The organism is Clostridium sp. X, assembly GCF_055755365.1.
On sequence record NZ_CM146912.1, the window covers coordinates 802,501 to 1,033,186 of the forward strand.

The 230,686-nt window shown below is 31.4% G+C and carries 223 protein-coding genes, 23 tRNA genes, 5 rRNA genes, 3 pseudogenes and 1 other annotated feature (2 of these 255 running past the window's edge); of the genes and pseudogenes, 84 read left to right on the plus strand and 170 right to left on the minus strand.

Annotation, left to right across the window (positions count from 1 at the left end; translation table 11 throughout):
* From ACX0KU_RS04055 to purR, 41 genes and pseudogenes are all read right to left on the minus strand, one after another.
* Positions 1–2,291: ribosomal RNA gene (locus ACX0KU_RS04055) — 23S ribosomal RNA — on the minus strand; it reaches 614 nt to the left of the window's first position.
* Between the two features lie 286 nt (positions 2,292–2,577).
* Positions 2,578–4,086 (minus strand): 16S ribosomal RNA (locus tag ACX0KU_RS04060).
* Positions 4,087–4,528: 442 nt separating this feature from the next.
* The gene (murD, locus tag ACX0KU_RS04065) at positions 4,529–5,902 is read right to left on the minus strand and encodes a UDP-N-acetylmuramoyl-L-alanine--D-glutamate ligase (RefSeq protein WP_472991620.1); all 1,374 of its coding nucleotides are present in this window, start codon (positions 5,900–5,902) and stop codon (positions 4,529–4,531) included.
* 154 nt (positions 5,903–6,056) lie between these two features.
* The gene (locus ACX0KU_RS04070) at positions 6,057–7,448 is read right to left on the minus strand and encodes a glycine--tRNA ligase (protein ID WP_472991621.1); all 1,392 of its coding nucleotides are present in this window, start codon (positions 7,446–7,448) and stop codon (positions 6,057–6,059) included.
* A gap of 292 nt (positions 7,449–7,740) precedes the next feature.
* A tRNA-Asn gene (locus ACX0KU_RS04075) sits at positions 7,741–7,815 on the minus strand.
* 211 nt (positions 7,816–8,026) lie between these two features.
* On the minus strand, positions 8,027–9,562 hold the full coding sequence (gene lysS / locus ACX0KU_RS04080) for a lysine--tRNA ligase (protein WP_472991622.1): 1,536 nt from the start codon (positions 9,560–9,562) through the stop codon (positions 8,027–8,029).
* 38 nt (positions 9,563–9,600) lie between these two features.
* On the minus strand, positions 9,601–10,080 hold the full coding sequence (gene greA, locus ACX0KU_RS04085) for a transcription elongation factor GreA (RefSeq protein WP_472991623.1): 480 nt from the start codon (positions 10,078–10,080) through the stop codon (positions 9,601–9,603).
* A gap of 76 nt (positions 10,081–10,156) precedes the next feature.
* Positions 10,157–10,999 (minus strand): hypothetical protein, encoded by an 843-nt coding sequence (locus tag ACX0KU_RS04090; protein WP_472991624.1) that lies wholly within the window; start codon positions 10,997–10,999, stop codon positions 10,157–10,159.
* A gap of 65 nt (positions 11,000–11,064) precedes the next feature.
* Positions 11,065–12,030, minus strand: coding sequence for a tRNA dihydrouridine synthase DusB (gene dusB, locus ACX0KU_RS04095; protein WP_472991625.1), 966 nt, complete (start codon positions 12,028–12,030; stop codon positions 11,065–11,067).
* Positions 12,027–12,818 (minus strand): type III pantothenate kinase, encoded by a 792-nt coding sequence (locus ACX0KU_RS04100; protein WP_472991626.1) that lies wholly within the window; start codon positions 12,816–12,818, stop codon positions 12,027–12,029. Before ACX0KU_RS04100 ends, dusB begins: the two co-directional genes overlap by 4 nt.
* A 127-nt stretch (positions 12,819–12,945) precedes the next feature.
* The gene (locus tag ACX0KU_RS04105) at positions 12,946–14,616 is read right to left on the minus strand and encodes a formate--tetrahydrofolate ligase (protein ID WP_472991627.1); all 1,671 of its coding nucleotides are present in this window, start codon (positions 14,614–14,616) and stop codon (positions 12,946–12,948) included.
* Between the two features lie 68 nt (positions 14,617–14,684).
* Complete coding sequence (locus ACX0KU_RS04110; protein ID WP_472991628.1) at positions 14,685–15,071, minus strand: thioesterase family protein; 387 nt, start codon at positions 15,069–15,071, stop codon at positions 14,685–14,687.
* A 149-nt stretch (positions 15,072–15,220) separates the two neighbouring features.
* Complete coding sequence (ftsH, locus tag ACX0KU_RS04115; protein ID WP_472991629.1) at positions 15,221–17,101, minus strand: ATP-dependent zinc metalloprotease FtsH; 1,881 nt, start codon at positions 17,099–17,101, stop codon at positions 15,221–15,223.
* Between the two features lie 79 nt (positions 17,102–17,180).
* On the minus strand, positions 17,181–17,720 hold the full coding sequence (gene hpt, locus ACX0KU_RS04120; RefSeq protein ID WP_472991630.1) for a hypoxanthine phosphoribosyltransferase: 540 nt from the start codon (positions 17,718–17,720) through the stop codon (positions 17,181–17,183).
* A gap of 5 nt (positions 17,721–17,725) precedes the next feature.
* On the minus strand, positions 17,726–19,117 hold the full coding sequence (gene tilS / locus ACX0KU_RS04125; protein WP_472991632.1) for a tRNA lysidine(34) synthetase TilS: 1,392 nt from the start codon (positions 19,115–19,117) through the stop codon (positions 17,726–17,728).
* 115 nt (positions 19,118–19,232) lie between these two features.
* Entirely contained in the window at positions 19,233–21,629 is a 2,397-nt protein-coding gene (gene spoIIE / locus ACX0KU_RS04130; RefSeq protein ID WP_472991633.1) for a stage II sporulation protein E, read from the minus strand.
* A 259-nt stretch (positions 21,630–21,888) separates the two neighbouring features.
* Positions 21,889–21,965 (minus strand) — tRNA-Met (locus tag ACX0KU_RS04135).
* Between the two features lie 26 nt (positions 21,966–21,991).
* A tRNA-Met gene (locus ACX0KU_RS04140) sits at positions 21,992–22,067 on the minus strand.
* A gap of 5 nt (positions 22,068–22,072) precedes the next feature.
* A tRNA-Leu gene (locus ACX0KU_RS04145) sits at positions 22,073–22,161 on the minus strand.
* Between the two features lie 23 nt (positions 22,162–22,184).
* Positions 22,185–22,261: transfer RNA gene (locus tag ACX0KU_RS04150), tRNA-Met, on the minus strand.
* A 12-nt stretch (positions 22,262–22,273) separates the two neighbouring features.
* Positions 22,274–22,349, minus strand: a tRNA-Met gene (locus tag ACX0KU_RS04155).
* A 5-nt stretch (positions 22,350–22,354) separates the two neighbouring features.
* A tRNA-Leu gene (locus ACX0KU_RS04160) sits at positions 22,355–22,443 on the minus strand.
* A gap of 327 nt (positions 22,444–22,770) precedes the next feature.
* Positions 22,771–23,175, minus strand: coding sequence for a S1 domain-containing RNA-binding protein (locus ACX0KU_RS04165; protein WP_472991634.1), 405 nt, complete (start codon positions 23,173–23,175; stop codon positions 22,771–22,773).
* Positions 23,176–23,238: 63 nt separating this feature from the next.
* Positions 23,239–23,532, minus strand: a complete 294-nt coding sequence (locus tag ACX0KU_RS04170; protein WP_472991635.1) for an FtsB family cell division protein — start codon at positions 23,530–23,532, stop codon at positions 23,239–23,241.
* Between the two features lie 78 nt (positions 23,533–23,610).
* On the minus strand, positions 23,611–24,006 hold the full coding sequence (yabQ, locus tag ACX0KU_RS04175; RefSeq protein ID WP_472991637.1) for a spore cortex biosynthesis protein YabQ: 396 nt from the start codon (positions 24,004–24,006) through the stop codon (positions 23,611–23,613).
* Between the two features lie 7 nt (positions 24,007–24,013).
* Entirely contained in the window at positions 24,014–24,304 is a 291-nt protein-coding gene (yabP, locus tag ACX0KU_RS04180) for a sporulation protein YabP (RefSeq protein WP_472991638.1), read from the minus strand.
* A 103-nt stretch (positions 24,305–24,407) separates the two neighbouring features.
* Positions 24,408–24,677, minus strand: a complete 270-nt coding sequence (locus ACX0KU_RS04185; protein ID WP_472991639.1) for an RNA-binding S4 domain-containing protein — start codon at positions 24,675–24,677, stop codon at positions 24,408–24,410.
* Between the two features lie 62 nt (positions 24,678–24,739).
* Positions 24,740–25,027, minus strand: a pseudogene (locus ACX0KU_RS04190) (HU family DNA-binding protein); the annotation flags it as partial.
* A gap of 89 nt (positions 25,028–25,116) precedes the next feature.
* The gene (yabN, locus tag ACX0KU_RS04195; protein ID WP_472991640.1) at positions 25,117–26,562 is read right to left on the minus strand and encodes a bifunctional methyltransferase/pyrophosphohydrolase YabN; all 1,446 of its coding nucleotides are present in this window, start codon (positions 26,560–26,562) and stop codon (positions 25,117–25,119) included.
* Positions 26,563–26,588: 26 nt separating this feature from the next.
* Positions 26,589–28,124 (minus strand): putative polysaccharide biosynthesis protein, encoded by a 1,536-nt coding sequence (locus ACX0KU_RS04200; RefSeq protein WP_472991641.1) that lies wholly within the window; start codon positions 28,122–28,124, stop codon positions 26,589–26,591.
* Between the two features lie 97 nt (positions 28,125–28,221).
* Positions 28,222–28,770 carry a stage V sporulation protein T gene (gene spoVT / locus ACX0KU_RS04205; RefSeq protein WP_472991642.1) on the minus strand — a complete coding sequence of 183 codons (549 nt, stop codon included), beginning with the start codon at positions 28,768–28,770 and terminating at the stop codon, positions 28,222–28,224.
* A gap of 142 nt (positions 28,771–28,912) precedes the next feature.
* Entirely contained in the window at positions 28,913–29,932 is a 1,020-nt protein-coding gene (locus ACX0KU_RS04210) for a peptidylprolyl isomerase (RefSeq protein WP_472991643.1), read from the minus strand.
* 53 nt (positions 29,933–29,985) lie between these two features.
* Complete coding sequence (mfd, locus tag ACX0KU_RS04215; RefSeq protein WP_472991644.1) at positions 29,986–33,498, minus strand: transcription-repair coupling factor; 3,513 nt, start codon at positions 33,496–33,498, stop codon at positions 29,986–29,988.
* 21 nt (positions 33,499–33,519) lie between these two features.
* Complete coding sequence (pth, locus tag ACX0KU_RS04220) at positions 33,520–34,089, minus strand: aminoacyl-tRNA hydrolase (protein ID WP_472991645.1); 570 nt, start codon at positions 34,087–34,089, stop codon at positions 33,520–33,522.
* A gap of 130 nt (positions 34,090–34,219) precedes the next feature.
* Positions 34,220–35,410 carry a S1C family serine protease gene (locus tag ACX0KU_RS04225; RefSeq protein WP_472991646.1) on the minus strand — a complete coding sequence of 397 codons (1,191 nt, stop codon included), beginning with the start codon at positions 35,408–35,410 and terminating at the stop codon, positions 34,220–34,222.
* 30 nt (positions 35,411–35,440) lie between these two features.
* Positions 35,441–36,853 carry a sensor histidine kinase gene (locus tag ACX0KU_RS04230; RefSeq protein WP_472992403.1) on the minus strand — a complete coding sequence of 471 codons (1,413 nt, stop codon included), beginning with the start codon at positions 36,851–36,853 and terminating at the stop codon, positions 35,441–35,443.
* Positions 36,854–36,856: 3 nt separating this feature from the next.
* A complete protein-coding gene (locus tag ACX0KU_RS04235; RefSeq protein WP_472991647.1) occupies positions 36,857–37,543 on the minus strand; it encodes a response regulator in 687 nt (228 codons plus the stop codon).
* A 207-nt stretch (positions 37,544–37,750) separates the two neighbouring features.
* On the minus strand, positions 37,751–38,707 hold the full coding sequence (locus ACX0KU_RS04240) for a ribose-phosphate pyrophosphokinase (RefSeq protein WP_472991648.1): 957 nt from the start codon (positions 38,705–38,707) through the stop codon (positions 37,751–37,753).
* A 39-nt stretch (positions 38,708–38,746) separates the two neighbouring features.
* Positions 38,747–40,123 (minus strand): bifunctional UDP-N-acetylglucosamine diphosphorylase/glucosamine-1-phosphate N-acetyltransferase GlmU, encoded by a 1,377-nt coding sequence (gene glmU, locus ACX0KU_RS04245; protein ID WP_472991649.1) that lies wholly within the window; start codon positions 40,121–40,123, stop codon positions 38,747–38,749.
* Positions 40,124–40,307: 184 nt separating this feature from the next.
* The gene (gene spoVG / locus ACX0KU_RS04250; protein ID WP_472991650.1) at positions 40,308–40,613 is read right to left on the minus strand and encodes a septation regulator SpoVG; all 306 of its coding nucleotides are present in this window, start codon (positions 40,611–40,613) and stop codon (positions 40,308–40,310) included.
* A gap of 90 nt (positions 40,614–40,703) precedes the next feature.
* Positions 40,704–41,522: a pur operon repressor gene (gene purR, locus ACX0KU_RS04255; RefSeq protein ID WP_472991651.1), complete on the minus strand. Its 819-nt coding sequence runs from the start codon at positions 41,520–41,522 to the stop codon at positions 40,704–40,706.
* A gap of 232 nt (positions 41,523–41,754) precedes the next feature.
* On the opposite strand from purR, the gene murC reads away from it, so the two are divergent.
* The 7 genes from murC to ACX0KU_RS04290 all read left to right on the plus strand — a co-directional run bounded on the left by murC (position 41,755) and on the right by ACX0KU_RS04290 (position 47,417).
* Positions 41,755–43,134, plus strand: coding sequence for a UDP-N-acetylmuramate--L-alanine ligase (murC, locus tag ACX0KU_RS04260; RefSeq protein ID WP_472991652.1), 1,380 nt, complete (start codon positions 41,755–41,757; stop codon positions 43,132–43,134).
* A gap of 163 nt (positions 43,135–43,297) precedes the next feature.
* A complete protein-coding gene (locus ACX0KU_RS04265; protein ID WP_472991653.1) occupies positions 43,298–43,612 on the plus strand; it encodes a hypothetical protein in 315 nt (104 codons plus the stop codon).
* Between the two features lie 187 nt (positions 43,613–43,799).
* A complete protein-coding gene (locus ACX0KU_RS04270; protein ID WP_472991654.1) occupies positions 43,800–44,402 on the plus strand; it encodes a hypothetical protein in 603 nt (200 codons plus the stop codon).
* A 53-nt stretch (positions 44,403–44,455) separates the two neighbouring features.
* Positions 44,456–44,531, plus strand: a tRNA-Pro gene (locus tag ACX0KU_RS04275).
* 140 nt (positions 44,532–44,671) lie between these two features.
* On the plus strand, positions 44,672–46,015 hold the full coding sequence (locus tag ACX0KU_RS04280) for a [Fe-Fe] hydrogenase large subunit C-terminal domain-containing protein (protein ID WP_472991655.1): 1,344 nt from the start codon (positions 44,672–44,674) through the stop codon (positions 46,013–46,015).
* Between the two features lie 187 nt (positions 46,016–46,202).
* Positions 46,203–46,727, plus strand: a complete 525-nt coding sequence (locus tag ACX0KU_RS04285) for a phosphatase PAP2 family protein (protein WP_472991656.1) — start codon at positions 46,203–46,205, stop codon at positions 46,725–46,727.
* Positions 46,728–46,772: 45 nt separating this feature from the next.
* On the plus strand, positions 46,773–47,417 hold the full coding sequence (locus tag ACX0KU_RS04290) for an HAD family hydrolase (RefSeq protein WP_472991657.1): 645 nt from the start codon (positions 46,773–46,775) through the stop codon (positions 47,415–47,417).
* Positions 47,418–47,473: 56 nt separating this feature from the next.
* Here the strand turns inward: ACX0KU_RS04290 and mnmL are convergent, their stop codons facing one another.
* Positions 47,474–48,403, minus strand: a complete 930-nt coding sequence (mnmL, locus tag ACX0KU_RS04295) for a tRNA modification radical SAM protein MnmL/YtqA (protein WP_472991658.1) — start codon at positions 48,401–48,403, stop codon at positions 47,474–47,476.
* 106 nt (positions 48,404–48,509) lie between these two features.
* Positions 48,510–49,592, minus strand: a complete 1,083-nt coding sequence (locus tag ACX0KU_RS04300) for a hypothetical protein (RefSeq protein WP_472991659.1) — start codon at positions 49,590–49,592, stop codon at positions 48,510–48,512.
* 138 nt (positions 49,593–49,730) lie between these two features.
* Between ACX0KU_RS04300 and ACX0KU_RS04305 the strand changes: the two genes are divergently transcribed.
* Both ACX0KU_RS04305 and ACX0KU_RS04310 read left to right on the plus strand, forming a co-directional pair.
* Complete coding sequence (locus ACX0KU_RS04305; protein WP_472992404.1) at positions 49,731–50,804, plus strand: YkvI family membrane protein; 1,074 nt, start codon at positions 49,731–49,733, stop codon at positions 50,802–50,804.
* A gap of 46 nt (positions 50,805–50,850) precedes the next feature.
* Entirely contained in the window at positions 50,851–51,741 is an 891-nt protein-coding gene (locus tag ACX0KU_RS04310; protein WP_472991660.1) for a radical SAM protein, read from the plus strand.
* A 32-nt stretch (positions 51,742–51,773) separates the two neighbouring features.
* Here ACX0KU_RS04310 and ACX0KU_RS04315 read toward each other — a convergent pair whose 3' ends face one another.
* Both ACX0KU_RS04315 and ACX0KU_RS04320 read right to left on the minus strand, forming a co-directional pair.
* Positions 51,774–52,448 carry a phosphatase PAP2 family protein gene (locus tag ACX0KU_RS04315; protein ID WP_472991661.1) on the minus strand — a complete coding sequence of 225 codons (675 nt, stop codon included), beginning with the start codon at positions 52,446–52,448 and terminating at the stop codon, positions 51,774–51,776.
* 27 nt (positions 52,449–52,475) lie between these two features.
* Entirely contained in the window at positions 52,476–54,275 is a 1,800-nt protein-coding gene (locus tag ACX0KU_RS04320) for a heme NO-binding domain-containing protein (protein ID WP_472991662.1), read from the minus strand.
* Between the two features lie 191 nt (positions 54,276–54,466).
* Between ACX0KU_RS04320 and ACX0KU_RS04325 the strand changes: the two genes are divergently transcribed.
* The 4 genes from ACX0KU_RS04325 (at position 54,467) to ACX0KU_RS04340 (ending at position 59,181) form a co-directional block, all read left to right on the plus strand.
* Positions 54,467–56,254, plus strand: a complete 1,788-nt coding sequence (locus ACX0KU_RS04325; RefSeq protein ID WP_472991663.1) for a SpoIID/LytB domain-containing protein — start codon at positions 54,467–54,469, stop codon at positions 56,252–56,254.
* Positions 56,255–56,328: 74 nt separating this feature from the next.
* Positions 56,329–57,285 carry a calcium/sodium antiporter gene (locus ACX0KU_RS04330; RefSeq protein ID WP_472991664.1) on the plus strand — a complete coding sequence of 319 codons (957 nt, stop codon included), beginning with the start codon at positions 56,329–56,331 and terminating at the stop codon, positions 57,283–57,285.
* Between the two features lie 122 nt (positions 57,286–57,407).
* A complete protein-coding gene (locus tag ACX0KU_RS04335) occupies positions 57,408–57,995 on the plus strand; it encodes a GDSL-type esterase/lipase family protein (protein ID WP_472991665.1) in 588 nt (195 codons plus the stop codon).
* Positions 57,996–58,107: 112 nt separating this feature from the next.
* Entirely contained in the window at positions 58,108–59,181 is a 1,074-nt protein-coding gene (locus tag ACX0KU_RS04340; RefSeq protein WP_472991666.1) for an HD-GYP domain-containing protein, read from the plus strand.
* A gap of 55 nt (positions 59,182–59,236) precedes the next feature.
* Here ACX0KU_RS04340 and ACX0KU_RS04345 read toward each other — a convergent pair whose 3' ends face one another.
* The gene (locus ACX0KU_RS04345) at positions 59,237–59,518 is read right to left on the minus strand and encodes a DUF503 domain-containing protein (protein ID WP_472991667.1); all 282 of its coding nucleotides are present in this window, start codon (positions 59,516–59,518) and stop codon (positions 59,237–59,239) included.
* Between the two features lie 14 nt (positions 59,519–59,532).
* Positions 59,533–61,122: a DEAD/DEAH box helicase gene (locus ACX0KU_RS04350; RefSeq protein ID WP_472991668.1), complete on the minus strand. Its 1,590-nt coding sequence runs from the start codon at positions 61,120–61,122 to the stop codon at positions 59,533–59,535.
* A 244-nt stretch (positions 61,123–61,366) separates the two neighbouring features.
* Here ACX0KU_RS04350 and ACX0KU_RS04355 point away from each other — a divergent pair, with 244 nt between their 5' ends.
* Entirely contained in the window at positions 61,367–61,780 is a 414-nt protein-coding gene (locus ACX0KU_RS04355) for an acyl-CoA thioesterase (RefSeq protein ID WP_472991669.1), read from the plus strand.
* A gap of 84 nt (positions 61,781–61,864) precedes the next feature.
* On the opposite strand, the gene ACX0KU_RS04360 is transcribed toward ACX0KU_RS04355, so the two are convergent.
* The 6 genes from ACX0KU_RS04360 to ACX0KU_RS04385 form a co-directional block, all read right to left on the minus strand.
* Positions 61,865–62,251, minus strand: a complete 387-nt coding sequence (locus ACX0KU_RS04360; RefSeq protein WP_472991670.1) for an LSm family protein — start codon at positions 62,249–62,251, stop codon at positions 61,865–61,867.
* A gap of 204 nt (positions 62,252–62,455) precedes the next feature.
* Positions 62,456–62,803 carry a hypothetical protein gene (locus ACX0KU_RS04365; RefSeq protein ID WP_472991671.1) on the minus strand — a complete coding sequence of 116 codons (348 nt, stop codon included), beginning with the start codon at positions 62,801–62,803 and terminating at the stop codon, positions 62,456–62,458.
* Between the two features lie 190 nt (positions 62,804–62,993).
* On the minus strand, positions 62,994–63,317 hold the full coding sequence (locus ACX0KU_RS04370) for a hypothetical protein (protein WP_472991672.1): 324 nt from the start codon (positions 63,315–63,317) through the stop codon (positions 62,994–62,996).
* Positions 63,318–63,590: 273 nt separating this feature from the next.
* Complete coding sequence (locus tag ACX0KU_RS04375; protein WP_472991673.1) at positions 63,591–63,938, minus strand: hypothetical protein; 348 nt, start codon at positions 63,936–63,938, stop codon at positions 63,591–63,593.
* A 299-nt stretch (positions 63,939–64,237) separates the two neighbouring features.
* Positions 64,238–64,585: a hypothetical protein gene (locus tag ACX0KU_RS04380; protein WP_472991674.1), complete on the minus strand. Its 348-nt coding sequence runs from the start codon at positions 64,583–64,585 to the stop codon at positions 64,238–64,240.
* Between the two features lie 4 nt (positions 64,586–64,589).
* Entirely contained in the window at positions 64,590–65,846 is a 1,257-nt protein-coding gene (locus tag ACX0KU_RS04385; protein ID WP_472991675.1) for a DUF1576 domain-containing protein, read from the minus strand.
* A 279-nt stretch (positions 65,847–66,125) separates the two neighbouring features.
* Here ACX0KU_RS04385 and ACX0KU_RS04390 point away from each other — a divergent pair, with 279 nt between their 5' ends.
* The 3 genes from ACX0KU_RS04390 to ACX0KU_RS04400 are packed head-to-tail and all read left to right on the plus strand — an operon-like array spanning position 66,126 to position 67,214.
* Entirely contained in the window at positions 66,126–66,332 is a 207-nt protein-coding gene (locus ACX0KU_RS04390; protein WP_472991676.1) for a spore coat associated protein CotJA, read from the plus strand.
* An 18-nt stretch (positions 66,333–66,350) separates the two neighbouring features.
* A complete protein-coding gene (locus tag ACX0KU_RS04395; RefSeq protein WP_472991677.1) occupies positions 66,351–66,626 on the plus strand; it encodes a spore coat protein CotJB in 276 nt (91 codons plus the stop codon).
* Positions 66,627–66,647: 21 nt separating this feature from the next.
* Positions 66,648–67,214, plus strand: a complete 567-nt coding sequence (locus ACX0KU_RS04400; RefSeq protein WP_472991678.1) for a manganese catalase family protein — start codon at positions 66,648–66,650, stop codon at positions 67,212–67,214.
* Between the two features lie 81 nt (positions 67,215–67,295).
* On the opposite strand, the gene hypE is transcribed toward ACX0KU_RS04400, so the two are convergent.
* The 14 genes from hypE to ACX0KU_RS04470 form a co-directional block, all read right to left on the minus strand.
* Positions 67,296–68,288, minus strand: a complete 993-nt coding sequence (hypE, locus tag ACX0KU_RS04405) for a hydrogenase expression/formation protein HypE (protein ID WP_472991679.1) — start codon at positions 68,286–68,288, stop codon at positions 67,296–67,298.
* A gap of 24 nt (positions 68,289–68,312) precedes the next feature.
* Positions 68,313–69,413, minus strand: a complete 1,101-nt coding sequence (hypD, locus tag ACX0KU_RS04410; RefSeq protein ID WP_472991680.1) for a hydrogenase formation protein HypD — start codon at positions 69,411–69,413, stop codon at positions 68,313–68,315.
* Positions 69,406–69,633, minus strand: a complete 228-nt coding sequence (locus ACX0KU_RS04415; protein ID WP_472991681.1) for a HypC/HybG/HupF family hydrogenase formation chaperone — start codon at positions 69,631–69,633, stop codon at positions 69,406–69,408. The genes hypD and ACX0KU_RS04415 overlap by 8 nt, the downstream gene beginning before the upstream one ends.
* 14 nt (positions 69,634–69,647) lie before the next feature.
* On the minus strand, positions 69,648–71,918 hold the full coding sequence (gene hypF, locus ACX0KU_RS04420) for a carbamoyltransferase HypF (RefSeq protein WP_472991682.1): 2,271 nt from the start codon (positions 71,916–71,918) through the stop codon (positions 69,648–69,650).
* 9 nt (positions 71,919–71,927) lie between these two features.
* On the minus strand, positions 71,928–72,179 hold the full coding sequence (locus ACX0KU_RS04425; protein ID WP_472991683.1) for a hypothetical protein: 252 nt from the start codon (positions 72,177–72,179) through the stop codon (positions 71,928–71,930).
* Complete coding sequence (locus tag ACX0KU_RS04430; RefSeq protein WP_472991684.1) at positions 72,179–72,631, minus strand: hydrogenase maturation protease; 453 nt, start codon at positions 72,629–72,631, stop codon at positions 72,179–72,181. Before ACX0KU_RS04430 ends, ACX0KU_RS04425 begins: the two co-directional genes overlap by 1 nt.
* A 3-nt stretch (positions 72,632–72,634) precedes the next feature.
* Entirely contained in the window at positions 72,635–74,038 is a 1,404-nt protein-coding gene (locus ACX0KU_RS04435) for a nickel-dependent hydrogenase large subunit (protein ID WP_472991685.1), read from the minus strand.
* A 13-nt stretch (positions 74,039–74,051) separates the two neighbouring features.
* The gene (locus ACX0KU_RS04440; protein ID WP_472991686.1) at positions 74,052–74,924 is read right to left on the minus strand and encodes a hydrogenase small subunit; all 873 of its coding nucleotides are present in this window, start codon (positions 74,922–74,924) and stop codon (positions 74,052–74,054) included.
* A gap of 11 nt (positions 74,925–74,935) precedes the next feature.
* Positions 74,936–75,373, minus strand: coding sequence for a cytochrome b5 domain-containing protein (locus ACX0KU_RS04445; protein ID WP_472991687.1), 438 nt, complete (start codon positions 75,371–75,373; stop codon positions 74,936–74,938).
* Positions 75,374–75,522: 149 nt separating this feature from the next.
* Complete coding sequence (gene speB / locus ACX0KU_RS04450; protein WP_472991688.1) at positions 75,523–76,374, minus strand: agmatinase; 852 nt, start codon at positions 76,372–76,374, stop codon at positions 75,523–75,525.
* Complete coding sequence (speE, locus tag ACX0KU_RS04455) at positions 76,361–77,215, minus strand: polyamine aminopropyltransferase (RefSeq protein WP_472991689.1); 855 nt, start codon at positions 77,213–77,215, stop codon at positions 76,361–76,363. The genes speB and speE overlap by 14 nt, the downstream gene beginning before the upstream one ends.
* A 277-nt stretch (positions 77,216–77,492) precedes the next feature.
* Positions 77,493–78,944 (minus strand): aminotransferase class I/II-fold pyridoxal phosphate-dependent enzyme, encoded by a 1,452-nt coding sequence (locus tag ACX0KU_RS04460; protein WP_472991690.1) that lies wholly within the window; start codon positions 78,942–78,944, stop codon positions 77,493–77,495.
* A 168-nt stretch (positions 78,945–79,112) separates the two neighbouring features.
* Positions 79,113–81,692, minus strand: a complete 2,580-nt coding sequence (locus ACX0KU_RS04465; protein ID WP_472991692.1) for an EAL domain-containing protein — start codon at positions 81,690–81,692, stop codon at positions 79,113–79,115.
* 59 nt (positions 81,693–81,751) lie between these two features.
* A complete protein-coding gene (locus ACX0KU_RS04470; protein ID WP_472991693.1) occupies positions 81,752–82,399 on the minus strand; it encodes an HDIG domain-containing metalloprotein in 648 nt (215 codons plus the stop codon).
* 203 nt (positions 82,400–82,602) lie between these two features.
* Between ACX0KU_RS04470 and ACX0KU_RS04475 the strand changes: the two genes are divergently transcribed.
* From ACX0KU_RS04475 to ACX0KU_RS04485, 3 genes are read left to right on the plus strand one after another with little or no spacing between them, the layout of a single operon-like run.
* On the plus strand, positions 82,603–82,911 hold the full coding sequence (locus ACX0KU_RS04475) for a PadR family transcriptional regulator (protein ID WP_472991694.1): 309 nt from the start codon (positions 82,603–82,605) through the stop codon (positions 82,909–82,911).
* 20 nt (positions 82,912–82,931) lie between these two features.
* Entirely contained in the window at positions 82,932–83,558 is a 627-nt protein-coding gene (locus tag ACX0KU_RS04480) for an ABC transporter ATP-binding protein (RefSeq protein ID WP_472991695.1), read from the plus strand.
* 16 nt (positions 83,559–83,574) lie between these two features.
* On the plus strand, positions 83,575–84,354 hold the full coding sequence (locus tag ACX0KU_RS04485; RefSeq protein WP_472991696.1) for an ABC transporter permease: 780 nt from the start codon (positions 83,575–83,577) through the stop codon (positions 84,352–84,354).
* On the opposite strand, the gene ACX0KU_RS04490 is transcribed toward ACX0KU_RS04485, so the two are convergent.
* From ACX0KU_RS04490 to ACX0KU_RS04505, 4 genes are all read right to left on the minus strand, one after another.
* Positions 84,344–84,988, minus strand: coding sequence for an SIMPL domain-containing protein (locus tag ACX0KU_RS04490; RefSeq protein WP_472991697.1), 645 nt, complete (start codon positions 84,986–84,988; stop codon positions 84,344–84,346). The genes ACX0KU_RS04485 and ACX0KU_RS04490 overlap by 11 nt on opposite strands.
* 124 nt (positions 84,989–85,112) lie before the next feature.
* On the minus strand, positions 85,113–86,765 hold the full coding sequence (locus ACX0KU_RS04495) for a glutamine--tRNA ligase/YqeY domain fusion protein (RefSeq protein WP_472991698.1): 1,653 nt from the start codon (positions 86,763–86,765) through the stop codon (positions 85,113–85,115).
* Between the two features lie 124 nt (positions 86,766–86,889).
* Positions 86,890–87,306 carry an acyl-CoA thioesterase gene (locus tag ACX0KU_RS04500; RefSeq protein ID WP_472991699.1) on the minus strand — a complete coding sequence of 139 codons (417 nt, stop codon included), beginning with the start codon at positions 87,304–87,306 and terminating at the stop codon, positions 86,890–86,892.
* Between the two features lie 69 nt (positions 87,307–87,375).
* Entirely contained in the window at positions 87,376–88,587 is a 1,212-nt protein-coding gene (locus tag ACX0KU_RS04505; protein ID WP_472992405.1) for a DegT/DnrJ/EryC1/StrS family aminotransferase, read from the minus strand.
* A 215-nt stretch (positions 88,588–88,802) separates the two neighbouring features.
* Here ACX0KU_RS04505 and ACX0KU_RS04510 point away from each other — a divergent pair, with 215 nt between their 5' ends.
* Positions 88,803–89,915: a GIY-YIG nuclease family protein gene (locus tag ACX0KU_RS04510; RefSeq protein WP_472991700.1), complete on the plus strand. Its 1,113-nt coding sequence runs from the start codon at positions 88,803–88,805 to the stop codon at positions 89,913–89,915.
* On the opposite strand, the gene ade is transcribed toward ACX0KU_RS04510, so the two are convergent.
* The 4 genes from ade to ACX0KU_RS04530 form a co-directional block, all read right to left on the minus strand.
* Complete coding sequence (gene ade, locus ACX0KU_RS04515; RefSeq protein WP_472991701.1) at positions 89,876–91,600, minus strand: adenine deaminase; 1,725 nt, start codon at positions 91,598–91,600, stop codon at positions 89,876–89,878. The two genes, ACX0KU_RS04510 and ade, sit on opposite strands and share 40 nt — an antisense overlap.
* A gap of 287 nt (positions 91,601–91,887) precedes the next feature.
* The gene (locus ACX0KU_RS04520; protein ID WP_472991703.1) at positions 91,888–92,025 is read right to left on the minus strand and encodes a FeoB-associated Cys-rich membrane protein; all 138 of its coding nucleotides are present in this window, start codon (positions 92,023–92,025) and stop codon (positions 91,888–91,890) included.
* Entirely contained in the window at positions 92,025–93,980 is a 1,956-nt protein-coding gene (gene feoB / locus ACX0KU_RS04525; protein ID WP_472991704.1) for a ferrous iron transport protein B, read from the minus strand. Before feoB ends, ACX0KU_RS04520 begins: the two co-directional genes overlap by 1 nt.
* A gap of 133 nt (positions 93,981–94,113) precedes the next feature.
* On the minus strand, positions 94,114–94,329 hold the full coding sequence (locus ACX0KU_RS04530; protein ID WP_472991705.1) for a FeoA family protein: 216 nt from the start codon (positions 94,327–94,329) through the stop codon (positions 94,114–94,116).
* A gap of 228 nt (positions 94,330–94,557) precedes the next feature.
* Between ACX0KU_RS04530 and ACX0KU_RS04535 the strand changes: the two genes are divergently transcribed.
* Complete coding sequence (locus tag ACX0KU_RS04535) at positions 94,558–94,875, plus strand: hypothetical protein (protein ID WP_472991706.1); 318 nt, start codon at positions 94,558–94,560, stop codon at positions 94,873–94,875.
* A 69-nt stretch (positions 94,876–94,944) separates the two neighbouring features.
* Here ACX0KU_RS04535 and ACX0KU_RS04540 read toward each other — a convergent pair whose 3' ends face one another.
* On the minus strand, positions 94,945–95,874 hold the full coding sequence (locus ACX0KU_RS04540) for a HAMP domain-containing protein (RefSeq protein ID WP_472991708.1): 930 nt from the start codon (positions 95,872–95,874) through the stop codon (positions 94,945–94,947).
* Between the two features lie 133 nt (positions 95,875–96,007).
* On the minus strand, positions 96,008–96,334 hold the full coding sequence (locus ACX0KU_RS04545; protein WP_472991709.1) for a hypothetical protein: 327 nt from the start codon (positions 96,332–96,334) through the stop codon (positions 96,008–96,010).
* 171 nt (positions 96,335–96,505) lie between these two features.
* Between ACX0KU_RS04545 and ACX0KU_RS04550 the strand changes: the two genes are divergently transcribed.
* The 3 genes from ACX0KU_RS04550 (at position 96,506) to ACX0KU_RS04560 (ending at position 100,415) form a co-directional block, all read left to right on the plus strand.
* The gene (locus ACX0KU_RS04550) at positions 96,506–97,027 is read left to right on the plus strand and encodes an NUDIX hydrolase (protein WP_472991710.1); all 522 of its coding nucleotides are present in this window, start codon (positions 96,506–96,508) and stop codon (positions 97,025–97,027) included.
* Positions 97,028–97,119: 92 nt separating this feature from the next.
* Positions 97,120–98,145, plus strand: coding sequence for a threonine aldolase family protein (locus tag ACX0KU_RS04555; protein WP_472991711.1), 1,026 nt, complete (start codon positions 97,120–97,122; stop codon positions 98,143–98,145).
* A 131-nt stretch (positions 98,146–98,276) separates the two neighbouring features.
* Entirely contained in the window at positions 98,277–100,415 is a 2,139-nt protein-coding gene (locus ACX0KU_RS04560; RefSeq protein ID WP_472991712.1) for a catalase, read from the plus strand.
* Between the two features lie 128 nt (positions 100,416–100,543).
* On the opposite strand, the gene ACX0KU_RS04565 is transcribed toward ACX0KU_RS04560, so the two are convergent.
* Positions 100,544–101,047, minus strand: coding sequence for an Rrf2 family transcriptional regulator (locus ACX0KU_RS04565; protein ID WP_472991713.1), 504 nt, complete (start codon positions 101,045–101,047; stop codon positions 100,544–100,546).
* Between the two features lie 201 nt (positions 101,048–101,248).
* Here ACX0KU_RS04565 and ACX0KU_RS04570 point away from each other — a divergent pair, with 201 nt between their 5' ends.
* The gene (locus ACX0KU_RS04570) at positions 101,249–101,620 is read left to right on the plus strand and encodes a pyridoxamine 5'-phosphate oxidase family protein (RefSeq protein WP_472991714.1); all 372 of its coding nucleotides are present in this window, start codon (positions 101,249–101,251) and stop codon (positions 101,618–101,620) included.
* A gap of 113 nt (positions 101,621–101,733) precedes the next feature.
* Here the strand turns inward: ACX0KU_RS04570 and ACX0KU_RS04575 are convergent, their stop codons facing one another.
* The 3 genes from ACX0KU_RS04575 to helD are packed head-to-tail and all read right to left on the minus strand — an operon-like array spanning position 101,734 to position 104,488.
* On the minus strand, positions 101,734–101,973 hold the full coding sequence (locus ACX0KU_RS04575; RefSeq protein ID WP_472991715.1) for a hypothetical protein: 240 nt from the start codon (positions 101,971–101,973) through the stop codon (positions 101,734–101,736).
* Between the two features lie 9 nt (positions 101,974–101,982).
* A complete protein-coding gene (locus tag ACX0KU_RS04580) occupies positions 101,983–102,180 on the minus strand; it encodes a hypothetical protein (protein ID WP_472991716.1) in 198 nt (65 codons plus the stop codon).
* Positions 102,181–102,238: 58 nt separating this feature from the next.
* The gene (gene helD, locus ACX0KU_RS04585; protein WP_472991717.1) at positions 102,239–104,488 is read right to left on the minus strand and encodes an RNA polymerase recycling motor HelD; all 2,250 of its coding nucleotides are present in this window, start codon (positions 104,486–104,488) and stop codon (positions 102,239–102,241) included.
* A 245-nt stretch (positions 104,489–104,733) separates the two neighbouring features.
* Between helD and ACX0KU_RS04590 the strand changes: the two genes are divergently transcribed.
* The 6 genes from ACX0KU_RS04590 to ACX0KU_RS04615 all read left to right on the plus strand — a co-directional run bounded on the left by ACX0KU_RS04590 (position 104,734) and on the right by ACX0KU_RS04615 (position 111,396).
* Positions 104,734–105,402: a response regulator transcription factor gene (locus tag ACX0KU_RS04590; RefSeq protein WP_472991718.1), complete on the plus strand. Its 669-nt coding sequence runs from the start codon at positions 104,734–104,736 to the stop codon at positions 105,400–105,402.
* Entirely contained in the window at positions 105,399–106,412 is a 1,014-nt protein-coding gene (locus tag ACX0KU_RS04595) for a sensor histidine kinase (protein ID WP_472991719.1), read from the plus strand. Before ACX0KU_RS04590 ends, ACX0KU_RS04595 begins: the two co-directional genes overlap by 4 nt.
* Positions 106,413–106,615: 203 nt before the next feature.
* Positions 106,616–107,032: a hypothetical protein gene (locus ACX0KU_RS04600; RefSeq protein ID WP_472991720.1), complete on the plus strand. Its 417-nt coding sequence runs from the start codon at positions 106,616–106,618 to the stop codon at positions 107,030–107,032.
* A 60-nt stretch (positions 107,033–107,092) separates the two neighbouring features.
* Positions 107,093–107,860, plus strand: coding sequence for an ABC transporter ATP-binding protein (locus ACX0KU_RS04605; RefSeq protein ID WP_472991721.1), 768 nt, complete (start codon positions 107,093–107,095; stop codon positions 107,858–107,860).
* Entirely contained in the window at positions 107,850–109,874 is a 2,025-nt protein-coding gene (locus tag ACX0KU_RS04610; RefSeq protein WP_472991722.1) for an FtsX-like permease family protein, read from the plus strand. Before ACX0KU_RS04605 ends, ACX0KU_RS04610 begins: the two co-directional genes overlap by 11 nt.
* Positions 109,875–110,046: 172 nt before the next feature.
* Complete coding sequence (locus ACX0KU_RS04615; RefSeq protein WP_472991723.1) at positions 110,047–111,396, plus strand: DUF4317 domain-containing protein; 1,350 nt, start codon at positions 110,047–110,049, stop codon at positions 111,394–111,396.
* A 175-nt stretch (positions 111,397–111,571) separates the two neighbouring features.
* Here the strand turns inward: ACX0KU_RS04615 and ACX0KU_RS04620 are convergent, their stop codons facing one another.
* The 6 genes from ACX0KU_RS04620 to ACX0KU_RS04645 form a co-directional block, all read right to left on the minus strand.
* The gene (locus ACX0KU_RS04620; RefSeq protein WP_472991724.1) at positions 111,572–112,384 is read right to left on the minus strand and encodes an MBL fold metallo-hydrolase; all 813 of its coding nucleotides are present in this window, start codon (positions 112,382–112,384) and stop codon (positions 111,572–111,574) included.
* A gap of 395 nt (positions 112,385–112,779) precedes the next feature.
* The gene (locus ACX0KU_RS04625) at positions 112,780–113,112 is read right to left on the minus strand and encodes a pyridoxamine 5'-phosphate oxidase family protein (RefSeq protein WP_472991725.1); all 333 of its coding nucleotides are present in this window, start codon (positions 113,110–113,112) and stop codon (positions 112,780–112,782) included.
* 286 nt (positions 113,113–113,398) lie between these two features.
* A complete protein-coding gene (locus tag ACX0KU_RS04630; RefSeq protein ID WP_472991726.1) occupies positions 113,399–114,082 on the minus strand; it encodes a DUF5131 family protein in 684 nt (227 codons plus the stop codon).
* Positions 114,063–114,506, minus strand: coding sequence for a MarR family transcriptional regulator (locus tag ACX0KU_RS04635; protein WP_472991727.1), 444 nt, complete (start codon positions 114,504–114,506; stop codon positions 114,063–114,065). The genes ACX0KU_RS04630 and ACX0KU_RS04635 overlap by 20 nt, the downstream gene beginning before the upstream one ends.
* Positions 114,507–114,709: 203 nt before the next feature.
* Positions 114,710–115,561 carry a DUF3298 and DUF4163 domain-containing protein gene (locus tag ACX0KU_RS04640; protein ID WP_472991728.1) on the minus strand — a complete coding sequence of 284 codons (852 nt, stop codon included), beginning with the start codon at positions 115,559–115,561 and terminating at the stop codon, positions 114,710–114,712.
* On the minus strand, positions 115,554–116,054 hold the full coding sequence (locus ACX0KU_RS04645; RefSeq protein ID WP_472991729.1) for an RNA polymerase sigma factor: 501 nt from the start codon (positions 116,052–116,054) through the stop codon (positions 115,554–115,556). The genes ACX0KU_RS04640 and ACX0KU_RS04645 overlap by 8 nt, the downstream gene beginning before the upstream one ends.
* Positions 116,055–116,352: 298 nt before the next feature.
* Here ACX0KU_RS04645 and ACX0KU_RS04650 point away from each other — a divergent pair, with 298 nt between their 5' ends.
* Entirely contained in the window at positions 116,353–117,060 is a 708-nt protein-coding gene (locus ACX0KU_RS04650; protein ID WP_472991730.1) for a DUF421 domain-containing protein, read from the plus strand.
* Positions 117,061–117,332: 272 nt separating this feature from the next.
* Here the strand turns inward: ACX0KU_RS04650 and ACX0KU_RS04655 are convergent, their stop codons facing one another.
* Positions 117,333–117,683, minus strand: coding sequence for a DUF2200 domain-containing protein (locus ACX0KU_RS04655; RefSeq protein ID WP_472991731.1), 351 nt, complete (start codon positions 117,681–117,683; stop codon positions 117,333–117,335).
* Positions 117,684–117,977: 294 nt separating this feature from the next.
* Here ACX0KU_RS04655 and ACX0KU_RS04660 point away from each other — a divergent pair, with 294 nt between their 5' ends.
* Entirely contained in the window at positions 117,978–118,280 is a 303-nt protein-coding gene (locus ACX0KU_RS04660) for a YetF domain-containing protein (protein ID WP_472991732.1), read from the plus strand.
* A gap of 173 nt (positions 118,281–118,453) precedes the next feature.
* Here the strand turns inward: ACX0KU_RS04660 and ACX0KU_RS04665 are convergent, their stop codons facing one another.
* The 4 genes and pseudogenes from ACX0KU_RS04665 to ACX0KU_RS04680 form a co-directional block, all read right to left on the minus strand.
* Positions 118,454–119,278, minus strand: a complete 825-nt coding sequence (locus ACX0KU_RS04665) for a nitroreductase family protein (RefSeq protein WP_472991734.1) — start codon at positions 119,276–119,278, stop codon at positions 118,454–118,456.
* 189 nt (positions 119,279–119,467) lie between these two features.
* Positions 119,468–119,677 (minus strand): annotated as a pseudogene (locus ACX0KU_RS04670) (MBL fold metallo-hydrolase); the annotation flags it as partial.
* A 109-nt stretch (positions 119,678–119,786) separates the two neighbouring features.
* On the minus strand, positions 119,787–119,939 hold the full coding sequence (locus ACX0KU_RS04675) for an MBL fold metallo-hydrolase (protein WP_472991735.1): 153 nt from the start codon (positions 119,937–119,939) through the stop codon (positions 119,787–119,789).
* Positions 119,940–120,093: 154 nt separating this feature from the next.
* A complete protein-coding gene (locus tag ACX0KU_RS04680; protein ID WP_472991736.1) occupies positions 120,094–120,507 on the minus strand; it encodes a DsbA family oxidoreductase in 414 nt (137 codons plus the stop codon).
* 159 nt (positions 120,508–120,666) lie between these two features.
* Here ACX0KU_RS04680 and ACX0KU_RS04685 point away from each other — a divergent pair, with 159 nt between their 5' ends.
* The 4 genes from ACX0KU_RS04685 to ACX0KU_RS04700 all read left to right on the plus strand — a co-directional run bounded on the left by ACX0KU_RS04685 (position 120,667) and on the right by ACX0KU_RS04700 (position 123,732).
* Entirely contained in the window at positions 120,667–121,002 is a 336-nt protein-coding gene (locus ACX0KU_RS04685) for a winged helix-turn-helix transcriptional regulator (protein WP_472991738.1), read from the plus strand.
* A 326-nt stretch (positions 121,003–121,328) separates the two neighbouring features.
* Positions 121,329–121,676: a hypothetical protein gene (locus ACX0KU_RS04690; RefSeq protein ID WP_472991739.1), complete on the plus strand. Its 348-nt coding sequence runs from the start codon at positions 121,329–121,331 to the stop codon at positions 121,674–121,676.
* Entirely contained in the window at positions 121,630–122,916 is a 1,287-nt protein-coding gene (locus tag ACX0KU_RS04695) for an MMPL family transporter (RefSeq protein ID WP_472991740.1), read from the plus strand. The genes ACX0KU_RS04690 and ACX0KU_RS04695 overlap by 47 nt, the downstream gene beginning before the upstream one ends.
* A 417-nt stretch (positions 122,917–123,333) precedes the next feature.
* Positions 123,334–123,732 carry a hypothetical protein gene (locus ACX0KU_RS04700; RefSeq protein ID WP_472991741.1) on the plus strand — a complete coding sequence of 133 codons (399 nt, stop codon included), beginning with the start codon at positions 123,334–123,336 and terminating at the stop codon, positions 123,730–123,732.
* Positions 123,733–123,857: 125 nt separating this feature from the next.
* Here ACX0KU_RS04700 and rlmH read toward each other — a convergent pair whose 3' ends face one another.
* The 6 genes from rlmH to ACX0KU_RS04730 form a co-directional block, all read right to left on the minus strand.
* A complete protein-coding gene (gene rlmH / locus ACX0KU_RS04705) occupies positions 123,858–124,337 on the minus strand; it encodes a 23S rRNA (pseudouridine(1915)-N(3))-methyltransferase RlmH (RefSeq protein WP_472991742.1) in 480 nt (159 codons plus the stop codon).
* The gene (locus ACX0KU_RS04710; protein WP_472991743.1) at positions 124,334–125,218 is read right to left on the minus strand and encodes a response regulator; all 885 of its coding nucleotides are present in this window, start codon (positions 125,216–125,218) and stop codon (positions 124,334–124,336) included. The genes rlmH and ACX0KU_RS04710 overlap by 4 nt, the downstream gene beginning before the upstream one ends.
* Positions 125,219–125,328: 110 nt before the next feature.
* Positions 125,329–125,832, minus strand: coding sequence for an SEC-C metal-binding domain-containing protein (locus tag ACX0KU_RS04715; protein WP_472991744.1), 504 nt, complete (start codon positions 125,830–125,832; stop codon positions 125,329–125,331).
* Positions 125,833–125,915: 83 nt separating this feature from the next.
* Complete coding sequence (locus tag ACX0KU_RS04720) at positions 125,916–126,479, minus strand: GerMN domain-containing protein (RefSeq protein ID WP_472991745.1); 564 nt, start codon at positions 126,477–126,479, stop codon at positions 125,916–125,918.
* A gap of 13 nt (positions 126,480–126,492) precedes the next feature.
* The gene (locus tag ACX0KU_RS04725; RefSeq protein ID WP_472991746.1) at positions 126,493–127,278 is read right to left on the minus strand and encodes an MBL fold metallo-hydrolase; all 786 of its coding nucleotides are present in this window, start codon (positions 127,276–127,278) and stop codon (positions 126,493–126,495) included.
* Positions 127,279–127,307: 29 nt separating this feature from the next.
* Positions 127,308–128,567 carry a UDP-N-acetylglucosamine 1-carboxyvinyltransferase gene (locus ACX0KU_RS04730; RefSeq protein WP_472991747.1) on the minus strand — a complete coding sequence of 420 codons (1,260 nt, stop codon included), beginning with the start codon at positions 128,565–128,567 and terminating at the stop codon, positions 127,308–127,310.
* Positions 128,568–128,878: 311 nt separating this feature from the next.
* On the opposite strand from ACX0KU_RS04730, the gene ACX0KU_RS04735 reads away from it, so the two are divergent.
* The 5 genes from ACX0KU_RS04735 (at position 128,879) to ACX0KU_RS04755 (ending at position 132,559) form a co-directional block, all read left to right on the plus strand.
* A complete protein-coding gene (locus tag ACX0KU_RS04735) occupies positions 128,879–129,427 on the plus strand; it encodes a 2'-5' RNA ligase (RefSeq protein ID WP_472991748.1) in 549 nt (182 codons plus the stop codon).
* Between the two features lie 157 nt (positions 129,428–129,584).
* Positions 129,585–130,070 (plus strand): dUTP diphosphatase, encoded by a 486-nt coding sequence (locus tag ACX0KU_RS04740; RefSeq protein ID WP_472991749.1) that lies wholly within the window; start codon positions 129,585–129,587, stop codon positions 130,068–130,070.
* An 80-nt stretch (positions 130,071–130,150) separates the two neighbouring features.
* Positions 130,151–130,582 carry a DMT family transporter gene (locus tag ACX0KU_RS04745; protein WP_472991750.1) on the plus strand — a complete coding sequence of 144 codons (432 nt, stop codon included), beginning with the start codon at positions 130,151–130,153 and terminating at the stop codon, positions 130,580–130,582.
* A 190-nt stretch (positions 130,583–130,772) separates the two neighbouring features.
* Positions 130,773–131,966, plus strand: coding sequence for a S8 family serine peptidase (locus tag ACX0KU_RS04750; RefSeq protein ID WP_472991751.1), 1,194 nt, complete (start codon positions 130,773–130,775; stop codon positions 131,964–131,966).
* Between the two features lie 74 nt (positions 131,967–132,040).
* Positions 132,041–132,559, plus strand: a complete 519-nt coding sequence (locus tag ACX0KU_RS04755; protein WP_472991752.1) for a ferritin — start codon at positions 132,041–132,043, stop codon at positions 132,557–132,559.
* Positions 132,560–133,294: 735 nt separating this feature from the next.
* Here ACX0KU_RS04755 and ACX0KU_RS04760 read toward each other — a convergent pair.
* From ACX0KU_RS04760 to ACX0KU_RS04770, 3 genes are all read right to left on the minus strand, one after another.
* Positions 133,295–134,539, minus strand: coding sequence for a competence/damage-inducible protein A (locus ACX0KU_RS04760; RefSeq protein ID WP_472991753.1), 1,245 nt, complete (start codon positions 134,537–134,539; stop codon positions 133,295–133,297).
* A gap of 99 nt (positions 134,540–134,638) precedes the next feature.
* On the minus strand, positions 134,639–134,920 hold the full coding sequence (locus ACX0KU_RS04765) for a YciI family protein (protein WP_472991754.1): 282 nt from the start codon (positions 134,918–134,920) through the stop codon (positions 134,639–134,641).
* A gap of 127 nt (positions 134,921–135,047) precedes the next feature.
* Positions 135,048–137,423: an ATP-dependent DNA helicase gene (locus ACX0KU_RS04770; protein ID WP_472991755.1), complete on the minus strand. Its 2,376-nt coding sequence runs from the start codon at positions 137,421–137,423 to the stop codon at positions 135,048–135,050.
* A gap of 165 nt (positions 137,424–137,588) precedes the next feature.
* On the opposite strand from ACX0KU_RS04770, the gene ACX0KU_RS04775 reads away from it, so the two are divergent.
* Positions 137,589–138,224: a DUF975 family protein gene (locus tag ACX0KU_RS04775; RefSeq protein ID WP_472991756.1), complete on the plus strand. Its 636-nt coding sequence runs from the start codon at positions 137,589–137,591 to the stop codon at positions 138,222–138,224.
* Between the two features lie 107 nt (positions 138,225–138,331).
* Here ACX0KU_RS04775 and ACX0KU_RS04780 read toward each other — a convergent pair whose 3' ends face one another.
* The 5 genes from ACX0KU_RS04780 to ACX0KU_RS04800 all read right to left on the minus strand — a co-directional run bounded on the left by ACX0KU_RS04780 (position 138,332) and on the right by ACX0KU_RS04800 (position 141,919).
* Positions 138,332–138,670, minus strand: a complete 339-nt coding sequence (locus ACX0KU_RS04780; protein WP_472991757.1) for an arsenate reductase family protein — start codon at positions 138,668–138,670, stop codon at positions 138,332–138,334.
* Positions 138,671–138,774: 104 nt separating this feature from the next.
* Positions 138,775–139,398, minus strand: coding sequence for an amidase domain-containing protein (locus ACX0KU_RS04785; RefSeq protein ID WP_472991758.1), 624 nt, complete (start codon positions 139,396–139,398; stop codon positions 138,775–138,777).
* Positions 139,399–139,569: 171 nt separating this feature from the next.
* Positions 139,570–140,292: an amino acid ABC transporter ATP-binding protein gene (locus ACX0KU_RS04790; protein WP_472991759.1), complete on the minus strand. Its 723-nt coding sequence runs from the start codon at positions 140,290–140,292 to the stop codon at positions 139,570–139,572.
* Entirely contained in the window at positions 140,285–140,983 is a 699-nt protein-coding gene (locus ACX0KU_RS04795; protein WP_472991761.1) for an amino acid ABC transporter permease, read from the minus strand. Before ACX0KU_RS04795 ends, ACX0KU_RS04790 begins: the two co-directional genes overlap by 8 nt.
* A gap of 135 nt (positions 140,984–141,118) precedes the next feature.
* Positions 141,119–141,919, minus strand: a complete 801-nt coding sequence (locus ACX0KU_RS04800) for an ABC transporter substrate-binding protein (protein ID WP_472991762.1) — start codon at positions 141,917–141,919, stop codon at positions 141,119–141,121.
* Between the two features lie 232 nt (positions 141,920–142,151).
* Between ACX0KU_RS04800 and ACX0KU_RS04805 the strand changes: the two genes are divergently transcribed.
* Positions 142,152–143,357 carry a cation:proton antiporter gene (locus ACX0KU_RS04805; protein WP_472991763.1) on the plus strand — a complete coding sequence of 402 codons (1,206 nt, stop codon included), beginning with the start codon at positions 142,152–142,154 and terminating at the stop codon, positions 143,355–143,357.
* Between the two features lie 65 nt (positions 143,358–143,422).
* Here ACX0KU_RS04805 and ACX0KU_RS04810 read toward each other — a convergent pair whose 3' ends face one another.
* The 13 genes and pseudogenes from ACX0KU_RS04810 to ACX0KU_RS04870 form a co-directional block, all read right to left on the minus strand.
* The gene (locus ACX0KU_RS04810; protein WP_472991764.1) at positions 143,423–144,373 is read right to left on the minus strand and encodes an acetyl-CoA carboxylase carboxyltransferase subunit alpha; all 951 of its coding nucleotides are present in this window, start codon (positions 144,371–144,373) and stop codon (positions 143,423–143,425) included.
* Positions 144,374–144,409: 36 nt separating this feature from the next.
* Positions 144,410–145,309: an acetyl-CoA carboxylase, carboxyltransferase subunit beta gene (accD, locus tag ACX0KU_RS04815; protein WP_472991765.1), complete on the minus strand. Its 900-nt coding sequence runs from the start codon at positions 145,307–145,309 to the stop codon at positions 144,410–144,412.
* A gap of 53 nt (positions 145,310–145,362) precedes the next feature.
* Positions 145,363–146,706 (minus strand): acetyl-CoA carboxylase biotin carboxylase subunit, encoded by a 1,344-nt coding sequence (locus ACX0KU_RS04820; RefSeq protein ID WP_472991766.1) that lies wholly within the window; start codon positions 146,704–146,706, stop codon positions 145,363–145,365.
* An 8-nt stretch (positions 146,707–146,714) separates the two neighbouring features.
* Positions 146,715–147,140 carry a 3-hydroxyacyl-ACP dehydratase FabZ gene (fabZ, locus tag ACX0KU_RS04825; protein WP_472991767.1) on the minus strand — a complete coding sequence of 142 codons (426 nt, stop codon included), beginning with the start codon at positions 147,138–147,140 and terminating at the stop codon, positions 146,715–146,717.
* A gap of 22 nt (positions 147,141–147,162) precedes the next feature.
* On the minus strand, positions 147,163–147,657 hold the full coding sequence (gene accB / locus ACX0KU_RS04830) for an acetyl-CoA carboxylase biotin carboxyl carrier protein (RefSeq protein WP_472991768.1): 495 nt from the start codon (positions 147,655–147,657) through the stop codon (positions 147,163–147,165).
* A gap of 4 nt (positions 147,658–147,661) precedes the next feature.
* Positions 147,662–148,903, minus strand: coding sequence for a beta-ketoacyl-ACP synthase II (fabF, locus tag ACX0KU_RS04835; protein ID WP_472991769.1), 1,242 nt, complete (start codon positions 148,901–148,903; stop codon positions 147,662–147,664).
* 13 nt (positions 148,904–148,916) lie between these two features.
* Positions 148,917–149,657: a 3-oxoacyl-[acyl-carrier-protein] reductase gene (gene fabG / locus ACX0KU_RS04840; protein WP_472992406.1), complete on the minus strand. Its 741-nt coding sequence runs from the start codon at positions 149,655–149,657 to the stop codon at positions 148,917–148,919.
* Between the two features lie 17 nt (positions 149,658–149,674).
* Entirely contained in the window at positions 149,675–150,637 is a 963-nt protein-coding gene (fabD, locus tag ACX0KU_RS04845; RefSeq protein ID WP_472991770.1) for an ACP S-malonyltransferase, read from the minus strand.
* Between the two features lie 39 nt (positions 150,638–150,676).
* Positions 150,677–151,627 (minus strand): annotated as a pseudogene (gene fabK, locus ACX0KU_RS04850) (enoyl-[acyl-carrier-protein] reductase FabK); the annotation flags it as partial.
* Positions 151,628–151,686: 59 nt separating this feature from the next.
* Positions 151,687–151,917, minus strand: a complete 231-nt coding sequence (gene acpP / locus ACX0KU_RS04855; RefSeq protein ID WP_472991771.1) for an acyl carrier protein — start codon at positions 151,915–151,917, stop codon at positions 151,687–151,689.
* 62 nt (positions 151,918–151,979) lie between these two features.
* The gene (locus tag ACX0KU_RS04860; protein ID WP_472991772.1) at positions 151,980–152,954 is read right to left on the minus strand and encodes a beta-ketoacyl-ACP synthase III; all 975 of its coding nucleotides are present in this window, start codon (positions 152,952–152,954) and stop codon (positions 151,980–151,982) included.
* A gap of 20 nt (positions 152,955–152,974) precedes the next feature.
* On the minus strand, positions 152,975–153,427 hold the full coding sequence (locus tag ACX0KU_RS04865) for a MarR family winged helix-turn-helix transcriptional regulator (protein ID WP_472991773.1): 453 nt from the start codon (positions 153,425–153,427) through the stop codon (positions 152,975–152,977).
* Positions 153,428–153,609: 182 nt separating this feature from the next.
* On the minus strand, positions 153,610–154,452 hold the full coding sequence (locus ACX0KU_RS04870; RefSeq protein ID WP_472991774.1) for a M23 family metallopeptidase: 843 nt from the start codon (positions 154,450–154,452) through the stop codon (positions 153,610–153,612).
* A gap of 226 nt (positions 154,453–154,678) precedes the next feature.
* Between ACX0KU_RS04870 and ACX0KU_RS04875 the strand changes: the two genes are divergently transcribed.
* The 3 genes from ACX0KU_RS04875 to ACX0KU_RS04885 are packed head-to-tail and all read left to right on the plus strand — an operon-like array spanning position 154,679 to position 157,640.
* Positions 154,679–155,659: a DnaD domain protein gene (locus tag ACX0KU_RS04875; RefSeq protein WP_472991775.1), complete on the plus strand. Its 981-nt coding sequence runs from the start codon at positions 154,679–154,681 to the stop codon at positions 155,657–155,659.
* Positions 155,652–156,644 (plus strand): ATP-binding protein, encoded by a 993-nt coding sequence (locus tag ACX0KU_RS04880; RefSeq protein WP_472991776.1) that lies wholly within the window; start codon positions 155,652–155,654, stop codon positions 156,642–156,644. The genes ACX0KU_RS04875 and ACX0KU_RS04880 overlap by 8 nt, the downstream gene beginning before the upstream one ends.
* Positions 156,645–156,695: 51 nt before the next feature.
* Entirely contained in the window at positions 156,696–157,640 is a 945-nt protein-coding gene (locus ACX0KU_RS04885) for a DnaD domain protein (protein ID WP_472991777.1), read from the plus strand.
* Between the two features lie 103 nt (positions 157,641–157,743).
* On the opposite strand, the gene ACX0KU_RS04890 is transcribed toward ACX0KU_RS04885, so the two are convergent.
* The 9 genes from ACX0KU_RS04890 to ACX0KU_RS04930 all read right to left on the minus strand — a co-directional run bounded on the left by ACX0KU_RS04890 (position 157,744) and on the right by ACX0KU_RS04930 (position 159,385).
* Positions 157,744–157,819, minus strand: a tRNA-Thr gene (locus ACX0KU_RS04890).
* A 3-nt stretch (positions 157,820–157,822) separates the two neighbouring features.
* Positions 157,823–157,899, minus strand: a tRNA-Asp gene (locus ACX0KU_RS04895).
* Between the two features lie 13 nt (positions 157,900–157,912).
* Positions 157,913–157,988 (minus strand) — tRNA-Val (locus ACX0KU_RS04900).
* Between the two features lie 5 nt (positions 157,989–157,993).
* Positions 157,994–158,068 (minus strand) — tRNA-Glu (locus ACX0KU_RS04905).
* Between the two features lie 28 nt (positions 158,069–158,096).
* Positions 158,097–158,172, minus strand: a tRNA-Thr gene (locus ACX0KU_RS04910).
* 3 nt (positions 158,173–158,175) lie between these two features.
* Positions 158,176–158,252: transfer RNA gene (locus ACX0KU_RS04915), tRNA-Asp, on the minus strand.
* Positions 158,253–158,265: 13 nt separating this feature from the next.
* Positions 158,266–158,341, minus strand: a tRNA-Val gene (locus tag ACX0KU_RS04920).
* Between the two features lie 5 nt (positions 158,342–158,346).
* A tRNA-Glu gene (locus ACX0KU_RS04925) sits at positions 158,347–158,421 on the minus strand.
* 151 nt (positions 158,422–158,572) lie between these two features.
* Positions 158,573–159,385 (minus strand): pyruvate, water dikinase regulatory protein, encoded by an 813-nt coding sequence (locus ACX0KU_RS04930; protein WP_472991778.1) that lies wholly within the window; start codon positions 159,383–159,385, stop codon positions 158,573–158,575.
* A gap of 110 nt (positions 159,386–159,495) precedes the next feature.
* On the opposite strand from ACX0KU_RS04930, the gene ACX0KU_RS04935 reads away from it, so the two are divergent.
* Positions 159,496–160,722 carry a BaiN/RdsA family NAD(P)/FAD-dependent oxidoreductase gene (locus ACX0KU_RS04935; RefSeq protein ID WP_472991779.1) on the plus strand — a complete coding sequence of 409 codons (1,227 nt, stop codon included), beginning with the start codon at positions 159,496–159,498 and terminating at the stop codon, positions 160,720–160,722.
* 85 nt (positions 160,723–160,807) lie between these two features.
* Here the strand turns inward: ACX0KU_RS04935 and ACX0KU_RS04940 are convergent, their stop codons facing one another.
* The 5 genes from ACX0KU_RS04940 to proC all read right to left on the minus strand — a co-directional run bounded on the left by ACX0KU_RS04940 (position 160,808) and on the right by proC (position 164,398).
* Positions 160,808–161,560: an acyl-[acyl-carrier-protein] thioesterase gene (locus ACX0KU_RS04940; RefSeq protein ID WP_472991780.1), complete on the minus strand. Its 753-nt coding sequence runs from the start codon at positions 161,558–161,560 to the stop codon at positions 160,808–160,810.
* Between the two features lie 12 nt (positions 161,561–161,572).
* Positions 161,573–161,713, minus strand: coding sequence for a hypothetical protein (locus ACX0KU_RS04945; RefSeq protein WP_472991781.1), 141 nt, complete (start codon positions 161,711–161,713; stop codon positions 161,573–161,575).
* Positions 161,714–161,833: 120 nt separating this feature from the next.
* Entirely contained in the window at positions 161,834–162,019 is a 186-nt protein-coding gene (locus ACX0KU_RS04950) for a DUF1858 domain-containing protein (RefSeq protein ID WP_472991782.1), read from the minus strand.
* A 115-nt stretch (positions 162,020–162,134) separates the two neighbouring features.
* Positions 162,135–163,418, minus strand: a complete 1,284-nt coding sequence (locus tag ACX0KU_RS04955; protein WP_472991783.1) for an adenylosuccinate synthase — start codon at positions 163,416–163,418, stop codon at positions 162,135–162,137.
* Between the two features lie 173 nt (positions 163,419–163,591).
* Positions 163,592–164,398 carry a pyrroline-5-carboxylate reductase gene (gene proC, locus ACX0KU_RS04960; RefSeq protein WP_472991784.1) on the minus strand — a complete coding sequence of 269 codons (807 nt, stop codon included), beginning with the start codon at positions 164,396–164,398 and terminating at the stop codon, positions 163,592–163,594.
* Positions 164,399–164,553: 155 nt separating this feature from the next.
* On the opposite strand from proC, the gene proB reads away from it, so the two are divergent.
* Positions 164,554–165,687 carry a glutamate 5-kinase gene (gene proB, locus ACX0KU_RS04965; protein WP_472991785.1) on the plus strand — a complete coding sequence of 378 codons (1,134 nt, stop codon included), beginning with the start codon at positions 164,554–164,556 and terminating at the stop codon, positions 165,685–165,687.
* A gap of 56 nt (positions 165,688–165,743) precedes the next feature.
* Positions 165,744–166,997, plus strand: coding sequence for a glutamate-5-semialdehyde dehydrogenase (locus ACX0KU_RS04970; protein WP_472991786.1), 1,254 nt, complete (start codon positions 165,744–165,746; stop codon positions 166,995–166,997).
* 103 nt (positions 166,998–167,100) lie between these two features.
* On the opposite strand, the gene ACX0KU_RS04975 is transcribed toward ACX0KU_RS04970, so the two are convergent.
* The 3 genes from ACX0KU_RS04975 to ACX0KU_RS04985 are packed head-to-tail and all read right to left on the minus strand — an operon-like array spanning position 167,101 to position 169,611.
* The gene (locus ACX0KU_RS04975) at positions 167,101–167,532 is read right to left on the minus strand and encodes a bactofilin family protein (protein ID WP_472991787.1); all 432 of its coding nucleotides are present in this window, start codon (positions 167,530–167,532) and stop codon (positions 167,101–167,103) included.
* A gap of 22 nt (positions 167,533–167,554) precedes the next feature.
* Positions 167,555–168,973 (minus strand): flotillin family protein, encoded by a 1,419-nt coding sequence (locus ACX0KU_RS04980; RefSeq protein WP_472991788.1) that lies wholly within the window; start codon positions 168,971–168,973, stop codon positions 167,555–167,557.
* A 20-nt stretch (positions 168,974–168,993) separates the two neighbouring features.
* The gene (locus tag ACX0KU_RS04985; RefSeq protein ID WP_472991789.1) at positions 168,994–169,611 is read right to left on the minus strand and encodes a hypothetical protein; all 618 of its coding nucleotides are present in this window, start codon (positions 169,609–169,611) and stop codon (positions 168,994–168,996) included.
* A 192-nt stretch (positions 169,612–169,803) separates the two neighbouring features.
* Between ACX0KU_RS04985 and ACX0KU_RS04990 the strand changes: the two genes are divergently transcribed.
* Complete coding sequence (locus ACX0KU_RS04990) at positions 169,804–170,361, plus strand: biotin transporter BioY (protein ID WP_472991790.1); 558 nt, start codon at positions 169,804–169,806, stop codon at positions 170,359–170,361.
* Positions 170,362–170,415: 54 nt separating this feature from the next.
* Here ACX0KU_RS04990 and ACX0KU_RS04995 read toward each other — a convergent pair whose 3' ends face one another.
* Complete coding sequence (locus ACX0KU_RS04995) at positions 170,416–171,402, minus strand: biotin--[acetyl-CoA-carboxylase] ligase (RefSeq protein ID WP_472991791.1); 987 nt, start codon at positions 171,400–171,402, stop codon at positions 170,416–170,418.
* Positions 171,403–171,573: 171 nt separating this feature from the next.
* Here ACX0KU_RS04995 and ACX0KU_RS05000 point away from each other — a divergent pair, with 171 nt between their 5' ends.
* Positions 171,574–171,966: a CoA-binding protein gene (locus ACX0KU_RS05000; protein ID WP_472991792.1), complete on the plus strand. Its 393-nt coding sequence runs from the start codon at positions 171,574–171,576 to the stop codon at positions 171,964–171,966.
* A gap of 84 nt (positions 171,967–172,050) precedes the next feature.
* Here ACX0KU_RS05000 and thrC read toward each other — a convergent pair whose 3' ends face one another.
* From thrC to ACX0KU_RS05025, 5 genes are all read right to left on the minus strand, one after another.
* Positions 172,051–173,541 carry a threonine synthase gene (gene thrC, locus ACX0KU_RS05005; RefSeq protein ID WP_472991793.1) on the minus strand — a complete coding sequence of 497 codons (1,491 nt, stop codon included), beginning with the start codon at positions 173,539–173,541 and terminating at the stop codon, positions 172,051–172,053.
* A gap of 27 nt (positions 173,542–173,568) precedes the next feature.
* Positions 173,569–174,861 carry a homoserine dehydrogenase gene (locus tag ACX0KU_RS05010; RefSeq protein WP_472991794.1) on the minus strand — a complete coding sequence of 431 codons (1,293 nt, stop codon included), beginning with the start codon at positions 174,859–174,861 and terminating at the stop codon, positions 173,569–173,571.
* 287 nt (positions 174,862–175,148) lie between these two features.
* The gene (locus ACX0KU_RS05015) at positions 175,149–175,985 is read right to left on the minus strand and encodes a DegV family protein (RefSeq protein ID WP_472991795.1); all 837 of its coding nucleotides are present in this window, start codon (positions 175,983–175,985) and stop codon (positions 175,149–175,151) included.
* Between the two features lie 27 nt (positions 175,986–176,012).
* The gene (locus ACX0KU_RS05020; RefSeq protein WP_472991796.1) at positions 176,013–176,870 is read right to left on the minus strand and encodes a DegV family protein; all 858 of its coding nucleotides are present in this window, start codon (positions 176,868–176,870) and stop codon (positions 176,013–176,015) included.
* Positions 176,871–176,901: 31 nt separating this feature from the next.
* Positions 176,902–178,623 (minus strand): alpha/beta hydrolase fold domain-containing protein, encoded by a 1,722-nt coding sequence (locus ACX0KU_RS05025; protein WP_472991797.1) that lies wholly within the window; start codon positions 178,621–178,623, stop codon positions 176,902–176,904.
* Between the two features lie 152 nt (positions 178,624–178,775).
* Between ACX0KU_RS05025 and ACX0KU_RS05030 the strand changes: the two genes are divergently transcribed.
* On the plus strand, positions 178,776–179,030 hold the full coding sequence (locus tag ACX0KU_RS05030) for a hypothetical protein (RefSeq protein ID WP_472991798.1): 255 nt from the start codon (positions 178,776–178,778) through the stop codon (positions 179,028–179,030).
* A gap of 78 nt (positions 179,031–179,108) precedes the next feature.
* Here the strand turns inward: ACX0KU_RS05030 and ACX0KU_RS05035 are convergent, their stop codons facing one another.
* The 11 genes from ACX0KU_RS05035 to ACX0KU_RS05085 all read right to left on the minus strand — a co-directional run bounded on the left by ACX0KU_RS05035 (position 179,109) and on the right by ACX0KU_RS05085 (position 188,146).
* The gene (locus ACX0KU_RS05035) at positions 179,109–179,300 is read right to left on the minus strand and encodes an alpha/beta-type small acid-soluble spore protein (protein ID WP_472991799.1); all 192 of its coding nucleotides are present in this window, start codon (positions 179,298–179,300) and stop codon (positions 179,109–179,111) included.
* A 191-nt stretch (positions 179,301–179,491) separates the two neighbouring features.
* Positions 179,492–180,823 (minus strand): replicative DNA helicase, encoded by a 1,332-nt coding sequence (locus ACX0KU_RS05040; RefSeq protein WP_472991800.1) that lies wholly within the window; start codon positions 180,821–180,823, stop codon positions 179,492–179,494.
* A 35-nt stretch (positions 180,824–180,858) separates the two neighbouring features.
* A complete protein-coding gene (gene lonC, locus ACX0KU_RS05045) occupies positions 180,859–182,664 on the minus strand; it encodes a Lon family ATP-dependent protease (protein WP_472992407.1) in 1,806 nt (601 codons plus the stop codon).
* A gap of 175 nt (positions 182,665–182,839) precedes the next feature.
* The gene (gene rplI / locus ACX0KU_RS05050) at positions 182,840–183,283 is read right to left on the minus strand and encodes a 50S ribosomal protein L9 (protein WP_472991801.1); all 444 of its coding nucleotides are present in this window, start codon (positions 183,281–183,283) and stop codon (positions 182,840–182,842) included.
* Positions 183,283–185,271 carry a DHH family phosphoesterase gene (locus ACX0KU_RS05055; RefSeq protein ID WP_472991802.1) on the minus strand — a complete coding sequence of 663 codons (1,989 nt, stop codon included), beginning with the start codon at positions 185,269–185,271 and terminating at the stop codon, positions 183,283–183,285. The genes rplI and ACX0KU_RS05055 overlap by 1 nt, the downstream gene beginning before the upstream one ends.
* 1 nt (position 185,272) lies before the next feature.
* A complete protein-coding gene (locus ACX0KU_RS05060) occupies positions 185,273–186,274 on the minus strand; it encodes a DUF2232 domain-containing protein (protein ID WP_472991803.1) in 1,002 nt (333 codons plus the stop codon).
* A gap of 11 nt (positions 186,275–186,285) precedes the next feature.
* Positions 186,286–186,603, minus strand: a complete 318-nt coding sequence (locus ACX0KU_RS05065; protein WP_472991804.1) for a MazG-like family protein — start codon at positions 186,601–186,603, stop codon at positions 186,286–186,288.
* 166 nt (positions 186,604–186,769) lie between these two features.
* A complete protein-coding gene (rpsR, locus tag ACX0KU_RS05070) occupies positions 186,770–187,009 on the minus strand; it encodes a 30S ribosomal protein S18 (protein ID WP_472991805.1) in 240 nt (79 codons plus the stop codon).
* A gap of 37 nt (positions 187,010–187,046) precedes the next feature.
* Positions 187,047–187,502: a single-stranded DNA-binding protein gene (locus ACX0KU_RS05075; protein WP_472991806.1), complete on the minus strand. Its 456-nt coding sequence runs from the start codon at positions 187,500–187,502 to the stop codon at positions 187,047–187,049.
* A 10-nt stretch (positions 187,503–187,512) separates the two neighbouring features.
* Positions 187,513–187,800: a 30S ribosomal protein S6 gene (rpsF, locus tag ACX0KU_RS05080; RefSeq protein WP_472991807.1), complete on the minus strand. Its 288-nt coding sequence runs from the start codon at positions 187,798–187,800 to the stop codon at positions 187,513–187,515.
* Between the two features lie 145 nt (positions 187,801–187,945).
* The gene (locus ACX0KU_RS05085) at positions 187,946–188,146 is read right to left on the minus strand and encodes a DUF951 domain-containing protein (protein ID WP_472991808.1); all 201 of its coding nucleotides are present in this window, start codon (positions 188,144–188,146) and stop codon (positions 187,946–187,948) included.
* Between the two features lie 422 nt (positions 188,147–188,568).
* Between ACX0KU_RS05085 and yyaC the strand changes: the two genes are divergently transcribed.
* Positions 188,569–189,174, plus strand: coding sequence for a spore protease YyaC (gene yyaC, locus ACX0KU_RS05090; RefSeq protein ID WP_472992408.1), 606 nt, complete (start codon positions 188,569–188,571; stop codon positions 189,172–189,174).
* A gap of 50 nt (positions 189,175–189,224) precedes the next feature.
* Here the strand turns inward: yyaC and ACX0KU_RS05095 are convergent, their stop codons facing one another.
* The 12 genes from ACX0KU_RS05095 to rpmH all read right to left on the minus strand — a co-directional run bounded on the left by ACX0KU_RS05095 (position 189,225) and on the right by rpmH (position 198,762).
* Positions 189,225–189,731 (minus strand): DUF4446 family protein, encoded by a 507-nt coding sequence (locus ACX0KU_RS05095; RefSeq protein ID WP_472991809.1) that lies wholly within the window; start codon positions 189,729–189,731, stop codon positions 189,225–189,227.
* Positions 189,732–189,766: 35 nt separating this feature from the next.
* A complete protein-coding gene (locus ACX0KU_RS05100; protein ID WP_472991810.1) occupies positions 189,767–190,612 on the minus strand; it encodes a ParB/RepB/Spo0J family partition protein in 846 nt (281 codons plus the stop codon).
* Positions 190,613–190,616: 4 nt separating this feature from the next.
* Complete coding sequence (locus tag ACX0KU_RS05105) at positions 190,617–191,384, minus strand: ParA family protein (protein ID WP_472991811.1); 768 nt, start codon at positions 191,382–191,384, stop codon at positions 190,617–190,619.
* 198 nt (positions 191,385–191,582) lie between these two features.
* On the minus strand, positions 191,583–192,362 hold the full coding sequence (locus ACX0KU_RS05110) for a ParB/RepB/Spo0J family partition protein (RefSeq protein ID WP_472991812.1): 780 nt from the start codon (positions 192,360–192,362) through the stop codon (positions 191,583–191,585).
* Positions 192,363–192,397: 35 nt separating this feature from the next.
* Positions 192,398–193,129, minus strand: coding sequence for a 16S rRNA (guanine(527)-N(7))-methyltransferase RsmG (rsmG, locus tag ACX0KU_RS05115; RefSeq protein ID WP_472991813.1), 732 nt, complete (start codon positions 193,127–193,129; stop codon positions 192,398–192,400).
* 6 nt (positions 193,130–193,135) lie between these two features.
* Positions 193,136–195,028: a tRNA uridine-5-carboxymethylaminomethyl(34) synthesis enzyme MnmG gene (gene mnmG, locus ACX0KU_RS05120; protein WP_472991814.1), complete on the minus strand. Its 1,893-nt coding sequence runs from the start codon at positions 195,026–195,028 to the stop codon at positions 193,136–193,138.
* Between the two features lie 12 nt (positions 195,029–195,040).
* Entirely contained in the window at positions 195,041–196,420 is a 1,380-nt protein-coding gene (gene mnmE / locus ACX0KU_RS05125; RefSeq protein WP_472991815.1) for a tRNA uridine-5-carboxymethylaminomethyl(34) synthesis GTPase MnmE, read from the minus strand.
* Positions 196,421–196,574: 154 nt separating this feature from the next.
* Positions 196,575–197,204: an RNA-binding cell elongation regulator Jag/EloR gene (gene jag / locus ACX0KU_RS05130; protein ID WP_472992409.1), complete on the minus strand. Its 630-nt coding sequence runs from the start codon at positions 197,202–197,204 to the stop codon at positions 196,575–196,577.
* A 56-nt stretch (positions 197,205–197,260) separates the two neighbouring features.
* A complete protein-coding gene (yidC, locus tag ACX0KU_RS05135) occupies positions 197,261–197,998 on the minus strand; it encodes a membrane protein insertase YidC (RefSeq protein ID WP_472991816.1) in 738 nt (245 codons plus the stop codon).
* 18 nt (positions 197,999–198,016) lie between these two features.
* A complete protein-coding gene (gene yidD / locus ACX0KU_RS05140; protein WP_472991817.1) occupies positions 198,017–198,226 on the minus strand; it encodes a membrane protein insertion efficiency factor YidD in 210 nt (69 codons plus the stop codon).
* Positions 198,227–198,228: 2 nt separating this feature from the next.
* Positions 198,229–198,570: a ribonuclease P protein component gene (rnpA, locus tag ACX0KU_RS05145; protein ID WP_472991818.1), complete on the minus strand. Its 342-nt coding sequence runs from the start codon at positions 198,568–198,570 to the stop codon at positions 198,229–198,231.
* Between the two features lie 57 nt (positions 198,571–198,627).
* Complete coding sequence (gene rpmH / locus ACX0KU_RS05150; RefSeq protein ID WP_472991819.1) at positions 198,628–198,762, minus strand: 50S ribosomal protein L34; 135 nt, start codon at positions 198,760–198,762, stop codon at positions 198,628–198,630.
* Positions 198,763–199,349: 587 nt separating this feature from the next.
* Here rpmH and dnaA point away from each other — a divergent pair.
* The 23 genes from dnaA (at position 199,350) to ACX0KU_RS05265 (ending at position 221,590) form a co-directional block, all read left to right on the plus strand.
* Positions 199,350–200,702, plus strand: a complete 1,353-nt coding sequence (gene dnaA / locus ACX0KU_RS05155) for a chromosomal replication initiator protein DnaA (RefSeq protein ID WP_472991820.1) — start codon at positions 199,350–199,352, stop codon at positions 200,700–200,702.
* A 261-nt stretch (positions 200,703–200,963) separates the two neighbouring features.
* Positions 200,964–202,067 (plus strand): DNA polymerase III subunit beta, encoded by a 1,104-nt coding sequence (gene dnaN, locus ACX0KU_RS05160; protein ID WP_472991821.1) that lies wholly within the window; start codon positions 200,964–200,966, stop codon positions 202,065–202,067.
* A 37-nt stretch (positions 202,068–202,104) separates the two neighbouring features.
* A complete protein-coding gene (gene yaaA, locus ACX0KU_RS05165; protein ID WP_472991822.1) occupies positions 202,105–202,311 on the plus strand; it encodes a S4 domain-containing protein YaaA in 207 nt (68 codons plus the stop codon).
* A 52-nt stretch (positions 202,312–202,363) separates the two neighbouring features.
* Complete coding sequence (gene recF, locus ACX0KU_RS05170) at positions 202,364–203,455, plus strand: DNA replication/repair protein RecF (RefSeq protein WP_472991823.1); 1,092 nt, start codon at positions 202,364–202,366, stop codon at positions 203,453–203,455.
* Between the two features lie 11 nt (positions 203,456–203,466).
* The gene (remB, locus tag ACX0KU_RS05175) at positions 203,467–203,736 is read left to right on the plus strand and encodes an extracellular matrix regulator RemB (protein WP_472991824.1); all 270 of its coding nucleotides are present in this window, start codon (positions 203,467–203,469) and stop codon (positions 203,734–203,736) included.
* Between the two features lie 9 nt (positions 203,737–203,745).
* A complete protein-coding gene (gyrB, locus tag ACX0KU_RS05180; protein ID WP_472991825.1) occupies positions 203,746–205,665 on the plus strand; it encodes a DNA topoisomerase (ATP-hydrolyzing) subunit B in 1,920 nt (639 codons plus the stop codon).
* Between the two features lie 20 nt (positions 205,666–205,685).
* Positions 205,686–208,220 (plus strand): DNA gyrase subunit A, encoded by a 2,535-nt coding sequence (gene gyrA, locus ACX0KU_RS05185; RefSeq protein WP_472991826.1) that lies wholly within the window; start codon positions 205,686–205,688, stop codon positions 208,218–208,220.
* Positions 208,221–208,465: 245 nt separating this feature from the next.
* Positions 208,466–208,609 carry a hypothetical protein gene (locus ACX0KU_RS05190; RefSeq protein WP_472991827.1) on the plus strand — a complete coding sequence of 48 codons (144 nt, stop codon included), beginning with the start codon at positions 208,466–208,468 and terminating at the stop codon, positions 208,607–208,609.
* 64 nt (positions 208,610–208,673) lie between these two features.
* Positions 208,674–210,182: ribosomal RNA gene (locus ACX0KU_RS05195) — 16S ribosomal RNA — on the plus strand.
* Positions 210,183–210,468: 286 nt separating this feature from the next.
* Positions 210,469–213,373, plus strand: a 23S ribosomal RNA gene (locus tag ACX0KU_RS05200).
* A gap of 138 nt (positions 213,374–213,511) precedes the next feature.
* Positions 213,512–213,628 (plus strand): 5S ribosomal RNA (gene rrf / locus ACX0KU_RS05205).
* A 4-nt stretch (positions 213,629–213,632) separates the two neighbouring features.
* A tRNA-Ile gene (locus tag ACX0KU_RS05210) sits at positions 213,633–213,709 on the plus strand.
* A gap of 3 nt (positions 213,710–213,712) precedes the next feature.
* Positions 213,713–213,788, plus strand: a tRNA-Ala gene (locus tag ACX0KU_RS05215).
* A 111-nt stretch (positions 213,789–213,899) separates the two neighbouring features.
* On the plus strand, positions 213,900–214,418 hold the full coding sequence (locus ACX0KU_RS05220) for an HD domain-containing protein (RefSeq protein WP_472991828.1): 519 nt from the start codon (positions 213,900–213,902) through the stop codon (positions 214,416–214,418).
* Positions 214,419–214,428: 10 nt separating this feature from the next.
* A complete protein-coding gene (locus ACX0KU_RS05225) occupies positions 214,429–214,941 on the plus strand; it encodes a 3H domain-containing protein (protein WP_472991829.1) in 513 nt (170 codons plus the stop codon).
* Between the two features lie 44 nt (positions 214,942–214,985).
* The gene (locus tag ACX0KU_RS05230; RefSeq protein ID WP_472991830.1) at positions 214,986–217,703 is read left to right on the plus strand and encodes a UPF0182 family protein; all 2,718 of its coding nucleotides are present in this window, start codon (positions 214,986–214,988) and stop codon (positions 217,701–217,703) included.
* A 35-nt stretch (positions 217,704–217,738) separates the two neighbouring features.
* The gene (locus tag ACX0KU_RS05235; RefSeq protein WP_472991831.1) at positions 217,739–219,127 is read left to right on the plus strand and encodes an FAD-dependent oxidoreductase; all 1,389 of its coding nucleotides are present in this window, start codon (positions 217,739–217,741) and stop codon (positions 219,125–219,127) included.
* Between the two features lie 25 nt (positions 219,128–219,152).
* A complete protein-coding gene (locus tag ACX0KU_RS05240) occupies positions 219,153–219,383 on the plus strand; it encodes a DUF1667 domain-containing protein (protein WP_472991832.1) in 231 nt (76 codons plus the stop codon).
* A gap of 89 nt (positions 219,384–219,472) precedes the next feature.
* Positions 219,473–219,668 (plus strand) — a binding site (T-box leader).
* A gap of 81 nt (positions 219,669–219,749) precedes the next feature.
* On the plus strand, positions 219,750–221,030 hold the full coding sequence (serS, locus tag ACX0KU_RS05245) for a serine--tRNA ligase (RefSeq protein ID WP_472991833.1): 1,281 nt from the start codon (positions 219,750–219,752) through the stop codon (positions 221,028–221,030).
* A gap of 61 nt (positions 221,031–221,091) precedes the next feature.
* Positions 221,092–221,182: transfer RNA gene (locus tag ACX0KU_RS05250), tRNA-Ser, on the plus strand.
* A gap of 77 nt (positions 221,183–221,259) precedes the next feature.
* A tRNA-Ser gene (locus ACX0KU_RS05255) sits at positions 221,260–221,350 on the plus strand.
* 23 nt (positions 221,351–221,373) lie between these two features.
* A tRNA-Ser gene (locus ACX0KU_RS05260) sits at positions 221,374–221,464 on the plus strand.
* Between the two features lie 49 nt (positions 221,465–221,513).
* Positions 221,514–221,590: transfer RNA gene (locus tag ACX0KU_RS05265), tRNA-Arg, on the plus strand.
* A gap of 70 nt (positions 221,591–221,660) precedes the next feature.
* Here ACX0KU_RS05265 and ACX0KU_RS05270 read toward each other — a convergent pair.
* Complete coding sequence (locus tag ACX0KU_RS05270; protein WP_472991834.1) at positions 221,661–222,161, minus strand: hypothetical protein; 501 nt, start codon at positions 222,159–222,161, stop codon at positions 221,661–221,663.
* A 151-nt stretch (positions 222,162–222,312) separates the two neighbouring features.
* Between ACX0KU_RS05270 and ACX0KU_RS05275 the strand changes: the two genes are divergently transcribed.
* Entirely contained in the window at positions 222,313–222,435 is a 123-nt protein-coding gene (locus ACX0KU_RS05275) for a hypothetical protein (protein WP_472991835.1), read from the plus strand.
* Positions 222,436–222,485: 50 nt separating this feature from the next.
* Here ACX0KU_RS05275 and ACX0KU_RS05280 read toward each other — a convergent pair whose 3' ends face one another.
* On the minus strand, positions 222,486–222,725 hold the full coding sequence (locus ACX0KU_RS05280; protein WP_472991836.1) for a SpoIID/LytB domain-containing protein: 240 nt from the start codon (positions 222,723–222,725) through the stop codon (positions 222,486–222,488).
* 456 nt (positions 222,726–223,181) lie between these two features.
* On the opposite strand from ACX0KU_RS05280, the gene ACX0KU_RS05285 reads away from it, so the two are divergent.
* Positions 223,182–223,913, plus strand: a complete 732-nt coding sequence (locus ACX0KU_RS05285) for an MBL fold metallo-hydrolase (RefSeq protein WP_472991837.1) — start codon at positions 223,182–223,184, stop codon at positions 223,911–223,913.
* On the opposite strand, the gene ACX0KU_RS05290 is transcribed toward ACX0KU_RS05285, so the two are convergent.
* The 3 genes from ACX0KU_RS05290 to ACX0KU_RS05300 form a co-directional block, all read right to left on the minus strand.
* Positions 223,908–224,795 (minus strand): phosphatidylserine decarboxylase, encoded by an 888-nt coding sequence (locus ACX0KU_RS05290; RefSeq protein WP_472991838.1) that lies wholly within the window; start codon positions 224,793–224,795, stop codon positions 223,908–223,910. The two genes, ACX0KU_RS05285 and ACX0KU_RS05290, sit on opposite strands and share 6 nt — an antisense overlap.
* 108 nt (positions 224,796–224,903) lie before the next feature.
* Positions 224,904–225,629, minus strand: coding sequence for a YwaF family protein (locus ACX0KU_RS05295; RefSeq protein WP_472991839.1), 726 nt, complete (start codon positions 225,627–225,629; stop codon positions 224,904–224,906).
* Between the two features lie 14 nt (positions 225,630–225,643).
* Positions 225,644–227,242 carry an ABC1 kinase family protein gene (locus ACX0KU_RS05300; protein WP_472991840.1) on the minus strand — a complete coding sequence of 533 codons (1,599 nt, stop codon included), beginning with the start codon at positions 227,240–227,242 and terminating at the stop codon, positions 225,644–225,646.
* A gap of 198 nt (positions 227,243–227,440) precedes the next feature.
* On the opposite strand from ACX0KU_RS05300, the gene ACX0KU_RS05305 reads away from it, so the two are divergent.
* The 4 genes from ACX0KU_RS05305 to ACX0KU_RS05320 form a co-directional block, all read left to right on the plus strand.
* Positions 227,441–227,517, plus strand: a tRNA-Arg gene (locus tag ACX0KU_RS05305).
* A gap of 159 nt (positions 227,518–227,676) precedes the next feature.
* Positions 227,677–229,335: a spore germination protein gene (locus ACX0KU_RS05310; RefSeq protein ID WP_472991841.1), complete on the plus strand. Its 1,659-nt coding sequence runs from the start codon at positions 227,677–227,679 to the stop codon at positions 229,333–229,335.
* Complete coding sequence (locus ACX0KU_RS05315) at positions 229,313–230,413, plus strand: GerAB/ArcD/ProY family transporter (protein ID WP_472991842.1); 1,101 nt, start codon at positions 229,313–229,315, stop codon at positions 230,411–230,413. Before ACX0KU_RS05310 ends, ACX0KU_RS05315 begins: the two co-directional genes overlap by 23 nt.
* 4 nt (positions 230,414–230,417) lie before the next feature.
* Positions 230,418–230,686, plus strand: the 5' end (the start) of a protein-coding gene (locus ACX0KU_RS05320) for a Ger(x)C family spore germination protein (RefSeq protein ID WP_472991843.1). Its footprint extends 946 nt past the window's final position; the window shows 269 of its 1,215 coding nt (coding positions 1–269); it begins with the start codon at positions 230,418–230,420; its stop codon lies beyond the right edge, outside the window.

The following is a 230,686-nucleotide window of genomic DNA, read 5'->3' on the forward strand; positions in this document are numbered from 1 at the left end:
GAGCGCCTCCGTTACCTTTTAGGAGGCGACCGCCCCAGTCAAACTGCCCACCTAGCAATGTCCTGTGACCAGATTCATGGCCGCCAGTTAGAATTCCAGTACTGTCAGGGTGGTATCCCAAGGACGACTCCACGAAAGCTGACGCTCTCGCTTCTTAGTCTCCCACCTATCCTGTACAGACAATACCGAAATGCAATGCTAAGCTACAGTAAAGCTCTACGGGGTCTTTCCGTCCAACCGCGGGTAGCAAGCATCTTCACTTGCACTTCAATTTCACCGGATTTGCTGCCGAGACAGTGCCCAAATCATTACGCCATTCGTGCGGGTCGGAACTTACCCGACAAGGAATTTCGCTACCTTAGGACCGTTATAGTTACGGCCGCCGTTTACTGGGGCTTAAGTTCATACCTTCGCTTGCGCTAAGCATTCCCCTTAACCTTCCAGCACCGGGCAGGCGTCAGCCCCTATACATCAGCTTACGCTTTAGCAGAGACCTGTGTTTTTGATAAACAGTTGCTTGGGCCTGTTCACTGCGGCCTCCTCTCGGAGGCACCCCTTCTCCCGAAGTTACGGGGTTAATTTGCCGAGTTCCTTAGCAGCAATTCTTCCGACGGCCTTAGGATTCTCTCCTCATCTACCTGTGTCGGTTTGCGGTACGGGCACCAATTTGCTCCATAGAGACTTTTCTTGGCAGCGTGGAATCAGATACTTCGCCCATAGGGCTCCCCATCACACCTCAGACTTAAATTGAGCGGATTTGCCTACTCAACATCCTAAGTGCTTAGACGCACATCCAATAGTGCGCACATCCTATCCTCCTGCGTCATCCCATTTGTCAAACGCATTTTGGTGGTACTGGAATATCAACCAGTTGTCCATCACCTACGCCTTTCGGCCTCGGCTTAGGTCCCGACTAACCCTGGGAGGACGAGCCTTCCCCAGGAAACCTTAGATATTCGGCCAACAGGATTCTCACCTGTTTCTCGCTACTTATGCCAGCATTCTCACTTCTGCACTGTCCACCACTCCTTACGATATGGCTTCTACCTGTGCAGAAAGCTCCTCTACCACGTGTACGTAGTACACATCCATAGCTTCGGTGGTAAGTTTTAGCCCCGTTACATCTTCGGCGCGGGATCTCTCGACTAGTGAGCTATTACGCACTCTTTAAATGAGTGGCTGCTTCTAAGCCAACATCCTAGTTGTCTTAGAAATCCCACATCCTTTCCCACTTAACTTACACTTTGGGACCTTAGCTGATGGTCTGGGCTGTTTCCCTTTTGACCACGGATCTTATCATTCGTAGTCTGACTGCCGGGGTACCAGTATGTGGCATTCGGAGTTTGATAGGGTTCAGTAACTGTTGTCAGCCCCTAGCCCATTCAGTGCTCTACCTCCACTACTTAATTACCCGACGCTAGCCCTAAAGCTATTTCGAGGAGAACCAGCTATCTCCGAGTTCGATTGGAATTTCTCCGCTATCCACAGCTCATCCCATGGTTTTTCAACACCAACGTGGTTCGGACCTCCACGGAATTTTACTTCCGCTTCATCCTGGCCATGGATAGATCACCCGGTTTCGGGTCTACGATATGCAACTAGTTGCCCTGTTCAGACTCGGTTTCCCTTCGGCTCCGCACCGTAGGTGCTTAACCTTGCTACATATCGTAACTCGCTGGCCCGTTCTACAAAAAGTACGCCGTCACACATTAACGTGCTCCGACCGATTGTAGGCACACGGTTTCAGGTTCTATTTCACTCCCCTTCCGGGGTTCTTTTCACCTTTCCCTCACGGTACTGCTTCACTATCGGTCACTAGGTAGTATTTAGCCTTGGGAGATGGTCCTCCCAGCTTCCCACAAGGTTTCACGTGTCTCGTGGTACTCTGGAGTAGATCTACTTCTCTCTTCTTTTTGCCTACAGGGTTATTACCTTCTACGACAGAACTTTCCAGTTCTCTTCGACTAAAAAGATTGAAGCGTTATGATCTATCCGCAACCCCAGAAACAAAGTTTCTGGTTTGGGCTCTTCCCCTTTCGCTCGCCGCTACTGAGGGAATCGATTTTTCTTTCTCTTCCTTCTGGTACTTAGATGTTTCAGTTCCCAGAGTGTACCTCTATATACCTATGAATTCAGTATATAGTACATGATGTTTATCATGTGGGTTTCCCCATTCGGAAATCTACGAATCACAGGCTGTGTGCGCCTACTCGTAGCTTATCGCAGCTTATCGCGTCCTTCTTCGGCTCCTAGTGCCAGGGCATTCACCGTGCGCCCTTTCTAACTTGATCGTTAGACGCTTGTAAACATAAATGTTATACAAGACTTCACTCCTCAGATATACTGAGTGAGATTTATTACTAAAACTAATTACTTAGTTATAGTAGATTTCTTAATATTCACTGTGCAATTTTCAAAGAACAGAAGCAGACATCCAAATCTTCGATTTGTGATGGTCGCTTTGCCAAACACGTAGTGTTTAGCTTCCTAGAAAGACATTAGTCTTTCAAAATTAAACAGAATTAAGGATAAATTATTTCCAGTCTATGAAAGCTGTGAGCTTTCATTTCTCCCTAGAAAGGAGGTGATCCAGCCGCAGGTTCTCCTACGGCTACCTTGTTACGACTTCACCCCAATCACCAATCCCACCTTCGACTGCTGGCTCCTTGCGGTTACCTCACAGGCTTCGGGTGTTACCGGCTCTCATGGTGTGACGGGCGGTGTGTACAAGACCCGGGAACGTATTCACCGCGACATTCTGATTCGCGATTACTAGCAACTCCAACTTCATGTAGGCGAGTTTCAGCCTACAATCCGAACTGGGACCGGTTTTTTAGTTTGGCTCCCCCTCACGGGTTTGCTTCTCGTTGTACCGGCCATTGTAGCACGTGTGTAGCCCTAGACATAAGGGGCATGATGATTTGACGTCATCCCCACCTTCCTCCTGGTTAACCCAGGCAGTCTCGCTAGAGTGCTCAACTTAATGGTAGCAACTAACGATAAGGGTTGCGCTCGTTGCGGGACTTAACCCAACATCTCACGACACGAGCTGACGACAACCATGCACCACCTGTCTTCCTGCCCCGAAGGGCTTCCTCTGTTACGAGTAATTCAGGAGATGTCAAGTCTAGGTAAGGTTCTTCGCGTTGCTTCGAATTAAACCACATGCTCCGCTGCTTGTGCGGGTCCCCGTCAATTCCTTTGAGTTTTAATCTTGCGACCGTACTCCCCAGGCGGAATACTTATTGCGTTTGCTGCGGCACCGAGGGTGGTACCCCCCGACACCTAGTATTCATCGTTTACGGCGTGGACTACCAGGGTATCTAATCCTGTTTGCTCCCCACGCTTTCGTATCTCAGCGTCAGTTACGGTCCAGAAAGTCGCCTTCGCCACTGGTGTTCTTCCTAATCTCTACGCATTTCACCGCTACACTAGGAATTCCACTTTCCTCTCCCGCACTCTAGATACCCAGTTTCAAATGCAGCGCCCAGGTTAAGCCCGGGAATTTCACATCTGACTTAAATATCCGCCTACATACTCTTTACGCCCAGTAAATCCGGACAACGCTTGCCACCTACGTATTACCGCGGCTGCTGGCACGTAGTTAGCCGTGGCTTCCTCCTTGGGTACCGTCATTATCGTCCCCAAAGACAGAGCTTTACAATCCGAAGACCTTCATCACTCACGCGGCGTTGCTGCGTCAGGGTTTCCCCCATTGCGCAATATTCCCCACTGCTGCCTCCCGTAGGAGTCTGGACCGTGTCTCAGTTCCAATGTGGCCGATCACCCTCTCAGGTCGGCTACGCATCGTCGCCTTGGTGAGCCGTTACCTCACCAACTAGCTAATGCGCCGCGGGTCCATCTCAAAGCGGATTGCTCCTTTGATTATCTTCTCATGCGAGAAGATAATGTTATGCGGTATTAATCTCCCTTTCGGGAGGCTATCCCCCTCTTTGAGGCAGGTTACCCACGTGTTACTCACCCGTCCGCCGCTAATCCGTTCCCGAAGGAACTTCATCGCTCGACTTGCATGTGTTAGGCACGCCGCCAGCGTTCGTCCTGAGCCAGGATCAAACTCTCAATTTAAAAGTTTAATCTGTTACTCATTACTTAAAGTTATTGACTGGCATTTTATTTACCTTAATTCTGTTTAATTTTCAAAGACCAAATTTGCTTCATCATCTCTCGACGACTTAATTATATTATCAAGTCTTTAATATTTTGTCAACTACTTTTTAAAACTTTTTATTTTCGCTGATTTTGTGTTTTTTCACTTATATGTCAGCGATGTATTTTATAATAACAAAACAATATTAATAAAGCTGAATTCCCCTCACTTAATATGCAAATTTATCTTTAGTTTTCTTTTAATTATTATGTTTTTATCTCTTTTTCATATAATGACACTCCTGGTAAAGTATATGACTACTATTAAAACTTTCTATAATAATAGGGAGCTTAATAATTAATAAGCTCCCTATTATTACCACTTTTATTCAAGATACTTAATCTAACTTATTTCTATAATCTATAATTTTAATATAATCTCTTTAAACCTATTTCCTCTTAATTCAAAATTAGTAAACATATCAAAACTAGCACATGCTGGAGATAATGTAACTATATCTCCTGCTGTAGATAATTCTTTTGCTTTATATACAGCTTCTTCAAGAGTATCCGCAAGTAATATAGGCATTTTTTGATTATCTTTTATCACACGTTCAAAAGTTTCTTTTATTTTTAATTTAGTTGCTCCTAATAAAACTAATGCTTTAATCTTAGAATATCCTTCTTCTGCTAAAGGCTCAAAAGGTATTTGCTTATCATATCCTCCAGCTATAAGTATTACTGGTTTTTCAAAAGCTCTTAATCCAGCAAGAGTTCTTGTAGGACTAGAAGCTATTGAATCATTATAATACTTTACTCCATCAATTTCCCTAACAAATTCGCATCTATGTTCTACTCCTGTAAAACTTGTTGCAACTTTTTTCATATTTTCGATACTTACATCTTCAAACACTAAAGAAAATGCTCCTAAAAGATTTTCTATATTATGCATTCCTTTTAATTTAATATCTTCTACCTGACACACTTCTTCATCTCTTAATATTAATTTATTATTCCTTAAAAAAGCTCCTTCGTTAATCTCTTCTTTAATACTAAATTGTATTACTCTTCCTCTAGCTTCTTTTACTAAAGAATTAGTTATATGATTATCTTTATTCAAAACAAGAAGATTTTCCTTTTCCTGCATTTTAAAAATATTCTTTTTTGCTTCTATATATTCTTCCATACCTTTATGAACATCTAGATGATTAGGTGTTATATTTGTTATTAATGCACAATCAATGTGCACATTCATGGTCATTAATTGAAAACTTGAAAGTTCTAAAACAACTTTATCCTCTTTTTTTATTTCTTCTATATTAGCAAAAAGAGGATTTCCTATGTTTCCACCAATCCATGTTTTATACCCTTGATTCTTTAACATATTATATACTAAAGTTGTGGTAGTTGTCTTACCATCACTTCCTGTTATTCCAAAAATCTTAGCTGGACAATACTTTACGAATTCTTCCATTTCAGAAGTTATATAGGAACCTGTTCCTTTAGCTTTAATTAGTGCTGGATTATCTATTCTCATGGATGGTGTTTTAAAAACTACATCAAATCCAATTAAGTTATCTAAATAGTTTTCTCCTAACTCTAGCTTTACTCCTATTTTTTTTAGAACCTCTCCTGTTTCCCCTAATGTATGTTCATCTTTTTTATCAAAGGCTGTTACATTTGCATCTAGGTTAACTAAGAAATGGATTAAAGGGATATTACTTATGCCTATTCCTACTACTGCTACCTGTTTATTCTTTATAAAATCTTTGAATTCTTTAAAATCCTTTTTCATAAAGCTACCCCCAAATCACTATTTTACTTATCACATCATTTTAATTTAGATTATAACACTTTATATATTTTATTGTATATATTTTATGGATTTTTGACTCTCTTTAATAAAAATTAATAAGAGAGCCACTGAAAATTCAGTAGCTCTCTTATTCTTAAAACTCTAATTTTTCTTCAATAAACTTTTCTAATTCATCAATACTTATTCTTACCTGATTCATAGTATCTCTATCTCTTATAGTAACTGTATTATCTTCTAATGTATCGAAATCTATTGTAATACAATATGGTGTACCTATTTCATCTTCTCTTCTATATCTTTTTCCTATACTTCCAGCTTCATCATAATCAACATTAAACTTCTTACTTAGTTTAGCATAGACTTCTAGAGCTTTATCAGATAATTTTTTTGATAGTGGAAGTATAGCTGCTTTAAATGGTGCTAAAGCAGGATGCAAATGTAAGACTGTTCTCACGTCCCCACCTTCAAGCTCTTCTTCATCATATGCGTTAACTAAAAAGGCAAGAGCTACTCTATCCGCTCCTAGCGAAGGTTCTATAACATAAGGAACATATTTTTCATTAGTCGTTGGGTCTAAGTATACTAAATCTTGACCTGAATGATTCATATGTTGTTTCAAGTCATAATCTGTTCTATCCGCTATACCCCAAAGTTCTCCCCATCCAAACGGGAATAAGAACTCTATATCAGAAGTTGCAGCACTATAGAATGATAATTCATCGTCAGAATGATCCCTTAATCTTAGACTTTCCTTATCCATACCTAAATTAAGTAAAAAGTTCCAGCAGTACTCTTTCCAATATTTAAACCATTCTAAATCTGTACCTGGCTCACAGAAAAACTCTAATTCCATTTGTTCAAATTCTCTTGTTCTAAAAGTAAAGTTTCCAGGAGTTATTTCATTTCTAAAAGACTTTCCTATTTGCCCAATGCCAAATGGAACTTTCTTTCTAGAAGTTCTTTGAACATTTTTAAAATTAACAAATATACCTTGAGCAGTTTCTGGTCTTAAGAATATTTCTGCACTTGAATCATCTGTTACTCCTTGAAAAGTTTTGAACATTAAATTAAATCTTCTTATATCTGTATAATTCTTCTTACCACATTTAGGACATACTATATTATTGTCATTTATGTATTTTAATAATTCTTCTCCAGTCCAACCATCTGCGCTAACATCATCTGTTCCTTTTGATGCCATATCTTCTTCTACTAGTTTATCAGCTCTAAATCTTGCCTTACATTCTTTGCAGTCCATTAATGGATCCGAAAATCCTCCAACGTGTCCTGATGCTACCCAAACCTCTCTATTCATTAAGATGCTTGAATCAAGTCCAACATTGTATGGGCTCTCTTGAACAAACTTTTTCCACCAAGCCTTTTTAACATTATTTTTGAATTCTACTCCTAAAGGACCATAATCCCATGAGTTAGCTAAACCTCCATATATTTCAGATCCTTGAAATATGAACCCTCTTCCCTTACAAAGAGCTACTACTTTATCCATAGTTTTTTCAATCGCCATTTTTCCAACCTCCATTTTTAAATTTACGTATAAAAAAAAGACCTAGCTTACCTGAAAGGGACGAAATTTAAATTCCGCGGTTCCACCCTTTTTGGCAATTAGCCCTCCTTATAGTCTACTGTACTCCAAAGTTCCTTTTATAATAAGTCCTTAGTTGTTCACACCACCCACAACCTCTCTTGAAAACACTTATTATTACTCTTCTTTATCATCATACACTTATATATTTTTTCTTAAGAGTATTTTACCAAAACTAAAATACATGTCAAGATACTTTTACAAAAAATAAAAATGGCTCCGCGAAAAGGATTCGAACCTTCAACCTATCGGTTAACAGCCGAGTGCTCCACCGTTGAGCTATCGCGGAACATTTATTACAATACTAGTATAACACTTCTAAGTAAAAATACAAGGGGGTCTCATTTTTTTAGCTAACAAATTGCAAGGCAATTTGCACATTAATAAATAATCACCACTTTCCAATTACTAAGATTAAACTTAATAATTAGAAAGTGATGATCAGAACTATACACAAATTTCAATTCATAAAGTTAAAATTAAACCTAACTTTATACGGCTTATTGTTTTATTGGTTTCATTGTAGGAAATAATATAACGTCTCTTATAGAGCGTGAATCTGTTAAAAACATTGTTAATCTATCAACACCTATTCCAAGTCCACCTGTTGGAGGCATACCTATTTCTAAAGCATTAATGAAATCGTCATCCATCATATATGCTTCGTCATCTCCATGTTCTCTTTCTTTAAGTTGTTGTATAAATCTTTCCTTTTGAACTATAGGATCATTTAACTCTGAATAGGCATTACATAGTTCTCTACCATAAACAAAGCCTTCAAATCTTTCAGTAAACATCTCATTTCCTCTCTTTTTCTTAGTAAGAGGAGATATCTCTACTGGATAATCTATAATAAAAGTCGGCTGAATCATTTTTTCTTCAGCAAAAGCTTCAAATAATTCATTTAAAATTTCACCTTTAGTATAGTATTTTAAATCCTTTTTAAGTTCTAAGTGTTTTTCTTTTGCTATTGATTGAGCTTCCTCATCACTTTTTATTTCGTTGAAGTCTACTCCAGCATACTCTTTAACAGCATCTACCATTGTAATTCTTCTCCAAGGTGGCATAAAGTTTATTTCTGTACCCTCATAATTTACAGTGGTTGTTCCAAGAACCTTTTCGCATATATATGCTATCATATTTTCTGTAAGTTCCATCATATCATTATAGTCAGCATATGCTTCATATAATTCTACCATTGTGAATTCTGGATTATGTCTTACGGATGTACCTTCATTTCTGAAGTTTTTACCTATTTCATAAACCTTTTCGAAACCACCTACAATTAATCTCTTTAGATATAACTCTGTAGCTATTCTTAAATACATATCTATATCTAATGCATTATGATGAGTATTAAATGGTCTTGCCGCTGCCCCACCTGCAATTGGTGATAGCACTGGTGTCTCAACTTCAATATAATTCTTATTATCAAGATATTCTCTCATAGCCTTTATAATAGCTGTTCTCTTCATAAAGGTTTCCTTAACTTCTTGGTTCATTATTAAGTCTACATATCTTTGTCTATATCTTAAGTCAGGATCCTTCAATCCATGAAACTTTTCCGGTAACGGCTTTAAAGACTTTGCTAGTAGCTGAAAATCTAAAATATGTACACTTATTTCCTCAGTTTTCGTTTTAAAAACAGTACCAGTTATAGATACAAAATCTCCAATATCAAAGGTTTTATATTCTTTAAGTTTTTCTTCTCCTACATCATCTATTTTTATATATAGTTGCATTTTGCCATATCTATCATGAATATCTGAGAATCCTGCTTTTCCATGTACTCGTTTTGACATAAGTCTACCAGCAATCGTTACTGACTTTCCTTCAAGTTGGTCATAATTCTCTTTTACTTCATCTGACGTATGTGTTCTTTCTACTTTATATACATCAAAAGGATCCTTATTAGCTTCTTGTAATGAGGATAATTTCTGTCTTCTTTCTTTTATAAGTGCATTAAATTCTTCCTCTTGCTTTTCTTGAAGCCTCATTTCCTTTATTTCTTCTTTAGTTAATTGCTTTTCCTCCATGCCTTGATCCCTCCGTTTAAATACAATAATATTTATATTTATATTTTTATTTCCAAAATTTCAAATTTGCTAACTCCATCTGGAACTGGTACTTCAACAATATCTCCAACTTTTTTACCTATAAGAGTTTTTCCTACTGGTGATTCATTTGAAATTTTATTTCTTATTGGATCTGCTTCAGCGGAACCTACTATATGAAACTCCACTTCTTCATCGAAGTCGTAATCTTTAACCTTAACAATAGAGCCTACGCTAACTGCTTCTAAAGATATTTCAGTTTCATCTATTACAGAAGCATTTCTTAACATATTCTCAAGTTGTATTATTCTACCTTCGACAAACGCTTGTTCGTTTTTAGCTTCATCATATTCTGAGTTTTCACTTAGATCTCCATAAGATAATGCTACTTTTATTTTTTCAGTAATCTCTCTTCTTTTAACAGTTTTAAGATATTCTAATTCGTCTTCTAATTTTTTCACGCCTTCAGCCGTCATTATATATTTCTTTGAATCGCTCATTCTATACTCCCCTTTGAATATAATTTATGTTTAAGTTATTATAAAGCAGTGTGTTTCTTATGTCAACATAACAATTCTATTTTTTTCCATATGATAATATACCATTTCTACTAAATTTTGCTTCATCAAATAATATACCATTATCATTAAGAAGTCTATCTATATTTTTTTCATTATACTTATTAAATATCCCACCAATTAATTCTGCAGTAAGTTCTAACCCCCTTAACTTCCAAGGCGATGCAAATGTAACCTCATTAATTACTATATCTTTTGTTTTTGATGGAATATATATATTATCTAAACACCATAAAGGACAGTTAATTTCTTGTTCTAGGGGTCTTGATGTAACTATAAAATCTGAATGTTCAGTTACATAGTTAATATCGTTAGTAACTATAGGTGAAATTCCATAATTATAAGTTATATACTCACATAATCCTCTAACTTTATTTATATTATTAGATACTAGTATTAAATATTTACCTTTTTTAGATAATTCTATAATTATATGTTTATTTATTTCATCAGAAGCATCATACACTGCTATACAATCCTGCCTTATACTTTTATTTCTCGTCATAAGAATCAATTGGACACTTCTTACTACACTATATGCCAATACATTTTTCTGAAACTCAGTGTAAAAAGGATAATCTAAGTACCTATATGTTTTTAATGCCACAGCATTATTATGCTGTTTTTTTCTGAATCTTTGATATATATAATTTAGATTTTTTTTAAATTGCTTTTTATCTACATTAGGAGGCAGTTTAGCTCTATAAATTTTTGTATTTATCTCCTCTATAAACCGCTCCGCCTCAAACCTAGTATAAAATCTATCTTTTATTTTTGCCCAAATACTATCATCTTTATAAATTTTTTTCAAGCTACAATCTATATATATTACACTGTTCATCTTTTACTCCTGATTATCACTATATAATCAGTGTATTTTATGAAGCTTAAATACATTCCATAGGACTACTTAACTTTTTCTTTATATTCCTCTAATATTCGAATAACATTTTCACTACTTTTCTCTATATTGATTTTATTTTTAATATCAGTACACCGTTTTATTCCTTTTATATACCAAGCAATATGCTTTCTCATTTCTCTTACAGCTTTATTTTCTCCATGATACTTTAGAGCAAGCTTACAGTGCCTAATACACATATCTATTTTTTCTACATCAGTAGGATAGTTAACTTCTTTACCCTTTAGTGCAGAATTTATCTGACTAAATATCCACGGGTTTCCCATTGCACCTCTAGCCACCATTACGCCATCACATTTAGAAAGTTCTACTAAACTTAGAGCTGCTTCTGCTGAAAATACATCTCCATTCCCTATAACTGGAACGTTTACAGCTTCCTTAACTTTCTTAATTATATCCCAATCCGCTTTCCCCTCATACATCTGTGCTCTAGTTCTGCCATGAACAGTTATGGCATCTACTCCTGCTTGTTCCATTTCTTTTGCAAAATCTACAGCATTTATATTTTCTTCATCAAAACCCTTTCTAAACTTAACAGTTACAGGCTTTGATGATACCTTCTTCATTTCTTTAACTATCTCTGATGCACGTTTTGGGTCCTTCATAAGGGCGGATCCATCTCCATTTTTTACTATTTTAGGAGCAGGACATCCCATATTAATATCAACTATACATATGTCATCATTATAATTAAAACTTTCACAAGCCTTAGCCATTACAGCTGGTTCATTTCCAAATATTTGAACTGCTATAGGTTTTTCTTCATCACTTAATTTAAGCAATTCCTTTGTATTTTTATTATCATAGAATAATGCTTTGGCACTGATCATTTCTGTATATACTAGTCCACAGCCTAATTCTTTGCAGAATCCTCTAAATGCTATATCGGTTACCCCTGCCATTGGTGCTAAAAATACATTGTTTTCAAATTGCAAGTTACCTATCTTCATACATATACCTGCTCTTTATTCTTTTCATATATAATTCTAAGTCCTTCCAATGTTAAAAATGGACTTACTTCATCAATAGTTTTAGAGTCCTGTGCAATAAGGCTTGCAAGTCCCCCTGTTGCTAATACATATGGTTCTCCCTCACCTAGCTTCATCATTTCTTCTTTCATTTTTAAAACTATATAATCAACCTGACCAATATATCCATAAACTATTCCTGACTGCATACTTGAAATAGTATTTTTACATATAATATGAGATGGCTTTATCAGCTCTATTCTTGGGAGCTTTGCTGCTTTTTCAAATAAGGCATCTGCTGAGATTTTTATTCCAGGACAAATTACACCTCCTAGATAATCTCCTTTAACAGTAACTGCACAATATGTCGTAGCTGTTCCGAAATCTATTATAATAAGAGGTCTATTATATATCTCATGTGCTGCTACAGCATTTACTATTCTGTCTGCTCCAACTGATCTTGGATTATCATACTTTATATTGATTCCTGTTTTTACCCCTGCACCTACAACTATAGGGGTTATATTAAAATACTTTCTTATCATATGTTCTATAGAATACATGATATTAGGAACTACTGAAGATATAACAACTCCTTTTATGTTCTTAGGATCTATATTATTCTGTTTGAATAACTCTAGAACTTGAATACCATATTCATCAGCTGTTCTTTTAGCATCAGTTCCTATTCTACACTCCATAATAATCTTTTTCTCTTTAAAAATACCCAATACAATATTTGTATTTCCTGCATCTAAAACAAATATCACTATAATACACTCCTTAATAAAATTATAAGAGCAGTATAAGCACTGCTCTTTATAGTAAATTTATTTCACCGTTCCTACAACACTTTAATTTTAGCAACTAGTGATAATTTGTCAAGTGGAACTTACTTTAAAATAAACCTTCTATTGTTCCATCTTCTAGTATATTCATTTTATTTGCTGCTGGAGTTTTAGGAAGTCCTGGCATTGTCATAACTTCTCCTGTTATAGCTACTATGAATCCAGCTCCATTAGATAATTTTATTTCTCTTACATTAATTTTGAAACCACTAGGTCTACCTAGAAGAGAAGGATTATCTGAAAAGGAGTATTGTGTTTTCGCTATACATATAGGCAATTTATCCAATTTCAGTTTCTCTATTTCATCTATTTGCTTCTCTGCACTCTTATCATAATTTACTCCATCAGCTCCATATATTTCTTTAGCTATTATACCTATTTTCTCTTTTATCGTTAGATTTGTTTCATAAAGGCACTTAAATTTGCTTTCTTCTGTTTCTAAAACATCTATTACTTTACTAGCAAGATCTACTCCGCCTTCTCCGCCTTTTTCCCAAACCTCTGTAAGAGAAACTTTAACTCCTAATTTATTACAAAATCCTTCTATATATTCAATCTCTTCTTTGCTATCCGTAATAAATTTATTAATAGCAACTACTACAGGAACTCCATACTTTCTTATATTCTCCACTTGCTTCTCAAGATTTACAATTCCTTTTGATAGCTTTTCTACATCAGGAGTAGTTAATTTATCCTTTGCTGCTCCTCCATGATGTTTCAATGCCCTTATTGTAGCAACAATAACTACACAGCCTGGTTTTAATCCACCATACCTACATTTTATATCTAAAAACTTTTCTGCTCCTAAATCAGCTCCAAAACCAGCTTCTGTAACAGCATAATCACCTAACTTCAATGCCATTTTTGTTGCAAGAATACTATTACAACCATGAGCTATATTAGCAAATGGTCCTCCATGAATTATTGCGGGAGTATTTTCTAAGGTTTGAACTAGGTTAGGCTTTATAGCATCTTTCATTAAAAGAGCCATTGCTCCTTGCACTCCTAAGTCCTTGCAATATACCGGGCTACCTTCTAGATTATATCCTATAAGAATATTACCCATTCTTTCTTTAAGATCCATTAAGTCTGTTGCCAGACATAATATAGCCATAATTTCCGAAGCAACGGTAATCATAAAACCATCTTCTCTTAAAAATCCATTTATCTTTCCACCCATACCTACTACAATTTCACGTAGAGCTCTATCATTCATGTCTATAACTCTTTTAAATATGATTCTTCTTGAATCAATTTTAAGTTCATTTCCTTGATGTATATGATTATCTATGGCGGCGGATAAAAGATTATTTGCAGATGTTATTGCGTGCATATCACCTGTAAAGTGAAGATTTATATCTTCCATAGGAACTACTTGAGAATTTCCTCCTCCTGCAGCTCCTCCTTTTATTCCAAATACAGGTCCAAGAGAAGGTTCTCTTAAGGCAATTACTGCTTTTTTATTAAGTTTACATAACGCTTGCCCTAGTCCTACTGTTACTGTAGACTTTCCTTCTCCAGCTGGAGTAGGATTTATAGCTGTGACTAATATAAGTTTTCCATCTTCTTTTTCATTCTTTTGCTTTAGTACATCTAAAGATATCTTACATTTATACTTTCCATAAAGTTCTATATCATCTTCATTTAGCCCCAAGTTTTCTGCTATATCAATAATCTTGTTCATTTTTGCACTTTGTGCAATTTCAATATCGCTTTTCAAATTATAACACCCCTTAATAAAACTAACAGGAATACACTATACTAGTATAGCGTCTTCCTGCCCATATTTTACCCCTGAACTTTTTTCATAAACTCTTCACTATTTACTATGTATCTCCAATGAGTTCCTTCTCCGACTTTGCCAACTTCATCATGAGCTACTAATTCAAAAAATAATTTTTTACCTTCGATTTTTACTAATGTTGATTCACATCTTACCTTCATACCTATTGGTGTAGCTTTCATGTGTTTTACACTTATCTCTATTCCAACAGTTGAATATCCCTCTGGTAAAATATCTTTAACGCTACTTTGTGCTACATTTTCCATTAATGCAACTAATGCTGGTGTTCCATATACATCTGCTAACCCTGAACCTATTTTTCTTGCTGAATCTTGTTCTGATACAACAATCTCCATTGTTCCTTTAATTCCTTCATGTACATTAAAATCCATGTAATCACCTCGCAATAATAATTAATTTTAGTATTATTCTTATAATTGCCATATAATTTAGAAATTATTAGAATTTTCCCTAATATTAATAATTATAAATAAAAAAAAACAAAAAGTATAGAGCTTTTAAAAAACTCTATACTTTTTAACTAAATTTCTTCTTTCTTTTCTAAATCAACTACATCAACAGATTCTTCACGAATTTCCTTAATAGGCAACTCTCTGCCTTCAACTATAGCATTAAACTCTTCTGCTCCAATTTTCTCATTTTTAAGTAACGCATTAGCTACAGCATGAAGTTTATCAGTATGTTCTTTAAGTAAGTTCTCTGCTTTTTCATAAGCTTCATCTATTAAAGCTTTAACTTCTCTATCTATATCATGAGCAACTTCTTCACTATAGTTTTTAGATTTTGCTAAATCTTTACCTATGAAAACTTCATCATGACCACTTCCAAAAGTTATAGTTCCAATCTTTTGGCTCATTCCATATTCCATTACCATTTTTCTTGCAATATTAGAAACTCTTTGTATATCATTTGAAGCTCCTGTGCTAATATCACCTAGTATAAGTTGTTCAGCAACTCTTCCACCTAAAAGTCCTACCATTTCATCCTTTAACTTAGACTTAGAAGTATATGATGCATCCTTTTCTGGAAGATGCATTGTGTAACCACCTGCCATACCTCTTGGTATTATACTAATTTCATGAACTGGATCTGAATGTGGAGAAAACTTCATTACAATTGCATGCCCAGCTTCATGATAAGCTGTAAGTTTTCTATCTTCCTCATCTACAACTCTACTCTTTTTCTCTGGTCCTGCTATAACTCTTGTTATAGCTTCCTCAAGTTCAGTCATACCAATTTGTCTTTTACGATTCCTTACAGCAAGAAGTGCTGCTTCATTCATTAAATTTTCAAGATCAGCACCAACAAAACCTGGAGTTCTCTTAGCTAATACTTTAAGGTTAACCTCATCTGATAAAGGTTTAGCTTTTACATGAACTTTTAATATTTCTTCTCTTCCTTTTATATCTGGAGCACCTACTAGAATTTGTCTATCAAATCTACCTGGTCTTAAAAGCGCTCTATCTAGTATATCTGGTCTGTTAGTTGCAGCAACTAGGATTATTCCTTCATTAATACCGAATCCATCCATCTCAACTAGCAATTGGTTCAAGGTCTGCTCTCTTTCATCATGTCCTCCACCAAGTCCAGCTCCTCTTTGTCTTCCAACGGCATCTATCTCATCTATAAATATTATACACGGAGCATTCTTTTTAGCCTGCTCAAATAGATCTCTTACTCTTGACGCACCAACACCTACAAACATTTCAACGAAATCTGAACCTGAAATACTAAAGAAAGGAACACCAGCTTCTCCTGAAATAGCCTTAGCAAGCAAAGTTTTACCTGTTCCTGGAGGACCAACAAGCAGAACTCCTTTTGGTATTCTAGCACCCATTTCTAAATATCTTTTAGGATTTTTTAAGAAGTCTACTATTTCTTCTAATTCAGCTTTCTCCTCATCTGCACCTGCTACTTCCTTAAACGTAACCTTTTGTTTATCTGGACTAGCGAGTTTCGCTCGGCTCTTTCCGAAGTTCATAACTCCTCTACTTCCGCCTCCGCCTTGAGATTGTTGCATAAACATGAACCAAAAACCAACTAGCATTAATATCAATACTATAGTAGGTAGCCAATTCACCCATAGCGGTATGGTTGTAGGAGGTTCAAATCTTACTTCTACTGAAGGATTTGGATTTTCAACAACTAAATCCTCTATAAATAATCCTTCCGGTACTATAGTTTCAAATTGAGTCTTATTATTATCTTTAAGTTCCCCTATAATTGTTCTTCTATCTTGTTTAACTTGTACCCTAGATATGTTATTCCCTACCCAATACTTTTTAAATTGGTCATAAGATATTACTCCTGCATTTTTATTAGTTTCTACTAATGCTAATGCTGCTAAAATTACAACTATTAATACTATTATCCAGGCCGTTGCACTTGAGATCTTCTTCACATCAAAGCCCCCCATCTTTCTAGTAGTTTTATATTTGATTTTATCACATCAATTTTTCCTTTACAATAATACCAATTATTTATTTTTTGTAAACACGCTCTTTTAAAATGCCCACATATGGTAGGTTTCTATACTTTTCTGCGTAGTCTAATCCATAACCAACTAAAAAGTAATTAGGTACGTTATATCCTTGATACTTTACATAAACTTCAACTTCTCTTCTTTCTGGCTTATTTAAAAAGCACGCCACTTCGACACTCTTTGGATTTTTTGACTCTAAATATTTCTTAAGATATTTTAATGTAATTCCTGTATCTACGATATCCTCTACAATAAGTATATCCTTATTTTCAATTTCAAAGTCTAAATCTTTAAGTATTCTTACAACCCCTGAAGTTTCAGTAGAATTTCCATAACTAGAAACAGCCATAAAATCCATACTACATGGTATATCAATAGCTTTCATCAAATCTGCCATAAAAGGAACAGACCCTTTTAGTACACCTACTAATATAAGTTCTTTTCCATTATAGTCTTCACTAATAATTTTTCCTATTTCTTTAATTTTTACCCTTATCTCTTCTTCTGTAAATAGTATTTTCTCAATGTCGTTTTTCAATTTTATTATTCCTCTCTTTCGATTATAATTTTCAATATATTTTTAGTTTTTTCATCTATTTTAAATTTTTCACTAATTCTGTAACCTACAATCCACCCAATATCTTCTCCAAAAAGAATCAGAGGGATTTCATCTCTCTTATCCTTAGGGATTTTTAAGTCTATAAATAAATCCTTTAATTTTTTACTTCCATTCATGCCAAAAGGTATGAACTTATCTCCATTTCTTCTATATCTCAGTTTTATTTTACCATTTATTTTATCATAATCAAAATACTTAGTTAATTCTATATTGTTTGATTTAATTACATCTTGCCGTTGAGCTAGTTTAAGATTTATGCTTAATCCAAATTCATATAATTTATATTCATTATTAATCTCTAAAATATGCTCATTTTCATATGTATTTTTAAAACTTTCATAATTTTCATCATATAAAGAAATCTCACCGTAATTATTTAAAACTCTTATTCCTTCAGGCAACATTATAATCTTTCCAGTGCAACCCTTTTGGAGTTCAATAATATCATTTATATGTTTTTTATCTAAGTTATTTAGATTGCCTTTAAGTTCTTTTAATGCCATTCTAATTATTCTACTTAATATAGATGTATGTTCTTTAAATGCTTTACTACTAATTGTAACTCTATTCTTACTTTTATCACAATACATACTATAATATTGTTTAGAAATTTTACTTATATACTCACTATCTTCCTTCATATTTACCGACAATCTATTTAGAGTCTCTATTATATGAGGATTAAAGTTTTGTTCAATATAAGGAATTAATTCTAATCTCACTTTATTCCTTGTATATATAGTATCTAAGTTGCTTTTATCTATTCTAGGATTTAAATTATTCTCTTTACAATAGTATTCTATTTCTTTTCTTGAAATATCTATTATAGGTCTAACAAAAATATTATCTCTAATGGCCTTTATTCCAATTAACCCTTCCATACCAGTTCCTCTTATAATTCTCATAAGTACTGTTTCTGCTTGGTCATTAGCATTATGTGCTATAGCAACCTTACTCGCATGAATTTCCGTTAATATATGTTGAAAAAAATTATATCTAACTTCTCTACCTGCCATTTCTGTTGAGATTTTCTTTTCTTTTGATATCTTTTGAATGTCTTCTCTTTTGACAAAGCATTCTACTCCAAGCAAATTACAAAATTCTTTAACATATTCCTCATCTTTATCAGAATCATTACCCCTTAAACTATGATTAATATGAGCTGCTACTAAACTTATCCCTAATTCATCCCTTATAGTATGCAATACATGTAAAAGACAAATAGAATCTGGTCCTCCCGATACAGCGACAACTATCTTATCTCCTACACTAAACATTTTATTATTTCTTATTGTATTTAGAACTTTATCTATCAAGTTAAACACTCCCATATACTGCTATATTTATTTATTATAACATAAATATAGGCTATGTTTGTATAGAAGTTAATATCAACTGATATAATCTTCCTTTTACAAACATAGCTTAAAATCAATAAAGACTATATACTTTAGATACTATAGCTGTCATATCGTCTTTCGCCTTACCTCCACTTAACTCTTTTGCCTTTTCTATTATACCATCTACTAGCTCTTTTGGATTACTTATATTGGTTTCTGAAAGATACTTAACTATCCATTCAACCTTTCCTGCATTATTACTATCATAATCCAAAACACCATCACTTAACATTACTATAATATCTCCATTTTTCACTTTCTTATTTACTATATCTATATCAACCTTATCTAGAACTCCTATAGGTAAGCTTTTAGATTTTATAATCTCCACTTTACTTCCTGATTTTATAAAGCTAGCCACTGCACCAACCTTCATAAAACCTACTTCACCTGTATATAAATCTATACTACTTAAATCAAGGGTAGAAAACTTTTCATCCTCTGAAAACTTTAAGGACATAATGGAGTTTACCGTATTTATAGCCGTCCTTTTGCTAAGCCCTGCCTGCGTTAACTTTTCAATAAGTTCTATTGAAGCTTTGCTTTCTTGACCTGCTCTTGGACCTGATCCCATTCCATCACTTATTATAGATATATAACTTCCATCCTTTGCTTTACCAAAACTATAACTGTCCCCATTATGTTTCTCTCCACATTTACACTGTCTTCCAGCATAAGAAGCCACATAAAATTTAGGTGTTTCTTCAAAAGTAACAGTACATGAAGATGTCTTAGGATTAATAACACATCCCTCATCACTTATGCACATAGCCGTTCCTATACCTTCATTTATAAGTGGAAGTATGGATTTTACACAAAGCTGAGCTCCTCCGCAAGCTTCTAATGATAATCTAACTACCAGTCTATCATTCTTATCTCTAAAAGAAAAAACATCATTATACTTAAGTCCTTTTCTATCTAATAACTTTCTTATAATTTTTTCAGCATCACTATCTAACTTAACATCAGAATTAAACTCATTCATAACCTCTTTTAGAGAATCTGCCATACTATTAATTTGATTAGCAAGTACTTCTCTTCCTTCACTTAATCTTTTTCTTCCCATTTCATTTATTATGTATCCGTTAACAATTTCTTCTGTATTTTTTAATAACAAAGTTCTTTTAGTACACTTCCGCTCTATTTCTTTAGGTATGTTACTTTTTTTACCTTCTTCATAGCTTTGTATAAGTTCACTAAAAGCTGTATAGGTATAATAGGATTCTCTTTTCCAGCAAATAGAATTCATATTACATCCACTGCACACTCTATCAGCTAAATTTTCAATAAGAGCTGTACTTTTATTTTTCATCACCAACTTATCATTATCTGCTAAATTACTAAGAGTATCAGATATATTATACAGAACATGCGAAAAGCTTCCTAATCTCTTTAATAGCATTTCCTTTATTTTATCTATATAATCCTTATTTAAATATTCTTGTTTTCTCTCCCAATCCAATTCTAAATCAAGCTTATCATATATTTTATGAGGAATAATAAAAAATATAGCTATAGCAATAATCACCTCTATTAATTTAAACTCTAATCCCACATCTGAATACAGTTTTAATATTATAAAGGTTATAAAATATGAAAAGCCACTAAGAATTTTTCCGCTTTCCTTAAATATGCCCGATACTAAACCACACAATCCGTATACTCCAGTGAATATAAGTATGTTATTTGAGGATATACCTATGATTGCACCAAGAGCTATACCACTTGTGGCTCCTACAGTACTTCCATTTATGTAACTAATTATTACTACAAAACTTAGTGCAAGAATATTTCTTATGGAGAGCTGCGCAATATTTATTCCCCATGTACCAGACACTATCAATGATATTAATATAGTTATACTTATAATTTCCTCACTTGTAAATAAATGTCTTGTCTTAATTTCTTTAAGACATAATATAGATCTTTCTAGAATAAAATATAATGGTATTATACATATTATTTGAAGAAAAGATGTTAAAAAGGCCACTTTAAATGTCAAACTTTTTATAAAAATCTCACTCATTAAAAATCCAAGAAAGGTTGTCCCAAACATCATAGCAAGTACAACTTTCTTCGACGTTTTATTCAATAAATAACTAAAGACTGTTATAGTACTTACAACAATTAAGTACTGAGGCAAATTACTTAGTCGGCTATATATTAATATATAGCCGAGGAAACATCCTGACGAAATAGGAACTATATATTCATCCTTATATAAGGACATAACAATAAGAAAAGCTATTCCGAAAGGTGCTGTTGTACTTTCCATATTAAGTAATAAAACTCTACTTATTAGAATAGATATTATAAAGTAAACTATATTTCTAAAAATCCATAAATACTCTATTTGATTTTTACGCTTTTTCTTTTCATTTGTTTTCTGGGATCTTTGATATGGAAATATATCCGCTTCGTATTGCATTTATGACACCTCCAAATTCAGTAATAACTATTTTAAATTATATCAGAGGCATATGGAAATAATTGTAATTTCTTAAGACAAGCTTTATTGTTTCGTAAGACATATATCATAAATTTTGCGTATTTTTTTACTGACACCGATTTTTTTCTACTTTGTTATTAAATACTTTGACTATGTTTGAAGGAAATATGCTATTTATTCAAACATATCTATAAAATAAAAATAAACTCACAATATAATATTGTGAGTTTATCTTTATTGGTAGCGGAAATAGGACTTGAACCTACGACCCTTCGGGTATGAACCGAATGCTCTAGCCAGCTGAGCTATTCCGCCATGTCAAAAAATAAAAAAAACTAAAATGGTTGCGGGGGCAGGATTTGAACCTACGACCTTCGGGTTATGAGCCCGACGAGCTGCCAACTGCTCCACCCCGCGATATTTGGTGCCGGAGACCGGACTTGAACCGGTACGGAGTGTTAGCCCCGCAGGATTTTAAGTCCTGTGCGTCTGCCGATTTCGCCACTCCGGCGTAATTCCATTTTATTTTTTTATTGGTAGCGGAAATAGGACTTGAACCTACGACCCTTCGGGTATGAACCGAATGCTCTAGCCAGCTGAGCTATTCCGCCACATTATTTAAATGGTTGCGGGGGCAGGATTTGAACCTACGACCTTCGGGTTATGAGCCCGACGAGCTGCCAGCTGCTCCACCCCGCGATATTTGGTGCCGGAGACCGGACTTGAACCGGTACGGAGTGTTAGCCCCGCAGGATTTTAAGTCCTGTGCGTCTGCCGATTTCGCCACTCCGGCGTGTAAACTTCATTTCGAATCTTCGTCGCTATCTCTTGGCGACATAGATTATTATATCTCATTCTTTTTATACTGTCAACTAATTTTTAAAAGTTTTTTTAAAACAAAATTGAAATAAAAAAGTCGGCTACGCCGATTTTTTTCGCTAGGGGGACCTAGTCCCCCTTCGACGACGCTATGCGTCTGAGCACCCCCCTTACTACGGCGATGGGTTCCCCCTCTGCACACCCTAGTTTATAGGAAATTATAAGTTTATCCACAAAAGGATAAACTTATAATTTCCTATAAACTTAAAAAAGGACCTTTAAAAGTCCTTTTATATAGTAATTATCCTTTTTTAGAATATTTGCTTCCTTTTCCATTCTGATGCTTTTTTAAATCCTGAAATCGTTCTTCACTATCCTTTAAAAACTTAGATATAGCATCTTCAATATTAACAGCATTTGCTTTAGGTTTTTCCTTAGCCCAATCTATTTCTGATGGTCTTACTGACTTCTTAACAACCATAGCTTGTTTTATAGATAAACTTAATCTTCCCCCATCATCAACCGCTATAACTTTGACCTTTACTTTATCTTGTTCCTTTAGATGTTCTCTAATGTCTTTAACATAAGAGTCTGCTACTTCAGATATGTGTACTAACCCTGTCTTTCCCTCCACTTCTATAAATGCTCCAAACTTAGTTATGTTTACTACTGTACCCTCTAGGATACTCCCTAACTTTAAGGTCATGTTAATAAAATTCCTCCTTAGATATGTTTATATTAAATTATGAATAAGCAATGTTTAATTGTTTTACTTTACCGCATTCTTTTCTACTTCATTTCCTTCTACCACTACGCTTTCTCCTTGTTTTATAAACCCTAACCTTTCTCTTGCTAATTTTTCCACATACCTATAAGTCTTTGACATTTCTTTTTCATCTAACAATTGTCGATGTTCGTCATTCACTTCATTTAGTTCAGACATATATTCGTTTAACTGAGCCTTTTTATTCCTTATTGTTATATGTTGACTCACCAATATGTAGCAAACGTAAGTTAGTACAAAAATTCCAGCCACTGTTTTAAGTTTAGATTTCTTTTTCATATTCGTTTACCTCTAAAACTTTGTTTTTAGCTTATACTTATATTTTAGTTTTGTTTTAGGTTTTATTCAAGGAGTTTTTTATTTATTTTTATTAATAATTCTGTAAAATAGAAGATAAAAAGGATAAATTAGTACATTTCGCGTTAATCTTAGAAGCAAACCTACAGATTTAATAGCATTATACTGAATTCTAAGTAAATATTTACTTAGTAATTTCAAATAAAGATATAATCCTAATGCTATATATAAATAAAGATATAACCCTACATGTACATAACTACTATATACTAAAAATATAAAGACTAACAATCCAGCGAAAACCCAAAATAATATGTCCTCTATAAATGTAATTACCCTACTTGGATTTTCAAATCCTCTAATAACCCTATATAGATCAAATAATATTCCCGTTATGACTCCCGCTAATATGCTATGACAAACTAAATTAAATTGATTGTGCAAAGATATTATCATAATGCACTTACCTAAATAGTCTAGCTATTATACTATCTTTTTCTTTCTTACTTTGCATAGTACTATATACACAGGAATTTATAAGACCTACTATTATAACATCACCATTTTGCACATCTAATTTTTGCATTTTCAAATCTTGACCTTTTATTGTAAGCGCACCTAAGGTAGTGTCAAGGATTATAACTTTATCATCAAAACATATAACTTCAACTACCCCGGACAACACTAGTCTACTTCTATTTTCAAGAGTAATAGTACTCTTTTTGTTTTCTATTGGTTGTTTTTTTACTTCCATAACCACTCCCCCTTTTTGTATCTATATATATGCTAACTAAACATACAATATGATACAAATAAAGCGGAAAACTTTTCTGATCTTTATAAACCCATTCACCTAACTATTCTTTTTGAGCTTCATCAGAATTATCTAAAATAATTTCATACATAAGCTTTGCATCTGTTTTAGTAACATGATGAGATATATTTACAATCTTCGCCTTCAACGATCCCTTAGCGAACCTTACTTCAATAATATCATTTTCATTTACCTCTGAACTTGGTTTTGCAACCTTTTCATTTATAAGGACTCTACCACTTTCACAAGCTTCCTTAGCAATAGTTCTTCTTTTTATAATTCTTGATATTTTAAGATACTTATCTAATCTCATAATTTCCTCCTATATAAAAATAAAAAAACCTAGATTCTCACCCAGGTTTCTTATATGTTTTTTTATTTATTCACCATATCTTTAAATTCTTTACCAGCTTTAAATACTGGAACAGTTGATGCTGGTATAGTTATTTCTTCTTTAGTTCTTGGGTTTCTTCCTTTTCTTTCTGCTCTTTCACGAGTTTCAAAAGTTCCGAATCCAACTAATTGAACTTTATCACCTTTGCCTAATGCTTCTTCAACACTTTCTATAAATGCTTTTAATGCAACCTCTGCGTCTTTTTTAGTTAATTGACCTTTTTCAGCCATGCTTGTAATTAATTCTGCTTTATTCACTTTTGTTACCTCCCTTAATTTAACTGATAAGTTTTATAAAATCTAATTCTTCATTTAAATTAAAAATCCTCTTTTTATATGAACTTTTAATCAAAACTAGCTCATGATTTCTTTGACATCTCCCATAACTTATCCATTTCATCTAAAGACATCTGGGTAAGTTTCTTTCCCATCTCCATGCTCTTTGTTTCTATATAGTTAAATCTACTAATAAATTTATCTATAGTATAATTTAATGCTTCTTCGGGGTCAATGTCAAGAAGTCTTGCTATATTTACTGCACTAAATATCAAATCTCCTACTTCTTCTCTTATTTTTTCCTTGTTTTGGGATTTATATACCTGTTTTATCTCATCACACTCTTCAATTATTTTATCAAAAGCAGGATTTACATCTTCCCAATCAAATCCAACTTTTGCGGCTTTTTTCTGAACCTTTTCTGCCCTCATTAGAGAAGGAAGATTTCTAGCCACATGTTTTAATTCATCGGTATAAGTTTTTAAATCTTTTTCTGTTTTCTTAATTTCATCCCAATTATATAGGACTTCTTTAGAATTATCAACCCTAACTTCTGCAAATACATGTGGATGTCTTTTTATAAGTTTATTGCATATTCCCTTTATCACATCATTGATATTAAAATATCCATCTTCTTTCCCTATTTGAGCATGGAATATCACCTGAAGTAATACATCCCCTAACTCTTCTACAATTTTATCCTCATCCTCTTCATCAATAGCTTCTAAAACCTCATAGCACTCTTCAATTAAATATCGCTTTAAGGTCTTATGATCCTGCTCTTTATCCCAAGGGCATCCATCATTGCCTCTTAATTTATCCATTATATCGATCAAATCCTGAAAATCTTTCGTTGCTTCTAAAGATTTTGGAATATATATAGAAGTAAGATGATCTATATCTTCCTGCCTATCAAGTTCACACAAATCTATTTTTCGTATGCTTTCTATTTCTTTAACTCCAGCTGCTCTCACAAAATATATTTGTTGATCTTCGTTGTAGTATTCAAGCAACCTCAATTTCACCTCTGAAGCTATAAATCTATTATATACTTGAGTTACTATTGTTCCGATTCTTTTGTCTAAAATTTGATTTTGTATATCAAAAGCATCAATGACCTTTATTCCGTTTATAGGGTCAATCCTTAAGCTCTCCATCATAGCATCGATAAAGCTTATAGCAGGCAATATCTCAATATCTATACCTTCTCTTTCACATAGGTCTATTAATATACTAACAGACTTTTCCGCTACAAGTGGATGCCCTGGTACTGCATATACTATATCTCCATTTTCTTTTTCACTTTTAATGAGTTCTTTCGCTATAGTATCGTAAACCTCATCAAAATTCTGTAAACTTTCATAGTGCTTATCATAAGTTTCAAACTTAACTCCTAAGCTTCTTAAGTATTCTACATTAGGATGAATTTCTGTTCTGAAGAATACTTTTCTACTGTTTTTAAGCACTTCAAAGGTTCCCATAGTAATGGCTTCTTTACTTCCAGGCCCTAAGCCTACTACCTTAATCATATACTATCTCCTTTGTACTCGTTTAATTATCTTTTAATTCTTTTACCTATTAATTCATTATAATCTAACACCTTAAATCCCATAATTAATGCTCCATATACAATTACACCTATAAATATAGCTATCAAGCAAGAAATGGAATTACTCATTGTATAATTATAGGACTTTACATATGTAAATACAACTATAAATATCATTATAATAGACGCATATGCCGGTTTTATAAGTATTTGTTTCAAGTCCATCTGTATTTTTAAACGTCTCTTTAAGAGTAGTATATTTAAAATTACTGCTGTAGCATATGCAGCTATAGTTCCTATGATAGCTCCGTACACGTTTATGCTAGGTATAGGAACTAATACGTTAGTTACAATCATCTTTATTATGCAACCTATTAAAAGATGCAATATAGGCATTTTCTTTGATGTAGTTGCTTGTAAAATAACAGTTGTCGCTTGAGCTAATATTATTAGTGGAAGTGCTAAAGAAGAGTACTTTAATATTAAAGCGCCTTCTGCTTCACCTCTAAAAATTAAGTTTAACACTTGTGAAGATAAAAAGTATAATCCAAAAAGAGATGGTAAAGCTATAACTATGGATATTTTTATAGAAGATATTATATTTTTAGTCAGTCTACTTATATCCTTAAGTAGATATGCTTCTGAAATTATAGGAACTACTGAAGCACATAATGCTGCTGATAGGGTTAATGGCACATTGACTAAAACTGCTGCTTTTCCTGTTAATTGGCCATATATTATAGCAGCTTGTCTAGAGGTAAAGCCTGCCTCCAACAACTTTTGTGGTACCATAATAGAATCTATAACATTCATTATAGTTCCTACCGCAGCCCCTAAGGAAATGGGTATAGCGATTCTTAAGAGTTTCTCCATTACATCTGAACTAAAAGGAACCTTGATTTTTTTAAAATCTTTTTTTATAGTTATATACTTGCTGATTAAATACATTCCTCCTAGTATTCCACCAGCTGCAGCTCCTAAAGTCGCTCCACCAGCTGCATACTCTACCCCTTTAGGAAGTAACATTATAACTAATCCAATTCCAATAACCACTCTTGCTATCTGTTCTAAAATTTGCGATATAGCTGTAGGTCCCATATTTTGTAGTCCTTGAAAAAACCCTCTATATACACTCATTATGGCGATAAAAAATGGTGCAACAGATAACGCTACTAGTGAGTAATATGCTTTACTATCCCATCTAAAAATTCTCAAAAGTTGATGTGAAAATAAAAACATAATAACGCTTGTACCCAGTCCTAGAATACTCATCAGTAGTAAAGCTTCTTTTAAAACTTGAAAAATTCCAAATTCATCTCCCTGGGCATTTCTTTCAGATATCATTTTCGACATAGCTAGTGGTACCCCTGATGCAATGGCAATAAAAAGCATATACAATGGATAAGCTATCTGGTAATAACCTAAACCCTCATCTCCTACAAGTATCGTTAAAGGAATTCTAAAAAACATACCTATTCCTTTAGCAACGATGCCTGCAGCTCCTAGAATAAAGGTGCCTTTTAACAACGAGTGTTTTTTCAAAACAATACCTCCAAATTGATTACTAAATATAAATATTTATATTTATGTTTGGAAGATATTATTACTGAAAAAACAATGGCAGACAAGCTGCCATTGTTTATTCCATTTGTTTACCTAAGAATGATGCAGCTGTGTCTGCTAGTTTTAATTCTACCTCTCCGAACTTACCATTATCTTCTTTTGAAGCTATAATAACAGCTCCAATTGTATCTCCTTCTGCAATAATAGGAGCTACTACTTGTGCAAAATACTTACCTTCTATTTCTTCATCCTCTATTATAGAAATAATCTTATTACCTTCTCCAAATATTACACTTTTTCTCTCTTCCATTATTTTTTCAACTTCAGAGCTAATTTTTTTATCCATATATTCTTTTTTAGAGGTTCCACTCACAGATATTATGTTATCTTTATCACATATAATTACTATATTTCCTGTTGTAGCTTGTAGAGCTTCTGCATATTCCTTAGCGAAATTGCTTAACTCTTCTATTGGTGAATATTTTTTTAGGATAACACCGCCATCTCTATCTGTGAAGATTTCTAGTGGGTCTCCTTCTCTAATTCTTAACGTTCTTCTTATTTCTTTTGGTATTACTACTCTACCCAAATCGTCTATACGTCTAACAATCCCTGTAGCTTTCATCTAGCTTTTACCTCCTCAAAACTTTATTTAAAAATGTATTTATCAATAATATTATCCGTTCAAACAAGAAATTTTATACACAAATGTATAGGTTTAATTTTAATACTAAAAAAAGATGATACAATTGTATCATCTTTCCTAATTAAACTACTTTATCTTCATATAACTTAATATTTGCATTTTCTTTTACTTCTTCTAATTTTTTATTCCACGTTTCACTCTTCTTACTTTCTAATAAAGTTACCTTGATTTGTTCCTTTACTTCCGTAAAAGATTTTACAGGCTTTTCAACTCTCTTTGTACATTTAATTAAGTGATATCCAAACTGAGTTTTTACTACTCCTGAGGTTTCACCCTCTTTAAGCTGCATAGCTGCATCCATGAAGTCTTGGTCAAAATTATGATTGACTGTAGGAACCTCTCCTAAATCTCCACCCTTATCCTTCGTTCCATCTGTACCATATTTCTTAGCAAGGTCCGCAAACTTTGCTCCCTTATCAAGTTCTGCTTTAATTAACTGAGCTTGAGCCTCATCATTAACTAAAATATGCGCTAAAGTAAGTTTTGTTGGAGCTTCTTCCTTTTGTGGATATTTATCTTTTACTTTATTATAGTAGTCTTCAGCAGATTTATCATCAACTGCCACATTTTTAACTACTGAATCTTGAAGCTTTTCTAATATAATATTTCTCTTTATAATACTTGTTAGATTATCTAATGTAACATTTTCTTTTTTTAACATATCTTCAAGCGCTTTGTCATCTGCGATTCCTTGAGACTTCTTATAATCATCTAGTTTTTCTTTCACAGTCTTACTAAGTTCTTCATCTTTAGGAACAACTTTTAATTTTTCTGCTTCTTGAATTAATGCTTCTTCTATAGTTATAGAATCTAAAATTTGCTTTTTATAATCTTTTAATTGAGTTACTGCCTCTGCACTACTCATATAGTTTTCACCATATTGCTCTTTAAGCTGCGCAACAAGCTGCTGAGTTTGAAAATTAGAATCTAGCTCTCCTCTTGTTATTTTCTTATTTCCCACTTTAGCAACTACAGTTTTTGCTATAGCCTCTGGTGTCTTTTCAATCATATTACATCCAACTGTTGAAGCTGCAAAAACAAATATCGCTACAGCTGCAACTAGTTTCTTTATGTTTTTCACTTTTATTCCCCCGCTCTTATCTTATTTTGGCATAATCTTATTTTATCATAATCTTATTTGGTTTCAATAATTGTTTGTATATATTCCATGAATTCTTTTAGATAATCTATAAGTTCCTCTTTCTTATGTCCCTTTAGCTGATATCCTAGAATCGGATTATCACCCATTTTAAACATAATCTTGTTACTATACTTCTTCATTATTCCCTTTACTAACTCTTGGCTAATTATCTCTCTATTTTGAAATTTAATTTCTACTTCTAAGTTTCTCTCTTTTATTTCTTCTATACCAGATTTATTAGCTATAGCTTTTATATATGCTATATTTATTAAATTGTAAAGGGATGGTGGTATGTCTGAAAATCTATCTTCTATTTCCTCTTGAATATCCATCATACTTTCTTTTGAATCAATACTTGCAATCTTCTTATAAACCTCTATTTTCTGAACTTCATCCTTAATATATTCACTTGGTATATACGCATCAATTTTTATATCTACCGTAGTTTCAAATGGTTCTTTGTCTATTTCACCTTTAACTAACCTTACAGTGTCCTCTAACATTCTGCAGTACAAATCATACCCTACAGAAGCCATATGGCCATGCTGAGCTGCTCCTATTATATTCCCTGCTCCTCTTATTTCAAGATCTCTCATAGCTATCTTAAAACCTGAACCTAGCTGAGTAAAATCCTTTATAGCTTTTAATCTTTTTTCAGCTACTTCTGTTAATACCTTATCTTTTTTGTAGGTTAAATATGCATAAGCTATTCTATTTGTTCTACCAACCCTTCCACGAAGCTGATATAGTTGCGACAAACCAAAATGATCTGCATCATGTATTATCATTGTATTAGCATTTTGAATATCTAATCCAGTTTCAATTATAGTAGTACACAATAATATGTCATATTCATTTTTCATGAATTCTAACATAACCTTCTCAAGTTCTCTCTCTGCCATTTGACCATGAGCAATTGCAATTCTAGCACTTGGAACTAACTTAGATAAATAGGATGCCATTTCTCTAATAGTATTGACTCTGTTATATACAAAGTAAACCTGTCCGCCTCTATCAATCTCTCTTAATATAGCATCTGAAATTAGTTGATCATTGTATTCAACTACATAGGTTTGAACAGGATATCTTTCCTCTGGCGGAGTTTCTATAACACTTATATCTCTTATACCTGTAAGAGACATATGAAGTGTTCTTGGTATAGGAGTAGCCGTTAAAGTAAGTACATCTACATTCTTTTTTATGTTCTTGATCTTCTCCTTATGGGTTACTCCAAATCTTTGTTCTTCATCCACAATTAAAAGTCCTAAATCCTTAAATTGAACATCGCTCTGAAGTACTCTGTGAGTTCCGATAAGTATATCAATATTACTAGCCTTAACTTCTTGTAAAGTAGCTTTTACTTGTGCAGAAGTTCTAAATCTACTTATCATATCTATTTTTATAGGAAAGTCAGAAAATCTTTGTACTAAGTTATTGTAGTGCTGTTCTGCAAGTATTGTGGTTGGAACTAAAATAGCTACTTGCTTACCATCCATAACTGCTTTAAAGGCTGCTCTTATAGCTACCTCAGTTTTACCATAACCTACATCTCCACAAAGCAATCTGTCCATAGCCTTGCCAGATTCCATATCCTTTTTGATTTCCTCTATAGCATTTAACTGATCTGGCGTCTCATCATATGGAAACTCTTCTTCAAATTGCTTCTGCCATACAGTATCATTTGAAAACTTATGGCCTTTTAGAGTGGCTCTTACAGCATAAAGTTTTACAAGTTCCTCAGCTATTTCATTTATAGCTCTCTTAACTTTATTTTTAGCCTTGATCCAGTCAGTACCACTAAGCTTGTTTACCTTAGGCGACTTACCTTCACTTCCTATATACTTTTGAACCAAATCCAGTTGTTCCACTGGAACATACAGCTTATCCCCCGAGTTATAGCTAAGCTCTAAATAGTCTTTTTTATGACCTTGCACCTCAAGCTGCTTTATGCCCTTATAAACACCTATACCATGATTAGTATGTACTACATAATCTCCCGGCTTTAATTCACTAAAACTTTTTATCTTTCCTACACCTTTTTTATTAACTCTTGTAGCTTTCCTCTTTGATTTACCAAAAACTTCTTTATCAGATATTACACTAAGCTTTAATTCTGAATATTCAAATCCTTTAATTTGATTTCCAAAAGTAATCACTACTTGGCCGTAATCTATTTCATCTACTACATCTCTGTACACACTCTCTATTTCTCTATCCCTTAGAGTTTCTACTAGTCTTTCTCCTCTTGGCCTAGTTCCACTAAGTATTACAGTCTTATAGCCTTTTGATTTTCTACTTTTTATATCCTCAATCAGTAGATCCAGCTTGCCTCCATATCCATTTAAACTAACTTGTTCAAATCCTTGTTCAATGTCTGGTATAAAGTACTTATCATCTTTAATCATACTATTTAGCATAATTAGAGAAGATAGACCAAGTCTTTCTATAATTTCTTCCTTATTCACTACAAGCCTAGCTTGACCTAATAATATACTACCCCGTTGAAGAAGTTCTGCATAATTTTGTGTGAATTCAAAATGTATACTATTTAGTTTTCCCATACATCTTTGAACATCATTCATTATTATTATTGAGTCTTTCATATACTCTAAAAAGTTTGAAGTTTTTTCATAAAAGTAAGGAATAAAGCTATCAATATTTTCAAAATTCCAGTTTTCTTTTAAAAGTTCTAAGCTGGCTAGTGTTGAACTTTCTATTCTCTCTCTCGCTTCCTTATCTTCTCTTAAACTTTCTAATGCCTTGTTTAAGTCTTCTTTTATATTTGTATATCCTCGCTGAACATCTTCTTTTGACAAAATCATTTCTTTGGCAGGAAATATTTCTATGTTATTAAACTTTTCTATACTTCTTTGAGATTCCGTATTAAAACTTCTTATAGAATCTATTTCATCATCAAAGAATTCAACTCTATATGGTACAGACGATATAGGAGGATATACATCTAATATCCCCCCTCTTATAGAAAATTCTCCTTTACCTTCTACAATACTTACCCTTTCATATCCGCTTTGTATTAACTTTTCTACTAATATGTCTAACTTAACATTATCTCCCACAGATAAATTAATAGTATAGTCAATATACAGCTCTGGTAAGATATAGACTGATGCAATAGACTCTATAGATGCAACAATAATCTTTTTGCCTTCTCTTAACATTTCCCTAATAACTTTTAATCGTTCCCACCTAAGATCTCCTGAAATTGCATATACGTTGTAAAAAACTACTTCTTTGCTTGGAAAATAATATACATTAGGTATATAAAAGGATAAATCCTCATAAATATTCTTTGCCTCTACATCACTATTAGTTAAAACTAAAATAGATTTTGTATTATTTTCATATAATCCATCTATAAAATAACTTCTTCCCGAATCCGCAAGACCTGTAATTTCTATTGGAAATTTTCTTTTATTTATAGCACTTAGTACATTCTTAAAATTAGTGCTTTCTATTAAAGGGCACATCAGTCCCTTAAGTCTCATAAGTATTCACCTCTCATATAACTACTCCACTTTAAATCCATTAAACTTATTCATTGCTTCTACTGTTCCATTTTGTATAATAACTTCTATAGCTTCTACTGCAGCTTTAAAAGATTCATTAAGTTTCTCGTGTTCATCTTTTGAAAACCTTCCAAGTACATGTGACGCTAAATCGTCTTTAGAAGGCTGTCCCACACCTATCTTAATCCTAGGAAATACATCACTCCCAAGATGAGCTATAATGCTTTTAATTCCATTATGTCCTCCAGCACTTCCCTTACCTCTAATTCTAAGTCTTCCCACATCTAAACTAATATCATCATAAACCACTATTATATTTTCATTAGGCACTTTATAAAAACTTAATACCTCTTTTATACTCTCTCCACTTAAATTCATATATGTAGTAGGTTTTAAAACCAAGGCTCTTTCCCCTCCAATTATGCCATCCCCGTATATACCTTTAAATTTTTTCCTATTTGCCTGAATATTATACTTTTCACACAATAAATCTATAACATCAAATCCTACATTATGTCTAGTATGCTCATATTCCTTGCCAGGATTTCCAAGTCCTACTATTAACTTCATATTCATATTCCTCCAAGTATGTAATTTATATCAATTATGCACTTAAATATAATAACCTAAAAGTCTTAAATAATAAACAGAGAATTAAACGGCTTAAACCCATGAGATTTACACTCACGGGTTCATACTTTTATTTAACTTCTTTTATATCTGAAAGAATTATATTTAAATCAATAGTTTTGCCACTTCTCCAAATTTTACACTTAATTGTATCACCAATTTTATATTTTTCAATAATTTCTGCTATATCTTCAAATTTAGTAATAGTTTTTCCATCTAACTCTACTATAATATCTGTTGGTTTGATACCTGATCTCTCTGCTCCACTACCTTTTATTATTTCACTTACATATACCCCTTTAACTCCACTACCATCAAGAGATACAGCATCTCTTCCATATATCCCAAGGCGTGGTCTTGCAACCCGTCCATACTTCATGATCTCCTCTAAAATACTCCTTGCTTCATTTATAGATATTGCAAAACCTATACCTTCTACATTTTGAAGTTTGCCATCTCCTAGCTTTAAGCTATTTATACCTATAACCTCACCAGCTGAATTGCATAAAGCTCCTCCACTGTTTCCAGGGTTAATTGCAGCATCCGTTTGAAGCACCTTATAAACCGATCCTCCATATCGAATTTTTCTATCTCTTGCACTTATAATTCCTGCCGTTACCGTGCCAGCAAATTCTTCGCCTAAAGGATTTCCTATAGCTATTGCAAGATCTCCTACCTTAACCTTAGAGGAATCACCAAATTTAGCTGTAGGAAGATCTACAGCTTCTATCTTTATTATAGCTAAATCAGAAGTTGGATCTGAACCTACAATACGTGCTTTTAAATAATTCCTTCCGTTAGCTAACTTTACAAAAATGTTTTTACTACCTTCTATAACATGATAATTAGTTGCTATATATCCGTTAGCATCAAAAATTATACCTGATCCACTAGCTCCCTCCACCTCAGTAACACTATCTGTTAAAGAATTGACTATTCCTACAACGGCGGGGCCTACAATCTCCGAAACTTTTCCTATTTCATTTCCATAAGAATCTACAGTAGAAGTTGTTATTCCATTTTTCAGCTCTTTATCTGATTGGATTTCTTCTTTAATCTTATCATTCATAATTTCAGAATACTTCTTTTCTACAATATAACTAGAGGATATCGCTCCAGATATTACTGCTATAAGTACAAATGCGATACCTCTAAATATGCTTCTAATATTACTTTGACGTTTTCTAAATTTTATTTCCCCGCACTTAGACTCATTAATATTTTCCCAGCATGCATCTTGTACATTATCATCATTATGCAACTTTATCACCTCCAATACTATATAGATTTTTTAAGTAGCCTTTTTTAAAGAGAAGGTAAACCTTACTCCCTTGTTTTCTTTATTCTCAAACCAAATATCTTCCCCATGCTGATTAATTATCCTTCTCACTATTGATAGTCCTAGCCCTGTACTAACTTTAGATGTTCTAGATTTATCCCCCTTGTAAAATCTTTCCCATATATATTTTTCATCTTCTTCAGGGATATTCGGTCCATCATTGTATACAGATATGAGAACCTTTTGTCCCTTAATTTTAGTTCTAATATCTATATTCCCACCTTCTTCTGTATGTTTTATTGCATTATCTACTAGGTTAGTAATTACTTGTATTATCTTATCTTTATCTACTACTACGTATACTTCTTTATCATCTAACCACACATCTACATTCACTCTTTTAGATTTAATTGCAGTTTCAAACTTTAGAATAGATAATCGGATAATCTCATTTATATCATGATGTTGGATATTTAAAGTAAACTTTCCAGCATCTATAGCCGACAAGTCTAAAAGATCATTTATAAGCCTTGTAAGCCTTTGTATTTCCTCATGAACTATTGATAAATAATAACTATGTTTCTCTTTAGGAATAATTCCATCTAGTATACCACTTATAAATCCTTTTATAGACGTAATTGGTGATCTAAGCTCATGCGAAACGTTAGATATAAACGTCCTTCTATTATATTCTAATTCCTCTAGAGAATCAGCCATAGAATTAAATGCTTTAGCAAGTTCTCCTATTTCATCATCCGAATGTATATCTACACGTTTCCCTACTTCTCCTTTGGATATTTTATCAGCAACTTTATTTATCTTTCCTAAAGGCTTAACGATTATTTTCTGCGAAAAGTAATATATAATAAAACTTGAACATACTATTGCAAACACCGCTGATAACCAGATGATTTGATATACTCTTCTTAAGGGTTCCTTTATTTCATCCATAGTAGTATTCATAACTACTCCACCTCGAAAGTCTTCTTTATAAAATATGGGTACCTCATAGGTATGGACTGCTTCCTTAAAGACATCATCAATTATATCTTTCTTTTCTATACTCTTACCCTTCCTTAACTCCTCCAAATCTTTGGTCAAGAGCTGAGTACCTACGAGCTCTTTATGTTTTGGATTGGATACTGCATACACATACCCATAGCTATCAAATAGAAATATATCAGTATATGAATAACTGGAGATATACTCCAAAATATTATTAGTTGTATCTATAGATGAATTCCCATGAAGATATTGTATTGAAGCATTAGCTACAATTTGAGCCTCCGCCAAAAGTTGACCTTTACGTTGTTCAAAATAATATCCTTCAAACCAAAAGGATAGGAAGGTTGCTAGAATGATAAAACTAATGGTTATTATTAAAGTATAAGTTGCAACCATTTTTGAGAATAAACCCTTTTTTATCATTTATTTCACCTCAAACTTATATCCTACACCCCAAACTGTTTCTATTTGCCAATTAACTCCGCCTGGAATCTTCTCTCGTAGTCTTTTTACATGAACATCTACAGTTCTCGAATCTCCCGGGTAATCGTACCCCCATACCTCACATAATAACTGCTCTCTTGTAAAAACCTTGTTCTTATTGCTAGCAAGATGATACAAAAGTTCAAATTCTTTTGGTGGCATCTTCAATTCATTATTTTCATATTTAACTATATATGAGTTTATATCAATTGTAAGTCCAGGGAAACTAAGTATTTCCTTATTTTCCCCTTCTATATTGTATCTTCTAAGAACAGCCTTAACTCTAGCTACAAGCTCTTTTGGTTCAAAAGGCTTAACTATATAATCGTCTGCTCCTAATTCTAATGCTAAAACTTTATCGAAAGTCTCACCCTTTGCGGTTATCATGATAACCGGAGTTTCGTACTCTTTTCTTATCCATTTTAGTACATCTACACCGTCCATATGCGGAATCATTATATCTAATAAAACAAGGTCAGGTTTATATTCCAAAAAATCCTCTTGGACAGTCTTCCCATCATAACACACTTTAGTTGAATAGCCTGAATTATCTAAATACATTTTTATAACTTCACATATATTAATATCATCATCTACTATTAGTACTTTACCTAACATTCCGTCCATATAGTTATCTACCCCCAACTTTTTTTACATGAAGAATCTATCTTAATCTTATTTATTAATCTTTTCTAAAATCATTTAATTATACTCTATCATATTTCCTTTGATTTTAAATACATAAGCATGTAAATTAAAATAAAAGTTACAATTACACAATAAAAAAAACAAGACTCCCAGGAGTCTTGTTCAGATTTTAATATAAATATCTATCTATACAAATAATTTGCTTATGGAAACATCCTCATATATTCTCTTAATAGCTTCTGCAAATATTGGAGCTACTGATAATACTTCGAATTTATTACTTACCTTTTCCTCTGGTAACCCTATTGTGTTAAGTACTACTAATTTCTTTATAACACTATTTTCTATTCTGTCAAAAGCTGGTCCTGATAAAACTCCGTGTGAGCAACAAGCATAAACTTCTTTTGCTCCTCTTTCAACTAAAGCATTCGCTCCATTAGTTATTGTACCTGCAGTGTCTATCATATCATCTATTAATATAACTGTCTTATCTTTTATATCTCCAATTATATTCATAACTTCAGACACATTGGCTCTTGGTCTTCTCTTATCTATTATAGCTATAGGCGAATTTAATCTTTCTGCAAAATCTCTAGCTCTAGTTACACTTCCAAGGTCAGGAGATACAACAACAACATCATCTCTTTCTCTAAATCCTTCTTCAATAAAGTACTTAGCTAATATTGGCGCTCCTATTAAATTATCCACTGGTACGTTGAAATACCCTTGAATTTGAGCAGCATGTAAATCCATTGTAAGAACTCTATCTGCTCCTGCAGTTGTAATTAGGTCTGCTACTAATTTTGCAGTAATTGGATCTCTAGATTTAGCTTTTCTATCTTGTCTTGCATATCCATAGTAAGGTATAACTGCTGTTATTCTACCTGCTGATGCTCTTTTAAAAGCATCTATCATAATTAATAATTCCATCAAATTATCATTTACTGGTGCATGAGTTGGTTGAATAACAAATACATCTGTTCCTCTAACAGTTTCATTAGTTGTTACTGATATTTCTCCATCACTAAACTTACCTACCTTAGAATCACCAATACCTACACCTAAACAGTCAGCAATTTCCTGAACTAGCTTTGGATTTGCATTTCCTGTAAATATTTTAATGTTTTTACCGTGAGTTATCATGTGTACTCCTCCTTAACCTTTTTCTCTTTAATGTAATTCTTATTTTTTATTTCTTGGGCTTTTCTTCTCTACCCAACCTTCGATGTTCACTTGCTTTGCTCTTGCAACTGCAAGGGAACCACTTGGAACCCTAGTAGTAACCGTCGATCCAGCTGCTACATATGTGTTATCTTCTATTTCCACAGGAGATACTAAGTTTGCATTACATCCTATAAAAACATTATCTCCTATAGTCGTCTTATGTTTGTGCTTACCATCATAATTTACAATGACAGTACCGCATCCAAAGTTACAGTCACTGCCTACTTCGGCATCTCCTATATAAGTAAGATGAGATACCTTTGTATTATTTCCAATTGTAGACTTCTTTATTTCAACAAAGTCCCCAATTTTAACATTATCCCCTATACTACTGTCTGGGCGTATATATGCAAATGGTCCTACTGTCGTATTTTTACCTATGTGACTTTCTAATATAACTGAGCTTTCAATATTAACTCCGTCTTCAATAATGCTATCTTTTATTCGTGAATTGGAGTAAATAGTACATCTTTCTTTAATAACCACATTACCTTCCAATACATTTCCTGGATATATAATTGTGTCACTTCCTATTTGAACATCTATCCCTATATATGTTGATTTTGGATCTATAAGAGTAACTCCATTTTCCATATGTTTATTATTTATCCTGCGTCTCAATATTTCTTCAGCCTCAGCAAGTTGAACTCTTGAATTTACACCCTTAATCTCATCTTCATTTACATCTATAGCTCCAACTTTACATCCTTTGTTTCTTAATATTTCTATTATATCAGTTAAGTAATATTCATTTTGTGAATTATTATTGTTCAACTTATCAAGGTTATCTAATAATTCTTTTATATCAAAGCAATACATTCCAGAGTTTATTTCTCTGACACTCTTCTCTTCTTCGCTACAATCCTTATCTTCAACTATTCTTTCTACCTCTCCAGCTGTATTCCTTATAATTCTACCATAACCAGCAGCATCTTCTACTATTGAAGTTAATATAGTTGCTTTAAACTTTTTACTTATATGAAATTCAATAAATTTCTCTACTGTCTCTTTAGTTATGAGTGGTGCATCTCCTGTAAATACGGCTACAATTCCATCCTTATTACTTAGAAAATTCTTAGCACACATAAGTGCATGTCCTGTACCTAACTGTTCCTCTTGAATAGAATAAGTAACTTGTCTAGATTCCGTTTTTTTTACTACTTCCTCTGCACCATTACCTATTATTAAGTTTATATCTCCTATATTACACTCTCTTAAAGTATCTACAACTTGATTTACCATCTCTTTTCCACAAACCTTATGTAGAACCTTTGGTAATTTAGAGTTCATTCTTTTGCCCATACCTGCGGCAAGTATTACAGCACTTTGATACAAATTCAACACCTCTTATACTGTATAAATTATCATAATTAAAGCTTATATATTGTAATTTAACATTTACGCCCATTACATTATATTTTATATATATATTTTTTTCAACCCAATAATATACTATAATATATGATATTACTCTAACTAGTGCAAAAAAATAATAAAAAGGAGCTTTCGCTCCCTTTTATTATTCAACTTCAATAGCTATTTCTTCACTATTTTCATCGTTAATCTCAATGTTTTTTACAGCCTCATACTCATCTAAAATAGCTTGTTGTATTCTGTGCCTTGTGTCAGTGTTTATTGGATGCGCTATATCTTTAAACTCCCCAGTAGGAGTTTTTCTACTAGGCATAGCTATGAAAAGTCCATTTTGTCCTTCAATAACTTTTATATCATGAACAACAAATTCATTATCAAAAGTTACCGATACAATAGCTTTCATTTTTCCTTCAGCAGAAATTTTTCTTATTCTGACATCTGTAATTTGCATTGAATTCCACCTCCAAAGATGCTTTACATATAGTATTCTGCACGTTTTATCTTTTTCCTTCTTATAAATAATATAAATTTTTAGAAAATTTTATTTTTTATGAATTTTCTCTGGATATAGTATAGGATTTTCATTTTCATCTATCCCACTAAACTTAATTATAGAAACATAATCCTCTACCAATTTCTTATCAATATTAATATTATCTATTAATACTCCTATACCCAAAAGCTCACTTTCAAACTCTTTAAGAAGGTTAATTACGCCTAAAGCTGTTCCCCCTGCTTTCATAAAATCATCGATGAATATACACTTACTTCCTTTATGTATAGATTTCTTAGAAAGAGACATTGTTTGTATTCGTCTACTTGATCCCGAAACATAGTTAATGGACACAGTTGGTCCTTCCGTAACTTTATTTCCTCTTCTTACTATTACAAGATTAACACCTAGCATTTTAGCAACCTCATAAGCTAGGGGTATTCCCTTTGTTTCAATTGTAACTACATAATCTATATTACTTGCTATAAATTTAGACGCTAAAATAACTGCTGCTCTTTGAACTATCTGAGGGTTATACATTATATCACTTATATACATAAACTCCCCTGGAACTATTCTTTGCGTATCTTGTAAAGTTATACATAATTCTTCTGCAAATTTGTTGGTAGCTTCTTCCGAAATTCCACAAACGTATTTTATACCTCCTGCTGCACCGGAAATAGTTTCGATATTGCCTATCGATAACCTTTGTAAGGTTTCTCGTACTACAACAATATCTTCACTAACTGTAGACTTAGCTGCATTAAACATATCAGTAAACTTATTTAAATTAATAACCCTATTAGGATTTTCTATTAAAACTTTTGTAATTGCTGTGATTCTTTGATTTCTATTAAATTTTTGCATATCTTTCTCCTAAATTATATTTTCCGAATTTTAACCCTTTAAAATTTCTTATTATTCACTATTCTAGTCTAATTAATTTATATTATCAACCTTAAATTTCAGTATTATGCCTGTATAATGTATATTTTATACAAAAAAAAATTTATTGTTTTTAATATGTGTTCCTTTTAATGAAAATTGTATATAATGATTAAATAGAGTTATTTTATCAAGTCTTAAGGAGCTGATTAATTTGTCATTTGATTTTTTAAAAGATAAGGATAAAAAGATACATTTTATAGGTATTGGAGGCGTAAGTATGAGTGGCCTCGCTGAGATTCTTTTAACTAATGGATATAAAGTATCTGGTTCAGATAGAGATGCTTCAGAGCTAACCCATAATCTTAAAGAAAAAGGCGCAGAAATATACATAGGACATAGCAGTGCTAATATTAATAATGTTAATTTAATTGTATACACTGCAGCAATCCCTTCCGATAACCCAGAATTATTAAAAGCAAAAGATTTAAATATACCTACAATGGATAGAGCAGAATTTCTCGGTCATGTAATGAATGGCCATAAATATAATGTAGCCGTTGCTGGAACTCATGGTAAAACTACTACAACTTCTATGATTTCTCATATATGCTTAAGTGCAAACTTAGACCCAACTATACTAGTTGGTGGAAACCTGGATGCAATAAGCGGAAATGTTCGCGTTGGTCAAAGCGAATATTTTATAACAGAAGCCTGTGAGTATAAGGCCTCTTTTTTAAAGTTTTATCCATTTATAGGAATTATTCTAAATATAGAAGCAGATCATTTAGATTTTTATAAAGATATAGATGATATACAACAAACCTTTATTAAATTCGCACATATTATTCCTGAAAACGGATATTTAATTGCAAACGGAGATGATCCTCGCTGTTTAGAAGTTTGCACCCAAGCAAATTGCAATATAATTACTTTCGGATTTAATAACGGAGATGTAAGAGCTAAAAATGTAGTATTCAATAATGGCTCTCCAACCTTTGATGTATACTATAAAGATAATTTATTATTCAACTTAACTTTAAATGTTCCAGGAGACCACAATATTCTCAACGCACTAGCTAGTATTGCTACTTCTATCGCTTTAGATGTAAATCCATTATTAGTTAAAGATGGTCTTTACAGCTTCCACGGAACGCATAGACGTTTCGAATTAAAGGGAAAAACAAATGGCGTTACTGTTATTGATGACTATGCTCACCATCCTACTGAGATAAAGGCAGCACTTAGTGCAGCAAAAAAGTTTCCCCACAATAGAATATTTTGTGTATTTCAACCTCACACATATTCTAGAACAATAACTTTATTTGATGAATTTTCAGATTCATTTTTCCAAACAGATACTCTTCTTCTAGCTGATATCTATGCCGCTAGAGAAAAGGATTCAGGAATTATAACCTCAGATATTTTAGGTAATAAAATTCGCGAAAAGGGAGTTAATTGTAAAAATTTTCATAGTTTTAATGAAATAACCAGATTCCTAAAGAGCGAACTAAGAGATGGGGATTTACTTCTAACGGTTGGAGCTGGAGATATATATAAAGTAGGGGAAATGTATTTAGGTAATGCGATTTAACCATTATATTATTTTAATTTTTTAAAACAGATGATATTACTTTGATAATATTATCTGTTTTTTATTTGACTTAAATTAAAATCTTAATAGCTTGGTAAAATAAAGTGTAAAAAATAAAAAGTGGGAAATACTATAAACGAGATATTTTTAGGAGGGTGGTATTATGTCAACTTTTTTAACTTCCGTAATAATTGACATCATATTAATATTTGTTTCTTACTTCATATTCAAAGCAGTTATTAGTGGTCCCACTAGACACAGAATATATGAAAAGTATTTGAGCTCTTTTGCAAAGTTCGTTATATATGTATTTATTATTACAGTATTAATAACAGGTACTAGTGCTTTTATTCTTTATAGAACTCATTATTTAACTTACCTTGATATTATTGCGCCTGCCATAGTTTCAGTTATGGTTGGTTTTATAATCTCCCTAGTTCCTACACGTGGTGCTGGAGATAAAGAAAAAGACATGTGAATTTTTAAAAAAAATTTGAAGTGATTAAAATTAGAATTCAAGATTATATACCATAATATAATATTATGGTATATAATCTAATATATATTCTAATAATTGAGTTTATACTGTAATAGCTAACATGTTAAACTTATTCTTAACATTGTTTTATTTTGTTAGAAATTTTAGGACAAGGAGAACCGCTTCCATGATGGATATAATAAATATTGTGGCAAGTATACTTTTAGGCATGAGCATAATTGGGACATGTGCTTGTGTATTACTATTTATAATAGTGAAACTATTTAATATAGAATCACTCATTAAAACTTTATCTAAACTATGTATCTTTTTTGCAGTGACTTGGATACTTAATATAGTATGTAATGTATTCGTTCTCTTAACTACTCCCGATAGTGGAATGGCTAAAGTTAGCAAAAGTGTAGTAAAAGATACAAAACCTGGAACTGTTGTTCTTAGTAACGATACATCACTTCCTCAAAAGGATCACATTATTACATTAAATACTAAAAACCAAAGTATCGACATATCTATATGGGACTTTGCAGAAGAAGATGGGGATAGTATTGAGATTTTATTTAATGGACAACCTATCTCAAATCTAGTTCAACTGAAAAATTCACCTAAAACTATTTCTATTCCTACAAACGGTACACTTCAAATTAAAGGTGCAAAAGATAAGGTACCTAGTATAACCTACGCTATATACATTCCAGAAACTAAAAAAACCTATCTAAATTCAGTGTTTGTAGGTACAAGTAATACTTATACAATAAAAAATAAAAATTAATTATAAAATCTATTGACTTTTAAATCTAGGAGTTATATAATATTAATTGCTGACGGGGTATAGCGCAGATGGTAGCGCGCGTGGTTTGGGACCATGAGGCCGCGGGTTCGAGCCCTGCTACCCCGACCAAAAGAGTTGTTTAAACAACTCTTTTTTTATTTTTTGTATATATTTTAAATGTATTGAGAAAAATAACCTTAACTGTCTTAAAGTAAAATTTAACCTTTACTAGAGTTAAACTTATTTTCTAAGTTAAGGAGAATTGCTCAATGAATAAACTAAATAACTCTATATTTAAAAGCTTAGTTAAAGCATACTATGATAATACCTTTGAAGAAACTGTAACAAACCTTATGTCTACTGATACAGATAATGAGAAGTTAAGTAAAATTATATCTTTCCTTTGTGGAGTGGATGCAAAATACGATAATGATTTTGTAAAAAACTTGAAAGCTTCTATCGGCAAATATGAGATTCGTCATAAGATAGTACATAAAATTCATGAATGTTCTATGGATTGCAAGGATGAATCCGGGCAGACTATGTGCCAGAAATCTTGTCCTTTTGATGCAGTACTAGTAGATAAGAATACCAATAAAACTTACTTATCTTTAGATCATTGTACTGATTGTGGATTTTGTGTAGACGGTTGTCCTAATGGCAACATCTTAGATAAAGTAGAGTTTATACCTTTTATAGATCTTCTAAACAAAGAAGATATCGTTATCGCTGCTGTAGCACCTTCCATTATGGGTCAGTTCGGTAATGATGTATCCATCAATCAACTCAGAGCTGCTTTTAAAAAAATAGGCTTTACCGATATGGTAGAAGTAGCTTTTTTCGCAGATATGCTTACTATCAAAGAAGCAGTAGAATTTAATCATCTTGTAAATGAAGTTGATGACTTTATGATTACTTCTTGTTGTTGTCCTATGTGGATTGCTATGCTAAAAAAAATATTCGATGACTTACTTCCCCATCTATCTCCTTCTATATCTCCGATGATAGCTTCCGGAAAAGTATTAAAAGAATTAAACCCAAATTGTAAGGTTGTTTTCATAGGTCCTTGTATAGCAAAAAAATCCGAGGCTAAAGAGGAAGATCTTATAGGCATTATAGATTATGTGCTAACCTTTCAAGAGCTTAAAGATATATTTGATGCTCTCGATATTATTCCCGAGGAAATGGAAGAAGACTTAGCCACAGAGTATGCATCTAGAGAAGGTCGTTTATACGGGCGTACCGGCGGTGTATCTGTAGCTATATCTGAAGCTATTACAAAATTATTTCCTGAGAAAAGTCAAAAACTAAGACCTATTCAAGGCAACGGCATAAAAGAATGTCGTGAAATTTTAACTAAACTAAAGAACTCCCAACTAGATGCTAACTTTATAGAAGGAATGGGTTGTGTTGGTGGCTGCGTCGGCGGACCAAAGGTAATTATACCAAGTGAAAAAGGAAGAGATCTACTAAATAAATTTGCCGATGATTCAGAAGTATCTGTTTCTCTCTATAATCACTGGATGAAAAATATACTAGGAAAAATCGATATAAATTCATTAGAAGATTTTAAAGACAAAGGAAAAACAAAGATTTTCTCAAGAGATTTCTAAATTCATATTATGCTAAATTCTGTGTACTTTAATATAGTGATTATCTGTGTTAAAATGGTATCATTAAAGTAAGTTATAAAATTCAGATGTGAATTTTCTACCATCTGAATTTTCACAACTGCATACATTAGACAAGCTACCCCATTGTTTTGGTGAGCTTACGTCAAGTTATGGGAGGGATACCATTTTGAACTCAATCTTACAAAAAATTCAACGTAGAGATATAACTATATTAAAAGTAGTAAACACATCAATGAACTGCAGACTTTTAGATTTTATTATGACTCCTATAACTTACTTAGGGTCAACAATCTTTTCAATACTTTTTTGTCTTACTGCTCTCTTTCATCCCAACGAAACTATAACTGCATTAGGACTTAAAACTTGCATAACTCTATCAATTAGCACTTTGATATCTAGATTTATAAAGACTTATGTAAGTCGAGTTAGGCCCTTTATAAAACTTAATAATTTAAATATAAAGAAGATAGGTATAGATGCACATTCATTTCCTTCTGGTCATACTACAGCAGCCTTTTCTATAGCTACAACGACGTCGTTATTTTATCCTAATATTTCTATTATAATTATACTTCTAGCTTCTTGCGTAGGTATTTCTAGAATGTATCTAGGTGTTCATTACCCTACTGATGTACTCGCTGGAACTTTTCTAGGTACTCTTACTTCATTTTTCACATTCTATATAATATAATATTATATTATGTATATTTATAATATATTTTAAGAGGTGAAGCTAATGCTGACCAATGTAAAAGCCGTTATATTTGACTTAGACGGAACTTTAATTGATTCTATATGGGTATGGGAAAAAATAAATGTAGAATTCCTAAAAAAGCGTAACCTTTCTTGTCCTAAGGATATAGGTGAAGATTTAGGACATTTAAGTTTTGAAGAATGTGCTATATATTTTAAAGAAAAATTTAAAATATGTGAAAGCACTGAAGAAATATGTAATGAATGGAATGCTATGGCATTTAACGAATATACAAATAATGTGAAGCTTAAACCTGGAGTTAAGCGGTTTTTAGACCTATTAAAATCTCTTGGAATTAAAATAGGACTTGCTACGAGTAATTGCCAATTACTTTTAGAAACTACCTTAAAATCAAACAAAATACTACATTACTTTGATTCCATTACCACAACAGATGAGGTTTCTAGAGGCAAATGCTTCCCTGACGTTTATCTTTTGGCCAGTGAAAGATTAGGTGTACCTCCTGAGAACTGCTTGGTATTTGAGGACATACTTCCTGCAATACTAGGTGCTAAATCAGCTGGTATGAAAGTCATTGGTGTACATGGCAATTCTTCTACTCATCAATCTGAAAAAATAGCAAATCTTGCTGATAGGTATATTTATAGCTATTCAGACCTTATATAAGATATTATATAGAGTTTAATATATAACTGTACGAATAAATAGGGTCATAAGATACCCTATTTATTGTAGTTCATACCTTGATATAGATTCTCCTCTTTTAACTTATTATCAATAGCATTTAGTACTTCCCACTTCTTCAAACTCCACATTGGCCCTAAAAGTAAATTTCTTGGCGCATCTCCTGTAAGTCTATGAATAACTATATGCTCTGGCAATAATGTTATAGCTTCAGTAATTAAATCTATGTACTCTTGTTGTTCTAAAAATTTAAGTACTCCATCTCTATATAAGTTAACCAAAGGAGTTTCTTTAAGAAGATGTAAAAGATGTATTTTTACTCCCTGTATATCTTTATTAGATAAATACTTTATAGTATTAAGCATATCTTCCTTAGTTTCTTTTGGAAGTCCAAAAATCACATGAGTCACCACATCAATTTTCTTAGCTCTTAACCTATCTATGGCATCTTTAAAAACATCTATAGTATATCCTCTATTTATTAATCTAGCTGTGTCCTCATTAATAGTCTGAAGTCCAAGTTCTACCCAAGTGTATACCCTTTTATTTAACTCTGCCAATAGTTCTATTATGTCATTGTCTAGACAATCAGGCCTTGTAGCTATTGCAAGTGCCACTACTCCTTCTTGATTTATAGCCTCTTCATACTTTTCTCTCAAAACATTTATGTCTGCATAAGTATTTGTATAAGCTTGAAAATAAGCTATGTATTTTCCCTTCTTCCACTTCTTATTCATCATCTCTTTAATGTCTTTGAACTGACAATCTATAGAAAAATTTCTGTTTCCAGCAAAATCTCCTGACCCTCTCTCACTACAGTACGCACACCCCCCTTTACTTATAGTCCCATCTCTGTTAGGGCATGAAAATCCTGCATCTAAAGATATTTTAAATACCTTCTCTCCAAATCTTTGTCTTAAAAAGTAATTTAAGTTATTATACTGCTTATCTCCCCACATCTTTTTCATTAATATCTCCTAATTCAAATATAATATATTGTAAATATATTATATTATATTTATAAAAGTGTACATAGTTATTCTATCACTCTGTACACTTCTATAATTACATTTTTTATTTAGATTTTAAAATTTTAAAGGTTTTAAGATCTAATTCCCAGTCTCCTACATATTCATTATTCTTTTCCTGATCATTTTTTGGCATTACCTTATAAAGCATTTTATCTTTTTTAAATTTTGTATATATTACATTGACTTTATTTAAAGGATATTCTTCATCAAAGTTTGTCTTAATTAACTCACCGTTTCCAACTCCGTATACTCTAATGCTTTTCATTTCACCCTTTGTATATTGAACAACTATAAGCTTCTCATCTTGAGAAAAAACCATATTCTCTATTTTCCCACCCTTTATAACATCTAAAGAAACAAATTTCTGTCCTATAGGTTTTTCCTTCATTAATTTTAATTGCCCACCTTGCCCACCTTGACCCTCTCCACCTTGGTTTCCTCCTTGTGAACTACCTTGTGTGAAAGCAGACTCATCAAAGCTCAATATACCTATATAAGTTCCCTTTCCTAGAGTTGATATAGCCGCTAAATCCCCTGAATAATTAAGAGTTGCCATTCCGTACTCATTAAGAGGCACTTCTTCACTATTCATTTTTCCATTATCGCCTTTGGCATATGCATACTTAGGCAATCCTTTAAAGTTTGTTAATAAGTATGTGTCTACCTCGTCCTCTTTTCTTAACCTTATTTCATCAAGTTCTTTGTATACTTCTTTAAAATTAGAAGCATTAACTTCACTTATCTTATAATCAATACCATCCTTTACTACCTTAATTCTATATTCTACAACTTGGGCTTCTGGTCTAACTATATTTGATTTAACAACTTTAACTCTAAAATTACCTTCTCCTACACTTTCATTCAATTCTTCAATTCTATAACCTTTAATCTTTAAATTATTTGGCTGTATATTCTTAACATTGCCTTTTACATTTTCTAATAAGACCTTATTAGCCCTTTCATAACTTTCTGATGAAATATCATCTAAATACTGCTCTACAAGAGTATTTGCAGCTTTAAGATCAAAAGCATCTTTTTCCTTTACATTTTCAGCAGTTTTTTCTCCACACCCGATGAGTATGGCCACCATAACTAAAATCATTATATAGCTTATATATTTTTTCATAATATCTATCACCTATCTTTAAACTAGATTTCTTTTTATTTTTCCACTAAAATAAAAAATTAATATATATAATCATTATTTTAAATAAATCTTATATATTTATACAAAGAAACTTTTAATTAATATAATGGAGGTATTATCTTGAAAAAAAACCTTAGCCTAACTTTTCAGATAGCAGCTGTCTTCATCGGGACTATTGTAGGCGCTGGCTTAGCATCTGGTGAAGAAATAACCTTATTCTTTACAAGATATGGATATAAAAGTTTTATAGGAATCACCCTATGCCTTATAATCTATATATTTATGGGATTTAATGTTATACATATAAGCATAAAATATAACTTAAAATCTTATAATGAGTATGTGAAGAAAGTAAGTCCAGGATTTTTAGGGCAAGTCATTGACATAGTTACTTGTTTTTTTTGGATATGCAGTGCTTCTATAATACTTGCAGGTAGTGGTGCACTTATAAGTCAGTATTTTCATATATCTAACTGGTTTGGAACAGTATTAATGTGTTGCATGTCACTATTTGTATTGCTGAAAAATACAAAGGGCCTTATAGAAATAAATTCTTTTATTGTTCCTTGTTTACTTATTATAATTACAACAATTTTTATATTATTTATAAACTTATCAAAAGAAATTGTTAATGTCTCTTACATAAAGGCTATTCCTAAAACCAATAATAATTGGCTTATATCTTGCTTGCTATATGGAGGCTTTAATACACTGTCATGTAGCGGTGTTTTAGTTCCTCTTAGCTCAGAGATTAAAAATAGGAAGGCTTTAAGAGGCGGTATTGTACTCGGAGCTATTGGCCTTACACTTGTAGGTCTTATAATTAACTTTATGCTTCTTCTTAATGTTCCAAATATTTATAGATATGATATTCCTCTTCTTTATGTTGCCCATAGATTTGGAGTTTTAATTCAAATAATGCTACTTGGAATAATATGGTTTGAAATGTTTTCAACTCAAGTATCCGATATTTATAGTTTAAGTAAAACTTTAGAAAACGCTTTTAAGATACCCTATAAGAAATGTGTAGTTATTATCATGCTAACTACAATACCAATTTCTAGACTCGGTTTTGTAAAGCTTATAAGTTATGTTTATCCTGTATTTGGGGTAATTAGTTTAATTTTTATAATACAGTGTATTACTTTTAGACTTAAAGAGAAAAACAAAAAATATGATTATCATAGTTGACATCTTTTATTATTACATTTAAATTGAAGATAAAGGATGTGACTATATGCTAAAAAATTGTACTTTATGTTGTAGAAATTGTGAAACCAATAGAGTAATTGGTGATTTAGGTTTCTGTGAATCTTCTGCCAATGTAAAAGTTGCTAGGGTTTCTTTGCATCATTGGGAAGAACCATGTATTTCTGGGACCAAAGGCTCTGGTACAGTGTTCTTTTCAAACTGCAACTTAAAATGTGTGTTTTGTCAAAACTATGCCATAAGTAATAATGGTGTAGGAAAAGAAATCTCCATCTATCGACTTGGCGATATATTCCTAGAGCAACAAGAAAGAGGCGCTCATAATATAAACTTAGTTACTCCTACACAATTTGTTCCACAAATAATTGAAGCCTTAACTATAGCTAAGGCAAATGGTCTAAAAATTCCTATTGTTTATAATACAAATAGTTATGAAACTGTAGAAACAATAAGATCACTTGAAGGTCTTATAGATATATATATACCTGATCTTAAATATTTCAAAAATGAATATGCTATAAAATACTCTAATGCTCCTGATTATTTCAAGAAAGCCTCTATAGCCATTGAAGAAATGTTTTCTCAGATTGGTGAAGCCAAATTTGACAAATATGGAATGATGAAAAAAGGAATAATAGTAAGACATCTTATGCTTCCTGGACTTCTTTTTGATTCTAAAAAAATAATAGACTATCTTTTCAATACTTTTTATGATTCTATATATTTAAGTATAATGAATCAATATACCCCTACTTATAATTCCTTAAAATATCCCGAAATAAATAAGCCTATAAACCAAAAGCACTATGAAGCATTAATACAGTATTGCCTCTCTATAGGAATAAAAAATGCTTTTATTCAAGAACAGGGAACTGTATCTGAAAGCTTCATACCTAAATTTGATTATAGAGGCGTTTGATTTTTATTAAATAAAAAAATATCTCTAGTAGATTACTCTACTAGAGATATTTTTTCATTATCTAATTTACTCTTTAATATATATTTTTCAAAGAAATTTATTCCTATATATAAAAGGCTTCCTAAGACCATCGCTGCAATTACATCTGAAAAATAATGTTGTTTTAAAAACATAGTAGCTAAAATTATAAGTGTAGCTATTATTGCACAAATAATCTTTGCAAATTTATTTACTTTAACCGATTCTGTAATATAAATAACAACTAAGAATGAATTTAAAACATGTATACTAGGCCAACAATTATATGGGTTATCTCTTCTATAAATCCATAATACTAGATTGCTAAAAAGATCTCTTCCCTGGATAAAAGGTCTTTCTACATATGTTGGATAAAAATAATATATAACATAGCAAGTGAGCATTCCTAGAGTAAGACTTATTAAAAGTTTAAAATATTTTTCTTTATCAATAAAGCATAATATAATCAAAAAAGCAGCCACAAAAGGATACCACGAAACATAGGGCAATATAAAGAATTTACTAAAAGGAATCATATCATCTATAGGTAATTTCACTATATTTAAATTGCCTCTATACCTATTTAAAATAGGATAAAACATACTTACCAATGGTATAATAAGACAAAATGAAAGTCTCTTACATATTTCTTTTATACCATATTCTTTTCGCTCTTGTACTTGCTCCATTTAACTCCCCCCAAACACTAATATTAATTAAATCTTATACGTAGATAACTGAACCTTAAATTCTTCTGTCAATTTCTTAAATTGTGAGATACTTTCAATAAGGTTTCTTATCTCATTAGTATAGTTTGAAACATTTGCACTAACCTCTTCTGAGGATGCAGAATTTTCTTCCGCTATTGCAGATAAGGATTCAATATTATCATATATCTCTGATATAGAATTAGCCTCTTTATCAAGCTCATTTATTGTTTTTATCATAGATGCTGCTACAATTTGAACAGACTTAGTAGCATCTAGGCTTATTGCTCTAACATTTTCAAGATTAGAAGTTTCATTTTGTAAAACTCCATATTGGATTTCAATCTTATCAACTAATATATTTATCTCATTTACAAATTGAGCTAAATTAGAATTGATATCCTCTACAGCATCTTGTGTTTCCTCTGCAAGTTTCCTTACCTCTTCAGCAACTACCGAAAATCCTCTTCCCGCTTCCCCGGCACGTGCCGCTTCAATGGAAGCATTTAATGCTAAAAGGTTTGTTTGCTCAGATATTTGGCAAACTATAGAAACTATACTTGTAATATTATTAGCTTTTTCTTCTAATTCAATACCTTTATTCTTAACTTCATTAAACTTTTCTAGTGTGTCCACTATATTTTTACTTGTATTCTCTACATTTTTATAGCTATTATTTATCTTTTCTAGTGCTGTTTCAAGTTCTTTTTTATTATCATTTTCACTCTCAACAATACTTTTTAATGTTTCAATATTTCCATTAAGTATAGACGCTGCATTTTGTGTATTTTCCGCCTGACTTACAGCTCCATCTGCAACTTGTTCAACTACTCCTGATATTTCTTCTGAAGTTCTCATCATTGAATCTGATATATTGTTTATATTTCTAACAAAGGTATTCATCTCATCTGTTACACCCTTAAAACCAACAAAATCTGCTCTTACAACTTTCCTATGCTGTTTTAATAAATTATATATCTCTTCAAAAAAATCTCCTGTAACAATCTCTCCATCTTCAGTATAATCACTTGTATTTATCCTTCTGATTTCCTGCTCAATAATTTTTCTAGGCCTTAGTATCATTGAAATAGCTATAAAGGTTGTAACACTAGGCACTATAGATGTAAGTATATATTTAAGTATATGATCAGTTCCTATTAAAGGAATATTAACTAATGCAGAAACAACTGCTGTAACCATTCCAATTTTTAATGGTATACTTTTAATACCACCAAAAGATAGCAGCTTGTTAAACGTGTAAGTTTTTTTAAAGAATATATCCTTATCAAATGTTATTTCAAGCTTTAAAATTCCTTGACCCTGTTCCATTATCCTATAAGTTATCTTTTCCTTAAAAAATTCAGCACTACCATCTAATAATCCAAGAAAGTAATCATACATTTCTCTTTTAGAATTATAAGAAAAAATAGCTTTATTACTTGATATTGGCTCAATATTTACAATTGGTGGTTTTGCTCCAGGAAATTTCTTAACCATTTCAACATGGATATCAAATAAAGATTTTAAAAATGAATATAAATTCTCATGTTGAAAAAATGCTGGAAAATCATTAAAGAAAGAATTTATATTATCTTGTCCTATTTTTCTCCATAGTTCATTTACCGGTATCCCCTGAGCTTTAGCTATATATTCAATAACATTTCTAACTTCATTGTCATCTACATTATCTGCTGGCGAAAATATTCTTGAACTTTTCCATCCTACCGAGCTCATGGCTTTTTCCACTACACTTTTATCATAAATTTTTCTACAGGTTCTAAGCCATGTAGCAACTACAGTTCCCTTCATATCTATCCTCCCCATAAATTGAATACATACTTCACCAATCTTTTCTACGGACTATATTATCTTCTATTATATATCATTACTGTAAATTTGTTAATTATATAAATTATTTTTTCTATTACATTATTGTAATAAATCTGAAAATACTGGATATGATTAAAACATAATCAATTCTTTCTTATGAGGTAAAAACTATGAAAAAAATACTAATCTATATAACTGCCCTAATACTATCCATAATGGTTATTTTATTCTATCCAAGAAAAGTAACTCACGGGGTTCTTCTAGAGTCCTACTCAACTCATTCCATAATGTACATTAATGGTAAACCTAAAGAAGTTAAAATTCCTAATTTAACCTTCAATAAGCACACTGTAGTTAATTTTAAATATAATATTTTAGGAATTTTTGCTGTGGAAGAAGTCAAGTCTATAAATAATAGAATAATGATAAAAGATGCTAAGAGCTATGAATTAGAGTCTCTAGGTATTAAATCTTTATCTAACTCTCCTAAATACTATAAATTTGATAAAGATAATAATTTAATTTTAGCTACAAATCGAGATATTATTGTAGGTAAAACTAATGTTAAGAGTTTTCTAGATAAATCAAAGCTAAAAACTTTTATAATTTATCCAATTGATTACTATAATACTAGAGTAGGTATATCAACTACAGATTTTGAATCAGTTTATCACAACACTATAGAAATAAATTCAACTTCCACAATTGAACTATATAGCCTAATTGATAAATTTTCTTTAAACATTCCTAATAATACCCCCTTATCATTTAATATAAGAAATAAAAAGATTACAGTATCCACAGGGTCTTTTTCAAAAACATTTGATGAGAGAATTTATCTAAAAGGAGGATCATTTAATATTCCTAGTATAAAAAGAGGCTATCCTTCTTTTACACCAAGCTACGAGGGTATTTTAGAGATTTATCCAACAAAAAATGGAATAATTCTTATAAATGAAGTAAATCTTGAAAACTATCTGACTAAGGTGGTTCCCTCTGAAATGCCATCTTTTGGTGGTCTTGAATCTTTAAAATGTCAAGCTATCGCAGCAAGAACTTATGCTATTTCTGATATGCTTGGAAATAGATACGCAAATTTAGGCTTCTATGTAGATGACAGTACCAAAAGTCAAGTATATAATAATATAAATCCTATTGAACTTTCTAATAAAGCCATTAATGAAACTCAAGGACTTATAATGACTTTTCAAAATAAACCTATAGATGCTAAATATTACTCTACAGCTCCTGGTACTGGTGTGAATTACGAGGACATATGGTTTAAAAGTGATGGAAGTAGTGATTATAAACCTTATTTAAAAACTTCTAGTTATTTAGAAGGAAATGAACCCCTTCCAACTTCTGAAGATAGTTGGCTTTCATTTTATAAAAACAACAATATCAAATCTTTTGATAATAAATCTTCTTATTATAGATGGGAATTATCCTTTACAAAAGAAATTCTCGAAAAAAATTTAAATATAAACTTAGGTAAACTTTACGAATCAGCTCCTGAATATATAAATATTTTTGCAAACAATGATAAAAAAAAGAAACTGAAAAAATTTCCAAAGGAACTTAAAAACTTAACAAGTATAGAAACATTACAAAGAAGTGTGGGAGGAAATCTTTTAGAAATATCCTTCATATTTGATAATGCCATAGTGAATGTAAAAAAAGATTCACATATTAGAAGAGCCTTTAGTAATAGTTCTAATCTAGCGAAAATTGATATCCTTCAACATACTGGAAAGACATTAGAAAAGTGGTCTACTCTGCCTTCCTCTTTTTTCTCCATAAAAGAAGTAGATAATACTTTTACCATATATGGTGGTGGTTATGGGCACGGGGTTGGTATGAGTCAATATGGTGCTATGTACTTAAGTCAGAATAACATAGACTATAGGAACATACTTAATATTTATTATAAGGATATAGAAATTGACTATATATATTAGAATATGATAACTTAAATTCTATATCGTTAATTTTCCTATTACCTCATAAAAACCAAACAAAAAGGAGTATTAAAATGACATTTATTTTACTAATTATCGGTTTTACTTTACTAATTGTAGGTGCAAATTACTTTGTTGATGCTTCCTCCAGTATCGCAAGAATATTTAAAATACCATCCATGATAATAGGTCTTACTATTGTAGCCTTTGGTACTAGTTCTCCAGAACTTGCTGTAAATATAAGTGCTATATTAAAAGGTTCAACTAATATAGCTATAGGCAATGTAGTAGGTTCAAACATTGTAAATATACTTTTGATACTAGGTATCACCGCAATAATAAAACCAGTTAATCTAAGCACTAATACATTAAAAAAAGAGTTTCCATTTTTACTTATATCCACCTTAGCGCTATATATACTTTCTTTAGATATATTTGAAGTTGGCCCTATAAGCAAACTTTCAAGATTTGATGGAGTAATACTCCTTATATTATTTTGTATATTTTTCTATTATTTAATAACTTCCACAATTCGTTCTAATCAAAGCTTAGAAAATACAAAAGAGGAACCTATAAAAAAAGCATCTCTACCAAAAAGTATATTTCTGTCACTATTGGGTCTTGCTGGAATTATACTTGGAGGGGACATAGTAGTAAATCAAAGTGTTATAATTGCTAGAAATTTTGGAATTAGCGAAAGGATTATAGGACTCACTATAGTAGCACTAGGAACCTCTCTTCCTGAACTTGTCACCTCCGTTATTGCAGCTACTAAAAATGAAAGTGACATTGCAGTAGGTAATATACTAGGATCTAACATATTTAATATATTATTTATTTTAGGTGTTTCCGCTTCAATTAAAGTTCTTCCTGTTGATAGTGGAAATTACCTTGATATTATTGTTCTAGTCTTAGCTACAATAATAACTTATATCTTATCTATTACTAAGAAAACAGTTTCTAGATATGAGGGTACATTTTTATCTCTATTTTATATTGCATACATTGCATATATATTGATAAAATCTTAGTACAAATAAAGCTATTTTGCATATGTTAAGCAAAATAGCTTATTAATACTTAACTAATATTTAATTTTAACATACTAAACTTTTGAAAATGATACACAACAGCTATTTATTGGAGGTTTATGATGAGAATTATATGTATCGGTGACAGTTTAACATATGGATATAGAGTAGATGAAGAAAAAAAATGGACATATCTTATTAGTAGAGAGCCTGGTATAGAACTTATCAATAAGGGAGTCCTTGGGGATTCAACATCTGGTATTATTATGCGTTTTTTCTCTGAGGTGGTCATTCTAAAGCCTGATGCTGTTTTTATTATGGGTGGAAGTAATGACTTTTTAATGAACCGAAGCCTAGAGAGCGTACAAAACAATATAAAGCAACTAATAAAAGAAGCAAAACAATTTAATATAAAAGTATTACTAGGTGTACAGCCCCCAATGATTTCTCACTTAGCTAAAGAATTATGGGACTCTACTGTAAACTTCGAAGATATAAATAAAAAAATTAACATCTATGGAGAATGGGTTAAAAATTATTCTATTGAGCAATCTTTCTCATATATAGACTTTTTTAATAAGTTTATAAACAACATTTCTACTAATCACTTAAGTGAGTATTACTTAGATGGAATACACTTAAATATAGCTGGTCATAAATTCATGTATAAATGCGCAATAGACGTCTTTAAATGCTTTAATTATTTTTAATACATAAATATATTTTTATTCTTATAAATCTGTGATATGATAAAAATATATTTCTATTTTTACAATTGGTTAATAGTAGTCATTTTACTATATGCGAGGAGAATTATTAACTATGAGAAAAATTTCTATTGATCAAATTAATGGTAATGAGGTATTATCAAAAACTATTTACGATCCTTCGGGAAGAATACTATTAGCCAAAGGTTCTATTTTAAAACCTGGATATAAGATGAGATTGACCCAAATTGGCATATTCTCTATATATGTAGATGATGAATATTCACTAGAAATAGAGGCAAGGGATTTTATTAATGAAAAAACTAGACAAAATACAAAAGAAATTATTTATAGAGAGTTTAAAAAGTTTACAAATAAACAATCTCCAAATCTAGATGAAATATTTAAAACTATTGATTTAATAATTGATGATATATTATCAAGAGAAGAGGTTCTTATAAACATTACAGATTTGAGATCTAAAGATAACTATCTTTATGAGCATTCAGTAAATGTGTGTGCATTATCTGTAATGATGGGACTAATCTTAGGATATAGTCACACTAATGTAAAAGAGTTAGCTGTAGGCGCACTTTTACATGACCTCGGTAAACTTCTCACTCCTCAGGACATTCTTGAAAAGTCTAGGACTGGTGAATTGACAAAAGAAGAGCTTGAATCTATAAAAACTCATCCTTTAGATGGGTATGAGATCTTAAATCAAAAATACGATATCAGCTATATATCTAAAGCTATAATATTAATGCACCATGAGAGTTGCGATGGAAGTGGATTTCCTATGGGGCTTTCTGAAGATAAACTTCACGAGACGGTTAGACTAGTATCTATATGTGACACCTTTGATAATCTAACTTCTGATTTTAGTGGACATGATAAAATGGAAGTATATGAGGCTTTGGAATATCTTATAGCTATGAGTGATACTAAATTCGATAAAACCATAGTAAATGCATTTATAAAAAATGTTGCTGCATATCCTTCTGGTAGCATAGTTAGACTTAATACAGGAGCTTGTGGAATAGTTATAAAACAAAACAAAGCTTTTCCTTTAAGACCAATAATTAATTTAATTTTTGATGAGTCTGGTGATAAATTTTCTGAGCCTAAGCAAATGGATTTATCCCTAGAAACTACTTTATTTATAATAGAAACAGTTGATACTATATAGTTAAATTAAATAAGCGGTGGAAATATTTTATTTATTTCTACCGCTTTTAGAATTCCTATAGAATTTCGAAATCTACCTTCTCTATTACTGCCTCAGTATTTTCTTCAATGTAGTTAACAACATTTTGCAAAATACTGTTAGCTAATCTAGAGCTATTGGTTACGCAAGCTATTCCTATAGTAATGGATTGATGATAATCTTGATTCTCAACTTCTGCAATAGATATATTAAACTTATTCTTTGTCTTTGCCATAATGCTTTTTACTATCATTCTCTTTTCTTTTAAAGAGTGAACCCAGTTTGCATGTAAGGATATCTTTGCAGCCCCTATAATCATATTACCACCTCATACTATTTAGCGTTAGCTGGTTCTATATTAATTCTCTTTCCTTTAATTGTGTTATCTTTCATTATATTTAATACATCTTTAGCATTTTCTTTTGGAACTTCAACAAAAGTAAATTTTTCATAGATATCAATTTTACCTATTAACTTACCTTGAATTCCTGTTTCACCTGCTATTGCTCCTATAACATCTTTAGGTTGTATATTTTGACTTCTACCAACATTGATAAATAGTCTTACCATTCCTGATTCTGCACCAGTATCACCAATTTCATCAAAAGTATCGATTTCTTCTCTCTTATCTTCTGATGTCACAGTAGCCATTTTGAAAAGTGCTGCAGCTATATCTATAGTTGAATAATCTTCTTCTAATAATTTTTCAATAGAGTCTATGTATTTTCCTAAGTGTCCTTCATCTACGGTACTCTTTACTTTATCTAGGAAAATATTCATTTTAAATTCTTCTACATCATTAGCTGATGGTACTTCTGCTCTTTTAATTTTAGTCTTAGTATAATTTTCTATATCTCTTAACTTACGAACAGCTTTTCCTGCAATAAAAGTATATGCAATTCCCGCTCTTCCTGCTCTTCCTGTTCTTCCTATTCTGTGAACATAATACTCTTCATCTTGTGGAAGATCATAGTTAAATACAACTTCAACATCATCAACGTCTATTCCTCTAGCAGCTACATCTGTAGCAACTAAGATTTCTATAGTCCCGTTTCTAAACTTACCCATAACTCTATCTCTTTGTTGCTGTTTCATGTCTCCATGAAGACCTTCTGCGAAATGTCCTCTTGATTGAAGTTGAGATACTACCTCATCAACTCTCTTCTTAGTATTACAGAATACTATTGCTAATTTAGGATTTCTTATATCAATTAATCTAGATAATACTTCTAATTTAGCACTTTCTTTTACTTCTAAATATTTTTGTTCTATACTTGGAACAGTTAATTGCTTATGAACAACTTTTACTAGCTGAGCATTTTTTTGATATTTTTTGCTTAGTTCTAATATAGGCTTAGCCATAGTAGCTGAAAATAAAATTGTTTGTTTGTTATGGGACATATCTTGTATTATTGTTTCTATATCTTCTCTAAATCCCATATCTAACATTTCATCAGCTTCATCTAAAACCATCATTTTTACACTCTCTGTTTTTAGAGTCTTTCTGTTCATATGATCCATAATACGTCCTGGAGTACCAACAATTACATGAACTCCTCTTTTTAAAGCCTTTATTTGACGGTCTATAGGTTGCCCTCCATAAACAGCAAGAATACTAATTCCTTTTTTGTATTTTCCAAGTTTGCTTAATTCCTCTGTAGCTTGAATTGCAAGCTCTCTAGTAGGGCATAATATCATAGCTTGTAGAATATTTTCTTCAACATCAACCATTTCTAATACTGGTATTCCAAAAGCAGCAGTTTTTCCTGTTCCTGTTTGTGCTTGCCCTATTACATCCTTACCTTCTAATATTAGTGGGATCGCTTGCTCCTGAATAGGAGATGGTTCTTCAAATCCTATATCTGCAATTGCTCTCTTTATGTCCTCTGATATTTTTAAATCTTCAAATTTAACTTTTTCCATACTAACTTCCTTCCAAATCTTAGTTTTTTTTTCCTTAACCTTATCATTATATATGTATTATGCACAATATGCAATTAAATATATCTTATGTAAGCGTTTTATTATATTTTTTTTTAATTATTATTCAAATAATATATGCTATAATTATATGTGATAGATTAGGTTATACACTCTTAAGTTATAACTAACTATAATTACATGATTTCTAATTTTTTAGTAAACTTCAGAGGGGCGGTATTATTAAATGCATATTAATGAAACAAAAATAAAGGTTAGATATGTTGAAACTGATAAAATGAACGTAGTTCATCATTCTAATTACCTAATATATTTCGAAGCTGGAAGAACAGAATTTATTACTAAATGTGATATGTCCTATAGTGATATGGAGAAACTTGGAATATTGATGCCTTTAGTTGAAAGTAATTGTAAATATCTCCAAGGGGCAAAATATGAAGATGAATTACTGATTAAAACTTGGATTAAAGAATTAACCCCTATAAAAGTAGAATTTAATTATTTAGTTATCAGAGATAAGGATCAAAAGGAGATTGCTAAAGGTAGTACACTGCATGCTTTTGTTAGTAATGACTTTAAAATAATAAATTTAAAGAAGAAGTATCCAAAGATCTTAGGAAAATTACAGTCATTATTATAAAATACTAAAATACATTTACTTGTTAAATATAAGAGATATTATCAAAAATAGATAATATCTCTTATATTTTTCCTAACCTATATCTTAAACTGCATTATGAACAAATGCAGCAATTCTGTCTATTGGAATATCTGCTACTGAACCAACTGTATTTCCTCTGCAAGTAAATCTACCAGTATCGCCTATATTGCCTGTGCCTTCACATGGATTTTGATATTGGCCATCAACGTCATTAACTCCACCTACAGGCCCTACTCCATTAACTCTCTTTTGTCCATATTCTTTGCAACAATTTCCAAGTGCGCATCCTGGTGCAGTTCCTATTTGAGTTATAAGTCTTACAAAAGAATTATTTACACTTAAAAGAACACCTGTAAAGCCTTCTCCTGATTCTCCTCCACTAGTTGTAAATATTGTTACGGTTTCTCCTATATAGTTAGCTAGATGATTAACAAAGTTTAATCCATCCACGTTATTTACCTCCCAAATTAATAATATTTTTGCAGACTACTTGTCCTTATTTATACTATTCCCACCTATTTGTAATTGGTACTAAAGAAATAGAGTTTTACAATATTTTTTAATCGCTATTCTTTAATTATTACAGTTTAAACTTCTCATTACATTATATTTCCTCCATATAAATAGCCTTTTGTTTTTTTACCCTTTAAGCTTTTATACTGCATTGTGAACAAATGATGCGATTCTACTAACTGGAATATCTGTTACTGAACCAACTGTATTTCCTCTGCAATTGAATCTACCAGTATTACCTATATTATTTTCATATTGATCATCTATTCCAGCACTTCTAGGATAGTCTTTTCCATGTTTTTCACAGCAATTTCCTAATGCACATCCTGGCGCAACTCCAATTTGAGTCACAAGTCTTACATAACAATTATTTACACTTAATAGTACTCCTGTAAAACCTGATCCTGAATCTCCACCACTAGTTGTAAATATTGTTACTGTTTCACCTATAAAGTTAGCTAAATGATCAACTAAACTTAACTCACTCATTTTATTCTCCTCCTAAAAATTAATATTTTTGAAAATGCATGTCTACATTATGAATTAAGTGGAGATAGTAAGGAATATAAATACGTATTAACCTCTTAACTTTCTCCACTTTTAATATAGTATTCTAAATTGATCATTTTCTTCATCATAACCATTTTTTCTAGAATAAAGGTTGTCCTACCATAACTCTTTAAACTGCATTGTGAACAAATGATGCTATTTTGCTGATAGGAATATCTGTTACTGCGCCAACAGTATTAAATCCACAATTAAATCTACCTGTTTGTCTACCAAAAGCATTATCTGCTACTCCTCTTAGAGGACCTGTACAACAGTTACCTAATGCACATCCTGGTGCAGGGCCTATTTGGCTTATAAGTCTTACATAGCAATTATTTACAGATAAAAGAACACCTGTAAAGCCTGATCCTGACTCTCCACCACTAGTTGTAAATATTGTTACTGTTTCTCCTATAAATTCTGCTAAGTGGTTAACTAAATTTACTCCATCCATCTTTTCTACACCTCCTGCATTCTAAATAGAGAATTTAATGGACTAGCTCGTCCTAATAAATATAGTATTCGGTGACATACAATTTTGTTACTTTTTAAATAAAAATAAAACCTTATTGTGATTAAGTGGAAGTGTCAATCAACCATTCACAAGGAGGTTTTATAATATTCTAGAGTGAAAAGTATATTATCTACAATGAAAATTCAACAGCACTTGATATATTCCCAATTTTCAGTTCATCTTAATCTTTACATTCTATACAAACTAATATATCTAGGATTCTTTATATCTAACCAACTTTATAATTAAAGAACCATTCTCAAATTTAACACTAGCCTCATCCGTCATAATTCCAACTAGATTAAATTCCTTATTACATTCATCTTCTCCAACCAACTGCCAATAATGCCCTTCTACTTCCCTTTGTCTATTAGTTTTCAAAAGTTTTGTTATTTCATTAATTTGTTCCTGAGTACATTTTACGTCATCAGACTTAGCTATTATCTCAAATCTGTCTTCTTTATTTTCCACTGTTATATGAGTTTTCTTCGAAGAATTTAAAAAATAAAAATTTAATATTTCGTGAACTATCTTAGAGACTTTTTGAAGCTCATGTTTCATTATCTTATTCTCCCTTCTTAAATGCATCTACAAGAGGTACTAATACTCCAGCTAATATTCTGACCCACCATCCATTAGCTCCTACTATTGGTGCTAATGTAGTTCCAACTGTAGTTTAAATAGGGAATTTCATAGACTAGCTCATCCTAATAATATAGTATTCCGTGGTGTATATTTTTGTTACTTTTCAAATAAAAAACAAAACCCCTTTGTAATTAAATGGAAGTGTCAATCAACCATTCACAAGGAGGTTTTTTAATGTTATCTAAACCTTTACACTCTATACAAACTAATTATATCTAGGATTCTTTATATCTAGTAAGCTTTATAGTCAGAGAACCATTTTCAAATTCAACGCTAGATTCATCTGTCATAATTCCAACTAGATTAAATTCCCTATTACGTTCATCTTCTCCTGCTAATTGCCAATAATGTCCTTCTACTTCTCTTTGTCTATTAGTTTTCAGAAGATCTCTTATTTCTTTAATTTGCTCCTGAGTACATTTTACATCATCAGATTTAGCTATTATTACATACCTATCTTCTTTATTTTCTACTGTTATATCAGTTTTCGTTGAAGAATTTAAAAAATAAAAATTTAATATTTCGTGAACTATCTTAGAAACTTTTTGAAGTTCATGTTTCACTTATTTACTCTCCTTTCTTAAATGCATCTACAAGAGGCACTAATACTCCAGCTACAATTCCCCCTGCAAAACCATTATTATATAAATTCATTCCTCCATGCAATACTCCAACGTTCATAACTACAAATGAATGTATAAAACCTGCTAGTATTCCCACTATAGGTCCATGTGCTCCTGCTATTGGTGCCAGGGTTGTTCCAAATAGGCCAGAAATTATAACCGCCGTAGAATTTAGATCCCATATATTAACTATACCCCCAATAAAAACTCCAATAAATATAGGTATTGTATTTTTAGGATGCTTACCAAAAGCTGCAAATCCGACTATAGTAAGTATTCCTCCTACTACTGGTCCATTTATAGTTCCACCTAATAAGATAACAAATATTATTGATAGTATACCCATTATACCCATATTAATATAAGTAATTCCATACCCATCTATACTTGTAAAATCAGAAACTACTCTTCCTGACATTTTTAGAATCTTACCATAGTTTTTAAAGCTTTTATCATTAAGAAGGTATCCAATAACTATTAAAAACAATGAGCACGCTATTAATGATATCATTAAGAAATTATGATACTCAAAAGATAAAACCTTTTTTGGTCCTATAACTACTCCAAATCCTCTTAAAAGAGCTGCTATGACTGTTCCTAGTATACCTGCGGTAAAACCTATATTATATAAGTTATATCCATCATGTACCTTTAATAAATGAGCCGCTAACGGTGTTACAACGAAGCCACAGAATGCTCCAAATAATATTCCTAGTGGAAGTCCTATCATAATAGGAAGATTCATGCCAAAAGCTACTTGACTTACTAGTGGAGCTAAACTAGTACTAAACATGATTACTAAAATTACATTTCTTATGTCTAGTTTTTGATACTTTACATATAAATATCCTCCTAAATACAGAGGCCAAACATTAAGTAAGCTCTTTCCGAAGTACGAGAACCCCATAACAGTATATACAGCTGCAATTAATACACCATTTATTCTTAATTTCAATTTATGTATTATATAAATATTGATAAGTGTAAGAATAGATGAATTTACAATGGCAGCTCCTATACCCCCTACCACTATATAGTCAGTCAATAATATATCTGTAGAGATAGCTATATCATATAATCCATGTAATATATTTGTAGGTGTATCTACTATAAATGCTAGTATCAACATAAAAACTGGTAAAACCGACAAAATTATTAATTGTTCTTTTGTACTATTGGTCCTATTAGATATTAGTCCCAAAAAACTCCCCCCTTTAAAATTATATGTAGTTTAATTATATATAACTTTAACTCTTTAAGTCAATATAGCTTATCTATTCATATTCTTTATTAACCGCCTTTCATCTTGATTATACATTAATCTATTTTATAAAATTATAAAATTTAAATTCTTTTAACAAGTAATATTCTCTCTTTAATTATTTTTAATGCATTTTAAAATTTTGTTCTTTTTCACTTACACACATTTTTTGTTAATTAATATACTATTAATGTACCTATAATTAGAGAGGTGAACAGCGTGTACCAAAATTTTAATCCTTATTCAGATCCAATGTATATGCCTTTTTCTAGAATGCCTATGCATATGCCTCAAGCCCCTGAATTAATGCTAGTTCGTGCATATGTTATTGATCAACCTTATACAGGTTTATTACCACTAAACGAGGCATTAGAAAAAGGGACTCTTTTCCCTAATCTTGTAGTGCCTTTCCCAAAGCAAAGATAATTAATAGGAGGACTTAGTATGGATGGAAAGTTTAAGAGTGACGTTTCTCGTGTAGAAATGTTAAGAAAAATTCAACAACTTGAATTTGCTGTTGTGGAACTAAATTTATATTTAGATAACCACCCAACAAATACAAAAGCTATAGAAGATTTTAATAAATTTACTGAACAATTAATGCATCTAAAGAAAGAATATGAAACAAAGTTCAGAATGCTTACAAACTTTGGATATTCTAAGGCAGATCCAGATTGGTCATGGGTAAATGAACCTTGGCCTTGGGAAAAGGGAGAATAAATTAGAGGGGAGAATATATACATGTGGATTTATGAAAAAAAATTAGAACATCCTGTTAAGGTAATGAGTAAAGATCTTAGAATGGCTAAGGTTTTAGTTGCACAGTATGGAGGACCTGACGGCGAACTCGCTGCTGCACTTAGATATCTAAATCAACGTTATACTATGCCAACAGGAAAAACTAAAGCATTACTTAATGATATAGGGACCGAGGAACTAGCTCATGTAGAAATGATTGCTTCAATGATCTATCAGCTAATGAAGGATGCTACTATTGAGGAATTAAAAGCTGCCGGCTTAGATTCTCATTATACTCAACATGGTAGAGCACTATTTCCTACAGATGCTAATGGAGTACCTTTTACTGCAGCATACTTCCAAGCACTTGGTGATCCTATAACAGACTTGCATGAGGATTTAGCAGCAGAACAAAAAGCTAAGGCAACCTATGAACATCTCATTGCACAAACTAACGATCCTGGTTTAATAGATGCGCTTAAGTTCTTATGGGCAAGAGAAATTGTTCACTATCAACGCTTTGGAGAAGCTCTTCAAGACGTATATGCAATATATGGAGATAAGAGATAGTTTATAAATATGCCCCCGTAGATAGATTTAATCCACGGGGGATTTTGCTTTTCTGAAGCCCTTCTATTACTTTTCAATTATCTAACATATTCTAGGAAACATTTGAAAATCTAAGTTGCCTATTATCCTTTTTCCCCCAAATGAGTTTTCCATGTATACTAATCTTTCTTTAGTTGTGAAACTCCCAATTATTTCAGCATCTTTACAGCCGCCCTGAATTATTAAGCTATTTCTTATATCCATGGCCATGCTTTTACTACAAACAATTATCATTCTTCCCTCACTAGCTAAATATAAAGGATCTAATCCCAACATTTCATTGATCCATCTGACTTCTTCTCTAATAGGAATACTTTTTTCTATTAATCTTATTCCAATTCCACTACTTTTACATATATCATTTAAAACTTGTCCTATTCCTCCTCTTGTAGGATCTCTCATAAGTTTTATATAATCCTTATAAGCTAATAAAGAATCTAATAAATGATTTAGTGGTTGGCAGTCACTTTTTATGTCTCCCTCTACCTGTAGTTCATACCTATCTACTGCAATGCTAGTACCATGTTCTGCTATACTTCCTGTTATTATTATGCAGTCTTCATTCTCTATTATCTTTGGCTTGTAATTATCTATAACTCCAACTCCAGTAGTATTTATAAAAATCCCATCTGCCTTTCCCTTTTCTACCACCTTCGTGTCTCCTGTTATTATCCTTATATTAGCCTCTAAAGAGGTTTTTCCCATGGAGAAAACTATCCTCTCTAATTCTCTAAGTGAAAAACCTTCTTCCATAATAAAACTGGCACTCATGTACAATGGCTTTGCTCCACATACCACAAGGTCATTTACAGTTCCACATATTGATAGCTTTCCAATGTCTCCTCCTCTAAAAAACAAAGGTTTTACAATAAAAGAGTCTGTAGTAAGAGCCATAGTTCCTTTATTTACATCAAACACTCCAGAATCAGCCTCTTGAAGTAGAATATCATTCTTAAAACTTTTATAAAATATATCCCTTATAAGCTCTGAGGTGTACTTTCCTCCATCTCCATGAATTAATTCAATTCTTTCCATGATATATATCTCCTTACATATAAACTATCTGTATCTATAATAGGCTGAACATGCTCCTTCACTAGATATCATACAAGGCCCACAAGGTGCTTTTGGAGTACACTTTTTACCGAATAACTTGCACTTATCTGGTTGGATTTTACCTAAAAGAACCTGACTACAGAGACACGTAGTTGTAAACGCCTCACTTATATCTTTATATTCAAAAAACTTTTGTAAATTGAACTTTTTCACTGCATCAAATTTCTCATATTCTGTATTTAAAACTAGTCCTGAATTGTCTATTACCCCTATACCTCTCCATACTGAAGGCATTATATTAAAAACTCTATTAACTAGTTCTCTAGCTTTCTCATTACCTTCAGTACGAACATATCTTTTATATAAGTTCTCAAATCCATAACTTTCTAAACCACTTATATCTTTACTTATATGATTGACCAAAAAACATATTCCACTTATTATATCTTTGTCTTCAAACCCACAAATAGCTGCTGGAACTTTAAACTTCTCATATATAAATTTAAAGCTGCTCTCCCCCGTAATAACTGCTACATTGCCTGGGCATATAACTCCATGAATATCCTCTGTTTTATCCAATACAGTCTCAATAATAGGTGACATTATTTTCAGGGAAATAAGAAAGAATAAATTACTAAGTTTCAAATCCTTACTTCTTCTTATAACAGTTGCTATAAGAGGAGTTGTGGTTTCGAAGCCTACTCCTAGAAATACAATTTCTTTATATTTATTTTCTTCTGCTATTTTTATAACATCATATACGGAATATATAATTCTTATATCCTTTCCTTTTGACTTTTCACCTAAAAGATTAGTATATGTTCCTTTTACCCTCATTAAGTCTCCAAAGGTGACAATGATAACCCCAGATCTTGATAGCTCTATAGCTGCATCTATATAACTTTCGGGGGTAACACATACAGGGCACCCAGGTCCTGATATTAAATTTATTCTATTATGTAATACATTTTTAATGCCAATCTTAGCTATTGCATTCGTATGAGTTCCGCAGATCTCCATAATATTTATTTTTTCAATTGGAATTTCCTCGCACATAGCATTAATATTTTTGATAATCTTACCTAAAGCTATGTCTCTACTCATCCCAATCTCCTTTAGCCATGCTTTCTATTGTCTCATCTAAATAATTGAAGTACTCTTCATCTATTTTCTGTATAGCAAATCCTGCGTGAATTAACACATAGTCTCCTATCATAGGATTCTCCACTAGCTCAACATTTACTTTTGTTTCTATTCCATGTATATCTACGTTTGCAAAAGGTAATTCTACTGATATTATTTTTCCACTTATAGATAGACACATTGAAACATCACCTCTTATTCTGAAATCTCATCACATATAGCGACTTGTCCAAAAGAAATACCACTATCATTAATTGGTATAATTTTATTATAATAAGCCTGAAAGTTTTTTTCTGTTAACTTATTTATTAAATTAATTAATAAATATTCATTTTCAAAGACTCCACCACTCAGAACTACCTTATCTAAACTATACTTATTCCCTAATTTACATACAATATGAAGAGTTAATTCTATAATAGTATTATGAAATTTAGCACTTATAATAGAACTATGGACATCGCCCTTAATATCCTCTAAAATTCCTTCAAAAATATTATTATAGTTTATAATAATATTTTCTTCCCCATATATTTCGTAGTTATAATAATCTGAAACATCCTTAGCTGCTATTGCTTCTAGCTCTATGGCTCCCTGCCCATCATAACTTACCTCTTGTCTAACCCCCAAAATCGCTGCCACTCCATCGAATAACCTTCCTATACTAGAGGTTTTATAGCAATTTATATCCTTTTCTAATGACTTACATATAAGTCCTACATCTCTCTTTGATAGCTTCTTTATTCTATCTAATCCCCAGTTTTTCAGCTTAGAATTATCTAAAGAATTTAAATAACTAACCCCTATTTTCCATATATGCTTTTGCGCAAAATCTCCTCCTTGGATTTTTACATATTTAAAGCTTCCTACCCTTTTAAAAGCTCTTCTATCTCCTATTAAAAATTCTCCACCCCATATATTATTATCTAATCCTAAACCTGTACCATCATATATAACGCCTATTACCTTATCATATAGGTTATGCTCTAGCATGCAGCTTGCCATATGTGCATGATGATGCTGTATTTTAATCTTTATCCCTTCCTGCTTCTCGCCATGTATGCTGGACATATAACTGGGATGCATATCCCTTGCTATAACATTAGGTTTGAATTGAAGTATCTGACTTAACTTTTCAGTGGACTTCTTATACTCATTGAAAGAATCTAAGTTTTTTAAATCTCCTAAGTACTGACTTCCGTAAACTATACCATCTGTTGAAAATGCAAAGGTATTCTTCATCTCTGAGCCTGTTGAAAATATTTTATTTTTTATATCTTTTACCATAGATAAAGGCGCATAGCCTCTTCCCAGTCTAGTCACAACTTCCGCTTCCTTTATTACCTTAACTACAGAATCATCTATAGGCATATTTATTTCCCTATTATGCAATAAAAAGTAATCTGCTACCCCTCTCAAATTTTTTACTGCCTTAGAGTTCTCATACTCTATAGGACACCCACTTATATTTCCACTAGTCATAACTAAAGCTTCTAATCCTTCATGGAAAAGTAAATAATGTATCGGAGTATAGGGAAGCATAATGCCGAATTTGTTTACATTTGGAGCTATGTTATTAGCTAGTTTACTATTTAATCTTTTATTTAAAATTACAATAGGTCTCTTACTAGAAGTTAGAATCGCTTCTTCTTTATCACTCATAAAGCAAAATTCCTTAGCTATTTGTATATCTTTTACCATTATAGCTAAGGGCTTATGCGGTCTTATTTTTCTAACTCTAATCTTACCTATAGCTTCTTCATCATAGGCATTACAAACTATATGAAACCCTCCAATACCCTTAATAGCAATAATATTTCCTTCCTTCAAAAGTCGTATACTCTCCTTAATCTCATCGTCACACTCTACTCTTTGCCCTCTACTATCAGTAAGCATAAGCTTGGGACCACATTCATTACAACAATTAGGTTGAGCATGAAATCTTCTTGTATCTGGATTTCCATATTCACTTTTGCAGTAACTACACATCTTGAAATTATTCATAGTCGTATTTACTCTGTCATAAGGTAATCTTTTCATTATAGAATACCTTGGTCCACAATCAGTACAGTTTGTAAAACTATATCTATATCTTTTAGAATTCTTATCAAATATATCTTCTACGCATTTTTCACAGGTTGCTACATCTGGAATTAAAAACTTCAGTCTTTCTCCGCTAGAAGTACTGTTTTTTATTGTGAAATCTACATATCCAATAATATGCTTCTTTTCTATTTTAGTTTTTTCTATTCTAGCAAGCTTTGGAGGATTTTTAATAATTCTTAATAAGAATTCCTTTAAATCTTCTACACTTCCCTCTATATCCATAACAACAGATGAGTCATTATTACTGACCCACCCATTTACATTTAAAGATTTTGCAGTCTTATATATAAAAGGTCTATAACCTATCCCTTGAACTATTCCAAATACCTTTATACAATACCTTCCAAACTCATTCTCCATTTTATTTACCTACTTTTCACCCTCAACTTTTTTTATCTCTGCCACTTCATCTGGTATATTTTCTAAAACCACATTGGCTATAGTTGTATTATCAATTAATCCTTTATTCATGTCTAAAAGATGTTCTAACAAATTCTTTTCATTTATAGGACTCTTTTTATTAACGGCTATCTCTAGTCTTGTAATCTTTTTTATTCCATTATCCCTACAAATTTCATTTAAACTTCCCGAAATGTTTTGCATTAAAAGAGAATCATGCACTACTTACCCCTCCTTAATTTTATGAAATCATAAACTTTAGACTTTATATCATCAAACCTAGCTTTAATAATATTACTTAGCTCAATTCCAAAATCTACCTCTAGAACCTCGATACCTAATATATATCCTGAAATATTTTTCACATTACAAATACCTATTAACTTTACAAGACTTATTTGATGCTGAGAATACTCCTCTTTTGCATAAATTTTTTCTTTATTTATTTCTTGTACTGTTAAAGTACCTGGTTCTAAACCATATAGCGTAGCATCTATTATAAATAAAAAATCACCATCATCTATAAAGCTTAGGCAATATTCCACATCTGTTTCCCCAATTATCACCTCAACTCCTAGATTTTCTAAGGCTTCTTCTAAACTCTCCGCTATCATTACCCCTATGGCATCGTCTGTCATTATCCTATTCCCTATTCCTATAACCTTCATTCCCATAGTTTACACAACCCTTATATTCATTGCTTTATAATTATCACTTAAAACATGAGTTGCACATGATACACATGGATCAAAAGACCTCACTACTCTTCCTATTTCTACTGGATTTTTAATATCCTCAACAGTAGTACCTATTAAGGCTTTTTCTACTACTCCATATGTGCCCTTGTCATCTTTACAAGAAAGATTCCATGTACTAGGAGTTATTATAGTATAGTTATTTATGAGGCTATTTTCTATGCTAATCCAATGAGCTAATGCCCCCCTAGTGGTATCTACTAATCCTTGTCCCTTAGCACTTACTGGTATACTGTACTTTTTCTCTATTACTGGAAGGTTCTTTAAATCCCCTAATATTTCTAACATTATCTCTGATATCCTTTGAGCTTCTATTACCTTCGCTATAAGTCTATGCATTACAGATATGCTTTCTCTATACTCCCCGTTTATATATAATCTAGCTAAAGCACCAGACTCCATAGCATGCCCATCATACCTAGCTGCTTTTATCCAACTATAGGCAGTTTCTTTAGGATATTTTGCTTCCCAATTGTTATCAAGTGGTTCTAGCTTTTCTTTATTTGCTTCATACCATGCTGAATATACATTTTCTGATATTTTTTTAGGATCTAAAGTTCTCATTTCTCCATTAATTATAACTCCTGGCTTTACATAGGATTTACTACCTACATAATTTTCAAAAAGTCCATAGCTCATAAGGTTGGCATAGCCTTTTCCAATAGAAAAATAATCCTTGTAATACTTAGAAATTATATATACATCATCAATCATTCTATTTGCAATAAAGCTTCTTATTTCAGTGACATAAGACTTTAGTTGTTCTATCTTTTGAGCTGTAATCTGAGAAGTTACTCCTCCTGGAACTATTCCATGATTATGGGGCACCTTTCCCCCCAGCACTGCTAAAGCTTTATGTGCCGTTCTACTATATTCAATGGAATTGTAATAGTCCTCCCTAATTCTTTTGCTTATATCTTCAGGAATTCTATAGTCCTTATGAGTAGCAGTTACCATACCTTCTTCAAATCCACTTACATAGTCTGGTATAACATACTGATAAAAATATCTTAGGTGATTTTGCAAGAATTCTACCCCATGCATTATTTCTTGTAAGCCTTTTTCATTTCTGTTACTACTTATCCCAAGTGCATTTTCTAAAGCTTTAGTAGAGGCTACAGAATGAGCAGTAGAACAGATACCGCATATTCTCTCTGTAAAATAAATTGCATCTAAAGGAGGTCTTCCCTTTAACATCTTTTCAAAACCCCTAAACAGCAATCCAGAACTTTCAGCATCCACTATTTTATTTCCCTCTACTTGTGCTGTTATCTCTAAAAAACCACTTATTCTCGTAATAGGATTTACCACAACCTTTTCAGGCATAAACTCACCTCATCTACACATTAATAAAAGGCTCCATTCCATCTGGAAACCCCTTTTGAGCACAGCCTATACAGGGAGTATTATCTCCTATTGGCCAATTCACCCTTTCGTTCCATTGTCTTGTAGGACAATCTGTCCTTGTTACAGGTCCTCTACATCCTAATTTAAACATACACTCTTTGTCTCCTAAAGCCTCTGCAAATATTCTATTATCAAAGAAAGATCTCCTTGGGCAATGGTCGTGTATAGTAACTCCATAGAAAATAATTGGTCTCCCATCACTATCTAACTCTATATCATCGAATAATATAAGTTGTGCAACAGTTCCCATAATCCAGTCAGGATGAGCTGGACAGCCGGGTACATTTATTACTTTTCTGTCTAGATATCGTGACACTGGAATACTTCCACTAGGGTTAGGCCTTGCAGCAGATGGTCCACCATAACTAGCACAAGTTCCTACAGCAAGCACATGCTTAGCCTTTTCTCCCCCTAACTTCACTGCCTCTGCCCCTGTTATAGCTCTTCCTTCATGTCTTGCTACCATATTGTAAACCCCATCATCTTTTAGAGATACCGCTCCTTCTACCACCAATATGAATTCTGTATCTAAGGTATTTAAAAACTGCTTATAAGCGGCCTCTCCTTGTGGAACCATTAAGCTATTATCATATCTTACATCTACCATCTCTCTAAAGAAGTAATTTACATCAGGGGCATCCCCATCTAGAAGAGATATTATATTTCCAGAGCACCCACAAGCCTCTAGCCATATTAAATTTACTTTTTTTCTATTCCCCTGTTGAATTTCTCTACTTACTTCATTAATTAACCTTTTGGCTGTGACGGCTTTAGCTTGTGTTACAGGACAATTCCTTTGGCTCATTATTTCCCCTCCTATTGATTTAATATGCCCACTCTTTTTAGTTTATCTAGTATTCCTTGAGCACCATGACAAGAGTTAAATTGAGCTGTTAAATCTTTTCCTGCAGTAAGTCCAAAGTGAGTTCCTGCAGCCCAAGTAGCTTCATAGGTTATATCATATACAACACCATTTACTGATATATAGGCTGCCTTGCCGTCTCTTCCTGTATACTGAGATAGTTCTTCCAGTGTAAATACTTTTTCCTCTCTACTTTGTCTTAATATCAAATCAGCTTTTTCAGTATTTCTTACGAATTTTTCAAGAACAACTTTTTTGTACATCTCTTCTGCAACTAAGTTATCCCAAAACCTCTTTTCATTCATATACCTTGATCTAAGTCCCATCTGCTGAAGAGCTATTATATTATTCTCCATATCTTTTATAATCTCTTTATAATCTTTTTTACTCATAAAACCACCTAATTTAAAATAGCTACCATAAATAATATGATAGCTACTTTTCTTATATACTGTTTATTATCGATTGGTAAATAAAAATCAGCCCCAATAAAATAATAAGACCCCGAAGATTAAACTTTATCTCCAGAGGTCTTATTGTTTTAACTTATAGCGAGTACTAGCTCTCTTAATATTTTACATGCAACTGCATTTGAAACCCCTGAAGGGTCATAGTGTGGAGATAACTCTACTATATCAGCTCCTACTACATTTAAGTTCTGCATGTCTTTTATAGCTTCCATCATTTCGTTGAAAGTGATTCCACCAGCTTCTGGTGTACCTGTTCCTGGAAATATGGACGGGTCTAATACATCTAAATCAATAGTTATATAGACTGGATGATCTCCAATCTCTTTAACAGCGTCTTTAAGTCCATCAGTGTTGAACTTTGTTAGCTTAGAATGCTTTTCAGCCCATCTAAACTCATCTCCATCACCTGATCTTATTCCGTAATGATACATTCTACCATCGCCTACAAAATCCCATACTCTTCTTAGAACAGTAGCGTGAGATAGTTTTTCTCCTTTAAATTCATCTCTAAGATCTGTATGAGCATCAAAATGAATCACTCTTAAGTCTTTATACTTTTCAAATACAGATTCAACTGCTGGATATGTAACTAGATGTTCTCCACCTATCATAAAAGGTATCTTTCCATCTGCTACTACTTCTTTTGTAAATTCTCTTATTGTCTTTAATACCTTTTCAGTATTTCCAAAAGAGAATTGTAAATCTCCAGCGTCAAATACATTTACTTCTGTTAGATCTTTATCAAAATAGGGACTATATGTCTCAAGTCCATAAGATTCACTCCTCATAATATCTGGTGCGAATCTTGTTCCTGGTCTAAATGATGTAGTTCCATCAAAAGGAGCTCCAAAAACAACTATATTTGACTCTTCATATTCATTGTCAAAGCCTACGAATGTCGATACATTTCTAGCTCTCTGCATCCTCCAGCATCTCCTTAACGTAATTTGGAAGTAAAAAAGCACCTACATGTATATCTGTATTGTAATACTTAGTTTTTAAACCCAAACCATTCCATCTATCTGCATTTAAGTCTTTTGTAGGGTCTAATGCCTTAGATGCAAATCCAAACATCCAATGTCCTGATGGATATGTTGGTATATGATATTGGTAAGCTTTAGCTATAGGGAAAATCTTCTTAATCTTAGCATGAGATCTTTTCATTTCTCTTGCATTATGAGAATAATAAGGACTTTCACCTTGGTTTACTAATATGCCTTTTTCTGTAAGTGCATTATAACAATTTGTATAGAATTCAGTAGTAAATAATCCTTCTCCTGGCCCAATTGGATCCGTAGAATCTACAAGAATTAAATCATATATATTTTGTTTGTTTTCTACAAATTTTATACCGTCTTCAAAATATAAATTTACTCTTGGATCATCTAATTTAGCTGCTGTAAATGGTAGAAATTCTTTTGAAACTTTAACAACAACTTCATCAATTTCAACCATATCAATTTTCTCTATGTTACTATATCTAGTTAATTCTCTAACGGTTCCGCCATCTCCTGCTCCTATAACTAACACATTTTTAATATCAGGATTTGTTGCCATAGCAACGTGTGTTATCATATCGTGGTATATAAACTCATCTCTTTCCGTTAACATTACTACACCATCAATAGTAAGTAGTTTTCCAAACTCCTCTGTATCAAAAACATCAATTTGTTGAAAAGGACTCTTTTCTGAATGTAACTGCCTTTGTATTTTCACAGAGAATTGTGCATTCTCAGTATGTTTTTCTGTAAACCATAATTCCATAATATTACCCTCCTAAGCTTTATCTGAAAGTATTAATTATATAGCTTTATCCCTTAAACTTTTTATATAAACTATATAATTATAGTTTAACTTTACTTATAAAAAATACACCATTTTTTTCTTAATTGTCAACAAGTTTCTAGTATTTATTTCCTATAAATAAATTAGCTAGGTTACATTCTCTTAATTGCGAATTCATATACTCTTCTACACTTATAATATAAATAGAAAGAGATAAATCTAAAATCGTAAATTTTAGACCTATCCCCTATTTTTGTCAGATCCCTAAAACCTTTATATTCTCTACACTTGGGTCTTCTGTATCAGTAATAATACTGTGTTGATTTTTTATAAACCCAATATAGTTTATTATTTCACTACTTATTCTTTCCCCTGGGGTAACTATAGGAATACCTGGTGGATATGCCATAATAGATTCTCCACTTATTTCTCCCTCAGCATCTTCTAATTTAACAATCTTCTTATTAGAATAGAATGCATCTCTTGGAGAAACTATAATCTCAGGATTCTGCAAAACTACCTTTCCAAATTTCATTTCACTTGTCTTATATTTTAAACTCATATCTTTTAATGCATCTATAAGAGCTTTAATTGATTCCTCATCATCTCCTACACTCACAACAGCAAGTATATTAAACATATCCCCAAGCTCTACTTGAATATTATATTCATCTCTTAATATATCATATGCCTTAAATCCCGTTATGCCAAGGCCTGCAATATTAATGCCTAGTTTAGTTCCATCAAAATCAAAAACTCCAGGTTCTCCTACTAATTCCTTACCAAAAGCATATAACCCATCAATCTTATTAATGTCTTCTCTTGCACGGCTTGTTAATTTAAGTATCTTAGTAAAAATTTCTTTTCCTCTTGTAGCTAATGCCATTCGTGCTACATCTAAGCTAGACATTAGCAAATAAGATGCACTGGTTGTCTGGGTCAAATTTAAAATAGTTTTTACATGACTTCTTTCTACAAACCCTTCATTTAGTAATAAAGCTGAGCTTTGAGTCAAAGATCCCCCTGTCTTGTGCAAACTTACTGCAGCCATATCAGCCCCAAGTTCCATAGCTCCTATTGGTAAATCTTCATGAAATCCAAAATGTGCTCCATGAGCTTCGTCTACTAAAACTGCAACTCCATGCTTATGAGCTGTTTTAATTATTGACTTAAGATCAGAGGTTACTCCATAATAAGTTGGATTAATTATGAATACCGCCTTAACATCTGGATTTTTTGCTATAGCTTTTTCAATACATTCCAATGATACTCCCATAGCTATTCCAAGCCTATCATTAGTTTCTGGTTGAACATAAACAGGTACTGCCCCACTTAATATAAGCCCATTTATAGCAGACTTATGCGCGTTTCGAGGCATTATAATCTTTTCTCCTGGGTTACATACACTCATGATCATAGCTTGAATGCCAGAAGATGTTCCATTAACTAAAAAGAAAGCATGATCACAATAATAGGCATTAGACATTAGTTCCTCGGCTTCTTTTATGACACTAACCGGGCTACATACGTTGTCTAAATCCTTCATAGAATTTACATCTACTTCTAAGACTTTTTTCCCTAAAAATTCCGTAAACTCTGGTAATCCTTTTCCGTGCTTATGACCTGGAACATCGAAGGAAATTATATTTTTTTTACTGTATTCTTTTAATGCGGTAAATAATGGAGTTTTATTTTGATTATGTAACATTCTCAACCACCTTTTTCTCTATAAATTATCAGTTCTAACAATGTAAAATTTATATTATGACATGATTTTTTTATTATTAAAATACTATTAATCTTATAAACATAAAAAATAAGAGTATTGAACTTTTATTAAAGTTCAATACTCTTATGCTTTCCATTTGTTTTATTTTTACTCTAACTTTTTACTCTTTAGTAACATCTCTGTACACTCATCTTTTTCCATAGGTTTACTAAAGTAATACCCTTGTATCTCATCACAATTTCTTTCTTTTAAAAAGTTTATGTGTTCTATTGTTTCTGCACCCTCAGCAATAACTTTTAGATTGAAGCTCTTGGCAAGTTCTATTATTATATTTGCTATAGACCCATTATCACTATCTGGAATACCCTTTATAAAGGATCTATCAATCTTTAGCTTATCTATCTGGAACTGCCTTAAATAGCTTAATGAAGAATATCCTGTTCCAAAATCATCTATAGCTATACTTACTCCTATTTTTTTTAGTTCAGATAATATTTCTATTGCTTTATCTACATCTTCAATTAATATACCTTCTGTTATTTCTACCTCTAAATATTTAGCAGGTAGTTTAGTGTTTTTAAGTATATCTTTTATAGTCTTCGCTAAATCTCGCTTTTTAAATTGCATTGCTGAAAGATTAACTGAAACCATTAAATTGTTATAACCTTTATCGTGCCATTCTTTATTTTGCTTGCAGGCTTCTCTTATAACCCATTCACTCATAGGTATGATAGTTCCATTATTCTCTGCTAAAGAAATGAACTTGTCTGGATATATTACTCCTAGTTTAGGATGATCCCATCTAATTAGTGCTTCAAAACCTGTAACATCTCCACTATATAAGCTTACTTGTGGCTGATAATGTAGTATGAATTCTTCTCTCTCCTCTGCATGTCTAAGAGAAGTAATCATCTCTAAAGTCTCATATGCATCCTCATTCATTTTCTTAGAATATATTTGATAATTGTTTTTTCCATTTCTCTTTACATGATTCTGTGCAGAAATCGCATTCATAATCAGGGTCTCTGCATAAATACCATGAACAGGGTATATACTTATACCTATACTAGCAGTTATGAATAATTCTCTATTCTCAACCATAAAAGGTGTGGAGAATATCCTTAAAATATCATTAGCTGCATTTGTAACTTCTGAAATATCTTTTATGTTATCTAGTAATACAGCAAATTCATCTCCTGTTACTCTGGCTAATATATTCTTATTATTTGTATATTCCTTTAATCTATTTGATATTTGAACAAGTAAAATATCTCCTGCTGAATGTCCTATAGCTTCATTTATAAATCTAAAATCATCTAAACCTAAAGTCATTATTCCAACAACTCTACTTATATTTTTATTATCATTTATAATATTATCTAGTTTACTTATAAATAAGGCCTTTTGAGGAAGTGCCGTTAATGTATCGTATTCTTTTAGGTAATTTATACTTTCCTCATTTTCTTTTATAAGTGTAAGATCTTGAAATGCTCCAATATAGTAATTTTCTTTACTATCTTTTCTTTTTATAACTCTTATAGAAAGTAAGATAGGATATCGATTTCCATTTTTATTAATTGCATAGAGCTCTTTTGAGCACGTATCCCCTTCACCTAGTTCTCTCATCGTCTCTTCATATATATTATACTTACTGTTAATAAATTTATCGATAGTACTATTTAATACATCTTCTTTAGAATATCCTGTAATGGTGCAAAAAGATTTGTTTATGTAAGTAGCTTGTTTATTATCATCTGCAATAAAAATAGCCTCTTTTGAATTTTCAAGTATCTCTAAAGTTAATAATAGCCTATTTTCTACATCTCGCCGTTCTTTAATTTCAGATGCTAGTAATATACTTTGTTCATTTAATCCTTTAAAACTATCTAGTAATTCGCTATTCATATTATTTATAGCCCTAGCTAGTACCCCAATTTCATCATTTTGTTCTAAAAGCTTGTCTGATATTACTATACTATATTTATCATTTTCTACTTTTCTAACATGATTTAATAAATCAATAATAGGATTAGCTATCTTATTTGATAATATAATTATTATAAATACTCCTATAGTTATACATATGCCGAGAGTATAAATTAACCCTTGCCACATTCTTTCTGCTCCACTATTAAAGCTAGACATATATGAACTTCCACTTATATACCAGCCCCAATTAGGATCTAATTTGGTATATGCTATCTTTTCTTCAATCTTATTCGTTCCTGGTACTTCCCAATAATAATATGTAAATCCCCCACCTTGATTTGCTTTATTTATAAAATCTTTTAATAGATAAAAACTATTCTTTTCCTTACTTTTTTCATTTAAAAGATTTTTTCCTTCCAAAGAAGGATGAGCAATCCCATATCCATCTTTATTGTATACAGCAAAATACCCACTATCTCCTAAGTTAATTTTGCCATCTAACTTTCTTGTATTATTTTCTTTATTTTTTCCCCCAATAATAAATGTTTTTATTTGCTCTTCTGCCTCTTCTTTAGTAATATTACCTTTATCTATTTCTTTTTGTTTTTCATCTATTAAATCAATTGCTAAATCTACTGCATTTTTTAATACTAGTTTTCCTTTTGAATCTAATTCAGATTTTGCATAATTATAATCTTTAATACTAAGGAATACAGTTGGAACAACTAGCAGAATAGTCGCTACAATAAACAACTTCATTTTGATACTTAGATTTACAATCTTTGTAGTACTTCTCATAAATTCCCCCTGATAACACTTAATACTAAATACTTTATATTTATCTTATTATATCATAATTAATTTCTCGCATAGCTATATTTTTTCGAATAATTTTTGCACTTATCTATAAATAACTCCACATTTTCCTCTTCCTCTCTAATTTTAACCCTTGTCATATCTCCTCTTCCTAATCTATCACATAAGGTTAATAGCGCTATTTCATCAATAGAAACTTCTGATAACATAGTTTCTATATCTGCAAAAGGTAAGTCTTTAACTACAAAAAGTGCTTGCATATGCCATCTTACCAGAGTCATAACTTTATTAATAGTATCATTATCTTCATGAAGTTCTTGTAAAAACTCTTTAGCCATTCTAGCTCCTACCTTATCATGGTCATAAGAAGTTATCTTTCCTTTTCTATTTTTAGTTGTAGGTGGTTTTCCTATATCATGTAGTAAAGCTGTTAACATAAGTACTTCTGGATTTTCACTTAGCATTCTTCGTTTTGCCGCATTATCAACTACCATCATAGTATGATTCCATACATTACCTTCTGGATGATATTTTAAATTTTGCGGTACATTCTTTAATTCTGCAATTAATTTAAATGGGTAATTACTATTAAAACAATCTTCATTTACTAAATTATTAAGATACTCTGAAGGCTTTTCATCTTCCATCAAGTGTCCATATATCTCTTCATATAATATTTTTTTATCCATAAAACAAGTCCCCTCCTAAATATATATTTGATATTATTATCCCACTAAATAAAAAGGATAGCCCTAAAAAACTATTCTTTATTTTGAAGAATAGCCCACTTACATTAACTTCCTCTTGAATTAAATTAATCTTAAATATATAATCATTATCATAATGCGATAACGATATTAGATAATTATTGTGTATTTAGGAGGAGAATACTTTGGAAGAAAAGATACTTAGAAAATTATTTTTAGGTTTTATTCAAATTCATATACTCCATCATGCAAAAAAAGAAGCTTTTTATGGTTCATGGATGATGACAGAACTTCAGGAACATGGATATGATATGAGCCCAGGAACCTTATATCCTTTATTGCATAATATGGAATCCAGTGAATTATTGAAAAAAGAAGACAAAATTGTAGATGGAAAAGTAAGAAAGTATTATAGCATAACGGATAAAGGAAATATGATACTGTTAGCAGCTAGAGACAAAGCTTATGAATTATTTAAAGAAATCAAAGATTAATATTATAAGGGGGTTTTGAAATGTTTTATCTTAAAGATATTAAATATAAGAATGTATTAGATATAGCTGAATTAGCTATTCCACCTAAGGTAGTAACTTGTATTGTTGGTCAGAGTGGCAGTGGAAAGACTACTCTATTAAGACTTCTAAATAATTTAATTAGTCCTGACAAAGGGGAAATTTTTTATAACAATAATCCCTTAAATACTATAGATTCTACAAATCTACGCCGAGAAGTAGTGATGTTATCTCAGTCACCTGGAATATTTCAAGGAAGTATAAAAGATAATCTACTAATAGGCTTAACTTTTTCTGAAAAACCTCCTGTTGAAGATTTAAAGTTAACTAACATGCTAAATATGTTAAAACTTAATAAGGATCTTGATGAAGATGCTGAAAAGTTGTCTGGTGGAGAGAATCAAAGATTAGCTCTTGGAAGAATTCTTCTAATGGAACCTGCTGTCTTGCTTCTAGATGAACCTTCTTCAGCTCTAGATGAAGACACAGAAAATATTATAATAGAATCTATTATAACTTATGTAAAAAGTTCTAATAAAACATTAATTATGATAACTCATTCATCAAAAGTAGCAGAAACTTATGGAGACAATATTGTTAAAATTCATAGTGGGAGTATCTTAAAATAAAGGTGGTATGAATTAAATGAATGGTGTACTTAATCTTAGTATAGCTCAACTAGCTTCTGCTTATATTTTTGTAATTATTTTATTACTTATAGTAAGAATAAGAGGAATTAATAGAGAACGAGAAATTCTTATATCTACTATACGTATGACACTTCAACTGGTACTCACAGGATATGTTCTTTCCTATATTTTTAAAAGCTCTCATTTTATTTATACTATTATTGCAATAGTACTCATGGAGATCTTTGCAATTTATAATACATTTAAACGAGTTAAAATTAACCTATCCTCAAGACTAAAACAAGTTATTGCTATTTCTATGCTACTGGGCACTTTAGTAAGTCAGTTTTACTTTATTCTAGTAGTTATGAATGTCTCTCCTTGGTACGATCCTAGATACTTCATACCTATCGCTGGAATGATTATAGGAAACTCTATGACTGGTATCTCTTTAGGAGTAACTAGACTTACTGACGGAATAAATGCCCATAGAAATCTTGTAGAAACAGCTTTAATGCTTGGTGCTTCACCTAAGGTAGCATGTAAATCAATTGTAGATAATGCCTTTGATGCTGCAATTCTTCCTACTATCAATTCCATGGTAGGCATGGGGATTGTATTTTTGCCTGGGATGATGACTGGTCAAATTTTATCTGGTATATCTCCGACTACAGCTATCGAATATCAGATAGCTATAATGCTTGGTATATTAGGAAGTGTAGCATTAACAGTAATTGTATTTTTGCAATTAGGTTATAAAACTTTTTTTAATGATAGGCAACAACTTAATATATAAATGTTGCTATTATGTTTGCAGTGATTTCTATTTGTCCTGCTTGAATAGGTGTATCTGTAGCTACCAATTTTAAGGTAGCCTGTTCATAAGCAGGACCTATATGAATCTTTTCTTCTATTATTCTAATAGGAGTTTTATTAAAAGGTTTTCCTAGAGTTATTTCTATAGCTTTTGCTTTTTCTATAGAATCTTCAATAGCATGTCTTAATGCTCTATTATAATATATTGATTCATCACTTACAGTAAATCTAATATGACTTACTATATTAGCCCCATCCTCAACTGCCTCATCTATCACTTGTCCTACTCGATCTATATCTCTTACTATAACCTTTAAAATGTTCCTAACCCTATATCCTTTAAAAATCTCTTTTCCTTCTATATAATCATATTGTATATCAATATTATAGTCCTGAGTTTGTATATCCTCTTCTCTAATCCCTAATCTCTTTAGTGTACCTGCCACTTTTGATGCCCTAAGAGCATTCTCTTCTTGTATATTTTTTAATTCTTTTCCTTCTGTGCTCACCCCCAATGTAACGATAGCTATATTAGGTTTAACCTTAATGCTTCCTTTACCATTTATTTTTGCAGTATTCCATAAATATGGTTGATTGTATGAGCCGTAAATCATATTGATATCCTCCTTAAACATAATAGTATTATATAATATTATTATGTTTGTAGATAAATAACTAAAAAAGCTATCTCAAACTTTAACACTTGAGATAGCTTTCTTATATTTATTCTGTGATCTATTAAATTTTAAACGAACTTTTTAATGATACTATTCTATTAAATACTATCTTATCTTCAGTTGTATATTTAGTATCTACATTAAAGTATCCATGTCTTGTAAACTGAAATTTATCTTGTGCTTTTACACTCTTCATATTTGGTTCTATAAACCCTTGTAATATTTCTAATGAGTTTGGATTTATTTGATCAAGGAAAGTCTTACCTTCCTCTTCACTGTCATCTAAAATCAATGAGTCGTAAAGTCTAAACTCTGCTGGAAGTGCATTGTTTGCTTCTACCCAATGGATAGTCCCTTTAACTTTTCTTCCAGTAAATCCGCTTCCACTCTTAGTTTCAGGATCATAAGTGCAGTGTACTTCTACTACATTTCCATTTTCATCTTTTATGAAATCTGTACATGTAATGAAATAAGCATTTTTTAATCTAACTTCATTTCCCGGGAATAATCTAAAATATTTTTTAGGTGGGTTTTCCATGAAGTCTTCTTGTTCTATATATAGTTCTCTTGAAAATGGAATTTCACGAGTTCCCATTTCAGGCTTATCTTGATTATTTTCTGCTTCTAACATCTCTACTTGGCCCTCTGGATAGTTTGTAATTACTACCTTCAATGGTCTTAATACCGCCATAGTTCTAGGTGCCTTATCACTTAAATCCTCTCTTACAAAGTGCTCCATCATTTGATAGTCTACTGTACTGTTACTCTTTGCAACTCCTATTTCTCTACAAAAGTTTCGAACTGCATCTGGAGTAAATCCCCTTCTTCTTATACCAGCTATAGTCGGCATACGAGGGTCATCCCATCCATCTACAACTCCTTCATCTACTAGTTGCTTTAACTTTCTTTTGCTCATTACTGTATTTGTTAAATTCAATCTAGCAAATTCAATTTGTTTAGGTTTATCCTTCATATCACATTCTTCCACTATCCAATCATATAACGGTCTATGATCTTCAAATTCTAAAGTACAAATAGAATGTGTGATTCCTTCAATAGCATCTTCAATAGGATGTGCAAAATCATACATAGGATATATACACCATTTATCTCCCGTATTATGATGCTCTGCATGAGCTATACGATATATTATAGGATCTCTTAAATTAATATTAGGTGAGCTCATATCTATTTTAGCTCTTAAAACCTTCTCTCCATCTTTAAATTCTCCATTTCGCATACGATGAAATAGGTCTAGATTTTCCTGAGCACTTCTATTTCTATAAGGACTTTCTGTACCTGGCTTAGTTAATGTTCCTCTATATTCTCTTATTTGCTCTGCTGATAAATCACAAACGTAAGCCTTCCCTTTATTTATTAATATAACGGCACGTTTATACATTTCTTCAAAATAATCAGATGCAAAATATAATTTATCCCACTCAAAACCTAACCACTTAACATCTTCTTTAATTGATTCTACATATTCAGTGTCTTCTTTTAATGGGTTTGTATCATCAAAACGCAAGTTTGTTTTACCTTTAAATTCATCTGCTAATTCAAAGTTTAAAACTATTGATTTTGCATGACCTATATGTAGATATCCATTTGGTTCTGGTGGAAAACGAGTTATTATCTCTTCATGTTTTCCTGACTGTAAATCCTCAACAACTATATTTCTTATAAAGTTTGATGAACTGCGTTTTTCCTCCATTGTTGTTACCTTCCTTCTCTACTGGTTAATCTATGTTTTCCTTAATCATTGAAACTAATATATCATAAAATATTATTTATTTCCATGTTACTATAGAATTTTGTTGATTTTATTGTACTCTATGCTAATCTTTCTTATATTTTTCTATTTTTTCAAGAAACTCATTCGGTATTTTAACTACCTTTTTATTAGGATAATAAAAAGTAACTATTTTAGTATATCCTGATATTGCCTCTTTATCATCCTCTTGCTTAAATACTGAATAATTCATTATAAAGGATGCTTCTTTAATATCTGATATTGTTATAAAAACTCTTACATTATCATTTAAGAATATCTCCTTTTTAAACTTTAAATATGCTTCCCCTAAAATTATTCCTGTGTCTTCTCCAATGTTTAATTCTGAATATCCTAGTGAGCGAAAGAAAGAAATTCTAGCATCCTGAAAAAGCAAAAGCGCCTTGTCATTTCCCATATGCCCCCCATAATTGATATCTCCAATTCTAATAGTAAAATACTCTGTAATAAACTTATTTCCCATAACCTAAACTCCTCTTTCAAATATTATTAGGAATAAAAAAGGTCTGCATACTGCTGACCTTTTTAGCTATTATCCTAAAACTTTTTCCACACATTTAATAAGCTCTGTTACTACATATTCAGCATTTTCAAGTGTAAGTGTTGAATATAGTGGTAATGTTATTTCATTTGCATATTGTGCATAGGCATTAGGGTAATCTTCCATTCTGTATCCTAAATTCTTATAAAGAGTAAACATTGGAAGAGGCCTATAGTGTACATTAGTCGCTATTTCTTTATCTGCTAACATCTGAATTACTTGATTTCTTTGTTCTTCCCTAAAATTCTTTATTCTTAATAAATATAGATGATAACTTGTTTCTATATTTCCATCTTGATTAAAAGGAATTATTGCCCATTCCTTTTCTCCAAGTACTCTACTATATGTATCGAATATAGCTCTTCTTTTTGTAAGCATCTCTTCGTATCTTTCAAGTTGGATAAGCCCTATAGCTGCTGATATATCTGTCATATTGCATTTTAATCCATCTGTAATAATATCATATTGCCATGCTCCTGCTTTCATCTTTGAGAGAGCATCCTTTGATTGACCATTTACTGATGAATATTTTAATTCTTTATATAAATCATTTTTGCCATAAAAGTTATTGTTATTATATGTAATTCCACCACCCTCAGCAGTAGTAAGATTCTTTACTGCATGATATGAGAATACATGAAAATCCATTTGTCCTCCAACTTTTTGCCCTTTGTATGAAGCCCCAATAGAATGTGCTGAGTCAGAAATAAGAACTATATCTTCTCGTTTTTTAGCCTTTATAACTTCTCTAACTGCATCATAATCTACAGGCACTCCAGCAACATCAACTGTCATTATAGCCTTTGTCTTAGGAGTTATTGCATCATATAATTTTTCTATATCTATTAAGAAATCATCTTTTTTTACGTCTACAAAAGTTGGTTTTGTCCCTCTATGTAAAATTACATTAGATGTAGATGCATATGTATATGGGGTGGTAATTACCTCATCGCCTGCACCAATTCCTAAAGCCTTTAATACTAATTCCATTCCAGCAGTAGCACTTGATACTGCTACTGAATGCTTAGTTCCGCAATACTCTGCTATCTTTTCTTCAAACTTAGCAGTTTTAGGTCCTGATGTAATCCATCCTGATTTCATAACTTCTATTACAGCATCAATTTCTGCTTGTGTTACATCTGGAGGCGAAAAAAGTATTTTTCTATTATTCATAATAAAATCTCCTTTATATAAATTAAATATGTTATTCTTCCTTTGCAATTAAACCTTTTAATATAACTAAAAAAATCTTTGTCAGTACATTTTTTACTAATATTATATACATATCATTGACATACTACAATATTATCATGTATATACAATTTTGTTAATGTTTTTTGTAGCTTCAATCCATAGTACAATAAATTCTATTAACAGTATAAAACTCAAATATTAATATATATTTTGGAGGAGCGCTTGTGGACTTAAAAAACAAGATAAAAAACCTACCCTCATCCCCGGGAGTATATCTTATGAAAGATTCTCTGGGCAATATAATATATGTAGGGAAATCCAAAAACCTAAAAAGCAGAGTTGGATCATACTTTCAAAATTTAAAGTCACATTCTCCTAAGGTTATCAAATTAATTAAAAATCTTAAGGACTTTGAATATAGACTCACTGATACAGAATTTGAGGCTTTTATTTTAGAATGCAATTTAATAAAAGAGATTAAACCTACATATAACAGACTAATGAAAACCCCTATGTCTTACGCTTATATAAAAGTTAAAATTCATGAAGAATATCCTGATATTGAAATCTCAAATGAATACATTGAAAATGACGGAAATATTTATTTTGGCCCATATACAAATAGCAAAGCATTAGAAAGAGGACTTCAAGGTATCCGGGAATGTTGTAAAATTCTTTGTAATAACTTTTCACGTAAGACTTCATCATGCTTAAATTATTCCTTAGGCCTATGTATTGGCATATGCTTAGATAACATATCAAGAGAGCAGTATATTGATATATTTAATAAAATTCTATCTCTTCTTAATGGTACTGATAAAAGTATTCTTAATGAAATGGAACGTAAAATGAATTCTGCAGCAGAGAAATTTGATTTTAAAACTGCTGCTAAGTATAGAGATTATATAACTTCTGTAAACTATATACTTGATAAACTAAACGTTGTAGAATTTTCAAATGAAAATAAAAATATTGTTATGCTAGAAAGTCTAGATAACAATATTTTTAAGCTTTTTATCATTAAAGGAAATAAAATAATTTTTAGTGAAAAATATAATCTAAGAGAAGTTTCTTTAGAAGAATTAAAGGCTATCTTTAAATCTAACATTAAACATTACTTTAGTAATATCTCAGTAAATAGCTCCTTTGCTATTGGAAAAGAAGACTTAGATGAAGCCCAAATAATTTACTCTTACTTAAAAAGTAACTCTAGTAATTGTACACATACAATAATTCCAGAAAAGTGGCTTCATGCTGAGACTAATTTAGATATTAATAAAGTAGATAAGTTACTTACTCATTTGTTAAACAAATTCATAAAACTGAAACTATCATAATTAAACAAACCTTTAGGTGTTATCTTTATATGAGGAATTACAGGCAAGGACATAAAACTTAATGTAAGAAAAATATCATGTTCTTTCTCCATACTAAATTCATTTAATATGGTCCTTAAATTCCTCAATTCTTGTGCTACCTGTTCTATTGGAGCGTCTTTCATTAATCCTCCCATAGGCAATTCCAGTATGCCTTTTATCTTGCTTTCAGCTGCAATTGCTATACCCCCGCCAGCACTTATGAGCGAATTAACGGCAACTACCATATCTTCATCATTTTTTCCTACAACTATTATATTGTGAGAGTCATGTGCAATGGTTTGAGCAATTGCACAATCTTTAATGCCTAATCCTTTAATATATCCTACATAATAATTACCTGTACCTTTGTGTCTTTCGAATACAGCTATCTTTAGCACGTCTTCACACTTTACATACTTTACAATTCCATTTTCTTCTTCAAAATTGCAGACTAAAGTATTAGTAGTTAAGGATCCCTTTTTAACTTCTATAAGATTGATAGTACTTCCTTCTACTTTTACTTTAAGTTGCTCAGACCTCACAGTGTTAATATTCATGCTATTATTATGAATTCTACTACTGCTATCTTTTATACTAAAAGCATTATATAAAGTATTATCTTTTAAATAAGTAATCTTACCATTTTTTATCACATATTGTAGTTCTAATTTATTAATATCATTAAATATAATAAGATCTGCTTTAAATCCTGGCGCTATTGCGCCTAAACCCTTTAAATTATATGCATTTGCAGCGTTAAAAGAAGCTATAGTCAATGCTCTTACAGGATCTAATCCAAGAGCTATGGCTTTTCTTACTACATTATCTATCGATCCTTCTTCTAGCAAGTCATCTGCATGCCTGTCATCAGTGCAAAATAGAAATCTATGAAAATTTAAATCTGTTACTACCCCTAGTAATTCTCTAAGATTTTTGGCTGCTGATCCTTCTCTAATAAGTACGTACATTCCTCTTCTTATTTTTTCTAGTGCTTCTTCCATATTAGTGCACTCATGATCTGTTTTTATACCTGCCGTGATGTATGCATTTAGCTCTTTTCCTGATAATAGTGGTGCATGCCCATCGATAGCATAATCCTTAAAACTCTCAAGCTTTTTAAGCATACTTTCATTACAAGAAAGAACTGATCCTACATCCATAACCTCTCCAAGTCCTAGTATGCTCTTATGCCTCTTAAGATAATTTAAATCTTCAGCATTTAATTCTGCCCCATTATCTTCAAAGAATACAGCAGGAACACAAGAAGGTGCCATATAGTAAATATCTATAGCACAGTTCTCCGATTTCTTTATCATGAACTCAATACCCTCAATGCCAAGAACATTTGCTATTTCATGAGGGTCAGCCATAATAGAAGTTACCCCTTTTCTTAGTAATGCCTTCGAAAAATATATTGGAGTCAGCATTGAAGATTCTACATGTACATGAGAATCAATTAATCCTGGTGACGCATACATTCCTGTACAATCAATTTCCACTTTGCCTTCATATTTGCCAACTCCCACAACTTTACCTTCATGAATTGCTATATCTCCCTGATCTATTTCCTGTGTAAATACATTAATAATGCCTATATTTTTTATAACTAAATTCGGCTTTATGTTCTCATTCGCTGCATTTATTAATGAACAGATATTATACATAATCTATCACCTCACTAAATTATTAACTTTTACATGAAGCTTTTCATATTTTCTTGTTTAAATATATATTGTTATAAGTTATAACTTATAACAATATATATTTAACTATCGTATGGAATGCATTTATAACATATGACTACACTACAACTTATCATATATAAAACTATATCGTTATTTCTTGTAAAAAAAGAACTGCCTTTTCTGATTTTTATCAGAGATGGCAGTTCTTATATTAGTTGTATAACAGATATTACTTTTCTATGCAAACATTTTAGAATTCTTATTAGTTAGTGTTTTTTGCACTTGCTCTTGTCAGAACAACTACTACCACAACTACATTTATTATTTTTAGCATCAGTATAAACTTTCTTTAATGCAAATATTAAAATACTAGCAAAGATTAACCCAATTACTATATTTGCCATTATACCTCAACTCCTAATTCAAGACGTTTAGAATCTGATTTTTTAATAGTTATAATAAGATAAATTACAGTAACAACAGCTACTACTATAGCAGGTATAAATCCTACTGCCGGTTCCCCATATACGATTAATGAACCAACTTGAGTTACTATCATTGCTAAAATGTATCCAACCCCAAATTGGAACCCAAGAGCTTTAAATAACCATTTTTTCGAACCCATTTCAGAGTTCATTGCTCCAATTGCTGCAAAGCAAGGTGGTGTAAACAGGTTAAACATAAGATACGCAAGTGCAGTTACCGGAGTGAAAAACTGTGTTATTGCACCTCCTGGTAAATGTAATGCCTCCTCTGAAGTTACTGATAAAAGTACTGCAAATGTAGCAACAACATTTTCTTTTGCAATAAACCCAGTTATTGCTGCTGCAGCAAGCTGCCATCCAACAAATCCAAGTGGAATTAATATCGGTGAAATTACTGTACCAATAGAGGCAAGAATACTTAAACTCTGATCTTCTACCGGAGTAAGGCTCCAGCTATACGCTTGTGCAAACCATACTAAAGTATTACACACAAGTATAATAGTTGTAGCTTTATAAATAAAGCCTTTAGCTTTGTCAATCATTTGAGAAAACGCATATTTTAAACTTGGCATTTTATATTCTGGAAGTTCCATAATAAATTGAGATGAACTCTCCCATACAAAAATTTTCTTTAATAAAAGTCCACCAAGTACAATCATTATTATTGCAACTACATACATACTAGCTCCAACCCAAGAATGCTCTGGGAAAAATACTGCTACAAAAAGAGCTATAATTGGAAGTTTAGCACCGCAAGGTACAAAAGGAGTAAGAATTGTTGTCATTCTTCTTTCATTAACATCTTCAATTGTTCTAGTAGCCATAACACCCGGAATTGCGCAACCAGATCCTACAATCATCGGTATAATTGATTTTCCAGACAATCCAATTTTCTTAAAAAATCTATCCATTAACACTGCAACTCTAGCCATATATCCAGAATCTTCAAGTAGTGATAAGCAAAAGAATAATACCATAACTAGTGGCAAAAATCCTACAACAGCTCCAACTCCACCAATTGCACCATCTACTATAAGCGCTTGCAGTAACGGACTAATTCCTAACCCCTCTAAAAAAGTGTTTGCTGCATTTGGCACTAGTTCTCCAAAGACTACATCATTAAAATATCCTGATAGATATCCTCCAAGCCCTTCAATAGAAAATGAGAATACTGCCCACATTACAAAGAAGAATATAGGTATTCCTAACCACTTATGTGCTACAACTCTATCTACTTTATCAGAAAAATTGACCTTACTAGCATCTCTTTTCTTAACCTGACATTTTTTAATAATTGAATCCACAAACTTTTGTCTTAACTCATCAGATTCTTCTGAGTTTTTACCTTGAAAGTCCGGTGCAACTTGAGGCTTCTTTTCCTTACCTGCTTGAATAGCTTCATTCATTAAGTTTAGTAATCCTTCCTCTGAAGTTGCAGTAGTAGCAATAATTTTGCAGTTTAAGGCTTTACTTAAAGAATTTTGATCTACTATATCTCCTCTTCTAGATACAATATCATTCTTATTAAGAGCAATAACTACCGGAACCCCTAGCTCTAGAAGCTGTGTTGTAAAAAATAGACTTCTACTAATATTAGCTCCATCAACAATATTAATTATTACATCTGGATTCTCTTCTAAAATAAAATCTCTAGTAATTGCTTCTTCACCACTAAATGGTGAAATAGAGTATGTACCCGGAAGGTCAACAATTTTAACATCAAGTTTTTCTAAGTTATACTTTTTCTTAAGATCAGCTTCCTTCTTTGCCACAGTAACACCGGGCCAGTTTCCTACATTTTCAGTCTTTCCTGTAATTGCATTATATAATGTAGTCTTCCCTGAATTCGGATTACCTGCTAATGCTATTTTCATATTTACTCCCCCCATTTTCCAAAACTTTTTCGATACTGATAATCATTATCACTATAAGTTCAAATATAATATGCTATAATCCTATAGCATATTATTATTTTAATGTTAAGTTTAAGTAATTAGATATTATAAATTATGCTTCAAGAATAATAGATTTTGCCATATTTTCATCAATAGCATATCTGCTATCTTTAATATTTATAATAAAGTTTCCTGCTAATTTAGAAATAAGGGTAACCTCTTCTCCTTCAAAGCATCCTAATGAAAAAAGAAACTTTATTATTTTTTCTTTGCCTTCAACTCTTTTAATCTGAAATGTTTCACCGATTTTTGCTTTTGATAATAACATAGACTCACCTACTTTACATTAATAATAACACTTCTTATTGATAAAGATTATCATATTCAAGACAATTTGTCAATAGCTTGGAAATCCTAATTGCAATCAATTCTTATTAACAAGATTATTATTTAAATTGCAATTGAAAATAGTTTTCAATTGCTTTGTATTTTCTATAGATTTTCGACAGTGTATATATTATGATAGATACAAATATATATATAAGGTGGTATAAATATGTCGATTTATGCAATTACTTATCATTTAATAGAAGACTCTAATTCTCATAATCATTGTTGCGAAAGTGATGCTCATGACCATCATCACCATGGCCGTGATGACTATGAAATCACTAACCAAATTAAAACATTAGGTCCTTGGGCACACTTTATGCCTACTAGCTTTTTAGTTAAAACAACTTTAACAGCTGAAGAAATGCTATCAAGTCTTAAGAATTGCGTTGAAGATAAAGATATGATTTTCATTACTAAAGTTGATAAAGATTCTGTGGCTTCTTTAACACCTGCTGTAATTAGCTGGATAAATAAAATGTAACCTTTATTAAGCAAATTAAAATAGGCTTCACCTTTCATGAAGCCTATTTTTGCTTGAAAAATTTTTTAATTAAAGTTTAAATCTCTTTGTTTGATTTAGCATATCACTTGTCATGGTACTTAAGCTATTTGCCGTTTCAGCAACCTCTTGAGTTGAAGCGCTCATTTCCTCTGCTGAAGCTGATACTTCCTCTGATACCGATGATGCAGTTTCTATTTTTTCTAAAATTAAGTTCTTTTGTTCATTTACACTTTTTGATGTTGAACTTACACTTTGTATCTGTGGTATTATCTCATCTACAGATGTAATAATCTTTTTAAATGAAGTTATGGCTATATTTATGTTTTCAAGTTGATTATTAAGCTTACTGCTCATAGTTTCAGAACTATTAACCATTATAATAGTTTCATTAGATATATTTCCCATTAATACACTTATATTATTTGAGTTTTTATCTATATCTTTTATTGCACTTACAATATCATCTAATTTATGACCAAAATATCCTAATATATCTAAGTTATCTGATAAATCCTGTGCCTGTGCGCTTATACCACTAGCAACATCTTGTATTGCACTAGATACACTTTCTGATGAAATTGACATTTCTTTAGAAACAGAAGCTAGTGTTTTAGAACTACTTTGTAATTGCTCTGATCTCTCCTTCATATCCTGAATGAGCTCTCTCATATTAGAAGTCATTTGATTTACATTATCTGAAATTTCCTTTATTTCATCTTTAGAGGTTACAGAGCTTTCTTTACTTAAATCTCCTAAAGATACTGCCTTTAATGTTTCTAGTATCTTCTGTATATTCTTATTGATGCTACCTGCAAAAATAAAGGATATTATAATAGCTATACCTGTTATTCCTACGTTTATATACATTAAACTATTTATCTTAGAGTTTACGCTATCTTTTTCTACTCCTGTAAACCAAATACCTACAACTTGTCCACTTGAAACTTTTGTTCCAACTGATAATACTCTTATCCTCAAATATAAAAGCCTGCGTCCTCCTTTAGCTAACTAATTTAATTGTAGTTATTTAAAGGTTTACACAGACCTATTTGCAATTTTATAAATATTTAAACTTTATTATAATCTTCTTTTTTATGATATGAACTATATTTCATATCACCGGATAGACAAATTTGGATACGCAGTCCATAAAGTCATCTGCCAATTCATCACTTATACCAATCCTATATGGTAGATACTCTTTATTATTTTTATCAAAATAATACTTTACAAAGCTATATGAATAGTTTGATCCTTTTTCAGTATTTTTGTCTTCATTTATAACTTTATAATAACCATTATCTCCACGCCAACAACCTCCACTAAAACCGTCTGGTAATTTTATAACTGTTATTGCATAATTTCCTTTTCTGCCTTCTAACTCAAAATAATGAAAATCTCCAACTTTGTTATGTGTTGTTAACTTAGGTAACGTCATTCCTAGTCCCCCCCCTTTATACTATCCTGAAATATATATATTCGTTATTTTTCAACTTATGTCTTAGGTAATATAAAAGGCTTCCTTCTATCTGTATATCATCTTTTAGTACTAGTATGTGATATAATATTTTCGTTAAGAAAGTATTATATTTAGATTGGAGACAAACCTATGAGATTAATTAATAAATATATACACGAAAATTTTAAAACAGCCATTTCTCCTACAGTTTTTGAAAGAATAGCTGCTAGAGGAATTATATTAGATAATACAGATATTTTAATGATATATACAAAACGATATAATGATTATAGCTTCCCTGGCGGCGGAATTAATGAAGGGGAAGATATAAAAGACTGTTTAATCCGAGAGCTTCAAGAAGAAACTGGAGCGAACACCATTAAGGTTCTAAGTTCTTTTGGTTACTATGAAGAATACAGACATACTTATTATGATGGATATGATTTTATTCACATGATATCACATTTTTTTGTATGCACTGCTGATAGAGAACTTGGAGATTCACATCCAGAGGATTATGAAATTAATAATGGCTCTGTCCCTGTTTGGATCAACATCCATGATGCAATAGCTCATAATAAACAGGTTATTTTATCAAAAGAAGCCTCTATTGGACTATCTATTGAAAGGGAAACCCTTGTTCTAGAACTTATAGCTAAAGAGCTTCTATAGATATAATGTCAGTAATACTTTTTTACTGACATTATATCTTTCTCATTTCAAATATTAGATAAAATCATTAAATACATTTAGGAGGAAACAATATGTACAGTTTTAAAAACGACTATAGTGAAGGTGCTCATCCTAGAATATTAAACGCCTTATTAGAATCAAACCTTGAACAAACTGATGGTTATGGAGATGATACTTATACATTAAGAGCGGCTGAACTTTTAAAGGAAAAGATTAAATGCCACAATATTGATATTCACTTTTTCTCTGGGGGAACTCAGACCAATCTTACTTCAATTTCAGCATTCCTAAAGCCTCATGAGGCTGCAATTGCAGCAAATACAGGGCATATTTTTGTACATGAAACAGGAGCCATTGAAGCTACTGGCCATAAAGTAATCTCAATTGAAGTAAGTGATGGCAAACTTACTCCTATTAATATTAAGTCTGTTCTGGATGCTCACACTGATGAACATATGGTAAAGCCTAAGCTAGTTTATATATCAAATTCAACAGAAGTGGGCTCAATATATACAAAAGCTGACCTTGAAGCGATAAGTAATTTTTGTAAGGAAAATAATCTTTTTCTATTTATGGATGGAGCAAGACTAGGCTCTGCTTTATGCTCTAATGAAAATGATCTAGAACTTTCAGATCTAGCTACACTATGCGATGCTTTTTATATCGGTGGTACAAAAAATGGAGCACTTCTTGGAGAGGCTCTTGTAATCTGCAAAGACTCTCTAAAAGAAGATTTTAGATTCTATATGAAACAAAAAGGTGCACTGATGGCTAAAGGAAGAATTCTTGGCATACAGTTTTTTGAGCTATTTAAAGACGATCTTTATTTTGATCTTGCAAGCCATGCAAATAAAATGGCTACCCTACTAAGTAAAGAAATTAGCTCAATGGGTTATACATTTTTAATCCATTCACTATCTAATCAAATCTTCCCAATCTTGCCAAATGAAATTATTGAAAAGCTTTTAGAAAAATATTCATTCTACGTATGGTCACAGGTGGATGACTTTAACTCCTCTGTTAGACTTGTAACCTCATGGGCTACAAAAGAAGAAAAAGTTAAGGCTTTTATTGAGGATTTGAAAAAACTTACATAGTCACTACTTTATATAATTAATAAATTTTATTGTACTCTCCTATCCCTTATTGGGAAATAATTGCATATAATTCTCTCACTGAGGGATACTTATTATGATTATATTATTAAGGATTTTGAAGGAGGTACATAATGGATCCAGTTCAGAAAAGTAAAGCTCCTATAAAAGAGCAAAGTAAAGATGATCAATTATCAATCTTTCGTGTAAACCATGCTGACAGTAACCTTACTACTAATCAAGCTGTAGGTGTATCTAATACTAATGATTCACTAAAGGCTGGTAATCGTGGACCAACTCTTATGGAGGACTTCCACTTTAGAGAGAAACTTACTCACTTTGATCACGAAAGAATTCCTGAACGTGTAGTTCATGCCCGTGGGTTTGGAGCACACGGTTATTTTCAAGCTTACGAATCTATGAATGAGTTTACAAAAGCAAAATTTCTTCAAGATCCCTCAGTAAAGACACCTGTTTTTGTTCGTTTTTCTACTGTAGTAGGTTCTAGAGGTTCTGCCGATACTGTAAGAGATGCACGTGGATTTGCTACTAAGTTCTATACTGAGGACGGAAACTACGACCTAGTAGCTAATAATATTCCTGTATTTTTCATTCAAGACGCAATTAAGTTTCCAGATGTTGTTCACGCTCTTAAGCCAGAGCCTCATAATGAAATACCACAGGCCTCTGCTGCTCACGATACTTTTTGGGACTTTGTAGTTAGCAATACAGAGACTGCCCATATGATTATGTGGCTTCTTTCTGATAGAGCTATTCCAAGAAGTCTTAGGATGATGGAAGGCTTTGGAGTTAATACCTTTAGATTAGTTAACGATGAAGGCAAAGCCCGTTTTGTTAAATTCCATTGGAAGCCTATTCTTGGAGTTCATTCTCTAGTTTGGGATGAGGCACAAAAACTTGCGGGTAAGGATCCTGATTATCATAGAAGAGATATATGGGACGCTATAAATATGGGTGAGTTTCCTGAGTACGAACTTGGAGTTCAGATGATAGACGAATCAGAAGAGTTCAATTTTGATTTTGATATTCTAGATGCCACTAAAATTTGGCCTGAGGAACTTATTCCAGTAAAAATAATAGGGAAAATGACACTAAATAAAAACGTAGACAATTTCTTTGCAGAGACTGAACAAGTAGCTTTCCATCCTGGTCATGTAGTACCTGGAATAGATTTTAGTAATGATCCCTTACTACAAGGACGATTATTTTCATATTTAGATACACAACTTATAAGATTAGGTGGACCTAACTTCCATGAGATTCCAATAAATCGTTCAGTAGCTCCTGTTCATAACAATCAACGGGATGGTTACCATAGAATGACTATAGATCAAGGAGCTGTTAGTTATTTCCCAAACTCTATACAAAATAACTCTCCAACTCCAGTGCCAGGTTCTCAAGGTGGCTATGAACACTATGCTGAAAAAGTTGAAGGAGCGAAGGTTCGTGAGCGCAGCCAAAGCTTTGCAGATCATTTTACTCAGGCTACTCTCTTCTGGAACAGTATGTCTGATATAGAAAAACAACATATTATTGATGCCTTCCACTTTGAGGTTGGAAGCGTTATGGATAAGCAAATTAAACAACGAGTAGTAGAGATGTTCAACAATGTAGATGGCAATCTAGCAATTCAAATTGCCGCAGGAGTAGGTGTAGAAGCACCAAAGACTCCAGGCCCTACTGGTAGCACTATTACATCCCCAGCGGTAAGTCAGACTAATACAGTAAAAGATGCAAGAACAAGAAAGATAGCTATCTTAGCTGACAATGGCTTTAATTATAAAGAACTTACTGATGTAATGGATGCTTTAAGAAATGCTGGTGTACATTCAGAAATAGTGAGCAAAAATTTAGGCATGCTAACAAGCACTGATGGAAATCAATTAGAAGTGGGTAAAAACTTCTTAACTACAAGTTCTGTAAAATATGATGGACTTTATATAGCTGGTGGAAAACAAAGTGTAGATAGTTTAGTTATGCAAGGTGATGCTTTACACTTTGCAAATGAAGCCTTTAAGCATGCGAAGGCAATAGGAGCTTCTAGTGAAGGTGTAGACTTACTAATGGCCTCATCTGTAAAGAACGTGGCTATGGCAGGTCCAGATACTCAATCACAACTAGTTAATGAATTAGGTGTAATTACTATACGAAATGCTAATAATATGAGTGATTTCAGTACACAATTTATATCTAATATAGCTCAGCATAGACATTGGAATCGTCAAAATCAAAAAGAGATGGTACCAGCTTAATTAGTACTATACTTATTAAAATTCCTATATGATCATATAAAAAACCATAGGGTTCATAAATTGTGGACTCTATGGTTTAAAATCTAAAATTCTTTTATAGATTAAGTAATTTAGTTTTATATAATTCATTACCTTCTGCTATTATTAAACCATTCAATTGTTGCTTTTTCTACATCCTTAGGAAGTTTTTTATTATATACCTCATCATATAACCATGCTAATGTCTTATTATTTAAATATCTTCTCATTTCATCTTCAGCTTCTAACATTACTAGTTTTATTAAACAAGGACATTTAGTATGTGTCTCTGGTAGATTATTTTTATCTAATAATATATTGTTCTGTCTAATTTCTGCACATTGAAAGAATGCCTCACTTCCTTCTACTGCCTCAATAACATTCCAAAATGTTATCTCCTCTGCGCTACGCGCTAATGCATACCCACCTTTTACACCTGGTATAGATTTTATAATTCCTGATTTACTTAATTTTGCATATACTTTTGATAAATACGTCTCTGAAATACCCTGAAATGTTGCTAAATCCCTTATTCCCACAGACTTACCCTCTTCTAAATTTACCATATATAGTAAACAATGTAGTGCATATTCTACTCCTACTGAAAACTTCATTTTATTCATACTCCTTTAATATTTTATGGTCATCTTTTATAATATCCTATTATTTATTCCCATTCAATACACTCATCTAACATCAATTATATACCTCATTATAAAATATTTAATTGACAGTATAATAAAAGTATTATACTATAATAATAGATAATATATGTCGACGATATTATCTATCCATAATTTAGAGGGGGAATATAAATGTTTTCAGAAAAATTTTTCGAAGTGCTAAAGTATGAAGGTGTAGTTTCTATTGTAACTTGTGCAAATAACGAGGCTCATGTTTCTAATACATGGAATAGCTATTTAGTTATATTAGAGGATAATAAAATTTTAATTCCTGCAGCTGCTATGCTTAAGACTGAAAAAAATATTAATGCTAATCCTAAAGTTAAACTAACTCTTGGCAGTAAGGAAGTAAAGGGATATAACTATATGGGCACCGGATTTTTACTTGAAGGAACAGCTAGATTTTTGAAAGACGGAGAACACTTTGATATGATGAAAGAAAAATACTCATTTTTAACAAGAGTATTAGAAATTACAGTTAGTTCTTGCAAACAAACATTATAATTTTAAAATTCCAGAAGAATTTACGTATGCTCTACACCTGTTTAATCAAAAATATACTTTCTACCAAATAATAAAGGCTATGTTAAAACTAATTCTAACATAGCCTTTATTATTTAAATGTCTTGGTGACTAGCCACAATACTCAGTGCTTCTTCAAATCGCTTTGTCTTCATATTCTTTAAAACTTGGTCCATGTGAACCCATGCATACTCTAACTTAGCTTCATCAGAGGCTAAACTGATTTCACCTGACCATATACGGTCATGAAAGTTTGTAAAATCTGATCTCTTCATATTTAAATCCACAGGCTTACCTTTAGATGCAAGTGTCATAAAAACAGCCACATAAAACATGTGCATCAATTAACTCATTAGAAAAAATCGTGCATGCCTATATTCATTTACCTCTTCTCCAAAATAGCTTCTAAGATATTCTGCTTCATCATTATCATTTCTTATGACAAAATTCCCAGTTAGTTCTCTGATATCTTCAAATTCACTTACGTCAAAGGCTTCCTGTAGAGCTTTTTTAACGGCATTTAATTTTGTTTCTGGAATCATAGATAATTTACTCCTTTCACTCTGAACACTAACATACTCTCCACCTTAGAGAAAATAATCAAAATGTTGCTTCTTTAAGAAGTGGTGTAATTACCCCTGAATAATATACACATAAAACATGAAGGGCTCTAGTACATGCTGTGTAAAGTAATAACCTTTCCTCATCACAACTATAATTTTCATTTCCTGCATTATAGATAATGGCCACGTCAAATTCTAGTCCTTTAGCAAGATAAGCCAGGATTACAAGAGTATCACTTACATATTCATCATCATCCTTCATTATAGCTTTAACCTGCACCTTATCTTTTAAGAAATTGTATACCTTATCTGCTTCTGATGCAGTTCTAGTTATAATTCCAATAGATTTATATCCTTTTTCCTTATATAGTTTTATGTCCTCAAGAAGTCTGCCTTTTATATCTTCTTCAGTTTGAAAGCCAAGAATTAAAGGCTCCTCTCCACTTCTTTCTACACATTCATCTGTAATTTCCTTATTGAGCAGCATTCTTGAAAATTTGGTAATTTCCATTGTAGATCTGTAACTTTTAGTTAAGTTTACTATACATGTATTATTTCCCGGGAATATATGAGAAATGCTATTATAATCTCCTCGGTTCATAAACGGGTTTATGGATTGATTCAGATCCCCAAGCATTGTTATATTAGCATGCTGGAAGAGCTGATAAAAGATTTCATACTGTAGTGGTGTATAGTCTTGAGCTTCATCAATGATGACATATTTTATCTCTGATGTTTTAGGAAGATCTCCTAGAGCACCTTTCAAATATAGAAGAGGCGGTTGATCCTCATAATTAAGCTTTCCAGCCTCCAGATTTTCTAAAGTGTAACTTTTAATTTCATCAATTTTCTTACTGCAAAATTCAGTGTTTAAAGTTTTATGAAAAATCTCCAGTTTCTCAAATAGCTTTTTATAGATATCTATAAAATTAAATTCTGTAATTCTATTTATTTCATCATATATATCCTTTATTTCATGTTTTATACTTGCTGTGCTTCGCTCCATAATTTCTACTTTATCTATATAAGAACCAGATGCCTCAAGTTTACTTCTTTCTTCCTCTATAAATCCTTTTTCATGTGGTTCTAAAAGGAACAAAATTCTTTCTCTAATCTTCTGAAGTCTTCTTTTCAGCGGAAGCTTAATGTAATCTTTATAAAACAATTCTTCTAAATCTTTTGAGGATATTATTAACCTATCTCTGAAGATAATATCCCTAAAATTTCTATCTGCCTTTTCAATAAAGGTTACATATTCTTTTAATACATCTAAAAATTCCATGGAAGACTTATATTTTATATTATTAATTCTATTTTCATAGCTTGGGTTCTTCTTTGAGGCCAGTATATATTCCATCATTTCGCAGTACTCTTCCTTCACAAGTTCACTGCCTAATGCTTTATGCATATATTCCTTAAATGTTGTCTGGCTCATATTGTCTTCTCCAAGTTGGGGTAATACATTAGAAATATAATCATTAAAAATTTCATTAGGAGAGAATATCACTATATTTTGAGGAGTTATTTTATCTCTGTGCTTATATAAAAGATATGCAATTCTATGAAGAGCAACAGAGGTTTTTCCACTTCCTGCAGGTCCTTGAACAATTAGATTTTTGTACTCTTCATTACGAATTATTTTATTCTGCTCTCTTTGAATGGTGTTTACTATAGCTTTCATCTTAGTATCAGTATTTTTACTCAAGATATCTTGAAGCATCTCATCGTCAATTTTAAGATTGCTGTCAAACATATACTCAATTTCACCATTATTAATTTTATACTGTCTTTTCAGAGTTAGTTTTCCATCAACAGTTCCTTCCAAGCATTTAAACTCTGCTTCTCCAATTGCATAATCATAAAACATACTGGAAACTGGTGCTCTCCAGTCGTATACAAGAATATCATAATCATCATTAACAAGATTTGATATTCCGATATAGTACTTTTCAGCTTTCTCATCTCCTCTTTCAAGAAAATCAATTCTTCCGAAATAAGATGAAGAAAGCATTCTCTCATATTTATCCTGAAGTTTTCTGCTAAGCTCATGTCTTCTCTTTTGTATCTTCATAGTAGTGATGAATTCCATAAACTCTACAACTTGATCCAATCCATTACTTATGGAAAGAGGCCCTAAATCCTGCCACAGTTGCTTTTGTGTTTCAAGAGCATCCTTTTTAAAGTTTTCTTTCATATGACGTTTTTCATTTAACTGTTTTCTAACCTCTTTAAGAACATTCTGTAACCATTCATATTCAAGCTTCCATTCATGGTGATTTCTATTCATGAATACCCCTCCTATAACTCCAAAATCCTGAGTTCAAAATAGCAAAAGATTATGATGATTACTAAATTGTAGCAGTGGTTTTGAAAAAGAAACAGTCTATATTTAGAATTTTACATATGGTATAATTAAATTAGGGAAAGGACTTTCCTCATAATTAAGTATACAAAAAAGGATGACATTTCTGATTACAGCTAATGTCATCCTTTAAATATATTCTATAGATTTTTTACAAAGGAAGTGAATCCATGTCAAAAATAGTTATTATAGAAGATACGGCTACTATTAGAGAAGAACTTAAAACTTTTCTAACTAGATACGGTTATGAAGTTGTAGCGCCAACAAGCTTTGAAAATATTATTGAGTATACCCTAGGTGAAAAACCAGATTTAATACTATTAGACATAAACCTGCCTATGTTTGATGGATATCACATATGCAGAGAAATTAGAAAAAGCTCTGATGTCCCAATAATAATTGTTACAAGTAGAGACAATGAGATGGATGAGCTTATGAGTATGAACTTAGGTGCTGATGATTTTATTACAAAGCCATATAACACTCAAATTCTTTTAGCAAGAATTGCGTCTATATTAAGAAGAGTTCATGGCTCAACCTCCCAAGATACTCTTTCTTATAATGACTTAAAGCTTAACTTATCAAATAGCTCTGTTACCTACAAAAGCAATACCATAGAACTAACTAAAAATGAGCTTAAAATACTCTCATATTTAATTAAAAACCAAGGAAAGATAGTCTCCAGAGATGATCTAATGGATTTTATGTGGAACTCAGACATTTTCGTAGATGATAATAATTTATCTGTTAATGTTACAAGACTAAGAAAAAAGCTTAATGAATTAGGGATGAGTGAAAATATAGAAACTAGACGTGGACTAGGATATATACTGCCATGAACATAAAAGATTATTTAAAAGATAGAGCCTTATTCTTATTAATTAATTTTATATTATTCATTATCCTGTGTGGTATTATGTTACTGGTCAATCTTGGAACTAGTTTAATTATGCTACTCTTTCTTATATGGTTTTTTCCCCTTCTTTCTTTCATGTTGGCAGAATTTATTAAGCTAAAAAGATTCTATGACGAGCTATATAATACTATGGATAATTTAGATAAAAAGTACCTTCTTTCTGAAATTATTAAAGAGCCTGAATTTATAGAAGGCAAGTTTATATATGATTTATTGAAACAGGCTAATAAGAATATGCACGAACATGTAAAGAAATATAGAGATATGCAGAGTGAATATAGAGAATATATAGAAATCTGGGTCCATGAAATAAAGACACCTATTGCATCAACAAAACTAGTTATAGAAAACAACCAAAACGAAGTTACAAAAATTATTAATTATGAAATAAAAAAAATTGAGGATTATATTGAACAAGTACTTTATTACTCAAGAAGTAATACCGTAAGCAAAGATTATATTATTAAAGAGTTTTCTCTAGCTACCCTTGTTAGAACAGTTATAAAGAAAAATTCCAGAGATCTTATAAATAAAAAAATATCTATCGATATAGAATCAGTAGAAGGCACTGTATATAGTGATGCCAAATGGCTGGAATTTATACTAAATCAAATAGTGGGAAACTCAATTAAATATTCTAAGATAAAGAAAAGCAGAATAAGAGTATATTCTGTTAGAAATGAAAACAATATTGTACTCAATATAGAGGATAATGGTATAGGGATTATAGATAAAGATATAAATAGAATCTTTGAAAAAGGCTTTACTGGAGAGAATGGGAGAAAGTTTGGTAAGTCTACTGGAATGGGCCTTTACTTATGCAAAAAACTTTCCGAACAGCTTGGCCTTGGACTTACTTTAACTTCAAAAATAGGAGAAGGAACAAGAGTAAGTATTATATTTCCCTTAGGCAAAGTTAACTTAATAGATTAACTAATCTTATAATAACGGGTTTATGGCTACTTCATATTGTCTTAGCTGCAAATCCGTTATTTTTTTTCTAAAAATCTCAGTATGTGTCTAATCTTGCAAAAATGTAACTTTAATAAAATGTAAACCAATATGTATCTGTAAGAATTCCTAGTAAAATAATAAATGTAATCAAGATAATAATAAATTATTAGGAGGAGTTTTTAATGAAAAAATTATTAATACCTGTAATTGTAGCCATTGTTATAATAGTTGGAGGTGGAAAAACTTATAAATACTTTAACGGTCCTAAAATCATCGATGGAACTATATCCAAGAGTGTAGATGATATGGGAGAACCTACAAATATAACAACTACATTTTCACCAAAAGATACTGTTTACTTTTCTGCAAAAGGCAAAAAGTTCTTAGTAAAAAAAGCAACTGTTGTATGGTATAAAGGTAAAGTTGCTACAGTAAATAGATTTAAAGTTCAGGAAGATATAGATATGAGTAGCGATAGATATTTTTCTGCTAACTTATCAGTTCCAGAAGGTCTTCAAGAGGGTCATTATAGCGTTAGTATTTATGCAGATGACAGTGAGATCATACAAGCTCGTGGAGAATTTGATGTAAAAAAATAATTATATAAATATATACAGTAACTGTCTCTAGCACACATAAAATAATGGGGGAAATAATAAATGGAAAGCATACTAAGTGTAGAAAAAATTGAAAAATACTATGGTAATAAAGGTAATATAACAAAAGCTATTGATAATGTAAGCTTTAAGGTTGATAAGGGTGAGTTTGTTGGAATAATGGGTCCTTCTGGAAGCGGTAAAACTACCCTACTCAACTGTATTTCCACTATTGATAGCGTCTCAACTGGTCACATTATCATAAATAATAAGGATATTACAACTCTTAAATCAAAAGGTCTAGAAGAGTTTAGACGTGATGAACTTGGATTTATATTTCAGGATTTTAATCTTCTAGATACCCTAATTGCTTACGAAAATATTGCTTTGGCATTAACAATACAGAATAGAAAAAGTAATAAAATAGATAACCTAGTTAAAAAAGTTGCTGAGAAGCTAGAGATATTAGATGTTCTAAATAAATATCCTTTTCAGATGTCTGGAGGTCAAAAGCAAAGAGTAGCTTCTGCTAGAGCCTTAGTTACTGAGCCTTCACTTATCCTTGCTGATGAACCTACTGGAGCCTTAGACTCTAAGTCTTCAAGATTACTCTTAGACTCTTTTGAGAAGCTGAATAAAGATTTTCAGGCTACAATACTTATGGTTACTCATGATGCTTTTACAGCAAGCTATACTCGTAGAATTTTATTTATAAAGGATGGACGAATCTTTAATGAATTAATACGTGGAAATGATACAAGAAAGGAATTCTTCAATAAAATAATTGAAGTTGTAACTTTACTTGGAGGAGATGCAAGCGATGTTTTCTAAAATAGCAATAAATAATGTAAAAAGAAGCTTTAAAGATTACTCTATATATTTTCTTACACTAACCTTTGCAGTATGTATATTTTACAGTTTTAATTCTATTGAAGCTCAAAATTCAGTACTTGAAATAGGTAAAAGTACTAAAGACTATATGGTGACCTTAAATAAGCTTATATCTGGAACCTCCGTATTTGTATCCTTTATTTTAGGTGGACTTATAGTTTATGCTAATAACTTTTTAATAAAAAAGAGAAAAAAAGAATTAGGTATATATATGACCTTAGGTATGTCAAAAGGTAAAATTTCAAGACTATTAATATTTGAGACTTTTTTAATCGGTTTATTGTCTCTAGTTGCTGGACTTTTACTTGGAATTATAGTTTCACAAGGCTTATCAGTTATTACAGCTAAGCTTTTAGCCGTTAATATGAGTAGCTATAAGTTTATCATATCAATAAATGCAATAATAAAATCTGCTCTATATTTTGGAATAATATTTATTCTAGTTATGATATTTAATCAAATTATTATTTCTAAATATAAGCTAATAGATATGCTAAATGCAGCAAAGAAAAATGAAGATATAAAGCTACGCAGTCCTATTCTTTCAATGTTTGTATTTCTTTTAGCTGTAGTATTACTAATAGCCGCCTACTATCTAGTATTAAAGGTAGGACTAGCCCCTGATAGCTTTGAATTTATACTCTCTATTTTACTTGGAATTGTAGGAACTATATTATGCTTTTTTAGTCTATCTAGTTTTTTTATTCAAGTTGTTCAAAAGAACAAGAAAGTATATTTTAAAAACTTAAATATCTTTGTATTAAGGCAGATAAACAACAAGATAACTACTAATTTTCTATCAATGTCTGTAATATGTCTCATGCTTTTTTTAACTATCACACTTTTATTTACCATGTTTGGCTATAAAGGTAGCTTTGATAAATTGCTAAAAGGAAATACTTCTTTTGATGCTTCAGCTCAGCTTTATACTGATGATAATAATGAAAAGACAAGAGATATTAAAGACTATTTAGATAAAATGAACTTTAAATTTGCTCCCTCTGAAAAACATACATTTTTTAATGAATATCAACTTAATATTAAATTAAGCGACTTATTAAACAAGTATTCAACTGAGCAAGAAAAGAAAGATCTTCAAGAACAATATATGGACGGTCCTATATCAGCTGTGAAAATATCTGAATATAATTCAATAAGAGAGCTTACGGGACAACAACCTATTGAATTAATTGATAACGAGATTTTAATTGTATCTAACTATGGTGAGTTTAATAATGCTTTTGCTAAGTTTATAAAAAATGAAACATCTATAGTTATAGAGAATAAGCCTTATAGTATTAAAAATGAAATTCCTATAAAAGAAAATATAATTACAACAGGTTCTCGTCTAAACTTCTTTTACATCATAGTTCCTGATAACTTCACCGGAGATTTAAAACTATATTCTACAAACTTTAATGTAATGTTCCAAAGCAATAATTATAAAGAATCCCAGGAGAAATTTGCAGATAGACTTAATGATGTATTTAAAAAGAGAGATAATGGTGAATCCTTTATACCTTTCTTTGGAGATACAATAGAACAGGTTCATGTAAGAGTATACGGTTCATCAACAATGATTGTATTCATTGGTATATATTTAGGTATAGTATTTTTGATATCTAGTACTGCAGTACTAGCATTACAACAGTTATCAGAAGCAAGTGATAGCCTAAATAGATATAACTCACTAAAAAAGATAGGCGCCACTGAAAAAATGATAAATAAATCAATACTAGTACAAAACCTAATATACTTTATGGCCCCTTTAACTTTGGCTATTATACACTCAGTAATTGGAATAAGCGTAACTAATGAACTGTTTAGCACCTACAATAAGAGCTTTCTTGGAAGTTCTATCCTTGTGATATCTTTAGCACTTATTGTAATATACGGCGGATACTTCTATGCAACTTACGTTGGCTTTAAAAATATAGTGAAAAACAACAATTAATATTTAACTTATAAAATAGGGTGCAAATGTATCCTATTTTTTCTATATATATTAAATTCTTTCAAATTATGTATAAAGTCTTTAATTAATATGAAAAAAATACTATACTTAATAAGGAGAATATATTAATTAATACCTACAAATAGAAAAGAATAGATTGAGGGGTTTATATATGAGAAAAAAAGATATACTTGAGTTAAAGAGACGTTACAAAAAAGATCATTGCACCTTCTCTAAAATGTGTGGATGCTATGTTAGTGGAGAAAAACATATTATTTTAAAATTTAGAGAAACCTTCCTAAATCTAGAGGAAGATGACTACCATAAGTATTTAGAAATTGCTAAAAAAGTATTGTCTGGAACTGTTGGAAATAATATTTTAGAGCTTAACTTTCCACTTAATGAAGAGCTTACAAATGAAAGACAAGTCTCTCTTATGCAGCTTAAAAACAGTCAATTAAAGGATGATAATATTCTTGATGCTTTTTATGATTCCATTATAGATAACTATGATTATACCGGTAACTTTATAATACTTCTTTTTCATGACTCTTATGATGTTATCACTAAAACCAAAGATAATCTAAAGATAGATGAGTCTGAAGAAATATATGAATATGTATTATGTGCAATATGTCCTGTTTCTCTTTCACAACCAGGTCTTAGATACTTTGAAGAAGAAAACAAAATAAGAGCACGTATTAGAGATTGGGTAGTTGATGCCCCTACCAACGGCTTTGTGTTTCCCGCTTTCATTGATCGTGGTGCAGATGTTAACTCTATTATGTATTACACAAAAAATGCAAAGGATACTCATCCAGAGTTAATGGAAAATGCTTTAGGTTGTTATTCAAAACAGACTGTTACTATACAAAAGGAAACATTCCAATCAATTATTAAAGATTCCTTTAGTGCTGATGAAGAGAAGGCTGATAAAATCTTTATGGAAATACAAGAAAATCTAAATACTATGATAGAGGAATATAACTCTACCTATGAAGATACAGATTGTGAACCTATAACCTTAACAAATCAGGTTGTACAAAATCTTTTAATAGAGAGTGGCGTTCCTGAAGAAATTACCACTAAGATTGAAAAATCCTATGTAGAAAACTTTGGTGAGGATCTTCCTTTAGCCGAAAACTTAATTGATACAAAGGCGCTTAAGGCAAATGAGCAAAGAAGAAGAGAAGAAAACCTTCTAAAACAGGTAAAGATACTGGAAACTAAACTCGAACAAGCTAAGCAAGAGGTTGCTGCTGATAATGAAAAGACCCTACCTACAGAGATTAATGACGACAATGTAGCTTTAGAACAAACTTCAGAAACTAATTTAGAAGAAGCTTTCTATACAAATTCAGAGAATACTGAAGTTACTCCTGACTATGACGTTGTACTTCAAGTAAAACCTGAAAAAATACCTCAGATAAAATCTCAAATAATTGATGGGCAAAAATGCATAATTATTCCTATCAATGAGAATGAACAAACTACCGTTAATGGCTTAGATGATTTAATTTAAGATATATAAATTAGTAAATTGAAAATAGCAAACTCAAAAATAGAGTTTGCTATTTTATTTATTTTGATGAAAGATTTCCTAGTAAATACTGTACTTTAAAGTGTCTTTGTTATATTTTAATAACTCCGGTATGTAGTTATTAAGTACTTTTGACTTAAAAAATAAGTTACTTACTTTATGAGAACAAATAGCTTGAGGTTATATCTATTAGAGCCTGAGCTTTAAGATTTGGGTATTTTTCTATGATACATTTTTTGTATGCTTGTGCTTTTTCTTTATTATTCTTATTTTCACTATTTGTCTTCTTAAGACTTTCACCAGCATCTTTAATGTACTGTATCAATTCTGCAAATACTTTATTTGTAGTTGGAGCACCATGCCCACCTAATACTAATGCATAGTTATTTCCTTTTAATTCTTCTAAGGTTTTAATCCAATTAGCTCTGTCGTTATCATTTTGAGCTAAAAATACATGACAATCACTATAAACTACATCTTGAGCGATTAAAACTTTGTCTTTTGGTATTTCTATCATAGCAATTGTTTGTGCTTCAGTTCCAGTAACTTTTTTAACTACCATATCTAGACCATCTATAGTAAGCTGTCCTTCGTCAAGAATATTGTTTGGAACAGTTTTCTTAACAGGAACAAGTGGTGCTGCTTGGTTCAGAAATTGATAATTTTCAATAATAATATCTCCTGCTTGTTCTATTTCGGCTTTAACTTCTTTTAATGCATAAATTTTTGTATCTGCAAATAATTCACTTCCAAACCAATGGTCAGGATGGCTATGAGATATAATTAAACACTCAATTGGTTTATTTAAACTGTTTATATAATCTCTTGCCTCCTTAGCATGGGGTAGGAGAAATTGAGCATCAATAACAATTAACTTATTTTTTGTCTCAATAATTTGAGTGTTGTCTAGTCCACCTTCCTCTGGGGATGTATAAGTGTGAATTGAATAATCTTTAAATTTATTAATCATAATAACTACTCCTTTATATAATTATTTTGTTCCTTAAATTATTACTTTGTTATCTTAAAATGTGTATACTTCTCCATCAGCTGGTATTAACACATTAGAAGAAATTCCTTTTTCATTAGAAAAGCTTTTTAATTGTACACTTTAAAAACCAGATTCTCTCAATTCTTTAGCATCCTCTTCATTTTGTACAAACATCTTCATATATTTTGGTAATATATCTTTAGCAGCTTCATCTAAGTGGTCTGGATGTAAATGAGTCACAATTACATCCCTTTCAATTCCAAGTTATAGTTTTGTAACTGATGATACCCTTTGGCAACATCCGGACGCAATCGAAGTACTGTATAGTCAGGATCTGTAACTCCACCTGGAAAAAATATTGTCCAATTGTCATGCTAGAGAGCCTTTTTTATATCCATATCAGTTACAATCTCCATTACTCCACCTAGCATAAGGGCTCTTTGCTCATCTTCTTTACAATAATACAAACATACTTTTGGATTTTCCATGATACTTTTCATTTTCAATGATGATGTATTCGTTGTTAAATAGGTTACTAAACTAGATTCGTTGAACAGATTAACTAAGCCTGGAAACTGTTTAGTATTCCTAAGATTGAGCAACGCTCGCGTTTCAGGAAAACCTTCACTATTTACTGTTGATAAATATACCACCTCTGTAATGTTCATTAGGTTAACACTTAATTTGATTGCCTGGATATCATTCATTTAATTACACCACCTCATAAAATATTTCTATATAAAATATTACCATATAGTAATATTACTATATGGTAATATTCTTGTCAACAACTACTTAAGAAATATACATTTCTAGAATCAGATTTCTTAAATGAATAGTATAAAAACATTTCCATGTTTATTGCTTTTCAAATACTATCTTTTATTCATATGGTTTAAAATTAAAAAACAATAAAAAAGAAGAGTAGAAACATCATAATTTACTATGTTCTATCTCTTTTTCTACAATAGTTTATATCTTTATTCAGTTTAGTCATCGAAAGTCTTTAGGCAATTCTTGAAGCATATTTTCTTCTCCCACGATATTAAGAAGCATTTGTTTCATAAAAACGGGAATATTTTTTGCTTTCGCCTGCCCAGCAATATTTAAAACCCACGCTTTGTCAGCAGTAATTTTCCCCTTACGGTTACCTGTTTCTGTTCCAATTACAATCCAACCGATTCCGTCTAAATCAAGGCTTCCAAGTTCACCAAACAATGGCTCAAATGCAATAAAGTAATTATTAACCTTGATATTTTGCCGCATAGCAGCAACTCTATCCTTGTCACTTTCAGACGTTATCGTTACTCCCATCCATACATTATTAAGGTGGCTTTCAAATTGTATGCATTCTGGCCGCTTGGTCAAGAACAAGTAAACGTGCTGAGGGTTTTCACCCATTTTCTGAAAAACCAGTGTGCGCCACTCATCTTTCCAGTCAGAAAAATCACTCATACTAGTCATGAGATAAGTATTGGATTTCTTAGTATCAATTCTTTTTAATCGTTTCTCCACGAACTCGGGAACGGAGAAATCAGATGTTATCTTAAAACGATTGTTAATTTTTCGTGCATAGCAATAACTACACCCTAAGGTACATCCACTTACAGGATTTAAAGTTTTAATAAGTTTTCCTATATCTAAAATCTCCATAGGCTCAATCCTTTTCTCTTTCATTTAGGTTTTTTAATATCCTTACCAAATAATTCTCAAACTGTGATATTTCATCGTCATTGAAACCTTGATAGTAGATTTCACTGATTTTTGATGATACTTCATCATAGTCTGTTCTAAGTGTATGAGCTTTTTCAGTTAAAACAATCAAAATTTTTCGCCTGTCACCTTTGTCAAGAGTTCGATTTACAAGCCCTGCAGCCTCCATTCGGTCAAGCATACTAGTAAGTGTTGTTAGTGCCAACCCAGTTTTTTTAGACAATTCCTTGATAGGAATTGAATCGGCTTGCCAAAGTACATATAAAATTCTTCCTTGAGGCCCATTAAAAGCATCTATGTTTTTTTCAGCAAGTATTTTTTCAAAAATTCTCCCACCAATCTGCTTAATTTGGGAGATTAAAAATCCACCTTGTGAGTTATCTATCAAAATTACCACATCCTTCTATATGGAATATTACCATATAGAAGGATGTGTGTCAAGAATAAGAATTACTTCAGTTTCTTCCTTCTATCTATCTCTATAAGATTTCAATAAAGTTCTAAAGTCTAATTCATCATTTTGAAAGTAAGACTATTTGGTAATTAATTGTAATATTTTTTTATTAGCTAGAATTATGTTTAAAAATTCATTTAGCGTATAATCTCAAATTCCTGCATTCCCATAGGTGGAGGAGCTATTTCACCTTTGTCAAATGAAATTATGACATTACCGTTAGAATTAATATAGAATTTTAGATAATCTAAAATAAACTCTATATCCTCGTCACTATCATAATACATCAATTGCCTGTCCTTTTCAGTACGTTCTTTGATTTGCTCCTTGATGCTTTGCGTGACAATTTCCTTATAATTTTCACCAAGAATATCAGCGAGTGTAATTTCTTTGCCTTTATCTAAATTAATATTGTAAAAGGTTTGATAGGTATAAGTATTTGCAAAGGATTCCGTATGATTAATAACAAATGATAATATACTTTCATTACTACTCTTTATTTCGTAGTCAACCTCAACTATAAAATATCCCAAGTCTGCTTCTGTTCTTCCTTCATCTATAATCCGTTGTCTGTTTTCCTCAGCACGCTGTTCAGCATTTTTAACAATAGTGTCAATTTTAGATTGAATCTCCTTATTAATTCGCTTTTCCAAATCCGTATACCCTGTACCCTCTATAGCTGGTGCTTTAATATTTATATAATAAGCTTCATCGGATTTATTATATTCCCGAAAGGTAAATACACGAGCAACATTGCCAATAACAGGAATATCATACATACTTTCCGCAAATACCTGATTAGCATTTAACATTACTACAAACAAAATACACATTGAGGCTGCCATACAGATAACGGGTTTAAACCATACATGAGATTTGTGTTTCCTATTCATTGCTGTATCAATAGCAGAATTTACAATTTGATTTAGCTCTATAGGTGCCTCTATCGATTGATATATCACTTTTGCCTTCTCAATTCTTTTACTCAAGTTCATCACTCCCAATTATATTTTTTAAAATATTCAAGCTTTTGTATAGTCGTGACTTAACAGTATTTAAATTGGTTTTTGTAATTGTTGAAATTTCTTCCAGATTCATATCTTCAAAGAATCGCAATATTATTATTGTTCGAAGCTTAGGTTCTAATTGCTGAATGGCATTATAAATACTGATTTCTTCCGCAATGTCTTTATCTTCATATAAAAGATTATTAGGTACGGTTTCATCAAGTACAATATTTTTTCTCTTACGTATCCAATTAATACTTTCATTAACTAAAATGCGGTAAACCCACGTTTTTAAATATGCAGGATTTTTAAGTGTACGAGCATTTGCAATAGCTTTGTAAATAGCTTCTTGAACTATATCTAGAGCATCATCACTATTTTTGGTATAACTGTATGCCAGACGATAAAAATCCTGCTGATTCGATTTAATATATTCCTTGATAAATTCAATTTGCTCTTCTTTTTTATGTAGCAATGTATATTCCTCCTATATTACAAATCATTATGCTGGAACTTTGTTAAGGAATTCCTTTTTTGTGGTTCTACTTATTAGACAAAGAATAGATTTAAAAAGTTGATGAATTTAAAAAATATTTTACTATTAACTAGAACTTTTCATTGAGTTTTTTCCAAATAAAAATCTATCATAAGTGATAACCTAATAATCTTAGTGACTGTCAGCATAATCTAAATTCATAATAATCTATAGATTATTAAAAGTGTATTTGTGGCAAACTAGATAATAATTCATTTAATCAAAGGATGTGCTATATATGGGTTTTTTACAGAGTCAGGAAACACTTACTTCTATTGAATGGATATTAAGAGCTGTTATCGGTTTTTTCTTTCTAGTGCTTGTAGCTAAAGCTTTAGGTCAGCGTTCTATGTCCCAACTAAGGCTAATTGACTTTGTTATTGCTTTGGTTATTGGAAACATTATTGCGCACCCATTATCAGATGAGCATTTAGGAATGAAAGGATCTATTATTACAACAATTGTATTAGTATTGTTGTATATTAGCGGTGTTTTCTTGATGCTTCGCTATCCAAGATTGAGGAGGCTCATTGATAGCAAGCCAATTATGCTTGTTCAAAATGGAGAAATCCTTCAGGAAGGGTTAAAAAAAGCAAAGATATCCATTGATACTTTACTAGAAGAGTTACGTGAAGGAAAAGTGAAGGATGTAAAAAACGTAGCATTAGCTTTTTGGGAAGCAGACGGAAAAATCTCCTTTTTTCTTGATCCTAAATATGAAACAGTAACAAATTCATCCCTCCAAGTTGAAACAGATTCCTTCGACTTTCCAAGAATAATCATTAAGGAAGGTATCATAAATTACAAGGAGTTACAACAAATTGGGAAGGATGAAAATTGGGTTATTTTCAAATTAGAAAGTTTATATCAAACTGAGGTAAGAAAAGTCCTACTGGGTACCCTTGATAAGAAAGACAGCTTAAGAGTTTTCTTATATAATAAATAGAGGCCTAAAGTGTATTTCCAGGCCTCTATCTCTATTTGTGTTAGTGTTCAACGAACAGTGCTATTGGAGGTTTCCATACCTATCAGGACTAAATAATGTAGTATTTTTTTAAACACGTTCACTCGAATCCACTTACCATTTTTTATTAGTTAGGTAATTAAAATTGATATTATTATTCTACTCTAGCTGTAACTCACCATAAAATTACTCTTGCACACCACCAAGATTCTTTTATATTATAAATTGAATCAGTGTTTCTTCGTGTTTAATTATTATTTCCTCAAAATCTTATCCATGGCTTTTCCCTTTGATAACTCATCGATCAGCTTATCCAAATAGCGAATTTCCTGCATTGTTGGTTCTTCAATGTATTCCACTCGGACACCGCAGACCACACCTTTGATCAAAGCCCGGGAAGGATTAAGCTTAGGAGCTTCCGCAAAGAAGGTCTCAAAGTCTATCTGTTTTTCTAGTTGTGCTTCTAACTCTTCCTTGCTATATCCTGTTAACCAACAGATGATTTCATCAACTTCTGTTTTCGTACGTCCTTTTTTCTCCGCCTTCGTAACATAAAGGGGATAGACTTTTGCAAAACTCATTGTATAGATACGATGTTTGGTCATGATACATCCTCACTTATATAATTTTCTTTATTATATCACCACAAATAATCGGATTTAAACGAAAGTTACACAGTTCACCGTAACGAATAAAACTAAGATTTTTAAGAACTATTCTTAATAATTTCTCTATCTAAATTCATAATAGTCTATAGATTATTCTTAGTGTGTTCGTGGTAAACTAGATAATAATTCATTTAATTAAAGGATGTGTTATATATAGATTTTTTACTGAGTCAGTAAACACTTACTACCATTCAATGGATATTTAGAGCTGTTATTGGCTTTTCCTTTCTAGTGATTATAGCTAAAACTCTAGTTCATCGTTCTATGTCCCAACTAAGGCTAATTGACTTTGTTATTGCTTTGGTTATTAGGAACATCATTCTCCACCCATTATCAGATGAGCATTTAGGAATGAAACCAAGAGCAATCATTAAGGAAGGTATCATAAATTACAAGGAGTTACAGCAAATTGGGAAGAATGAAAATTGGGTTATTTTCAAATTAGAAAGTTTATATCAAACTGAGGTAAGAAAAGTCCTACTGTCTCCCCTTAATAAGAAAGATAGTTTAAAAGTTTTCTTATATAATAAATAGAGGCTTAAAGTGTATTTCGAGGCCTCTATCTCTATTTATAATACGGTTCACCGTATCGCTAGTAAATGATATTTTATCTATTAAATTTTTATACATACCATCCAGTTAAACTAAATAATATTTTTCTAAAATACATCTTTTCTTCTTATTATTTGTGATATTATCATATGATTCTATAATCTTATTACTTTTACATCTTTTCTTGGTACAGTTCTTTTATATTTTACTCTTGGGTATCCAATTAGCATACAAGCTACAAATTCTTCACCTTGTTCTATTTGTAATAATCCCCTTATTTTAGGATTAACTGATAAAGCTCTTTCCAAAAATCCACTAAAATATGTTCCAAGCCCTAAAGCATTTATCATAAGTTCCATTTTTGCTGCTGCTAAAGCCCCATTTACAACTCTATTTGCCTTTATTACTATTAATAAAGGTGCTTTAAAGAATAATCTATCTTCACCATCTGGATTTTCTAAAAAGTTTTTATACATTTGTTTCCACATATGTGCGTATGTAATAAGTTGTTTTAGTGTATTTTCACCGGATATCATTTTATCTGACATTTCATTTAATGTTTCTAGAACTATTTGTCTAACTTCTTGAAGTTTATCTTTTACAATAACATAAGAAACATCTTGAGTATTACCACCGGTTTGCGTAAACTTGCCTACTTCAATTATTTTTTGTATTTTTTCTTCTTCTATATCATCTTTTTTAAATAATCTAACACTTCTTCTAAACTTCATGAAGTTCATTAAATTCTCTGGGTCTATATCAAAACTTTCCTTATTATATTCCATTACTTCATCCATTGAATATTCTTCTTCATCATTTGAAGATACTGCTTTAACTGGACAAATGGCAATACAGTGACCACACTTTATACATGATTCATTTTTTATATGTGACTTTTCATTAATTACCTCTATATCGCTTACTATACAATCTTGTTTACATAAAGTACATCTTATGCATTTATCTGTATTTACTATCATTTTAGTCTCTCCTATGTTTATATTTTTTTCTATGGTAATTATACAACTTAAATTATATAGTTAAAATCTAAAGATTTGTTTCTGTATATTTTTCTCATTCGCTACAGTCGTTGGCTTACTATGTTCAGAATATAGTATTGTGTTATCTGGCAATGAAAAAATCTTCTGCACAATTCCTATAAACAGCTGAATTGCATTACCTCCGTAAAAATCACTACGACCTATACTTCCTGCAAATATTGTATCACCAACAAATGCAATATTTTTATCTACGCTATAGTATACTACTGAATCTAAAGTATGCCCTAGTACATAAATTACTCTTAATATAATATCGGGATTTACTTCTAATGTAATGATATCATTGTCTTTTAAATATTTTACATCCTCTAGTGTAATATTCCTTCTACAGCTTCTAGATAGGTTTCATACAGAATTTGTAACATATTTATTTCCTTCACTATGCATATAAATGAAAACATTAAGTTTCTTACTAATCTGCTTTGCATCACCCATAAACTAATTTTTCTTTCTTTATGATTTGTAATAACTTATCTGCCTCAGCACCTGGATCAATCAAAAATCCATGATTTATAGTATCATCAATATAAAAATATGCATTTGTCCCAAATACATCTCTAACTGATATTTGTTTTATCATACCTATTCTCCGCTAATGTGACATCCATCTGATCCACATACCATACCATCCATAGTTTTATGTAATTCAGCTTTCTCTTTTTTTAATAATTCTTCCAATGCTTTTCGAATTAATTTAGTAGGCTGCGCTCCATATATGGAATATTCTCCATTTATTAAAAAATATGGTACTCCATGAATTCCATATTATCTGTAAAGTATGCCCTAAATAACTTTTCAGATATACCTTTCTTTCCTTTACTTTCTGCAAACTTTGTTAAACGATGTGCATCAAAAGTATTCGTATATCGTGTTGATATATACCTAAAATCGATTCCTTCTTCTATTGCAATATTTGTAATTTCATCTATTCTTTGTTTAGCCATCTCTTCACTTAATCCATATTTTTTTGCAAACCTCTCTAGTGTAGTTGATGTCATCTCATAACTTGCATTAGGATCTAATTCAAAACTTCTCATAATGACTTCAATTTCATTTTTATTATCAATCTCCTCCAATGCTTTTTCTAATCTTATTTCTCCAATATAACAATATGGACATGCATAGTCAGACCATAACTCAATTTTCATAATCTACCTACCTCTTTCTTTTTTAATTTCTATCAATTATTATAATTATATATTCCATATAAACAAGTACGCAAAAATAATATAGATACTATATAAAAGTATAGTAATAGGAAATATAGTTCAATAATGTATTAATTTTTTAGAAAGCGGTGAAACAAAATGACAGATTCAAACGAAAGGTTTACTGACTGTCCTCTCGAATATACTACTAGTCTCCTTGGCGGTAAATGGAAAATCAAGCTTATTTGGATTATTTATGATGCTGAACACATACGATTTAATCAATTAAAACGTAAGCTAGATGGAATTACAGATTTAATGCTTACTAAAATACTAAAAGAGTTGGTAAACGAGAACATTATTAATAGGAAGCAATACAATGAAATACCTCCTCATGTTGAATATTCTCTAACAGATAATGGGTTAAAATTAATTAATGCTCTTGCTGAAATACGTAAATGGACAATAGATATACAAAACAATGAAGCAAGATAAGCATATTACTTATGATACGGTATTTCGGGACATAAAAGCAGCCCTAGGCATTGATATTACTTGCATAAGGCTACTTTTAGCATTTATTTATGATACGGTTCTCCGCAACAGTACTAACGGAGGTTTAATCATATAATTCTCTATATTCTTATTTGTATAACTCCTAATCTCATTATTAATTACCTTTATTCTGTACAGGTGTAAAACTAAAACTTTCAATAAGACTATAAGAATCCTGAATACAGTCTATTGACATCTATGTAATTATATTATCAATGTTAGTAAGTACTTACATTTACAGATAAGTATTAAGGGAGGATAATTTGATGTTTAAGTTCCTGTCAAAAATCATAACAAACTGGCCTGTAAAGGCTCTTTCAACCACATTGGTTCTGATGCTTGTCTTCGCTGTTGGTGCTACAAATATTAGATTGGCAACCAGCAACGATACTCTTATAGAAACCAGCAGTGAGGTTTATCAGAATAATCTTAGCCTTGAATCTGAATTTGGCGGAGAGGCAATCATTGTTTTATTTGAGGGAAAGGAAGCAACGGATCTTCTGACTCCAGAAGCAAGCACAGCAATTAAGTCAGATAAGCACTCAACTTTTACAGTTGTCAGAGAAAATGACTACGATTTCTCAAAACAGTGCTGCCCTCCCTACTGTTCCTGAAAACACTATTACAGGCCTTAAGGGGATTAAAAGCAATCTAGGCAGCAAGCTAGGTGGTATCAAGGATATGAATGAAAGTCAAAAGGAGCAATTAGCAAATTTAAAACAGCTTGGAAGCGGACTGTCTGAAATGGGAGGCAACTTAATAACCATTAGTGAGAATTTAGGAACCATGATATCCTACTCAGATGCCAAAGCACCCTCTATCCCAACTACTCAAAGAACTATAGACAAGATGCTCTATGATGATAATGGACAGCTTAGATCCATATTTAATGGATTGATTACTGAAGATAAATATATGACTTTTATAGTTAAGCTTAAAGGTAACGTAAACGACACAGCCAAAAGCAATATATCCGCTTCAATTAAAGACTTTATTAAGGCAAATCCTGTAAAAGACGTTGAAGTGTTATTAAATAAATTCACACGAAAAGTAATCTCTATAAAATGGATTATAATACTCCTAGCTCTTACTACTACCGGCTTTGGAATTTGGGGAGATTTGAGAGTTGGAGTTGAAACCGATATCGAAAACTTCATGCCTCAGAATGTTCAGGAATTAAAGGATATTCATAAGCTAAGAGATGTTCTAGGGGCTACAGACCAGATTTCTATCCTTATCAGTGGTGAAAATGTTCTTAGCGAAAATTCTCTCGCTTGGGTTGATAAAATAACCGAAGCTTTGGGTAAAGAATTTCCCTCTGTAGTAGTTGAGACTAAATCCCTCACCTCTGTAATGAGACAGACTAATGACAACAAAGCCCCGACTGTTTCCGAAACTAAAGATTTCATAAAGGATATGCCAGAAAGCCAGCTGAAGCTTCTCCTGAATAAAGAAAAATCAAAAGGAGTTATTACCGTTGGAATAAAGCATCTTGAGGCTCAGGAGCTAAAAAACTTCATTGAGAACTTAAATGACTATATATCAAACAATAGTTCACAAGAATTAAAAATTACTGTTACAGGAAAATCTGTATTGGATGTTGAGATGATGTCTGCATTGACAACAGGACGGTATAAAACGACTCTGCTTGGAATGGCTGCTGTGTTTCTTAGACTATTGTTCATCTATCGTCATCCTGTTAAAGCCTTTATTCCACTGCTCCCTATAATTTTTATAGTAGGCTGGTCCGGAGGAATAATGTACCTGTTTGACATCAAATATACGCCACTCACTGCTACACTTGGAGCTCTTATTATCGGTATAGGAACAGAATTTACTATTCTAATAATGTAGAGATTTTTTGAAGAGAATGAAACTTTAGTAAGACTATTAATTTCTGAGAGTATTATGGGTAATTTGCCTGAGGATATGAATTTTACAAATTTAATATTTAACAGCTTGAAGTCTGCGCTTCAGATGCATTTTGACCGCTTGGGACAGGAATATGACGCTGAATTTTATGCGAAACAGATAGGAAGTCTGCTGCTCGGCCATGCAATACTTCCTTCTTCCTACCCCTTCCACATGCTCAGCTCTAAGGAGAAAGAATGTCTAATTTCAAAATATATTCGCAGTCTTAATGCAAACTTATAGGAGAGACATCTCTCCTTTTGTTTTTTGTATTAAAGTATGAACTTATTTTGCATAAGTTTTGATAAGAAGATAACAATAGGATTAGAGTAGATAATTTAATAAATGGAGTTGAGCAAAATGTATTTAAAATATTCTTTAGGCTTTTTAATTGCCTCGTTAGCACAGGCAGCTGTAGTTGCCTTGACAGAATTTATGAATATTTCTTCATTAGGTGTCAATATGACTTTTTCCCAGCTATTAATTCACGTTATAGCCGGCCAAATTGCAGGATATATACTCTTGCTTACTATGCGAAAGATAGAGTTTATCAGAAATGCAGGTACTTTACCAATAGGAATTACATGGGGTATAATTGTTTGGGCTATTATTATCCCTATTAATTCAGCTCAAGGGAAAATAAATGCTCCTTGGTTAAATACACCTACATTGTTATTTAGCATTATAGCATTTATCTTATTTGGTATAATTTCAGCAAACACGATAAAAATGATTGATTTTAAAGAACAAAAACTATGATAGTCTATCTTTACTAGTAATATTACAACTAATTTAATCATCAATAATTCCAAAACCCTCAACAGAAATGTTGAGGGTTTTGTAGTGAAATCCTTTCATTATAAGCCACGGCATAAAAACCTCCGTTACTTATGATACGGTTCACCATTAATTATCCTGAACCCTCTATAAACCTGCTCAAGTAATATAACCCTCATAAGCTGATGAGGAAAGGTCATCTTGGAGAAAGAGAGCTTATAGTCAGCTCTATTTAAAACTTCCTTAGATAGCCCAAGAGAGCCTCCTATAATGAAAGCAATATTACTATTGCCTCTTATCCCTTGCTCCTTTATAAATTCCCCTAGTTCTTCTGAAGATATCATTTTACCTTCTATAGCTAGGGCTACTACAAACATATTATCTTTAATATTTTTTAGTATATTTGCTCCTTCTTTTTCTTTTATAATTAACTCCTCTTTCTCAGAGGCATTGTCAGGAGTCTTTTCATCATTTAGCTCAACTATATCTAATTTGCAATATCTGCTTAATCTTTTGCTGTATTCATCAATGGCAGCTCTTAAGTACTTTTCTTTTAACTTCCCTACTGAGATAACTGTTATATTCATATTTTCTCCATTCTTTTGAAGTTATTTATTTTTTCAATTGTTTCTTGTCTAGCTTTTAGAATCAATTCTTCTTTATTTCTTCCATCATTAGGATAGTTAACAAAGGTACACTCTAAGTAGTAAGGCTTAAGAATTTCAGTACTTCTTTTTAATTCTTCAAATAATTGTCTAATTTTTTCTTCTATAACCTTTTCTTCTTTGTTATCTACACTTCTAAAAGCTGCTATAAAACTTTGAAAACCATATTTAGTTAATACCTCTGGGTCCTTTAATGTCTCTTTTAACTTAGGATATATAATATCAGCTACAATTTTATATTCTCTTTCTAATTTAACTGTAAATTCTTCAACTTTTTTAAAAAATGTTATCATAATTATAGATAGATTGTTCTCTTGCTTATTTACTATAACTTCAGGTTTAAACGGAGATATTTCTTTATTCTTTAGTTCTTTCACATTACTTACGGAAACCTTATTTCCTTGAATTATAAATTTTCTATGAGCTATTTTATTTTTACCCTCTTGAATATTTTCAAGTACTCTTTTAACTAAAACTTTATCATTAAAGGGCTTTAGCATATAATCAACAACTCCAGCCTTTATCCCCTTTACAAACTGTTTTTTCCTATTTTCTGTGGTCAATATTAATACAGGTATGTTCATTCCTTTAATGTTTAATTTGCTTATAATGTCAAGTCCATTCTCGTTACCTAAATTAATTTCTAATATTATAAGATCTATATCATAATTCAATTGAGCTAGTATAGTGAAAAGCTGCCTAGAACTGGTAGCTTCATATATATTAATTCTATGTTCTTCTAGTAGCTCCTTAATTCTATTTCTGATATATGCTTTATCATCTACTATTAATATATTTGCCATAATAAACATCTCCTTATAATTAATTTATCGTATGGCCAAGTACAAGGATGATAAGATTTTATAAATTAATATAAAAAAGAATCGACAGTGTCGATTCTTACCTATATTAATTATGCATTAGCACCACAACATTTTTTATGTTTTTTGCCACTTCCGCAACTACATGGATCATTTCTTCCTACTTTATCTTCTTTAACTACTACTTTAGAAGCTCTCCATGCTTGAGTTATTTCTTTTCTCTTTTCTGCTGAGAATATGCCTTCCCATTGTGGAAGAGTATATAAATAATCAGCTTTTGCATCTATCATATTAAAGTATAGCTTCTCAAAATCTATATTTAACTCAACTACAGTATTCTTTTCTGAATTCTCAATGTCAAATGGTTCTACTAAACTATCATTTATTCCATCTAAAAATCCTACAAAAAACTTTATATCAGTATTAAACTTGTTTGACAATTCTTCAATAGGTCCCTTAACTGTCTCATTGTGATTTGCTAGTATTTTTGCATATATACTCTTTTCCATATCGCCGTATTCTCTCCAGAAAGCAGCTTCTCCTTTGTGTTTAACATACTCTACAACCATATCTGTCCACTCTTTGTACAAATTCATTGTTCATTCTCCTTCTGTAAATTACATTTAACTATAATCTCATCCATATTATAATAAATATTTACTTTTTTTTCAATTAGAATTTATTTCCTCATGCTATTAATATCATTAATGTCAAATGGCTTTTCAATGTTAAAATTACCACCTAATGTTCCTATGTTTTTATTTTCAACTACTATTTTCACCTTTTCTACAGACTTCAATTGAGTTAATGACAATACTATACTTCTAAGGCAAGCCTCTTCTCTAGCTATGGTCATATTATAATTTACATCTGAACTTAAATTAACATAGGCAATTTTATCTTTAATTGAAAAACTCAAAAGTTTAGCTTCCTTTGGAAATATAGGCTTTAATTGACTTTTAATAGATGGTCCTTTAATAAGTTCTTGCATTATAACCTCTCCTAAAAGTTCCTCCTCTTTAATAACCCTTTCCTCTTTCATAACCTCTGCTTTCTTTTCATCTACTGATCCATCAAAATAAACTTCGATATTAATCCAATCTTCATCAGAATTTACTAGTTTCAAGTTCTTAATTTTTTCATTACTCTTTACAATTGGCTTATCTTGCTTACCACATCCTATAAGAGTAATTAAAGTTGTCACTATTAATATGGCTAATAATAGCTTGAACAATCTTTTCATATTATTATCCCCCTTAAAACTCAATGTAATTGCTAGGCATATCTCTCTTAGCCATACTAATACATACATCTTCCTGTATCTTTATGTCATTTTCTCTGAGTACACTTATTACTGTTTCATAGGCGAGTTCTGGATAATTATTTGTTTTACTTAGATGCCCTAATATAATTTTTTTGCTATTATTTTTAATCATACTAACTATAGCTTTACCACAGTCATAGTTAGATAAATGACCATGATCACTTAATATTCTTCTCTTTAGTGGGTATGGATAAGGCCCAAACTTTAGCATTTCTACATCATGATTGCTCTCTAACAATACTATGTCTGAGCCCATGATTGCCTCTTCTACTTCCTTAGAAAAGTACCCTAAATCTGTAGCTATACTTACTTTATTCTTGCCACAGCATACAAAGTACCCAATAGGATCTGCGGCATCATGTGGTATAGAATAGTTAGATATACATAGATCCTTTATAACAACTTCATCACTATCTAGTATCTTTATATTATTCTCTTTAATCTTTCCTATACCTTTTCCCATACCTTCCCAAGTTAACTTATTGGCATATATAGGAATATCATATCTTCGTGATAATACTCCAACCCCTTTAACATGATCACTATGTTCATGAGTAATAAAAATTCCATCTATATCATTAGGATTCTTATTAATACTGGCTAGAGCATTTTCTATGCTTTTACCTGGCAATCCTGCATCTACTAAAATACTACCATACTCCGACGCAACATATATACTATTTCCACTACTACCACTGTATAAAGGGCAAAATATCATCTTGGATTCTCCAATCATTTAAATATCTTTTAGCTTTCAGTGACTCTTGTTATCTTAGCCCCAAGTCTATTAAATTTCTCTTCGATAAATGGATATCCTCTGTCTATGTGTTCAATATCTATTATCTCAGTAATTCCTTCCGCTACAAGTCCAGCTATAACCATAGCCGCGCCTGCTCTTAAATCTGTAGCTCTTACTCTAGCTCCTGTGAGTTTTTCAACTCCCTCTATAATAGCTAGATTATTTTCTACGCTTATCTTAGCTCCCATTTTCTTTAGCTCATCTACATGTTTAAATCTACTTTCCCATATGCTCTCATTAACTATTCCTCTTCCTTTAGCTATGCTTAAAAGAGTAGTCATAGGTTGCTGAACATCTGTAGGAAATCCAGGATAAGGTAATGTTTTTACATTTACTCCCCTTAAGTCTCCTGTACTTTCTACTGTAATACTATCTCCATGCTCAATTACATTAACACCCATCTCTATAAGCTTTGCTGAAATAGATTCTAGATGCTTTGGTATAACATTATTTATCTTTACTCGTCCTCCACAAGCTGCTGTGGCAATCATGTATGTACCAGCTTCAATTTGATCTGGAATAACACTATAATTACATCCAACTAATTCTTTTACTCCAGATACTTTAATTACATCTGTTCCTGCTCCCTTTATATCAGCTCCCATAGTATTCAAAAAGTTTGCAACGTCTACTATATGTGGCTCTTTTGCTGCATTCTCAAGAATAGTCTTTCCCTCTGCAAGTGTAGCTGCAAGCATTACGTTTATAGTAGCTCCCACACTTACTACATCGAAATATATATTAGTACCAATTAACTTATCTGCTTCTATAACTACTGCTCCATGTTCTATCTTAACTCTTGCCCCAAGTGCCTCAAAGCCCTTTATATGTTGATCAATAGGCCTTACACCTATAGCACATCCTCCTGGCATCTCAACTCTAGCCTTTTTAAATCTTCCTAAAAGAGCTCCAATCAAATAATAAGATGCTCTCATTCTTCTAACATCTTCTGTATTTGCATCACTGCTATGTATAGTAGTACTATCTATAGTTACAGTATTTTTATTTCTACTTACTGTTGCTCCTAGGCTATCAATTATTCTCTCTATGCATTCCGTATCACTAATTTGCGGTATATTCTCAATAGTACAAATTCCTCGGCTAGCCATTATAGCTGCAGGTAAAATAGCTACTGCTGCATTCTTTGCACCACTTATTTCTATATCACCATTTAAAAATTTGCCTCCATCAATAATCAGCTTATCCATATGATTATCCATCCTTATTATTTATTTTATTGTATACTCTAAGTATAATATTCTTCATCTATGTAAATTTTATATCTTAAATATCATAATTAATATGTTACAGAAATTATTATAGCATAATCCTAATTATTTTTAATACTTATTTTTTTATGTAAGTATAGTATAAAATTTCTACTATATAAATATTTATAAGATTACTGTAGAATTTATACGTAAATTCCTATATATTTGCATATTTATAAGTTTAAAATTTACAATTATAATAAATATGATATAATAACAATAAACATTATTGTAGTCGGGGGATAACCATGAAATATAATTTAGTTGCATTATTTGATAATAATTCTAACAAACTAATAGAAGTTACCCAGAAAAATCTTTGCAGAAAATACAAACTTCATAAGATTAATCAACACCAATTTTTTATTCCTATACAAACAGTGATAGACCCTGATATAGATAAATTTAATAAGATTATTCTTGACACTTTAGCTCCATACAAAAAATTCAAAGTTAGAATAGCTCCTAATATTTGTTTAGATAAATCCTTAAAGACCGTTAATCTTAAGATAGATAGTAAAGGATATATAATTAGAATTGCGAGAAATATATCTGAAACTCTTTCTTTAAGTGGATTTAATATAAAACCTGATTATGAAAAAGAATTACAAATAGCACTTGCAAGTTCTAACTATAACATAAGAAAATCCTTCACCCAAGATGAACGTACGACTGCTATAGATAAAATTGAAGAGGTTTCTTATGACTTTGCAAAAATAACTCATCTTCAACTTTGGAAATCAGTTAGTAATAAAAAAGAAATGTTAGTTCGTGACTATCCGTTAAGAGAATACTAATTATAATTTTAAGCAATCGATTTCAATTTATATATTACTCCAAATAAATTAAATTTTTCTCCAAAAAAAAATGTAAACGATTTGCCTCTCTTCCAATATTTTTAAAAATATTATAAAATGTACTTATGCGGAATGTGAAGAAAGGCGGTACTACACCATGAATCTTACCAATCTATTTGAGTTACAACGAGATCTCGATATGAGAATAATCAAAGAACACGGTTTACATAATCAATCTCTATGTTTAAAAAAAATTCTAGCCCTTCAAGTTGAAATAAGTGAACTTGCAAATGAAACTAGATGTTTTAAATTTTGGAGTACTAAAGGTCCATCATCAAAAGAAGTGATTTTAGAAGAATATGTAGATTGTTTACACTTTATATTAAGTTTAGGTCTTGAAAAAAACTATTCCGATATAGATATTGAATTAAGATATGATGAATCAGAATTGACTGAAAAATTTGTAAATATACATATAGACATTAATGATCTGATCATTTGTCCTTCTATGGATAATTATAAAACCCTGTTTGAAGATTTTTTGTCCTTAGGAGTATCCCTTGGTTTTTCTGTGTCTGAAGTTGAAAAAGCCTATCATGCTAAAAATGTAATAAACCATAAAAGACAAGATACTGGTTATTAAGAATGATCCAATACACCTATCCATCTAGATTAATAGAACCTATATTTTAGGGTACACTAGCTATGGAGGGTGATTTTTTTATGTTTGGATTAATTTGTTCTATTCTTGCAGGTGTTTTTATGAGTTTACAAGGTGTATTTAACACTCGTCTTTCTGCCAAAATAGGTCTTTGGGAAACTAATACTTTAGTACAAGGTATCGGATTTATACTAACCCTAGCTATTACAATGTTTATAGGAAAAGGCAGCTTTAAAGAAATAGGTTCGGCAAATAAATTATATCTTCTAGGTGGTCCTCTTGGATCTGCTATTATTTTCACTGTAATGTGCGGTATTTCGAAACTTGGGCCTGCTTATGCCATTGGTGCAATATTAATTGCTCAGCTTATCTCTGCGGGCCTTATAGAAGCTTTTGGACTATTTGATTCTGAAACATGTAGTTTCGGTATGAATAAAATATTAGGTATAGGTATAATGCTATTAGGTATATTAGTATTTAAATGGAAGAGATAAGAGCTAGAGAGGATACTTTCTAACTCTTATCTTTTTATGTTTTAAACTACTTTTTTATATTTACACTCTTTATAACTTTTATGTAACTAATCAGCACTATTATATCATATTATTTATTAGCTTTAGAATTAACATTTAAGTCTCTATAAAACTATATTATATAATAGAGTATTGTATTAGGAGGGTATTTATGTTTTCCCTAAAAAGCAAATTAGAGCCAAATTTAAAAAGCGCTTTAAAAAATAAAATATATAAAAATTATCGTGTTATAATACATTGCACCTCTCTTCAAGAAAAAGTTGAGAGTAAAATTCTAAATTCAAGATGTACTATTATACGTTCAATTCCTTATCTAGGTTGTATTTCGGCCTCCTTACCTTTAAATATTATAGAAAAGCTTATTGAATATCCTCAGGTAGATCATATTTGCTTTGATAACTATGCTTTACTATGTGGAAGCAGTGTTCTTGGAGCTAATGGAGTAAAGTTAGAAGGAAAGTATAAGCTAACTGGAAAGAATGTATGTATCGGTGTAGTTGATAGTGGTATATATCCTCACACTGACTTAAAGAAACCTAATAATCGAATTATACAATTTGTAGACTTAATTAATAATCTAAATCACCCTTATGATGATAATGGCCATGGCACCTTTGTTAGTGGAATTATCTCATCAAGTGGTTTTAGCTCCAATGGAATGTACAAGGGGGTAGCGGAAAAGAGTAATATTTACATGATTAAGGCTTTCAATAGTTTAGGACGAGGTTTTATTTCTGATATATTATATGGCATTAATCAACTAATAGATGAAAGCGAAGAATATAATATTAAAATAATTTGTCTTCCTTTTGAAGTTATAGATTATGATGAATTTACATTATCCCTATTTTCTAAGCTTTTTGATAAATCCATAGAAAATAACTTAGTTATTATAGTTTCAAGCGGTCATAATACAAACGTAGAGGGTTCTATGAGAGGAATTGCACTATTAAATAACTGTATAACTGTTGGTGGCTTAGATACAACTGGTATCAAGAAGCCTTACGTTGGTTCCTCTGCAGGACAAAGCGGCAAGCTAGAGAAACCAGACTTGTCTGCTGCTTGCGTAGATATTTGCTCATTAAACTCAGATATAAATTATATATCTGAAAAAGAGGGACAAAAAATATACCCTAAACCAATAGATAAGCTTTATACCTCTTACACAGGAACCTCTTGTGCAGCTGCCTATATAAGCGGTATTTGTGCCTTACTTTTTGAAAACAATCCTAACCTAACATATAAAGACATAACTTCTTTACTTAAAACCTCATGTACTTTACTGAATATGTCAAAGTGTGTTCAAGGTTCAGGAATTATAAATATAAGCAAGCTTCTTCCATAGCATTAATGTATTTTCTATTGTTATAGTGTAATACTACTTATTATGAACTATTAATGCACTATAAGGAGGAAAAAATGATAAGTGAACAACTTTTTGAAAAATTAAATAGCCAGATGACCTTTGAGTTTGAATCAGCTCACATTTATCTTGACATGGCAGCATATTGTGCTTCGCAAGACTTAAGTGGGTTCACTAACTTTTTTAAAGTACAATCTGAAGAGGAAAAATTTCATGCCATGAAATTTTTTAATTATATTGATGAACGAGATGGTGATATTAAATTAGGCTCTTTAACACTTCCTAATAATAAATATACATCAATTCTTAATGTGTTTGAAAAGGCTCTTGAACACGAACAAGAAGTTACTAGAAGAATATATGAGCTTTCGGATATTTCTTTAGAAGAAAGAGAACACGCTACTATGAGTTTTTTAAAATGGTTTATAGATGAGCAAGTGGAAGAAGAGTCTACATTCAGTGATATTATTAAAAGATTAAAAAGAATAAATAACGATAACACTGCCTTATATATCCTAGATTCAGAGCTTGCTCAAAGGGTCTTTACCCCACCTGCAACTGAATCTGGTGCTTAATTACTTTAACTGCATATATTTAATTAACCAGGTACTACATTGTACCTGGTTATTTTTTAAGAAAAGTGTAATTATTCTGTAACTAATAGTACTATATCTGCGTATATAATTATAATTATATTTATATTACATAATGCAACTCTATAGAAAGGAGAGATCTAATGTATAGTCAAAGAGCATTGCTAAAACACACTGAGCTTTCTGGTAATATGAAAAATTTTAAAAAGAAAATGCTACTAATAAAAGGTCTGACATTATGTATTTTATCTTTGATAATATTATTTTCCTATACAAGTCATTTGTTTATTACATAAGTTTTTTAATATAAAATCAAAAAGTCGGCTATGCCGATTTTTTTCGCTTAAAATAAAAAAAGAACATACAAAATTGAATTATATCAATTCTGCACCTTCTACTTTTATTACCTAAAGTACGCCCCCGTAGCTTTAGATATAGCCCCTATGGTACTACCTATAATTATGCCCCATAATTATCTTCGGTATGAAGCCCATTTTATATTGTGAAGCCCCCTTTTTGTCATCTCCCTGTGTTTCTATAGCGTACAGTTGTCTTTTATTTAAGTACATTAAGATAATATCACCTTTTATATACTCTGTCAATGTCAAACTTAGACAAAAGCTGCAGAAACTTCATCATAATATTATAAGAAGTATAAGCGTTATAAGAGCAAAAAACTCCCTCTAACACTTATACTTCTATTATTTTATTGTTTTATTATTTTATTAAACTTTTTAAAATCTCTCTTCTTACCCATTCTAATGTTCTAGTAACTGTATTATTTCTTATTCTTTGTCTATCTCCTACTAAGTTGAACTCCTTTGTCTTTATCTCTCCTTTAAAGTAAAACCCTACATACACAAGCCCTACTGGCTTTTCTTCACTTCCGCCTCCTGGGCCTGCAATTCCAGTAGTAGATATTCCAATATCCGTTCCAGTTACCTTAGCGATACCCTGTGCCATCTCTGCTGCTGTTTGACTACTTACTGCTCCAAACTTTTCTAGAGTTTCTTTCTTCACTTTAAGTCTTTTAATTTTGGACTCATTAGTATAGGTAATTGCTCCTTCTTTAAATACAGCTGAAATACCTGGATAGTTTATTATTCTTCCTGCTAAAAGTCCTCCCGTACAAGATTCTGCTGTAGCTATACTCAAGTTATTATCAACTAACATTTTCCCTAAAACTTCTTCTATAGAAGTTTCTCCTTCACCATATACCTGATTTCCTAACCTATCTCTAATAGATTTTTCAACAGGGAGAACTAACTTTTCTGCCTCATCTTTATTTTTAGCCTTAGCAGTAATTCTTAATATTACTTCTCCTTCTTTCGCATAAGGAGCTACAGTAGGATTTGTAGAATTATCTATAATATCTTCTATCATCTCTTCTACCTGACTTTCTCCAATTCCAATAATTCTAAGTGTCTTAGAGAAGAGGACACCGTCTTGGAATTTTGATAGATAAGGAACTAGGCTTTCCTCAAACATAGCCTTCATCTCTCTTGGGGGACCTGGCAATACAGCTAAAACCTTATTATGACTTTCAATTATACATCCAGGTGCTGTACCATTATTATTAGGCATTATAATAGCATCCTTTGGAAAATAAGCTTGTTTTTTATTGCTTTCTCCCATCTCTACATTCAATCTTTTGAAAAAACCTTCTATATTTTTTAATATGTCTTCATAGAGAATGGATTCTTTTGTAAAATAATCAAAAGCCACTTCTTTCGTTAAATCATCTTTAGTAGGTCCGAGTCCTCCAGTAGTTATTACTAAATCTGCTCTTTTAAAGGCTAAATCATATGCTTGTTTTAATCTCTCTTCATTATCTCCAACAACAGATTGATGATACACATTTATTCCAAGTTCTGCTAATCGATTAGCTATATATTGACCATTGGTATTAACTATATTTCCTAATAAAATTTCAGTTCCAACTGCTAAAATTTCAGCTATCATTTTTTAACCTTCCTTCTCTTTAATCTACTCTACATTATATGAAAAAAATTAAAGGTTCATCATGAACCTTTAATAACTATACTATTCCTTATAGGTATATTATGCAATTTTAATTTTACTATCTAAAATAATTAACTCATATCTATAGGTTTTGTTCTTTACAAAGCTATTATTTTTCGCCATCTCATTAGCTTCTTTTAGATCCTTTGCTTTAAATAAAAAGGAACCTCTGTTCTTGTTAAAGAAACCTCCACCGATTAAGTATTTTCCTTCTCCTTCAGTGCCCATAGTTGTTATATGTGCACCTGTACAGTTACCTTTTGTATTTTTACCATCAATAGAATAGTTTACTCTTACAAAGAAATTAGCTCCGTTTTGCATAAATATACCCCCAATAATCAAATATACCAATTAATTCTATATTTTGATTATACAGAACACCCGTTCGCTTGTCAACATTTTCTGATTATAAAATGTATAAATGTATAATATATCCATTAAAACGACATTATATTTCAACCTTCTTTAATATATTATCGCTCCAAAACTCTTTAGTGATTTCTTCTAAATTCTGAGCATTTTTTATATTAATTACAGGATACCATTCCCTAGGAAATAATTTATAATAACTTGGATAAGAAAATCTTTCATCAATTAATAATACTACTCCTCTATCCTTCTCTGACCTAATTACTCTGCCTGCTGCTTGCATTACTTTGTTCATACCAGGATACATATAAGCATACTCAAAGCCTTTATTATTTTTATCTGAAAAGTAATTGCTTATTATATTTCTCTCTAGTCCCACTTTTGGAAGTCCTACTCCTACGATTATAGTTCCTATTAATCTATTTCCCGTTAAATCAATTCCTTCTGAAAATATGCCTCCCATTACTGCAAAGCCTACTAATGTTTCTGTATTTTTTTCAGAAAACTTATCTAAAAATATCTCTCGCTGTTCTTCATCCATTAGATTTGTCTGACATTCTATTTTCAACTCTGTATTCTTTTCAAAAAATCTTGAATAAATCTCATTCATGTATTTGTATGAAGGAAAAAAAACAAGATAATTACCTAGTTTACTTTTTATGATAAGCTCTATATCATTTACGATTTTATCATATGTAAATTCCCTATTTTTATAAGTAGTTGATATTTTATTGTCTACCATTAAACATAAATTTTCCCTATCAAAAGGAGATTTCAATTTTATTTTATACGAAGTTTCATCTCCACCTAGTATATCAATATAATAATCCATAGGCATAAGTGTAGCTGAAAATAAGATTGATGCCTTCCCTCTCTTCATTGCTTCTTTTAATAAATGAGATGGTTCTAAACAAAACAGTTTTAATTTAACATCTTCATATAGGATTTCTCCATACGTTGTATACTTCTCATTGTAGTCTTCCGAAGTTCTTATAAATGATAATACATTAAAATAGAATTCCATAAGAGAATCTTTAAAACTAGTATTGTTTTCTTTATTTTCTAGAATCCACTTTTCAGCATAAAATGTAAATTCTCTTAATAGTTGCACTAACTCGTTTGGAAGATCCTTTTGTATATAGTGATTATTACTTTCATCACATAGCTTTTTTATGTTAACCATATAGGAGTTAATCTTGTTAAGAATTTTTGATACTTCCTTTGCAGAAACTTTGCTATCCTTTTTTAGTTGTAATACTTCCTTTTTATTAATCTCTGCTGAAAACATTTCTCTTGATCTATCTACTAGATTATGGGCTTCATCAATTAGAAATGTAAAGTCTGTACTTCCTTCCATAAAGAATCTCTTTAAATATACCCTAGGATTAAATACATAGTTATAATCACAAATTATACAATCTGCAAAATTACATAGTTCCAAAGAAAATTCAAAGGGACATACCTTATGTTTCAATGAATATTTCTCTATTAATGTTCTTGTAAATTTATCTTCATTAAATATGTCCTCAACAGCTCCATTTATTCTATCAAAGAACCCTTTTGCAAATTCACATTTTTCAGTATCACATCCACCATCTGAATTAAAACATATTTTATCCTTAGCAGTAATGGTTACGTGCTTAAATTTAAGTCCTAACTCTCGCATACCTTCTACTGCCTTTTCTGCAGAAGTTCTAGTAATTGTTTTTGCTGTTAGATATAATATTTTTGAAGTGTGACCTTCTCCCATAGCTTTTATACTTGGAAATAAAGTAGCTACAGTTTTTCCTATCCCGGTTGGCGCTTGGGCAAACAGTTTTTTCCCCTCTAATATGGTTTTATATATAGAAACAGCTAGTTTTCTTTGACCCTCTCTGTAATCTTTAAAAGGAAATTCTAGTTTCTTTATAGAAGTATCTCTTGTACTCACCCATTCCTGCAGAGTTTTTGCCCAATTTATATAACTATTAACCAATGTATTAAAAAACTCTTCTAACTCCTCATAAGAGAATGTTCTATCAAGTCTCTTGATTTCTTTTGTCTCCATTTGATAATAAGTAAGTTGTACTATTATATCTCTCATACCTTTATCATGTGCATATATAAATGCATAGCATTTAGCCTGTGCCCAATGAAGCTTATTAAAATCCTCATCTATAAGCTCTAATGGAGCCATTGTTGTCTTTATTTCATCTATAATAACCTTATCACTATATTCAATTATTCCATCTGCTCTTCCACTAATCTCTAAATTTATATCTTTACTTTCAAAAATATAGGATAACATAATCTCTGCTTTATATTCCTTTGGTGCAGCCTTTTGTATTTTTTGATGCGCCCTTATGGCATCTACATTTCTTGAACTACTTATAAAAGTAGATATTAAATCTCCAGAACGAAGTATAAATTCCACTAAATTTCTTACAGAAATTTTAATGGTTTTATTAGTACTCATAGCTTTAACCCTTTCCTTACTCTTGTATTATAACTTATTATAACTTATTTCAATGAAAGTCACTATGATCATGAAATATAAAAGTTAGCTAAAAAGCTATGCATCTTTTGAACTATTGTATAATATATTATTAGATAGTATATTTTAGAAATGAGGTTAATATTTATGGAAAATTCTCAATTAAGAGCTTTAGCTCGAAAACAACTTAGTGGTAAATGGCTTAAATGTATTTTACCATTATTAGTTTACTTAGCTATTATGAGTATACTTGCTGCAATACCAATATTAGGGGTAATTGGAGGCATTGTCGTAGCTGGTCCTTTTATGTTAGGATTAACGGCCTTCACTCTTAGAGTAAAAAGAGGCGAAACTCCTTCTGTTGAATCACTATTTGATGGATTTAAAAACTTTTTAACTTCCTTTGTATTATATCTGATTATATCTATATTTACTTTTTTATGGTCTTTATTATTAGTTATACCTGGAATTATAGCAGTCTTAAGCTATTCAATGGCATTTTTTATTCTACAAGATAATCCACATCTATCTGCAATGGAGGCACTAACTGAAAGCAAGAAAATGATGAAAGGGTATAAAGGAAAATTATTCTTACTCTATTTGAGTTTTATAGGATGGATGCTTCTAACTGCTCTAACCTTTGGAATAGGATCCTTATGGCTTGCTCCTTATATGGGGGTTTCCTTTGCTAACTTTTATGATGATTTAAAAGGCAATACTCCAAATGATAAACCTACTTATGAAAAAGAAGAGCCCCTGTTCAGAGAAAATCCAAGCATATAAGTGACTCATTGGAGGAACGAGAATGAGTTTCTTCTTTACATTAAGAAAGAGCTTACACAAATTTTTGTGTTAAGCTCTTTCCTAATGATATTGATTCCACATTCAAACTACTCCCAAGTCTTCCATATATCTGGCTCATATCCTACTGTAGCTTGCTTTCCATTACGCACTATTGGTGTTCTATATAACTTAGGATTATTTAAAAGAATTTCCTCTTTAACACTAGCATTTATAATGTGCTTCATATTAGATTTTTCATATTCCTTAGAATCTTTATTAATTAAGTTTTCTAATCCTACTACTACTCTAACTCCTTCAAGCTCTCTTTTACTTAAAGCCTTTTCAGATAAATCAATTAATTGATATTTAATTTTTCTTTCTTTGAAATATCTTTCTGCTTTTTTCGTATCAAAACATTTCTTCATCCCAAAAATTTGAATGTTCATGTATTTCTTCTCCTCTTTGCCTTTAGTATATATTTTATCCTACCATAACTTTAATAATAGTTCACCCTTGATTATATATAATAACTTAGTGTCATTTTCTAACTTTAATCATCCTTTATCCTATAAATATATACTTTCCTTATCTCTTTATCTTGAAATTTACTTAAATATTCATATAGTGATACATATAGGCGATTTTCAGTATGCTGAGCCATATATAAATCATATCGGTTAGTTCTCCAGTTAAATCCCTTATCATGTATTACTTGTGTATGATAGGGATGGTCATTATCATTTGGCTTTCCATATTGAATTACATCCCCTTCTTTTAGTAAAGTATACAGCCTATCAAAATTATCCAAAGCCTGTTTCGCCGTTATAGTTATAGCTACTGCTGCTCTATTTCCCCCAAGCCCATTTTCATTAGCCCAATGTCTTCTAAAGTAGCGTGCAGCTCTCCAAGTAATAGATATACTTTTTAGATCCTTAAAGCTCTTAGTTCGGCAAAACCAAGCTTCTAGTTTATCCCATCGTGTTCCTACTTCTTTTATTCCTCCAGCTTTTAAAACTTGAGATATAAAATTAGCACAATCATCCTTTTCAAAATATGGATACTCCCCTGTATTTGGAGTTAGTGCGTATTTTTCAGCATACTCTTTTGCTAACTTTCGATCATAAGTTAAATTCCTATCTGACATTACTTCTCTCTCATAATAATGTTTGCTCATACAAATCCTCTATAATTATTGATTTCACTATATAAATATAAATTATACCTATAATTTATGCAAGAAACAGACTTATATATAGTCTTCTTCAATAAAAAAACACCTTGAACTTTAAATAGTCCAAGATGTTTTTTTTATTATTGTTATGTCTAATACCCCTTAAATGACTATTTATAATACTTTACTTAAAAAGTCTTTTGTTCTATCCTTTTTAGGATTTCCAAATATCTCTTCTGGAGTTCCTTCTTCTAAAATAACTCCTTGATCCATAAATAGAACTCTATCTCCAACTTCTCTTGCAAATCCCATTTCGTGAGTAACAACCACCATAGTCATACCCTCCTTTGCAAGCTCTTTCATAACCTCTAAAACTTCTCCAACCATTTCAGGGTCTAGTGCAGAAGTAGGCTCATCAAATAGCATAACTGCTGGTGACATAGCAAGGGCTCTTGCTATTGCTATTCTTTGCTTTTGTCCACCTGAGAGCTGTTTTGGATATGCATTAGCTTTATCTTTAAGTCCTACTCTTTCTAAAAGACTTACTCCGATCTCTTCTGCCTTTTCTTTTGAAAAATTCTTTACCTTAGTTGGTGCTAGAGTTATATTATCTAAAACACTAAGATGTGGAAATAAGTTAAACTGTTGAAAAACCATTCCCATCTTTTCTCTTTGCTTGTTTATATCATTTTCCTTTAGAGTTATTGATTGTCCGTCAAAAATGATTTCTCCATCTGTAGGCTCTTCCAAAAGGTTAAGACATCTTAAAAATGTACTTTTTCCTGAACCTGAAGGTCCTATAACAACAACAACTTCACCTTTTTTTATATGATTATTTACTCCTTTTAAAACCTCTAACTTTCCAAAATATTTATGAAGATTATTTACCCTAATCACTAGCCTTCATCCTCCTTTCAGCAATTCCTAATAATTTTGATAAACTAAAAGTTAATACGAAGTACATAACTGCTGCTGTTATTAGTGGCGTAAATGTCATATAGGTTGAACCCTGTACTGTCTTTGCACTAAACATAAGCTCTCTGATTCCTACTACTGATACTATTGCAGATTCCTTAATTACAGTTATAAACTCATTACCTAGAGAAGGTAATATACTTTTTATAGCTTGAGGTATTATTACATATATCATAGACATTTTATGTGTTAATCCAAGTGACCTAGCCGCTTCCATTTGTCCTTTATCAATGGACTCAATTCCACCTCTTATGATTTCTGCAATATAGGCTGTACTATTTATTGTCATGGCAAAAACAATAGATATAAAACTCACTAAATCATTACCTAAAAATTGTATCTGCGGCATAGCATATCCCAAATCTTGAATCACTTTCGCTACTCCAAAAAAAAGAATAAACACTTGAACTAGTAAAGGGGTACCTCTAACAATTTCAATATATACTGTAGCAATGCTCTTTAAAGCCTTACTCTTCGATAACTTCATTAAAGCAAACAGAGTACCTGTTAAAGATCCAAGTAACACCGTAAAGAAAGACAATGCAATAGTTATGCTTGCTCCTTCAATAAAATACCCTAGATACGTGGATAAAAACTCTATAATTTCTCCCATGTAAATTCCTCCTAATATAGAAATAAATATATAAAACTTTAAAACTCAACAAAAGATAATGGTGTTAATCCATTATCTTTTATCACTAATCTTTATTAAATTCAAAATTGTTATTTATTGTTTAATCTGAAGTTATTATTGAAGATTAATTGCATCTGTTACAAATTGATCAATTTTTCCTTCTGCTATTAATCTATCTATTGTTTTGTTAATAGCATCAACGAAGTCTTGTTGTCCTTTTTGTACTCCTATTGCAGAACCACCATCTTCATCTCCAACTTTAATGTCAGCTATTGTTAAATCTGAATTTCTAGATACATGTCCTTTTGCTACTGGGTTTTCCATTATTACTGCATCTACTTTATCAGTCTTTAAGGAAATAACTAATTCTGGAATCCTTGCTAATGACATAACCTTAGCCTCTTTAACCTTTTCTTTAGCTATTTCTTCTTGAATTGAAGTTGTTTGAGCTCCAATTCTTATCCCAGTTAAACTATCTACTGAGTTATATTTATCTTTATCTGTAGCTCTAATAACTACACTTTGTATTGCTTTATAATATATATTTGAGAAGTCTATTTCCTTCTTTCTCTTTTCTGTTGGAGTCATTCCTGATATAACAAGGTCTATTTGACCAGTTTTTAGTGAAGGAATAAGTCCTTCAAAATCCATGTTTTTAATTTCAAGTTTTACTCCTAAATCCTTTGCTATTTCCTTAGCAAGTTCAATATCAAAACCTACTATCTCCTCTTTTCCATCCTTCATTATAACAAATTCATAAGGCGGATACTCAGCAGAAGTTCCAAGAACTATTTTTCCTGATTTTTTTATTTGATCAATCTTCGTAGTTTTGTTACCACTACATCCAACTAGTGTAGCACCTAGGCATACTGTTAAAGCAAGAACTAATGCTTTTACTTTTCCTTTTATCTTCATTTAATATTCCCCCTTGTAATCATCTACGGCATAATTATACATCACTCTTTATATTTATTCAACTATTTTGCATAAATACTTATGGCTATTTTTAAGGATTTTAAATCTGATTAAAACTTATTATAATTTTTATATTAAATTTCAATTAGATATCATATATTTCTATGTAGTTTACTTTTAATCTAATCAAATTACTGTAAGTCTCCCAGAAAAAACAGGAGGTACCTATTTCATGCTTTCAATTAAATTTTTATTTGATCTATCTATTATACTACTTTGTACAAAATTATTTGGGCTTATCACACGAAAAGTTCAAATGCCTCAAGTAGTTGGCGCACTTTTAGCAGGTATTATATTAGGCCCAGCTTGCTTAGGAGTAATTAGCGAAACTGATTTTATTTCTAAGCTAGCTGAACTCGGTGTAATAGTCCTTATGTTTCAAGCCGGCTTTGAAAGTGACTTTAAAGAATTGAAGAAATGTGGAAAAGCTTCTCTTCTAATTGCCTTGCTTGGCATACTCGTTCCTCTTGCAGGAGGCTTTCTACTAGGAATGATCTTTAATAATGATGGCAGCATATTTATTATAAGTAACAAGAAATTCCTTGAAAATATTTTTATAGGTTTAGTGCTTACTGCCACCTCTGTTAGTATAACTGTAGAAACTCTCCAAGAGATGGGTAAACTAAAAACTAGCTCTGGAGTTGCTATTATGAGTGCTGCTGTTATTGACGATATAATAGGAATTATACTTCTAACAGTTATAACTAGCTTTAATAATCCTTCCATACACATAGGCCTAGTTCTATTAAGAATATTAATATTTTTATTATTTTCCATTTTCATAGGCTTTATAGCAAGGGAACTATTTTCTATTTTAATTGCTCAACATGGAGCTAAAAAAAGAATAGCCATATTCGCCTTTTCATTTTGCTTAATACTATCCTTCTTAGCTGAAGAATATTTCGGTATTGCAAATATAACAGGTGCGTATATTGCTGGAATAGTCTTTTCTAATCTATACCACTTAGAGTATATAGAAAATAAGATTGATACCCTATCCTTCATGTTACTATCTCCCGTATTCTTTGCTAGTATAGGAATAGGAATTACTCTTGAAAGTACTGATGCTAGATTGATGCTATTTACTATAGCTTTAGTGATTATAGCCATAATGACTAAAATATCTGGTTGCAGTTTAGGTGCGGAATTATGTGGCTATGATAAAGATGAGTCTCTTCAGATAGGCATAGGTATGGTGTCAAGAGGGGAAGTGGCACTTATTATAGCCAATAAAGGTGCTATACTTGGGTTACTCTCTAAGCAGTATTTTACTCCCATAGTTATAATGGTTATTGTAACTACACTTGTAACACCAATTCTATTAAAATTCGCTTTTTCAAATAGAGTATATGGAGTTCGGAGACTTCGAAGAGGATAAAAAAATAAATAAAGTGAACATCACAAAATTATAGGCTTTGTGATGTTCACTTATTTATTTTATAACTAAATCTGTTCCATGTACTGTCCTATAGCTCTATATTTAGAATATCGTTTTTCTATAGTTTCATCTATATTATAAATAAGCTTATCAAAAGGTATTTTTAGTAGTTCTTCTTTTATAGTTTCAGCCATTTTGTCTGCATCTCGATGTGCTCCACCTACTGGCTCTTGTATAACCTTATCTACTATACCGTAGCTATTTATATCTTGTGCTGTTATCTTCATAATTGCAGCTGCTTCTTTAACTCTAGAACCGTCTTTCCAAAGTATACTAGCAAAGCCTTCTGGTGAAAGTACAGAGTAAACAGAGTGTTCAAGCATCCAAATTTCATCACCAATGGATAATGCTAATGCTCCTCCACTTCCGCCTTCTGCTATTACTATGCATATTATAGGAGTTTTTAGTCTAGCCATTTCCATTAAGTTTCTTGCAATAGCTTCTCCTTGACCTCTTTCCTCAGCTTCTATACCTGGGTATGCTCCTGGAGTGTCTATAAAACATATTACAGGTCTTTTAAACTTTTCAGCCTGTTTCATAAGTCTCAAAGCTTTTCTATATCCTTCTGGATTTGGCATTCCAAAGTTTCTTTTAACATTTTCCTTCATGTTTCTTCCCTTTTGTTGTCCTATAACTGTTATAGGCATGCCATTAAGCTTCGCTATTCCACCTACTATACAAGGATCATCTTTATAGTATCTATCTCCATGAAATTCTATAAAAGAATCAAAAATTCTTTCTATATAATCGAGAGTTGTAGGTCTCTCTAACATTCTAGATAGAGTAAGCTTATCAAAAGGTGATACATCCTTATATGCGTTTTTTTCAAGCTCTTTCAATTTTTCTTCTAATGTATTTATCTCTCTGGATAGATCTAAATCCTTAGTTTCAGAAAAACCTTTTAATTCTTGTATCTTCTTGCTAAGCTCTTCTATTTTCTTTTCACATTCTAGCACTTTTACACCTCCTTACTTGGCCATAAAAAATCTTTATTAATGCATATCTAAGATCTTATATAAAACCTTTTTCATCTCTGATCGATGAACTATCTTATCTAAAAATCCATGTTCAAGTAAAAATTCAGCACTTTGAAATCCTTCTGGTAGCTTCTGCTTTATGGTTTGGGCTATAACCCTCTGTCCTGCAAAACCTATAAGAGCCTTTGGCTCTGAGATAATTATATCTCCAAGCATAGCAAAACTTGCAGTTATCCCACCAGTAGTTGGGTCTGTAAGTATTGGTATATATAAAAGACCGGCTTCATTATGACGTGCAATAGCACTGCTAGTTTTAGCCATTTGTAAAAGAGAAAACATTCCTTCTTGCATTCTAGCTCCACCTGATGCTGTAAATAGAATTATAGGAAGTTTTTCTTTTGTAGCTCTTTCTATAGCTCTTGTTATTTTTTCTCCAACTACAGATCCCATACTACCCATCATGAATCTACTATCCATAACTCCTATTATTACATCTTTACCATAAAGCTTTCCATATCCAGTTACAACTGCTTCTCCGAGCTCTGTGTCTCTCATTGAGTCTTTGATCTTATCTTCATAACCTTTAAAATCTAAAGGATTTACAGTTGCTAGATCTTTGTCCAATTCTCTAAAGGTTCCTGTATCAATAATAAGTTCTATTCTTTCTCTAGAACTCATTCTGCTATGCTTGTCACAACTTGGACAAACTTTATTATTATCCTCTATATCTTTTTTATATAATGTTTTTCCGCAGGAATCACATTTAATCCATACTCCATTAGGGATAGCTGGAGCATTAGAAATATCGCTAATATCACTAATATTCTCTTCTATCTCATTATTCATCTCAACATTAGACTCATTTTTCAGTGTTATATACTTAGTTTTTTTGAATATAGGATTAAATTTAAACATACAACTCACCTACCTTAAAAACAGCCCTTAAATACTGTTCGAGACTGCAAAAATTAATAATTAAACTCTTTACCTATAAAGCCAGTGTCATAAGCTCCCTTATCAAACACCTCATTATATAGTATTTGAAGTTGAAATTCAATATTACTATCGATACCAGTTATAACGAACTCTTCTAAAGCTCTCTTCATTTTAGATTTAGCTTCTTCTCTATCACTACCATATACTATCAGCTTTGCTATCATAGAATCATAAGTTGACGGAAGTTTATACTCTTGATAAATTGCACTATCAATTCTTACTCCATTTCCACCAGGCAAATGTTTAATCTTAATAGTTCCAGGTGATGGTCTAAAACCCTTCTCTGGATTTTCTGCATTTATTCTACACTCAATAGCATGACCTCTCATCACTACTTCTTCTTGCTTTAACTCTAAACTACTTCCGTCTGCAATTTTAATTTGTTCTTTTACTAAATCAACACCAGTTACCATTTCCGTAATAGGATGCTCTACTTGTATTCTAGTATTCATTTCCATGAAATAGAAATTATCCTTATTATCTAAAAGGAATTCTATAGTTCCTGCACCCTTGTAATTTGCAGCTTTTGCTGCTTTAACTGCTACATCACCCATTTTTTTTCTTAATTCCTCGGTCATAACAGGACAAGGTGTTTCTTCAAGAACCTTTTGATTTCTTCTCTGTATTGAGCAATCTCTTTCTCCTAGATGAATTATATTTCCAAAGTTATCTCCTAGGATTTGAAATTCTACATGTCTTGGACCTTCTATGAACTTTTCTATATACATAGTATCGTCTCCAAAGGCTACTCTTGCTTCTCCCTTTGCAGTATCAAAAGCCCTTTTTAAGTCATCTTCATTTCTTACGATTCTTATTCCTCTTCCGCCACCGCCGGCAGAAGCTTTAACCATTACTGGATAACCTATAGATTTTGCTTCTTCTACAGCCATTTCTATAGTATCTACACTGCCTTTAGTTCCTGGGATTACTGGAACTCCTGATGCTATCATTATCTCTCTTGCTTTAGACTTATTTCCCATACTTTCTATAGTGTCTATATCCGGTCCTATGAAAGTTATGTTGCAGTCTTTACACATTTGTGCAAATCTACTATTCTCTGAAAGAAATCCAAAACCAGGATGAATAGCCTGTGCACCTGTTAAAACTGTAGCGCTTATAATGTTTTCCATATTAAGATAACTTTCTTGAGGCCTTGCAGGTCCTATACATACAGCTTCATCTGCCATATTTACGTGCAAAGCATCCTTATCTACTTCTGAATAAATAGCAACAGTTTGTATTCCAAGTTCTCTACAAGCCCTAATTACTCTTACTGCTATCTCTCCTCGATTAGCTATTAATACTTTATTAAACATAGCTCCTCCTACTTTCCTACCGCAAAAGTTAATTCAGCTTCAACTGCTGTTTCTCCATTTACTGTAGCTATACCTTTTCCTACCCCTATAGGGCCCTTCATTTTAATTATTTCAACTTCAAGTCTTAGTACATCTCCTGGAATAACCTTTCTTCTAAACTTAGCCTTACTTATTCCACCAAAGTAAGCTATCTTTCCCTTGTACTCTTCCACACTTAAAAGGGATATTGCCCCTACTTGTGCTAATGCTTCAATTATAAGTACACCAGGCATTACAGGTTCTTCTGGAAAATGTCCTGCAAAGAAATATTCATTCATAGTAACATTTTTATATCCTACAGCTCTTTTACCTATTTCAAGCTCTTCTACTTTATCAACAAGCAAAAATGGATATCTGTGGGGAATTATCTCTTGAATTTCTTTTATACCAAGCATTTCTCTTACCTCCACTTAAGTTCTAAAGTTTCTTAACTCTAAAAATTTCTTGACCATACTCTACCATATTTTCATTTTCTACTAACACTTCTACAATTTCATAATTGTCTTCCGCTTCTATTTCATTCATAAGTTTCATTGCTTCTATTATACATAGTACATCTCCTTTTTTAACTTTACTTCCTACACTAACAAAAGGAGCATCCTCTGGAGATGAAGCGTTATAAAAAGTTCCAACAATAGGTGATTTTATAGCTATTGTATTTTCAAGTGCTTTTGCCGCTTCCTTTATCTCTGGTTTTTTATCTATAATTACTTCTTCAAGACTAACTTCATCTAATACCTTATCTATATAGTTCGATTTTTCTTCAACCTTATAGCTACTAACTAAATTTCCTTTTAATTGAGCTTCTTCTTTTTTCATCTTAATATGAACTCCATCAGTTTCAATTTCTAAAGATGTTAATTTTGAGTCACTCATTACTTTAATAAGTTCTTGAATATTCTTATAATCCATGCTATTACCTCTCATCCCATTTCTTTAAAACTATTGTAGCGTTATGTCCGCCAAAGCCTAAGGAATTAGACATTGCATATTTTAATTCTGCACTTCTACCTACATTCGGAACATAATCTAAATCACATTCTTCATCAGGTACTTTATATCCTACAGTTGGAGGCAAAAATCCTTCTTCTAAAGCCTTAGCACAAATAATAGCTTCTATTGCACCTGCTGCTCCAAGCAAATGTCCTGTCATAGATTTAGTTGAACTTACTGGAATCTTATATGCAGTATCTCCAAATACAGTTTTTATTGCAGCAGTTTCAAACTTATCGTTGTATGGAGTACTTGTTCCGTGAGCATTAATATAAGATATTTCTTCTTCTTTTATTCCAGAGTCATCAATAGCTAACTTCATAGCTCTTGCTCCACCCTCTCCGTTTGGTGATGGAGAAGTTATATGATAAGCATCACAAGTAGATCCATATCCAGTTATCTCTGCATATATTTTTGCATTTCTCTTTAACGCATGTTCTAGAGATTCAACAATTACTATTCCAGCCCCTTCTCCCATAACAAATCCATCTCTTTCTTTATCAAAAGGAATGGATGCTCTATTTGGATCTGAGCTAGTACTTAAAGCTGTAAGAGAAATAAACCCTGCCATTGAAAGAGGAGTAATTGAAGCTTCAGCACCTCCTGCAATTATTACATCTGATATTCCATTTCTTATATTATGAAAAGCATCTCCTATAGCATTAGTTCCTGTAGCACAGGCAGTAACTACTGTAGTACAGATTCCTTTAGCACCATATTTTATAGCTATATTTCCTGCTGCCATATTGCTTATTATCATAGGAATAAAAAATGGAGATATTCTTCCTGGTCCTTTTTCCATAAGCTTTTTATGTTGTTCTTCTATAGTTGCTATACCACCAATTCCAGAACCAACGATTACTCCAAATCTTTCATTGTTAAAACTTCCTTCGTTTAATCCTGCATCCTTCATAGCTTCATCTGTAGCAACCATAGCAAATTGTGAAAACTTATCTAGTCTTCTAGCTTCTCTTTTATCTATATATTTAGTTACATCAAAATCTTTAACTTCTGCCGCAAGTTCAACCTTATAATCACTTGCATCAAAAGCAGTTATCTTATCAATTCCACACTTACCATCTTTAATACTATTCCAAAATGTATTTACATCATTACCTACTGGAGTAATAGATCCCATACCAGTAATAACTACTCTATTTTTCAATTTAATTACCTCCCTAAATATACATTCCACCATCAACACTTATAACTTGACCTGTAATGTAGCTTGCCATATCTGATGCTAAAAATGCTGCTGTATTAGCTATATCTTCTGGACTTCCTAATTTTTTTAAAGGAATATTTAATTTAACTGTTTCTTTAACTTTATCTGATAACACCTCAGTCATATCAGTTTCGATATATCCTGGTGCTATAGCATTTACAGTTATGCCTCTACTTGCAATTTCCTTTGCAACAGATTTTGTCATACCTATTACTCCAGCCTTTGCTGATGCATAATTAGCCTGACCTGCATTTCCTGAAAGCCCAACTACAGAAGAAATATTAATGATTTTGCCACTTCTTTGCTTCATCATTATTGGCACTGTATGCCTAATACAGTTGAACACTCCTTTGAGATTAACTTCTATAACTTTGTCAAACTCTTCCTCTTTCATTCTCATGATAAGAGAATCCTTAGTTATACCTGCATTATTAACTAAAATATCAATAGAACCTAGCTTTTCAATAGCCTCATCAATGATTTTCTTTGAATCCTCAAAGCTACTTACATCTCCTTGAATTGCTACTGCTTTAACTCCTTTTGCTTCTATTTCCTTTATAACTCCATTAACTGAATTAACATCACTTCTATAATTTAAAACAACATTAGCTCCTAAGTCTGCAAATTTAAGAGCTATTGCTCTTCCTATTCCTCTGCTAGCACCAGTAACTACTGCGTTTTTACCTTTTAACATCATTACTTAAAATCCTCCTAGTTGTTACCTATAACTTCAATTTTTTCTGTATTTAATGCTTTAATAGTAGCATTTAAAGAATCAAAATCTTCTACATTTAAAACTTTTACACTTTTATCTATTTTTTTAACAAATCCACTTAATGCTTTTCCTGGTCCAATTTCTATGAAAACATTTATTCCGTCCTTTATCATGTTTTTCACTATATCTTGCCACATTACTGAACTCATTACTTGTTTTCTTAAAATTTCTTTTATGGAGTCCTTATTTTCTATGTAATTACCTGTAACATTTGTCATCACAGGGACCTTCATATCTCCAAGCTCTATACTCTCAAGTTCCTTATAAAGTCTATCTCCTGCCTCTTTTAACATAGATGTATGAAAAGGAGCACTTACTGAAAGTGGCATAGCTCGTTTTGCACCGAGTTCCTTTGCTTTAGTGCATGCTGCATTTACAGCCGCTATTTCCCCGGCAATAACTATTTGAGAGGAACAATTGTAATTAGCCACCTCAACTATTCCAGCATCTTTTACAGCTTCACAGGCTTCTCTTACCTTATCTCCCTCAAGACCCATAATTGCAGCCATTGTACCAATTCCTTCTGGTACTGCTTCCTGCATAAACTTACCTCTTTTTTTAACCAATCTCACTGCATCTTCAAAGTTAAAAACTCCAGAGTACACTAAGGCAGAATATTCTCCAAGACTAAGTCCTGCTGCTATCTCTCCTTTAACTCCATTCACCTCAAGAGCTTTTAGCAAAGCAATACTAGTTGTTACGATAGCTGGTTGAGTATTTTCTGTTTTATCTAGCTCTTCTTTACTTCCCTCAAAACAAAGTTTACTTATGGAAAAACCTAATGCTTTATCAGCTGCTTCAAAGACTTCTCTACACTCATCGATATTATCATATAGCTCTTTTCCCATACCCACATACTGGGCTCCTTGACCTGAAAAGATAAATGCTATTTTATCCATAATTAACCTCCACTTAAATTAATATATACAAACTAAATATTAAAACATTTTTACCTTTTTAGTTTCCATAATTTCTCTTGCTTCATTGAACATTTCTTCTATAATCTCTTTACAGTTTTGTTCTTTATTAATTAAACCTGCAATTTGTCCTGCCATTACTGAGCCCATATCTATATCGCCTTCTTTAGCTGCTTTTGGAAGAGCTCCTCTTCCTAGTTCATTGAATATTTCTAGATCAAATCCATTTTTCTCTAAAGATGCAATTTCTCTTGAAAGCTTATTTCTTAAAACTCTTACAGGATGGCCTGTTGCTCTTCCTGTAACTACAGAATCAATATCCTTAGCTTTAAGGACTCTATCCTTATAGTTTCTATGAACTGTGCATTCATTAGCTACTAAAAATCTAGTTCCAACTTGAATTCCATCTGCACCTAACATAAATGCAGCTGCAACTCCTCTTCCGTCACCTATTCCCCCTGCAGCTATTACCGGGATATTTACAGCATCAACTATTTGAGGAATAAGAACCATAGTTGTAATCTCACCAATATGACCACCAGCTTCACAGCCTTCAGCTATTACTGCATCTGCGCCACTTCTTTCCATTCTTTTAGCTAAAGCAACTGAAGCCACAACTGGTATTACAGTTATTCCATGGCTTTTCCACATTTCCATGTACTTCCCTGGACTTCCCGCCCCAGTAGTAACTACTTTAACTTCTTCTTCACAAACAAGTTTTGCTATTTCATCTGCATTATCGCTTAAAAGCATTATATTTACTCCAAAAGGCTTATCCGTTAAGGCTTTTGTCTTTCTAATTTCTTCTTTTACATACTCTACAGGAGCATTTGCTGCTGCAATAATTCCAAGTCCTCCAGCATTTGAAACACCTGCTGCAAGTGAACTGTCAGCTATCCAAGCCATTCCTCCTTGAATTATGGGATATTTTATTCCTAAATTATCAAATAAAGCACTTTTGCTCATAATATCCTCCTTATCAAAATAAGACTGCTAGTATAGAAGCAGTCTTGTATTGTAAATACCCTTATCTATTCAGCTCTTGAACCTATGTATTCAACTAAATCTTGAACTGTTTTTATATTTTCAAGGTCTTCATTAGAAATTTCTATATTAAATTCATCCTCAAGGTCCATAATTATTTCAAATATTTCTAAAGAATCAATACCTAAATCATTTTGAAAATCTGATTCTAACTTTATTTCATCTTCGCTTATACCTAAATGTTCTGCCATTGCTTTTCTAATCTTTTCAAATACCACAATAACCCCTCCTAAAATTTACTCATATATCTAAGTCTTTTATTTATGTTCTAAAATGTTCATTAATTCCATTGTATAAGTTGAGCTCCATAGGTAAGTCCACCACCAAAGCCAACTAATATAATCTTATCTCCCTTATTTAAAAGTCCTTTTTCATTCATTTCATCTAAGGCGATTGGTATGCTTCCAGCAGATGTATTTCCATATTTATCTAAGTTTAAATAGAACTTAGACTTATCTAGTCCGAGTTTTTTCGCTGCAAGATCAATTATCTTTTCATTTGCTTGGTGAGGTATTACATACTTAATATCCTCTAATTTATACTGGCTGTCTTCTAATACCTTATTTATACAATGAGGTATTACTCTTGTTGCGAACTTAAATACTTCTCTTCCATTCATACTTAAAGTATTGCTTATATCCTTTACTTCTTCAAGGTAAGGATTTTTTACAGGCACTGTATTGCAAAGTAAATGCTTTCCTCCAGATCCATCTGCTCCTGTATATTGAGATATAATTCCTATCTCATTACTTCTTTGAAGTATTGCTGCTCCAGCTCCATCTCCAAATAATACACAGGTGTTTCTGTCTTCCCAGTCTAATATCTTAGATAGAACCTCTGAGCCTATAACTAATGCATTTTTGCTTTGTCCTGTTTTTATAAATTGAGTAGCAATGGTAATTCCATATATAAATCCTGTGCAAGCAGCATTTATATCAAAACAAATAGCATTTACGGCTTTCAAATTATCTTGAACAATACATGCTGTAGAAGGTACAAAACAATCTGGTGTAGCTGTTGCAACTATGATTAAATCTAATTCTTCTGGATTTAATCCTGAGTTTTTTAAAGCTTTTTCCCCAGCCTTTGTTGCTATATCAGAAGTGTTTTCTCCCTTAGAAATTCGTCTTTCTCTTATTCCTGTTCTTTCCATTATCCATTCATCACTTGTATCTACAATCTTTGATAAATCATTATTTTTTATAATATTCTCTGGTGCACAACTTCCAGTGCTTAATATCTTAACTTCAAACATAATATTATTCCTTCTCACTATTATTTATTAATATATTTGCTTTTAAAGAAATCATTAAGTTTAGTAAGAGCTGCTGCTAATAACTCTTCTTCGTCCTCAGTTAGCCCATCAATAGTAGCTTTAATCATCTCTGCATGAAAATGTTCATGCACTCTGTATGCAAGCTTTCCACATCTGGTAAGAGTAACCTTCACAACTCTTCTATCTGCTTCATTTCTTCGTCTCTCTACATACCCTTTTTTGACTAAATTGTTTATAGCGGTTGTAAGAGTTCCTACTGTTATTCCTAGATCACTTGCCACCTCCGACATAGTCCTAGGTATATACATTCCTATAGCATTTATAGTGTGAATTTCTGTTACAGACAAATCATTTAGCCTTCCTGATTTTAAAGCTATTTGTTCTATTGTTAATATATCATTAAATGTATCTACTAGTAGTTCATTTAATATAGCTTTTATAGATTTATCCAACACACCACACTCTTTCTATCTGTAAAATCTCGCTCAATTTAAATATGTTTCGACTGTCAAATATTTTGATAATCAAAGTATATATTATTAGTATATCTATGTCAATCCCAAAATTTGAGAATTTATATGTTTTAAAATTACTACTATAGTAAGATTTATTCATACTATAAAACGCATTATAATTATATATATTTAGCTGGGTTTTCAGCTACTCCATTAATCTTTACTTCAAAATGAAGATGTGGTCCTGTACTTCTTCCTGTACTTCCTACATCCCCTATATGGTCACCTCTACTAACATTATCACCCTTTTTAACTTTTAAAAGATTACAGTGTCCATAGATTGTTTCTAGTTTATTTCCATGATCTATTACTATAACTTTACCGTACCCTTCCATCCAACCTGAATATGTAACTACTCCATCCATTGCAGCATAAATAGGCGTACCTATAGAACTTGCTATGTCTAATCCTTTATGCATCTTTCCCCATCGCATGCCAAAGTTAGAGCTTATTTTACCTTCACTAGGAATAAGCAATTTTACTTTACTACCTAGTACCGACTTATCAGTACTAGCAACTTTTTTATTTGAAGCCCCTTTGTTGGATATATTAGTATTTGCTTTTACAGTTATTTCCTTAGTTACTTTATCCTTAGGTTCTAATTCCTTCGACTCCTTCTTAACTTCCTTTTTAATTTCCTTAAACTTAGATTTACTATTATCTATTATTATCTTCTTTATTTCTTCATAAGAATATATGTACTTAGAATCAATATGTATCTTGCTCCATGTAAATCTATCTTCAAACTTAAAGTCCTCAAATCCTTTATTAAGTTCTGCTTGCCAATTTTTTAAATTCTCCTCAAAGGCATTTTTATCTTCTACATAAAAAGTATATTCTCCGTTCATTTTTATCTCATAAGCATTCGGTTTATATAAAACAATTAATGCCCAGCAAATTATAAATGTACATATTATAAGCATAAGATTTAATGCTTTCTGATTTTCCTCAATATATTCCAAAGTTACTGCACTCCTTTCACCATATACTAATATTCCCTAAGTTTCATAAAATATAATTCTATAAATATATTTTTCATTTAATTAATCTGAATTATTGTATATAATATAGTTTGACACGATTCATCTTTATTAACTTCATAAATTAAGATGATTTCTATATTTTGTTATGATTAATCACTATGTATACTATATATAGTGCGATATTAAATAGAAAGGTAGCGATTTCATGAGCACATTCATGTTTAAAAACAAGAATACTGAGTATACTCATATAAGCAATGTATTCATAGATAAATTTATGCCAAAGGCTCGTGGAGAATATATTAAAGTTTATCTTTTAGGATTACGTTATTGTCTCTCTGGCGAACTTGGCGCTAATTCCTTTAATATAGCTAATACCCTAAATTTACTTGAAAGCGACGTTATGAATGCTTGGAACTACTGGCACGATGAGGGAGTAATTAAAATTGATCAAATAGATACTATGGGTAATTATTCTGTAGATTTCTTAGAACTTAATATTTCCGCAGCAGAACCGAAGGAAAATATTAATCTTTTAGCCGAGTTAAAGAATGACTCTATAAAAGATATGATGGAGGATATAGAAAAGCTTTTATGTAGGCCATTATCTAGTAAAGAGATGACAATGTATTTAAGTTGGCAAAAAGATTTTAATTTTTCACCTGAATTAATACTACTTTTAATTCAATATAGCGCATCAAAAGGGAAAACGGACTACAGATATATTGAAAGAATAGCTATTTCCTGGCATGATGCTAAAATTAAAAATATTGATGAAGCTCAAATATTCATAAAGGGTCGAGAGGATAAATGGCTAAATATTAAAAAAGTATTAAAGTATCTAGGTATTCAGAATATGGAGATTATGAAACCTCAAGAACAGATGATTGAAAAATGGCTTGATATATATAACTTTTCTCTAGAGATGATATATAAAGCTTGCGATATTTGTTTTGAGAGAATAAATAAATCTGATTTTAAATACATTGATGGTATTTTAAATAGCTGGTTTAGAAATAACATAAAAACTCTTAGGGATGTAGAAACAAAATCTAAACCTAAATTTAATAAGAGCAATACCTATAATAATAATTCCTCAAACAATACCTTTACCAATAGAAAGCAAGGGTCTTATGATATAGATGAAATAGAAAGAAACTTATTAGGATGGGATAATAATGATTAAAGGTTATAAATCTCAAATATTAAATAATTATGAAACTATTAGAAGAGAAGAACAAGATTCTTTAAAACAAAGAAGAAAAGAAATTGAAGAAAAACTTCCTCAGGTTTTTAAAATCGAACAACAGATAAATAAATTATCTATTGAATTATCTTTATCTTCCTTTAAATCTATAAAAAATAGAGATGAGTATATAAAAAACCTGCGAGAAAATATTAACGATTTAAGAATTAAAAAGTCTGAGATTCTTGTATGTAACAATTATCCTATGAATTACCTTACTCTTCATTATAAATGTCATTTTTGTAAAGATACAGGCTTTATTGGAATAAAGCCTTGTAGCTGTTTTAAAGAGAAGCTTTCTCATATTTACTATAATAATTCTGAACTTAAATCAATTTTGGCAAGAGAAAACTTTGATAACTTTAATATCAACTACTTTTCTAAAGAGCGTAGTGAAGAATATCCTTCTAGCCCTAGAAAGAATTTAGAAAACATATTAACTAGTTGCATGACTTTTATTAATTCCTTCGATTCTAATAAGGATAATATGCTATTCTACGGAACTCCTGGAACGGGCAAGACTTTCTTGACCCATTGTATAGCTAAGGAATTATTAGATAAAGGATTTTTAGTAGTCTATAGAACAGCTAACGGTTTAATGAATGATTTAAGAAAAATGAGATTAGGAAACGATAGTGACTTAGAAGACTTGCTAATTAATTGTGATCTTTTAGTTATTGATGACTTAGGTACTGAACAAATCACTAATTTTACTCTAACTGAATTGTTTAATTTAATTAATGAAAAATTATTAAGAGAGAAAAAGATGCTGATTTCAACTAACTATTCTTTAGATGAAATATTAAAAACTTATTCAGACAGAATAACCTCTAGATTGCTTGGAAACTTTATAGTTCATAACTTTTACGGAAATGATATACGAATAAGAAATAATTACACGAAAAAGAACATTCCACTTAAGTAATTATAGATATAGACTTCATTAAAATTATTTTAAATAGGTAAGGGTGATACCATGGCAGACGAGCATATAGAATTAGAAAGAGTTATTAATTATTATACAAGAGAAATCTGTGATAATAGACAACAAATAGATACTATAATTAAAAACTTTTCAACTAAAGTTGACTTATCAGTGATAATGTTTGCTATAGATTATGCAAAGTTAAAAAACAAAGGTGAAATAAGCTTTATTATAGATACCTTGAACGAGTGGATAAGATTTAACCTTAACACTGCTGATAAAGTTAAAGAGCACCTTGGCTTATCTTCTGAATTTAGCACTTCTAACAATAATAAAGATGAGAGTTCTTTTATGGCACAAGATATAGAAAAAGAAGAAATAATAAGAGAGTTTAAAAAAAAGATAGGAAATAGAATAGGTATTGAAAAAGATATTACAGAACTTTTCAAAGAGTTAGAGCCTAAAGTAGTTAAAATGTGTATAGACTATTGTAGTTCAAATAGAAAAACTGATCTCCCTTCTTTTATGGAGACAATAAATGAGTGGAAATCTTCTGGATTAAATACAGCTACAAAGGTTGAATATTTCTTTAAAAAATCTAACTTGAATTTAGCACCTAAAACTGTGACTTCTAGTAATACTAATAGCAAAACCTTTGATTCTAAAAGTCCTAAATCGTCTATGAATAACACAGATAATTTAAAAAGTATTCTTAATAGTTCTAGAACAAGACACAATAATAATAAGATACTATTTAATGAAGATTCTTTTAATCAGATAGAGTATTACTATCGAAAGTATTTTAACGATGATGATACTGAAGTGAAGAATATAAGAGATTTTTGTGAGCAAATAGATAATAGTATTGTATTTAGATCCTTATTGTATGCAAGGAATACAAATAAGAATAACTATAAATATCTAGAGAGCTTCTTCCAAAGATTAAAAGAGAAAAATATTTCTACTTTACAGGAACTTAATAATTATCTTACATAATTAAAAACCTTTATGATGTAATTGAAAAAAGATGCATCATAAAGGTTTTATATTAATTATAAATTTGCAAATAAAAAAACTTAGATTAATATCTAAGTTTTTTTGGTGCTGGCATCAGGAATTGAACCCGAAACCTACTGATTACAAGTCAGTTGCTCTACCAATTGAGCTATGCCAGCATATGGCGACCCAGAAGGGACTCGAACCCTCGACCTCCGGCGTGACAGGCCGGCACTCTAACCAACTGAGCCACTGGGCCATATTTAAAACAATGGTGGGAACAACAGGGATCGAACCTGTGACCCCCTGCTTGTAAGGCAGGTGCTCTCCCAGCTGAGCTATGCTCCCATAAATGGTGACTCCTAGGGGAATCGAACCCCTGTTACCACCGTGAAAGGGTGGTGTCTTGACCGCTTGACCAAGGAGCCTTATTAAATTTTAAACTTAAATTTCAAATGGTGCTGGCATCAGGAATTGAACCCGAAACCTACTGATTACAAGTCAGTTGCTCTACCAATTGAGCTATGCCAGCATATGGCGACCCAGAAGGGACTCGAACCCTCGACCTCCGGCGTGACAGGCCGGCACTCTAACCAACTGAGCCACTGGGCCATATTTGAAACAATGGTGGGAACAACAGGGATCGAACCTGTGACCCCCTGCTTGTAAGGCAGGTGCTCTCCCAGCTGAGCTATGCTCCCATAAATGGTGACTCCTAGGGGAATCGAACCCCTGTTACCACCGTGAAAGGGTGGTGTCTTGACCGCTTGACCAAGGAGCCTTATTAAAATTTAATTCTTCATCAAGTGCTTCACATCAATTTGTTTGTCACACCCGACGAAGAATATAATATAACATTTTGAAGAAAGAGTCAACATGTTTTGCAAACTTTTTTCAAAAATTTTTATTTTCTTTATAAAAAACCTTATATTTTACCTATTATCGACTTTATATCCGAAGCTTTCCATAATTATAAGAGCTGTATCCTCAATTGCTCTCTTTGTTACGTCTATAGTTCTACATCTTAATTTTCCCATAACTTTATCTGCATATTCTAATTCTTGTAATACTCTTTCTGCATTTGCATATTCAATTTCTTTATAAGATGTTGTCACACTACCTAATCGATGTTTTCTGATTTCCATAAGTTGAATAGGATCTATAGTTAAACCAATTATTTTTTTTCTATCTACTTCATATAATTCTTCTGGTAATGGAATCTCTGGCATTAGAGGTACGTTTAATGCCTTTATACCTTTATTGGCTAAATACATACACAAAGGGGTCTTAGATGTTCTTGAAAGTCCAACTAATATAATATCCGCATGTTTTATTCCGTTATGATTCTTACTATCATCATATTGAATTGCAAACTCCATAGCTTCAATTTTTTTATAATACTCATCATCCATTCTCCATACAGCCCCTGGCTTATATTCTGGATTCTTTCCTATCATTCTAGATAACATACTAATACAAGGTCCTAGTATATTAATTATGTTTATTCCCTTTTCAACACATCTTTGAACAAGGAACTCTCTTACATCTACTAAAACTATTGTCGATACAACAAGTGAATTTTTAACGTCTTTAATATTATTTATAAATTCTGATGCATCCTCTGCGCTTTTTATATATGGTACCCTTTGTACATGGATTTCATCACTAAATTGTGTAGCCGAAGCTCTTGCTACTAACTCTGCTGTTTCCCCTATTGAGTCCGATACTGCATACACGATTAACATTAAATCACCCCTTACTTAAAAACGCTCTCTAATAAAATAATAAATCTCTTTTTATTATATTACAATATGATAAAATATATATATTTGAATCCTAAAGAGGAGGGACCATTTTGAATCATAAAATTATAATAGTAGGTGGAGGAGCATCCGGAGTTATAGCTGCAATAACAGCAAAGAACTTAGGACTTGATGTTGCAATATTAGAAAGTAATAATAGAATAGGAAAAAAACTCTTAACCACAGGTAATGGACGATGCAACATATCAAATAGTAACATAACCATGGATAGATATCACAGTGCTAATCCTAATTTTTTTGAGCCTGTTCTAAATTCTTTTTCACTCTCTGCTACCATAAGCTTTTTTCAAGAACTTGGATTGCCACTAATATCACTAGAAGAAGGTAAAATGTATCCTATGTCTCTTCAGTCCTCTTCTGTTATAGATATCTTAAAAGCCTCAATAGAAGAAAAACAAATTCCTGTATATCTAGATACAAAAGTCACGGATATAAAAAGACTATCTGGTGCTTTTAAGTTATATACTAATACCTCTACTGAGTATGAATGTGAAAAACTTATATTATGTTGTGGCGGTAAATCTGCTCCTAATACAGGGTCAGATGGTTCAGGGTTTTCTCTTTCTAAAAAACTGGGACACAATATTATAGAACCTATACCTGCTCTCGTACAATTGAAACTTAGTTATCCTAAGCTAAAAGCCTTATCTGGGGTTAAGTTTGATGGTATGGCTGAAATCTATATTAATAATAAACCTTTCAAAAAAGAATTGGGAGAGATTTTATTCACAGATTATGGTATATCCGGTCCTCCTATACTTCAGCTCAGTAGAGAAGCCTCTCATTCTTTATTACAATGTAAAAATGTAACCTTAAAAATAGATTTAATGCATAATTTAAATAAAGATGATCTAAAAGAATTTCTCGAAAATCATTGGGGAGTATTTGGTTATAGAAGTGTTCATGATTCTTTTATCGGTATAATAAATAAAAAAATAATCCCTGTTCTTCTAAAAGAAAGCGGTATAGAAAACATACACAAATCTTGCTGGGATCTAACTTGGAATGAAAAACAAAATATATATAGTCTTTTAAAAGAATGGAAATTTGAAGTTGTAGGCACTAATGGATTTAATAACGCCCAGGTTACAGCCGGTGGAGTAAATACACTAGAAATAAATCCTAGTACTCTTGAATCCATTATAGTACCTAATCTATACTTTTGTGGTGAAATTCTTGATGTAGATGCTGATTGTGGTGGTTTTAATCTACAATGGGCATGGGCCTCTGGGGTAGTTGCAGCGAGAATGCTTCGGTAAAATAGCCATTTTAGCTAACACGCTTTATTAAAGTTCATTAGCTGCATATAATCCTTAAAAAGAAAATTGACCTGCAATTTTCTTTTTAAGGATTATCTTTTTTCCAAGTAGTTTCACCTAGTGTAATTTCTTCATCATCTTTAATAACTTTATGAGTTACTATACTATGATTGTTCTCATGCTCTACATGACTTAATACTTTTATAACTTCCCCATATTTACTTTCTTTCTTATAAGTGATCTTTATATTAATAAGAGTACAGCTTAGCACTATTTCTAAAGGGACACTTTCAATTAACCAAGCTGCATACTTTTCATTATTTACATGACCATTAGTATCAATATCACTATATCTTATTTTAAATTCTACTGAGTTATCTACCTTTTGTAAATCCTTTATGTTGGGAATTTTTAAAACTTCATTGCTATCCTTTGTTAATCCATAAGTACTAATTAAGTGCTCAGTTACCCTAATAGGCTTTCGTTCTTTGATATCAATTAAAAGCCATGCAGAGCTTGCAGATGCTATAATTTGTCTATTAGAGTCTAGAACCTGAAACTTTCTATACCCATAGAACTTTTTAAATGCACATGGTTCTGTGATAACTATAATCTTTTCTCCATACTTTGGATATTTTTCTATACTGATATCCCACTTATACAATATCCAGGCCATACCATTTTCTATCATATAATCAATACCGATTCCAAGCTTCTCACTCTGAAATGTGGCTATATCATTAAAATAACCCATTAAGCTCGTCATAAATGCTCTTTTCTTATAATCTACTTCATAATAATGTATTTCATATTCCTTTTCTTCTATCTTTCTATTCATACATAATCCCTCTTAAAGCTTATCCGCCATATTTTGTAATACCTTAGCTGTTTCATTTAGTTTTTCAATTGAAGACATTATTTCCTCAAGAGCTACAGCTTGAATTTCTCTTAAATATACAATTAATATAATTATATATCTTTTTTGTAGCAATTTCCATAATTTTCGGAATTATTACATTTTATTAATAAGAAAACAGGCACAACTATTTTAAATATAAATAATTGTGCCTGTTTCTATGTTCTTTTAAAAGCAATATATTTAACTTTATTCTTATTTATTTAAAGCTTCTAATAATTTTTCTATATCCATTCCATGAACCATAGCAGCTTCTTCTAAAGTTTCTCCTTGTGCTGATGGACATCCTACACAACCCATACCAAAGCTCATTAATACTTCTGGAGAGTGTGGGAAATTTCTAACGATTTCTCCTATTGTCATATCCTTAGTTATTTTCACTTCAATCACCTCACTTAATATATTTTAGTCATATTGTAACATATCGGTTGAAATCCATGCAAGTTCTTAATTTGCATGGATATTATTTTGCCCTATATGAATTTTATTATTTATTTTATAGTTCACTAATTTCTATAGTTTGATCTCTCTTTGGTCCAACAGAAACTATAGCAACTTTTGCACCTGTAAACTCTTCTATTCTCTTTAAGTATATTTTTGCATTTTCATGTAATTCTTCGTAACTTCTAGCATCTGCTATGCTATCATCCCATCCTTCAAACTCTTCATATACTGGCTCACATTTTGCTAAATCCTCTAAAGAAGCTGGGAAATAATCAATAATTTTATCTTCAAATTTATATCCTGTACAAACTTTTAATTTGTCAAAACCAGCAAGAGTATCAATTTTAGTCACAACAAAACTAGTAAGACCAGAAATTCTTGCAGTACTCTTTAAAATAACAAGATCAAGCCATCCACATCTTCTTGCTCTACCTGTAGTAACTCCATATTCATGACCTTTTTCTCTTAGTAGATCTCCCATTTCATCAGTAAGTTCTGTTGGGAATGGACCCTTACCAACTCTTGTAGTGTAAGCTTTAGCAATACCTACAGCCCCAGTTATTGCAGTTGGTCCAACACCAGCTCCTGTACATACTCCTCCTGCTATAGTGTTAGAAGAGGTTACATATGGGTAAGTTCCGTAATCTATATCTAATAAAGATCCTTGAGCTCCTTCAAACACTACATTCTTGTTATTCTTTATTTCGTCATAAATTCTTACGGATATATCAGCTACATAAGGTTTAATTCTCTCAGCATATCCTAAATATTCATTATATATAGTATTAAAATCTAAAACTTCTCCGCCATAAAGTTTTATTAACTCATTTTTATCTTCAATACTTTGTTTTAGTTTTCTTTCTAAAACTTCTTTATTTATTAAATCACAAACTCTAATTCCACTTCTTTCAGCTTTATCTGTATAGCAAGGTCCTATTCCTTTTCCAGTAGTCCCTATATCATCTTTTCCTCTTGCCTTTTCCTTTAAACCATCTAAAACTCTATGATATGGCATAATTACTTGTGCTCTATCACTTACTAAAAGCTTTTCTGGAGTAACTTTTATTCCTAAATCTTCTAAATAGTCAATCTCCGTAAACATAGCTTTAGGGTCAACAACAACACCGTTACCTATTACATTTAACTTATTATCATGTAATATTCCTGAAGGTATTAAATGAAGTTTATACTCTTTATCTCCAACTACAACGGTATGTCCAGCATTATTTCCTCCTTGAAATCTAACTACTACATCCGCTTTTTCTGCAAGATAATCGGTCATTTTTCCTTTTCCTTCATCTCCCCATTGGGCTCCTAATACCACAAATGCTGACATAACATTTCCTCACTTTCGTTAATATATTAAAATCCTTTATTCCGTATCTATTCTTCCCTTATTTATAGTACCAAAGGGGCTTTATTTAGTCAATATTAAATCCGAATCATTACTATGTTTCCACAATAAATATTCGTATAGAATTAGTTGTTGATACTTTTATGCATTCACATTTACTTACTCATATTTTTAGCTTTTTCTATACATTTTTCCATGGCCTCAATAACAGCTGCTCTGAGCCCACTCTTTTCTAATGAATATACCGCCTCTATAGTTGTTCCTCCTGGTGAACAAACTTCATCCTTAAGTTCCCCTGGATGTTTCCCTGTTTCTAATACCATTTTCGCAGAGCCATATACTGCTTGTGCAGCCATTTTATAGGCCTTATCTCTCGGAAGCCCTTTTAGTACAGCTCCATCTGCTAATGCTTCAATAAACATATAAACGTAAGCAGGTGACGAACCAGTAAGCGCTGTAACTGTGTCTATGTAACTCTCTTCAATTATTTCAACCTTACTAAAACATTTAAATATATCTGATATTATGTTTATCTCTTCTTCACTTATATATTCATTAGGTGATAAGGCACTCATTCCTTCTCCAACTAGTGCAGGAGTGTTAGGCATAGTACGAACTAACTTTACTTTTTTTGAAAAATACTCTTCTATTCTACTTTTAGTTATTCCCGCTGCTATAGTTATTATAATAGTATTCTCAGAAATACTATCTCTTATTTCCTCAATTATATCTTTATATTTATTAGGTTTAATGGATAAGAATAATATATTAGAAAACTTAGCTACTTCTAAGTTATTAGTAGTAATTTTAATATTAGTTTGATTCTTTAGATCACTAAGTTTTTCTAAATTTGGATCGCTAGCCATTATATTTTCAGATTTAATTAGGTCAGATTTAGTAATTCCTTTAATCATTGCACTAGCCATATTTCCAGAACCTATAAATCCTATTTTATTATTCATAATATTCCTCCCGCAAAATTGAATTAGATATTACTTTCATGATATAATTTGTTAAATTAACAATATTTTTATTATACACCTTTATAGCTAAAAATGAACAATGTTAAATAATTTAATATAAGAAAGGGGCTAAACTGTATAACAGTTGAAAGAGCATGAATAATGATAGAAAAGAACATTTAAAACAGGTTAAAAGGATAGTTGTTAAAGTAGGTACCTCCTCTTTAACACACTCTACAGGACTTCTTAACTTAAATCGGATAGAGAACTTAGTAAGACAGCTTTCTGATGTACATAATCGTGGAATTGAGGTTATACTAGTCTCTTCAGGAGCTATTGCAGCAGGTATAGGTAAGCTGGGACTTAAAACTAGACCCAAAACTATTCCTGAGAAACAAGCAGCAGCTGCTGTAGGTCAGGGAATACTTCTTCATATGTATGAAAAACTGTTTTCTGAGTATGGAAAGATAGTAGGACAAATTCTCCTCACAAGAGAAGACGTGTCTCACAGAATGAGGTACTTAAATGCAAGTAACACCTTTTATGCCCTATTAGAGCAAGGGGTTATACCTATAGTCAATGAAAATGATGCTATAGTTGTTGAGGAAATAAAATTCGGAGATAATGATACCCTTTCAGCTATGGTAGCAAGCCTTGTTAATGCTGATTTATTAGTTCTTCTTACAGATATAGATGGATTATATGATTCTAATCCTAAAAACAATCCAAATGCAAAATTTATACATTATGTAGATGAGATTACTGAGGATATAGTAAATGCCGCTGATGGTGCTGGAAGTTCCCTTGGAACTGGTGGAATGATAACCAAGATTAATGCAGGGAAAATAGCAACTTCTTATGGTTCATCTATGATTATTGTAAATGGAGATGCTCCAAACATTCTAAATAATATATTGGACGGGAAAGATGTTGGTACCTTCTTCAAAGGTCATAAACAACCCCTTCAAGCTCGAAAACATTGGATGGCCTTTGGAACAAAGACTAATGGTTATGTTATAGTTGATGCCGGAGCAGAAACTGCACTAATTAAAGGTCATAAAAGTTTGCTTCCTAAAGGCATCTTATCTATTCAAGGTAGCTTTTCTGAAGGTGAAGTAATCTCTGTACTTAATATAAATAAAGAAGAGATTGCTCATGGTGTTACAAATTATAACTCTACGGATATTGATATAATTAAAGGGGTAAACTCTTGTTGTATTGAAGAAAAATTAGGCTATAAAAATTATGATGTAGTAATTCATACAAACAACTTAGTACTGCTTAAATAGTATTTTGTTAAGGTTTTAATATATTATGTTTTTATTTATAAAAAGGAGGGCTAAATATGGATATTAAAGATTATGTAATAGATAAAGCTAGTATAGCAAAAAATGCTGCTAGAAAAATGGGGATTATAAGTACAGAAACTAAGAATAAAGCTTTAATTGCTATGGCTGATGCTCTAATAGCGAATATAGATATTATACTAGAATCTAACTTGAAAGATATGGATAATGGGAAGGAAAAAGGTCTATCAACTTCTCTTTTAGATAGACTTATGTTAGATGAGAAAAGAATTACCTCCATGGCAAAAGGATTAAGAGATGTTGCCTCTCTTGATGACCCTATAGGTGAAGGAATTAAAAGCTGGAGAATGCCTAACAACCTTGAAATTAATCAAATTCGTGTTCCTCTTGGAGTTATAGGAATAATATACGAAGCAAGACCTAATGTAACTGTTGATGCAGCAGCTCTTTGTATAAAATCAGGTAATGTAGTAATTCTAAGAGGTGGTTCAGAGGCTATACATTCAAATAAAGCAATAGCTGATATACTATCATCAACTGCTGAAAAACACGGACTTCCTACTGGGGCTATCACTCTTATCGAAAATACAGACAGAGAAGCTGTTAATATAATGATGAAGCTTAATCAGTATATAGATGTGCTAATCCCAAGAGGGGGAGCAGGACTTATTAATACTATAGTACAAAATTCTACAGTTCCTGTAATTGAAACTGGAGTTGGTAACTGTCACGTATTTGTTGATGAATCTGCAGACTTAGATAAGGCAGTAGATATAGTTATAAATGCAAAAACTCAAAGACCTGGTGTTTGTAATGCTCTTGAAACACTTCTTGTTCATAAAAATATTGCAAATGAATTTTTAAATAAACTTTCAGCACATCTTAATACACTTGGTGTGGAAATGAAAGGTTGCCCAGTTACTCAAAGCATAGTGACTGAAGCTAAACCTGCTACTGAAGAAGACTGGTCAACTGAGTATCTTGATTTAATATTAGCAACAAGAGTAGTTGAATCACTAGATGAGGCTATAGAACACATATATAAATTTGGTACTAAACATTCAGAATCAATTCTTACAAACAACTATATGAACTCTAAAAGATTTTTACAAGAGGTTGATGCTGCTGCTGTATATGTAAATGCCTCTACTCGTTTTACGGATGGTGGAGAGTTTGGATTTGGAGCAGAAATTGGAATAAGCACTCAAAAACTACATGCAAGAGGACCTATGGGTTTAAAAGAGTTAACTTCTTCTAAATATATTATATATGGTGAAGGGCAAATACGCTAAACAGCTTATACAACTAAAAAACACCCCTTATATATTTGAGATTTTAATATATAAGGGGGTTTTTATATTACTAATATATTGTACTTTATTATTTGAAAATATATTATAGTGACTCTTCTAGATAATAATTCCCATTTTGAGTTACTTCAATATCAGCCTCTTTATATACTTCATTCATCATGACACTTCTTCCTTTAAATATAGCTCCTTCTGATATAGAAATGCTTTTAACTTCTATATCACCTATAAGTTTTCCAGTAGGCTCTATTTGGAGTAATTCAAAGCTAACTACATTTCCTTCTACCTTTCCTGATATACTCACTTTGGCTGCTTTAATATTTCCTGTAACTACTCCATTTTCTTCTATAATAACATCACTACTTGTAAATATCTCACCTTTAAAATTTCCTTCAATTTTTACTGTACAATTTGAATTTATATTCCCTTCTATATTTGTATCTTTACCTATAACTGTATCTGAGGTCCTATTCTCAGTAGGAATCATTCCCTTTTCCTTTTTTAAATAAAATGCCAATCTATTCTCCCCCTTAAATCTACTATTTAATTTCCGACTCTTCATTTAATATTGCTTGTTCTTCTAATACCTCTTCTTTAGTAGCACTTTTTAGATAAGCTGGTAACTCCATTCCTGCCACATCAAATACATCTTGGAAAGGTGGAATTGATTTTAACATTCCTGACAAAAAGTTTGCCGTAGTTGGAGTACCATTACCCCCTGAACCCATAGTATCCCATACTGTTACCTTATCAATTTTTATATTTTTAATGGCTTCAACTTGTAGTTTAACAATCTCAGGTAGTTTATCTGCAATCATAAGCATTACAGCATCACTTGAATTATTGCCTGCAGCTTCTACAATCTTTTTAAATCCTTCTGCTTGATTACTTAATATCTCCATTGTACCTTGCGCCTGAGCTTGCATTTTAAATAATATTGCATCAGCCTCACCTTTTGCTTGGCGTCTAATTCTTTCTGCCTCTGCCTCTGAATTCAATTGAATCTTTTCTTTATCTATTTCTGCTTTAACTATTATATCAGCTACACTTGTAGCTCTTTCTTTTTCTGCACGAGCCTTTTCTGCATTTTGTTCTGCATAATATGCTTCTTCTAATGCTTTAGCCGCTTGAACCTTTTCTGCTGCTATTGCACCTTTATTTGCTTCCGCTTCTTTTTCACGTCTTTCTGAATCTGAATTAACTACCGTAATTCTTGCTTGGTTTTCTCCTTCTATAGCCTCTGAATTTGCCTTAGCTACTCTTACTCTCTCTTCTCTCTTAGCTTCTGCTTCTCCAATAGCACCATCTCTATTCTTTTCAGCCACAGTTTTCTTTGCATCATTTATAGCCTTTGCTGCTGCTTCTTGACCTAATGAGGAAATATATCCTGATTCGTCCTTGATATCTGTAACATTTACATTAATAAGTCTAAGACCTATCTTTTTAAGCTCTGCTTCCACATTTTGCGATACATTATCTAAAAACTTATCTCTATCTGAGTTTATCTCTTCAATATCCATAGTTGCTATTACAAGTCTTAGCTGACCAAATATTATATCTTTGGCAAGCTCCTGAATACTTTCCCTTTTCAATCCCAAAAGTCTTTCTGCTGCATTATTCATAATTCCAGGTTCAGTAGAAATTCCTACTGTAAAAGTAGATGGTACATCTACTCTAATGTTTTGTTTACTTAATGCTTTTGTCAAATTAACATCTATAGCTATAGGTCTAAGTTCCATAAACTCATAACCTTGAATTACAGGCCATATAAATGCAGCCCCACCATGTATACATCTTGCAGATCGGCTACTCCCATCAGCTGCCTTTCCTGTCCTACCATATATAACAAGTATTCTATCAGACGGACATCTCTTATATCTAGCAAATAATGCAATTACAATCACAAATATAGCCACCACAATTACAGCCATTAAAATTACAGATGAAAATTCAAACATAATTAATTACTCCTCCTTACTTATTCTAGTGCTTTAACTACTAGACAATCTTCTTCAACTCCAATTACAATCACCTTTGTTCCAGTAACAATTTTATTTCCATAGGTAATCGCATCTAACTCTTTTAATGAGCTTTGAAATATAACTTGAACTTTGCCTCCCTTCTTCTTATTTTCTGGGATAGTCAAATAAACTTCTCCGCTTACCCCTATGGCATATTTTAAATTCATATTTCCACTTTCAGTAAGCTTTAATATAAATTTGAAAACAATACTTAGTAAAATTACAACAGCACTTCCTAAGAAAAATCCTAAAATTAAGGTAATTGGTTTGCTATAATTATTTCTAATTCCTGCGATCCCTGCCCAAGAGAATATTGTAAAGAATATAGTTATATTTCTTAAAGTAATTAATCTTAGCGGAACATTTGACTCTAAAACAGAGTCATTATACTCACTTATATCTAATTCATGATTGACATCTAAGTTTACATCATCATATATATCTGATATATCTACAGAGTCATCTATTCCAATAATCAGAAGTAATATTTGAATTATAAATAAGGCTGAAAAAGGTATTGCTAACATCCAAAAAAACTGTTCAAAGTTGGAAAGATTATTCCACCATAATGACATATATCCTCCTCCTTTTTTCAATCCGAATATATTATATTTATTTATACAAATTAAGAATCATTCCTATTTGTACTAATTTATATTGTAAAATAATTTTTATAACTCTTTTATGTACACTTATTGACATTATAAAATTATTATTGTAAACTATTTTTAACGTTTTAGTTTACAATAAAAAAAGGAAGTGTATTTATGAAGATTACTATTAAAGATATGATTTTAGTTTCACTATTTACTGCGTTGACTATAGTAGGAGCATTTATTAAGATTCCTCTGGGGGCTACATCCCTAACATTACAATTTTTGTTTACAGCTCTTGCTGGAATAATGCTTGGTTCAAAACTTGGTGCTTTATCTCAACTTATCTATGTATTTATTGGACTTATAGGAATTCCTGTGTTTACAAAAGGTGGAGGACTATCATATATTTTTCAACCTTCTTTTGGATACCTAATTGGATTTATTTTTGGATCTTATGTAATAGGTAAAATTATTGAATCTTCAAAAGATGTTAGTTTCATAAAGATTTTTATGGCATCAGTTTTAGGACTTGCTATTATTTATATGATAGGAGTGCCTTATTTATATATAGTATTAAAAACTGTAAATAAGGTCCAAATTACAATGTACGGTGCTTTGAAATCTGGGCTGTTACTTTTTCTACCAGGGGACTTTATTAAGTGTGTAGTTACTGCCATTATTGGTGTTAAAATAGTACCAGTACTTAAAAGACAATTATCATTAAGATAAAATAAAAAAATAGAAGAAAATTGCTGTGCAATTTTCTTCTATTTTTTTATTTACTTATACATATCCGAATATTCCCCTTACGGACACTTCTCCTGATATTACCTCTTCAACTTTTCCATCATTATGTTGGACAATTAATTTTCCTTCTTTACTTAAATCTATAGCCTTACATTTAGTTTCATTTCCCCTTTCAATTAGTTTTATATCCTTGCCTATCAATGCTGAATATTCTCTACAAATTTTTATGGACTTATCTATACTCTCATTTGATATAAATTCTTCATATAAATCCTCAAAATTATTAAGTATCATAGATACAATCTTTTTTCTTTGTATAGCTTCACCTTGTTCAATTTTAAGGGATGTAGCTATTTTTTTTACTTCCTCTTCAAATTCTTCTGCTTCTATATTCACATTTATACCAATTCCAACAACTACATAGTTAACTCTATTAATCTCAGCACTCATTTCTGTGAGAATTCCACAGACCTTCTTACCATTTAATACTATATCATTAGGCCATTTTATCAATGCTTTTACATTCATATCTAATAATGACTTAGAAACTGCTGCTGCTGCTATTTGAGTTATTTTAGATACATATAAGGGATTTATATCTGGTCTTAGTATAATTGACATCCATATACCTTTATACTTAGGGGATACCCAGTGCCTTCCTAGTCTTCCCCTTCCCATTTTTTGTTCCTCTGCTATAATTACAGTTCCTTCATTCTCATTAAGATTTGCTAATTTTTTAGCTTCATTATTTGTAGAATCTATAGAATCAAAATATACTATCTTTCTTCCTATATATTTTGTATTTAAACTAGGTTGTATCTCCTCTAAGGTAAGTAAATCTGGAGATGAAATCAGTTTATATCCTTTTCTAGAAACAGCTTCTATTTCATATCCGTCTTCTTTAATAGCCTTCATATACTTCCATATAGCTGCACGAGTAATACCTAAGTTCTCACTAATTTTTTCACCTGAAATAAAATGGTTTTCGTTTTCTTTAAGTAGTTTTATAATTTCTTCTTTCAACTGTATTCCCTCCTCTATTTCATTATTATATCATTTCTTAAGATATCAATGTAATTATTTGCCTTTAATAATAACTAATTATAATCTATAATTAATTATTATCAATTTATAAATTTCTATAGAATAAAATATATAGGAAATACTAACTATGAATATAAAGGAGGTTATACTATGCAAGCAAAAGAACTGCTTAATTATGAAAACTGGGTTGTTATTGGAAAGGTACTTGACCCTGAAAGATTTCCATATAAAATATTAAAATCTCTGGAACAAGGAAATTACAATGTAGAAGGTGTGTATCCTAAAGACACTACAGGAGAGGTTTACAAATCTTTAAAAGATGTGCCTTACAAAATTGATGTTATAGATTTATGTATAACTCCAGCTCTTGGCCTTGATGTTGTAAAAGAAGCAAAAGAGCTTGGAATAGATAAGATATTAATCCAACCTGGTGCTGAAAGTACTGAGATATTAAATTATTGCAGAGAAGAGGGTATAACAGCTATAGAAAACTGTGCTCTTGTACTGCTATCAAATCACCGAAATGTAAAAACTTATCATTAATAATGGAAAAAACTTAAAAGCCTAACCTCAAGGCTCTTAAGTTTTTTCTCTTTATATTAATAAATTTTTTATATTAAGTACTTACTATATATTTAAAAATTCTTTTATCTTTAATTCTAATTCATCTTTTTTGCATATATTTTTATGCATAATTTCTCTGTTTTCCATTTCCTTTATGGCACTTGGTTCTTCTTTTCCAAGTAAGTTACTCATTTCTTTAACTAGTTGGAAATCATTATAATTTTCATACTTGCTATCTAAAGAATTCATAACTGCATAAGTAAATTTATATGGACTTGCAGTAGATACTATAACAGCTTTAGATGAGTCCTTAGCTTGCTCTGTATATTTTTCATTAACATTATAAGCAACAGCTGTATGAGTATCCATAAGATATCCTTGCTTTTTATAAACACTTTTTATAGATTCTTCTGTTTCCTTTTGTGTTGCAAAGTTTCCATAAAAATCTTTTAAATTTTTTCTCATATCATCTGATATTTCATAGCTTCCTACTGTATCTAAATTGTTCATAAGTGCTTTAACTTTAGCAGAATCATTATTACTTATTAGATAAAGCAATCTTTCTAAATTACTAGATATAAGTATATCCATTGATGGAGAGTTTGTTATAATAAAATCTCTTGATTTATCATAAGTTCCTGTAGTTATGAAATCATATAAGACTTTATTATCATTTGATGCACAGATAAGCTTATTTATTGGAATACCCATTTCTTTTGCATAATAAGCAGCTAATATATTTCCAAAGTTTCCAGTAGGAACTACTACATTAATTTTTTCATCTTCTTTAATTTCAGACTTTTTATAAAGATTCAGATATGCATGAAAGTAATAAACGATTTGTGGTAAAAGTCTTCCTATGTTTATAGAATTTGCAGAAGAGAATATGCAATTATTTTCTTCTAATAGTTTTGCAAAATTTTCATCTCTAAAAATCCTTTTAACCCCACTCTGAGCATCGTCGAAATTACCTTCAATTCCAACTACAAAAGTATTGTTACCTTTATGAGTAAGCATTTGCATTTTTTGTATTTGACTTACTCCCTCTTCTGGGAAAAATACAATAATTTTAGTTCCATCTACATCTGTAAATCCTTCAAGAGCTGCCTTACCTGTGTCTCCTGAAGTAGCTGTAAGTATAACTATTTCTTTATCTAAGTTTTGTTTTTTAGCTGAGGTGGTAAGCAAATATGGCAATATTGATAAAGCCATATCCTTAAATGCTAAGGTTGGTCCGTGAAAAAGTTCTAAAAAGAAATCCTCTCCAACCTTAACCATAGGTGCTACATCTTTTGTATCAAACTTATCATCATATGCGTTCTCTATACAATATTTTAGCTCTTCTTCTGTAAAGTCAGTTAAAAACTTACTTAAAACATAATGAGCAAGTTGTCTATAGTTCATATCACTTAGCTCTTTAAAATCCTTATCAATCTTTGGAATTATAGTTGGAACAAATAGTCCTCCATCATCTGCTATTCCTTTTAGGATAGCTTGTGATGCCGTTAATTCACCCTCTAATCCTCTTGTACTTCTATAATAAATTTTATTCATGTATTCCACTTCCTTTATCCTCTGTATTTATTTATCTATTTTTTCAACTCTAATAATATTTTCTATCTTTTTAACACTACTCAAAGCATTGATTTGTTCAACAGATCTATTTATATTTCCTTCTAATGTTTCATGAGTAACAAATACTAAAGAAACATAATCCTGCCCTTTACCTTTTTGAATTACAGATAGTAAACTTACATTATTTTCTCCAAGTAGACTAGATATCTTTCCTAAAACTCCTGGCTCATCTTTTACTGTAATTCTTATATAGTATTCAGAACTAGTATCTTCCATATTACTAATTTTCTTCATACTACCACATTTGCTTTTTCCTGGTTTATAAACAGAATCTGTATCATTTCTTAATATTGATATAATATCTGCAACTACTGCACTTCCAGTAGGTAAGTCTCCAGCTCCTCTACCATACATCATTAGATCTCCTACTGCATTTCCTCTTATAAAAATAGCATTAAAGGAGTCATTTACATTTGCAAGCGGATGTCTTGCTGGAACCATTGTAGGATGTACTCTTATTTCTAAAACATTATCTACATCTTTTACAATAGCTAGTAGTTTAATTACATATCCAAATTCTTTTGCATATTCAATATCTATAGGCTCTATATTTCTAATACCTTCTCTATATATGGAATTTACATTAACCATTTTTCCAAATCCAAGATAAGTTAAAATACTTAATTTGTACATAGCATCATAACCATCTACATCGGAAGTTGGATCTGCCTCTGCATATCCCTTATCTTGAGCTTCCTTTAAAGCTGTATCAAAATCCATATTATCTAAGTACATTTTTGTAAGTATATAATTTGTTGTACCATTTATTATTCCTATAATTTCTTCTATTTTATTACCTGTTAAGGTTTCATTTATTACATTTATTATTGGAATCCCTCCAGCAACACTAGCTTCATAGCATAATCTCACATCTTCTTCATTAGCTATCTTTGCAAGCTCCGCTCCTGATGTGGCTATAGCAAGTTTATTTGCTGTTACTACATGCTTTTTGCTCTTCATAGCTCTAATCATATAGTCTTTTGCTGGATCAATTCCACCCATAACTTCTATAACAATTTTTATACTTTCATCATTAAAAATTTCATCTGGATCAGTTGTAATGATCTCTTCTGGAACCTCTAAATTTCTTGCCTTATTAGGGTCTCTAACAAGGATTTTTGAAACTTGTATATCATACCCTGAGCGTTCCCTTATTTCTTGTTCATTAGCATTTAGTATTTGCCAAACTCCTTTTCCCACATTACCTAGTCCTAGTAAAGCAATATTTACCTTATTCATAATTATTAATAACCCCTTTCTTTACAATTTGCCCCATTGTAATCTTTTTACCTTTATAATATAGGTATCAATATGTACAAATAAAAATCCTATATAAGGTATTATTATACTTTTATTTATAAAAATAATAAAGTCCTTATAATTACTTTATTATTTTTATTTAGAATACTTATATTATACATCAGCTATTTAGAAAAACCTAATATTACAATATAATAAAAACCCTAGAATTTATCTAGGGCTCCATCTTTTAAAATCTATTAACTTTAAAATTATAATACAGTATTCTAAAATGCTATGACTATTCCACCGTCATCAGCATAAGTTGAACTCAATCCTGCCATTTGTACCACAAGAATGTCCTTAAATTTATATCTTTTTAATACTTCTTTTTTAAATTCTAATGCCTTATCTAAGCAATTACAGTGAGCAATTCCTAGAATTTTTTCCTCTAGATTTACCCCTTCTTCACCAACTATCTCTACAAATCTTCTAAATGCCTTTTTATCCCCTCTAGTCTTTTCAACTAGTTTGATAGTACCTTCCTTTGTAGCTCCCATAATTGGTTTTATTGAAAACATGTTAGCTACCTTAGCAATTACAGGGCTTAATCTTCCAGCTTTAGCTAAGTGATCTAAGCTCTCTAATAAAAAGAAGGTCTTCATTTCACTAATATATCCATTTACTTTTTCTACTATTTCAATTTCTTTTAAATTTATTTTTGATAATTCATTAATTTTTAATGCAATTAGCGTTTCTGCTACAGAAGCACTTAGAGAATCAAATACGTGAATAAACTTAGCTCCTATTTCTTCTAAAAATAAACTTTTAGCCAAAACTGCACTATTATAGCTTCCACTTAACTTAGAGGATAGAGTTACTACAAACACACTTTCTTCTCCCTCATACTTTTTCATGTACTCTTCCGGAGAAGGACAAGATGTTTTTGGAGCAACTTCACAATTCCCCATATTCCTAATATATTCTTTTACATCTAAGTTATTGTCATCAACATATTCTCTATCTTTTAAATGCATTGTTAATGAAGCTATATCTATATTTATTTCTTTTTTTATATCTTCATTTAAATCACAACTACTGTCCGCTATTATTTTAATTACCATATATTAACTCTCCTTTTTTTCATTAGTTTATTCTTTTTCATTAAGAAAAATCAATGCGATAGTTCCAGGACCAGTATGTGCTCCAATTACACAACCAATGGTACTCATCATAATGTTTTTACAGCCATAGTTCTCCTTAAGCATCTGAATCACCATTTCTGCCTCTTCTATACAATCTCCATGAGATATTCCAATTAGCTGATTTTCTAGCTTTACTCCTCTTTCTCCTACTATTTCAACTATTCTTTTTAAAGATTTTTTTCTACCTCTAGCTTTTTCTCTAGGTACAAGCTTTCCTTCTTCTATACCTAATATGGGCTTAATATTTAATATTCCCCCTATAAGAGCTGCTGACTTGCTAACCCTGCCTCCTCTAAGTAAATATTCTAAATTATCAACTGTGAATATATGGTTCATATGATTTAAATTAAATTCTATATTATTAATAATTTCTTCCTTTGTTTTACCTTCTTTAACTGATTTAGCTGCTTTATATGCTATTAATCCTACTCCAAGCGAGGCACATTTTGTATCAAATATATGTAAATCAAAATCTGGATATATATCTAAAACCTCTTGCCTTGCAATGGTGGCTGATTGGATTGTTCCTGATAATACTGAAGAAAATCCTATATATATGCATGTATCATTATTTTCTGCTGCCTCTAAAAATGCCTCTTTAAACTTCCCTATACTTACTTGAGCTGTTTTGTACACTTTTCCTTCTCTCATATTGTTATATAACTCTCTATACTGTATAGTTTCTCCGTCTAAGTATTCCTTATCATCTAAATATACGAAAAGAGGAAGTACTTTAATATTATATTCTGTAACAATCTCTTTTGGTAAATCACATGCACTATCTGTTATTATTTTTATTGCCATATACCCCATCTCCCTTACTTATAATAATTATTTACTTATTGATCTGCATAAATCTTTCCATATAATATAAAAATACTTGATTATAATTCCCTGGGAAATAGAGATCACTTCCATGAGAACCTAAAGTCATCCATAAGATGATACAATTCTTATTTCCTTTTTTATAATAGATATCTTTGAATTCTTTAGATACTTCCTGTGGGACTAATCCATCTCTTGTACCTTGATATATCAAACAAGGTGGGCTATTCTTTTGAACTAATGTTTGTGGCCTTATTAATCTACTATCTCCTCCAATCCTACCTAGATTAGGTAGGCCATTTGCTGGATAGTATAATATTAATCCTTTTATTTTGATTTTCGTGCTAAATATATTCTTATATTCTTCATCATTAGCACATAACCCTGCTGCTGCTGCTAAATGTCCCCCTGCTGATCCTCCAGATAAGAATATCTTTTCTAAATCAACTCCATATTCTAATTCATGCTTTTCAATATATTTTGTGAAAATTCCAATATGCTTTACCATATCATCAATTTTAAAATTGCCTTTTACATAATCAGGTTCTCCTAATTCTATAGTAAAATCGCTATTATTACATAGTCCATATTGAATATCAAATACTGCATATCCTTGTTCTGCTAAATATTTATTCATTTGAAGTATATTTAATTCTCCCTTATCTCCTGCAACCCAGGCTCCCCCATGAATTCTAATAACGGTATATCCTCTGCCTGGTAAATCTTCCTTAGTCTTATCTGGCAAATATGCGTCGAAATATAATTTTATTTTTTTCCCATCAGCATCCTTTCCCTCATAAAACAAAACCTGTTTTTTTAATAAATAATTCTTAGTTTCAATTCCTAGAAAGTATGCTGGAATACTAAATTGTGTTTTGAAAAAATTATTTTCATAATTTTCATTAATTCTACTTCTCCAACTTTGTCCATAAACCTCATTAAAGCTTTTCTCTGCCTTCATTATTATAGAAGGGGTCATAATTAAGGATGTCATACATACTGCACTAACTCCTATACCAATTATAGCTACTATATAATAGCTTATTCCCATCTTATAGCTTTTTAAGTTTAAAAGCATAACAGTAATGCTTAAAAAGATAAAACCATAAAATATAGCAAATGGAGCTAAAAAAATTTCCATATTCCATGTATATTCTTTACTTAAGATTACAAATGCTACGAGAATTCCAAAACATAAAAATAAATAACATATAAATTTAGAAATTCCTCTTATTATTTTTCTTTTCTTTGTTTGTTTCATCTGGCTATAGTTTCTCGTATAATCTAATGTATTTAGATATGCTACAATTCCTCCTATTACAAATATAATAAAATAGCTAAAGTAAATTATATAATATAAATTTATATTATATTTTATATCACTGTAATAGGAATTTGATAAAGTAAAATTTCCTACTAACATATTAAACATAGCAATTATTATAATAATTAAATAAACATATCCCAGTGTCCTAATATACCTTATTACTTTTGATTTTATATTTAAATTTCTTCCATTTAAATATATTAAAATAAAGTTTAAAAATAACGTAATCAATATAATAATTCCATATATATTCCATAAGCATGATGAACTTTTATGTATTATATAAAAAATTCCCAAAACAATAACTATTATATTTAAACTTAAAACTATATATCCTAATTTATAAATATACATTTTTCTATAGTTATTATTATTTTTAATTAAATAATCGTTGCCTAACTTCAATTATTAACCACTTCCCCTACTATAATAAAACCTTATGCTCTGACTATTTCATTTATATTATTATGTCCTAATTTTTTTCTAGTATCTCTGTAACACTTTTTAATAAAGAGAATAATATATTATTATGTCTCTGAAAGAAGGTTAGACAAGCTATGTTTGAAAATCAAAATATAGGTGGATACAGACCAAATCCTAATCCACAACCAACTTGTCCGAATCCATGCGGAACTGTGCTTCGCATATGTATACCTGCTGGGGGTGTAATTAGCATATTAAACCTTTTTGAAATCTCTTCTCCAAACGGAATAAATTTAATAGTAAGAATTCCTTTATTCTGTGGAAAAGCTGGACTAGCATCTATTATGGAAACTATAAAAACTGCTGGTGGTAGCGTAGAAGTATTATAGGACAAACATTAAAATTTTAATAAAAAAGCAAGTGCTAACTAGGTTAGTACTTGCTTTCCTTTATTTATATAATTTATATTATAGGTTTTTTTCGTATGACTCAACCATTTTCTTAACCATTTGTCCGCCTATTGATCCTGCTTGTCTTGTAGTTAAGTCTCCATTATATCCTTCATTTAATGGTACTCCAACTTCATTTGCAGCTTCCATTTTAAATCTGTTTAATCCTTCTCTTGCTTCTGGTACTAACACTCTATTATTTCTTGACATTTTAAATTCCTCCTTTGTCTAATTAATTATTAGTTATTAATTGAACACTAATAGTATGTGCGAATACTTATCATCTACTCTATTAAATTACAGGTAGTTAAGGCTTAAATTTCTATGAATAGTTTAATTTTCTCATTCAGATTATAATTTCAAAAAAAGAATAAGAAGATGTAGATTAAACCTACATCTTCTTACTCCTGATGTATAATATCCAGTCTTCCAAACTTACTATATTGTCCTAACCACGCAAGTTTAACGGTTCCTACTGGACCATTTCTTTGCTTTGCAATAATGCACTCTGCTACATTTTTATCTTCTGATTCCGTATCATAGTATTCATCTCTATATAAAAACATAACAAGGTCAGCATCCTGCTCTATAGAACCCGATTCTCTAAGGTCTGATAACATAGGTCTATGGTCTGCTCTTTGCTCTGGAGCACGTGATAACTGTGATAATGCTATTACTGGACAATGCATTTCTTTTGCTAATGCTTTTATAGATCTTGATATTTCCGATACTTCTTGTTGTCTACTTTCTGTGTTACTTCCACTCATAAGTTGGAGATAATCTATTACTATTAAATCTATACCGTACTCTATTTTAAGTCTCCTGCATTTAGATCTCATTTCCATTACTGATACTCCGGCGGTATCATCTATATATATCTTAGATGTAGCAATAGGACCTGATGCTTTAGCTATTCTTTCCCAATCACTATCTTCTAAATTACCTGTTCTTAGCTTCAACATATCTATGTTAGCTTCAGCACAAAGTATTTTAAAAGCTAATTGCTCCTTAGACATTTCTAGTGAAAATACTACTACACTCTTTTTTTCTCTTATAGCTGCATACTGAGCTATATTTATTGCAAATGTAGTTTTACCCATGGAAGGTCTTGCAGCTATAAGTATCATATCTCCTGATTGAAGTCCTGAAGTCATAGAATCTAACTCTGGAAAACCAGTAGGAACTCCTATAACTTCACCCTTGTTATTAAACATTTTTTCAATTTGCTCAAAGCCTCTTTCAAGTACAGTACTTATTGCTTCAAAATCATTTGAAGTTTTCTTTTCTGCTATATCAAAAATTCTTTTTTCCGCTCCATCTAATACTTTTTCAACGTCATCCTGTTTAGTATAACTCTCTTCCATTATATCAGCTGAAGCTTTAATAAGCTTTCTTAATAGCGATTTATCTTCAACAATTTTGATATAGGAGCTTAAATTTATTGTAGATTCTATTGAATTACCTAATTCAGATATATATGTCATACCTCCAACATCTTGGAGTCTTTCTGTAGACTTCAAATGTTCTATTAATGTTACCATATCTATAGGCGTATCTCTTTGATACAATTCCAAAATAGAATTAAATATAATCTTATGACTTTCTCTATAAAAGTCATCTCCCTTTAAAGCTTCGGCTGATTGTCCTATAGATGTCTTATCTTTAAGCATGCAACCTAGTACTGTTTGCTCAGCCTGAACGTTATGTGGCAAAACTCTAAGCTGTGTTTCCATTTAAAATCTCCCCTAGTTATCTAATAAAAGTTTTTTTAGAAAACTATCTCTATAAGTTCCTCTATATTATCTACTGCTTTAACCTGAATATCTTCTAATCCTACTGGTACTTCTTTCATATTGTCCTTTGGAACTATAGCAAGCTTTATTCCTTTTCTTCTAGCTCCATATATTTTTTCAAATATACCTCCAACAGGCTTTATTTTTCCTCTTAAAGATATTTCTCCTGTTATTGCTATATCTTGTCTTAATGGTTTATTTAAAAGTGCACTTATAATACATACAGTTATTGCAGCACCAGCTGAAGGTCCGTCTATTCGTCCTCCCCCTATTATATTAACATGAATATCATAATCTTTAATATCCTTATCTGTTATTTTTCTTATAACAGATGCTGCATTAAATACTGAGTCTTTTGCCATACTTCCTGCAGTATCATTAAATCTTACAACACCTTTTCCTTTGTCTTTTGCCTCAAAAGCAGCTGTTTCTATTTCTATAGTAGAGCCAATATATCCACTAACTCCAAGTCCATAAACATGACCAACTTCATATTCATGCTCACTTAAAACTTGTTCAAAAGGAGTTATTCTGCTTATAGATATTACTTCTTCAATATCCTTTTTAAATATCTTTATTTTATCTGTATTTTCAGATTTATTATTATATAATACATACCCATATGCATCTGATAATATATTTATAGCTTTTCTTCCTTCTATAGTGTATCTACTTATAAGTCTTGCTACTCCATCTTCTAAATCAATATTTAACTTGTCAGACGCATTATTAACTATATTCTCTATATCTTTAGGAGATAAAGGTTCAAAGTATACTTCTGTACATCTTGACCTTAGTGCAGGATCTATATCTTTAGGATCCCTAGTTGTCGCACCAATAAGTATAAAATCTGCTGGTGCACCATTATCAAATAAATATTTTATATACTTAGGTACATTTTCATCATCTGGATCATAATAAGAAGACGAAAACTCTACTCGTTTATCTTCTAAAACTTTTAAAAGTTTGTTTTGAAGAATTAAATCAAGCTCTCCTATTTCATCTATAAATAAAACTCCTCCATGAGCCTGTGTAACTAGTCCAGGCTTTGCTTCTGGAACTCCTATTTCTGCTAAATCTTTTTTACTTCCTTGATAAATAGGATCATGAACTGAACCTAATAATGGATTAGTTATTTCTCTTGGATCCCATCTTAATGTAGTACCATCAACTTCTACAAACTTTGCATCTTTATGAAATGGAGTATACTTAAGCTTCTTTGCTTCTTCTAAAGCAAGTCTTGCCGCTGTTGTCTTACCAACTCCTGGTGGCCCATAAAGAATAATATGCTGTGGATATGGTGATGCAATTTTAGATAATAAAGATTTTATTGCTCTTTCTTGACCAACAATCTCTGAAAACTCCTGTGGTCTTAGAAGTGCTTGAACATTATTAGTTAATTTTCTTGTATCTAACATTTCTAATTTAGCATATTTTTTAAGGGTCTTCGCATTCTCTGGACCCTTTCTTTTTCTTATTATATTAAGTCGAACTTCATCAATATATTTTTCTTGTTTTTCTATTACTGCATGTTCAACTTCTCTTTCAATATTACTTTCAATATATTTTTTTGCAACAACATCTACAAGTAACTTATTCGTGCTATCTATGACATCATAAATATTTTGTTTATCAGGTACTGTGTCTATCCCTTTACCTTCACTTACTATTTTGTTGATAGCATAAATTTTCTTAAATATATCATTACCGTGTAGATGTTTGTTTACTTTATATTTTATAATTCTTGCTCTTATTGTTTTTTCATCTATAACTTTTCTCATTACCTCATCTAATGTATCAACTTGTGTATCTAGAGGTATGTTATCTTTTAAATGCTCAATTGAGTTCTTTAACTTATCATCTAACATTGAGTATTTCAATATTATTTCCCTCTTAGAAAACCTTATTTAAAGGCATATTCTCAGAGGTATCCCCCCTTCGTCTTATCCTAATTTGTTATTCTGCTACAATAACAACCTTAACCTTAGTGGAAATTCCAGGGTATAGCTTAATATCTATATCATATGTCCCTAGGGTTCTTATTGTATCAGAAAGTATTTTCTTTTTATCTATATCTATCTTGTACTGCTTATTTAATTCACTAGCTATATCTTTACTTGTTATTGCTCCAAATAGCCTTCCACTTTCTCCTGCTTTACCAGATATTTTTACTTCTTTATTTCTCAATTCTTCTGCTACCTTTTGAGCAGCTTCAGTTTCTGCTAATTTCTTCTTTCTCTCTGCTTCTTGTTGTTTATTTAAAATGTGCATATTAGCATCTGTAGCTTCTTTAGCTAATCCTTTTGGTAATAAGAAGTTTCTTGCATAACCATCTGATGCATTTATAACCTCACCTTTTTTGCCTTGTCCTTTTACATCTTTTAATAATATTAATTTCATTATTCTTCACCTTCCCCTAAGTATTTATCAACAGCCTGTTTAAGTTGCTCTTTGGCTTCATTTATAGAAATATCTTTTATCTTAGATCCAGCTATAGTCATGTGGCCTCCACCGCCTAATTCTTCTAATATTACCTGAACATTTATATCACCAAAAGATCTGCCACTAATAAATACTTCATTATCTATTTTAGCAAGAACAAATGATGCTTGAACACCTGTAATATTTAGTAATTCATCCGCTACTTGTGCAGCTAATACATTATCTTTTATATCTGGTGGGCATATGGCAATAGCTATATCATTATTAACCTCTGCAGCACTCATGATTTCAGCCTTTTTAAGATAAGTTTCTAAATGACCAGCAAACATCTTTTTAACATCTATTATATCAGCTCCTAGCTGTCTTAAGTAAGCTGCTGCTTCAAAAGTTCTAACTCCAGTTTTAAAATAAAAGTTTTTTGTATCTACGTATATTCCAGCCATCATCATCTCAGCTTCAAGAGATCCTATGTGTTGTTTTGGATTACTTAGCATGTATTGTAACATTTCAGTAACTAACTCACAAGTAGATGATGCATAAGGTTCTATATAACTTAAAAGTGCACCATCAATTGCATCTATGGATTTTCTATGATGATCTATGATAACTAGTTTTCCTATTCGTTCTAATATCTCTTTATCTTGAACATATTCCTTACTATTTACATCAACTAATATAAGTAAACTATTTTTATCATATGTAGCTATACATCTTTCCCTAGATATAAATATCTGATTATACAATTCTCTCTTTTTAATTCTCTCTACAGGATTTTCTATACCACTATTAATCTTATCTAATATAATGTGACTTTCTTTCCCCAGACCTTTAGCTACACTATGAATTCCAATGGCTGCTCCCAGTGAATCTATATCTGGATTTGAATGTCCCATAATATATACATTACTACTTTCATTTATTAAATTAACTAAAGCATGGGCTATAACCCTAGCTCTAACCTTAGTTCTTTTCTCAACTTCCTTAGTCTTGCCTCCAAAGAATTGTAGTTTATCATTTATTTTAATAACTACTTGATCCCCACCCCTACTTAATGCTAATTCCTTTGCTGTTGTTGCAAATTCATAATTCTGCATTGGTGTTTCTCTTAAACATCCAACGCCAATACTTAAAGTAACTGCTAATTTATTTCCATAATTTATTTCTCTTACTTCATCTAAAATATCGAAGTTTTTTCCCATTTCTGACTTTATATTTTCGTAATATGTAACTACAGCATATTTACTAGATGAGTATTTAATAATCATTGCTTCTAGGCTTTGAGCGTAATTTTTTATTGTTCTCTCTATTTCAGCTGAAAGAAGAAGTGCTTTATCTGTCTCAGTAGTTTTGAGTACATCATCTAAATTATCTACTTCTATAAGCATAATAGAATCTTTTTTGTTTTCTCTCTCTATATTAATTTCCACTTCTTTAGTCACATTATAAAAATATAAAAGTATAACGTTGTCTTTTATACTTTTCGCTGAACTATCATTTATATTTACAAAAATATTGTAGTATTTTTCACCTATTTTTAATTGCTTAAAAACCCTTTTTTGTCTATTTACAATTTTGTCTATACTAATTTCATTTGTTATCTGTTCTACACTTTTTCCTAATATATCTTTATATTCTAATTCATCAACAAAATTTTGATTGTACCATAATATATTTCCTTCCATGCTCACAATAACTAAAGGAAATGGTGAATTTACTAGTACAGTTCTCATAGAGACATCCATTTTAGAGGAAAAATCCTCTAAGAACTTTTTCCATTCAGATTTTTTCGTTTTAGAAATTTTTATATTATAAGATATAAAAAATACATAAAATACTAAAAATAAGCTGCCAATGTAATAGTGTGCTAATATAAAAAATGTACTTATAGATACTGTTAAGATTAAAATATATACTTTAATATTAGGCATAAAAAAGTTATTCTTCATATTATTTCCTCGATTTAATTATTCTGATAGGGTTAGGATCTAGCTTTCTCAAATTAAATATTATATCCATCAATCCAAGTATTGAAAATGCATTTAAAAACATAGGTATAAATGACAATATTACTAATATTATTGAAGCTAATTTCTTTCTCATCTTAGCTCTCTCTATTAGCAGATATGCAAAATGGGCCATACCACTAAGTATGAAAACACCTTGAACAGCTATAGCTCCTATAGTCGCCATATACTCTCCAATACCTATTTCTCTTGAATATAATATTATTCCAATACACTGAATAATAATAAGTAACGCTGCAAATTTATTTGGTATATAAATCCTACTAAAAGGAATTATCTCCCTTACTTCAAAATTTAATCTCTTTAAAATCTTTTCTGTTATTAAATAATTTAAATAGCCTGTTACTAATCCTAATACTATTAAATACATCGGTAAAAATATAACTACATTTTTTAATGTAATCGCTTCTTTAAATTGCTCCACTACTTGAATTATTTCTGGCGATGCATTCATACTTATATATATTTCTTTTACTAAATCTGTTTGCTCTCTAAATTCATTTATAAATAGATTTATAGCAGCTATAATGCTTTTATTTAATATAAGCGCAGCATAAATCATAAATGTTACTATATTTCCTACTGCTGAAGCAATAGCTACTGTTATTATAGAAATAGTGCTACTTTTATTATTCTTAATACTATAACCTAAAGCATTTCCTATGATTCCATATGTAATACCCGAAGTTACTGCTGTTATAGGATCTAATATAAAAGATGTTAGAATAATACTCATAACCACAGAAATTAATGCTATTTTATATCCATGCTTTATATATAGCACCGTAATAGGGATAGGTAGTATGAACATCCCTAAACTCGATAATACTGGGATATAAGATGTCATAATTACAATTAAAAAGATTATTGTAAACATTAATCCTGTCTCAGCTATAACCTTTGATGAATATTTTGATTCTTCCATTTTCCCCTCCATTATCCCCTATCTTTTATATGATTATATAACTTGCTTAAATCCTTACTTTCTTTTTCAATAAAATCCTCTTCTGTTATTCCAAGCTTCAACTTTCTTTTTATATCTTCATCTACAGATAGATAAGAATAGCCTAGTCTCTCTCCTAACAAGTATAAAACTATTATCGCCCCTGAAATACATTCTAGAATTGCATCTTGTGCAACATTACTTCCCTTTGCTAGTAGTCTAAAAAAGTCTCCTATTATACAAATAAGCTCAGCCTTTAGATTTTCAATAATTTTAATGTTCGACATAATATTAAAATCTTGATTTTTCATATGATATCATCCCCTATGTAATCACGAATATAACCTATTTTAAAGGTCTATATATATATTTTAGTTATTTTTCATCTATTGTGCAACTTAGTTTTTTTATTCATAAACTTATAATTTTCTATAAACTAAAAAGCAGTGCCTTTATTGACACTGCTTTTAATTCACATTAATCTGTTGTGAATGGTAGTAAAGCTATATTTCTAGCTCTTTTAATAGCTAATGTTATTTCTCTTTGATGCTTAGCACAGCTACCAGAAATTCTTCTTGGAAGTATTTTTCCTCTTTCTGTAACGTACTTTCTTAATTTATTGATATCTTTATAATCTATTGTTCCTGTTTTATCTGCACAGAAAGAACAAACTTTCTTTCTTCTTTTTTTCATAGTTTTCTTATTATTGAAAGCCATATGTTTTCCCTCCTTACCTATGTTAATTAAGAATTAGTTAAAATGGTATATCACCATCATCAATTGGAGTAATATCATCTTCATATCCTCCTGATTGATTAAAATTACCGAATTCGTTTGATGGGTTAAAAGTATTCATTCCTGAATAAGATGGTTCTGGTCTGTTTTGGCTAGCATTTTTAGGTTCTAAAAATTGTACTTCATCAGCAACAACTTCTGTAACATACCTTTTAGTTCCATCTTTAGCATCATATGACCTAGTTTGAATAGTTCCACCCACACCTATAAGCTTACCTTTACCTACATAGTTTGCTGTATTTTCAGCTGTCTTACCCCAAACTACTACAGATATAAAATCTGCTTCTGGTTGACCTGGACTTTTAAACCTTCTGTTTACAGCTAAAGTAAAAGTTGTAACGGCTTTTCCTGTACCAGGAGTAAACCTTAACTCTGGATCTTTTGTTAGTCTGCCAACTAAAACAACTTTATTCATTTTGCACCACCTATTTTTCTGGATTAACTACTATAAATCTAATAACTCCATCTGTAATTCTGTATACTCTTTCTAATTCTTTAGGTAATTCTGGATTAGATTTAAAATTAATTAAAGTGTAATATCCATCGTTAACTTTTGCTATAGGATAAGCAAGTTTTCTTTTACCCCATTCATCAACGTTTTCTATTACTCCTCCACCATTTTCTATTACACCTTTGAATTTAGTTATGCTAGTTTTTACAGCTTCTTCATCTAAAGATGGGTGTAATATAAATATTGTTTCGTAATTTCTCATTGCATTCACCTCCTCCCTATGGACTAACGGCCGTAGATAATCAAAATGAGTATCACAGCAGGGACCACATTTCTTTATTTTATCATCGCAAACTTTAAAAATCAAGCAATTATTTCATTTTATTTTTTATTTCTTCAAGTTTCTATTATTCTTCAACTACATTTTTCTTTATAATCTTTTTTACTCCTTTTTCAAATTTACTTCTAGGAATCATTACTATTCTATCACAGCCCAAACATCTTATTTTTATATCTGCGCCTAATCTTGTTATTTCCCAATTTTTACTTCCACAAGGATGTACCTTCTTCATTTCGACTATATCACCTAATAAAAAATCATTTTGCATATAACTCTACCCCTTTATACTTATATATTGTTACTTTAAATACATCTTCATAATAAACTACATTACACTATTATATAATATAGATAATGTATTTATATTTATCAATAATATCTAGATAGCTATATTATTTCATCATAAAATTATATTTTACTATATAATTTTGTCACTTACACCTATATTTATATATTAAATACTATTATATCAAATTTTCAAAATATATAATTTAATATAATAGATTAAATTATATATTTTTTAAAAACTATATATAATTTCAAATTATTTAATACCTATAAATATAATACTTGTACTAAGACTGTGTATTTAATATAATGTTATAAATTTTTTACAAACTAATAAAATAAACAGAAATTTATGGAATAATAACTTCTTTTTTGGTAAATAATTCATAAAAAGGAGGTTTTATTTTGAATAAACATGTTATAAGTTCTATGGAAATAGATTCAGTGTATAAATTAAGAGACGCACTCTCTGCAAGAATCATTAAAATTCTAAGAGAAAATCGTCAAATTATTTTTTTATGTATTGGTACAGATAGATCTACAGGGGATAGCCTTGGACCATTAGTTGGAGAAAAGTTAAAAACTTTTATTAATGATGGCTTTAGTATTTACGGAACCTTAGAAAACCCTGTCCATGCTAAAAATTTATGTTCAATAATTGAAGAAATTAATTCTCGTTATAATAATCCTTACATAATTGCTATAGATGCATGTTTAGGCGCCATTCAGAATATTGGAAATATCATTGTAGAAGATAAGCCTCTATCACCAGGTGCTGCAATGAATAAACAACTTCCTAAAGTAGGAAATTTAAGTATAACAGGTATCGTAAATATTTCTGGAGCTTTAGAATTTATGGTACTACAAAACACAAGATTATTTACAGTAATGCATATTGCAGATATTATTTCTAAGGGAATTTATCATTCTATTTTAAAAACAGTTGGTCATAGAAAAACTTCTAATTTTCATCTTAATCTTTCCAATGCAGTATCAGAGCTAAAATAGGGATATTAATAAAAATATCCTAAGAAGATTTAACTCTTAGGATATTTTTATTAATTATATCTCTGCTTAACTGCATTATTTAATACTTCTTTCTCTTCTTCCGACAAATCATATCTTGATATACCTTTATCTATAGGTTTAGCATAAACAGTGCTATCATTTCTAGCATAGATTCCAGTTAGTATAATTCCATCATTATTATAATCTAATAATGCAACTGAGAAACTTAAGTCACTTCCCACATCTTCAAATGCCTTATATCTTATTATAGACACCTTCTGCATACAACCTTTTATTCTATCTTCTATTTGTCTATGTTCACTTCTTATATTTTCTGTTAGTGATTTTATTTCATCCATACTATCTAAATACTGAACTATTATTTCTTCTAGATTTTTATTATTTATTCCTCTTGTTAATTTTCTATATCTAGATTCTAGTCTATTAAGTGCCTTAAAAATAATTAATACTATAATTAGTAATATAAATGTAATTATAGACAGTCCAATTACTATATAAGGTTGTACATTATTTAGTAATGTCATAATATTACTCATTATGTCTTTCCTCCTCTAATGTTTCACGTGAAACATTATATCTTTAATATTTCTATGATTCTTTGTAGATCTTCTTCTGAATAGTATTCAATCTGAATTTTTCCTTTATCTCCACTATGATTAAATAAAACCTTTGTATTAAATAGATTTTCTAGTTTATATTTTAAATCATTGTAGTATGGACTAGTGTCTTCTATCTTATTTTTTATCCTATTAAGATTATCTGTCTTTATATTCTTTATTAAAGCTTCTACTTGTCTAACACTTAACTCTTCATCTATTATTTTTTGTGATATCTCATATTGAAGATTCTTATCTTCAATAGCTAGTAGTGCTCTCCCATGACCTTCTGTTATAACATTATCCACTAAATATTCTTGAACTCTGCTATCTAAATTAAGTAATCTCATACAGTTAGATATTGATACTCTTGACTTTCCAATTCTTTTACTTAATTCTTCTTGAGTAAGTGAAAAATCTTCAATTAATTTCTTATATGCAATAGCCTCTTCTATAGGATTTAAATCTTCCCTTTGTATGTTTTCTATTAATGATACTTCTAAAAGCTTTCTATCATCTAAATCTAAAATAACCGCTGGTATTTCTTTAAGCCCTACATGTTTTGCTGCTCTCCATCTTCTTTCTCCTGCAATAAGCATATAAATATCTTCTTCTTTTCTAAGTACTACAGGTTGAATAATTCCATGTTCTTTAATAGAATCTGCTAGCTGAATTATCTTTTCTTGATCAAAACTTTTTCTAGGCTGATCATTATTTGGTTTTATTAAGTTCATATCTACTTTTAAAATAGATTCTTCCTTTTTTACTTCCTCTGGTATTAATGCACCTAAGCCTTTGCCTAATCCAAATTTCTTATTCATACTCTCACACTCCCTGTTTGCTTAAAAATTCTTTAGTCAAATTTTCATAAGCTTCAGCACCTTTACATTTATCATCATAAAGCATTATAGGAAGGCCAAAGCTCGGAGCCTCTGCTAATCTTATATTTCTTGGAATGCTAGTCTCATAAACTTTATTTTTAAAATATTTACTGACTTCTGTTGCAACTTCATTACATAACTTTGTTCTAGTGTCATACATGCTCATAATAACACCTTCAATTTCTAAATCCTTATTCAAAGACTTTTTTACAAGTTGTATCGTATTTATAAGTTGTCCAACTCCTTCTAACGCATAAAACTCACATTGTATTGGTACTAATACACTATTTGCTGCAGTCAAGGCATTAATTGTTAAGAATCCTAAGGATGGTGGACAATCAATAAATATATACTCAAATTTTTCTTGTATCTTTTCTATTTTTTCTTTTAAAATGATTTCCCTCTTATCTTTATTAATTAACTCAATTTCAGCACCTACAAGTTCAATATTTGAAGGGACTATATAAAAATTATTTATTAGCTCACTTTCAATCATTGCCTCTTCTATTGAAATTTCAGATGCTAATACATCATATATCGAATATTTTAATTTCTTTTTATCTATCCCAAGTCCACTAGTAGTATTTCCTTGTGGATCTATATCTATAGTTAAAACTCTATGACCATTCATAGCTAAGTTTGTACATAAATTAATATTCGTTGTGGTTTTACCTACTCCACCTTTTTGATTAAAAATACATATAACTTTCATATTCCTACCTCCCTTACTATTTTTACTTATGTTAGTAAATAATAACTTAATTTATGTAGATACATTATTTTATAATTATTATATATACATTATAATCTCTAATGTTATATTTATAAACATGTTTCAATAAAAAACACCTAAAATTTTAATGAATTTTAGGTGTTTTGTTTCACGTGAAACAATTATAAAATTAATAAGCTATTTTTTAGGTATTGTTATTACAATTTGTACCTTTTCATCAGACTCCTGAGTCTTATACATAGCATGTACTCCAAACTTATCAAAAACTTGTTTTACAGTATTCATGTAGACTCTAGGGCTGAAAATTCCTTTTATTTTTTTCTTACCATCAGCAGCTAACTCTTGACCGTTTATCTTCAATAATTCCTTATCTATAAGTTGTTCTGTATTTTTAACATTTAAGTTTTTCTTAATTATAACTTTTAGAATCTTCTTTTGAATTTCTATTGTAGGCAATTTTAAAAGGGCTCTGGCATGTCTTTCTGTTAAATTACTTTTCAAAACCTCTGCCCTAATACTTTCATCCAACTTTAATATTCTCATCTTATTTGCAATTGTTGATTGTTTTTTTCCAATAATATTTGCTAATTCTTCTTGTTTATAATTATGTTGTTTTATAAGATTATAATAAGCTTCTGCTTCTTCTATAAAATTTAGGTCTTCTCTTTGTATGTTTTCTAATAGTGCAATTGCAGCCGAATCTTTATCATCAATATCTATAATAATAGCTGGTACTTTATCTAATCCTATTTTTTTAGCAGCTCTGAATCTTCTTTCTCCTGCTATTAATTCATATCTATCTTCCTCTATAAGTCTTACAGAAATTGGTTGTACTATTCCATATGCTTCTATAGATTGTGCTAACTCATTAATACTCTCATCATTAAAGTATTTTCTTGGTTGATAAGTATTAGGAATAATTAAGTCAGTAGAAATATATTTTATATGGTTTTGCATAATTCCCCATCCCTCTACAAAATTAATATTTAGCCTTACACTAAAGGATTTTTAGTAATACTACCTGCTTTTCGTGGATATTGCTTAGGAGTATTCTTTACCTTTTTGATTATAACTAAATTATGATTTAAATCACTATCTTCTATTTCTATCTCTATAATATCTTCTAACTTTCCGCCTAATAAACTAATTGCTTTTTTAGCTTCTTTCACTTCATCATTAACAGAAGGCCCCTTTAGTGCTACAAAATATCCTCCAACCTTTACATAAGGAATACACAGTTCTGATAATACAGTTAAGTTCGCAACAGCTCTAGATACTACTGCATCAAATTTTTCTCTATAAGGTAAACTTTGAGCAAACTCTTCTGCTCTGCCATGTATTGTATCTACATTTTTAATACCTATATTAGTTAATATATCTTGAAGCACGTTTATTCTCTTTTTTAATGAATCTAATAAAACCATCTCTACTTCTGGCCTTAGGATTCTCATAGGTATTCCTGGAAACCCTCCACCAGTACCAATATCAATAATCTTATTTGCTTGTTTTAGTGGTGCAAACTTAAATATTTTCATAGAATCAATAAAATGCTTCTTTATTATTTGTTCATCTTCAGTTATAGCTGTCAGATTTACTTTTTCATTCCACTCTTTTAGTAAATCTTTATATTTTATAAACTGATCGTATTTAGTTTTGTCAAATGTTAATCCTATATCATTAGCAGCAATATTTAATATATCATAATACTCATTATCTATATCCAAAGGATTTTAAACCTCCTCTTTACTAAATTGTCTATTATGCTGATCAAGAGCTATTAAAAGCACAGATATATCTGCTGGAGATACACCAGCAATTCTAGACGCCTGACCTACATTCAATGGTTTCATTTTATCCAATTTTTGAATTGCCTCAGTTCTAAGTCCTTTTACTTCTCTATAATCAAATTCACCTGGCAATAATTTACTTTCCATCTTTTTAAACTGCCTTACTTGTTCTAACTGCTTTTCTATGTATCCTTCATATTTTGACATTATATTTACTTGTTCTTGAACATCTATTGGAAGTTCTGGTCTATTTTCGTCTAATTCACTCACTGTAAAGTAGTTAATCTCAGGTCTTTTTATTAACTCATATAAGCTTATTGGCTTTCTTAATGGAACTGAATTTATTTCTTCTAAAAATTTGTTAACTTCTTGCTTATTTGTTATTTGCAACCTTTTAATTCTCTCTATTTCATTCTCTATAGATGTCTTTCTATTTATAAACTTATTATATCTCTCTTCAGTTACAAGACCAGCTTTATAGCCAAGCTCTGTAAGTCTTAAATCTGCATTATCTTGTCTTAATAATAGTCTATACTCTGCTTTAGATGTCATAATCCTATACGGCTCTTCAGTTCCTTTAGTAACTAAATCATCAATTAAAACTCCAATATAAGCATCAGATCTTCTTAGGATTAAAGGCTCTTGATTCTTAACTTTTAATGCAGCATTTATACCAGCAATTAGTCCTTGAGATGCTGCCTCTTCATATCCTGAACTTCCATTCATCTGTCCTGCTGAGAATAGTCCATTAATATTCTTAAGCTCTAAAGTAAGCTTTAATTGTGAAGGATCTAAACAATCATATTCAATAGCATAAGCTGTTCTCATCATTTCCGCATTTTCTAAGCCTGGAACAGTTCTTATCATTTTAATTTGAACTTCTTCTGGAAGAGAACTTGACATTCCTCCTATATATAACTCCTCAGTATCTTCCCCTTCTGGTTCAATAAATATTTGATGTTGAGGTTTTTCCGGAAACCTCATAATCTTATCTTCAAAAGATGGACAATATCTTGGTCCTACACTCTTAATTGATCCATTATATAATGGTGACCTATCTATATTATCTATTACCGTCTGTTTTGTTTCATAGCTAGAATATGTTAAATAACATGAAATTTGATCTCTATCTATTTTTCCACTCATAAAAGAAAATGGTACTATTTGTTCATCACCTTTTTGTTCAATCATCTTAGAAAAATCTACAGATTTTCTATTAATTCTTGCAGGTGTACCTGTTTTAAATCGTCTTAATTTTAAACCATGTTTTATTAAATTATCAGATAAAATATTAGCTCCTGAAAGTCCACTTGGTCCAGATTCATAACTAACTTCTCCTATGATTATCTTCGACTTTAAGTATACTCCGGTACATAAAACTATAGCCTTTGTCTTATAGTAAGCTCCAGTTCTAGTTAAGACTCCTTTAACTTTAGTATCTTCTATATCTATTTCAACAATTTCTGCTTGTTTTAAATCTAAATTATCTGTAGTTTCTAAAATATGTTTCATTCTTCCTGAATATTGCTTCTTATCAGCTTGTGCACGTAATGAATGTACTGCTGGCCCCTTTGAAGTATTTAGCATTCTTGATTGAATGAAAGTATAGTCAATATTTATTGCCATTTCACCACCTAAGGCATCAATTTCCCTCACTAAATGTCCTTTTGCAGTTCCACCTATATTAGGATTACATGGCATCATAGCTACACTTGCCAAATCTGTAGCACATACTAATGTCTTCATTCCCATTCTAGCACTAGCAAGTGCAGCTTCACAACCAGCATGACCGGCACCAACTATAACAATATCATATTCCCCAGCAAAGTAACTCATATTTTCCTCCCCTTATTTACCTAAACAGAATTTAGAGAATATTTTATCAATTATATCCTCTTCTACAGTATCCCCTGATATTTCTCCTAAATGACTCCATGCATTTCTTAAATCAATAGATGCAAGGTCTATTGCAAAGGTATTATCTAATGCATTAATTGCAAATTTTAAGCTCTCTTCAGCCTTTATTAATGCTTCTTTATGTCTTGAATTAGTGACCATTATCTCTTTTGCTTTAACTTCACCCTTAAAGAATAATTCTTTTATAACTTCTTTAAATCTATCTAATCCTTCTCCGCTCTTAGCTGAAATATTTATTATGTATTTTGAGTTTAATTCTTTTATATCTTCTTTATTTATTTTAGACTTTAGATCAATTTTATTCAATAAAACAATGTAGTTTTTATTTTTAATAAATTCTATTATGTCTCTATCTTCTTCGCTAAGTTCTCTACTTACATCTAAAACTAAAACTACAAGGTCAGCACTGATTATTTTTTCTCTAGATTTTTCTACTCCTATTTTCTCTACTAAATCTTCAGTACTTCTAATACCAGCTGTATCTATTATCTTTATAGGTATTCCTTCAACATTTATATACTCTTCAATTACATCTCTAGTAGTCCCTGGGATATCTGTAACAATAGCTCTAGTTTCCATCAGTAGCTCATTTAAAATAGATGACTTACCAACGTTAGGTTTACCTACAATAACTGTACTCAATCCTTCTCTTAAGATTTTTCCTTCATCAGCATTGCTTAATAAATTTTGTATATTTTCGATTATAGTTTGTGTTGAAATTTTAGCTCTATCTGCAGTTACTTCTTCTAAATCATCTTCTGGATAATCTACTGTAGCTTCTATATGTGCAATAACTTCTAATAATCTATCTCTAATTATAGATATTTCCCGGGAAAGTTTCCCACCTGATTGCTCTAATGCAGACTTTGCACTCAATTCTGTTTTTGCAGTTATAATATCTATAACTGCCTCCGCTTGACTTAAATCAATTCTTCCATTTAGGAATGCTCTTTTTGTAAATTCTCCTGGTAAAGCAAGTCTAGCGCCAGCCCTCACTACTTCTTCAAGAATTCTTTTAGTAACTATAACTCCACCATGACAATTAATTTCTACTGTATCCTCTGCTGTAAAACTTCTTGGTGCCTTCATATAACTTATAATAACTTCATCTAACTTTTCACCATTTTCTATATCTATAATAAATCCATATCTCATAGTATAAGTTTTCATGTCATCTAAACTTCTACCATTTTTACCTCTAAATATATTATTTACTATACTTAAAGACTTATCTCCAGATACTCTTATAATTGATACTCCGCTTTCCCCTAAGTTTGTTGCTATAGATGCTATTGTATCAAATTCCTTCATCCTTTACATCCTTTCCATGATTACTAAAATTTTTTATATGTATATTACGCATTTAGGCAATGACCTCTTACTAAATCAGTAACTAGAAAGCTTTTTATCTTTATTCTGAAGTTATTACTGTAAATAGCAAGAGATAAAATTAAAGGAAAGCCTCTTAGGCTTTCCTTTTTAAGTCAATAATAACTTTTCTATGCGGCTCATCACCTTCACTATATGTGATAATTGATGAATCATTTTGTAGTGCAGAATGAATTATTCTTCTCTCATAAGGATTCATAGGTTCTAGCTTAACTGCTTTACGATTTTTCTTTACCGTTAAAGCTATCTTACCAGCAAGCCTTTTTAAAGTTTCTTCTCTTTTAGCCCTATAATTCTCAGTATCTATTGTAACTTTTTTATATACTCCTTCATTGTTCTTATTAACTACTAAACTTGCTAAATATTGAAGGGAATCTAACGTTTCTCCTCTATATCCTATTATTAATCCCATATTAGGTCCTGTAAGATTAATATTTAATACATCATTTTCTTCTGTAATATGTATTTCAGCAAGTATATCCATTGAATTTAGTATATCCGTTAAAAAGTTTTTTATATCATCCTTATAATCATTTTTTACTATTAATTCTACTTTTGCGTCTTTACCTTTAAATAGTTTAAATAAACCTTTGCTACCTTCATTAATTATATTCACTTCTACTCTATCTTCAGTAACATTAAGTTCTTTTAAACCATTTTGAATTGCTTCTTCTACAGTTTTACCTGTTATTTCTATAGATTTCATATTTATCAAAGACACCTGCCCTTCCCATTAATTAAATAAGGCAAATTTCTAGTATATCATACTGCTTCCTTTGTAACTGGCTTCTTATCCATTTTTTTCATGAGTAAAGTTTGACTTACTTGCACTATACTATTAGTTACCCAATATAATACTAATGCTGTTGAAAATTTAAAACTCATAAATGTAATCATTATTGACATACCTATAGACATAGTTGCAGTTTGTTTTTGCTGTGCACTATCTGCATTTTTAGATGTCATTATTACAGTTGAATAATATGTTAAAGCTCCAGATAATAATGGAAGAATCCATGTTGCAGGATTGTTCATAACTGCAACTCCCATTAACTTAAGTCCTAAAAAAGTTGCATTAGCTATTTCTGGTTCATTAGTTCCTAAATTATTAAATACATAATATAATCCTATAAGAATTGGCCATTGAAGTAATAGTGGTAAGCATCCACCTAATGGATTTACCCCATTTTCTTTATACAATTTTGCTACTTCTTGTTGTTGTTTCTGAGGATCTTTTTTGTACTTTTCTTGAACCTGTTTAAGTTGTGGTTGTATCTCACTCATTTTAACTTGTGATTTGATTTGCTTATAATTTAATGGAAATAATACCAATCTTATAATTATTGTTACAAATATAATTGTTAATCCGTATGAAATATTAGGATTTGCAATTAAACTTTGAACTCCTCTATGTATTAAACTAAAAAATTCAACTAGTATATTGTTTAAAAAATTAGTTTTAAGAGCAGCCATTGCGGGGCTTATAAAAAAAATATCCAATTGAAAACCTCCTTAAAATTATTTAACAGGGTCATATCCACCTGGATTAAATGGATTACATTTTAGAATCCTTTTTATAGACATAATGCCTCCTTTTAATACTCCATACTTTTCTATAGCTTCGATGGCATATTGAGAACAGGTTGGATAGAATCTACAACTAGGTCTCTTTAAAGGAGAGATATATCTTCTATAAAATTTTATTAGATTAATAAAAATTTTTTTCATATTTAATTATATAAACCTGCTTTCTTTAATAGGTTTATGAGGGAATTTTCTATCTCAATATAATTTTTTCCTTTTGTTGTATTTCTAGCGATAAAAACTAAATCATATCCATTTTTTAAGTTATTAGAATTTAATCTATAACTTTCACTTATTAATCTTTTAACTCTACTTCTAACTACGCTATTTCCAACTTTTTTACTAACAGATATCCCAATCCTAGTCTTATCTATATTAAAATTGTTTTTAAATATATACAGCACTAATAAATAATTAGAATATGACTTTCCTTTTCTATAAACTCTTCGAAATTCAATATTCTTTCTTATTTTCTGTTCCTTCTTCATTATTTAAAAGCTCCTTTTTTTCTGCAATTGCAGAAAAAGGGCACTAAAGCGGCCCTTTTATGCTGTCAATTTCTTTCTTCCTTTTTGTCTTCTTTTTCTAATGATGTTTCTTCCTGATAAAGTTCTCATTCTTTTTCTAAAACCGTGTTCTTTTGATCTTTGTCTTTTCTTTGGTTGATATGTCATCTTCATGAGTATCCACCTCCTTAAAAATATTAATTGCAACTTTACTCTTTTATATATGATGTTTAGATAAATTCATATCTTTCTAAAAAGTAGTTTTACTATTAAATTATATATATCAACCTTAATTATGTCAAGATTATGCTTAATTGTTGATACTTTTTTATTTAAAAACTTTTTTTTGTGGATAACTCCTTGAATACAAGTTATTCTTTTGATATTATTAATCTTGAATTGTTGATAACTTTTTTAGGATTTAGTTATTAACAGGTTGTGGACAATTCTGTTGATAACTTGTTCAATTTATTTTATATCACTATTTTACTCTTTTGATTTTTGACTATTTTTCTGATTTTATTCATATTTTATGCTGTTAATATATACATATTTTTTCTTGTTGATATTTTTATTGTTTAAATATTTTTCAACAACATTATAAACATGTGAATATTTATTTGACTATTTGTCAACAACCTATAATATAAGTGTATAAGTTGTTAACAAGTTGTTTATTTCATATTTATTATCTATATTATATTGGCATATTTTTATAAAAAAATTTTTATTTTTTTATTTTATAGACTGGAGGCCACAAAATGGATGCCCAACTAGAACAACTATGGATAAAAACCCTAAACATAATTAAGGGGGAACTTACAGAGGTAAGCTTTAATACTTGGATTAGAAGTATTATACCTATTTCTGTAGATGATAATACTATACAATTAGAGGTTCCTAATGATTTTACAAGAGGCATTCTTGAAAGTAGATATAGGGATTTAATTGTTAATGCAATTAAGCTTATTACATCTAAAAAATACAGTATTGTCTTCTTAATTGCATCTGAAGATACTTCTGAAAATGAAAAAACTGCTACTAACCAAAAACAAAAAAATTCTAATATAGTAGTAAATGATGAAATGTCTTCAACTTTGAATCCTAAATACACATTTAGTTCTTTCGTCATAGGTAATAGTAATAGATTTGCTCATGCTGCATCACTAGCAGTTGCTGAAGCTCCAGCTAAAGCCTATAATCCATTATTTATATATGGTGGTGTTGGTCTAGGAAAAACTCATTTAATGCACGCAATTGGTCACTACATATTACAAAATAATCCAAAATCAAAAGTAGTATATGTATCATCTGAAAAATTTACTAATGAACTTATAAACTCTATTAAAGACGATAAAACTGTTGAGTTTAGAAATAAGTATAGAAATGTAGATGTTCTACTAATAGATGATAGCCAATTCATAGCTGGTAAAGAGCGTACTCAAGAAGAGTTCTTCCACACTTTTAATGACCTTCACGAAGCAAACAAGCAAATTATCCTATCTAGTGATAGACCACCAAAAGAAATTTCTACCTTAGAAGAAAGACTTCGATCTAGATTTGAATGGGGTTTAATTGCTGATATACAAGCTCCTGATTTTGAAACTAGAATAGCCATTCTAAAAAAGAAGGCTGATGTTGAAAATCTAAACATACCTAACGAAGTAATGGTCTATATTGCAAATAAAATTAAATCTAATATTAGGGAGTTAGAAGGCGCTTTAATTAGAATCGTAGCATATTCCTCATTAACAAATAAAGATATTAGCGTAGAATTAGCAGCTGAAGCTTTGAAAGATATTATTTCTAATGAGCAAAATAAACCAGTTACCATAGATCTAATTCAAGATGTAATTGCTAATTATTTTAGTCTAAAAATAGAAGATCTTAAATCTAGCAGAAGAACTCGAAATATTGCTTATCCTAGGCAAATTGCAATGTATTTAAGTAGAAAATTAACTGATATGTCTTTACCAAAAATAGGCGAAGAATTTGGAGGAAGAGACCATACAACAGTTATTCATGCTTATGAGAAGATTTCTAACTCTTTAAAAAAGGATGAATCTTTAAAAAACGTTATTAATGATTTAACTAAAAAGATAAATAATAAATAACTAACATTTGTTTATAATATAAGTTTAATTCTATGTTGATAAAATTAAAACGTAATAGTTATACAAATTATTGTGGATAACAGTGCTTTTTGACACCTTACTTATCCACAATAATTTTTGCTTTAATTTTGGTGCTATTACTAGGCTTGAACTACTTATCAACATATTCACACTCCCTACTACTATTACTACTATATTTTTTAATTAATATCTTATCTATTTAAACAAATATTACATGTGGATAAAGGAGGTACTTTATTAATGAAATTCATATGTACTAAACATAAATTACAAGAAGCTATATCAATAGCTCAAAAAGCTGTTACAGGTAAATCACCAATGCCAATATTACAAGGAATTTATATATCTGCTAAAGACAATCAACTTACATTAATAGGGTCAGATATAGATTTAAGTATTGAAACTAAAATTGAAGTAGAAGTTACTGAAGAAGGAAGCATAGTTGTTGATTCAAAAATATTTGGAGAAATAATAAGAAAATTACCTAATAGCACTGTTCAAGTAAGTACTAGTGAAAATAATTCTATTGAGATCATTTGTGAAAAATCTAAGTTTAATCTTATACATATGGATGCAGAGGAATTTCCTAATCTACCAAAGATTAATGAGAATATAATATTTACTCTTTCACAAAAGACTCTAAAAAATATGATAAAAGGCACTATTTTTGCAATAGCTCAAGATGAAACTAGACCTATACTTACAGGAATATTATTTGAAGTTAATAATGAAAAACTCAATTTAGTGGCACTTGATGGATATCGATTAGCACTAAGAAGTAATAATATAACAAATGAAAATACGATAAATGCTGTTATTCCAGGAAAAACATTTAGTGAAGTGGCTAAAATATTAAGCGAAGATGATGTGAATGTAAATATAACATTTACACCTAATCATATCTTGTTTAATTTAGGCGAAACTAAGATTATATCAAGATTATTAGAAGGAGAATTTATTAAGTATAACTCCATAATACCAGAAGAATATAATTTACAAGTAACTGGAAAACGTACAGACTTATTAAATTGTATAGAAAGAGCTTCACTTATGGCAAAGGACGGAAATACTAATTTAATCAAGTTTGATATAAAGGATGATGCCTTAGTAATCACATCCAATTCTCAATTGGGAAGAGTTAGGGAAGAATTAAGTATATTATTGCAAGGAGATGAACTTCAAATTGCATTTAATTCAAAATACCTTATAGATGTTCTCAAAATTCTTGAGGATGATGAGATAGTGTTAGAGTTTTCAAGTAGTGTAAGTCCGTGTGTAATTAAAAGCAAAGAAAATAATGGATATACTTATTTAGTACTACCAGTAAGACTGTTAAATAATTAACAGGATAATTATTGATTATGAAGGAGCTTGTTGAATTATGAAAGAGATTAAAATACAAACAGAATTTATAAAGTTAGATGCTTTTCTAAAATGGGCTTCAATTGTATCAATGGGTTCAGTTGCAAAAATGGTCATTCAAGATGGAGAAGTTAGTGTAAATGGAGAAATAGAAACAAGAAGAGGTAAAAAATTAATTAAAGGTGATACTGTAGAGTTCGACGGAGAGAAATATATAATTGTTTAGAGATATAACATTTAAGTTAGAAATAATATGGTATAATTGAATAGGTGTATTTATGCATGTTGAAAAGTTAATTCTAAAAAACTTTAGAAATTACGAAGATTTATCATTAAACTTAGATAAAGGTATAAATGTTTTTGTAGGAGATAATGCTCAAGGTAAAACCAATATTGTTGAGGGTATTTATTATTGTAGTCTAGGAAAATCCCATAGAACAACTAAAGATAAAGAACTTATAAAATGGGGAGCTAAAGAATCATATATTAGCTTGTATGTTTCAAAAGAAAGACTAGATAAAAAGATAGATATCAAAATATTCAAAGAAGGTAAAAAAGGAGTAAGGATCAATTCTATAAAGCTAAATACAATATCTGATCTTATAGGTGTATTTAATGCTGTAATATTTTCGCCAGAAGATTTAAAAATAGTAAAAGAATCCCCATCTTATAGGAGAAAATTTTTAGATATTGAACTATGTAAATTAAATAAAAAATATTATTATAATTTGGTTCAATACAATAAGGCGTTAAATGAGAGAAACTCTGTTTTAAGAAAATGGGTAAGTGGCAAGGATATTATAGAAGTATACGATAAGCAAATGAGTAAGTTTGGAAGTTATATCATAAATGAGAGATTAAATTACTTAAAAAGTCTTAATGAAAAAGGAAAACTTATTCATAGAGAAATAACCTCAGAGAAGGAAGAAATAAGTTTTGATTATATTTCTCCAGTAAGAGAGTGCAGTAGCATTGCTGATGAGCTTTTCAAACTTTTAAGTGAAAATAGACAAAAAGATATAGAAAAAGGAATAACCTCATTAGGTCCACATAGAGATGATTTTTTAATAAGTATTAATAAAATTGATACAAGAAAGTTCGGATCACAAGGGCAACAGAGAACATCTGTGTTGACAATAAAGTTTGCATCACTAGAGATAATAAAAGAACAAAGTGGAGAGTACCCTGTGCTGTTATTAGATGATGTATTGTCAGAACTAGATTTAACTAGACAAAAATATATATTAAACTCTATTAAAAAAGTTCAAACCATAATAACAGGCACTGGAATATTTGATATTAACAATTATTTAAAAGATGACATAAAAATATACAAAGTTAATAACGGAACGGTTATTTTAGATACTTAAGGAGGATATATATGTTTTTACATTTAGGGGAAAATGTAGTAGTTCCATTAAAAGATATTATTGGAATATTTGATACAGAAACTACCATGTATAGTACAGATACTATTCAATTTTTAAGAATGGCTGAAGAAGATGGTTTTGTGGAAAGAATAACAAAAGAAAATCCAAAATCATTTGTCGTGGCAGAGGTAGATAAAAAGAGTAAAATATATCTATCCCCAATATCTTCTTCCACTTTGACTAAGAGAACAGAAAATATGTTCTATGAACCTAGAGAGTAAGTTAGGAGGATGTTCATGGAGAATAAGCAAAGTTATGATGAATCACAGATACAAGTACTGGAAGGATTGGAAGCTGTTAGAAAAAGACCAGGGATGTATATCGGGACAACAGGCTTAAGAGGGTTACATCATTTGGTATATGAAATTGTAGATAATAGTATAGACGAGGCTATGGCTGGTGTTTGTAAGAACATAAGTGTGTTTATACATAGAGATAATTCTATCACAGTTGAAGATGATGGAAGAGGAATGCCGGTAGGAATTCATCCAAAGATGCAAAGACCAGCTGTAGAAGTAATAATGACTGTACTACATGCTGGTGGAAAGTTTGGTGGAGGAGGATATAAGGTATCTGGTGGTCTTCACGGAGTTGGAGCATCTGTTGTTAATGCTCTATCAGAGTACTGTAAAGTAGAAGTAAAACGAGAAGGACATATATGGTCACAAGAGTACGCAAAAGGTAATGTAATGACGGATCTGGAAATTATTGGAGATTCTGATGACCATGGTACTGCAGTTAATTTTAAACCAGATAAAACAATCTTTGAGGAAACTGAGTTTGACTATGACACATTAGCACAAAGATTAAGAGAATTAGCATTTTTAAATAAAGGAATTAGAATTCGCCTCGCGGATGAAAGAGCAGAGAAAGAAAAGAAAGATGAATTTTACTATGAAGGTGGAATTAAGTCTTTTGTATCTTACTTAAACAGAAATAAAGAAAAGATACATAATGAGCCTATCTATGTAGAAGGAAATAGAGAAGAGTATATAGTTGAAGTTGCACTTCAATACAATGATACTTATAACGAAAATATATTCTCCTTTGCAAATAATATTGATACTATTGAAGGGGGAACTCATCTATCTGGATTTAAGACAGCTCTTACAAGAATATTAAATGATTATGCTAGAAGATATGGTTATTTAAAAGAAAATGACAAAAATCTATCCGGAGATGATACTAGAGAAGGTCTTACTGCAGTAATATCAGTTAAGCTTACTGATCCTCAATTTGAAGGTCAGACAAAAACTAAATTAGGAAATACTGAAGTTAGAGGTATTGTTGATTCAATCGTAGCTGAATCAATAAGTAGCTTTTTAGAGGAGAATCCTGGAACAGGTAAAGTTATCATAGAAAAATCGCTAACTGCTGCAAGGGCAAGAGAAGCAGCTAAAAAGGCTAGAGAACTTACAAGAAGAAAGAGTGTTTTAGAAAGTACAACTTTACCTGGAAAACTTGCTGATTGTTCATCTAAAGATCCAAAAGAATGCGAGATATATATCGTCGAAGGAGATTCTGCGGGAGGTTCAGCAAAGCAAGGAAGAAATAGAAGATTTCAGGCTATTTTGCCTCTTAGAGGTAAAATATTAAACATAGAAAAACAGAGACTAGATAGAATATTAGCTTCTGATACAATAAAATCTATGATAACAGCATTTGGTGCAGGAATAGGAAAAGATTTTGATGTAGAGAAGATAAGATACGACAGAATAATAATAATGACCGATGCTGATGTAGATGGTGCCCATATAAGAACTCTTTTATTAACATTCTTCTATAGATACATGAAAGAATTAGTTGAGAAAGGTCATGTATTTATCGCTCAGCCACCTTTATACAAGATACAAAAAGGAAAACAAATTAAGTATGCTTATTCAGATGATGAACTTCAAAAAGAATTAGAAGAAATGGGCGGAAAAGATAAGAATACTGATATTCAAAGATATAAAGGTCTTGGAGAGATGGATGCAATACAATTATGGGAAACTACTATGGACCCTGAAACAAGAACATTGCTTAGAGTAACAGTAGAAGATGCTATGATGGCAGATGAGATATTTACAATCCTTATGGGAGACAAAGTAGAACCAAGGCGTGAATTTATACAAGAAAATGCTAAGAAAGTTGTTAACTTAGATATATAAGGCAATGAAGAGGTGTTGAAATGAACAACGAAGGTCATGTTTTACCGATAGATATAAGTTATGAAATGAAAAAAAGCTATATAGATTATGCTATGAGTGTTATTGTAGGTCGTGCTCTTCCAGATGTTAGGGATGGTTTAAAGCCAGTTCATAGAAGAATACTTTATTCTATGCATCAATTAGGATTAACACCAGATAAGCCATATAGAAAATGTGCCAGAATCGTTGGCGACGTTTTAGGTAAATACCATCCTCATGGAGATACAGCTGTATATGATGCATTAGTAAGATTAGCACAAGATTTCTCAATTAGATATACGCTAGTAGATGGTCATGGTAACTTTGGTTCTGTTGATGGTGATGGAGCTGCTGCAATGAGATATACCGAAGCTAGAATGCAAAAGATAACTGCTGAAATGCTTAGGGATATAAATAAAGAAACAGTAGATTTTATACCAAACTTCGATGAAGAAGAATTTGAGCCTGTTGTGCTTCCGTCTAGATTTCCAAACCTACTTGTTAATGGTTCATCAGGTATAGCTGTTGGTATGGCTACCAACATACCACCTCATAACTTAACAGAGGTTATAAATGGAATAAATATGCTTATCGATAATTCTGATGTTACTATTTCAGATTTAATGACAGAAATAAAAGGACCTGATTTTCCAACTTATGGAATGATAGTAGGTAAATCAGGAATACGAGAAGCCTTTGAAACTGGTCGTGGAAAAGTAATAATGAGAGCTAATGCTGAAATAGAAGAACATAATGGCAGAAATAAAATCATAGTTACAGAAATACCATATCAGGTGAATAAAGCTAAGTTAATTGAAAATATAGCTGATTTAGTTAAAGATAAAAAAATAGTTGGAATCTCAGACCTCAGAGATGAATCAGATAGAGATGGTATGAGAATAGTAATAGAGCTAAAACGTGATGCTAATCCAAATGTTATATTAAATCAATTATATAAACATACAAAAATGCAAGATAGTTTTGGAATAATAATGCTAGCACTAGTTGATGGGGAACCACAAGTATTAAATCTAAAACAAATATTAGAGTATTATATAGAATTTCAAAAAGAAGTTATAAAAAGAAGAACTCAATTTGATTTAAATAAAGCTTTAGCAAGAGCTCATATTTTAGAAGGACTAAGAATAGCACTAGATCATATTGATGAAGTTATAAAGCTAATCCGTAGTTCAAAAACAACTAGTGATGCAAAAGAAGGCCTTATGAGTAAATTTGGACTTTCAGAAAAGCAAGCTGTAGCTATTCTTGATATGAGACTGCAAAGACTTACTGGACTTGAGAGAGAAAAAATAGAAGAAGAATATAATGCTTTAATGGAGCTTATAAAGTATCTTGAAGAAGTATTATCAGATAAAAACTTGTTATTAAAGATAATTAAAGATGAGTTAAATGAAATAAAAGCAAAATATGGTGACGAGAGAAGAAGTAAAATAATAGCTGGTGAAGGTAATGGTATAGATGATGAAGATCTAATACAAGAGAAGGATGTAGTAATAACTCTAACTCATGCTGGATACATTAAAAGGCTTCCTATGGAAACTTATAGTTCACAAAGACGTGGTGGAAGAGGCATACAGGCAATGACAACCAAAGAAGATGATTTTGTTGAACATATAATTACAACTACTACTCACAATAATATCTTATTCTTTACAAATCTAGGTAAGGTATATCAGCTAAAGGCTTATCAGATACCAGAAGCAGGAAGAACAGCTAAAGGAATGAATTTAGTTAATCTAATACCTTTAGATGCAAATGAAAAAATTCAAGCTGTTTTATATATAAACGAATTTGCTGAAAATAATTATCTTATCATGGGAACTAAGAAGGGACTTATAAAGAAAACGTCACTTGATAAGTACTCATCCATTAGAAAAAATGGACTAAATGCTATAAACCTAAAAGAAGATGATGAACTTATAAGTGTTAGAGTTACCACTGGAGAATGCCAAATTATCTATGTAACTAAAAATGGATATGCTATAAGATTCGATGAAAATGATGTAAGGCCAATAGGAAGAACTGCATCAGGAGTAAAAGCAATTGATTTAAGAGAAGATGATGAAGTTGTTGGAATGGAAGTTGCAGAAGAAAAGCAAGAGCTTCTAGTAGTAAGTGAAAATGGATATGGAAAAAGAACTCACATAGAAGCATATACTCTTCAAAGAAGAGGTGGAAAAGGAGTTATAACTTATAAAATTTCTGATAAAACAGGAAAAGTTATAGGAGCTAGGATTGTTAGTGATGAAGAGGAAATTATGCTTATAAACACTAATGGAATAGCTATAAGAATAAATGTATCTGGAATCTCAAGTACTAGCAGAAATGCTATGGGAGTAACATTGATGAAAACTACAGAAGATGAAAAGGTAGTTACTATGTCAAAAGTGAATATAACTGGAGAAGATATAGAAGATACATTAGATGATGAAGTAAAGCATAATGAAACAGAAGATAGCGAAGCTAATTCTGATATTGCTATTATAGAAAATGATAGTAATGAAGAAAATGAATAATTAAAAAGTTGTATAGTAAAGAGGGTTTTGCTTTAATGCAAGGCCCTTTTTAATTTATATAGAATTTATAAATCCATTATATAATTAAGAATTTTACATTAAATGGTATGATTTATATATTAATCATACGTATACATTGCCTGGAGTATCTATATATGATATAAGAATATAATTAGAGGAATATAAAGAAATAGCTATATAATTTCACTAAATGAGATAAAAATAAAAAGATGATTGAATAAATTTTGATAAGATATTCCTTGTCGCTTCGAGAGAGCGAAGAAAAAACAATATCAGCTAAAAGAAAGTTGTTGACAAAACAACTTGAAGTTGATACAATAACTAAACTGTCGAAAGACAGTAAAGAAAATTTGGTCTTTGAAAATTAAACAGAATTAAGGTAAATAAAATGCCAGTCAAAAACTTTAAGTAATGAGTAACAGATTAAACTTTTAAATTGAGAGTTTGATCCTGGCTCAGGACGAACGCTGGCGGCGTGCCTAACACATGCAAGTCGAGCGATGAAGTTCCTTCGGGAACGGATTAGCGGCGGACGGGTGAGTAACACGTGGGTAACCTGCCTCAAAGAGGGGGATAGCCTCCCGAAAGGGAGATTAATACCGCATAACATTATCTTCTCGCATGAGAAGATAATCAAAGGAGCAATCCGCTTTGAGATGGACCCGCGGCGCATTAGCTAGTTGGTGAGGTAACGGCTCACCAAGGCGACGATGCGTAGCCGACCTGAGAGGGTGATCGGCCACATTGGAACTGAGACACGGTCCAGACTCCTACGGGAGGCAGCAGTGGGGAATATTGCGCAATGGGGGAAACCCTGACGCAGCAACGCCGCGTGAGTGATGAAGGTCTTCGGATTGTAAAGCTCTGTCTTTGGGGACGATAATGACGGTACCCAAGGAGGAAGCCACGGCTAACTACGTGCCAGCAGCCGCGGTAATACGTAGGTGGCAAGCGTTGTCCGGATTTACTGGGCGTAAAGAGTATGTAGGCGGATATTTAAGTCAGATGTGAAATTCCCGGGCTTAACCTGGGCGCTGCATTTGAAACTGGGTATCTAGAGTGCGGGAGAGGAAAGTGGAATTCCTAGTGTAGCGGTGAAATGCGTAGAGATTAGGAAGAACACCAGTGGCGAAGGCGACTTTCTGGACCGTAACTGACGCTGAGATACGAAAGCGTGGGGAGCAAACAGGATTAGATACCCTGGTAGTCCACGCCGTAAACGATGAATACTAGGTGTCGGGGGGTACCACCCTCGGTGCCGCAGCAAACGCAATAAGTATTCCGCCTGGGGAGTACGGTCGCAAGATTAAAACTCAAAGGAATTGACGGGGACCCGCACAAGCAGCGGAGCATGTGGTTTAATTCGAAGCAACGCGAAGAACCTTACCTAGACTTGACATCTCCTGAATTACTCGTAACAGAGGAAGCCCTTCGGGGCAGGAAGACAGGTGGTGCATGGTTGTCGTCAGCTCGTGTCGTGAGATGTTGGGTTAAGTCCCGCAACGAGCGCAACCCTTATCGTTAGTTGCTACCATTAAGTTGAGCACTCTAGCGAGACTGCCTGGGTTAACCAGGAGGAAGGTGGGGATGACGTCAAATCATCATGCCCCTTATGTCTAGGGCTACACACGTGCTACAATGGCCGGTACAACGAGAAGCAAACCCGCGAGGGGGAGCCAAACTAAAAAACCGGTCCCAGTTCGGATTGTAGGCTGAAACTCGCCTACATGAAGTTGGAGTTGCTAGTAATCGCGAATCAGAATGTCGCGGTGAATACGTTCCCGGGTCTTGTACACACCGCCCGTCACACCATGAGAGCCGGTAACACCCGAAGCCTGTGAGGTAACCGCAAGGAGCCAGCAGTCGAAGGTGGGATTGGTGATTGGGGTGAAGTCGTAACAAGGTAGCCGTAGGAGAACCTGCGGCTGGATCACCTCCTTTCTAGGGAGAAATGAAAGCTCACAGCTTTCATAGACTGGAAATAATTTATCCTTAATTCTGTTTAATTTTGAAAGACTAATGTCTTTCTAGGAAGCTAAACACTACGTGTTTGGCAAAGCGACCATCACAAATCGAAGATTTGGATGTCTGCTTTTGTTCTTTGAAAATTGCACAGTGAATATTAAGAAATCTACTATAACTAAGTAATTAGTTTTAGTAATAAATCTCACTCAGTATATCTGAGGAGTGAAGTCTTGTATAACATTTATGTTTACAAGCGTCTAACGATCAAGTTAGAAAGGGCGCACGGTGAATGCCCTGGCACTAGGAGCCGAAGAAGGACGCGATAAGCTGCGATAAGCTACGAGTAGGCGCACACAGCCTGTGATTCGTAGATTTCCGAATGGGGAAACCCACATGATAAACATCATGTACTATATACTGAATTCATAGGTATATAGAGGTACACTCTGGGAACTGAAACATCTAAGTACCAGAAGGAAGAGAAAGAAAAATCGATTCCCTCAGTAGCGGCGAGCGAAAGGGGAAGAGCCCAAACCAGAAACTTTGTTTCTGGGGTTGCGGATAGATCATAACGCTTCAATCTTTTTAGTCGAAGAGAACTGGAAAGTTCTGTCGTAGAAGGTAATAACCCTGTAGGCAAAAAGAAGAGAGAAGTAGATCTACTCCAGAGTACCACGAGACACGTGAAACCTTGTGGGAAGCTGGGAGGACCATCTCCCAAGGCTAAATACTACCTAGTGACCGATAGTGAAGCAGTACCGTGAGGGAAAGGTGAAAAGAACCCCGGAAGGGGAGTGAAATAGAACCTGAAACCGTGTGCCTACAATCGGTCGGAGCACGTTAATGTGTGACGGCGTACTTTTTGTAGAACGGGCCAGCGAGTTACGATATGTAGCAAGGTTAAGCACCTACGGTGCGGAGCCGAAGGGAAACCGAGTCTGAACAGGGCAACTAGTTGCATATCGTAGACCCGAAACCGGGTGATCTATCCATGGCCAGGATGAAGCGGAAGTAAAATTCCGTGGAGGTCCGAACCACGTTGGTGTTGAAAAACCATGGGATGAGCTGTGGATAGCGGAGAAATTCCAATCGAACTCGGAGATAGCTGGTTCTCCTCGAAATAGCTTTAGGGCTAGCGTCGGGTAATTAAGTAGTGGAGGTAGAGCACTGAATGGGCTAGGGGCTGACAACAGTTACTGAACCCTATCAAACTCCGAATGCCACATACTGGTACCCCGGCAGTCAGACTACGAATGATAAGATCCGTGGTCAAAAGGGAAACAGCCCAGACCATCAGCTAAGGTCCCAAAGTGTAAGTTAAGTGGGAAAGGATGTGGGATTTCTAAGACAACTAGGATGTTGGCTTAGAAGCAGCCACTCATTTAAAGAGTGCGTAATAGCTCACTAGTCGAGAGATCCCGCGCCGAAGATGTAACGGGGCTAAAACTTACCACCGAAGCTATGGATGTGTACTACGTACACGTGGTAGAGGAGCTTTCTGCACAGGTAGAAGCCATATCGTAAGGAGTGGTGGACAGTGCAGAAGTGAGAATGCTGGCATAAGTAGCGAGAAACAGGTGAGAATCCTGTTGGCCGAATATCTAAGGTTTCCTGGGGAAGGCTCGTCCTCCCAGGGTTAGTCGGGACCTAAGCCGAGGCCGAAAGGCGTAGGTGATGGACAACTGGTTGATATTCCAGTACCACCAAAATGCGTTTGACAAATGGGATGACGCAGGAGGATAGGATGTGCGCACTATTGGATGTGCGTCTAAGCACTTAGGATGTTGAGTAGGCAAATCCGCTCAATTTAAGTCTGAGGTGTGATGGGGAGCCCTATGGGCGAAGTATCTGATTCCACGCTGCCAAGAAAAGTCTCTATGGAGCAAATTGGTGCCCGTACCGCAAACCGACACAGGTAGATGAGGAGAGAATCCTAAGGCCGTCGGAAGAATTGCTGCTAAGGAACTCGGCAAATTAACCCCGTAACTTCGGGAGAAGGGGTGCCTCCGAGAGGAGGCCGCAGTGAACAGGCCCAAGCAACTGTTTATCAAAAACACAGGTCTCTGCTAAAGCGTAAGCTGATGTATAGGGGCTGACGCCTGCCCGGTGCTGGAAGGTTAAGGGGAATGCTTAGCGCAAGCGAAGGTATGAACTTAAGCCCCAGTAAACGGCGGCCGTAACTATAACGGTCCTAAGGTAGCGAAATTCCTTGTCGGGTAAGTTCCGACCCGCACGAATGGCGTAATGATTTGGGCACTGTCTCGGCAGCAAATCCGGTGAAATTGAAGTGCAAGTGAAGATGCTTGCTACCCGCGGTTGGACGGAAAGACCCCGTAGAGCTTTACTGTAGCTTAGCATTGCATTTCGGTATTGTCTGTACAGGATAGGTGGGAGACTAAGAAGCGAGAGCGTCAGCTTTCGTGGAGTCGTCCTTGGGATACCACCCTGACAGTACTGGAATTCTAACTGGCGGCCATGAATCTGGTCACAGGACATTGCTAGGTGGGCAGTTTGACTGGGGCGGTCGCCTCCTAAAAGGTAACGGAGGCGCTCAAAGGTTCCCTCAGCGCGGTCGGAAATCGCGCGTAGAGTGTAAAGGCAGAAGGGAGCCTGACTGCGACACATACAGGTGGAGCAGGGACGAAAGTCGGACTTAGTGATCCGGTGGTTCTGTATGGAAGGGCCATCGCTCAACGGATAAAAGCTACCTCGGGGATAACAGGCTGATCTCCCCCAAGAGTCCACATCGACGGGGAGGTTTGGCACCTCGATGTCGGCTCGTCGCATCCTGGGGCTGTAGTCGGTCCCAAGGGTTGGGCTGTTCGCCCATTAAAGCGGCACGCGAGCTGGGTTCAGAACGTCGTGAGACAGTTCGGTCCCTATCCGCCGTGGGCGTAGGAAATTTGAGAGGAGCTGTCCTTAGTACGAGAGGACCGGGATGGACTGACCTCTGGTGCACCAGTTGTTTCGCCAGAAGCACAGCTGGGTAGCTATGTCGGGAAGGGATAAACGCTGAAAGCATCTAAGCGTGAAGCCCACCTCAAGATTAGATTTCCCATAGCGTAAGCTAGTAAGATCCCTGGAAGACTACCAGGTTGATAGGTTAGGGGTGTAAGTGCAGTAATGTACTCAGCTGACTAATACTAATAGATCGAGGACTTGATCTAAATATTAAATTCACTGTGCAATTTTGAGAGAACAAAATTCTTTCGAAAAAGTGTTGACAGATATAAGTTATAGTGATATAATTTAATACTGTAAGGATACTCCAGAGTAAAACTTACGAGTAATCAATCAGCACAATATCTGGTGATTATGGCGTGAAGGATACACCCGTACCCATCCCGAACACGATGGTTAAGCTTCACAGCGCCGATGGTACTGCACTGGAGACGGTGTGGAAGAGTAGGACATCGCCAGGTCTATGGATCTTTAGCTCAGTTGGTTAGAGCAACCGGCTCATAACCGGTTGGTCCGGGGTTCGAGTCCCTGAAGGTCCACCATATGGGGGTATAGCTCAGTTGGGAGAGCACCTGCCTTGCACGCAGGGGGTCAAGAGTTCGAATCTCTTTATCTCCACCAAAAGAACAGTCTTGTTAATTACAAGACTGTTCTTTTTTATTTATATAAAAATAATATAATATTTTATTGATATATTTGGAAAATTATAAATATATGATATCATGTAGGTAAATGGAATATACATTAGAGGCTGGAGTAATTATGTTATATAGGTTAAAACAATTTTATTGGGGTCTTATTTCTAGGATAAAAAAATCAGATAAAGAATTTATAGAAATACATTTAAATAGTCATGAGTTAGACTTATTTAGGTTGCTAAATAAAAATGAACAGCTACATTCAATTAGAACAGCAAGAGATGTTAAAAAGCTTATTAAAAATAAAGAGGATGAATATAGATTAGTTAGAGCTGCTTTATTGCATGATATAGGTAAAATAGAAGTAAGTTTAACTGTAATTGATAAATCACTTTTGGTTTTATTACATAGATTTACTAAAGGTAAACTTAAAAAATTTATAGGGATTAAGAAAGTTGATGTATATTATAATCATCCAGAGAAAGGTTATAATATTTTAAAAAATTATTTAGATGATGAAAGAATTTTATATTTAGTTAGAAATCATCATAATAAAGAAATAGTTAATGATGATGAGTTAGAAATATTAAAAAAATGTGATAGTAAAAATTGAGGTGATATAAATGATTTCCAAGACAAGAAGAGAATATATTAAAGACTTATTAAATAAAGACAATATACCTAAGAAAGGTCAAGAATTAGCTGATGAGTTAGGAGTTACTAGACAGATTATAGTAAAAGATGTAGCTATATTAAGAGCAGAAGGTATTAATATAATAGCTACCCCAGAAGGATATATGATTCCGCAGAAGGAGATTTTAGGACTAGAAAAAATTATAGCACTTTCTCATGGAAGAGAAGATATCGGTGATGAGTTAGAATGTGTAATTAAGTATGGTGGCATAGTGAAAGATGTAATTGTAGAACATGCTCTATATGGAGAAATTAAGGCTATGTTAATGATAAAAACACCATATGATATCCAGAGCTTTACAGAGAAAATAAAAGAATATGATGCAGAACCTTTATTATCCCTTACTAGAGGGATTCATTTGCATACTATATGGGTAGATAGTAAGGAAAATCTAGAAAAAATTATTATGGAATTAAGAACTAAGGGATATCTTATTGATTAATTATTAATAACGATTTAATCCGTATATAAAGAGGGAGTGGGGATATGAAAAGAAAAAGGCTACTTATAAATAGTTCCTTAATACTAATTTTGTTTTTGTTTTTCTTAAGTCAGATAGTAAATATAATTATTGACTTAAAATGGTTTAATCAAGTTGGATACTTATCTGTATACTTAACTAAAATAACAGCTACTATAAAGTTAATGTTGCCTATATTTATACTTTGTTTTATATCGATTTGGTTCTATATAAAAAGTATTAAAAAAAGTATAATCAGATGGAAAAAAGTTATTGATGTAAATCTAATAAATGAAAAAAGAGAAAGAAAGATAATTTTGGTTTTAAGTACTGTAGTGTCATTTATAGTATCATTTATGTTTGCATCAATGTACTGGTATAAAATATTGCAGTTTACTAACTCAACAAGTTTTAATGTTAAAGATCCTATATTTAATATGGATATATCATTTTTTATTTTTAAGTTACCTTTAATAGAGTCTCTTTATAGTATAATACTATCTCTTTTAATATTATTTGCAGTTATAACATTTACAATATATATTGCACTGATTACTAAAGATAAAGTAGTGTATGGAAGAGAATCTTTAGGAAACCTTAAAGAAGTTATTAATTTTAAAAGTGGAATAACTAAGTTTGCAGGTAAACAGTTAGCTATACTAGCAGCAATTTTACTTGTATGTATAGGAATAGGACATGGGTTAAAGGCATTAAATTTAGTATATTCTCCTAGAGGACTAGCTTTTGGGGCTAGCTATACGGATACAAAGATAACTCTTAGATTTTATCAAGCTATAGTAATTGCTTCTATATTATCATCTATAGTTGTATTTATTAGTATCTTAAAATCTAAAACAAAGCCAATAATAATTTCAATAATACTTATATTTTTACTTATTGTTTCTGAAGGTGTTGTAGCAGGGGCATGGCAAAAGTTTATAGTAAAATCTAATGAGAGAAGACTTGAGACGCCTTTTATAGAATACAATATGGATTATACTAAAAAAGCTTTTAAGTTAGACGATATACGAGAGCAGATGTATCCAATATCAAATAACCTTACTAAAGAAGTTATAGATAGAAATAAAGCTACTATAAAAAATATAAATGTAAACTCTGTAGTACCAGCTCTAGAGTTTTATAACCAGGTTGAAAGTAAAAAGAATTATTATGGTTTTAACGATATAGATATAGATAGATATATTGTAAATGGAAAATATACTCAAGTATTTATAGCACCAAGAGAAATAATGTATGATAAGCTACAAGATAAAGCAAGTACTTGGCAAAATAAACATTTAACTTACACTCATGGATATGGTGTAGTTGTAAGTAAAGTTAATTCAGTTACGCCAGAGGGTAAACCTGATTTTATAGTAAAAGATATGCCTTTATTAAATAAATCAGATATAAAAATTGATGAACCAAGGATTTACTTTGGGGAGAAAACTAACGAATATGCTCTAGTTAATACTAAAATAAATGAGATGGATTATCCTAAAGAAAATGGAGAAAATGCAACTAAGAATTACGACGGTAATCTTGGTATAAAGATGAACTTTTTTAATAGACTACTTTTCGCCATTAATCAAAATGATATAAAGTTTTTATTGTCTGGAGATATAACTAGTGAAAGTAAGATTTTAATAAGAAGAAATATAATAGAAAGAGCAAAGGCTGTAGCTCCTTTCTTAACATATGATAAGGATCCATATATAGTTATAAATAAGGGAAAGCTTTATTGGATATTAGATGGATACACTTCATCTAATAGGTATCCTTTCTCAGAGCCTATAAATAATGTTAATTATATTAGAAATTCAGTTAAGGTTACAGTGGATGCATTAGATGGTACTATGGACTTCTATTTAGTTGATAAAAATGATCCTATAGCGGTTAGTTACTCAAAAGTATTCCCTAAACTATTTAAAGATATAAATAAGCTTCCAGAAGGCTTTAATGAGCATTTAAGATATCCTGAAGACATGTTTTTGATTCAATGTAAAGTCTTAGAAAAATATCATGTGAATGATGTAAATTCCTTCTTTAGTGGTCAAAATGTATGGGATATATCTAAGAGTCAAAAGACAGTCGAGGGAGAAGATTCTATAAATGAAGCCTCTTATGTAACTATGAAACTCCCAGGAGAAGAAAAAGAAGAGATTTTATTACTTGAATATTTTAATCAAAATCAGAGAGAAAATATGGTAGCTATATTTGGGGCTAGAATGGATAAGGATAATTATGGTAAAATGGTACTATATAAATTTCCCACTACAGAAAGTGGAACTGTAAATAGTCCGATTTTATTTAAACAAAAGATAAATCAAGATACAACTATATCAAAGGAAATATCTTTATGGGATGCTAAGGGATCAGAAGTTCAATTTGGCAATACTATGATTATTCCTATTGAAAACTCTTTATTATATGTAGAACCTCTATATTTAAGGGCGCAGGGAGAAAAAAGTATACCAGAGATGAAAAGGGTTATAGTATCTTATGCAGATAAGATTATATTAGCCGAAAATATAGATGAAGCCCTTAGAAAATTATTTAATTATAAAGATAATAATGATATAAAGGAAGATAATAATGGAGTTATTATAAAAACACCAGATGAAATTAAAGAGGCTAAGGATATATATAATAACGCACTAGAGGCTCAAAAGAGCGGTGATTGGGCTAAATATGGTGAGTATATAAAAGAATTAGGAGAAGTGTTAAATAAACTAAGTGAATAGTCATAAGATAAAGAGACTTACTTTGGAGGATTAGTATGGATTATGATGTTCTCATATTGGGTGGAGGGCTTATAGGGTGTGCAATAGCATATGAGTTATCAAAATTTAGCTTAAATATAGCACTTATTGAAAAAGACTATGATATAGCTGATGATGTGGCACTAGTAAACTCCGCTATAATATATGATGGAATACAATGTGAAGATAATATAATGTCAAAGCTCGAATTTATGGGAAATGATATAATAAATAGCTTAGCTTTAAAATTTGATATTCCTTTTGTAAGAAAAGATTCCATAATTGTTGCTCAAAATAGTAAACAAGAAGAAGAACTGGAATCAATGTATGAAATAGCTATTAAAAAGAATATTCCTAATATAGCTCTTTTAGATAGTAAAAATATATATGAAATGGAGCCTAATTTAAATATTAATGTAAAAAAGGCTATATACTCTCATAATACAGGTGTAATATGCCCTTATGACTTAGGAATAGCTTATGGAGAAATTGCCTTTGATAATGGGGTATCCTTTAAGCTTGAAGAGATTGTTGAGGGTATTAGCAAAGTAAATAGAGGATTTAAAGTTATTACCAATAAAAATAAATTCACATGTAAGATGGTTATAAATACTACACCTGAGGATTATAATGTTGACGGATTTAAGGAAGCAATGAATGATAAAAAGGGTTATTTAAGTTATTTCTTAATAGAAAAAACATTTAAGGGGTGTTTTAATAATATAATATTTAGTTCCAATGGAAATGAAGAAATATATATACATCCAACAGTACAAGGAACCTATATTGCTGCTGTTAAATCAAGTGAAAGCATTACTTACGAGGAATGTTATAAAAAGATTGGTTCAATAATGCATGGCATTAAACCAGAAGATATCAATACTTATTATCAATCACCCTATTATAACGATTCAATAGTAATTGATGATAGTTTAGTAGATAAAGGCTATATTAAGATAACAGGAAAAAATTATGCGGAGGTTACAATGACTCCTTCAATAGCTAAAGTTATTGGAGAAACTGTTGAAGTTAATCTAAAATGTAGATTAAAGAGTGATTTTACAGATAAAAGAAGAGATATATATAGATTTAGAGACATGACAAATGAAGAAAGAAGTTCAATAATAAGGGTAGACAAAAAATATGGAAAGATGATTTGTATGTGTAATAAGGTTACAGAAGGAGAAATTATAGATTCTATAAGAAGGCCACTAGGTGCAAGAACTTTAGAAGGTGTAAAAAGAAGAACCGGAGCGTCATTAGGTAGCTGTAAAGGAGCATATTGTACAAATAAAATAGTGTCTATATTAGCTAGGGAAACTAATAAAAGCATGACAGATATAGTTAAGGATTCAAAAAATTCTAAGATACTGTTAAATAGAATAAAAGAATTTAATCATATGTAAAGGGTGTACAGGTGGTGTAAGTATAATGAAAGATGATAAAAAAATTTTTACATCTATTGTGAGAATAAAAGGGGCAAATTGTAGTGTAGTACCAGTAAAAAGTAATAAACCCATAGATAAAAAATTATTAATTGAATGCTCTAAGGCTCTAAGTAGGATACATGTAGGAGCTCCTATAAAATGTGGAGATATAATATGCAGAAATATACTAAATACAGGAGTAGACATAGTGTGTACTAAATCTATACATTATTAAAAACATTATATATATTAAAAGATTGATATATCATAAATAATTTATTGACAATTTGTTATATTATAATTATAATAGTTTAAAAATTAATATTTAAACCATTGAAGAGGATAGTAACATAATATATTGTTTAAGAGAGTGAGTGGATGGTGTAAACTCATACTTTATATAATGTGAATCCGCCTCTGAGGGATTGTGATGAGCAATACGGCAAAGGTCGTTAAATTTATAAGAGGGTTTATTTATAAACCAATTAGGGTGGTAACGCGGAGTCTTTTCGTCCCTACTTTTTAGTAGGCGAGAAGACTTTTTTTGTTTGAAAATAATCTTTTTAAAATATATTTATACTAACAAGGAGGAAAATCATAAATGTTAGATCTAAAGAGAATAAGAACAAATACAGAAGAAATTAAAAAAATAATGGAGGGTAGAGGAGAGGACTTTGACTCTAACTTAATAGATAATGTAATTGCTCTTGATGAGAGAAGAAGAGAGATACTAGTACAAGTTGAGCAATTAAAAAATAAAAGAAATAATGAATCTTCACAAATAGGAAAGCTAAAAAAAGAAGGAAAAGATGTAAGTGGAGTAATGGAAGATATGAAAGAGCTTGCAGATAAAATTAAAGAATATGATGTAGAACTAAGCGAAGTGGATGAAAAAATAAAATACATAATGCTTAGAATACCTAATGTTCCTAATCCTAATGTACCTGAGGGTAAAACTGATGAAGATAATATAGAGATTAGAAAATGGGGAGAACCTAGAAACTTTGATTTTGAAGCAAAAGCTCATTGGGATATTGGACCTGATTTAGGTTTATTAGATTTTGAAAGAGCAGGAAAGATAACTGGTTCAAGATTTACTCTTTATAAAGGACTTGGTGCTAGACTAGAAAGATCTATAATAAGCTACTTCTTAGATACTCATACTTTAGAAAATGGATATGAAGAGATACTTCCACCATATATGGTTAATAGAGATAGTATGATAGGAACAGGGCAACTTCCTAAATTTGAAGAAGATGCATTTAAAGTAGAGAATAACGGATATTTTTTAATTCCTACAGCAGAAGTGCCTGTAACTAATATGTATAGAGATGAAATTTTAAGCGGAGATGAGCTTCCTATAAAACATGCTGCATATAGTGCTTGCTTTAGAGCAGAAGCTGGTTCATCAGGAAGAGATACAAGAGGACTTGTACGACAACATCAATTTAATAAGGTTGAACTTGTTAAATTTGCAAAACCAGAGCAGTCTTATGAGGAACTTGAAAAGCTAACTAATGACGCTGAATCAGTTCTTAAAGGCTTAGGACTTCCATATAGAGTAGTTAGAATATGTAAAGGTGATTTAGGCTTTACAGCAGCATTAAAGTACGATATAGAGGTATGGATGCCAAGTTATAATAGATATGTAGAGATTTCAAGTTGTAGTAATTTTGAAGACTTCCAAGCAAGACGTGCTAATATAAGATATAGAGAAGACGCTAAAGCTAAACCAGAATTTGTTCATACGCTAAATGGTTCAGGAGTAGCTATAGGAAGAACTGTTGCTGCTATTCTTGAAAATTACCAAAATGCTGATGGAACAGTTACAATTCCAGAGGTATTAAGACCGTACATGGCAAATAAAGATATTTTAAAATAATAATATATAAAAATGTTGACAATACGACGGTATCTTGTTATAATTAATATCGTCGTAATACGGAGAGATGGTCGAGTTGGTTTAAGGCACCGGTCTTGAAAACCGGCGTGCGTGTGAGCGCACCTAGGGTTCGAATCCCTATCTCTCCGCCATATTTTATATTTTTAAAATAAAATAAAATAGTATTGACAGACTTAAGAAATTATATTATAATACTTAAGTATGACACGGAGAGATGGTCGAGTTGGTTTAAGGCACCGGTCTTGAAAACCGGCGTGCGTGTGAGCGCACCTAGGGTTCGAATCCCTATCTCTCCGCCATTATTTTCTTAAATGTAAGCTATGGAGAAATACTCAAGTGGCCGAAGAGGCGCCCCTGCTAAGGGCGTAGGTCGGGTAACCGGCGCGAGGGTTCAAATCCCTCTTTCTCCGCCAAAACACTCAAGTAAAATTGGGTGTTTTTTAATAAAAAGTTATATTATATGCGGCGGTAGCTCAGTTGGATAGAGTAGCTGGCTACGAACCAGTTGGTCGGGAGTTCGAATCTTCTCCGCCGCACCATAAAAAGGCTTTCCGAGTTTCGGAAAGCCTTTTTTGTGTTCTTGTAAAGTTAATAATTATGAATGTAGAATTAATATAATGTTGTTTTTATCTCAGGAATTTTTAAAAGTAAACTATTCATAGCATCAAAGCTTTTTACTGAAAGAGTGTCTTTTACATAAGGAATAATAGTATATTTACCAACTTTACTTGGAGTAAATGAAAACTCAGTAGAAGATTCTAAAGCTTTTTCTTCTAGGAAAGCTCCATTGAGATAAAGCTGATATCTTATTTCATATCCAGAATTGCTACCGGGTTTAATATCTGATGCTATGTTTATAGGAGTATTAATGAACATTTTACCTATAGATTTAGCTGAAACTATTTGTTGAGAGGCATAAGCTTCTAAGGTTATCATGGATATATTAGTATTTATAACATTAACAAACCTAGATTGCTTCTCATCAAAGACTAGAGAAGAATACTTGTTCTTTATATAAGAAACTATCTCATAGTTTCCAGGGCCGTGGCAATAGCCTTTCCAATTGAAGGTATAGACATTAGTTCCGGAATCGTAGACAACATTATACATGTTGCTCGGCAGACCAAGGAAAGTACGAGTTTTATCCCTAGTAGCTGACTTTGTTCTAATTGTTCCAGTTGAATCGCCATAAATAATATCAATGCTTGCAACTCTCCCGCTAGTAAATCTAGTGATAGAATAAAGATCCAGCCTAATAAACGTGTCTGTAGATAAAAGCCAACCTCTAGATTTTAATGTAGAATCTACTTGGGCACTTGTAAAGATTCTGCTTCCATTTGGACATGAATCACTTTCAAAAGTATCTGCCTTTGATTTTAAATAAGTTACTGAATTACCCCATACATTGACGGCATCTTCAGAATAGCCACCATGTCAGGCTGAATATAAGGCTTCAATTAATTTATCGTTATGGAGTAGAATGATGAACCTAGTTTCATTAACAGCTCGGATAACATTTTGAAGTTTATCATCATATCCCTTATAAACCTGATACATTACTGTATCATCAAAGTCGTATCCCTTTGCAGACTCAGCTCCAAGCTTGAATAAGGCATAATTCCTTTCAGCTACTGCCTGGGCTTTGAGAGCTGCTAATGGAAAATAATCAGACATTTCCTAACCAACAACACCTTTTAGATAGATTTCCATGTCTAATGAGTTTACAGGAAGTATCTTTCCAGAATTTATTTTAAAATAAAATTTTCCTTGATATTTATAGGTTATAGTTTCACTGGTAAGAGTGATAAGGTTAGAAGATGATTAAGGAATCAGACTAACTTATGAATAGTCTATACCGTTTACACTTATTATACCTCCTTATTAGAATTTTACCTGAATTATAGTAACTCACATATTATATATTCTCAAAGTATTTTTCCACATATGGATAAATTTTTAGTGGAAACTCAGGAAATATAGGAAACATAATATAGAAAATAGTAATATTGCATAAGTAAATAGACGTATAAGTATAGAATGTAATATTATTTATATAGAGTGTTAATCCTAAAAGGATAAATTGAACATAATAAGACTATGTAAAGTAAATTTATGAGAGGAGAAATTAAAATGAAGATTACCGTAATTGGATATTGGGGAGCTTTTCCAAAGAAAAATGAGGCAACAACAGGATATTTATTAGAAACATCAAATTATAATATCTTAATAGATTGTGGTTCAGGAGTACTTTCTAAGGTTCAAAACTACATTGATTTATCTAAAATAGATGCTGTAATTTTATCACATTACCATGCAGATCATATGTCAGATATATTCTCTTTTCAATATCAAGCTTCACTAGCATTAAAATTAGGAATGAGGGAAAAGCAACTAGAGATTTATGCACATAATTTAGACGCAAAGTTTAATGATTTAAATTATAAAGATGGAAGTATAGGAAAGAAGATAGATGAGGACACTGTACTCAATTTTAATGATTTAAGCATAAGTTTTAAATGGATGAAGCATCCAGTACCATGTTTAGCAATGAGGTTTGAAGAACAAGGAAAAGTTTTAGTCTATAGTGCAGATACAGAATGGTGTGACGAGCTAATTAATATAGCAGATAAGGCTGATTTGTTTATATGTGAAACTAGTCTTTTTAATAAGCAAAAAGGACAGATAGACGGCCATCTTACAGCTGGAGAAGTAGGTAAGATAGCCAATATATCTAAGGTTAAAAAATTAGTATTAACTCATTTTCCTCACTATGGAAATACTGATGACTTAGTAAAAGAAGCTATAGGAGAATTTAATGGTGACGTATGTAAGGCTGAAACGGGAGTAGTATTTAAGTTATAACTTAAGGCCTATCTGTTCACCAATATGTACCTTACACTCAAAGCCTCTTCTAGTCTCTTCTATTATATCCTGATCAATAGAAATCTTATTCTTTTCAAAGAATAAGATAATAGTAGAGCCACCAAATTTAAAGTATCCTTTTTCATCCCCCTTATTGATAGCAACATTAGGAGTATATGTTTGAATTATTGAACCAACACAGGTAGCACCAATATCAACATATAAGACATCACCAAAGTTATGAGAGTGGAAGAGACTATATTCTCTTTTGTTCTCACAAAATAACTTTGGTATTTTATTTAGTGCAATAGGATTAACAGAATAATATAAACCTTTAATCTTTACTCTTTTCTCGCAAATACCATTATCTATAAAGTGAAATCTATGATAATCTATTGGAGCAAGTCTTAATATAAGACAGACACCATCATTATATTTTTCTGCAAGAGAGTCATTTTGAACTAGTTCTCTTAAACTATAGGTTATACCTTTTACTTGAACTAAATTATCAATATCAATATTTTCATAAGCAAAGAGTCTCCCATCTCCAGGAGAAATTAATATATCAGAATCAAATTTAATTGGCCTAGCCTCTTTAGCTAAATTTCGTGCAAAAAAATCATTAAAGTTTCTGTAATGAGACTTATCATGTTTAAAGTCGTTTTCATCTATTTTAAAATCATCTATAAATTTTTGGATTTTTCTTTTACTAAAAACTGAATCGCAATACTTTCCATAGGCTAGAGTGAAAGCCTTTTTTTTAACTATAAGATCAAGAGACTTCATACCTATAGGAGAAGAATAAGTCCACTCTAAATATTTCCCACCAGCTACTTTTTCAACTTCATAAGCGTTTGTTTTTCTATTAAAATACTTAATCATAAACAATCCTCACTAATAAAATATTTTTTATAACAATAGTTATAATGTACTAAGAATATATTACCATAAAACTAAGATAGTTTAGAGTATTAATGTTTTTATAGGCAATTAAAAATATACTTTTCTTCTAAAAGGAAGATATAGAATTAAGAAAAGTATGCATATTCCTATAATAATAAAAGGAGCAAAGAAAATAGGATCATTAGGCAAATAATCAAGGGGTGTAGCATATGGCCTATATCTCAAATAGCAATAGTTACCATCAACTAAATAGTTTATAGGTATAGTTAATAAGAAGTATATTAAGGTCCAATTTAAAGCTCTTATTAGTGAATTTAAGTTTGGAGTATATCTATATACAAACATCATAAAAAATGTTGCAATTAAAATGAATCCATGAGATATAAAAAATTGAATAAATATATAGTGGGGAAATGGATATAATGAGGTATCATGAAAAATTAGTGCTATAGTTGCCCCACCTAGTCCCCAAAAGTAAACTATATCAAAAATTTTATGGCTTTTAGTAAAAATCATTATGATACAAAGTATAATTGATATCCTGCACAGATACAGGGGTAAAGATTCTTTTAAATTAAGTCTGTTATTAGTAATATACCAAACATAAATAGAAATTTGGTGAAGTATCAAAGTAAATCCAATAATATATGAATAAACCTCTTTATATACTGAGTCATGTATAGCATCTTTAAATTTATATATAAGTAAAATTATAGAAAAGATTATAACTAGACTTATAATATGATAAATTGAAAAAGGTTTAGATATATGATTTTCTGTGTTATCTCGCCAAAACATATCTAAAAAGTTCATACGATTCACCTCTTTTATATTTTTCCAGACCGTAGTATAGATATAAGAAGTAACAATCCCATAAAAGCTGCTATGGCAAAGCCAGATAGCCCAAGTAAAGATATATTATAATGCTTAGGCCCTACATTTGTATTTAATACTAGAGAAGAACCTATTATCATGGAAGATATGACAAGACTAATAATTAGTCTATTAATCATTTTGTGTAGTTCATTTATAGTTTTATTCAAGTTTTTATACTCTAGCTGTATTTTGGCTCTTCCTTGCAGTATGCTATCACTAAGTTCAATAAGCTTAGTAGGAAGTCTTGAAGAATCCTTAGTAAAGCGAAAACCTCTAATTAAAATTTCATTTAGATTAATATCACTTATAGAAAATTTATTATTATTCTTCACATAAGAAATAACAACATCTATTATCTGAATATCAGGAGAGAGTTTGACTATAACACCTTCTATTATAAGTAGACTTCTTATAAGCATAGTAAAGTCCTTTGGAAGTCTTATATTGTTTTGTTTTGCTGTATCTAAAAGATCCTCTAGTAGTGAAGAAATTTTTATGTTTGAAAGAGAAGTAGACAAATAACTATCCATAAGATAATCTATATCTTCAAAAAGTTTGTTTCTATTTACATACCCTCGTTTAATCCCTATTGACATAATAACTGATACAAGTTTGTTAATATCCCTTGATGCTACTGCGAACATCATATCACTTAAGGCAGACTTTAATGATTTAGATAATGTACCCATAATACCAAAATCTATGAAACAAATTTTGCCATTTGATATGAGAATATTTCCAGGGTGAGGATCACCGTGAAAAAAACCATCTTCAAAAACTTGTTTACAATAGGAGAGGGCTATTCTTTTACCTATATCTGATAAGTTATATCCTTTTTCTTTAAGTTTTTTTGAATTACTAACTTTAATGCCATCTATTTTTTCCATTGTTATAACTCGTTCTTTGGATAAATCATGAACAACATAGGGAGCTACTATAAATTCCTCATCTTTATTTAGTTTTCTAAAGCATTCTATATTTTTAGCTTCATTTCTAAAATCTAACTCTTGCTCTGTGGATATTTTAAGTTCATCTAAAGCTTCATCTAAATCTATTATAGAATTACCAAGCTTTGATTTAGCGAGTTTAGATATTTTATAGAGAATAGATATATCTAATGCCATTTTTAAAGCTATCTTAGGACGTTGAATTTTTACTATAACATTTGTTCCATCTCTTAAAATAGCCTCATGAACTTGAGCCATAGAGGCAGATGCAAGGGGCACTCTATTAAATTGTTTAAAGACCTGATCTATAGGCTTATTAAACTCTTCAATAAATACAGTTTCAATGTTTTTAAAAGGTTCACTAGCTACGTTATCTTGAAGCTTAGATAGTTCATCTATATATTCTGGTGAGAGCAAGTCAGGGCGTGTACTTAATATCTGACCTATTTTAATAAATGTAGGACCTAAATCTTCAAAAGCTTTCCTCAAGTTTTTAGGATTATTTTTGTCATTTTTTATTTTGTGACCTACGATATATCCATAGCCATAAAAGGCAAGAGTTTTAACTATTTCTCTAAATCTTTGCACTGAATTTTTGGACATATTATGTACCTCTTAGAAGTTTAGTATTGTAAAATAAATAATTAATATTAGTAGTTATTGTGCCTATTTAAATATATATTTATAAGTAATATAATTCTAAGTATAAAGATGAATTTTAAAAATTATAGTTAATAAATTTTTATATTAGGTTGACATTGTTAAAAAATTGAAATAAAATATTAAAGTAAAACATAATAAGCATCCATAGCTCAGTAGGATAGAGCGTCCCCCTCCTAAGGGGAAGGCCAGGGGTTCGACTCCCTTTGGGTGCACCATATATAAAACATATAAAATAACCATCTAAGAAAATCTTCTAGATGGTTATTTTTAATGTCAAAAGTTTTATATCTCATAATACTAAAAAATATAATATATTTTCTTATATTGCAGATACTAGAATATATAAAATACTAGAAAAGAGGATAGTATTTGCCATGAGAGAAAAAGTAATAGGACCTGATTATAAAAGTCTAAAAGAGAATTATGTGTCTGTAAATGTAATAGACAATGAAAACTTTATAAAAGAAATACTTAGTAAAAGTGATGATTTAAGATTTAAGAAATTAAATTACGGAAGCGAAAATAGAGAAATATTATTGGTGTACATAGAAAGCGTTATCGATGATAAGATAGTTCAAGATTATGTGATTGCCCCCCTTATCTCAAATATGAATATAAATACCAATACAGATACAAATACAAATGCAAATGCAAATAATACAAGTAATAATAAGGATACAAATAAGAGTAAAGACGTAAATACAAACACAGATATAAATAATAAAGATTTAAGTATAAATACAGGTGATATAAGTATTTCAGAATTAAAAAATAGAGTATTACAAGTACTTACCATAAATGAGGTAAATACTTTTGATGTATTGATTTTAAATTTATTGTCTGGAAGTACATTACTATTTTTACAGGGAAGTTCTACTGCTTTAATTATAAAAAGTAAAAGTGAAAGAGAAAGATCATTAGAAACTCCTGAAACTGAGCAGACAATAAGAGGATCAAGAGTTGGACTTACAGAAAATATTAATACTAATATAACTTTAATAAGAAGACAAATAAGAGACCCTAACTTATGTGTAGAAATAGTTAAGCTAGGGGAAAGAAGTCAAAAGGATATAGGAGTAATATATATAAGTGGTGTTGTCGATAAGGAAATACCTAAAGGAATAATACAAAGAATAAATGAGATAGATAGGGATGGAGTTATAGGTTCTGGACAGTTAGAACAAATTTTGCAGAAACCCAATTGGTTAATTTTACCTCAAATGTTAGCTACAGAAAGATTAGACACAGTAGTAGGAAATCTTCTTGAGGGAAGAGTTGTAGTAATTGTAGATGGAACTCCTATTGTTTTAATAAATCCTGTAACCTTTAATATGCTCATTTCATCTCCAGATGATTATTTTCAAACTCCTCTTATAAGTACATTACTTCGTTTAATAAGGTATATGAGTTATGTTATATGTACATCACTTGAAGGACTGTATTTATCACTGGTATCATACCAGACAGGTATGATACCTACTCCACTTGCACTATCCATAACTGGCTCAAGAATAGGACTTCCGTTTCCAGTAATATTAGAAGTAATTCTTATGGAACTTACATTATATGTGATTCAAGAAGCAGCAATAAGACTTCCAAATGCCATGGGTACAACAGTAGGTATAGTTGGTGGTCTTGTAATCGGCCAATCCGTGGTTCAGGCAGGGATAGTAAGTCCTATTATAGTAATTATTGTTGCAGGTTCGGCTATAACCTCTTTTGCACTACCAAATTATAATTTTACTCTTGGATGTATTTTAATAAGAATCTTTCTGTTAATTATGTCATCTATACTTGGATTATATGGGCTAGTTATGGGATGGATAATTTTAATAATTCATCTTGCATCTTTAGAAAATTTTGGAGTAAGATTTTTGAGCGATTTCTCACCTTATACTATAGGAGCATTAAAAGATGGCATGATTAAAGTTAATGAGAAAATGATATATAAAAGACCACCAAATCTAAAATCAGAAGATGATATAAGAGGCAATAGTAATATTAAGGTAGATGATAGTTATGACAAATGGTAAATTAAAAGCTATAAGTATGATGAGTATAGTAATACTTACAATGATACATGTAACACTAATAAACTTACCTAAAGATGTAATTAAGTATGCAAAGACTGATGCCTGGATATCAATAATAATTCTCGCTATAGCTGCCATGGCATGTGCGTATGCTTTTTATTCAATGTCTATTAAATATCCTAGAATGAATTTTGCTGAAATTAATACTAAAGTATTGGGAAATTTTTTTGGTAGATTATGTATTATAATAATAACTATTTACTATATAGTGTTTATTAGTATATCTATAAGATTATTTCAAGAAAGTATAGAAGCCTATTTATTAGATAGAACACCAAAAATTGTAGTCATAGGTGTATTTATTTATGTTTGTGCCTATTGTCTCATAAAAGGAGTTAGGACTACTAGTATTTTATTTGATATTCTTCTACCAGGTGTACTAATAATAGTTTTGGGGATATTATTAATGACCTATAAAAATGCAGATTTTAAAAATATTATGCCTGTTATGCATAATGGCTTTAAACCAGTTATAAGAGGCTCAGTTGAAGGAAGTGATACTGTACTAAGCTGCTGCATAATTTCTTACATTATGCCTTACTTTGAGGATGCAAAAAAGACAAAAAAGTGGATATTAATAGCTGTGGGAATAGCCATGTTTATATATTTTCTTTTAATATTAATGAGCTTAGCTGTATTTGGAGTAATAGAAGTTGAATATTTAAATTTCCCAGCAGTTTCATTAGCTAAAACTATAGAAATGGAAGTAGAAATATTTGAGAGAACAGAAAGTTTCTTTATGGCTGCATGGATTCCAAATGCCATTACTTCAATTATAGTATTTTATATTATAACGACTTTAAATATTAAAGAATTATTTAAAGTTAAGAGTAAAAAAGGTATTAACAGAATTATTTTATTTCAAATTCCTATTTTTTTAATAATTGCTTTAATACCTAAAAACATAATAGAACTTTATAAGTATTTATTAATAAGCAATAAGTTTGCCGTGGGTTTAATACTAGGTTATCTTCCAATATTTTTTTTGATAACAACAATAAAAAAAGGAAAGGGATGATAACATGAAAAAAATACTTAACAGATATATAATTATAATTATAATTTTTCTAACTACAAGCTTACTTTCAGGTTGTTGGGATTATACTGGGATAGAAAAAAGAGGTTATGTTTTAGGATTAGCAGTTGATTTAATAGAGGAAGGAGAGGTTAGAAGTAATAAAATAGAGACAATAATGACAGAGACGGATGTTCCTAAATATGCGTATACAATACAACTTCCAATAATAGCTAAAGGTAAAGCTGTTTCTGGAACAGGAGTACATGGTGGAGG

Coding starts and splice junctions, on each gene's coding strand:
- murD (WP_472991620.1), bottom strand. CDS start 5,902: ATGAAAAAGGATTTTAAAGAATTCAAAGATTTTATAAAGAATAAACAG.
- ACX0KU_RS04070 (WP_472991621.1), bottom strand. CDS start 7,448: ATGGCGATTGAAAAAACTATGGATAAAGTAGTAGCTCTTTGTAAGGGA.
- lysS (WP_472991622.1), bottom strand. CDS start 9,562: ATGGAGGAAAAGCAATTAACTAAAGAAGAAATAAAGGAAATGAGGCTT.
- greA (WP_472991623.1), bottom strand. CDS start 10,080: ATGAGCGATTCAAAGAAATATATAATGACGGCTGAAGGCGTGAAAAAA.
- ACX0KU_RS04090 (WP_472991624.1), bottom strand. CDS start 10,999: ATGAACAGTGTAATATATATAGATTGTAGCTTGAAAAAAATTTATAAA.
- dusB (WP_472991625.1), bottom strand. CDS start 12,030: ATGAAGATAGGTAACTTGCAATTTGAAAACAATGTATTTTTAGCACCA.
- ACX0KU_RS04110 (WP_472991628.1), bottom strand. CDS start 15,071: ATGGATTTTAATGTACATGAAGGAATTAAAGGAACAATGGAGATTGTT.
- spoIIE (WP_472991633.1), bottom strand. CDS start 21,629: ATGCAATACGAAGCGGATATATTTCCATATCAAAGATCCCAGAAAACA.
- ACX0KU_RS04165 (WP_472991634.1), bottom strand. CDS start 23,175: ATGACCTTAAAGTTAGGGAGTATCCTAGAGGGTACAGTAGTAAACATA.
- ACX0KU_RS04170 (WP_472991635.1), bottom strand. CDS start 23,532: ATGAAAAAGAAATCTAAACTTAAAACAGTGGCTGGAATTTTTGTACTA.
- yabQ (WP_472991637.1), bottom strand. CDS start 24,006: ATGATAATATCTTTGCACAATCAATTTAATTTAGTTTGTCATAGCATA.
- yabP (WP_472991638.1), bottom strand. CDS start 24,304: ATGGAAGTAAAAAAACAACCAATAGAAAACAAAAAGAGTACTATTACT.
- ACX0KU_RS04185 (WP_472991639.1), bottom strand. CDS start 24,677: ATGAGATTAGATAAGTATCTTAAAATATCAAGAATTATAAAAAGAAGA.
- yabN (WP_472991640.1), bottom strand. CDS start 26,562: ATGATTAAGGTAGTAGGCTTAGGGCCTGGAAGTAAAGAAGCCATTACT.
- spoVT (WP_472991642.1), bottom strand. CDS start 28,770: ATGAAAGCTACAGGGATTGTTAGACGTATAGACGATTTGGGTAGAGTA.
- mfd (WP_472991644.1), bottom strand. CDS start 33,498: ATGAGACTTAAGGGACTGATGTGCCCTTTAATAGAAAGCACTAATTTT.
- pth (WP_472991645.1), bottom strand. CDS start 34,089: ATGAAGTTAATAGTAGGACTTGGAAATCCTGGCAAGGAATATGAGCAT.
- ACX0KU_RS04235 (WP_472991647.1), bottom strand. CDS start 37,543: ATGGACGGAATGTTAGGTAAAGTACTAATAGTAGATGATGATATTAAT.
- ACX0KU_RS04240 (WP_472991648.1), bottom strand. CDS start 38,707: ATGATAACTCACGGTAAAAACATTAAAATATTTACAGGAAATGCAAAT.
- spoVG (WP_472991650.1), bottom strand. CDS start 40,613: ATGCAAATTACAGATGTCAGAATAAGAAAAATTTCTGCTGAAGGAAAA.
- purR (WP_472991651.1), bottom strand. CDS start 41,522: ATGCAAAAATTTAATAGAAATCAAAGAATCACAGCAATTACAAAAGTT.
- ACX0KU_RS04265 (WP_472991653.1), top strand. CDS start 43,298: ATGTCAACTTTTTTAACTTCCGTAATAATTGACATCATATTAATATTT.
- ACX0KU_RS04270 (WP_472991654.1), top strand. CDS start 43,800: ATGATGGATATAATAAATATTGTGGCAAGTATACTTTTAGGCATGAGC.
- ACX0KU_RS04280 (WP_472991655.1), top strand. CDS start 44,672: ATGAATAAACTAAATAACTCTATATTTAAAAGCTTAGTTAAAGCATAC.
- ACX0KU_RS04290 (WP_472991657.1), top strand. CDS start 46,773: ATGCTGACCAATGTAAAAGCCGTTATATTTGACTTAGACGGAACTTTA.
- mnmL (WP_472991658.1), bottom strand. CDS start 48,403: ATGAAAAAGATGTGGGGAGATAAGCAGTATAATAACTTAAATTACTTT.
- ACX0KU_RS04300 (WP_472991659.1), bottom strand. CDS start 49,592: ATGAAAAAATATATAAGCTATATAATGATTTTAGTTATGGTGGCCATA.
- ACX0KU_RS04310 (WP_472991660.1), top strand. CDS start 50,851: ATGCTAAAAAATTGTACTTTATGTTGTAGAAATTGTGAAACCAATAGA.
- ACX0KU_RS04315 (WP_472991661.1), bottom strand. CDS start 52,448: ATGGAGCAAGTACAAGAGCGAAAAGAATATGGTATAAAAGAAATATGT.
- ACX0KU_RS04320 (WP_472991662.1), bottom strand. CDS start 54,275: ATGAAGGGAACTGTAGTTGCTACATGGCTTAGAACCTGTAGAAAAATT.
- ACX0KU_RS04325 (WP_472991663.1), top strand. CDS start 54,467: ATGAAAAAAATACTAATCTATATAACTGCCCTAATACTATCCATAATG.
- ACX0KU_RS04330 (WP_472991664.1), top strand. CDS start 56,329: ATGACATTTATTTTACTAATTATCGGTTTTACTTTACTAATTGTAGGT.
- ACX0KU_RS04335 (WP_472991665.1), top strand. CDS start 57,408: ATGAGAATTATATGTATCGGTGACAGTTTAACATATGGATATAGAGTA.
- ACX0KU_RS04340 (WP_472991666.1), top strand. CDS start 58,108: ATGAGAAAAATTTCTATTGATCAAATTAATGGTAATGAGGTATTATCA.
- ACX0KU_RS04345 (WP_472991667.1), bottom strand. CDS start 59,518: ATGATTATAGGGGCTGCAAAGATATCCTTACATGCAAACTGGGTTCAC.
- ACX0KU_RS04350 (WP_472991668.1), bottom strand. CDS start 61,122: ATGGAAAAAGTTAAATTTGAAGATTTAAAAATATCAGAGGACATAAAG.
- ACX0KU_RS04355 (WP_472991669.1), top strand. CDS start 61,367: ATGCATATTAATGAAACAAAAATAAAGGTTAGATATGTTGAAACTGAT.
- ACX0KU_RS04365 (WP_472991671.1), bottom strand. CDS start 62,803: ATGAGTGAGTTAAGTTTAGTTGATCATTTAGCTAACTTTATAGGTGAA.
- ACX0KU_RS04370 (WP_472991672.1), bottom strand. CDS start 63,317: ATGGATGGAGTAAATTTAGTTAACCACTTAGCAGAATTTATAGGAGAA.
- ACX0KU_RS04375 (WP_472991673.1), bottom strand. CDS start 63,938: ATGAAACATGAGCTTCAAAAAGTCTCTAAGATAGTTCACGAAATATTA.
- ACX0KU_RS04395 (WP_472991677.1), top strand. CDS start 66,351: ATGGATGGAAAGTTTAAGAGTGACGTTTCTCGTGTAGAAATGTTAAGA.
- ACX0KU_RS04400 (WP_472991678.1), top strand. CDS start 66,648: ATGTGGATTTATGAAAAAAAATTAGAACATCCTGTTAAGGTAATGAGT.
- hypE (WP_472991679.1), bottom strand. CDS start 68,288: ATGGAAAGAATTGAATTAATTCATGGAGATGGAGGAAAGTACACCTCA.
- hypD (WP_472991680.1), bottom strand. CDS start 69,413: ATGAGTAGAGACATAGCTTTAGGTAAGATTATCAAAAATATTAATGCT.
- ACX0KU_RS04415 (WP_472991681.1), bottom strand. CDS start 69,633: ATGTGTCTATCTATAAGTGGAAAAATAATATCAGTAGAATTACCTTTT.
- hypF (WP_472991682.1), bottom strand. CDS start 71,918: ATGGAGAATGAGTTTGGAAGGTATTGTATAAAGGTATTTGGAATAGTT.
- ACX0KU_RS04430 (WP_472991684.1), bottom strand. CDS start 72,631: ATGGGAATGAAGGTTATAGGAATAGGGAATAGGATAATGACAGACGAT.
- ACX0KU_RS04435 (WP_472991685.1), bottom strand. CDS start 74,038: ATGCCTGAAAAGGTTGTGGTAAATCCTATTACGAGAATAAGTGGTTTT.
- ACX0KU_RS04440 (WP_472991686.1), bottom strand. CDS start 74,924: ATGAGCCAAAGGAATTGTCCTGTAACACAAGCTAAAGCCGTCACAGCC.
- ACX0KU_RS04445 (WP_472991687.1), bottom strand. CDS start 75,373: ATGAGTAAAAAAGATTATAAAGAGATTATAAAAGATATGGAGAATAAT.
- speB (WP_472991688.1), bottom strand. CDS start 76,374: ATGCAGAGAGCTAGAAATGTATCGACATTCGTAGGCTTTGACAATGAA.
- speE (WP_472991689.1), bottom strand. CDS start 77,215: ATGGAATTATGGTTTACAGAAAAACATACTGAGAATGCACAATTCTCT.
- ACX0KU_RS04460 (WP_472991690.1), bottom strand. CDS start 78,944: ATGTTACATAATCAAAATAAAACTCCATTATTTACCGCATTAAAAGAA.
- ACX0KU_RS04465 (WP_472991692.1), bottom strand. CDS start 81,692: ATGAGAAGTACTACAAAGATTGTAAATCTAAGTATCAAAATGAAGTTG.
- ACX0KU_RS04470 (WP_472991693.1), bottom strand. CDS start 82,399: ATGGATAAAAAAATATTATATGAAGAGATATATGGACACTTGATGGAA.
- ACX0KU_RS04480 (WP_472991695.1), top strand. CDS start 82,932: ATGTTTTATCTTAAAGATATTAAATATAAGAATGTATTAGATATAGCT.
- ACX0KU_RS04485 (WP_472991696.1), top strand. CDS start 83,575: ATGAATGGTGTACTTAATCTTAGTATAGCTCAACTAGCTTCTGCTTAT.
- ACX0KU_RS04490 (WP_472991697.1), bottom strand. CDS start 84,988: ATGATTTACGGCTCATACAATCAACCATATTTATGGAATACTGCAAAA.
- ACX0KU_RS04495 (WP_472991698.1), bottom strand. CDS start 86,765: ATGGAGGAAAAACGCAGTTCATCAAACTTTATAAGAAATATAGTTGTT.
- ACX0KU_RS04500 (WP_472991699.1), bottom strand. CDS start 87,306: ATGGGAAATAAGTTTATTACAGAGTATTTTACTATTAGAATTGGAGAT.
- ade (WP_472991701.1), bottom strand. CDS start 91,600: ATGTATAATATCTGTTCATTAATAAATGCAGCGAATGAGAACATAAAG.
- ACX0KU_RS04520 (WP_472991703.1), bottom strand. CDS start 92,025: ATGGCAAATATAGTAATTGGGTTAATCTTTGCTAGTATTTTAATATTT.
- feoB (WP_472991704.1), bottom strand. CDS start 93,980: ATGAAAATAGCATTAGCAGGTAATCCGAATTCAGGGAAGACTACATTA.
- ACX0KU_RS04530 (WP_472991705.1), bottom strand. CDS start 94,329: ATGTTATTATCAAAAGCAAAAATCGGTGAAACATTTCAGATTAAAAGA.
- ACX0KU_RS04535 (WP_472991706.1), top strand. CDS start 94,558: ATGTCGATTTATGCAATTACTTATCATTTAATAGAAGACTCTAATTCT.
- ACX0KU_RS04545 (WP_472991709.1), bottom strand. CDS start 96,334: ATGACGTTACCTAAGTTAACAACACATAACAAAGTTGGAGATTTTCAT.
- ACX0KU_RS04550 (WP_472991710.1), top strand. CDS start 96,506: ATGAGATTAATTAATAAATATATACACGAAAATTTTAAAACAGCCATT.
- ACX0KU_RS04555 (WP_472991711.1), top strand. CDS start 97,120: ATGTACAGTTTTAAAAACGACTATAGTGAAGGTGCTCATCCTAGAATA.
- ACX0KU_RS04560 (WP_472991712.1), top strand. CDS start 98,277: ATGGATCCAGTTCAGAAAAGTAAAGCTCCTATAAAAGAGCAAAGTAAA.
- ACX0KU_RS04565 (WP_472991713.1), bottom strand. CDS start 101,047: ATGAAGTTTTCAGTAGGAGTAGAATATGCACTACATTGTTTACTATAT.
- ACX0KU_RS04570 (WP_472991714.1), top strand. CDS start 101,249: ATGTTTTCAGAAAAATTTTTCGAAGTGCTAAAGTATGAAGGTGTAGTT.
- ACX0KU_RS04575 (WP_472991715.1), bottom strand. CDS start 101,973: ATGTTTTATGTGGCTGTTTTTATGACACTTGCATCTAAAGGTAAGCCT.
- ACX0KU_RS04580 (WP_472991716.1), bottom strand. CDS start 102,180: ATGATTCCAGAAACAAAATTAAATGCCGTTAAAAAAGCTCTACAGGAA.
- helD (WP_472991717.1), bottom strand. CDS start 104,488: ATGAATAGAAATCACCATGAATGGAAGCTTGAATATGAATGGTTACAG.
- ACX0KU_RS04590 (WP_472991718.1), top strand. CDS start 104,734: ATGTCAAAAATAGTTATTATAGAAGATACGGCTACTATTAGAGAAGAA.
- ACX0KU_RS04595 (WP_472991719.1), top strand. CDS start 105,399: ATGAACATAAAAGATTATTTAAAAGATAGAGCCTTATTCTTATTAATT.
- ACX0KU_RS04600 (WP_472991720.1), top strand. CDS start 106,616: ATGAAAAAATTATTAATACCTGTAATTGTAGCCATTGTTATAATAGTT.
- ACX0KU_RS04605 (WP_472991721.1), top strand. CDS start 107,093: ATGGAAAGCATACTAAGTGTAGAAAAAATTGAAAAATACTATGGTAAT.
- ACX0KU_RS04610 (WP_472991722.1), top strand. CDS start 107,850: ATGTTTTCTAAAATAGCAATAAATAATGTAAAAAGAAGCTTTAAAGAT.
- ACX0KU_RS04615 (WP_472991723.1), top strand. CDS start 110,047: ATGAGAAAAAAAGATATACTTGAGTTAAAGAGACGTTACAAAAAAGAT.
- ACX0KU_RS04620 (WP_472991724.1), bottom strand. CDS start 112,384: ATGATTAATAAATTTAAAGATTATTCAATTCACACTTATACATCCCCA.
- ACX0KU_RS04625 (WP_472991725.1), bottom strand. CDS start 113,112: ATGAATGATATCCAGGCAATCAAATTAAGTGTTAACCTAATGAACATT.
- ACX0KU_RS04630 (WP_472991726.1), bottom strand. CDS start 114,082: ATGAAAGAGAAAAGGATTGAGCCTATGGAGATTTTAGATATAGGAAAA.
- ACX0KU_RS04650 (WP_472991730.1), top strand. CDS start 116,353: ATGGGTTTTTTACAGAGTCAGGAAACACTTACTTCTATTGAATGGATA.
- ACX0KU_RS04655 (WP_472991731.1), bottom strand. CDS start 117,683: ATGACCAAACATCGTATCTATACAATGAGTTTTGCAAAAGTCTATCCC.
- ACX0KU_RS04665 (WP_472991734.1), bottom strand. CDS start 119,278: ATGATAGTAAATACAGATAAATGCATAAGATGTACTTTATGTAAACAA.
- ACX0KU_RS04675 (WP_472991735.1), bottom strand. CDS start 119,939: ATGATAAAACAAATATCAGTTAGAGATGTATTTGGGACAAATGCATAT.
- ACX0KU_RS04680 (WP_472991736.1), bottom strand. CDS start 120,507: ATGAAAATTGAGTTATGGTCTGACTATGCATGTCCATATTGTTATATT.
- ACX0KU_RS04685 (WP_472991738.1), top strand. CDS start 120,667: ATGACAGATTCAAACGAAAGGTTTACTGACTGTCCTCTCGAATATACT.
- ACX0KU_RS04690 (WP_472991739.1), top strand. CDS start 121,329: ATGTTTAAGTTCCTGTCAAAAATCATAACAAACTGGCCTGTAAAGGCT.
- ACX0KU_RS04695 (WP_472991740.1), top strand. CDS start 121,630: ATGACTACGATTTCTCAAAACAGTGCTGCCCTCCCTACTGTTCCTGAA.
- ACX0KU_RS04700 (WP_472991741.1), top strand. CDS start 123,334: ATGTATTTAAAATATTCTTTAGGCTTTTTAATTGCCTCGTTAGCACAG.
- rlmH (WP_472991742.1), bottom strand. CDS start 124,337: ATGAATATAACAGTTATCTCAGTAGGGAAGTTAAAAGAAAAGTACTTA.
- ACX0KU_RS04710 (WP_472991743.1), bottom strand. CDS start 125,218: ATGGCAAATATATTAATAGTAGATGATAAAGCATATATCAGAAATAGA.
- ACX0KU_RS04715 (WP_472991744.1), bottom strand. CDS start 125,832: ATGAATTTGTACAAAGAGTGGACAGATATGGTTGTAGAGTATGTTAAA.
- ACX0KU_RS04720 (WP_472991745.1), bottom strand. CDS start 126,479: ATGAAAAGATTGTTCAAGCTATTATTAGCCATATTAATAGTGACAACT.
- ACX0KU_RS04725 (WP_472991746.1), bottom strand. CDS start 127,278: ATGATATTTTGCCCTTTATACAGTGGTAGTAGTGGAAATAGTATATAT.
- ACX0KU_RS04730 (WP_472991747.1), bottom strand. CDS start 128,567: ATGGATAAGCTGATTATTGATGGAGGCAAATTTTTAAATGGTGATATA.
- ACX0KU_RS04735 (WP_472991748.1), top strand. CDS start 128,879: ATGAAATATAATTTAGTTGCATTATTTGATAATAATTCTAACAAACTA.
- ACX0KU_RS04740 (WP_472991749.1), top strand. CDS start 129,585: ATGAATCTTACCAATCTATTTGAGTTACAACGAGATCTCGATATGAGA.
- ACX0KU_RS04745 (WP_472991750.1), top strand. CDS start 130,151: ATGTTTGGATTAATTTGTTCTATTCTTGCAGGTGTTTTTATGAGTTTA.
- ACX0KU_RS04750 (WP_472991751.1), top strand. CDS start 130,773: ATGTTTTCCCTAAAAAGCAAATTAGAGCCAAATTTAAAAAGCGCTTTA.
- ACX0KU_RS04755 (WP_472991752.1), top strand. CDS start 132,041: ATGATAAGTGAACAACTTTTTGAAAAATTAAATAGCCAGATGACCTTT.
- ACX0KU_RS04760 (WP_472991753.1), bottom strand. CDS start 134,539: ATGATAGCTGAAATTTTAGCAGTTGGAACTGAAATTTTATTAGGAAAT.
- ACX0KU_RS04765 (WP_472991754.1), bottom strand. CDS start 134,920: ATGCAAAACGGAGCTAATTTCTTTGTAAGAGTAAACTATTCTATTGAT.
- ACX0KU_RS04770 (WP_472991755.1), bottom strand. CDS start 137,423: ATGAGTACTAATAAAACCATTAAAATTTCTGTAAGAAATTTAGTGGAA.
- ACX0KU_RS04775 (WP_472991756.1), top strand. CDS start 137,589: ATGGAAAATTCTCAATTAAGAGCTTTAGCTCGAAAACAACTTAGTGGT.
- ACX0KU_RS04780 (WP_472991757.1), bottom strand. CDS start 138,670: ATGAACATTCAAATTTTTGGGATGAAGAAATGTTTTGATACGAAAAAA.
- ACX0KU_RS04785 (WP_472991758.1), bottom strand. CDS start 139,398: ATGAGCAAACATTATTATGAGAGAGAAGTAATGTCAGATAGGAATTTA.
- ACX0KU_RS04795 (WP_472991761.1), bottom strand. CDS start 140,983: ATGGGAGAAATTATAGAGTTTTTATCCACGTATCTAGGGTATTTTATT.
- ACX0KU_RS04800 (WP_472991762.1), bottom strand. CDS start 141,919: ATGAAGATAAAAGGAAAAGTAAAAGCATTAGTTCTTGCTTTAACAGTA.
- ACX0KU_RS04805 (WP_472991763.1), top strand. CDS start 142,152: ATGCTTTCAATTAAATTTTTATTTGATCTATCTATTATACTACTTTGT.
- accD (WP_472991765.1), bottom strand. CDS start 145,309: ATGTTTAAATTTAATCCTATATTCAAAAAAACTAAGTATATAACACTG.
- ACX0KU_RS04820 (WP_472991766.1), bottom strand. CDS start 146,706: ATGTTTAATAAAGTATTAATAGCTAATCGAGGAGAGATAGCAGTAAGA.
- fabZ (WP_472991767.1), bottom strand. CDS start 147,140: ATGCTTGGTATAAAAGAAATTCAAGAGATAATTCCCCACAGATATCCA.
- accB (WP_472991768.1), bottom strand. CDS start 147,657: ATGGATTATAAGAATATTCAAGAACTTATTAAAGTAATGAGTGACTCA.
- fabG (WP_472992406.1), bottom strand. CDS start 149,657: ATGTTAAAAGGTAAAAACGCAGTAGTTACTGGTGCTAGCAGAGGAATA.
- fabD (WP_472991770.1), bottom strand. CDS start 150,637: ATGGATAAAATAGCATTTATCTTTTCAGGTCAAGGAGCCCAGTATGTG.
- ACX0KU_RS04860 (WP_472991772.1), bottom strand. CDS start 152,954: ATGTTTGAAGTTAAGATATTAAGCACTGGAAGTTGTGCACCAGAGAAT.
- ACX0KU_RS04875 (WP_472991775.1), top strand. CDS start 154,679: ATGAGCACATTCATGTTTAAAAACAAGAATACTGAGTATACTCATATA.
- ACX0KU_RS04880 (WP_472991776.1), top strand. CDS start 155,652: ATGATTAAAGGTTATAAATCTCAAATATTAAATAATTATGAAACTATT.
- ACX0KU_RS04885 (WP_472991777.1), top strand. CDS start 156,696: ATGGCAGACGAGCATATAGAATTAGAAAGAGTTATTAATTATTATACA.
- ACX0KU_RS04930 (WP_472991778.1), bottom strand. CDS start 159,385: ATGTTAATCGTGTATGCAGTATCGGACTCAATAGGGGAAACAGCAGAG.
- ACX0KU_RS04940 (WP_472991780.1), bottom strand. CDS start 161,560: ATGAATAGAAAGATAGAAGAAAAGGAATATGAAATACATTATTATGAA.
- ACX0KU_RS04955 (WP_472991783.1), bottom strand. CDS start 163,418: ATGTCAGCATTTGTGGTATTAGGAGCCCAATGGGGAGATGAAGGAAAA.
- proC (WP_472991784.1), bottom strand. CDS start 164,398: ATGAATAATAAAATAGGATTTATAGGTTCTGGAAATATGGCTAGTGCA.
- proB (WP_472991785.1), top strand. CDS start 164,554: ATGAATAATGATAGAAAAGAACATTTAAAACAGGTTAAAAGGATAGTT.
- ACX0KU_RS04970 (WP_472991786.1), top strand. CDS start 165,744: ATGGATATTAAAGATTATGTAATAGATAAAGCTAGTATAGCAAAAAAT.
- ACX0KU_RS04980 (WP_472991788.1), bottom strand. CDS start 168,973: ATGTTTGAATTTTCATCTGTAATTTTAATGGCTGTAATTGTGGTGGCT.
- ACX0KU_RS04985 (WP_472991789.1), bottom strand. CDS start 169,611: ATGTCATTATGGTGGAATAATCTTTCCAACTTTGAACAGTTTTTTTGG.
- ACX0KU_RS04990 (WP_472991790.1), top strand. CDS start 169,804: ATGAAGATTACTATTAAAGATATGATTTTAGTTTCACTATTTACTGCG.
- ACX0KU_RS05000 (WP_472991792.1), top strand. CDS start 171,574: ATGCAAGCAAAAGAACTGCTTAATTATGAAAACTGGGTTGTTATTGGA.
- thrC (WP_472991793.1), bottom strand. CDS start 173,541: ATGAATAAAATTTATTATAGAAGTACAAGAGGATTAGAGGGTGAATTA.
- ACX0KU_RS05010 (WP_472991794.1), bottom strand. CDS start 174,861: ATGAATAAGGTAAATATTGCTTTACTAGGACTAGGTAATGTGGGAAAA.
- ACX0KU_RS05015 (WP_472991795.1), bottom strand. CDS start 175,985: ATGGTAATTAAAATAATAGCGGACAGTAGTTGTGATTTAAATGAAGAT.
- ACX0KU_RS05020 (WP_472991796.1), bottom strand. CDS start 176,870: ATGGCAATAAAAATAATAACAGATAGTGCATGTGATTTACCAAAAGAG.
- ACX0KU_RS05030 (WP_472991798.1), top strand. CDS start 178,776: ATGTTTGAAAATCAAAATATAGGTGGATACAGACCAAATCCTAATCCA.
- ACX0KU_RS05035 (WP_472991799.1), bottom strand. CDS start 179,300: ATGTCAAGAAATAATAGAGTGTTAGTACCAGAAGCAAGAGAAGGATTA.
- ACX0KU_RS05040 (WP_472991800.1), bottom strand. CDS start 180,823: ATGGAAACACAGCTTAGAGTTTTGCCACATAACGTTCAGGCTGAGCAA.
- lonC (WP_472992407.1), bottom strand. CDS start 182,664: ATGAGAAAAGTTATAGATGAAAAAACAATAAGAGCAAGAATTATAAAA.
- rplI (WP_472991801.1), bottom strand. CDS start 183,283: ATGAAATTAATATTATTAAAAGATGTAAAAGGACAAGGCAAAAAAGGT.
- ACX0KU_RS05055 (WP_472991802.1), bottom strand. CDS start 185,271: ATGAAGAATAACTTTTTTATGCCTAATATTAAAGTATATATTTTAATC.
- ACX0KU_RS05060 (WP_472991803.1), bottom strand. CDS start 186,274: ATGGAAGAATCAAAATATTCATCAAAGGTTATAGCTGAGACAGGATTA.
- ACX0KU_RS05065 (WP_472991804.1), bottom strand. CDS start 186,603: ATGAAAAATCAAGATTTTAATATTATGTCGAACATTAAAATTATTGAA.
- rpsR (WP_472991805.1), bottom strand. CDS start 187,009: ATGGCTTTCAATAATAAGAAAACTATGAAAAAAAGAAGAAAGAAAGTT.
- ACX0KU_RS05075 (WP_472991806.1), bottom strand. CDS start 187,502: ATGAATAAAGTTGTTTTAGTTGGCAGACTAACAAAAGATCCAGAGTTA.
- rpsF (WP_472991807.1), bottom strand. CDS start 187,800: ATGAGAAATTACGAAACAATATTTATATTACACCCATCTTTAGATGAA.
- ACX0KU_RS05085 (WP_472991808.1), bottom strand. CDS start 188,146: ATGCAAAATGATTTTTTATTAGGTGATATAGTCGAAATGAAGAAGGTA.
- ACX0KU_RS05095 (WP_472991809.1), bottom strand. CDS start 189,731: ATGAGTAATATTATGACATTACTAAATAATGTACAACCTTATATAGTA.
- ACX0KU_RS05100 (WP_472991810.1), bottom strand. CDS start 190,612: ATGAATAAGAAATTTGGATTAGGCAAAGGCTTAGGTGCATTAATACCA.
- ACX0KU_RS05105 (WP_472991811.1), bottom strand. CDS start 191,384: ATGAAAGTTATATGTATTTTTAATCAAAAAGGTGGAGTAGGTAAAACC.
- ACX0KU_RS05110 (WP_472991812.1), bottom strand. CDS start 192,362: ATGCAAAACCATATAAAATATATTTCTACTGACTTAATTATTCCTAAT.
- mnmG (WP_472991814.1), bottom strand. CDS start 195,028: ATGAGTTACTTTGCTGGGGAATATGATATTGTTATAGTTGGTGCCGGT.
- mnmE (WP_472991815.1), bottom strand. CDS start 196,420: ATGAAGGAATTTGATACAATAGCATCTATAGCAACAAACTTAGGGGAA.
- jag (WP_472992409.1), bottom strand. CDS start 197,204: ATGAAATCTATAGAAATAACAGGTAAAACTGTAGAAGAAGCAATTCAA.
- yidD (WP_472991817.1), bottom strand. CDS start 198,226: ATGAAAAAAATTTTTATTAATCTAATAAAATTTTATAGAAGATATATC.
- rnpA (WP_472991818.1), bottom strand. CDS start 198,570: ATGAAGAAGGAACAGAAAATAAGAAAGAATATTGAATTTCGAAGAGTT.
- rpmH (WP_472991819.1), bottom strand. CDS start 198,762: ATGAAGATGACATATCAACCAAAGAAAAGACAAAGATCAAAAGAACAC.
- dnaA (WP_472991820.1), top strand. CDS start 199,350: ATGGATGCCCAACTAGAACAACTATGGATAAAAACCCTAAACATAATT.
- dnaN (WP_472991821.1), top strand. CDS start 200,964: ATGAAATTCATATGTACTAAACATAAATTACAAGAAGCTATATCAATA.
- yaaA (WP_472991822.1), top strand. CDS start 202,105: ATGAAAGAGATTAAAATACAAACAGAATTTATAAAGTTAGATGCTTTT.
- recF (WP_472991823.1), top strand. CDS start 202,364: ATGCATGTTGAAAAGTTAATTCTAAAAAACTTTAGAAATTACGAAGAT.
- remB (WP_472991824.1), top strand. CDS start 203,467: ATGTTTTTACATTTAGGGGAAAATGTAGTAGTTCCATTAAAAGATATT.
- gyrB (WP_472991825.1), top strand. CDS start 203,746: ATGTTCATGGAGAATAAGCAAAGTTATGATGAATCACAGATACAAGTA.
- gyrA (WP_472991826.1), top strand. CDS start 205,686: ATGAACAACGAAGGTCATGTTTTACCGATAGATATAAGTTATGAAATG.
- ACX0KU_RS05220 (WP_472991828.1), top strand. CDS start 213,900: ATGGAATATACATTAGAGGCTGGAGTAATTATGTTATATAGGTTAAAA.
- ACX0KU_RS05225 (WP_472991829.1), top strand. CDS start 214,429: ATGATTTCCAAGACAAGAAGAGAATATATTAAAGACTTATTAAATAAA.
- ACX0KU_RS05230 (WP_472991830.1), top strand. CDS start 214,986: ATGAAAAGAAAAAGGCTACTTATAAATAGTTCCTTAATACTAATTTTG.
- ACX0KU_RS05235 (WP_472991831.1), top strand. CDS start 217,739: ATGGATTATGATGTTCTCATATTGGGTGGAGGGCTTATAGGGTGTGCA.
- ACX0KU_RS05240 (WP_472991832.1), top strand. CDS start 219,153: ATGAAAGATGATAAAAAAATTTTTACATCTATTGTGAGAATAAAAGGG.
- serS (WP_472991833.1), top strand. CDS start 219,750: ATGTTAGATCTAAAGAGAATAAGAACAAATACAGAAGAAATTAAAAAA.
- ACX0KU_RS05270 (WP_472991834.1), bottom strand. CDS start 222,161: ATGTATAATGTTGTCTACGATTCCGGAACTAATGTCTATACCTTCAAT.
- ACX0KU_RS05280 (WP_472991836.1), bottom strand. CDS start 222,725: ATGTCTGATTATTTTCCATTAGCAGCTCTCAAAGCCCAGGCAGTAGCT.
- ACX0KU_RS05285 (WP_472991837.1), top strand. CDS start 223,182: ATGAAGATTACCGTAATTGGATATTGGGGAGCTTTTCCAAAGAAAAAT.
- ACX0KU_RS05290 (WP_472991838.1), bottom strand. CDS start 224,795: ATGATTAAGTATTTTAATAGAAAAACAAACGCTTATGAAGTTGAAAAA.
- ACX0KU_RS05295 (WP_472991839.1), bottom strand. CDS start 225,629: ATGAACTTTTTAGATATGTTTTGGCGAGATAACACAGAAAATCATATA.
- ACX0KU_RS05300 (WP_472991840.1), bottom strand. CDS start 227,242: ATGTCCAAAAATTCAGTGCAAAGATTTAGAGAAATAGTTAAAACTCTT.
- ACX0KU_RS05310 (WP_472991841.1), top strand. CDS start 227,677: ATGAGAGAAAAAGTAATAGGACCTGATTATAAAAGTCTAAAAGAGAAT.
- ACX0KU_RS05315 (WP_472991842.1), top strand. CDS start 229,313: ATGATAGTTATGACAAATGGTAAATTAAAAGCTATAAGTATGATGAGT.